The sequence below is a fragment of the Bacillus infantis genome (assembly GCF_050107595.1).
In the GTDB taxonomy this organism is placed as follows: Bacteria; Bacillota; Bacilli; order Bacillales; family Cytobacillaceae; genus Bacillus_AB; species Bacillus_AB infantis_C.
In genome coordinates, this window is the sequence record NZ_JBNILH010000002.1 from 57,672 (window position 1) to 286,926 (window position 229,255).

General features: G+C 45.8%; 220 protein-coding genes, 2 tRNA genes, 1 pseudogene, 3 riboswitches and 1 other annotated feature (2 of these 227 only partly in view). Of the genes and pseudogenes, 155 read left to right on the top strand and 68 right to left on the bottom strand.

Annotated elements, in window-relative coordinates:
* Positions 1–454, bottom strand: partial view of an alpha-glycosidase gene (locus tag ACQCVH_RS03585; protein WP_426834932.1) — the beginning only. It extends 1,310 nt beyond the left edge of the window; 454 of the gene's 1,764 nt are visible here — the first part of the coding sequence; it begins with the start codon at positions 452–454; its stop codon lies off the left edge, out of view.
* 327 nt (positions 455–781) lie between these two features.
* Between ACQCVH_RS03585 and ACQCVH_RS03590 the strand changes: the two genes are divergently transcribed.
* The 6 genes from ACQCVH_RS03590 (at position 782) to ACQCVH_RS03615 (ending at position 9,496) form a co-directional block, all read left to right on the top strand.
* Positions 782–2,056, top strand: a complete 1,275-nt coding sequence (locus tag ACQCVH_RS03590; protein ID WP_426834488.1) for an extracellular solute-binding protein — start codon at positions 782–784, stop codon at positions 2,054–2,056.
* Positions 2,057–2,258: 202 nt separating this feature from the next.
* Positions 2,259–3,539, top strand: a complete 1,281-nt coding sequence (locus tag ACQCVH_RS03595) for a carbohydrate ABC transporter permease (protein WP_224900034.1) — start codon at positions 2,259–2,261, stop codon at positions 3,537–3,539.
* A gap of 1 nt (position 3,540) precedes the next feature.
* Complete coding sequence (locus ACQCVH_RS03600; RefSeq protein ID WP_426834489.1) at positions 3,541–4,383, top strand: sugar ABC transporter permease; 843 nt, start codon at positions 3,541–3,543, stop codon at positions 4,381–4,383.
* 88 nt (positions 4,384–4,471) lie between these two features.
* Positions 4,472–6,013 (top strand): alpha-amylase family glycosyl hydrolase, encoded by a 1,542-nt coding sequence (locus ACQCVH_RS03605; RefSeq protein ID WP_426834490.1) that lies wholly within the window; start codon positions 4,472–4,474, stop codon positions 6,011–6,013.
* Positions 6,014–6,085: 72 nt separating this feature from the next.
* A complete protein-coding gene (locus ACQCVH_RS03610) occupies positions 6,086–8,425 on the top strand; it encodes a glycoside hydrolase family 31 protein (RefSeq protein ID WP_426834491.1) in 2,340 nt (779 codons plus the stop codon).
* A gap of 45 nt (positions 8,426–8,470) precedes the next feature.
* Positions 8,471–9,496, top strand: coding sequence for a LacI family DNA-binding transcriptional regulator (locus ACQCVH_RS03615; protein ID WP_224900041.1), 1,026 nt, complete (start codon positions 8,471–8,473; stop codon positions 9,494–9,496).
* A gap of 377 nt (positions 9,497–9,873) precedes the next feature.
* Here ACQCVH_RS03615 and ACQCVH_RS03620 read toward each other — a convergent pair whose 3' ends face one another.
* The gene (locus ACQCVH_RS03620) at positions 9,874–10,746 is read right to left on the bottom strand and encodes an SDR family oxidoreductase (protein WP_426834492.1); all 873 of its coding nucleotides are present in this window, start codon (positions 10,744–10,746) and stop codon (positions 9,874–9,876) included.
* A gap of 103 nt (positions 10,747–10,849) precedes the next feature.
* Between ACQCVH_RS03620 and ACQCVH_RS03625 the strand changes: the two genes are divergently transcribed.
* Positions 10,850–11,356: a GNAT family N-acetyltransferase gene (locus ACQCVH_RS03625; protein WP_426834493.1), complete on the top strand. Its 507-nt coding sequence runs from the start codon at positions 10,850–10,852 to the stop codon at positions 11,354–11,356.
* A 792-nt stretch (positions 11,357–12,148) separates the two neighbouring features.
* On the opposite strand, the gene ACQCVH_RS03630 is transcribed toward ACQCVH_RS03625, so the two are convergent.
* The gene (locus ACQCVH_RS03630; protein WP_426834494.1) at positions 12,149–12,640 is read right to left on the bottom strand and encodes a YajQ family cyclic di-GMP-binding protein; all 492 of its coding nucleotides are present in this window, start codon (positions 12,638–12,640) and stop codon (positions 12,149–12,151) included.
* A gap of 186 nt (positions 12,641–12,826) precedes the next feature.
* On the opposite strand from ACQCVH_RS03630, the gene ACQCVH_RS03635 reads away from it, so the two are divergent.
* Entirely contained in the window at positions 12,827–13,690 is an 864-nt protein-coding gene (locus ACQCVH_RS03635) for a CvfB family protein (protein ID WP_426834495.1), read from the top strand.
* 72 nt (positions 13,691–13,762) lie between these two features.
* Here ACQCVH_RS03635 and ACQCVH_RS03640 read toward each other — a convergent pair whose 3' ends face one another.
* Both ACQCVH_RS03640 and ACQCVH_RS03645 read right to left on the bottom strand, forming a co-directional pair.
* Positions 13,763–13,894 (bottom strand): DUF3941 domain-containing protein, encoded by a 132-nt coding sequence (locus ACQCVH_RS03640; RefSeq protein ID WP_009794054.1) that lies wholly within the window; start codon positions 13,892–13,894, stop codon positions 13,763–13,765.
* A 76-nt stretch (positions 13,895–13,970) separates the two neighbouring features.
* The gene (locus ACQCVH_RS03645; protein ID WP_426834496.1) at positions 13,971–14,831 is read right to left on the bottom strand and encodes a DegV family protein; all 861 of its coding nucleotides are present in this window, start codon (positions 14,829–14,831) and stop codon (positions 13,971–13,973) included.
* Between the two features lie 131 nt (positions 14,832–14,962).
* Between ACQCVH_RS03645 and ACQCVH_RS03650 the strand changes: the two genes are divergently transcribed.
* Entirely contained in the window at positions 14,963–15,793 is an 831-nt protein-coding gene (locus tag ACQCVH_RS03650) for a YitT family protein (RefSeq protein ID WP_257990248.1), read from the top strand.
* A 20-nt stretch (positions 15,794–15,813) separates the two neighbouring features.
* Complete coding sequence (locus ACQCVH_RS03655; protein ID WP_426834497.1) at positions 15,814–16,572, top strand: BsuPI-related putative proteinase inhibitor; 759 nt, start codon at positions 15,814–15,816, stop codon at positions 16,570–16,572.
* Positions 16,573–16,611: 39 nt separating this feature from the next.
* Here the strand turns inward: ACQCVH_RS03655 and ACQCVH_RS03660 are convergent, their stop codons facing one another.
* The 3 genes from ACQCVH_RS03660 to ACQCVH_RS03670 form a co-directional block, all read right to left on the bottom strand.
* Positions 16,612–16,803: a DUF3813 domain-containing protein gene (locus ACQCVH_RS03660; protein ID WP_426834498.1), complete on the bottom strand. Its 192-nt coding sequence runs from the start codon at positions 16,801–16,803 to the stop codon at positions 16,612–16,614.
* Positions 16,804–16,805: 2 nt separating this feature from the next.
* Entirely contained in the window at positions 16,806–16,958 is a 153-nt protein-coding gene (locus ACQCVH_RS03665) for a hypothetical protein (protein ID WP_009794059.1), read from the bottom strand.
* A 129-nt stretch (positions 16,959–17,087) separates the two neighbouring features.
* Positions 17,088–17,909 carry a Cof-type HAD-IIB family hydrolase gene (locus ACQCVH_RS03670; RefSeq protein WP_426834499.1) on the bottom strand — a complete coding sequence of 274 codons (822 nt, stop codon included), beginning with the start codon at positions 17,907–17,909 and terminating at the stop codon, positions 17,088–17,090.
* 272 nt (positions 17,910–18,181) lie between these two features.
* Between ACQCVH_RS03670 and ACQCVH_RS03675 the strand changes: the two genes are divergently transcribed.
* The 12 genes from ACQCVH_RS03675 to argF all read left to right on the top strand — a co-directional run bounded on the left by ACQCVH_RS03675 (position 18,182) and on the right by argF (position 31,301).
* Entirely contained in the window at positions 18,182–18,976 is a 795-nt protein-coding gene (locus ACQCVH_RS03675) for a prolyl oligopeptidase family serine peptidase (protein ID WP_426834500.1), read from the top strand.
* Positions 18,977–19,046: 70 nt separating this feature from the next.
* On the top strand, positions 19,047–19,355 hold the full coding sequence (locus tag ACQCVH_RS03680; protein WP_148975789.1) for a metal-sulfur cluster assembly factor: 309 nt from the start codon (positions 19,047–19,049) through the stop codon (positions 19,353–19,355).
* A gap of 1 nt (position 19,356) precedes the next feature.
* The gene (locus ACQCVH_RS03685; RefSeq protein WP_426834501.1) at positions 19,357–19,695 is read left to right on the top strand and encodes a DsrE family protein; all 339 of its coding nucleotides are present in this window, start codon (positions 19,357–19,359) and stop codon (positions 19,693–19,695) included.
* 79 nt (positions 19,696–19,774) lie between these two features.
* Positions 19,775–21,040, top strand: a complete 1,266-nt coding sequence (locus ACQCVH_RS03690; RefSeq protein WP_426834502.1) for a molybdopterin molybdotransferase MoeA — start codon at positions 19,775–19,777, stop codon at positions 21,038–21,040.
* Positions 21,034–21,549, top strand: a complete 516-nt coding sequence (mobB, locus tag ACQCVH_RS03695; RefSeq protein WP_426834503.1) for a molybdopterin-guanine dinucleotide biosynthesis protein B — start codon at positions 21,034–21,036, stop codon at positions 21,547–21,549. Before ACQCVH_RS03690 ends, mobB begins: the two co-directional genes overlap by 7 nt.
* 204 nt (positions 21,550–21,753) lie before the next feature.
* Positions 21,754–22,785 carry an N-acetyl-gamma-glutamyl-phosphate reductase gene (gene argC, locus ACQCVH_RS03700; RefSeq protein WP_426834504.1) on the top strand — a complete coding sequence of 344 codons (1,032 nt, stop codon included), beginning with the start codon at positions 21,754–21,756 and terminating at the stop codon, positions 22,783–22,785.
* Positions 22,786–22,891: 106 nt separating this feature from the next.
* Positions 22,892–24,124 carry a bifunctional ornithine acetyltransferase/N-acetylglutamate synthase gene (gene argJ / locus ACQCVH_RS03705; protein ID WP_426834505.1) on the top strand — a complete coding sequence of 411 codons (1,233 nt, stop codon included), beginning with the start codon at positions 22,892–22,894 and terminating at the stop codon, positions 24,122–24,124.
* An 11-nt stretch (positions 24,125–24,135) separates the two neighbouring features.
* Positions 24,136–24,906, top strand: a complete 771-nt coding sequence (gene argB / locus ACQCVH_RS03710; protein WP_426834506.1) for an acetylglutamate kinase — start codon at positions 24,136–24,138, stop codon at positions 24,904–24,906.
* Positions 24,903–26,060: an acetylornithine transaminase gene (locus tag ACQCVH_RS03715; protein ID WP_426834507.1), complete on the top strand. Its 1,158-nt coding sequence runs from the start codon at positions 24,903–24,905 to the stop codon at positions 26,058–26,060. The genes argB and ACQCVH_RS03715 overlap by 4 nt, the downstream gene beginning before the upstream one ends.
* 102 nt (positions 26,061–26,162) lie before the next feature.
* Complete coding sequence (locus tag ACQCVH_RS03720) at positions 26,163–27,242, top strand: carbamoyl phosphate synthase small subunit (RefSeq protein ID WP_426834508.1); 1,080 nt, start codon at positions 26,163–26,165, stop codon at positions 27,240–27,242.
* Entirely contained in the window at positions 27,235–30,348 is a 3,114-nt protein-coding gene (locus ACQCVH_RS03725) for a carbamoyl-phosphate synthase (glutamine-hydrolyzing) large subunit (protein ID WP_426834509.1), read from the top strand. The genes ACQCVH_RS03720 and ACQCVH_RS03725 overlap by 8 nt, the downstream gene beginning before the upstream one ends.
* A complete protein-coding gene (gene argF / locus ACQCVH_RS03730) occupies positions 30,345–31,301 on the top strand; it encodes an ornithine carbamoyltransferase (protein WP_426834510.1) in 957 nt (318 codons plus the stop codon). The genes ACQCVH_RS03725 and argF overlap by 4 nt, the downstream gene beginning before the upstream one ends.
* A 59-nt stretch (positions 31,302–31,360) precedes the next feature.
* Here the strand turns inward: argF and ACQCVH_RS03735 are convergent, their stop codons facing one another.
* Positions 31,361–32,173: an undecaprenyl-diphosphate phosphatase gene (locus ACQCVH_RS03735; RefSeq protein WP_426834511.1), complete on the bottom strand. Its 813-nt coding sequence runs from the start codon at positions 32,171–32,173 to the stop codon at positions 31,361–31,363.
* A 158-nt stretch (positions 32,174–32,331) separates the two neighbouring features.
* On the opposite strand from ACQCVH_RS03735, the gene ACQCVH_RS03740 reads away from it, so the two are divergent.
* Both ACQCVH_RS03740 and clpB read left to right on the top strand, forming a co-directional pair.
* Entirely contained in the window at positions 32,332–32,511 is a 180-nt protein-coding gene (locus tag ACQCVH_RS03740; protein WP_009794074.1) for a YjzC family protein, read from the top strand.
* A gap of 204 nt (positions 32,512–32,715) precedes the next feature.
* On the top strand, positions 32,716–35,316 hold the full coding sequence (gene clpB, locus ACQCVH_RS03745; RefSeq protein ID WP_426834512.1) for an ATP-dependent chaperone ClpB: 2,601 nt from the start codon (positions 32,716–32,718) through the stop codon (positions 35,314–35,316).
* A gap of 61 nt (positions 35,317–35,377) precedes the next feature.
* Here the strand turns inward: clpB and ACQCVH_RS03750 are convergent, their stop codons facing one another.
* Positions 35,378–35,569: a YjzD family protein gene (locus tag ACQCVH_RS03750; RefSeq protein WP_224900099.1), complete on the bottom strand. Its 192-nt coding sequence runs from the start codon at positions 35,567–35,569 to the stop codon at positions 35,378–35,380.
* Positions 35,570–35,760: 191 nt separating this feature from the next.
* Here ACQCVH_RS03750 and ACQCVH_RS03755 point away from each other — a divergent pair, with 191 nt between their 5' ends.
* The 4 genes from ACQCVH_RS03755 (at position 35,761) to ACQCVH_RS03770 (ending at position 38,823) form a co-directional block, all read left to right on the top strand.
* The gene (locus ACQCVH_RS03755; RefSeq protein ID WP_257990264.1) at positions 35,761–36,498 is read left to right on the top strand and encodes a lipase family protein; all 738 of its coding nucleotides are present in this window, start codon (positions 35,761–35,763) and stop codon (positions 36,496–36,498) included.
* Positions 36,499–36,624: 126 nt separating this feature from the next.
* Positions 36,625–37,431: a Rossmann-fold NAD(P)-binding domain-containing protein gene (locus tag ACQCVH_RS03760; protein ID WP_426834513.1), complete on the top strand. Its 807-nt coding sequence runs from the start codon at positions 36,625–36,627 to the stop codon at positions 37,429–37,431.
* Positions 37,432–37,647: 216 nt separating this feature from the next.
* Complete coding sequence (locus tag ACQCVH_RS03765; protein ID WP_426834514.1) at positions 37,648–38,610, top strand: BMP family ABC transporter substrate-binding protein; 963 nt, start codon at positions 37,648–37,650, stop codon at positions 38,608–38,610.
* 21 nt (positions 38,611–38,631) lie between these two features.
* On the top strand, positions 38,632–38,823 hold the full coding sequence (locus ACQCVH_RS03770; protein ID WP_009794082.1) for a ComZ family protein: 192 nt from the start codon (positions 38,632–38,634) through the stop codon (positions 38,821–38,823).
* A 101-nt stretch (positions 38,824–38,924) separates the two neighbouring features.
* On the opposite strand, the gene ACQCVH_RS03775 is transcribed toward ACQCVH_RS03770, so the two are convergent.
* A complete protein-coding gene (locus ACQCVH_RS03775; RefSeq protein WP_426834515.1) occupies positions 38,925–39,275 on the bottom strand; it encodes a hypothetical protein in 351 nt (116 codons plus the stop codon).
* Positions 39,276–39,501: 226 nt separating this feature from the next.
* On the opposite strand from ACQCVH_RS03775, the gene ACQCVH_RS03780 reads away from it, so the two are divergent.
* The 10 genes from ACQCVH_RS03780 to ACQCVH_RS03825 all read left to right on the top strand — a co-directional run bounded on the left by ACQCVH_RS03780 (position 39,502) and on the right by ACQCVH_RS03825 (position 49,841).
* Positions 39,502–40,440, top strand: a complete 939-nt coding sequence (locus ACQCVH_RS03780) for a beta-ketoacyl-ACP synthase III (protein WP_426834516.1) — start codon at positions 39,502–39,504, stop codon at positions 40,438–40,440.
* Between the two features lie 80 nt (positions 40,441–40,520).
* A complete protein-coding gene (gene fabF, locus ACQCVH_RS03785) occupies positions 40,521–41,762 on the top strand; it encodes a beta-ketoacyl-ACP synthase II (RefSeq protein WP_426834517.1) in 1,242 nt (413 codons plus the stop codon).
* Between the two features lie 136 nt (positions 41,763–41,898).
* Positions 41,899–42,684 carry a DUF2268 domain-containing putative Zn-dependent protease gene (locus ACQCVH_RS03790; RefSeq protein WP_426834518.1) on the top strand — a complete coding sequence of 262 codons (786 nt, stop codon included), beginning with the start codon at positions 41,899–41,901 and terminating at the stop codon, positions 42,682–42,684.
* A gap of 165 nt (positions 42,685–42,849) precedes the next feature.
* Positions 42,850–43,875: an ABC transporter ATP-binding protein gene (locus ACQCVH_RS03795; protein ID WP_224900118.1), complete on the top strand. Its 1,026-nt coding sequence runs from the start codon at positions 42,850–42,852 to the stop codon at positions 43,873–43,875.
* A complete protein-coding gene (locus ACQCVH_RS03800; RefSeq protein ID WP_426834519.1) occupies positions 43,875–44,888 on the top strand; it encodes an ABC transporter ATP-binding protein in 1,014 nt (337 codons plus the stop codon). Before ACQCVH_RS03795 ends, ACQCVH_RS03800 begins: the two co-directional genes overlap by 1 nt.
* A 49-nt stretch (positions 44,889–44,937) precedes the next feature.
* Positions 44,938–46,671, top strand: a complete 1,734-nt coding sequence (opp4A, locus tag ACQCVH_RS03805) for an oligopeptide ABC transporter substrate-binding protein (protein WP_426834520.1) — start codon at positions 44,938–44,940, stop codon at positions 46,669–46,671.
* A gap of 33 nt (positions 46,672–46,704) precedes the next feature.
* Positions 46,705–47,670 carry an oligopeptide ABC transporter permease gene (gene opp4B / locus ACQCVH_RS03810; protein WP_426834521.1) on the top strand — a complete coding sequence of 322 codons (966 nt, stop codon included), beginning with the start codon at positions 46,705–46,707 and terminating at the stop codon, positions 47,668–47,670.
* Positions 47,671–47,683: 13 nt separating this feature from the next.
* Complete coding sequence (opp4C, locus tag ACQCVH_RS03815) at positions 47,684–48,604, top strand: oligopeptide ABC transporter permease (protein WP_224900126.1); 921 nt, start codon at positions 47,684–47,686, stop codon at positions 48,602–48,604.
* A 195-nt stretch (positions 48,605–48,799) separates the two neighbouring features.
* The gene (locus tag ACQCVH_RS03820) at positions 48,800–49,012 is read left to right on the top strand and encodes a YuzI family membrane protein (protein ID WP_426834522.1); all 213 of its coding nucleotides are present in this window, start codon (positions 48,800–48,802) and stop codon (positions 49,010–49,012) included.
* A gap of 82 nt (positions 49,013–49,094) precedes the next feature.
* Positions 49,095–49,841, top strand: a complete 747-nt coding sequence (locus ACQCVH_RS03825; RefSeq protein ID WP_426834523.1) for a YjbA family protein — start codon at positions 49,095–49,097, stop codon at positions 49,839–49,841.
* A 383-nt stretch (positions 49,842–50,224) separates the two neighbouring features.
* Here ACQCVH_RS03825 and trpS read toward each other — a convergent pair whose 3' ends face one another.
* Positions 50,225–51,214, bottom strand: coding sequence for a tryptophan--tRNA ligase (gene trpS / locus ACQCVH_RS03830; RefSeq protein WP_224900134.1), 990 nt, complete (start codon positions 51,212–51,214; stop codon positions 50,225–50,227).
* Positions 51,215–51,314: 100 nt separating this feature from the next.
* Positions 51,315–51,557 (bottom strand) — a binding site (T-box leader).
* Between the two features lie 605 nt (positions 51,558–52,162).
* Here trpS and ACQCVH_RS03835 point away from each other — a divergent pair.
* From ACQCVH_RS03835 to ACQCVH_RS03860, 6 genes are all read left to right on the top strand, one after another.
* On the top strand, positions 52,163–53,800 hold the full coding sequence (locus tag ACQCVH_RS03835; protein ID WP_224900136.1) for a peptide ABC transporter substrate-binding protein: 1,638 nt from the start codon (positions 52,163–52,165) through the stop codon (positions 53,798–53,800).
* Between the two features lie 105 nt (positions 53,801–53,905).
* On the top strand, positions 53,906–54,841 hold the full coding sequence (locus tag ACQCVH_RS03840) for an ABC transporter permease (RefSeq protein WP_224900138.1): 936 nt from the start codon (positions 53,906–53,908) through the stop codon (positions 54,839–54,841).
* 3 nt (positions 54,842–54,844) lie between these two features.
* Positions 54,845–55,762 carry an ABC transporter permease gene (locus ACQCVH_RS03845; RefSeq protein WP_426834524.1) on the top strand — a complete coding sequence of 306 codons (918 nt, stop codon included), beginning with the start codon at positions 54,845–54,847 and terminating at the stop codon, positions 55,760–55,762.
* A gap of 12 nt (positions 55,763–55,774) precedes the next feature.
* Positions 55,775–56,842: an ABC transporter ATP-binding protein gene (locus ACQCVH_RS03850; protein ID WP_426834525.1), complete on the top strand. Its 1,068-nt coding sequence runs from the start codon at positions 55,775–55,777 to the stop codon at positions 56,840–56,842.
* Position 56,843: 1 nt separating this feature from the next.
* Positions 56,844–57,779: an ABC transporter ATP-binding protein gene (locus ACQCVH_RS03855; protein WP_426834526.1), complete on the top strand. Its 936-nt coding sequence runs from the start codon at positions 56,844–56,846 to the stop codon at positions 57,777–57,779.
* A gap of 379 nt (positions 57,780–58,158) precedes the next feature.
* Positions 58,159–59,358 (top strand): putative glycoside hydrolase, encoded by a 1,200-nt coding sequence (locus ACQCVH_RS03860; protein ID WP_426834527.1) that lies wholly within the window; start codon positions 58,159–58,161, stop codon positions 59,356–59,358.
* Positions 59,359–59,523: 165 nt separating this feature from the next.
* On the opposite strand, the gene ACQCVH_RS03865 is transcribed toward ACQCVH_RS03860, so the two are convergent.
* Positions 59,524–59,712: a hypothetical protein gene (locus ACQCVH_RS03865; RefSeq protein WP_224900150.1), complete on the bottom strand. Its 189-nt coding sequence runs from the start codon at positions 59,710–59,712 to the stop codon at positions 59,524–59,526.
* A gap of 260 nt (positions 59,713–59,972) precedes the next feature.
* On the opposite strand from ACQCVH_RS03865, the gene ACQCVH_RS03870 reads away from it, so the two are divergent.
* The 6 genes from ACQCVH_RS03870 (at position 59,973) to pepF (ending at position 67,328) form a co-directional block, all read left to right on the top strand.
* The gene (locus ACQCVH_RS03870) at positions 59,973–60,548 is read left to right on the top strand and encodes a GNAT family N-acetyltransferase (protein ID WP_426834528.1); all 576 of its coding nucleotides are present in this window, start codon (positions 59,973–59,975) and stop codon (positions 60,546–60,548) included.
* Between the two features lie 432 nt (positions 60,549–60,980).
* Positions 60,981–61,376: a transcriptional regulator SpxA gene (gene spxA / locus ACQCVH_RS03875; protein WP_009794105.1), complete on the top strand. Its 396-nt coding sequence runs from the start codon at positions 60,981–60,983 to the stop codon at positions 61,374–61,376.
* 365 nt (positions 61,377–61,741) lie between these two features.
* Positions 61,742–62,410, top strand: a complete 669-nt coding sequence (mecA, locus tag ACQCVH_RS03880) for an adaptor protein MecA (protein ID WP_426834529.1) — start codon at positions 61,742–61,744, stop codon at positions 62,408–62,410.
* An 87-nt stretch (positions 62,411–62,497) separates the two neighbouring features.
* Positions 62,498–64,015: a cardiolipin synthase gene (gene cls / locus ACQCVH_RS03885; protein WP_426834530.1), complete on the top strand. Its 1,518-nt coding sequence runs from the start codon at positions 62,498–62,500 to the stop codon at positions 64,013–64,015.
* 134 nt (positions 64,016–64,149) lie between these two features.
* Positions 64,150–65,394, top strand: coding sequence for a competence protein CoiA (locus tag ACQCVH_RS03890; protein WP_426834531.1), 1,245 nt, complete (start codon positions 64,150–64,152; stop codon positions 65,392–65,394).
* A 104-nt stretch (positions 65,395–65,498) separates the two neighbouring features.
* Positions 65,499–67,328 carry an oligoendopeptidase F gene (gene pepF, locus ACQCVH_RS03895; RefSeq protein WP_426834532.1) on the top strand — a complete coding sequence of 610 codons (1,830 nt, stop codon included), beginning with the start codon at positions 65,499–65,501 and terminating at the stop codon, positions 67,326–67,328.
* 637 nt (positions 67,329–67,965) lie between these two features.
* Here the strand turns inward: pepF and ACQCVH_RS03900 are convergent.
* The 5 genes from ACQCVH_RS03900 to ACQCVH_RS03920 all read right to left on the bottom strand — a co-directional run bounded on the left by ACQCVH_RS03900 (position 67,966) and on the right by ACQCVH_RS03920 (position 71,229).
* Positions 67,966–68,145, bottom strand: coding sequence for a hypothetical protein (locus ACQCVH_RS03900; RefSeq protein WP_257990283.1), 180 nt, complete (start codon positions 68,143–68,145; stop codon positions 67,966–67,968).
* 250 nt (positions 68,146–68,395) lie between these two features.
* Positions 68,396–69,274 carry a ClpXP adapter SpxH family protein gene (locus tag ACQCVH_RS03905; protein ID WP_426834533.1) on the bottom strand — a complete coding sequence of 293 codons (879 nt, stop codon included), beginning with the start codon at positions 69,272–69,274 and terminating at the stop codon, positions 68,396–68,398.
* Positions 69,271–69,678 (bottom strand): globin domain-containing protein, encoded by a 408-nt coding sequence (locus ACQCVH_RS03910; RefSeq protein WP_426834534.1) that lies wholly within the window; start codon positions 69,676–69,678, stop codon positions 69,271–69,273. The genes ACQCVH_RS03905 and ACQCVH_RS03910 overlap by 4 nt, the downstream gene beginning before the upstream one ends.
* A 302-nt stretch (positions 69,679–69,980) precedes the next feature.
* Positions 69,981–70,595, bottom strand: a complete 615-nt coding sequence (locus ACQCVH_RS03915) for a lytic transglycosylase domain-containing protein (RefSeq protein ID WP_426834535.1) — start codon at positions 70,593–70,595, stop codon at positions 69,981–69,983.
* 37 nt (positions 70,596–70,632) lie between these two features.
* Positions 70,633–71,229 (bottom strand): CYTH domain-containing protein, encoded by a 597-nt coding sequence (locus tag ACQCVH_RS03920; RefSeq protein ID WP_426834536.1) that lies wholly within the window; start codon positions 71,227–71,229, stop codon positions 70,633–70,635.
* Positions 71,230–71,351: 122 nt separating this feature from the next.
* On the opposite strand from ACQCVH_RS03920, the gene ACQCVH_RS03925 reads away from it, so the two are divergent.
* From ACQCVH_RS03925 to ACQCVH_RS03940, 4 genes are all read left to right on the top strand, one after another.
* Entirely contained in the window at positions 71,352–71,714 is a 363-nt protein-coding gene (locus ACQCVH_RS03925) for a UPF0738 family protein (RefSeq protein ID WP_426834537.1), read from the top strand.
* Positions 71,715–71,799: 85 nt separating this feature from the next.
* On the top strand, positions 71,800–72,438 hold the full coding sequence (yjbM, locus tag ACQCVH_RS03930) for a GTP diphosphokinase (RefSeq protein ID WP_318247601.1): 639 nt from the start codon (positions 71,800–71,802) through the stop codon (positions 72,436–72,438).
* 72 nt (positions 72,439–72,510) lie between these two features.
* Positions 72,511–73,308, top strand: a complete 798-nt coding sequence (locus ACQCVH_RS03935; protein WP_009794119.1) for an NAD kinase — start codon at positions 72,511–72,513, stop codon at positions 73,306–73,308.
* An 18-nt stretch (positions 73,309–73,326) separates the two neighbouring features.
* Positions 73,327–74,214, top strand: coding sequence for an RluA family pseudouridine synthase (locus ACQCVH_RS03940; protein ID WP_426834538.1), 888 nt, complete (start codon positions 73,327–73,329; stop codon positions 74,212–74,214).
* Positions 74,215–74,261: 47 nt separating this feature from the next.
* On the opposite strand, the gene prpE is transcribed toward ACQCVH_RS03940, so the two are convergent.
* Complete coding sequence (gene prpE / locus ACQCVH_RS03945; protein ID WP_426834539.1) at positions 74,262–75,002, bottom strand: bis(5'-nucleosyl)-tetraphosphatase PrpE; 741 nt, start codon at positions 75,000–75,002, stop codon at positions 74,262–74,264.
* Between the two features lie 157 nt (positions 75,003–75,159).
* Here prpE and mgtE point away from each other — a divergent pair, with 157 nt between their 5' ends.
* The 4 genes from mgtE (at position 75,160) to ACQCVH_RS03965 (ending at position 80,155) form a co-directional block, all read left to right on the top strand.
* Positions 75,160–76,533: a magnesium transporter gene (gene mgtE / locus ACQCVH_RS03950; protein ID WP_426834540.1), complete on the top strand. Its 1,374-nt coding sequence runs from the start codon at positions 75,160–75,162 to the stop codon at positions 76,531–76,533.
* Between the two features lie 18 nt (positions 76,534–76,551).
* Positions 76,552–78,411 carry a monovalent cation:proton antiporter family protein gene (locus ACQCVH_RS03955; RefSeq protein ID WP_426834541.1) on the top strand — a complete coding sequence of 620 codons (1,860 nt, stop codon included), beginning with the start codon at positions 76,552–76,554 and terminating at the stop codon, positions 78,409–78,411.
* Positions 78,412–78,546: 135 nt separating this feature from the next.
* Positions 78,547–79,320 carry an enoyl-ACP reductase FabI gene (fabI, locus tag ACQCVH_RS03960; protein WP_426834542.1) on the top strand — a complete coding sequence of 258 codons (774 nt, stop codon included), beginning with the start codon at positions 78,547–78,549 and terminating at the stop codon, positions 79,318–79,320.
* Between the two features lie 283 nt (positions 79,321–79,603).
* Positions 79,604–80,155, top strand: a complete 552-nt coding sequence (locus tag ACQCVH_RS03965) for a CotO family spore coat protein (protein WP_426834543.1) — start codon at positions 79,604–79,606, stop codon at positions 80,153–80,155.
* A gap of 561 nt (positions 80,156–80,716) precedes the next feature.
* On the opposite strand, the gene ACQCVH_RS03970 is transcribed toward ACQCVH_RS03965, so the two are convergent.
* The gene (locus ACQCVH_RS03970) at positions 80,717–81,214 is read right to left on the bottom strand and encodes a CotY/CotZ family spore coat protein (RefSeq protein WP_426834544.1); all 498 of its coding nucleotides are present in this window, start codon (positions 81,212–81,214) and stop codon (positions 80,717–80,719) included.
* Positions 81,215–81,387: 173 nt separating this feature from the next.
* Here ACQCVH_RS03970 and ACQCVH_RS03975 point away from each other — a divergent pair, with 173 nt between their 5' ends.
* The 20 genes from ACQCVH_RS03975 (at position 81,388) to spoVIF (ending at position 98,518) form a co-directional block, all read left to right on the top strand.
* Positions 81,388–81,723 (top strand): DUF1360 domain-containing protein, encoded by a 336-nt coding sequence (locus tag ACQCVH_RS03975; protein WP_426834933.1) that lies wholly within the window; start codon positions 81,388–81,390, stop codon positions 81,721–81,723.
* Between the two features lie 575 nt (positions 81,724–82,298).
* Entirely contained in the window at positions 82,299–82,784 is a 486-nt protein-coding gene (locus ACQCVH_RS03980) for a YhcN/YlaJ family sporulation lipoprotein (protein WP_426834545.1), read from the top strand.
* Positions 82,785–82,800: 16 nt separating this feature from the next.
* Entirely contained in the window at positions 82,801–83,271 is a 471-nt protein-coding gene (spoVAC, locus tag ACQCVH_RS03985) for a stage V sporulation protein AC (protein WP_426834546.1), read from the top strand.
* Positions 83,272–84,288, top strand: coding sequence for a stage V sporulation protein AD (spoVAD, locus tag ACQCVH_RS03990; protein ID WP_426834547.1), 1,017 nt, complete (start codon positions 83,272–83,274; stop codon positions 84,286–84,288).
* Positions 84,289–84,322: 34 nt separating this feature from the next.
* Positions 84,323–84,679 (top strand): stage V sporulation protein AE, encoded by a 357-nt coding sequence (spoVAE, locus tag ACQCVH_RS03995; RefSeq protein ID WP_426834548.1) that lies wholly within the window; start codon positions 84,323–84,325, stop codon positions 84,677–84,679.
* A 77-nt stretch (positions 84,680–84,756) separates the two neighbouring features.
* The gene (locus ACQCVH_RS04000) at positions 84,757–85,461 is read left to right on the top strand and encodes a DUF421 domain-containing protein (RefSeq protein WP_426834549.1); all 705 of its coding nucleotides are present in this window, start codon (positions 84,757–84,759) and stop codon (positions 85,459–85,461) included.
* 83 nt (positions 85,462–85,544) lie between these two features.
* The gene (locus tag ACQCVH_RS04005; protein WP_224900218.1) at positions 85,545–85,676 is read left to right on the top strand and encodes a YjcZ family sporulation protein; all 132 of its coding nucleotides are present in this window, start codon (positions 85,545–85,547) and stop codon (positions 85,674–85,676) included.
* A gap of 377 nt (positions 85,677–86,053) precedes the next feature.
* Positions 86,054–87,262, top strand: coding sequence for an acyl-CoA dehydrogenase family protein (locus ACQCVH_RS04010; RefSeq protein ID WP_426834550.1), 1,209 nt, complete (start codon positions 86,054–86,056; stop codon positions 87,260–87,262).
* A gap of 18 nt (positions 87,263–87,280) precedes the next feature.
* Entirely contained in the window at positions 87,281–88,054 is a 774-nt protein-coding gene (locus ACQCVH_RS04015) for an SDR family oxidoreductase (protein WP_257990299.1), read from the top strand.
* A gap of 101 nt (positions 88,055–88,155) precedes the next feature.
* Positions 88,156–89,772, top strand: a complete 1,617-nt coding sequence (locus ACQCVH_RS04020; protein ID WP_426834551.1) for a long-chain-fatty-acid--CoA ligase — start codon at positions 88,156–88,158, stop codon at positions 89,770–89,772.
* Between the two features lie 122 nt (positions 89,773–89,894).
* Positions 89,895–90,458 (top strand): TetR/AcrR family transcriptional regulator, encoded by a 564-nt coding sequence (locus ACQCVH_RS04025; protein ID WP_426834552.1) that lies wholly within the window; start codon positions 89,895–89,897, stop codon positions 90,456–90,458.
* Positions 90,459–90,525: 67 nt separating this feature from the next.
* On the top strand, positions 90,526–91,413 hold the full coding sequence (locus ACQCVH_RS04030) for a 3-hydroxyacyl-CoA dehydrogenase family protein (RefSeq protein ID WP_426834934.1): 888 nt from the start codon (positions 90,526–90,528) through the stop codon (positions 91,411–91,413).
* A complete protein-coding gene (locus ACQCVH_RS04035; protein ID WP_426834553.1) occupies positions 91,413–92,192 on the top strand; it encodes an enoyl-CoA hydratase in 780 nt (259 codons plus the stop codon). Before ACQCVH_RS04030 ends, ACQCVH_RS04035 begins: the two co-directional genes overlap by 1 nt.
* Positions 92,193–92,205: 13 nt before the next feature.
* The gene (locus ACQCVH_RS04040) at positions 92,206–92,622 is read left to right on the top strand and encodes an acyl-CoA thioesterase (protein ID WP_426834554.1); all 417 of its coding nucleotides are present in this window, start codon (positions 92,206–92,208) and stop codon (positions 92,620–92,622) included.
* Positions 92,623–92,639: 17 nt separating this feature from the next.
* Positions 92,640–93,707, top strand: a complete 1,068-nt coding sequence (locus ACQCVH_RS04045; protein WP_426834555.1) for a phosphotransferase family protein — start codon at positions 92,640–92,642, stop codon at positions 93,705–93,707.
* 36 nt (positions 93,708–93,743) lie between these two features.
* Entirely contained in the window at positions 93,744–94,487 is a 744-nt protein-coding gene (locus tag ACQCVH_RS04050; protein ID WP_426834556.1) for a 2-phosphosulfolactate phosphatase, read from the top strand.
* Positions 94,488–94,522: 35 nt separating this feature from the next.
* The gene (locus ACQCVH_RS04055; protein ID WP_426834557.1) at positions 94,523–96,289 is read left to right on the top strand and encodes an acyl-CoA dehydrogenase family protein; all 1,767 of its coding nucleotides are present in this window, start codon (positions 94,523–94,525) and stop codon (positions 96,287–96,289) included.
* Between the two features lie 105 nt (positions 96,290–96,394).
* A complete protein-coding gene (locus tag ACQCVH_RS04060; RefSeq protein WP_426834558.1) occupies positions 96,395–97,174 on the top strand; it encodes an enoyl-CoA hydratase/isomerase family protein in 780 nt (259 codons plus the stop codon).
* 12 nt (positions 97,175–97,186) lie between these two features.
* On the top strand, positions 97,187–98,158 hold the full coding sequence (locus tag ACQCVH_RS04065; RefSeq protein WP_426834559.1) for a quinone oxidoreductase family protein: 972 nt from the start codon (positions 97,187–97,189) through the stop codon (positions 98,156–98,158).
* A gap of 105 nt (positions 98,159–98,263) precedes the next feature.
* Complete coding sequence (gene spoVIF, locus ACQCVH_RS04070) at positions 98,264–98,518, top strand: sporulation-specific transcription regulator SpoVIF (RefSeq protein ID WP_224900255.1); 255 nt, start codon at positions 98,264–98,266, stop codon at positions 98,516–98,518.
* Between the two features lie 55 nt (positions 98,519–98,573).
* On the opposite strand, the gene ACQCVH_RS04075 is transcribed toward spoVIF, so the two are convergent.
* Entirely contained in the window at positions 98,574–100,859 is a 2,286-nt protein-coding gene (locus ACQCVH_RS04075; protein WP_426834560.1) for a UvrD-helicase domain-containing protein, read from the bottom strand.
* Between the two features lie 248 nt (positions 100,860–101,107).
* On the opposite strand from ACQCVH_RS04075, the gene ACQCVH_RS04080 reads away from it, so the two are divergent.
* The gene (locus ACQCVH_RS04080) at positions 101,108–101,389 is read left to right on the top strand and encodes a hypothetical protein (RefSeq protein WP_426834561.1); all 282 of its coding nucleotides are present in this window, start codon (positions 101,108–101,110) and stop codon (positions 101,387–101,389) included.
* 21 nt (positions 101,390–101,410) lie between these two features.
* On the opposite strand, the gene ACQCVH_RS04085 is transcribed toward ACQCVH_RS04080, so the two are convergent.
* The 4 genes from ACQCVH_RS04085 to ACQCVH_RS04100 form a co-directional block, all read right to left on the bottom strand.
* The gene (locus ACQCVH_RS04085; protein ID WP_426834562.1) at positions 101,411–102,085 is read right to left on the bottom strand and encodes a DUF421 domain-containing protein; all 675 of its coding nucleotides are present in this window, start codon (positions 102,083–102,085) and stop codon (positions 101,411–101,413) included.
* Between the two features lie 347 nt (positions 102,086–102,432).
* The gene (locus tag ACQCVH_RS04090; protein ID WP_426834563.1) at positions 102,433–102,858 is read right to left on the bottom strand and encodes a GNAT family N-acetyltransferase; all 426 of its coding nucleotides are present in this window, start codon (positions 102,856–102,858) and stop codon (positions 102,433–102,435) included.
* Between the two features lie 3 nt (positions 102,859–102,861).
* A complete protein-coding gene (locus ACQCVH_RS04095) occupies positions 102,862–103,380 on the bottom strand; it encodes a YjcG family protein (protein ID WP_426834564.1) in 519 nt (172 codons plus the stop codon).
* Between the two features lie 376 nt (positions 103,381–103,756).
* The gene (locus ACQCVH_RS04100) at positions 103,757–104,479 is read right to left on the bottom strand and encodes an alpha/beta hydrolase (protein ID WP_426834565.1); all 723 of its coding nucleotides are present in this window, start codon (positions 104,477–104,479) and stop codon (positions 103,757–103,759) included.
* A gap of 311 nt (positions 104,480–104,790) precedes the next feature.
* On the opposite strand from ACQCVH_RS04100, the gene ACQCVH_RS04105 reads away from it, so the two are divergent.
* The 3 genes from ACQCVH_RS04105 to ACQCVH_RS04115 all read left to right on the top strand — a co-directional run bounded on the left by ACQCVH_RS04105 (position 104,791) and on the right by ACQCVH_RS04115 (position 108,442).
* On the top strand, positions 104,791–105,789 hold the full coding sequence (locus tag ACQCVH_RS04105; RefSeq protein WP_426834566.1) for a TAXI family TRAP transporter solute-binding subunit: 999 nt from the start codon (positions 104,791–104,793) through the stop codon (positions 105,787–105,789).
* 171 nt (positions 105,790–105,960) lie between these two features.
* Positions 105,961–106,491, top strand: coding sequence for a DUF1850 domain-containing protein (locus ACQCVH_RS04110; RefSeq protein WP_426834567.1), 531 nt, complete (start codon positions 105,961–105,963; stop codon positions 106,489–106,491).
* The gene (locus ACQCVH_RS04115; protein ID WP_426834568.1) at positions 106,481–108,442 is read left to right on the top strand and encodes a TRAP transporter permease; all 1,962 of its coding nucleotides are present in this window, start codon (positions 106,481–106,483) and stop codon (positions 108,440–108,442) included. The genes ACQCVH_RS04110 and ACQCVH_RS04115 overlap by 11 nt, the downstream gene beginning before the upstream one ends.
* A gap of 174 nt (positions 108,443–108,616) precedes the next feature.
* Here ACQCVH_RS04115 and ACQCVH_RS04120 read toward each other — a convergent pair whose 3' ends face one another.
* Positions 108,617–108,841, bottom strand: coding sequence for a WYL domain-containing protein (locus tag ACQCVH_RS04120; protein WP_257990317.1), 225 nt, complete (start codon positions 108,839–108,841; stop codon positions 108,617–108,619).
* A gap of 169 nt (positions 108,842–109,010) precedes the next feature.
* Here ACQCVH_RS04120 and ACQCVH_RS04125 point away from each other — a divergent pair, with 169 nt between their 5' ends.
* The 3 genes from ACQCVH_RS04125 to ACQCVH_RS04135 all read left to right on the top strand — a co-directional run bounded on the left by ACQCVH_RS04125 (position 109,011) and on the right by ACQCVH_RS04135 (position 110,800).
* Positions 109,011–109,838, top strand: a complete 828-nt coding sequence (locus tag ACQCVH_RS04125) for an ATP-binding cassette domain-containing protein (protein ID WP_426834569.1) — start codon at positions 109,011–109,013, stop codon at positions 109,836–109,838.
* Positions 109,838–110,539: a hypothetical protein gene (locus ACQCVH_RS04130; RefSeq protein WP_426834570.1), complete on the top strand. Its 702-nt coding sequence runs from the start codon at positions 109,838–109,840 to the stop codon at positions 110,537–110,539. Before ACQCVH_RS04125 ends, ACQCVH_RS04130 begins: the two co-directional genes overlap by 1 nt.
* Before the next feature lie 189 nt (positions 110,540–110,728).
* Positions 110,729–110,800 (top strand) — tRNA-Val (locus ACQCVH_RS04135).
* A gap of 111 nt (positions 110,801–110,911) precedes the next feature.
* Here ACQCVH_RS04135 and ACQCVH_RS04140 read toward each other — a convergent pair.
* Together ACQCVH_RS04140 and ACQCVH_RS04145 are read right to left on the bottom strand one after the other, a co-directional pair.
* Positions 110,912–111,931: an LLM class flavin-dependent oxidoreductase gene (locus ACQCVH_RS04140; RefSeq protein WP_426834571.1), complete on the bottom strand. Its 1,020-nt coding sequence runs from the start codon at positions 111,929–111,931 to the stop codon at positions 110,912–110,914.
* Positions 111,932–112,321: 390 nt separating this feature from the next.
* Positions 112,322–113,245 carry an NAD-dependent epimerase/dehydratase family protein gene (locus ACQCVH_RS04145; protein WP_426834572.1) on the bottom strand — a complete coding sequence of 308 codons (924 nt, stop codon included), beginning with the start codon at positions 113,243–113,245 and terminating at the stop codon, positions 112,322–112,324.
* A 337-nt stretch (positions 113,246–113,582) separates the two neighbouring features.
* Here ACQCVH_RS04145 and ACQCVH_RS04150 point away from each other — a divergent pair, with 337 nt between their 5' ends.
* The 14 genes from ACQCVH_RS04150 to ACQCVH_RS04215 all read left to right on the top strand — a co-directional run bounded on the left by ACQCVH_RS04150 (position 113,583) and on the right by ACQCVH_RS04215 (position 127,492).
* Positions 113,583–113,912 (top strand): DUF3870 domain-containing protein, encoded by a 330-nt coding sequence (locus ACQCVH_RS04150; RefSeq protein WP_426834573.1) that lies wholly within the window; start codon positions 113,583–113,585, stop codon positions 113,910–113,912.
* A gap of 164 nt (positions 113,913–114,076) precedes the next feature.
* A complete protein-coding gene (locus ACQCVH_RS04155; protein WP_426834574.1) occupies positions 114,077–114,901 on the top strand; it encodes a M55 family metallopeptidase in 825 nt (274 codons plus the stop codon).
* 12 nt (positions 114,902–114,913) lie between these two features.
* Positions 114,914–115,846, top strand: coding sequence for an ABC transporter permease (locus ACQCVH_RS04160; RefSeq protein WP_426834575.1), 933 nt, complete (start codon positions 114,914–114,916; stop codon positions 115,844–115,846).
* Complete coding sequence (locus ACQCVH_RS04165; RefSeq protein ID WP_426834576.1) at positions 115,846–116,799, top strand: ABC transporter permease; 954 nt, start codon at positions 115,846–115,848, stop codon at positions 116,797–116,799. Before ACQCVH_RS04160 ends, ACQCVH_RS04165 begins: the two co-directional genes overlap by 1 nt.
* A 7-nt stretch (positions 116,800–116,806) precedes the next feature.
* The gene (locus tag ACQCVH_RS04170) at positions 116,807–117,805 is read left to right on the top strand and encodes an ABC transporter ATP-binding protein (protein WP_426834935.1); all 999 of its coding nucleotides are present in this window, start codon (positions 116,807–116,809) and stop codon (positions 117,803–117,805) included.
* A 104-nt stretch (positions 117,806–117,909) separates the two neighbouring features.
* Positions 117,910–119,541: a peptide ABC transporter substrate-binding protein gene (locus tag ACQCVH_RS04175; RefSeq protein ID WP_426834577.1), complete on the top strand. Its 1,632-nt coding sequence runs from the start codon at positions 117,910–117,912 to the stop codon at positions 119,539–119,541.
* A gap of 75 nt (positions 119,542–119,616) precedes the next feature.
* Positions 119,617–120,537, top strand: a complete 921-nt coding sequence (locus ACQCVH_RS04180) for a S66 peptidase family protein (protein ID WP_426834578.1) — start codon at positions 119,617–119,619, stop codon at positions 120,535–120,537.
* Positions 120,538–120,549: 12 nt separating this feature from the next.
* A complete protein-coding gene (locus ACQCVH_RS04185) occupies positions 120,550–121,659 on the top strand; it encodes a mandelate racemase/muconate lactonizing enzyme family protein (RefSeq protein ID WP_426834579.1) in 1,110 nt (369 codons plus the stop codon).
* Complete coding sequence (locus ACQCVH_RS04190) at positions 121,643–122,572, top strand: C40 family peptidase (protein ID WP_426834580.1); 930 nt, start codon at positions 121,643–121,645, stop codon at positions 122,570–122,572. Before ACQCVH_RS04185 ends, ACQCVH_RS04190 begins: the two co-directional genes overlap by 17 nt.
* Positions 122,573–122,574: 2 nt before the next feature.
* On the top strand, positions 122,575–123,582 hold the full coding sequence (locus ACQCVH_RS04195; protein WP_426834936.1) for an ABC transporter ATP-binding protein: 1,008 nt from the start codon (positions 122,575–122,577) through the stop codon (positions 123,580–123,582).
* The gene (locus ACQCVH_RS04200) at positions 123,579–124,394 is read left to right on the top strand and encodes a serine hydrolase (protein WP_426834581.1); all 816 of its coding nucleotides are present in this window, start codon (positions 123,579–123,581) and stop codon (positions 124,392–124,394) included. The genes ACQCVH_RS04195 and ACQCVH_RS04200 overlap by 4 nt, the downstream gene beginning before the upstream one ends.
* 4 nt (positions 124,395–124,398) lie before the next feature.
* Complete coding sequence (locus ACQCVH_RS04205; protein ID WP_426834582.1) at positions 124,399–124,740, top strand: Mpo1-like protein; 342 nt, start codon at positions 124,399–124,401, stop codon at positions 124,738–124,740.
* A 155-nt stretch (positions 124,741–124,895) separates the two neighbouring features.
* The gene (locus ACQCVH_RS04210; RefSeq protein ID WP_426834583.1) at positions 124,896–126,920 is read left to right on the top strand and encodes a putative bifunctional diguanylate cyclase/phosphodiesterase; all 2,025 of its coding nucleotides are present in this window, start codon (positions 124,896–124,898) and stop codon (positions 126,918–126,920) included.
* Positions 126,917–127,492: an HAD-IA family hydrolase gene (locus ACQCVH_RS04215; protein ID WP_426834584.1), complete on the top strand. Its 576-nt coding sequence runs from the start codon at positions 126,917–126,919 to the stop codon at positions 127,490–127,492. The genes ACQCVH_RS04210 and ACQCVH_RS04215 overlap by 4 nt, the downstream gene beginning before the upstream one ends.
* A gap of 44 nt (positions 127,493–127,536) precedes the next feature.
* Here the strand turns inward: ACQCVH_RS04215 and ACQCVH_RS04220 are convergent, their stop codons facing one another.
* The 4 genes from ACQCVH_RS04220 to ACQCVH_RS04235 form a co-directional block, all read right to left on the bottom strand.
* The gene (locus tag ACQCVH_RS04220) at positions 127,537–127,959 is read right to left on the bottom strand and encodes a pyridoxamine 5'-phosphate oxidase family protein (RefSeq protein WP_426834585.1); all 423 of its coding nucleotides are present in this window, start codon (positions 127,957–127,959) and stop codon (positions 127,537–127,539) included.
* Positions 127,952–128,212, bottom strand: coding sequence for a hypothetical protein (locus ACQCVH_RS04225; RefSeq protein ID WP_426834586.1), 261 nt, complete (start codon positions 128,210–128,212; stop codon positions 127,952–127,954). The genes ACQCVH_RS04220 and ACQCVH_RS04225 overlap by 8 nt, the downstream gene beginning before the upstream one ends.
* Positions 128,213–128,235: 23 nt before the next feature.
* On the bottom strand, positions 128,236–128,355 hold the full coding sequence (locus ACQCVH_RS04230) for a 3-methyladenine DNA glycosylase (RefSeq protein WP_426834587.1): 120 nt from the start codon (positions 128,353–128,355) through the stop codon (positions 128,236–128,238).
* Positions 128,356–128,545: 190 nt separating this feature from the next.
* Positions 128,546–128,619 (bottom strand) — tRNA-Arg (locus ACQCVH_RS04235).
* Between the two features lie 141 nt (positions 128,620–128,760).
* Between ACQCVH_RS04235 and ACQCVH_RS04240 the strand changes: the two genes are divergently transcribed.
* The 6 genes from ACQCVH_RS04240 to ACQCVH_RS04265 all read left to right on the top strand — a co-directional run bounded on the left by ACQCVH_RS04240 (position 128,761) and on the right by ACQCVH_RS04265 (position 134,696).
* Complete coding sequence (locus ACQCVH_RS04240; protein ID WP_426834588.1) at positions 128,761–130,107, top strand: spore germination protein; 1,347 nt, start codon at positions 128,761–128,763, stop codon at positions 130,105–130,107.
* A gap of 16 nt (positions 130,108–130,123) precedes the next feature.
* Complete coding sequence (locus ACQCVH_RS04245; RefSeq protein WP_426834589.1) at positions 130,124–131,224, top strand: SLC5/6 family protein; 1,101 nt, start codon at positions 130,124–130,126, stop codon at positions 131,222–131,224.
* The gene (locus ACQCVH_RS04250; protein ID WP_426834590.1) at positions 131,221–132,306 is read left to right on the top strand and encodes a Ger(x)C family spore germination protein; all 1,086 of its coding nucleotides are present in this window, start codon (positions 131,221–131,223) and stop codon (positions 132,304–132,306) included. The genes ACQCVH_RS04245 and ACQCVH_RS04250 overlap by 4 nt, the downstream gene beginning before the upstream one ends.
* Positions 132,307–132,495: 189 nt before the next feature.
* Positions 132,496–132,663 (top strand): hypothetical protein, encoded by a 168-nt coding sequence (locus ACQCVH_RS04255; protein ID WP_426834591.1) that lies wholly within the window; start codon positions 132,496–132,498, stop codon positions 132,661–132,663.
* Positions 132,664–132,775: 112 nt separating this feature from the next.
* Positions 132,776–133,771, top strand: coding sequence for a DUF3231 family protein (locus ACQCVH_RS04260; protein WP_426834592.1), 996 nt, complete (start codon positions 132,776–132,778; stop codon positions 133,769–133,771).
* A 193-nt stretch (positions 133,772–133,964) separates the two neighbouring features.
* On the top strand, positions 133,965–134,696 hold the full coding sequence (locus tag ACQCVH_RS04265) for a protein-glutamine gamma-glutamyltransferase (RefSeq protein ID WP_426834593.1): 732 nt from the start codon (positions 133,965–133,967) through the stop codon (positions 134,694–134,696).
* A 43-nt stretch (positions 134,697–134,739) separates the two neighbouring features.
* On the opposite strand, the gene ACQCVH_RS04270 is transcribed toward ACQCVH_RS04265, so the two are convergent.
* Positions 134,740–135,555: a glycerophosphodiester phosphodiesterase gene (locus ACQCVH_RS04270; RefSeq protein WP_426834594.1), complete on the bottom strand. Its 816-nt coding sequence runs from the start codon at positions 135,553–135,555 to the stop codon at positions 134,740–134,742.
* A 59-nt stretch (positions 135,556–135,614) separates the two neighbouring features.
* Positions 135,615–135,908, bottom strand: coding sequence for a hypothetical protein (locus ACQCVH_RS04275; RefSeq protein ID WP_426834595.1), 294 nt, complete (start codon positions 135,906–135,908; stop codon positions 135,615–135,617).
* Positions 135,909–136,212: 304 nt separating this feature from the next.
* Here ACQCVH_RS04275 and ACQCVH_RS04280 point away from each other — a divergent pair, with 304 nt between their 5' ends.
* The 7 genes from ACQCVH_RS04280 to ACQCVH_RS04310 all read left to right on the top strand — a co-directional run bounded on the left by ACQCVH_RS04280 (position 136,213) and on the right by ACQCVH_RS04310 (position 143,628).
* Complete coding sequence (locus tag ACQCVH_RS04280) at positions 136,213–136,623, top strand: hypothetical protein (RefSeq protein ID WP_426834596.1); 411 nt, start codon at positions 136,213–136,215, stop codon at positions 136,621–136,623.
* 193 nt (positions 136,624–136,816) lie between these two features.
* Positions 136,817–137,341 carry an NfeD family membrane protein gene (locus tag ACQCVH_RS04285; protein ID WP_426834597.1) on the top strand — a complete coding sequence of 175 codons (525 nt, stop codon included), beginning with the start codon at positions 136,817–136,819 and terminating at the stop codon, positions 137,339–137,341.
* Between the two features lie 15 nt (positions 137,342–137,356).
* Positions 137,357–138,904: a flotillin lipid rafts scaffold protein FloT gene (locus ACQCVH_RS04290; RefSeq protein WP_426834598.1), complete on the top strand. Its 1,548-nt coding sequence runs from the start codon at positions 137,357–137,359 to the stop codon at positions 138,902–138,904.
* Positions 138,905–139,125: 221 nt separating this feature from the next.
* Positions 139,126–139,236: a YjcZ family sporulation protein gene (locus ACQCVH_RS04295; protein ID WP_224900370.1), complete on the top strand. Its 111-nt coding sequence runs from the start codon at positions 139,126–139,128 to the stop codon at positions 139,234–139,236.
* Positions 139,237–139,273: 37 nt separating this feature from the next.
* Positions 139,274–139,411 carry a YjcZ family sporulation protein gene (locus ACQCVH_RS04300; protein ID WP_224900373.1) on the top strand — a complete coding sequence of 46 codons (138 nt, stop codon included), beginning with the start codon at positions 139,274–139,276 and terminating at the stop codon, positions 139,409–139,411.
* 136 nt (positions 139,412–139,547) lie between these two features.
* On the top strand, positions 139,548–139,748 hold the full coding sequence (locus ACQCVH_RS04305) for a hypothetical protein (RefSeq protein WP_336989862.1): 201 nt from the start codon (positions 139,548–139,550) through the stop codon (positions 139,746–139,748).
* Positions 139,749–140,094: 346 nt separating this feature from the next.
* Positions 140,095–143,628 (top strand): CheR family methyltransferase, encoded by a 3,534-nt coding sequence (locus ACQCVH_RS04310; RefSeq protein WP_426834599.1) that lies wholly within the window; start codon positions 140,095–140,097, stop codon positions 143,626–143,628.
* A gap of 10 nt (positions 143,629–143,638) precedes the next feature.
* Here the strand turns inward: ACQCVH_RS04310 and ACQCVH_RS04315 are convergent, their stop codons facing one another.
* A complete protein-coding gene (locus ACQCVH_RS04315; protein ID WP_426834600.1) occupies positions 143,639–144,244 on the bottom strand; it encodes a hypothetical protein in 606 nt (201 codons plus the stop codon).
* Between the two features lie 69 nt (positions 144,245–144,313).
* The gene (locus ACQCVH_RS04320) at positions 144,314–144,961 is read right to left on the bottom strand and encodes a cobalamin B12-binding domain-containing protein (protein ID WP_426834601.1); all 648 of its coding nucleotides are present in this window, start codon (positions 144,959–144,961) and stop codon (positions 144,314–144,316) included.
* A gap of 124 nt (positions 144,962–145,085) precedes the next feature.
* Between ACQCVH_RS04320 and ACQCVH_RS04325 the strand changes: the two genes are divergently transcribed.
* Positions 145,086–145,454 carry a hypothetical protein gene (locus tag ACQCVH_RS04325; RefSeq protein WP_426834602.1) on the top strand — a complete coding sequence of 123 codons (369 nt, stop codon included), beginning with the start codon at positions 145,086–145,088 and terminating at the stop codon, positions 145,452–145,454.
* 54 nt (positions 145,455–145,508) lie between these two features.
* Here ACQCVH_RS04325 and ACQCVH_RS04330 read toward each other — a convergent pair whose 3' ends face one another.
* Positions 145,509–149,837: a S8 family serine peptidase gene (locus ACQCVH_RS04330; RefSeq protein WP_426834603.1), complete on the bottom strand. Its 4,329-nt coding sequence runs from the start codon at positions 149,835–149,837 to the stop codon at positions 145,509–145,511.
* 665 nt (positions 149,838–150,502) lie between these two features.
* Here ACQCVH_RS04330 and ACQCVH_RS04335 point away from each other — a divergent pair.
* The 5 genes from ACQCVH_RS04335 (at position 150,503) to ACQCVH_RS04355 (ending at position 155,228) form a co-directional block, all read left to right on the top strand.
* Entirely contained in the window at positions 150,503–151,030 is a 528-nt protein-coding gene (locus ACQCVH_RS04335; RefSeq protein ID WP_426834604.1) for an RNA polymerase sigma factor, read from the top strand.
* Positions 151,014–151,634 (top strand): hypothetical protein, encoded by a 621-nt coding sequence (locus ACQCVH_RS04340; RefSeq protein ID WP_426834605.1) that lies wholly within the window; start codon positions 151,014–151,016, stop codon positions 151,632–151,634. The genes ACQCVH_RS04335 and ACQCVH_RS04340 overlap by 17 nt, the downstream gene beginning before the upstream one ends.
* Positions 151,635–152,011: 377 nt before the next feature.
* Positions 152,012–153,304, top strand: coding sequence for an ABC transporter substrate-binding protein (locus ACQCVH_RS04345; protein WP_426834606.1), 1,293 nt, complete (start codon positions 152,012–152,014; stop codon positions 153,302–153,304).
* Positions 153,305–153,375: 71 nt separating this feature from the next.
* Complete coding sequence (locus ACQCVH_RS04350; RefSeq protein WP_426834607.1) at positions 153,376–154,356, top strand: carbohydrate ABC transporter permease; 981 nt, start codon at positions 153,376–153,378, stop codon at positions 154,354–154,356.
* Entirely contained in the window at positions 154,353–155,228 is an 876-nt protein-coding gene (locus tag ACQCVH_RS04355; protein WP_426834608.1) for a carbohydrate ABC transporter permease, read from the top strand. Before ACQCVH_RS04350 ends, ACQCVH_RS04355 begins: the two co-directional genes overlap by 4 nt.
* A 126-nt stretch (positions 155,229–155,354) precedes the next feature.
* Here ACQCVH_RS04355 and ACQCVH_RS04360 read toward each other — a convergent pair whose 3' ends face one another.
* The 6 genes from ACQCVH_RS04360 to ACQCVH_RS04385 form a co-directional block, all read right to left on the bottom strand.
* Positions 155,355–156,113 carry a hypothetical protein gene (locus ACQCVH_RS04360; protein WP_426834609.1) on the bottom strand — a complete coding sequence of 253 codons (759 nt, stop codon included), beginning with the start codon at positions 156,111–156,113 and terminating at the stop codon, positions 155,355–155,357.
* A gap of 184 nt (positions 156,114–156,297) precedes the next feature.
* The gene (locus tag ACQCVH_RS04365; protein WP_426834610.1) at positions 156,298–157,068 is read right to left on the bottom strand and encodes a TatD family hydrolase; all 771 of its coding nucleotides are present in this window, start codon (positions 157,066–157,068) and stop codon (positions 156,298–156,300) included.
* Positions 157,065–157,811, bottom strand: a complete 747-nt coding sequence (locus ACQCVH_RS04370) for an ABC transporter ATP-binding protein (protein WP_426834611.1) — start codon at positions 157,809–157,811, stop codon at positions 157,065–157,067. Before ACQCVH_RS04370 ends, ACQCVH_RS04365 begins: the two co-directional genes overlap by 4 nt.
* A complete protein-coding gene (locus tag ACQCVH_RS04375) occupies positions 157,808–158,572 on the bottom strand; it encodes an ABC transporter permease (protein WP_426834612.1) in 765 nt (254 codons plus the stop codon). Before ACQCVH_RS04375 ends, ACQCVH_RS04370 begins: the two co-directional genes overlap by 4 nt.
* A complete protein-coding gene (locus tag ACQCVH_RS04380) occupies positions 158,569–158,859 on the bottom strand; it encodes a thiamine-binding protein (protein WP_426834613.1) in 291 nt (96 codons plus the stop codon). Before ACQCVH_RS04380 ends, ACQCVH_RS04375 begins: the two co-directional genes overlap by 4 nt.
* A gap of 11 nt (positions 158,860–158,870) precedes the next feature.
* Entirely contained in the window at positions 158,871–159,869 is a 999-nt protein-coding gene (locus ACQCVH_RS04385; RefSeq protein ID WP_426834614.1) for an ABC transporter substrate-binding protein, read from the bottom strand.
* 162 nt (positions 159,870–160,031) lie between these two features.
* Positions 160,032–160,140: riboswitch (TPP riboswitch) on the bottom strand.
* 236 nt (positions 160,141–160,376) lie between these two features.
* On the opposite strand from ACQCVH_RS04385, the gene ACQCVH_RS04390 reads away from it, so the two are divergent.
* Positions 160,377–161,015 (top strand): cell wall hydrolase, encoded by a 639-nt coding sequence (locus ACQCVH_RS04390; RefSeq protein ID WP_426834615.1) that lies wholly within the window; start codon positions 160,377–160,379, stop codon positions 161,013–161,015.
* Positions 161,016–161,037: 22 nt separating this feature from the next.
* Here the strand turns inward: ACQCVH_RS04390 and ACQCVH_RS04395 are convergent, their stop codons facing one another.
* Complete coding sequence (locus ACQCVH_RS04395; protein WP_426834616.1) at positions 161,038–161,484, bottom strand: YkvA family protein; 447 nt, start codon at positions 161,482–161,484, stop codon at positions 161,038–161,040.
* 105 nt (positions 161,485–161,589) lie between these two features.
* On the opposite strand from ACQCVH_RS04395, the gene ACQCVH_RS04400 reads away from it, so the two are divergent.
* The 4 genes from ACQCVH_RS04400 (at position 161,590) to treC (ending at position 167,455) form a co-directional block, all read left to right on the top strand.
* On the top strand, positions 161,590–162,312 hold the full coding sequence (locus ACQCVH_RS04400) for an NAD-dependent deacylase (protein WP_426834617.1): 723 nt from the start codon (positions 161,590–161,592) through the stop codon (positions 162,310–162,312).
* A gap of 252 nt (positions 162,313–162,564) precedes the next feature.
* Complete coding sequence (gene treP / locus ACQCVH_RS04405; RefSeq protein ID WP_101550791.1) at positions 162,565–163,968, top strand: PTS system trehalose-specific EIIBC component; 1,404 nt, start codon at positions 162,565–162,567, stop codon at positions 163,966–163,968.
* Positions 163,969–164,049: 81 nt separating this feature from the next.
* On the top strand, positions 164,050–165,732 hold the full coding sequence (locus ACQCVH_RS04410) for a glycoside hydrolase family 13 protein (RefSeq protein WP_426834618.1): 1,683 nt from the start codon (positions 164,050–164,052) through the stop codon (positions 165,730–165,732).
* Between the two features lie 37 nt (positions 165,733–165,769).
* Positions 165,770–167,455, top strand: coding sequence for an alpha,alpha-phosphotrehalase (treC, locus tag ACQCVH_RS04415; RefSeq protein ID WP_426834619.1), 1,686 nt, complete (start codon positions 165,770–165,772; stop codon positions 167,453–167,455).
* 40 nt (positions 167,456–167,495) lie between these two features.
* Here the strand turns inward: treC and ACQCVH_RS04420 are convergent, their stop codons facing one another.
* A complete protein-coding gene (locus tag ACQCVH_RS04420; RefSeq protein WP_426834620.1) occupies positions 167,496–168,713 on the bottom strand; it encodes a NupC/NupG family nucleoside CNT transporter in 1,218 nt (405 codons plus the stop codon).
* A gap of 332 nt (positions 168,714–169,045) precedes the next feature.
* Positions 169,046–169,927 carry a metal-dependent hydrolase gene (locus ACQCVH_RS04425; protein WP_426834621.1) on the bottom strand — a complete coding sequence of 294 codons (882 nt, stop codon included), beginning with the start codon at positions 169,925–169,927 and terminating at the stop codon, positions 169,046–169,048.
* 193 nt (positions 169,928–170,120) lie between these two features.
* On the opposite strand from ACQCVH_RS04425, the gene ACQCVH_RS04430 reads away from it, so the two are divergent.
* From ACQCVH_RS04430 to nhaC, 4 genes are all read left to right on the top strand, one after another.
* Positions 170,121–171,698, top strand: coding sequence for a peptide chain release factor 3 (locus ACQCVH_RS04430; protein WP_426834622.1), 1,578 nt, complete (start codon positions 170,121–170,123; stop codon positions 171,696–171,698).
* Positions 171,699–171,870: 172 nt separating this feature from the next.
* Entirely contained in the window at positions 171,871–172,836 is a 966-nt protein-coding gene (locus tag ACQCVH_RS04435) for an EAL domain-containing protein (protein ID WP_426834937.1), read from the top strand.
* Positions 172,836–173,312 (top strand): GNAT family N-acetyltransferase, encoded by a 477-nt coding sequence (locus ACQCVH_RS04440; protein ID WP_426834623.1) that lies wholly within the window; start codon positions 172,836–172,838, stop codon positions 173,310–173,312. Before ACQCVH_RS04435 ends, ACQCVH_RS04440 begins: the two co-directional genes overlap by 1 nt.
* A gap of 552 nt (positions 173,313–173,864) precedes the next feature.
* Positions 173,865–175,253 (top strand): Na+/H+ antiporter NhaC, encoded by a 1,389-nt coding sequence (gene nhaC, locus ACQCVH_RS04445; protein ID WP_426834624.1) that lies wholly within the window; start codon positions 173,865–173,867, stop codon positions 175,251–175,253.
* A gap of 290 nt (positions 175,254–175,543) precedes the next feature.
* On the opposite strand, the gene ACQCVH_RS04450 is transcribed toward nhaC, so the two are convergent.
* On the bottom strand, positions 175,544–176,296 hold the full coding sequence (locus ACQCVH_RS04450; RefSeq protein WP_426834625.1) for an AAA family ATPase: 753 nt from the start codon (positions 176,294–176,296) through the stop codon (positions 175,544–175,546).
* Between the two features lie 419 nt (positions 176,297–176,715).
* Here ACQCVH_RS04450 and ACQCVH_RS04455 point away from each other — a divergent pair, with 419 nt between their 5' ends.
* From ACQCVH_RS04455 to ACQCVH_RS04475, 5 genes are all read left to right on the top strand, one after another.
* Positions 176,716–179,988, top strand: coding sequence for an efflux RND transporter permease subunit (locus ACQCVH_RS04455; protein ID WP_426834627.1), 3,273 nt, complete (start codon positions 176,716–176,718; stop codon positions 179,986–179,988).
* 149 nt (positions 179,989–180,137) lie between these two features.
* Complete coding sequence (locus tag ACQCVH_RS04460) at positions 180,138–181,244, top strand: SDR family oxidoreductase (protein ID WP_426834628.1); 1,107 nt, start codon at positions 180,138–180,140, stop codon at positions 181,242–181,244.
* 90 nt (positions 181,245–181,334) lie between these two features.
* On the top strand, positions 181,335–181,805 hold the full coding sequence (locus ACQCVH_RS04465) for a hypothetical protein (protein ID WP_426834629.1): 471 nt from the start codon (positions 181,335–181,337) through the stop codon (positions 181,803–181,805).
* A gap of 220 nt (positions 181,806–182,025) precedes the next feature.
* Positions 182,026–182,769, top strand: coding sequence for an RNA polymerase sigma factor SigI (gene sigI / locus ACQCVH_RS04470; RefSeq protein ID WP_426834630.1), 744 nt, complete (start codon positions 182,026–182,028; stop codon positions 182,767–182,769).
* A complete protein-coding gene (locus ACQCVH_RS04475; protein ID WP_426834631.1) occupies positions 182,766–183,899 on the top strand; it encodes an anti-sigma factor domain-containing protein in 1,134 nt (377 codons plus the stop codon). The genes sigI and ACQCVH_RS04475 overlap by 4 nt, the downstream gene beginning before the upstream one ends.
* A gap of 38 nt (positions 183,900–183,937) precedes the next feature.
* Here ACQCVH_RS04475 and ACQCVH_RS04480 read toward each other — a convergent pair whose 3' ends face one another.
* The 4 genes from ACQCVH_RS04480 to ACQCVH_RS04495 all read right to left on the bottom strand — a co-directional run bounded on the left by ACQCVH_RS04480 (position 183,938) and on the right by ACQCVH_RS04495 (position 188,216).
* On the bottom strand, positions 183,938–184,135 hold the full coding sequence (locus tag ACQCVH_RS04480) for an alpha/beta-type small acid-soluble spore protein (protein WP_426834632.1): 198 nt from the start codon (positions 184,133–184,135) through the stop codon (positions 183,938–183,940).
* A gap of 90 nt (positions 184,136–184,225) precedes the next feature.
* Entirely contained in the window at positions 184,226–185,578 is a 1,353-nt protein-coding gene (locus ACQCVH_RS04485; RefSeq protein ID WP_426834633.1) for a (Fe-S)-binding protein, read from the bottom strand.
* Positions 185,575–186,987 carry a glycolate oxidase subunit GlcD gene (gene glcD / locus ACQCVH_RS04490; protein WP_426834634.1) on the bottom strand — a complete coding sequence of 471 codons (1,413 nt, stop codon included), beginning with the start codon at positions 186,985–186,987 and terminating at the stop codon, positions 185,575–185,577. The genes ACQCVH_RS04485 and glcD overlap by 4 nt, the downstream gene beginning before the upstream one ends.
* A 98-nt stretch (positions 186,988–187,085) precedes the next feature.
* Entirely contained in the window at positions 187,086–188,216 is a 1,131-nt protein-coding gene (locus ACQCVH_RS04495; RefSeq protein ID WP_426834635.1) for a CdaR family transcriptional regulator, read from the bottom strand.
* 153 nt (positions 188,217–188,369) lie between these two features.
* Between ACQCVH_RS04495 and ACQCVH_RS04500 the strand changes: the two genes are divergently transcribed.
* Complete coding sequence (locus ACQCVH_RS04500) at positions 188,370–189,725, top strand: TrkH family potassium uptake protein (RefSeq protein WP_426834636.1); 1,356 nt, start codon at positions 188,370–188,372, stop codon at positions 189,723–189,725.
* Positions 189,726–189,930: 205 nt separating this feature from the next.
* Here ACQCVH_RS04500 and ACQCVH_RS04505 read toward each other — a convergent pair whose 3' ends face one another.
* Positions 189,931–190,266 (bottom strand): DUF3905 domain-containing protein, encoded by a 336-nt coding sequence (locus tag ACQCVH_RS04505; protein ID WP_426834637.1) that lies wholly within the window; start codon positions 190,264–190,266, stop codon positions 189,931–189,933.
* A 195-nt stretch (positions 190,267–190,461) separates the two neighbouring features.
* On the opposite strand from ACQCVH_RS04505, the gene ACQCVH_RS04510 reads away from it, so the two are divergent.
* Both ACQCVH_RS04510 and ACQCVH_RS04515 read left to right on the top strand, forming a co-directional pair.
* Positions 190,462–190,623, top strand: a complete 162-nt coding sequence (locus ACQCVH_RS04510; RefSeq protein ID WP_022543641.1) for a hypothetical protein — start codon at positions 190,462–190,464, stop codon at positions 190,621–190,623.
* The gene (locus tag ACQCVH_RS04515; RefSeq protein ID WP_426834638.1) at positions 190,623–190,769 is read left to right on the top strand and encodes a hypothetical protein; all 147 of its coding nucleotides are present in this window, start codon (positions 190,623–190,625) and stop codon (positions 190,767–190,769) included. The genes ACQCVH_RS04510 and ACQCVH_RS04515 overlap by 1 nt, the downstream gene beginning before the upstream one ends.
* Positions 190,770–191,022: 253 nt before the next feature.
* Here ACQCVH_RS04515 and ACQCVH_RS04520 read toward each other — a convergent pair whose 3' ends face one another.
* Both ACQCVH_RS04520 and ACQCVH_RS04525 read right to left on the bottom strand, forming a co-directional pair.
* Positions 191,023–192,783: a B12-binding domain-containing radical SAM protein gene (locus ACQCVH_RS04520; protein ID WP_426834639.1), complete on the bottom strand. Its 1,761-nt coding sequence runs from the start codon at positions 192,781–192,783 to the stop codon at positions 191,023–191,025.
* 182 nt (positions 192,784–192,965) lie between these two features.
* Complete coding sequence (locus ACQCVH_RS04525; protein WP_426834640.1) at positions 192,966–194,006, bottom strand: acyltransferase family protein; 1,041 nt, start codon at positions 194,004–194,006, stop codon at positions 192,966–192,968.
* Between the two features lie 1,006 nt (positions 194,007–195,012).
* On the opposite strand from ACQCVH_RS04525, the pseudogene ACQCVH_RS04530 reads away from it, so the two are divergent.
* The 5 genes and pseudogenes from ACQCVH_RS04530 to ACQCVH_RS04550 form a co-directional block, all read left to right on the top strand.
* A pseudogene (locus tag ACQCVH_RS04530) lies at positions 195,013–195,150 on the top strand (HAMP domain-containing protein); the annotation flags it as partial.
* Positions 195,151–195,270: 120 nt separating this feature from the next.
* Positions 195,271–196,089 (top strand): methyl-accepting chemotaxis protein, encoded by an 819-nt coding sequence (locus ACQCVH_RS04535; protein ID WP_426834938.1) that lies wholly within the window; start codon positions 195,271–195,273, stop codon positions 196,087–196,089.
* Between the two features lie 285 nt (positions 196,090–196,374).
* Positions 196,375–198,228 (top strand): PAS domain-containing sensor histidine kinase, encoded by a 1,854-nt coding sequence (locus ACQCVH_RS04540; protein ID WP_426834939.1) that lies wholly within the window; start codon positions 196,375–196,377, stop codon positions 198,226–198,228.
* A gap of 135 nt (positions 198,229–198,363) precedes the next feature.
* Positions 198,364–198,948 (top strand): DUF2087 domain-containing protein, encoded by a 585-nt coding sequence (locus ACQCVH_RS04545; RefSeq protein ID WP_094768838.1) that lies wholly within the window; start codon positions 198,364–198,366, stop codon positions 198,946–198,948.
* A 6-nt stretch (positions 198,949–198,954) separates the two neighbouring features.
* Positions 198,955–199,701: a GNAT family N-acetyltransferase gene (locus ACQCVH_RS04550; protein WP_426834641.1), complete on the top strand. Its 747-nt coding sequence runs from the start codon at positions 198,955–198,957 to the stop codon at positions 199,699–199,701.
* Here ACQCVH_RS04550 and mtnK read toward each other — a convergent pair.
* Together mtnK and ACQCVH_RS04560 are read right to left on the bottom strand one after the other, a co-directional pair.
* Positions 199,679–200,866 (bottom strand): S-methyl-5-thioribose kinase, encoded by a 1,188-nt coding sequence (gene mtnK / locus ACQCVH_RS04555; RefSeq protein WP_426834642.1) that lies wholly within the window; start codon positions 200,864–200,866, stop codon positions 199,679–199,681. The two genes, ACQCVH_RS04550 and mtnK, sit on opposite strands and share 23 nt — an antisense overlap.
* 100 nt (positions 200,867–200,966) lie before the next feature.
* A riboswitch (SAM riboswitch) is annotated at positions 200,967–201,122 on the bottom strand.
* Between the two features lie 90 nt (positions 201,123–201,212).
* A complete protein-coding gene (locus ACQCVH_RS04560; RefSeq protein WP_426834643.1) occupies positions 201,213–201,989 on the bottom strand; it encodes a carbon-nitrogen family hydrolase in 777 nt (258 codons plus the stop codon).
* A gap of 139 nt (positions 201,990–202,128) precedes the next feature.
* Here ACQCVH_RS04560 and ACQCVH_RS04565 point away from each other — a divergent pair, with 139 nt between their 5' ends.
* From ACQCVH_RS04565 to ACQCVH_RS04585, 5 genes are all read left to right on the top strand, one after another.
* Entirely contained in the window at positions 202,129–203,301 is a 1,173-nt protein-coding gene (locus tag ACQCVH_RS04565; protein ID WP_426834940.1) for a pyridoxal phosphate-dependent aminotransferase, read from the top strand.
* Between the two features lie 89 nt (positions 203,302–203,390).
* A riboswitch (SAM riboswitch) is annotated at positions 203,391–203,495 on the top strand.
* Positions 203,496–203,629: 134 nt separating this feature from the next.
* The gene (gene mtnW / locus ACQCVH_RS04570; protein ID WP_426834644.1) at positions 203,630–204,853 is read left to right on the top strand and encodes a 2,3-diketo-5-methylthiopentyl-1-phosphate enolase; all 1,224 of its coding nucleotides are present in this window, start codon (positions 203,630–203,632) and stop codon (positions 204,851–204,853) included.
* Complete coding sequence (locus tag ACQCVH_RS04575) at positions 204,846–205,508, top strand: 2-hydroxy-3-keto-5-methylthiopentenyl-1-phosphate phosphatase (RefSeq protein ID WP_426834645.1); 663 nt, start codon at positions 204,846–204,848, stop codon at positions 205,506–205,508. The genes mtnW and ACQCVH_RS04575 overlap by 8 nt, the downstream gene beginning before the upstream one ends.
* Entirely contained in the window at positions 205,505–206,134 is a 630-nt protein-coding gene (locus ACQCVH_RS04580; protein ID WP_426834646.1) for a methylthioribulose 1-phosphate dehydratase, read from the top strand. Before ACQCVH_RS04575 ends, ACQCVH_RS04580 begins: the two co-directional genes overlap by 4 nt.
* Before the next feature lie 22 nt (positions 206,135–206,156).
* On the top strand, positions 206,157–206,690 hold the full coding sequence (locus ACQCVH_RS04585; protein WP_426834647.1) for a cupin domain-containing protein: 534 nt from the start codon (positions 206,157–206,159) through the stop codon (positions 206,688–206,690).
* Positions 206,691–207,369: 679 nt separating this feature from the next.
* On the opposite strand, the gene ACQCVH_RS04590 is transcribed toward ACQCVH_RS04585, so the two are convergent.
* The 3 genes from ACQCVH_RS04590 to fosB form a co-directional block, all read right to left on the bottom strand.
* A complete protein-coding gene (locus ACQCVH_RS04590) occupies positions 207,370–208,119 on the bottom strand; it encodes an IS110 family RNA-guided transposase (protein ID WP_426834648.1) in 750 nt (249 codons plus the stop codon).
* Positions 208,034–208,471 carry an IS110 family transposase gene (locus ACQCVH_RS04595; protein WP_426834649.1) on the bottom strand — a complete coding sequence of 146 codons (438 nt, stop codon included), beginning with the start codon at positions 208,469–208,471 and terminating at the stop codon, positions 208,034–208,036. The genes ACQCVH_RS04590 and ACQCVH_RS04595 overlap by 86 nt, the downstream gene beginning before the upstream one ends.
* A gap of 264 nt (positions 208,472–208,735) precedes the next feature.
* The gene (fosB, locus tag ACQCVH_RS04600) at positions 208,736–209,149 is read right to left on the bottom strand and encodes a metallothiol transferase FosB (RefSeq protein ID WP_426834650.1); all 414 of its coding nucleotides are present in this window, start codon (positions 209,147–209,149) and stop codon (positions 208,736–208,738) included.
* Positions 209,150–209,488: 339 nt separating this feature from the next.
* On the opposite strand from fosB, the gene ACQCVH_RS04605 reads away from it, so the two are divergent.
* Complete coding sequence (locus ACQCVH_RS04605; protein WP_426834651.1) at positions 209,489–209,725, top strand: Spo0E family sporulation regulatory protein-aspartic acid phosphatase; 237 nt, start codon at positions 209,489–209,491, stop codon at positions 209,723–209,725.
* Between the two features lie 269 nt (positions 209,726–209,994).
* Here ACQCVH_RS04605 and ACQCVH_RS04610 read toward each other — a convergent pair whose 3' ends face one another.
* Both ACQCVH_RS04610 and ACQCVH_RS04615 read right to left on the bottom strand, forming a co-directional pair.
* The gene (locus tag ACQCVH_RS04610; protein WP_426834652.1) at positions 209,995–210,726 is read right to left on the bottom strand and encodes a ZIP family metal transporter; all 732 of its coding nucleotides are present in this window, start codon (positions 210,724–210,726) and stop codon (positions 209,995–209,997) included.
* Positions 210,727–210,936: 210 nt separating this feature from the next.
* Positions 210,937–212,175: an MFS transporter gene (locus ACQCVH_RS04615; protein WP_426834653.1), complete on the bottom strand. Its 1,239-nt coding sequence runs from the start codon at positions 212,173–212,175 to the stop codon at positions 210,937–210,939.
* A gap of 137 nt (positions 212,176–212,312) precedes the next feature.
* Here ACQCVH_RS04615 and ACQCVH_RS04620 point away from each other — a divergent pair, with 137 nt between their 5' ends.
* Positions 212,313–213,308, top strand: a complete 996-nt coding sequence (locus ACQCVH_RS04620) for a phosphotransferase enzyme family protein (protein WP_426834654.1) — start codon at positions 212,313–212,315, stop codon at positions 213,306–213,308.
* A 59-nt stretch (positions 213,309–213,367) separates the two neighbouring features.
* Here the strand turns inward: ACQCVH_RS04620 and ACQCVH_RS04625 are convergent, their stop codons facing one another.
* The gene (locus ACQCVH_RS04625) at positions 213,368–214,861 is read right to left on the bottom strand and encodes an ATP-binding protein (RefSeq protein WP_426834655.1); all 1,494 of its coding nucleotides are present in this window, start codon (positions 214,859–214,861) and stop codon (positions 213,368–213,370) included.
* Between the two features lie 143 nt (positions 214,862–215,004).
* Between ACQCVH_RS04625 and ACQCVH_RS04630 the strand changes: the two genes are divergently transcribed.
* From ACQCVH_RS04630 to ACQCVH_RS04640, 3 genes are all read left to right on the top strand, one after another.
* A complete protein-coding gene (locus tag ACQCVH_RS04630; protein ID WP_426834656.1) occupies positions 215,005–216,603 on the top strand; it encodes a bifunctional metallophosphatase/5'-nucleotidase in 1,599 nt (532 codons plus the stop codon).
* A 72-nt stretch (positions 216,604–216,675) separates the two neighbouring features.
* On the top strand, positions 216,676–217,116 hold the full coding sequence (locus ACQCVH_RS04635; RefSeq protein WP_426834657.1) for a MarR family winged helix-turn-helix transcriptional regulator: 441 nt from the start codon (positions 216,676–216,678) through the stop codon (positions 217,114–217,116).
* 111 nt (positions 217,117–217,227) lie between these two features.
* On the top strand, positions 217,228–218,922 hold the full coding sequence (locus ACQCVH_RS04640) for a M3 family oligoendopeptidase (RefSeq protein WP_426834658.1): 1,695 nt from the start codon (positions 217,228–217,230) through the stop codon (positions 218,920–218,922).
* 150 nt (positions 218,923–219,072) lie between these two features.
* On the opposite strand, the gene ACQCVH_RS04645 is transcribed toward ACQCVH_RS04640, so the two are convergent.
* A complete protein-coding gene (locus tag ACQCVH_RS04645) occupies positions 219,073–220,677 on the bottom strand; it encodes a two-component system sensor histidine kinase NtrB (protein ID WP_426834659.1) in 1,605 nt (534 codons plus the stop codon).
* 148 nt (positions 220,678–220,825) lie between these two features.
* Positions 220,826–222,952 carry an ATP-dependent Clp protease ATP-binding subunit gene (locus tag ACQCVH_RS04650; RefSeq protein ID WP_426834660.1) on the bottom strand — a complete coding sequence of 709 codons (2,127 nt, stop codon included), beginning with the start codon at positions 222,950–222,952 and terminating at the stop codon, positions 220,826–220,828.
* 184 nt (positions 222,953–223,136) lie between these two features.
* On the opposite strand from ACQCVH_RS04650, the gene ACQCVH_RS04655 reads away from it, so the two are divergent.
* Positions 223,137–224,180: a YkvI family membrane protein gene (locus tag ACQCVH_RS04655; RefSeq protein WP_426834661.1), complete on the top strand. Its 1,044-nt coding sequence runs from the start codon at positions 223,137–223,139 to the stop codon at positions 224,178–224,180.
* A 39-nt stretch (positions 224,181–224,219) separates the two neighbouring features.
* Here ACQCVH_RS04655 and ACQCVH_RS04660 read toward each other — a convergent pair whose 3' ends face one another.
* Both ACQCVH_RS04660 and ACQCVH_RS04665 read right to left on the bottom strand, forming a co-directional pair.
* A complete protein-coding gene (locus ACQCVH_RS04660) occupies positions 224,220–224,915 on the bottom strand; it encodes a hypothetical protein (RefSeq protein ID WP_426834662.1) in 696 nt (231 codons plus the stop codon).
* An 86-nt stretch (positions 224,916–225,001) separates the two neighbouring features.
* Entirely contained in the window at positions 225,002–225,613 is a 612-nt protein-coding gene (locus ACQCVH_RS04665; RefSeq protein WP_426834663.1) for a CPBP family intramembrane glutamic endopeptidase, read from the bottom strand.
* 209 nt (positions 225,614–225,822) lie between these two features.
* Here ACQCVH_RS04665 and ACQCVH_RS04670 point away from each other — a divergent pair, with 209 nt between their 5' ends.
* Positions 225,823–226,491, top strand: coding sequence for an oxidoreductase (locus ACQCVH_RS04670; protein ID WP_426834664.1), 669 nt, complete (start codon positions 225,823–225,825; stop codon positions 226,489–226,491).
* A 289-nt stretch (positions 226,492–226,780) separates the two neighbouring features.
* Here ACQCVH_RS04670 and ACQCVH_RS04675 read toward each other — a convergent pair whose 3' ends face one another.
* Positions 226,781–226,969, bottom strand: coding sequence for a YkvS family protein (locus ACQCVH_RS04675; RefSeq protein WP_426834665.1), 189 nt, complete (start codon positions 226,967–226,969; stop codon positions 226,781–226,783).
* 217 nt (positions 226,970–227,186) lie between these two features.
* Between ACQCVH_RS04675 and ACQCVH_RS04680 the strand changes: the two genes are divergently transcribed.
* Together ACQCVH_RS04680 and ACQCVH_RS04685 are read left to right on the top strand one after the other, a co-directional pair.
* A complete protein-coding gene (locus tag ACQCVH_RS04680; RefSeq protein ID WP_426834666.1) occupies positions 227,187–227,381 on the top strand; it encodes a hypothetical protein in 195 nt (64 codons plus the stop codon).
* 36 nt (positions 227,382–227,417) lie between these two features.
* Complete coding sequence (locus ACQCVH_RS04685) at positions 227,418–228,158, top strand: SDR family NAD(P)-dependent oxidoreductase (protein WP_426834667.1); 741 nt, start codon at positions 227,418–227,420, stop codon at positions 228,156–228,158.
* A gap of 203 nt (positions 228,159–228,361) precedes the next feature.
* Here the strand turns inward: ACQCVH_RS04685 and ACQCVH_RS04690 are convergent, their stop codons facing one another.
* Positions 228,362–228,742 carry a PilZ domain-containing protein gene (locus tag ACQCVH_RS04690; RefSeq protein WP_426834668.1) on the bottom strand — a complete coding sequence of 127 codons (381 nt, stop codon included), beginning with the start codon at positions 228,740–228,742 and terminating at the stop codon, positions 228,362–228,364.
* Positions 228,743–228,916: 174 nt separating this feature from the next.
* Here ACQCVH_RS04690 and ACQCVH_RS04695 point away from each other — a divergent pair, with 174 nt between their 5' ends.
* A protein-coding gene (locus ACQCVH_RS04695) for an AAA family ATPase (protein ID WP_426834669.1) crosses the window boundary here: on the top strand, positions 228,917–229,255 show its 5' end (the start). The gene runs 597 nt beyond the window's last position; only the first 339 of its 936 coding nucleotides appear in the window; it begins with the start codon at positions 228,917–228,919; its stop codon lies beyond the right edge, outside the window.

Genomic DNA, 229,255 nt, shown 5'->3' on the forward strand with positions numbered 1-229,255 from the left:
TCAATGATTCATCGCCATTAGCGAATCTTTCCGGAAAAATTTGATACCATACCGTATCCTTCACCCATTTCGGAGCCCTGAAAACCTCGCTTGAATGAAGATAGGGGAAGCAGAAGAGGCTGCCGGGATCTTCAGGAAGCCTGTCAAAGAAGCCTTTTTCAGTATAAAAGGCCTGCTCGTCACCTGACTTCAGGCAAAAACCATACCGTGTTCTTTTAAACTCCGGCTCCGGCTCAGCCAGCCAGTAATCAAATAATTCGTCGGATCCCGTTTTTTTCATCGGGATCCGGCGGCTGACCCAGCCGTCTTCATTCCATTCATATTGGTCTCCGTAAATAAGTTCAGCTTCCTCAATATTGCCTTTCTTGGCTTTCAGCCTGATATGGAGTACGTTTTCGCTATAAGCATAGGCAAAGCTGTCAGCAGGCTGATGAAATATTGACGACCTTTCCAGCATAAATTTTCCCCTCTCTTGTGCAATCGATTGCATTGCAAAATGACTTTTTTAAAATTTATCAAAGAACAGGCTTTCGTTCAAGCTGGAGCTCTTATATCCGATATAAACTTTTTCGGCATAATGTTAAAAAAGGGGGTTGTCAAAATGAAAATAGCAAGTATAATAAAGTTAAAGTTTGTGCAATCGTTTTCACAGGCGGCTGTCCTGAAATGTCTCAGCGGTTATTTTTTTTGAATATGCTGATAACGCTTTCAGTTGCCTTTTATGCAGCGATTTGTGCAAACGGTTGTACTAGAAAAATATCATTTCTTTGGAGGGGTCAAAATGAAGAAGGCTTTATCATTATTTATGATGATCGTCCTGGTTCTTGGAGTGCTGGCTGCTTGCGGTCCTAAAGATGAAGAAACAGGCACTGCAGGAGAAAAAACAGAAGGCGGTTCAGCAAAACCTGAAAAGCTGATCGTCTGGGAAGATACAGATAAAGGAGTCGCTCTTAAAGATGCGGCAGACAAGTTTGAAGCAGAACACGGCATCAAAATTGAATTCAAGGAACTGAATATAACAAAGATGCAGGAAAACCTTGCACTGGATGGCAACACAGCCAATGCACCGGATGTAATTACAATGTCACATGACGGCACTGGCCCTGCGATGGTAAAAGGGTATATTAAGGAACTTGAAGTAAGCGACGAGATCCTTGACCAATTTACAAGCTCTTCAGTAGAAGCCCTGAAATATGAAGGCAAGCTTTACGGACTTCCGAAAGCTACTGAAACACCGGTTTTCATTTATAACAAAGCATTGCTTCCTGAAGTTCCGGAAAACCTGGAAGATCTTTATACTAAATCTAAGGAAGTAACAAAAGACGGAAACTACGGATTCCTTGCAATCTGGGATGACTTCTATCATGCACACGGCGTATTCTCCGGATTCGGCGGATATGTATTCGGCGAGAAAGACAGCAAAGTGGACGTGACTGATATCGGCCTGAATAACGATGCTTCTGTAGAAGCAGCAGATTATATCAAAAAGTGGTATGCAGAAGGATTATTCCCGAAAGGAATCATCGGAGAAAAATCAAACGACAATATGAACGGCCTATTTAAAGAAGGAAAAGCCATTGCTGTCCAAAACGGACCTTGGGCGTTCCAGGATTATAAAGATGCAGGCATCGATTATGGTGTAGCAGCTATGCCGAAGCTTCCAAATGGCGAGCCTGTCAAGACGTTCATGGGTGTTAAAGGCTGGTTTGTTACAAACTTCAGCAAAAACCAGGAATGGGCACAGAAATTCGTTGAATTCATCACAAATGAAGAAAATGCCAAGAAGCGTTTTGAACTGACTGGCGAAATCCCGCCATTGAAATCACTGATGGAAGATCCTGAGTTCGTTAAGAATAACGAAGGTGCTGCAGCAGTAATGGCGCAGTCCCAGTATGCTGTTCCAATGCCAAGTGTACCGGAAATGGCTGAGGTTTGGGATCCTATGAAAAAAGCGGTAGAAACAATCATTACAGGTAAATCAGAATCCAAAAAAGCGCTTGATAATGCTGTGAAGACTATTGAACAGCAGATCGAAGCTAACCACAGCGGAAACTGATCTATAGCAATAAAGGAAAGGGCGGTACTCCTTGGTGGAGTACTGCCTCCCATTTTATTTAGCAGTCAAAGAGAGCAGGATTTTAAGAGATATACTCCTTTAGACCTGGCTTTGGATCTTCTGAAGACAATAGTGCCGCAAAGAAAAATCCACTAAAAAAATCGCCCTTTATGGGAATCAGATAGAAAGGGGCATCCTTTCAATGGAAGAAGCATACCGTTCAAACCATCGGAAAATTGCTGCAGGCCTGTCCATCATCCCGGGACTTGGCCAAATGTATAATAAACAATTTGTCAAAGGCATCGCCTTTTTAATTCTAACACTATCATTCATTGTTGCTTTTAAAGACTTCCTCAATATTGGCCTTTGGGGACTGGTCACTCTCGGGGAAAAGCTGCCGAGGGATAATTCCATCTTCCTCCTGGTATACGGAATCATTTCCGTCATCCTTCTTCTATTCGCGGCAGGGTTTATGTACATCAACATCCGCGATGCCTATAAAAATGGAAAGAAACGGGACTTGGGCAAGCACCTGAGCTCGATAAAAGAGCAATATCATACATTGATAGATTCCGGTTTCCCATACTTGATGATCACTCCGGGATTCTTCCTGCTGGTGTTTGTGGTCATCCTTCCGATTGTGTTCGTGCTTTTGCTTTCGTTCACAAACTACAACCTGTATCATCAGTGGCCTGCGAAGCTGATGGACTGGGTGGCATTCGATAACTTCGCCAAACTGGTCACATTGGATATCTGGCGCGATACTTTCGTAAACGTGTTTGCCTGGACGATCATCTGGACGTTTGGTGCGACAACATTCCAAATTGCCCTTGGGGTGTTCCTGGCAGTCCTTGTCAATCAGAAGGATCTGAAAGGGAAGGCCATTATCAGGACAATCCTGATCCTGCCATGGGCCGTACCGGCATTTGTATCCATCCTTATCTTTTCAGGCCTGTTCAATGAAACGTTCGGTGCCATCAATAACGTCGTGCTTGATTTCATTGGCATCGGTCCGATCCCGTGGATGACAGAGGCCCTGTGGACAAGGATCGCTCTCATTATGATCCAGACCTGGCTTGGGTTCCCGTTCATTTTTGCCATGGTCACAGGTGTGCTGCAGGCGATACCGGATGAGCTTTATGAAGCGGCAACGGTGGATGGGGCGACGATCTGGCAGAAGTTCAAGAATATTACCTTCCCGCTGATCATGCTGTCCATTGCACCGATCCTGATTACGCAATACACCTTTAACTTTAATAACTTCAATATTATTTATCTATTCAATATGGGCGGTCCTGCTATCTCGGATCAAAATGCAGGCGGCACCGATATCCTGATCTCGTGGATCTATAATCTGACTGTCACGAAATCTGAGTATGGAATGGCTGCAGCCATCACCATGATTCTGTCTGCCATTGTCATTAGTGTGGCTTTGTGGCAGTTCAGAAGGACAAAAGCTTTCAAAGAGGAGGATATGATGTGATATGACGACAAAAAGAGAAAAATTCATCAGGCTGTCACTGACCTATCTTGTCATTCTTTTTATGGCGGTCATCATCATTTATCCGATTCTGTGGGCCATTGGAGCGTCTCTGACGCCGGGAACAAGTTTGACCAATTCATCACTCATCCCGAAAAATGCGACATTTGCCCATTATAAGACGATATTCAACCCGGAAGAGAGCAATTATCTGATCTGGTATTGGAACACGTTGAAAATCTGCGTGATCACCATGCTGGCATCTGTCATCACGATCAGCTTGATGGCTTACTCTTTTTCACGGTACCGCTTTGTCGGCAGGAAAAATGGACTTACCACTTTCCTGATTCTTCAGATGGTGCCTAACTTTGCAGCATTGATAGCGATCTTCGTCCTTGCACAGGTGACGAACCTGCTGGATACCCATCTCGGGCTTATCCTCATTTATGTAGGCGGGGCCATTCCGATGAACACTTGGCTGATGAAAGGCTATCTCGACAGCATTCCTAAGGAGCTGGATGAAAGTGCAAGGATGGATGGCGCCGGCCATTTCCGGATTTTCTGGCAGATCATTATGCCGCTTGCGAAACCGATTGTGGCAGTTGTTGCGCTCTTTACATTCATTGCGCCGTTCACGGACTTCATCCTGGCAAAGGTCATGTTAAGAACACCTGAGAAATATACACTTGCCGTTGGGTTATATGAGCTTGTATCAAGACAGTATGGAGCAGAATTTACCACATTCGCTGCCGGGTCTGTCCTGATTGCGATCCCGATTTCAATTTTATTTTTATCCTTCCAGAAATATTTTGTTTCAGGTTTGACTGCCGGGGGCACAAAAGGCTAATCTTAAAGGGTTAGTGACTTTAGGGCTGGGCTGCTTAAAGGGGTGTTTCCTTATGGCAGCTCAGCTTGATATTTAAGGAGGAGCGGAGATGAAAAAAGGAGTCATGGCTCTCATCTTAATTCCGTTTCTTCTTTTTTGCGCCCTACCGGTAGGAGCAGTTGAAAAAGAAGAGCGTAAATGGCAGGATGAAACAATTTATTTTCTAATGGTCGACCGTTTTAACAACGGCGATTTCAGCAATGACCTGGAAACAAACGCCAAGGACCCGAAAGCTTATCACGGAGGGGACTTCCAGGGTATCATTGACGAGCTTGATTATCTGAAGGATATGGGCTTTACAGCCATCTGGCTGACGCCGATTTTCGAAAATGAAGCAGGCGGCTATCATGGCTACTGGATCAATGATTTTTACAAAACGGAGGAAAACTTCGGATCTATCGAGACGTTTAAAAAGCTTGTAAAAGAAGCACATAAGCGCGATATGAAAATTATCCTTGATTTTGTCGTCAATCATGTTGGACCCAATCATCCTTGGGTGAATGATCCGGACAAGCAGGACTGGTTCCATGAACAGAAGGAAATAACCAACTGGGAGAATCAGGACGAGCTTGAAAATGGATGGATCTATAATCTGCCTGACCTCGCCCAGGAGAATCCGGAAACGAGGCAATATCTCCTGGATGCAGCCAAATGGTGGATAGAAGAGACCGATATTGACGGATACCGGCTTGATACGGTCAAGCATGTGCCAGTTGACTTCTGGGAGGATTTCGCGAAAGAAGTAAAAAGCGTCAAGGAGGATTTCTATCTTCTAGGCGAAGTATGGACAGATGATCCTGCTTATATTGCACAGTATGAGAAAGCGGGGATCGACGGGTTTGTCGATTATCCGCTGAACGGGCATCTGCGTACAGCATTTGAAAAGCCAGGGCAGCCCTTTGACTGGCTGTTTACAAGCTGGGAGAGGAATCAGGACCAGTATGATAATCCTTATTTAATGGGAACATTCATGGATAATCATGACACCGTCCGCTTTACACGCGATGCAGTCAGCAACAATGAGCATCCAGGCCCGAGATGGCGTCTGGCCCTCACCTATTTATACACGTCACCGGGGATTCCCATTGTCTATTATGGAAGTGAAATAGCGCTTGATGGGGGAGAAGATCCTGATAACCGCCGCCAAATGGACTTCAGGACAGACCAGGAGCTTGTTGAATACATCTCAGATATTGGTGTATTAAGACAGCAGCTCCCATCCCTCACAAGGGGAACAATGGAGCCTTTATACAATAAGGATGGCATGGCAGTATACAAGCGGACCTATAAGGATGAAACCACTGTCGTGGCCATCAACAATACAGTGGAAACACAGACCGTTTCCCTTGATTCCGGCCTGCTTGAAGAAGATAAGCAGCTGAAAGGCCTTTTGGGCGGGGATCTTGTTAGGTCTGAAGACGGCAACTATAAGCTGATCGTTGACCGGGAGGAAGCTGAAATCTATGTGCTGTCAGAAAAGACAGGTTTGAATATCCCTTATCTGGCAGTAATGGGGCTGGTCTATGCAGCCTTCATCATCTTTATTATCCTTCTTTGGAGAAGGTCGAAAAAGAGGAAGCCTGTTTCCTGACCCCATCCGGCACTGCCGGCAGCTTCCAGATCCCGGTCATGACAGAAGGGATTCAAAGGAGGAGTCGGCTACATGGATGATACAAGCTTTGCCATACATCCAGGAAAGAGCAGAAAGATTGAAAACAGTGATTACCAGGAAGCAGGAGATGTGCTTGCTATAGAAGAATGCAGGAATGGCTTGAAGGTCCGGACTGAAACAGGGGAACTCAGGATTGTATTCAATACAGAAGAAATCGTCCGCATCACAATGAACTTTTTTGGGGAAGCGGATGCAGGAACAAGCCCTGCCGTCATTGGTGAGTTGCAGGAAGTAGAGCTCAAGCATAGTGAATCAGGAGATCAGGCAGAGGTAAAGACTTCTTGCCTGACTGTCAAATTGACCAAATGCCCTCTTCGGATTACGGTGGCGGATGCAGCCGGCAGGATTTTAGCCGGGGAAGATCAAAAAGGGATGGGCTATAAGCATTCTAAAGAAGTCATCTGCTTTAAGAACATGGAGGAGAGCGATCAATTTTACGGCTTTGGTGAGAAAACGGGCTTCCTTAATAAAAGAGGGGAAAAGCTGGTTATGTGGAATAGTGATGTATATGCACCGCATAATCCAGAAACAGACCCGCTCTATCAGTCCATTCCTTTTTTTCTCACCTTGAGGGAAGGGAAAGCCCATGGCATATTCTTCGATAATACTTTCCGGGCAGAGTTTGATATGCGCGGAGAAGAGTTTTATTCCTTTTCGGCCGATGGCGGCCAGCTTGATTATTATATCATGGCTGGCCCTTCACCAAAGGATGTTATCCGTCAATACACATCGCTGACAGGCAGGATGCCATTGCCGGCCAAGTGGGCGATCGGCTACCATCAGTCGCGGTACAGTTATGAAAGCCAGCAGGAAGTGATGGAGCTGGCGGCGGCTTTTAAAGAAAAAGGCATCCCGCTGGATAGCATTCATCTGGATATCCACTATATGGATGAATACAGGGTTTTTACATTTGACCGGAACAAATTCCCGGATCCCGGGAAAATGGTCAGTGATCTGAAGGAAATGGGCATACGCATTGTTCCGATAGTTGACCCGGGTGTGAAGGAAGACCCGGAATATAAGGTCTATAAACAGGGCATCCAGGAAGACCTTTTCTGCAAATACCTGGAAGGCAATGTATATTACGGAGACGTCTGGCCAGGAAATAGTGCATTCCCTGATTTCACAAGCAAAAATGTGCGCGACTGGTGGGGAAGCCTTCACTCGTACTATACAGAGCTTGGGATTGAAGGCATCTGGAATGACATGAATGAACCGGCGGTCTTCAATGAAAGTAAAACAATGGATTTGAAAGTCATGCATGATAACGATGGAAATCCCCGGACACATAAGGAGCTTCATAATCTTTACGGCCTCCTGATGGGGAAATCGACATATGAAGGCATGAAGAGCCATTTGAAGGGGAAGCGGCCATTCCTGCTTACGCGTGCAGGATATTCCGGTGTCCAGAGGTATGCGGCCGTATGGACAGGGGATAACCGGAGCTTTTGGGAGCATCTGCAGATGTCGCTGCCAATGGTTATGAATCTTGGCGTCTCGGGTATTCCTTTCTCAGGTCCGGATGTAGGCGGCTTCGCCCATGATTCTAATGGGGAGCTTCTCACGAGATGGACACAGGCAGGTGCATTCACCCCATTTTTCAGGAATCACAGCGTGCTCGGGTCAGCAAGGCAGGAGCCTTGGGCATTCGGGGAAAAATATGAAGCTATCATCAAAAAATACATTGAGCTCCGGCATACATGGATGCCCCATCTTTATTCTTTATTTGCCGAGGCTCATAAAGAGGGCACTCCTGTCATGAGGCCATTATTCCTCGAATTCCCGGAGGACGCACATACCTGGAATCTTTCTGATCAATTCATGATCGGCGATAATGTCATCATTGCCCCGATTATGCAGCCGGGCACCTCCCACAGGGCCGTCTATCTGCCTGAAGGCATGTGGGTAGACTATTGGACTGGCAGCATCTATGAAGGGGAAAAGCATCACTTGATCAAAGCACCTTTGGAAACGCTGCCGATTTTTATCAAAAAAGGGACAATGGCTGCCCACGGGGAAGCAGGTGCAGCTGGTCCCCTTACACTTCATCTTTATTATGAAGAAGGAGCTGAATGCTCCTATACCCTGTATGAAGATGATGGGGAAACCTTCGCATATGAAGAAGGAGAATACAGGGAAATCTGCTTTAAAGTGAAGTGTGAGGAAGGGACGGTATATCTGCACTCAACAGGCGCAGGTAATTTTGTGCCTGGCTGGAGCACAGTCCAGCTTGCCGTGCACAGCAGAGAAGATGTCCGGTTAAAGAAAGGAAGCAGCACGCTGCTCCCTGAAAAAATTGAGGAAGGCCGCCATTATTTTATACTTTCATAGATAGAAATAGCAGCGGTGTACTCTTATGGATAAGGGGGGAAGGGAATGGCCGTTACCATAAAAGACGTGGCGAAACTGGCGAATGTGGCCCCTTCTACAGTTTCCCGCGTAATTGCGAACAGCCCGCGGATTAGTGAAAAAACGAAGCAAAAGGTCAGAAAAGCAATGGATAAATTGGGATATCATCCGAATTTCATCGCCAGGAGCCTTGCCAGCCAGTCCACACAGGCAATCGGACTAATTATGCCAAGCTCCACTGACGTCGTATTCCAGAATCCATTTTTCCCGACTGTTCTGAGGGGCATAAGCGAGGGTGCCCATGAAAAGCATTATGCCCTTCATATGACGACAGGCAAAACAGATGAAGAGATTTATAACGGAGTTGTCCAGATGGTGCAGGGAGGCAGGGTGGATGGGGTCGTCCTTCTGTATTCAAAGATTGAAGATAAGGTCCTGTCATTTTTACAGGATGGACATTATCCGTTCACCGTCATTGGAAAACCGTTCCGTGATGTAGAGGAAATCACACATGTTGACAACGACAATTTCAGGGCTGCGAAAGAAGCAACCGACTATTTAATTGAGCTGGGGCATACCCATATTGCCTTTGTCGGCGGGGATTTGAATCTGGTTGTCACCGTTGAGCGCCTGCTGGGCTATGAAAAGGCTCTAAGAGCTGCGGACATTGAGCTGGACAACGATTACGTCATCCATGAAGAATTCCTTAAGGAAGGCGGCCAGGAGGCAGTAAGGGAGCTTCTATCGCTTGAAAAGCCCCCCACAGCCCTGGTGGTAGCTGACGATCTTATGGCGCTCGGTGTCCTTAATACATTGGATGAGATGGGCATATCCGTGCCTGATGATATCTCTATCATCAGCTTTAATAATGTCCTTCTGTCAGAAATGTCACGGCCTCCGCTGACGTCAGTCGACATCAATATCTTCGATCTCGGATACCAGGCTGCCAAAAGCCTGATACAGATGGTGGAAGATCCGAAAGAGCCGACCAAAAGGATCATCATTCCTCATCAGATTATTAAAAGGCATTCCTGCAGTGTTACTGCAAAATAAGATTTAAAAGCTGTCTCCCGGCAAACTGCCGGGAGCAGTTTTTTTTTGGTTCAGGAGACGGTGATGCTATTGAGGGTGGGTGTTAGGATTTCGATAAAAAAATGCGTATTTCGATAATAAAATTTTGATTTCGATAATATAATCTTGATTTCGATAATATTAATCTTTTTCCGATAATAAAAGGCCAGCCGGAAGTTGTGCTTCCGGCTGGCATGATTGATCTGCAATTGTTTTTATAAAGGTGTAGCGCCCTCCGCTTGTCCAGCTCCGCCTCCTGGGTGCTCGAGTCATAAGCCACTCCTGGATTAAAGGCAAAGAACGCCTTTTATCCAGGAGCGTCTTATGCTTGTCGCACCTGAACAGTCGCCTCCGCTTTTCTATCCATTAACAACCTTCCCGCCGTTGATGTGGAGCATTTGGCCGGATACGTAGGATGAGTCGTCGCTGGCAAGGTATACGTAGCCTGGTGCCAGTTCGTACGGCTGGCCGGCTCTGCCGAGCGGTGTGTCAGTTCCGAATTTGGCGACATCTTCCTCCGTGAAGGTGGAAGGAATGAGCGGTGTCCAGATTGGGCCTGGTGCGACGGCGTTGACCCTGATCCCTGAATCAGCCAGGTTTGTGGACAGGGAGCGGGTGAATGTGACGATCGCACCTTTTGTGGAAGAATAGTCAATCAGCTTAGGATGTCCTGCATACGCTGTGATGGAAGCCGTATTGATGATAGAGCTTCCTTTGTCAAGATGCGGCAGTACAGCCTTTGTCAGGTGGAACATAGAGAAAATGTTTGTCCTGAATGTCTTTTCAAGCTGTTCTGTGCTGATATCGAGCAGGCTCGTCTGCGGATGCTGCTCACCGGCATTATTGACAAGGATGTTTACTTTCCCGAACTCATCCAGCGTCTTGGAAACAACTTCCTTTGCAAAACTTTCATCTCCAAGGTCGCCGGCAAGCAGAAGGCATTTACGGCCGGCTGCTTCTACTTCCTGTTTCGTTTCCTTTGCATCTTCAGTTTCTTCCAGATAAACAACAGCGACATCAGCACCTTCTTTTGCATAATAAATAGCTACGGATTTGCCGATTCCGCTGTCTCCTCCAGTGACAATGGCTACTTTGCCTTCAAGCTTTCCTGAACCTTTATAATTTGGGTCGATATAAGAAGGCTCAGGTGTCATTTTATCCTCTACCCCTGGCTGCTGGTTCTGGTGCTGAGGGGTGAATCCGTTCTGATTATTGTTCTGTTCGTTCGCCATTGTGAAAAACCTCCATTTTTTAATAGATATTAGGTGTATTCCATGCTAGTATGTGTTAAAAACATGGAAAAAATTTCTTGTGCCAAAAGGAGAGGTCATAATTATGGTAACGATCAGGCGGGGCAGGCAGGAGGATGCTGAGAAGCTGCTTCTGCATACACGGCAAATTTTGCAGGAAACCGGGAATATGCTGACTAAGCCTGAGGAATTTCAGGTAACCGTTGAAGAAGAGAGAGAATGGATCATTGATCATGAACGTCCTGGGAATCTGCTTTTAACAGCCTGGAGCGGAGAAGAGCTTGCGGGTGTTTTGAACTTTTCCCGAAAAACACACAAAAAAGTCAGCCACATCGGAATGTTCGGCATATCCATTAAAGAAAAATATTGCAATCAAGGTATCGGGAAGCAGCTGATCGGCATCTGCCTGGAATGGGCGAAAGCAGAGCCGGGCATTGAAAAAGTATGCCTGGAGGTGTTCTCACATAATGAACGGGGCATTCATTTATATAAAAAAATGGGATTCCAGGAGGAAGGCAGAAGGATCAGGCATGTGAAGAACTCTGATGGCTCTTATTCTGATGAGCTTTTGATGTATGTGTTTGTAAAATAAAATTAAAATCCCCGGCATGCCTCTGGCATCCGGGGATTTTAAATAAGAAAGCGCCTTCCGCTTTGCCCGTCTTAAGCTTGAGGCCCACAGGATGTGGGTCATGCGGACGTTGCCACAGGACGTGGCGTTCTTAGTCCGCGTTCCTTTATCGAGCAAGGCTTTTCCGCATTTCATTTGACCGGCTCCAGCGGCTAGAGCCTCGAGTCATAAGCCACGGCAGAATTAAAGGCAAAGAACGCCTTTTATTCTGCCGCGTCTTATGCTTGTCGGCTCTGGGCAAGCCGCTTCCGCACTTCGATTTGTCCAGCTCCAAAGCCTAGGCCCTCGAGTCTAAAGCCAATCAGATCAGAAGGTTAAAGAACAACCTTCCGCTCTGCTCGTCTTAAGCTTGTCAGGCCTGAGCAAGGCTTTTCCGCTTTTCTATTGTCCAGCTCCAAAGCCTAGGCCCTCGAGTCTTAAGCCAATCAGATCAGAAGGTTAAAGAACAACCTTCCGCTCTGCTCGTCTTAAGCTTGTCGGGCCTGAGCAAGGCTTTTCCGCTTTTCTATTGTCCAGCTCCAAAGCCTAGGCCCTCGAGTCTTAAGCCAATCAGATCAGAGGGTTAAAGAACAACCTTCCGCTCTGCTCGTCTTAAGCTTGTCGGGCCTGAGCAAGGCTTTTCCGCTTTTCTATTGTCCAGCTCCAAAGCCTAGGCCCTCGAGTCTTAAGCCAATCAGATCAGAGGGTTAAAGAACAACCTTCCGCTCTGCTCGTCTTAAGCTTGTCGGGCCTGAGCAAGGCTTTTCCGCTTTTCTATCGATAGTTTATAAACTGCACATCGACTGTCAGGTCGGCTTCTCTTACAGCTGCTATTACCTGCTGCAGGTCGTCCCTGTTTTTTCCTGTTACACGGACCTGGTCGTCCTGAACCTGGCTCTTTACTTTCAGGCCGCTGTTTTTGATGAGGGTGTTGATTTTCTTTGCGTTTTCTTTATCGATCCCCTGCATAAGCTTTGCGCGCTGCCTCACTGTACCGCCGGAAGCGGCTTCCACTTTTCCATAATCAAGGTTCTTGATGGGAATCCCGCGTTTGATCATTTTGCTTAGCAGTACATCCTTCAGCTGATCCAGCTTATATTCATCATCAGAAACCAGGACAAGCTCTTCCTTATCAAGGGTAACATCACTTTTGCTGCCCTTGAAATCGTAGCGGGTCTTGATTTCTTTCATTGCAATATTGATTGCATTTGTCACTTCAGATAAATCTACTTTGGATACAATATCAAATGAGCTTTCTTTAGACATGGCTAGACCTCCGTCAATTTCTTATATTTAGCCGGCTGTTTCAAAGCAGGGCCGGATCATTTCCTGCGTCCGGCGGCTCCTGTTTTCGAAACCGTTTTACCTTATTCGTTTATTATAGTAAAATATAGCAGTTCAAACAACTTTCAGATTGTCAGCAGACAATAAAGCCATTGAGGAGGAAATTACATGCCTTTGGCAGACTATATCGGACAAGTCACAACTTTAACCGTATCAAGAAAATCATCTTTCGGTTATTTTCTGACAGACGGTGACGAAGATGTTCTATTGCATATAAATGAAGCGGCAAAAGAGTATGAGGTGGATGAAAAAGTTGAAGTGTTCCTTTATACAGATTCAAGGGAACGCATCTCGGCAACTGATACCCTTCCGGAGATCCGGGTGGGTGTGTATGGCTGGGCAAAGGTCAGTGATGTAAGGGAAGATCTTGGCGTGTTTATTGATATCGGGATCCAAAAGGAAATGCTTCTCGGCCAGGAAGATCTGCCTCTGCATCTGTCAGTCTGGCCGCAAAAGGGCGATCTTCTCTATATCACCCTCCGTGTTAATAGAAATAACCGGGTGTACGTGAAGCATGCGAAGGACCCGATTATCGAGGAAATTTCCATTAAAGCCACGCGGAAAGACTTTAACAAGAACGTCCATGGACATATCTACAGGACAGCCAAAGTAGGGAGCTGGGCATATACGGCAGAAGGATTCAAGGGTTTTATCCATGAGTCGCAGAGGAAGGCAGAGCCCCGCCTTGGTGAAAAAATAGAGGGGCGGATCATAGATGTAAAGGAAGACGGAACAGTCAATATCTCCCTTTTGCCGCGGAAAGAAGAAGCGCTTGACGCTGATTCCCAGAAAGTCCTTTCCTATCTGGAAGAGCGGAACGGTTCTATGCCTTATGGAGACAAAAGCATGGCAAATGAAATCCAGGAACGCTTCCAAATGAGCAAATCTTCATTCAAGCGTGCTCTTGGCAGACTAATGAAGGAAGGAAAGGTCTATCAGGAGGACGGCTGGACATATATAAAGCAATCGTAGAAAAAAAGCAAGCGCCGGGCGCTTGCTTTTTTCTGTTCCGGGAAAGCCATCAATAAAGAACCCTGGTGCTGCTTAAAGATGATCCGTTTTTTTCGAGTATTGATGCTTCCCGGCTTTTCTGTTTTTCTCGCGCATCATATTTTTCTCATGCCTCAAGGCATTATTGTCCTGTGCTTTTTTATCATTGTCTGAAGTGTGCGGCATAGAAAAAAACCTCCTTTTTTCCGGCTTGGTCGCCGTCGGTTTTAGTGTCTGCCGCAATCAGAAGGAGTATGTAGGATTATGATGCTATTTCATTTAAAAAGAAGAGTGCGATGGTGCCGGCACCGGTGTGCGATCCTATAGCTGCTCCGATGTCTGATATCAATACTTCCTTGGGGCCAAGCTCTTCGATCAGCATCGCCTTGACCTCCTCCGCTGTCTCAAGATTGTCTGCATGGCTGATGGCTATCGTCTGCCCGGAAAAGCCTTTGCCGCGTTCTTTGGCGACCTCGATCATACGGCGCAGAACCTTCTTTTTTCCCCGGATCTTTTCAATGGGGACAAGCTTCCCATCCTCTACATGAAGGAGCGGCTTGATATTCAGCAGGCCGCCGAGAAAAGCGGAAGCCTTGGAAACACGGCCGCCTTTGGCAAGATGATCCAGATCTTCGACAGTGAAAAGATGCTCCATATGACGGCTCCGGAAAAGGATATCCTTTTCGATATCTTCCATGGATGCACCTTCGGCAGAAAGCCTTGCCGCTTCTTTTACGATCAATCCGGCTCCAAGGGATGCGCATTTTGTGTCTATAATGGACAAGCTAAGGTCAGGATATTCTTCTTTTACCTGATCCCGCACCATGGCCGCTGTTTGGTATGTACCGGAAAGCTGAGAAGAAAATGCGATATAGATGCCTTCCCGTCCGCTCTTGGCAAGCTCCCTGAACTCCTTTTCAAAGTCCACAGGGGATACCTGGGAGGTTTTCGGGATCTGCCCGCTTCTGATGCTATCATAAACTTTCTTTGGGTCGATTGTAATCAAATCTTTGTATTCCTGCCCATCCAATAGAACCTGCAGAGGAAAGAGCAGGACATCATTGTCCTTGAAAAACTGCAAGGATAAATCACTTGCACTGTCAGCCATGATTTTTACTGACATATAGGTCACCTGCTTTCAGCACGTTAATATGCTTTTAGTTTATAGAATCAAGGGAAAAAATACAATGAAATGTGTTGAAAAAACACAATATAGGGTAAAGATACATCAAGTGTGTTTTAAGGGGGTTCGCTATGATTTTATTAGAAACGAAGAAATTTGTTGTGGTGCTTATAGGCGCCATTCTCAATGCCATTGCGATGAACTTTTTCCTGATCCCGGCCAATGTTTATGCCAGCGGATTCACCGGTGTGGCGCAGCTGCTTTCCAGCATTCTGGGGGGCGTTGCTTCAACAGGTATTTTATTGTTCATCCTGAATATACCTGTAACGATCCTTGCGTGGAAAAAGGTGGGCAGGTCTTTTACTGTCTACAGCTTTTTAAGCGTTTTCCTTATGTCTCTGTTCCTGGAGATCATTCCCGTGATTCATGTATCAGAAGATATTCTTCTGAATGCCGTCTTTGGAGGAGTCATTGCGGCTGTTGGCGTAGGGATGACACTCAAGTGGGGGGCATCCACTGGAGGAATGGATATCGTTGCGATGCTTTTATCAAGGATGAAAGACCGTCCGGTGGGTACATACTTCTTTACTTTGAACGCTATCATCATCATTACTGCAGGTTTTCTTTACGGCTGGGAAAAAGCTTTGTATACGCTTGTGACGCTTTATGCTTCTACAAGGGTGATCGATGCGATCCATACAAGGCATGAGAAGCTGACGGCCATGATTGTTACGAAAAAATCCGCTGAGCTGAAGCAGGCCATACACGATAAGATGGTACGCGGCATTACGACCATTCCCGCCAAAGGCGCTTTTACCAATGAAAATAAAGAAATGATGATTATCGTCATCACCCGCTATGAGCTTTTTGACCTTGAAAGGATCATAAAGGATGTCGATCCTTATGCGTTCACCAATATTGTAGAAACAGCAGGAATATTCGGCTTCTTCAGGAAAGAATAATCGAAAAAGGAGGTATTGGCATGTTAAGGATTGCAGCAGTCTTGTTCATAATCTTTGCTTCACTTCCGATGGATGGATCTGCCGCCAGTGCGGAAGGCGGCCCTGAAGTTTCGTTAAGCCTCAATCCCGGTCCGGAATCGGCTGAAATCAAAGTGGGGCTTATCAACAGTTCTGATCAGACACAGACCTATGAGTTTCCGACCTCACAAAGATATGATCTGATCATCCGCGATAAGTACGGGGAAACTGTTTATGATGCGGCGGCAGGAAAGTCTTTTCTGCAGGCCATACAGTACCTGAAGCTGGATCCTGGGGAATATATCTTCTGGACGGACTCCTGGGACTATAAGACTGCAGCTGGAAGGGTCGAGGAAGGAGCCTATTCAGTTGAGGTGACCATCCCGATCAAACAGAAAGGTGTGACCCACGCAGCAGTAGTGCTGAGGGAAAAAGCCGTGCTTGATGTCCCAGAGGAGAACCCTGCCTTCAGAAAAGTGGAGATAAGCGGGGAGAACGGTAATTACGAGGTGAAAGGAGAAGCAAGGGCAAAAACAGGGAAGTTTTACTATACAGCCGAAGACGGCCATCAGGTGCTTGCGGGGGAGGCAGTCAGCCCTTCTGTTTCAAAATATCCTGAGTGGTCGCCTTTCCACCTGAAAATAAACATACCGGAAAAATCCTTGCCCGAAAACGGCACAGTCATCCTCAGCCTGTACGAAAAGGATAAGAAGGACAGGATCATCCATGCCTACGCCGCCGTACTGGAAAATTTCCGGTGAAAAAAAGAGCATGCCCGTCTGCGGGCATGCTCTTATCTGTCAGCGGCCAGCAAGCTGGTCAAGCTGGTCCTGCAGCTCGCGAAGCTGCTCCTGTTCAGCCCTTGTGGAGTTGGCATAGGCTGAATGGAGTGCGTTTTTAGCCTTCGCAATCGTCTGCTGCTGTTCAGATGGCCCTGCTTGTGAAGCCATCTCGACAAATCTCTGCGCTTCCTGATAAAGCCTGTTTCCCATCGCTAAATTCCTCCAAGAGAAGATTCCTGTACATTCGCCATCTTCCTCGCTTCAGCTTCAGCATATGTGGTGTGATAAGGTATGCGGGAATCATGCTTGCTTACAGTATCTGCACCTTGCTGTACAAAGCGTTTCGATTTGTTGCGTTTGCCCATTCGGATCCCCTCCTAAGGAAATATGAAACAGCTCTGCTGCCTCTCTGTTATTATGCGCCAGGGCATGTTTATTTAGAGGAGGGAACAAGAGGAAAAGCCCCGCCGGTCAGCGGCAGGGCTCATGTTTCCTTATTTCATTGCGTTCAGGCCCAGGAGATCATTCAGATAAACACCGATTCCATCCTGCTCGTTAGTAAGCGTCATTTCATTGGCGACATTTTTCACTACATCGATGGCATTGCCCATGGCAATACCGCGTCCGGCATATTCCAGCATCTCCAGATCATTATCTTCGTCCCCGAAAGCAATAATTCTTTCAGGCGGGATCTGGAAGTAATCGGAGGCTTTCTTCAGCCCGACCGCTTTGTTCAAGCCGGATTTTACAATCTCGATGACATGCCATGGAGCAGCCCACCGCCTGTGGTCGATAACCTCGGCATGAACCTCGGATAAATGGTTCCGAATGGTTTTGACTTGTTCCTCATCGGTATGAATCAGCATACTGGTCGGCGAATCTGTGAGAAATCTCCTTAAATCCCCAGTGGTTATATCAGGGTCTCCCATGCCAAAAACGTCGAGCAGCTTTTCATCGTGATGGTGGAAGTATACCTCATCAATCACTTCTGCAATGATATTGTGAAATGAAAAGCCGCTGCAGGCTTCCACAATTTCCTTTGCCACTTTTATATCCATTGGCGTATGGTATACCCCCCAGTCCCTGTCCTTAGGATGGTGGATAAAGGCGCCGTTAAAGTTAACAATAGGAGTATCCAGGCCCATTTCATGATAATACATCTGGCTTGATCTGAAAGGCCTTCCGGTAGCAATCATGACAACATGCCCCGCCTCCCGGGCTTTTTGGATCACATGCTTTGTTTTTGCGGAAATGGTTTTATCGTCTTTTAATAAGGTTCCATCTAAGTCCAATGCAATTAAATGTTTTTCTGCCATAAAGTCTCCTTCTTATTTCTGTATTAGGATAATCTCAGTGTAAAGCTTTAGGCAAATAAATGTCAGCATGCTACACTAAAGATATAGAAAGAATTTACATAAGGAAAATCAGGGGAGCAGTTTATTCCGGAAAGTCCGGGAGTCTGCCCGGCCCTAGCCGTTTCCTGTATGTGTATTTACCACTATCGTAACAATTTAATATTTATTTTGTAAAAAAAATCGCTTTTTTAAAGAAAAAATGTTCATTTTTATGTAAATGCGGGGGGAAGACCATGATTATTATTGAAAATAGAAAAGTGGAAGGCATTCCTGTACTGCATCTTGCAGACAAAGAGAAGTTCAATGAGCAGCTGCCCTTCATTGTATTTGTACATGGTTTTACAAGTGCGAAAGAGCATAATCTTCATTATGCCTATCTGCTCGCCGAGAAAGGTTTTCGTGTTGTCCTGCCCGAGGCCCTCTACCATGGGGAAAGAAGCACAGGCCTGTCCGGAAATGATCTGAACGTGAAATTCTGGGAAATTGTTCTCACTGAGATAGAAGAGCTGAATGTAATCAAAAATGCGTTTGCATCAGAGGGCCTGATTGATGAAGAAAAGATAGGGCTTGCCGGAACCTCGATGGGCGGTATTGTCACCATGGGTGCCCTGACGCGTTATGATTGGATTAAAACGGCAGTAAGCTTGATGGGGATGCCTTATTATGAAAAGTTTGCCCTCTGGCAGATCGATGAGCTGAAGAAGCACGGAATTGATCTTCCTTTTAAAGAAGAGGAACTGGCCGGGCTGCTTCAAAAACTGAAAGAGCTGGATATCAGCCAGCAGCCTGAAAAGCTTGCAGGGAGGCCGATATTGTTCTGGCACGGAAAGCAAGACCAGGTTGTCCCTTATCACTATACTTATCATTTTTATGAATCGATTAGAACAAACTATAAAGAGATGCCCGAAAAACTTGTCTTTCTGACGGATGAGAATGCAGGGCATAAGGTGTCAAGAGAAGGACTGCTCAAAACGGTTGAGTGGTTTGAAACATATTTAGCTGAAGGACCATTCGGCTTGGAGTCATAAGTTTTTTCAAGAGCGCGGCTTTTTGTTATCATAGAATCAGCATAATAATAACTGCTAAGGAGTGATTAGCATGGATCAGGAATTAAAAGACAGCATCATGGGTGCCCTTGAGCTTGTAGTCGACCCTGAACTTGGTGTAGATATAGTCAATCTGGGACTGGTATATGATGTGAAAATGGAGGAAGAAGGAACGGCTGTAGTCGATATGACGCTTACTTCCATGGGCTGCCCGCTTGCCGGAACGATTGTTGACCAGGTAAAGGCCGCTCTTTCAGATATACCTGAAGTGAAAAATACAGAAGTGAACATTGTTTGGAGCCCGCCATGGACAAAGGATAAAATGTCCCGCTACGCCAAGATAGCTCTGGGCGTACAATAAGATGAAAAACAAGGTTATACTGGTCAGCTCCGATCAGCTGGGCAAGGGAGATGCAGAGCTTGGCTCAGGTGTACTTGAAACCTTCTTTACCGTATTGAAGCAGCAGAAGGAGCTTCCTGCCGCAGTCTTTTTCATGAATAGCGGCGTATATGCCCTGACAGGGGAATCATTTGTTTCGGTTCATGCAAAAGAGCTGGAGGAAAAAGGAGTCGGCATCTTTGCATGCAAGACATGCGTGGATCACTATGGTGTCGGAGACAAGCTGTATGCCGGGAAAATCAGCGGCATGGCCCATTTTGTCGAGCTTGCCGCCAGCCATGAGGTTCTGACAATTTCTTAAATAGAAAGCGGAGAAAACAGCAGGATATCCTGCTGTTTTTTAGCACTTTCAAAAATGGATACATAAGGAGTGGAAAGGCATGGTCGAAAGGAGAAAGCCTATCCCGGTGAGGGAGGCAATCGATAAGATACTGCAGATGGATTTTACCGGGGAAACTGAATGGGTCCCAATCAATGAAAGCTATGGGCGCTATCTTGCTGAAGATTTAAAGGCAGCCAATGATGTACCCCATTTTGATCGTTCCCCGTATGACGGATTTGCAGTCAGGGCTGTGGATACAGAAGGTGCCTCAAGCAGCAGTCCTGTGGAATTCGAGGTTGTGGACCATATAGGGGCAGGCTATGTGGCGAAGGTGCAGGTGGGAGCATACCAGGCTGCAAGAATCATGACCGGCGCCCAAATGCCCGCAGAATGCGATGCAGTCGTTATGCTGGAGCTTGCCAGGGCAGAGGAGCGGGACGGTAAAAATTATATGAGCATCAAACGATCCTTTAAAGCAGGCGATAATGTTTCTTTTCGGGGGGAGGATGCAAAAGAAGGGGATACCCTGCTCAGAAAAGGGAAAAAAATCAATCCAGGTGTGATCGCCATGCTGGCCACCTTTGGCTGCAGCTCAGTACCTGTTGCCAAAAAGCCTGCCATTGGGCTCTTTGCAACGGGTACCGAGCTGCTTGATGTGGATGAAGCGCTTGAACCGGGCCGGATCAGAAACAGCAACTCCCATATGGTGATGGCGCAGATTGAGCGCTCGGGCGCCGCCTGTGAATACTATGGGAAGCTGCCGGACGATTTTGATACCTGCTTTACAGCAATAGAGGCGGCCCTTGAAAAAACCGATATACTGGTCACTACGGGTGGTGTGTCGGTAGGGGATTATGACTATTTGCCGGCGATATACAAAAAGCTTGGAGCTGAAGTGCTTTTTAACAAGGTGGCCATGCGCCCTGGCAGTGTCACAACTGTAGCCCGCCTTGGCGGAAAGCTGTTATTCGGCCTGTCAGGCAATCCGTCGGCCTGCTATGTGGGCTTCGAGCTGTTCGTGAGGCCGGTGATCCGGGGAATGCTATATACAGATAAAATTCACCTGCGGATGGTGCAGGCTGCTCTTGGGGAAGACTTCCCGAAGCCGAATCCATTTACACGGTTTGTGCGGAGCAGGCTGGAATACGAAAATGGCAGGCTCATCTCAGTGCCAAGCGGAGTGGATAAATCAAATATTGTCATGAGCCTTGCGGGAGCAGATGCTCTTATGGTGCTTCCCGGCGGTACTAGAGGATATCAAAAGGGCGATGAAGCAGATGTGCTGCTGCTCGAGGATGACCAGGGAAGCAGCCAGCCATGGTAGAACCCGTCGTTTTTCAGATTGCGGGCTTCAAGAACAGCGGGAAGACAACGCTTGTCCAGGCGGTGATCAGAGAGCTGCAAAAGCAAGGTTATGCAGCCGTAACGATCAAACATCATGGACATGGGGGGAAACCGGATGTACTTGAGGATAAGGATACCTCTTTGCATATGAGAGCTGGTGCGCTGGCCAGCCTTGCAGAAGGGGAGGGCAGCATCCTGATTCAGGCTGACAAGCTGAATTGGCCGCTGGAGCGGCTTATTCAGCTGATGACTGCTTTCGGGCCGGACATCATCCTTATTGAGGGATATAAAAAAGAGTGCTATCCGAAAGCTGTAATCGCCCGTAACCTGGAGGAGGCGGAAAAATTGTCCCGTCTGGACAATGTCCATGCAGCCATAACCCCCCTCCTGCCTGAAGATGCTCATCCCTATTTTGGGAAGAATCCTGTTTGGGCATCTTCTGAGGCAGCAGAAAAATTGGCTGCTTACATTATCAGTCTTTTGCAATAGATTTGTTGAACAGCCATCCTGCGGGGTGGCTTTTTTTATCAAACACAAGGATAGTTTGCATGTTCATTCAAGAAATTGAATATTTAAATAAAAAATAGCATGTTTATGGTTGATTTTGTTCTGCTAAGTTTCTATAATAAGAGAAACATTATACATATTTATTAATATATTTGATTAAATATACAGCAAAGAAAGGGGGAGCCCATGAAGGCATCCATTATCGGTACAACAGGATACGGCGGGGCAGAGCTTCTCCGCATTTTACAGCACCATCCTTATTTCCAGATTCAATCCATACACTCTACCAGGGGGGAAGCGCCTGTTTCCGATGAATATCCGCATCTGCTTGAGATAAACAGGCAAACTTTAGAGGGAATTGATATAGAGAAGATTTCAGAGCAATCTGACGTGGTCTTCCTGGCTGCTCCTTCAGGTGCATCAGGCCAGCTTGCCGGCCAGTTTGCAGGAAGGGATATTAAAGTCATCGATCTGTCCGGGGATTTAAGGCTGCCGGAGGATCAGTATATAACCTGGTACAAGAAAGATCCAGCAGACGTTTCTGTGATTGAGGAATCTGTATATGGCCTGAGCGAGTGGAACAGAGAGAAGATCGAGGGGGCAGATATCATCGCCAATCCCGGATGCTATCCGACAGCAGCCTTGCTGGGCCTTGCTCCGGCGCTCTTAGGAGGGCTCATAAAGCCTCATGGCATCATTATCGATGCAAAGTCAGGCATCTCGGGTGCCGGCCGCTCGCCTTCAAAAGGGACCATGTTTGCGGAAATGAGCGAAAACTTCAAAATTTATAAAGTGAATGAGCATCAGCATACACCGGAAATTGAACAGCAGCTCAAGCTGTGGAATAAAGATACATCACCAATCACTTTCAGTACCCACTTGATCCCGGCAGTACGGGGAATCATGGCAACCATGTATGGTGAACTGGAGGAAGGCATTACAGCAGAAGAAGCAGCCAGCGCATACCGGGAAGCTTATGAAGCTGCTCCGTTTGTAAGGGTAAGAGCACCCGGCAATTTCCCTGCTACCAAGGAGGTAACAGGCAGCAATTATTGTGATATCGGACTGAGCGCAGATAAGCGGACAGGAAGGCTGACCATAGTAGCAGTCATTGATAACCTGATGAAAGGGGCTGCCGGCCAGGCTGTCCAGAATGCCAATCTGATGTTCGGTTTTCCGGAAAAGTCGGGACTTGAATTCATACCAATATATCCATAAAAGCAGGCTGTCCTGCTCAAACTTATTGATTTTAGCATGTTGCACTGTTCAGGTACTGGTGCCGCTGCACCGTGTTATTCAATAGAAAATTCCAAGGAGGTAAACCATGCAAGCATTGTCACAAGAAAGTGCTGTAAGGGAGATTCCGGATGGCAGCATTATCAGTCCGAAGGGTTATAAAGCTGCAGGTGTACACGCAGGCCTCAGATACAGCAAAAAGGATGTTGGTGCCATAACCAGCACAGTCCCGGCAAGCAGTGCAGCTGTTTATACAACTAGCCTTTTCCAGGCAGCCCCTTTGAAGGTAACCCAGGAAAGCCTGGCAGCAGGAGGGATGCTGCAGGCGGTGATTGTGAACAGTGCCTGTGCTAATGCCTGTACCGGGCAGCAGGGATATAAAGATGCGCTTGAAATGAGGAAGCTGGCAGCAGGGAAATTCGGACTGGAGGAATGTTCGGTCGCGGTTGCTTCCACTGGCGTGATTGGCGAGTATCTGCAAATGGAGAAGATCCAGGCGGGAATAGCAGCGCTTGAGCCAGGAAATGGAGCAGAGAGTGCAGAGGACTTCCAGACAGCCATACTAACGACCGATACAGTCATGAAAAACTGTGCCTATGAAGCAGAAATTGACGGTGTTCCAATCCGAATGGGCGGAGCAGCCAAAGGCTCAGGCATGATTCATCCCAATATGGCCACTATGCTTGGATTTGTCACAACCGATGCCTGCATCTCACCGTCAGTCCTTCAGAAGGCATTGAAGGGGGTCACGGACAGTACCTTTAACCAGATCACGGTTGATGGTGATACCTCTACAAATGATATGGTCCTGGTTATGGCCAACGGACTTGCCGGGAATGAGCCTCTGTCTCCGGAGCATCCTGAATGGGATGTGTTCCTTGGCCTCCTGGGGTCCTGCTGTGAGAGTCTGGCAAAGCAGATTGCCAAGGACGGCGAAGGGGCGACCAAGCTGATCGAGGCGGAAGTTGCCGGTGCTGTTTCTGATCAGGAGGGGGCCGCAGCAGCAAAGCAGATCGTAGGATCTAATCTTGTTAAGACTGCAGTATATGGAGCGGATGCAAACTGGGGCAGAATCATCGGGGCCCTCGGACAGAGCAATATCAGCCTGAATCCTGAAAATGTGGATATCTGGATCGGTCCGATATGCATGCTGAAAAACAGTGAGCCGCAAGCATTTTCGGAGGAAGAGGCAAATGATTATCTCCAGCAGGAAACTATAAAGATTTCGGTCGACCTTCATCATGGAAAAGGCCGGGGAAAAGCGTGGGGCTGTGATCTTTCCTATGATTACGTCAAAATCAATGCGAGCTATCGCACTTAAGGGGGGCACGGATGAGTTTAATTGTCATTAAATGCGGAGGCAGTATTTTAGACAGGCTGACAAGCGATTTTTTTGATAGCCTTAAGAATCTGAGTGTCCAGGGGTATCAGTTGATTTTTGTTCATGGAGGCGGTCCGGAGATTAATGATTTGCTGAGGCTTAAAAGCATAAAGTCCCAATTTGTCCAGGGGCTGAGAAAAACGGATAAAGGAACCCTTGAAGCAGCTGAAATGGTCCTTTCCGGACAATCCAACAGGAAATTGGCCGCTCTGCTTCAGGAGAATGGGTTCAATGCTCTTGGTGTGAATGGGCCGGACGGTATCCTCCACGGTGACTTCGTTGATAAGGATAGGCTGGGCTTTGTCGGCAGAATTGATCATGTTTCTGCGGAACTGCTGCAGCTTCTACTGGAAAACGGGTACCTTCCAGTTCTCACCCCTTTAGCTAAAACGAAGGATGGCCAGAAGCTGAATGTCAATGCAGACTATGCAGCTGCTGCAGTTGCCCTTGCCCTGAATGCGGACCAATGCCTGTTTGTGACTGATGTTGAAGGCATTAAGGCAGAAGGGGCTTTGATAGACAGACTGGAAGATGAAAAGGCAGCAGCCTATATCCAGGATGGAACAATCTCAGGCGGCATGATCCCCAAGGTGGAATCAGCCCTTGCAGCCATCCGGCAGGGTGTGAAAAGCGTCCGGATCATTTCAGGTGTGAAGCCATTTTATACAGGCGGTGCCTGGAGCGGAACACAAATCAATTGCAAAGAGAGGACAATGGCATGAGTAATCTGTTTCCTGTATACCAGCGCTGGGAAATACAGCCGGCAGAAGCAAACGGGTCCACTATTATCGACAAAAACGGAAAAGAATATCTGGATTTCACGTCAGGGATCGGCGTATGCAATCTTGGACATCGTCCCGAGGCGGTAGAAGCAGCTGTCAAGGAACAGCTCGGAAACTTCTGGCATGTTTCAAATCTGTTCGAACAATCAGGCCAGGAGAAAGCAGCCTCTCTGTTATGTGAATATGCCGGGATGGATAGGGCGTATTTTGCCAACAGCGGGGCCGAGGCAAATGAAGCAGCCATCAAGCTGGCCCGGAAGGCAACCGGGAAAACGAAAATCATTACATTTCTCAACTCCTTCCATGGCAGGACATTTGCGGCCATGTCAGCTACAGCCCAGGAGAAAATCAAACACGGCTATGGGCCGATGCTTGAAACATTTGTGTATGTTCCGTTCAATGATATAGATGCAGTGAAAAAATCAGCAGATCGAGAAACAGCAGCCGTCATGCTCGAAATGGTGCAGGGAGAGGGCGGCATCCATATAGCAGATAAAGCGTTTGTAAGTGAGCTTGCTGCATTTTGCAAAGAAAAAGGCATTCTCCTGATCATCGATGAGATCCAGACAGGGATTGGCAGGACGGCGAAGCCATTTGCGTATATGCACTTTGATATTCAGCCTGATATGATAACATCGGCAAAAGGACTGGGCAGCGGATTGCCGATAGGTGCCATGCTTGGAAAAGAACATTTGGCAGATGCATTCGGTCCGGGGAGCCACGGATCTACTTTCGGCGGGAACCCGATAGCCATTGCAGCCGCTTCAGCGACTTTAGCGGCAGTCATGAATGACGGATTCGGCACCCGGCTTGAACAGCTGAGCGAAAGCTTCAAGGCTGTCCTGCTGGATAGGCTGGCCGATATTCCCGGGGTGAAGGATATCCGCATTTTCGGAATGATGGCAGGAATCGAACTGGCGACTGAAGCAAACTCTGTCCTTCAGGAGCTGAGGGAAAAAGGTCTGATCGCCCTTCCGGCTGGAACGCATGTCATCAGGCTTCTTCCTCCTTTAACATGCACATTGGATCAGATAGAAAAAGCTGCAGTAATCATTGCAGAAACATTGCGGGCTTCCGCATCAGTCCATTCATAAGAGAAGCAGGTAAATACAGCTGAGAAAGCTGTTTTATTATGATAAATATGTATAAAAATTAATAAAAAATAATATTTATGCGTTAGCAGAGGTGTTTGCACAATGAAGGGCTACTTACATTTAAACAGCGGAGAAACATATGAAGGTGAGTGGATTTCTGAGTCCCCGCCGGAGCATACAGAAGGGGAAATTGTCTTTTTCACCGGCATGACCGGCTATCAGGAGGTTTTGACAGACCCGTCCTACAAAGACCAGATTATTGTGTTCACCTATCCGCAAATAGGAAACTACGGAGTAAATGAAACAGATTTTGAGAGCAGAAAGCCGCATGCTGCAGGGGTCATTATCTATGGAACTCCGGAAGATGCGTACCATTACCAGTCCAAATACAGTCTTAAAGCATATTTGGAGAAATGGGGAATACCGCTTCTTGGCCATATTGATACAAGATCTGTTGTAAAAAAAATCAGAAATGCGGGCACCATGCCGGCAGTAATGTCACTCCAAAAAGAACAAACCTCCTGTTCACATGAAAAAAGCGCCTTAAAAGTAAGAGCAGTATCGCAAACCGGGCACCATCCTGCTGGTGCCGGAAGCATCCATATCGTCCTGATCGATTATGGGAACAAGAAATCGATTGCTGAATCGCTGCTTAAACGCGGATGCCGCATTACTATAGTGCCTTTCAATACCAGCTTTGAGGAAATTAAGGGCATGCAGCCGGATGCTATCCTGCTTTCAAATGGACCTGGTGACCCAAAGCAGCTGAAGGATATGCTGCCTGAAATCAAGAAGCTGATATTCAGCTTTCCAGTCCTGGGAATCTGCCTGGGCCATCAGCTTGCAGCACTGGCACTTGGTGCAGACACTAAGAAGCTGGCATTCGGCCATAGGGGGGCCAACCATCCGATAGCGGATGCCCGCACAGGAAGAGTTATGATGTCATCGCAGAACCATAGTTATGTTGTCGATGAGAAAAGCCTGAAGGGAACCGGCTTAAAGATAAGATTTCATAACCTGCATGACCGGTCGATTGAAGGCCTTGTCCATCAATCACTTCCGCTCAGTACAGTCCAATTCCATCCGGAAGCCCATCCCGGGCCGCAGGACGCAGAGTATATATTTGATGAGTTTATCGAAATAATCAATGCAGCACATGGGAGAGTTACAGCATATGCCTAAAGACCAGACGATCACTTCAATATTAGTAATAGGATCAGGCCCGATTGTCATCGGCCAGGCCGCAGAGTTTGACTATGCAGGGACACAGGCCTGCATGGCACTGAAGGAGGAAGGCTATAAGGTCATACTCGTCAATAATAACCCTGCGACCATCATGACAGACCACAGTTATGCGGACACGATTTATTTCGAGCCGCTCACTGTTGATTCACTTGAAAAAATCATCATGAAAGAACGCCCGGACGGACTGCTGGCTTCGCTGGGAGGCCAGACAGGTCTGAACCTGGCAATGGCACTGAGTGAAACAGGCGTGCTGGAAAAATATAAGGTCAAAATGCTCGGCAGCCCGATTGCCAGCATAAAAAAGGGTGAGGACAGGGAGGAATTCCGCCAGCTGATGAAAGAGCTGGATGAACCTGTACCTGACAGCGAGATCGTCAGGGAAGCAAAGGAAGCAAAGCGGTTTGCCGAAGCTTCTGGCTTCCCGATTATTGTCCGCCCTGCCTATACGCTCGGCGGCTCAGGCGGCGGGATTGCCCATTCGATGGAAGAATTCATGCTTCTGGTCGAGGGAGGGCTCCTCGAAAGCCCGATTTCCCAATGCCTTGTGGAAAAAAGCATTGCAGGCTATAAAGAGATTGAGTATGAAGTGATGCGCGACAAAGATAATACATGCATCACCATCTGCAATATGGAAAACATCGACCCTGTCGGCGTCCATACCGGGGATTCGATTGTCATCGCACCTTCCCAGACGCTGACTGATGAAGAATATCAGATGCTGAGATCTGCCTCTATCAAGATCATCTCTGCACTCGGAATCATCGGAGGATGCAATATTCAATTTGCCCTTGACCCCGAAAGCAAGAAATATTATTTGATAGAAGTAAATCCGAGGGTCAGCAGATCGTCGGCCCTAGCTTCAAAAGCAACAGGATATCCAATTGCAAGGATGGCTGCCAAACTGGCTGCAGGATACAGCCTGTCCGAGCTCCTCAATCCGGTTACAGGCGATACGTATGCAAGCTTTGAACCTGCCCTGGATTATGTGGTTGTAAAATTCCCGAGATGGCCATTTGATAAGTTTACAGAAGCCGACCGCAGGCTTGGCACTCAAATGAAGGCGACAGGGGAAGTGATGGGGATTGACCGCAATATCGAAAGGGCGCTGCTGAAAGCTGTACAGTCGCTTGAAGCTGGCAATCTGGACTTGGAAAGCCCCGGGCTGGGCGGATTAACGGATGACAGCCTCGTTACCAGGATGAAGGGCCAGACAGATGAACGGTTCTTTATAGTGATGGAGCTCCTGCGCAGAGGGCATCCTATCCAGTCCATCCATGAGCTTACAAAAATCGATCTCTTTTATCTTCAATGCTTTGCCGGCCTCGCCAGCCTTGAAAAGGAAATTGCATCCTGTTCACTTGAAACAGTCAGTAAAGAACAGCTGCAGGTTTTCAAGGAAAAAGGATTCAGTGATGAATATCTTGCGTCCGTATGGAAGGAAGATGCTCTGTCAGTCAGGAAGAAGCGAAAGCAATTGGGAATACTGCCTTCATACAAAATGGTGGATACCTGTGCTGCTGAATTTGAAGCACAGTCCAATTATTATTATTCAAGCTATTATGGCGAAAACGAGCAGCTGCCGGGCAAAGACAAGAAGGTCCTGATCATCGGCAGCGGACCTATCCGCATCGGACAGGGAATCGAATTCGATTATTGCTCTGTCCACGGGGTATTTGCCTTGAAATCAGAAGGCATTGAAACAGTGATGATCAATAATAATCCTGAAACGGTCAGCACAGATTTTGCAACAGCCGACCGCCTTTATTTTGAACCGCTCACACCGGAAGCAGTCCTCAATGTTGCTGAGTCAGAAGGCATTAAAGATGTCATTGTCCAGCTTGGGGGACAGACCGCGCTTAATCTGGCAGATAAGCTGGAGAAGGCAGGGCTCAACCTGCTTGGGACACATTCGTCGGCCATTGATGACCTGGAAGACCGTGACCTGTTCTACCGCCTCCTCGACAGGCTGGAGATTCCGAGGATAAAGGGAGAGACTGCTGCATCGGACACAGAGCTGAAGGAAGCAGCAGAAAGAATCGGCTATCCAGTACTGATCAGGCCTTCCTTTGTCATCGGCGGAAAAGGAATGCATATAATCAAGAGCAGCAGCGAGCTGTCGAGCTTCCTGGAAAAGCAGCAAATCATCTATCCTGTGCTTTGTGATCAATTTTTGCATGCTGCCGAAGCAGAGATGGATCTTGCAGCTGATGGGGACAACATAATTGTTCCAGTCATCATGGAACATATCGAAAAAACAGGGGTCCATTCCGGGGATAGCCTCTCCGTACTGCCGGCACAGTCTGTTTCCGGGACTGTTAAGAAAAAAATGTTCGAGTATGGGAAAAAAATCGTTAAGGATCTGGCCTATAAAGGTTTGATGAACATCCAGTATATCGTTGACGGAGAGGAAGTATATCTGCTTGAAGTAAACCCCAGGGCAAGCAGGACTGTGCCGGTCGTCAGCAAGGTGGCAAATGTCCCGCTTGTACAAATTGCGACAAAAATATTGCTTGGGAAATATAAACTGCCCGATTCTGAAGGGCCGCTGTACGATAATCTGCCGTTTGTCTGCGTGAAATATCCGGTATTTTCAAATTATGCCCTTAAAGGGCTTGATCCAAAAACATCACCGGAAATGAGGTCAACAGGAGAAGGTATTGCTTTGGCCCCTTCATTAAATGAAGCTGTGAAGAAAGCCTTCCATAAAGAATTGAAGCCTGGAGCAGCACCTGTCATCATGACGGGAAGAGGCAAAACAGATAGTATGGAAGGTCTTGATGAGACATTGGCCAATTTGGGTATAAGTATTCACAAGGCAGGCGAAGACCGGGTTATGGATGCAAGCATCCTTGCTGTCTTCAGCAGGGGAGAAGCACAAGAAGATTTTCTGCTGAGAGAATTTGCTGTCAAGAACCGTCTCCCTGTCTTTACACAGCCTGAAACACTCTATGCCTTCCTGGAATCACTTCAGGTCAAAGAATGGGAAGTATGCCCGCTGAAGGAATGGCATAACCAATTCAATAAGGATGTGACACTTGTATGATAACCGCACAAGCAGCAGATAAAAGCCTTGATATTCAAGGAAAGGATTTCTTGACACTGGCTGATTTTTCTAAGGATACAATTCTTGGCCTTGTCCAGAAGGCCAGGAAGATGAAGAATGCCTCCCTTCTCGGCAAGGGTTCCAAGTCTTTGAACGGAAAGATATTGGGAATGATTTTTGAAAAGCCATCAACAAGAACGAGGGTGTCATTTGAGGCCGGAATGATCCAGCTGGGCGGGAGTGCCTTATATCTGAACAGCAATGATCTGCAGATCGGGCGCGGGGAAACCGTTGCAGATACAGCAAAGGTTCTATCCCAGTATGTTGATGGAATTATGATCAGGACCTTTTCCCATGGGATGGTTGAGGAGCTTGCACTGCATGCAGATATTCCGGTTATCAACGGTCTGACGGATCTTTACCATCCCTGCCAGGCGCTTGCTGACTTGCTGACCATCCATGAAGTGAAAGGAAGGCTTGAAGGACTGAAGCTTGTTTATGCAGGTGATGGGAATAATGTGGCACACTCCCTGATGATTGCAGCAGCGAAGGTAGGCATGAATATGACGATTGCTGCACCTCCCGGATATGAACCCCAGGAAAATGTGCTGGCGCTGGCAAAGCAGTTTGGCAAAGAAACCGGCGCGGAAATTGAAGTAGTGAATAATGCCATTGAAGCAGCTGCAGGTGCTGACATCCTTTATACTGATGTTTGGACCAGCATGGGCCAGGAACAGGAAAATGCCGAGCGTCTTAAGATATTCAAGTCATACCAGGTAAATGACCAGCTTGCAGCAGCTGCAAAACAAGATTATACCTTCCTCCATTGTCTCCCGGCGCACAGAGGTGAGGAAGTTGCTGCCGATATAATCGATGGCAGCCATTCTGCTGTATTCCAGCAGGCGGGGAATCGTCTCCATGCCCAGAAGGCGCTGCTCTCAGAGCTCTTATAAATGCTTAAAACCCAGAGTCCGCGGACTCTGGGTTTTTTGTGACTCAAAGGTATCATTTTTTATGATAGAAAATAGACGATTGGCCCAACAATGAAGCAGTAGATGGCAAAATAGATAAGGTTTCCTTTAGCCATGATATTCATGAACCACTTCAGTGAAATATAGGATGCCACCAAAGAAGCGATGAAGGCAATGGCATAGGGGATGGCCAGTGATCCTAAGTTAGGGTCGCCAAGCAGGTCCTTCAGTCCAAGGATCATTCCTCCCGCACTGACTGGAATATACAGCAAGAATGAAAATCTAAGCGCGGTTTCCTGCTTCATGCCAAGGCCCATGGAGGCTACGATGGTCGCCCCGGACCGGCTGATGCCGGGAATGAGCGCAACTGCCTGTGCAATGCCGACAATGATGGCATCTTTAAGTGTGAGTGCTGCATCATTCTTACGGCCTTTCATATTGCGGATCAGCCATAAAGCAAGGCCAGTGACTACCAGGGTGATTCCCACGGTTTTGATATTGGCGAGATGCTCATCGATGTAATCCTCAAACAGGATGCCGATGACGCCGGCAGGAATGGTGCCGATGATCAGATAAATGATAAAGCGAAAATCAGCTTCTGCCCTTTTATCCTTGGTTGTTATGTACACAAGGCCGTTTTTGGCAAGCCTGATGATATCTTCCCTGTATATGATCAGAACCGCAATCAAAGAAGCGGCGTTAACTAGCAGGGCAAAGCTCATGCCTTCTATTTCTACTTTCATAAAATGCTCGGCAATTTCCAAATGTCCGCTGGAGGAGATGGGGATAGGCTCAGTGAATCCCTGGAATAATCCTAATAGCAGATATTTGACTAATTCGAAAAAATCCTCCAAATGTTTTTCCTCCAATTTCTGTTTTTATCCTTTTTCATTTAACTATAAACCTGCTTGATGTGTAAAGCGATATCCGGCCGTGGTAATTGTTTCTTCCTTTAACACGGTTCTGGATGGATATAATAATAATGATTTTGAATATAAGGAGGAGTTGCACGATGGGGCAGAACCGCCAATTCCGTCCGGGCCAGAAGGCTCCCAATAACGGGATCTATATCGAAATCGGTGAAACCGGGAGCAATGTCAATAACCCGAAGCAGCTGAAAATGAAAGCGGGAGATACATTTCCGGAAGCTTCCAATCATAACCGGATCTGGACATACCAGCGAAAGCCTTAAGAAGCGGGGGGATCATTCCCCTCGTTTTTTTCATATGTTCCCAAAGCTGCCCGGCCGTATGCTTTGCTGGTGCATAATCTGTAAAAGCTTGTTTTTAACGGGGGTGAAAAGGCAATAGATAAGAGGGCATCTAATTTCTTTACATACATGTACAAAAGTCTATAATATAAATAAAGGTCAATAAAGGTCAAAGGAGGGTTTTTGATGGATCTTAACAGAATGACGGAAAGGATGCAGCAGGGATTCTTGAATGCCCAGTCAAAGGCATCAATCATGCATCATCAGGAAGTAGACGAAGCCCATCTGTTCCTGAGCCTTATGGAACAGGAAGACAGCCTTGTCAGCACGATCCTAGAGAGAGCCGGGGCTTCTGCAAAAAGCTTCAGCAGCGGACTCGAAGACAGTCTGGCAAAGAAGCCCCAGGTATCAGGGGGTGGAGCTGAGCAAGGAAAGCTTTATATAACTGCCGCCCTGCAGAGGCTTCTCGCCGAGGCGGAAAAAACGATGCAGGAGCTTGAAGATCTTTATCTTTCAGCAGAGCATCTGCTGCTTGCCGCTGCGCGCGGAAAAACTCAGGCAGGCAAGCTCCTGGCCGCTAGTGGGGCTGGCTTTGAAGAATTAAATACAGCTATTATGGCTATCAGGGGGAATCAAAAAGTGACCTCGCAAAACCCGGAAGCATCTTATGAAGCATTGAAGAAATATGGCAGAGATCTTGTTGCCGAAGTGAAGGCTGGGAAAGTGGATCCTGTGATCGGCAGGGACAGCGAAATCAGGAATGTCATCCGCATCCTTTCCAGGAAGACGAAAAATAATCCCGTCCTTATAGGGGAGCCGGGCGTTGGCAAAACTGCCATCGTAGAAGGGCTGGCCCAGCGGATTGTGCGCAGGGATGTGCCGGAGGGGCTAAAGGATAAAACGATCTTCTCACTCGATATGAGTTCCCTTGTTGCAGGTGCAAAATTCAGGGGCGAGTTTGAAGAAAGGCTAAAAGCAGTATTGAATGAAGTGAAAAAAAGTGAAGGGAGAATTCTCCTGTTCATTGATGAACTCCATACGATTGTAGGGGCGGGGAAGACCGAAGGGGCGATGGATGCAGGGAATATGCTGAAGCCGATGCTTGCACGCGGAGAGCTGCACTGCATTGGTGCCACCACACTCAACGAGCATAGAAAGTATATTGAAAAAGATCCGGCGCTTGAGCGCAGGTTCCAGCAGGTGCTCGTAAGCGAACCGGATGTAGAGGATTCCATCTCCATCCTGCGGGGGCTTAAGGAGAGATTTGAAATCCACCATGGCGTCAACATCCATGACCGTGCCCTGGTCGCTGCAGCAGCTCTTTCTGACAGATATATCACTGACCGCTTCCTCCCGGACAAAGCAATCGACCTTGTTGATGAGGCATGTGCCATGATCCGGACAGAAATCGATTCTATGCCTGCTGAGCTTGACGAAGTGTCACGCCGTGTCATGCAGCTTGAAATAGAAGAAGCGGCTCTCGAAAAAGAAAGTGATGACAGCAGCCGCGAACGCCTTGCAGCCCTGCAGAAAGAGCTGGCAGGACTGAAAGAAAAGGCATACTCCATGAAAACGAAATGGGAGCTTGAAAAAGAAGCTATTCAAAAGGTTCAGGAAAAAAGAGAGCAATTGGAAAAATACCGCCTGGATCTTCAGGAGGCTGAGAATAATTATGATCTCAACAAAGCGGCGGAATTGCGGCACGGATCTATCCCCGCCCTCGAGAAAGAGCTGAAGAAGCTGGAATCCGAGGAAGGGGAAAGGCAGGGAGAGCGTCTCCTCCGCGAAGAGGTGACAGAAGATGAAATTGCCGGCATTGTGGCCAGATGGACTGGGATCCCTGTCACAAAGCTTGTAGAGGGTGAAAGGGAAAAGCTCCTCAAGCTTGAGGATACTCTCCATCAGCGCGTTATCGGGCAGGAGGAAGCGGTCAGCCTTGTAGCAGATGCCGTCCTCCGGGCAAGAGCCGGGATACAGGATCCTAACCGGCCAATCGGCTCCTTTATCTTCCTGGGGCCAACCGGAGTGGGGAAGACTGAGCTGGCTAAGGCGCTTGCACACTCCCTTTTTGACAATGAAGAACAGCTGATCCGGATCGATATGTCCGAATATATGGAAAAACATGCAGTTTCAAGACTAATCGGCGCACCTCCAGGGTATGTAGGATATGAGGAAGGCGGACAGCTTACAGAAGCAGTAAGGAGAAAGCCGTACTCAGTCATTCTTCTTGATGAAATTGAAAAGGCCCACCCTGAAGTTTTCAATGTTCTCCTGCAGATGCTGGATGATGGACGTGTAACGGATTCCCAGGGCCGGACGGTTGATTTTAAGAATACAGTCATCATCATGACTTCCAATATCGGCTCTGCCTACCTGCTCGAGCAGGCAGGCGATGAAATCCCTGAGGGGACAAGGGACAGGGTCATGACGGAATTGAGAAGCCGCTTCCGCCCTGAATTCCTTAACAGAGTCGATGAATTGATCCTGTTCAAGCCTCTGTCGCTGGCAGACATTAAAGGAATTGTCGGCAAGCTGATGGCAGACCTGCAGAGGAGGCTTGAGGACCAGCATATTAAAATAAGTATAAAGGATGAAGCGAAAGAATATATTGCACAAAATGGATTCGATCCAGTGTATGGGGCGCGGCCGCTTAAACGATTCATCCAAAGGAATATTGAAACCAGGCTGGCGAAGGAAATCATTTCAGGAAGGGTCCGGGATAACAGCTCTGTTGAAATAGGAATAGAAGAAGGGGACATCATACTTAAGGCTTCACGGAAGTCCTGATGGGCCTCAGCCAAAAAAAGTCATCCTGCTTCATGCAGGATGACCTGGTTTTGGCGGCTGATTAATGCAAGCCTTGTTTGCCTGCAGATTCCTCAGGGATAATGGCAGACAGTACAAGAATAAGGATAGTGGCACCTGCAGCGACGATGGCACCGGTTACAAAATCAAATGTTGAGCCAATCATGGAACTGACTACATATGTCAGCATTTCTACAAGCAGGAAAGTCCAGAAAAGAGTCCAAAAGTATTTCACTGTTTTCACCTCATTATGTAATCTTATATCATATTACCACAACCTGAAAAAATAATAAACGCCTTTTAGCCTTGGCTGTCCGGGGCCAGGGGCTGTTTCCTCTTTTTCAATGGCGGTAGGCATATTCCCTTGCATTTATCCATGCTTTTCATACATTAATTATGATCACATATGTTAAAGGAGTTTTTATAATGGAACACCGAAACTTCAAACTTGATACCGAATGGAATATGATCCACTATCCTGAGCGGCCAAAAGGTTTCGGTATCATGATCATTGGGGATGAAAGGCATTTCGTTGACGAAAAGAGCAGCTTCTGGACGCAGAATGAAGGAAAGGCATCGATTCTACGCCTTCTTAGGAGAGCCGGATATACAGTGTTCTATTCCAATCTGTATGGGAGGAATTGGGGCAGTGATAAGGCGGTAGAGATGGCGAGGAATTTATACGAACATATCCTGAGGACAGAAATCATCAATGAAAAAATCCACATTATCGCAGAAGGAATGGGAGCACTGGCTGCCTTGAAGCTCATGAGGGAAATGGAGGGAAAAATCCGCTCTGTCATCCTCCTGAACCCTGTCCTTTCGCTCAAGGACCATCTGGAGCAGGAAAAGGAACATAAATTTTTTTATAAAAAGCTTCTTAAGGAGCTTGCCATATCACATGAGTCTGACTCGCCCCGGGCTCTGGCAGAACGAAGCATGCCGGCAGAGGAAATAATGGACCGCACGCCGATCCCGGTGAAAATCATCCATGTACTGTCAGGAGGCAGGGCATATAAACAGTCAAGCCTGCTGAATGAACTTTCTGTTAAGTGGAAGGATGAGAATGCGCCCATATCGATCTGCTATATGCTCCCTGACAAAAAGCAGCAGCTTGGCAGCCAGATGGCCCAATTTTTAAAATCATATGAAAAGATTTTATAGGAGGCCTATTATCCAATAGGCTTCTTTTTTATAGATATCTATGCGTGGAAGGTGCACCGGCCCAAGAAATATTTCCAGTTTCCCGGCATAAGATACTAAAAGTAAGCGTATCAGGGAGGAAGTGCTATGAATCGGGCAATTGTTGTAGGTGCATACGAATTTTTGGGTTTCCACTTGACAATGAAGCTGCTTGACCGCGGCCTTGAAGTGACAGGGATTGTCCCCGGCTCAAGAGGGGATGACAGGTATACAGCAGATAAAGAATTGCTTGTCGGACGCAATGCCAATTTTACCGTGTACAGCGCAGCAGACTGGAAGGCAAAGGGCTCCATTGAGGAACCCCATCTCATTTTCCTTTCGCTTTATGACTATTATTTCAGGGAAGAACCGGAGCTCCCTTCATGGGAAGGGATGTTCGGCCATTTAAAGGGCGCAATAGAAGAAACAGGCTCCAAGCCTGTCATCCTGATGCCCGTCCAATATGATGAAAAGGGGGGAGATGGAAGCTGCCAGCCTGGAGCCCTGAAAATATATCTTCCTACATTGTTCGGGCTCTGGCAGCCTTCTGCTTTTGCTTTTCAGCAGGCAATAGAGGGGCTTGGAAAAAAGGATAACAACAGGCTAGAGCATAAAGGGGATGCAATCCATGCAGCGGAAGCCGCCGAAGGAATTATTGAAGCAGCCGAAACAAAAGAATCCGGGGCTCTTTTGTTATGGAGCGGGGAAGAAGGACGCTGGAAAAAATGTGCCAGGCATCTTGGCATGAAGGAGCCGGCCGATTGCACTCCCGCAATCTCTCCTGAAGCAGGCAGGAAAATCATCAGAGAAGAGACACCTTATCACATTGTGCTGGATAAGCAGCGAGAATCTCTAAAAAGAGGAAAGGATCCTTCAAGCCGGTTATGCGGGCCAGGCAGCTCCAAAGATTTCTAATGAAGGAAATTTATTTTCATTCCGCTGAATTAAGGGTAAAATGATATAAGACAAGGAAATTATGGGTCTTATGGCTCTTTTATCAGGTGCCGGGACAGCCGGTGCCGTCCTTAAATACTGAAGCTGCACTACTGCCTTTTTGCTGGCTGTTTTCCCGGCCAGCGGCACCATTTAGAGAGCCTTTATCAGTGCGCTTGGAAAGGCGGTCAGATATACATGCTCCGTTTTGTTAAATTCATAAGCCCGATTCTGCTGCTCCTTCTGGTGCTGTCTTCATGCGGACAGGCTTCTCCCCGCGGAGAGCTGAAGAAAGCAGGGCTGCTCGTGCCCGATACGATTAATGACCAGGTCTGGGGCACCAAGGGCTATAAAGGGATGCTGAAGATCCAATCCAAATTCGATGTGGATGTATTCTATAAAGAAGGAATGAACTCTCTTCCTGTTGTTGAGCGTGCTGTAAGGGAGTACGCCCAGAAAGGGGTAAACCTTATTTTTGGCCACGGTAACGAGTACGCCTTGTATTTCAACGAAATTTCGGATGAATATCCTGACATCCATTTTGTCAGCTTTAATGGCGATGCCAATAATGAAAATACCACCAGCTTGAATTTTGAAGGGTATGCTATGGGTTATTTTGCAGGGATGCTTGCGGCAGAAATGTCAGAAACTAATAAAGTCGGAGTGATGGCAGCCTTTGAATGGCAGCCTGAGGTCGAGGGATTCTATGAGGGAGCCCTCTACCAGAATGAAGATATAGAGGTGGAGATCCGCTATGTTGGAGAATGGGATAATGAACAAAGGGCCCTGGAGCTCCTGGATGTCATGGCCAGGAACCATTCTGATGTGATTTACCCTGCCGGCGACGGCTTTAATGTGCCAGTGATCGAAAAAGTGAAAGAACTGGGTCTGTATGCGATCGGCTATATTTCTGACCAGTCAGACCTCGGGGAATCGACCGTCCTTACGAGTACAATCCAGCATGTAGATGCACTTTATGAGCTGGTGGCCGAAAGGATGAATGAGGGGGAGCTTAAATCGGGGAATCTGTCATTTGATTTTGAAGATGGTGTGATTTCGCTTGGAAAATACAGTCCGGATGTTGACCCAAATTATCGGGATGAGCTAAACTCATCTATTGAAAGGTATAAAGAGACAGGCAAATTGCCTGGCCAAAGTTGAGGAAAAGGAGGAAATGCCCTTATGCAATCCAATGATAAAACGATGGAGTTTATGCAAATAGCTATGAAATATATGCCTGAAGCCCAGCAGGAGCTGGAAAAGGCAGGAATCGAGCTGTCGCTTGAGATGATCCAGCCATTTATGACACTTTTCACCAAAGTCATGAATGAAGCATATGAGCTTGGCAGGCAGGATGCCCAAAGCGGGGAATAAGAACGGATATCATTACATAACACAAGCTGCCCTGAATCAGGCAGCTTGTTTTTTTTGCTTCCAACTGTTGAGGAACCTCTTTCGCTTTTATCCAGTCATTCTTATTGTCCTTTTTTCAGGAGCTGCTGGAATAAAGGTGTCACCTTTTTAAAAAGCGGCTTCAGCTGTCCGGCTGAAGTCATAAGGGTATCAATATTGTCCATAAGCTCTCCAAGGTCTACACCGTCGAGAATCTTTTCAATCTGGCCCGGCTCCCGTGCATCTTCCCGGCCGGTTGCCGGCTTGCGTTCAGAGCCGCCCAATATCCAATCTCCCGATGGTCTCATTGATTGGCCTTCTGGGCCCTCATTTGCCATAGACTCATCCTGCATCCTTTGTCTTGGGCCGAACATGAATCTGGAGAATCCGTCCAGCTCCGAATGCTCCTTTTCTTCCCTGCTGTCCGTGTCCATCGTGCATTCCCCTTCCACTGAATTTCTTTATAATAACGTATGCCCGGAAATCTCCCGTGATAGGGCAGAAGCCGGGGCGCAAGAGAAATTTTCAAGTAAAAAGGTTGCTTCTTCTTTAATATTTTTGCTAAAATTAGTACCAAGTCATAATAATTGATAATAATATGAGTATAAATACGGCTGATTCGCCGGCTGGCTTTTAAATTGTGAGAAGGAGTGGGTTTCCATGAATGCAGGCATACTTGGAATCGGAAAGTTCGTTCCGGAAAAGATACTGACAAATTTTGATTTGGAAAAAATGGTTGATACAAACGATGAGTGGATCAGAACAAGGACAGGGATAGAACAGAGGCGGATTGCGGGTGACGATATGGACACTTCCGACTTAGCCTATAATGCTGCGGTTGCCGCCCTTAAAAATTCAGGGGTCTCTGCTGAAAGCCTTGATATGATCCTTGTGGCAACAGTCACCCCGGACCAGCCGTTCCCGACTGTTGCCTGTATGCTGCAGGAAAGGCTTGGTGCGGTCAAGGCTGCTGCTATGGACATCAGTGCTGCCTGTGCAGGTTTCATGTATGGTATGATAACTGCAAAGCAATTCATTGAAACCGGCGCATATAAGCATATCCTTGTCATAGGCGTTGAAAAGCTGTCGAAGATAACCGACTGGGAAGACCGGAACACAGCAGTTCTTTTCGGCGACGGAGCAGGAGCAGCAGTGATAGGCCCGGTATCGGAAGATAAGGGAATACTGTCCTTCGAACTTGGGGCGGACGGCACTGGCGGAAAGCACTTGTATCAGAATGAGAATGACCACATTTATATGAACGGCCGCGAAGTTTTCAAGTTCGCTGTCAGGCAAATGGGGGAAAGCAGCCTGAATGTCCTGGAAAAAGCGGGGCTGTCCAAGGAAGATGTTGATTTCCTTATCCCGCATCAGGCCAATATCAGAATCATGGAAGCAGCACGCCAGCGCCTTGAGCTGCCGGAAGAGAAAATGTCCAAAACAGTCCATAAGTATGGAAATACATCGGCAGCCTCTATTCCGATCTCGATAGTCGATGAACTGGAAGCCGGAAAAATCAAGGACGGGGATCTCCTTGTAATGGTGGGCTTCGGGGGAGGACTTACATGGGGCGCCATCGCGATGCGCTGGGGCAGATAGCAGAATGCCAGCCTGAAAGCCGGGCCGGCCGGAAGTGTATGAATAAAAGTATCCTTGGCAAAGAAGGAGATGTGTAAATAATGGAAAATAGAAGAGTTGTCGTGACAGGAATCGGAGCAGTTTCTCCAGTCGGTAATGATGCAGAAACTGCATGGAAGAATATAATTGAAGGAAATTCAGGTGTAGGGCCACTGACAAGGCTGAACAGCGATGAGTATCCTGCAAAGGTTGCAGCTGAAGTCAAAGGGTTTGACCCACATGAATTCATTGATAAAAGAGAAGCAAGGAAAATGGACCGCTTTACGCAATATGCAGTGGCATCGGCGCTGATGGCTGTAAAGGATGCCGATTTAACGATCAATGACGAGAATGCGCCAAGGATTGGCGTCTGGATCGGTTCCGGGATCGGCGGGATGGAAACATTCGAAAATCAGTTTGAAACCTTCCTCAATAGAGGATACAGAAGGGTGAGCCCTTTCTTTGTCCCAATGATGATTCCGGATATGGCAACAGGGCAGGTCTCCATTACACTCGGTGCGAAAGGCTTTAATTCCTGTACAGTCACAGCCTGTGCGACAGGGACCAATTCCATTGGCGATGCCTTCAAGGTCATCCAGAGGGGAGACGCGGATGCCATGGTAACTGGAGGGGCAGAGGCGCCGATTACCCGTATGTCTGTTGCCGGCTTCTGTGCCAATACCGCATTGTCGACTAATCCGGATCCTAAAACCGCGAGCCGCCCTTTTGATAAAAATAGAGATGGCTTTGTCATCGGTGAAGGCGCTGGGATTGTTGTTCTGGAAGAGCTTGAGCATGCCAAGGCAAGGGGCGCCAAAATATACGCAGAAATCGTCGGTTATGGCTCTACAGGAGATGCCTATCATATTACGGCTCCTGCGCCTGCCGGTGAGGGCGGAGCAAGGGCGATGAAAATGGCGATTGATGATGCCGGCCTTACACCGCAGGATATCGACTATATCAATGCACATGGCACAAGCACTGATTATAACGACAAATTTGAAACGCTTGCCATCAAGGAAGTATTCGGTGACCATGCCTACAAACTGGCAGTCAGCTCCACCAAGTCAATGACAGGCCACCTGCTTGGGGCAGCAGGCGGGGTTGAGGCAATCTTCACGCTTCTTGCCATGAAGGATGCTATTCTCCCTCCAACCATCAATTATGAAACTCCTGACCCGGAATGCGATCTGGATTATGTGCCAAACGAATCCAGAAAGAAAGATATCAGAGCTGCAATGAGCAACTCGCTGGGCTTTGGCGGCCATAATGCCACCATCGTTTTCAAGCAGTATACAGAATAAAACATAGAAACAAAAAAGGCAGCACACGCCGGTTCCGGCCTGTGCTGCCTTTTTGCATTTCTATAAGTCTTCAGGGAAACATTCCTGCCGTCAGCCAATAGAATATAAAGATTATCTTACAGGGAGGCGCAGGGCTTTGGGGATCATAGAAACAGATAAATGGCTTGAACAGGATTTCTGGGAGCCTGAGAAAATTTGCAGCCGGCTTCTGGATGACTTCGGGGAAAAGGAACCGGAGCCTATTTACGGTTATTTAACACGGTTTGGGATGTACAGGCCGGACCGGTTAAATTTCAGGGTGTATGAAGATTTGGCAGGAAAAGGCACATGGGAATCAGCAGAAGAGCTTTTAAAGAAGTACCGGAAAAAGTGGAACGGGCCGGATATCCCCGTTTATATTTTTCCTGTGAACAGGAGCGGGAGCAGGTCCAGGCGTTCAGGAACGGTGAAGTCTGGCGTCTCATTTCCCGATAAGATGTTTCTTTTCTTTGAACATGCCCAGGATGAGAAAGAGCTGGAATCCCTTTTTGTCCATGAGTACCATCATGTCTGCCGGATCAGGGAGCAAAAGAAAAAACTCCAGGATTACACCCTTCTGGACTCAATGGCGCTTGAAGGAATGGCGGAATATGCGGTTGAACTGAATTGCGGCAAAGACTATGTGGCATCCTGGTGTACCCGCTATTCAGAAAAAGAGCTTGGAAACTGGTGGGAGAAATATATTAAAGAAAACCTGAATAAAACTAAAAAAGATCATGTTCATGATCAGATACTTTTCGGAAAGGGCAGATACCCGGACCTGCTCGGATATGCTGCAGGGTATTGGATTGTAAAACAATATTTCGAAAAGAATAACTTTTCTACAAAAGTTTCTTTTAATTTGAAACCCGAAACTTTGGAAGACCAAATTATAATTTTTTAGTATATTAAAGCGCTTTAAAGCCCTAAATCAAGGGCTTTCTGTTTTTTCTAAAATAATGAAAGTTAATAAATTTTAAAAAAATCTTGCAATTGTAATAAATCTGTAATAGTATTTTAATCAAATACAATGAATTAACAGACAATTCAAAAAGGTAAGAGGTGTCCCATGAGCTTTAAATCACACTCCAATACAGATGCACCTTTGCTAGAGGTGAATAATTTAGAGACTGCTTTTTCTATCGATGGAAAATATTACAATGCAGTCGATAATGTTTCTTTCAAAGTCAAGCCCCGCCAGGTAGTAGGCATCGTAGGGGAATCCGGCTGCGGTAAATCGGTCATGAGCCTTTCCGTCATGAAGCTGCTTCCGAAGGGGATCGGCAAGATCAAATCAGGAGAAGTTGTCTTCGATGGCGTACATCTCGAAGACATGGGTGAACGCCAGATCAATAAAATACGGGGCAAGGATATTGCAATGATCTTCCAAGAGCCGATGACCTCGCTCAACCCGGTATTTTCAATAGGGTTCCAGCTGCAGGAAGTGCTCTTCAACCATATGAAATTATCAAAAAAAGAAGCCAGGCAGAAAAGCATCGCCCTTTTGAAGAGCGTCGGCATCTCCCGACCGGAAAAAATAGTCGACGAATATCCTCATCAGCTGTCGGGAGGAATGAGGCAGAGGGTCATGATCGCCATGGCGATTGCCTGCCAGCCTAAGCTTCTGATCGCAGATGAGCCGACGACAGCCTTGGATGTAACCGTACAAGCCCAGATTCTTGAGCTCCTGAAAGAAATACAGGAAGTAAATGATATGTCCATCATCCTGATCACGCATGATCTTGGGGTAGTGGCAGAAATGTGCGATGATGTCTTTGTCATGTACGCCGGAAGAATTGTGGAGCGCACAGATGTCGACACACTCTTCCATAATCCGAAGCATCCATATACAGAGCTGCTGATGGGCGCGATCCCGAAAATGGATGAAGAAGTCGAATCGCTAAGCACAATAAAAGGGATTGTACCTTCACTTAAAAACATGCCAAAAACGGGATGCAAGTTTGCAGCCAGGTGCCCTAAGGCAATGCCGGAATGCACTGCCGTCACCCCGCTGCTGGCTGAAAATGAAGAAGGCCATGAGGTAGCATGCCTGCTCTATGAAACCAGCAGGCCGAAAGAAGGAGTGACACTATAATGACGACAGCAACAACATCTCCCGCTCTGAAAAAAGACAAAAGCGGCAACGAAACGCTGCTTGAAGTCAAAAATCTGAAAACCTACTATCCTATTAAAGGCGGAATCCTGAGAAGGACAGTAGCTGCCGTTAAAGCAGTAGATGATGTATCTTTTGAAATCAAAAAAGGTGAGACTCTCGGCCTTGTCGGCGAGTCAGGCTGCGGAAAGTCCACTACAGGGAGGACGATTCTGAGGCTTCTGGAGCCTACTGATGGCGAAATCATTTTCGATGGCCAGGATATTACAAATCTCCGCGGAACAAGTCTCAGGAAGATTCGAAAGGATTTCCAGATGGTTTTCCAGGATCCGTATGCCTCTTTGAACCCGATGATGATGGTAGGGAACCTAATATCCGAGCCAATCCGCAACTATACAAGGCGCTCAGAGAAAGACCTGAAGCCGGAAGTAATGGAGCTCCTGGCAAAGGTAGGGCTTCCTGAAGACGCCTATTATAAATATCCGCACGAATTTTCCGGCGGCCAGCGGCAGCGGATCGGAATCGCCCGGGCCCTGGCACTGAAGCCAAAGCTCATCATCGCCGATGAGCCGGTCTCTGCACTGGATGTATCAGTCCAGTCTCAGGTGCTGAACCTTTTGAAAGAGCTTCAGGAAGAGTTTGACCTTACTTTCCTTTTCATTGCCCACGACCTGAGCGTCGTGAAGCATATGAGCGACCGGATTGGCGTCATGTACCTTGGCGGCCTTGTTGAAGTCGCTGATAAGTCCAGTTTATATGCTGAGCCGCTGCACCCGTATACACAGGCGCTGATTTCGGCGATACCTGAGGCTGATCCCCGCAAAAAGAAAGACCGGATCATCCTTGAAGGCGATGTCCCAAGCCCGATCGACCCGCCTTCCGGCTGCACATTCCATCCGCGCTGCGCCCATGCAATGCCGGAGTGCTCGAAGATAAAGCCTCAATTAAAGGAGGTGAAGCCTGGACATAGGGTTGCATGTCACTTATATAACTAAAGCTTGGCCATTTTGAAAAAAAAGAACCGACAATTATGGGGGGAAAACGATGAAGAAATCAGCATTTTGGCTATTTTCAGTTCTGCTGGTAATGTCTATGTTCCTTGCTGCATGCTCCGGAAATGAAAAGACTTCAGGCGATGACACTGGGAAAAAAGACGACGACAAAGATGCAGGAACAACTGAAGTAGAAGGCGGAAAAGTAACATTTGGTTATACTCAGGCGTTTAAAGGCGTTTTATCTTTTGCCTATTATGAAGGGGAAGATGATGCGAATGCCCTTCAATTCATGCATGAAGGTATGGTTGGCTATAATGATGAGCTGCAACCAATTCCAAACCTTGCTTCTTGGGAGTTTAATGAAGATAACACTGTTGTAACTTTCAAGTTTGAGGAAGGCGTTAAATGGCATGATGGCGAACCATTGACTGCTGAAGATATGGAATATGCCTGGTACCTGCTGGCGGATCCTACATATGAGGGAGCGCGCTTTGCTAATGTTGCAATGATTAAAGGTGCTCAGGAATATAAGGATGGAAAAGCTGACAAAATCGAAGGTATCAAGGTTATTGATGACCTGACAGTAGAAGTAACTGTAACAGAACCTTCTGTCAACCTGATTGACAACATCTGGTCATATCCAGAACCAAAGCATTATTATGGAGATATTTCTTCTAAAGAACTTCCTGACTCTGACCAAGTCCGTAAAAACCCGATCGGTGTCGGACCGTTTAAAGTAACGAACATCGTTCCTGGCGAAATGATTGAATATGAGCGCTATGATGATTATTGGAGAGGCCCTGCCAAGCTTGACGGCGTTGTCTACAAAATCATCGATCCATCCCTTGCTGCCGGCCTGATTGAAAACGGCGAAGTGGATGTTATCCAGGCTCCTTCTGACCAGTGGGGACAAATCAAAGAGCTTGGCAATATCAATCCTGTAACAATCGATGCTATGTCTTACAGCTATATCGGTATTGACCAAGGACGCTATGATGCAAAAGCAGGAAAAGTTGTAATGGATAACCCTAAATTCTCTGACAAGCGCGTTCGCCAGGCATTGGTTTATGCACTGGACCGCCAGGCTTATATCGATGCTTTCACGAACGGTTTAGGTAAACCGCTTAACGTACCATTCCCATCCGTTTCATGGGCTAAGATCGACGATTCAGAAATCAACACTTATGAATATGATCCAGAAAAGGCAAAGAGCCTGTTAGACGAAGCCGGCTATAAAGATGTGGACGGCGACGGATTCCGTGAAGATCCAGACGGAAAGCCTTTCTCCATCAATTTTGATGCAATGGCAAGTGCAGAAACATCTGAAGCACGTGCTCAATTCATCCTTCAATCTTGGGGTGAAGTTGGAGTCAAGGCTCAGCTTAACGGCGGTTCCCTGAAAGACTTCAACCTGTTCTATGATACTATCGAAGCAGATGATCCATCTGTGGAAACTTTCCATGGTGCATGGGGACTTTCATATGATCCAGATCCATCCGGCATCTGGCTGTCAACTGACAAGTGGAACATGTGGCGCTGGCTGAATGAAGAATCCGATGCGCTCATCAAGAAGGGTGTTCAATTCCCTGAAGATGAAAACAAGGATGTTATCGAATACCGTAAAGAAGTATACAACGAGTGGCAGAAACTTGTTAACGAAGAGCTTCCTGTAATCTTCTTCGACCAAAGGGAAGATGCATGGGCAATCAACAAACGTGTTGGCGGAGTCAAAGTAACTCCAGGCGGCACAGATGAGTTCTACAACTGGCACATTGTTGAGTAATAAGAAATAAGGTTTAGATAAGGGGAATGGAGTATGCTGCAATACACAATCCGAAGACTTATAGGTATGATCCCAATAATTTTCCTTATCTCCATAGTGGTGTTCACCCTGGCAAAGCTTATGCCAGGGGACGCCCTCTCTGGAAAAATCGATCCGCTTAATTCCGATCCGGAATATATCGAGGAAATGCGTGAAAAGATGGGCTTGAATGACCCAATCCATACACAGTATTTCCGCTGGATGGGCGGAGTTGTTCAAGGGGATTTTGGGGATTCATTCATCCATAAGCGCGATGTAATGGAATTGATCGGCGACAGGCTGCCGAACACGGTTTTCTTAGGTTTTACTTCACTTATGATTACGTATATTCTAGCTTTTATGATGGGCAGGTTCTCAGGCAGATTTGCCTACAGTCCTGGAGATTATCTAATATCAGGTATAAACTATTTGGCCTTGGCCATTCCAAGCTTTGTTGCAGCACTAGTGGCAATTTACGTTTTCTCTTTCCAGCTGGGATGGGTCCCGGCGACTGGAAGTATAGGTTCAGGCGTTGAACCAGGATCTTTTGAATATTATTTAAGTAAAATCAAGCATACTATTCTTCCTGCGCTCGTATTGGGCACCATGGCTACGGCTGGATATACCCAGTTCCTGCGCAATGATATGATCGAAAGCTCTCGCAAAGATTATGTTCGTACAGCCAGAGCAAAGGGTACGAAAGAATCAGCGATTTATAATAAGCATATCCTCAGAAATTCGGTCATTCCGATTATTACACTGCTGGGCTTTGACATTGCAGGCCTTTTCGGGGGAGCTATTATTACCGAAACTATTTTTACATATCCGGGAATCGGATACCTGTTTGTAGAATCAGTAAACTCACGTGATTATTCCGTTATGATGGCCATCACTATGATGCTGACTATCCTGACGCTTATTGGAAATTTAGTAGCAGATATACTATATGGAATAGTAGATCCGCGCATACGTTTAAGTTAGGTAGGTGAGAGTTATGGAACCAACAATTTCGCAGCAAAGTACAACGGCTGTTGAGGAGCCTGTAAAGCCTCCCAAGAGCCAGTCGCCATGGGCTCTCGCCCGCAGGAAATTCTTAAAGAACAAACTCGCCATGATCAGTCTCTGCTATCTTGTGCTGATCGTGTTAGTTTCAATTTTTGCCGAGCCGCTGTCCATGCCGATTGAGGAGACGGCTAAGCTGAATTTGACTGAGATCAGCAAAGAGCCTTCAGCAGACCACTATTTTGGCACAGATAAGTCTGGGAGAGATGTATTTGCCAGGACCCTGCATGGCGGGAAAACGTCATTGACTCTTGCCTTCTCCATCACCATTTCAGTAGTTGTGATTGGAACGATCGTAGGGGCCACCGCCGGATTCTTCGGAGGCTGGGTTGACAATGTGCTTATGCGATTCACCGACTTTATGATGAACTTCCCGTTCCTGCTTTTCGTTATCGTGCTTAAATCTATTTTCATAGAATCAAGTACAGCTACACTCATCTTCGTCATTAGTGTGCTGAGCTGGACAGGAATAGCCCGTCTGGTGCGAAGCAAGGTAATGGTAGAGAAAGAAAACGAGTATATCATGAGCTCCATCTCTATCGGCTGTTCGTCAGTTACAACGATCTTCAAGCATCTGTTGCCGAATGTAATGTCTACCATTATTGTACAGGCTACATTGACACTTGCTGCCATGATCGTGGCTGAAACAGGCTTAAGCTTCCTGGGCTTCGGTGTGCCGATGAACATTCCAAGCTGGGGCAATATGCTTCAGGATGCAAGAAGTCCGGATGTATTGACCAGCAAGTGGTGGATATGGATACCGCCCGCAACGGTTCTTACACTGACAATACTATCAATCAACTTCGTTGGCGAGGGTCTGAAGGACGCATTTAACCCTAAGTCAAATAGATAATGCGGCTGGCTTCAGCCGGAACCATAAAGGGCGAGACACTTCAGGTGCTCACCCTTTTTTAATGCAGGCAGTTAAAGATCCTTTGGGGTCTTTTTTCTTTTGGGCGTATGATTTAACCCTCTCTATCATATATATGTTAAAAAACAAGGAAGCAGGAGTATATATGGGACAAGCAAAAAGGATTCCAGCTGCCCAATGATCTTCAGACTGTTTATTTTTATCACTGGCTTTGGACTGGCTGTAGCAGGCGGGATCAGCACGGTGGCTTATTTAAATCTCTTAATTGCGGGGCATGGATTGAGTGACTATTTTTCATACATTTTAAAAAGGCCTGAGTGCGGCCTGCTCCCTGCAGGGATTGTCATTATTACAGTGGCCATATACTTTCCGCAGGGAACAGAAGAGTAAACTGCTGCACACGGAGGAATAAATTGACTATTTCCTGTTCATACTGAGTGACAAATAGTTACTTGAAGTGAGGGGTTGTAAGATGTTGTATCTTCATGATGTATGGGTGAACTGGTTTGAAGGGGAAGAGAACGGATATAATGTATGCCATTTCCATGAATGGAGAAAAGATGACAGTGTGGAATTGCTTGATCAGGTCCCATTGTTAAAGGTAGAGCCGCTTCTTTTCAACTACATAGAAAACGACTTATCAGAACTGCCGCAACAGCTGCTGAACGACATCTACCAAAAAGCGTATTTGCGAAAAAATCATGAGCGGACCCAGCTTGATTACTGTTTTGTCGTCTCCGACGGTTCAGGCATATTGGCTGTTGATACGATCAGCTATAATATACCAATCCGCAAAAGCCGGCTAATTCCGAGGCAGGAGCAGCTTGCTTACGAAATGCTTGATAATCAGGAAACAATCCGCTATGCATTCAATGACCAATCTTGTTTAAAGGATTTTCACATTCTGTCGCCAGCCCCGGAAATGATGAACGGCCTCACCAGAAAAGAAAGGCAGCTGAAGCAGCTTCTCTTTATGGCTCTTGATCAGCTTCATTCATCTGGGAATACAGCCGAAATCCGTTATTGGTATACAGAATGGAATCCGGAGAAATATACTGTAATCCAGCAGCTGGAATTTGAACAAGCCTGGAAGTCGCTGTATGAGGAAACGAAACTGGGATGGTCAGGAAAACATGAAGCTTTTTGCGAGAATATCATCAAAGGGCAGCCATTCTTTGAAAAATTGTGGGAAATGGAGCATGGCTCGAAAGTGAATTAATATGCATGGTAAATAATTTGCAAAACTAAGTTGTTGGAAAAAGACATACTTTATCTTTACTGTATAAAGAACAACTAAAGATTGAAAACCCTGTTGATTGGAGTGCAAGGCACGTAGACTCCTCATAAAATGCATGCGCATTTTCTTCGTGCGATGTTAAATTCGAAGAAGAGGATTCAACGTCCTGCGGGAAATAGCGGAAGAGTTGAGACCCCGCAGCCGCTTGCGGTGAGGAGGCTCAACTCCGCCCCGCGGAAAGCGAAGTGCCTGGAACGGAAATTAACAGCCCCATTTAAAGACCTGATTTATGGGGAGGGGGATTTTAAAACCATGCCCTCTTTGGTTTAATGAAAAAAGGAGCTGATCACAGCTCCCTTTTTTCATTATCGGCGTTTTCTGCCGAGCCCCATGGCATTTTCCATTTTGGCCAGCATTTTATTGGCAGTGTATTGTGCTTTTTCGGCTCCTTTATCCAGGATTTCATCCAGCTCGCTTGATTCCATAAGCTGTGTGTATTTTTCCTGGATTGGAACGATTGTGTCGACAACCACTTTTGCAAGATCGCCTTTAAAGTCTCCGTAGCCTTTTCCTTCATACTGCTCCTCGATATCTTCTATAGTCCTCCCGGAAAGGATGGAGTAGATAGATAAGAGATTGGAAACACCAGGCTTATTTTCTTTATCGAACTTAACAATCCCTTCAGAATCCGTAACAGCGCTTTTGATTTTTTTCTCAATCTGCTTTGGATCATCTAGCAAAGAGATGAAAGACTTCTTATTAGAGTCAGATTTACTCATCTTCTTAGTCGGATCCTGTAGGGACATAACTCTTGCTCCCACTTTTGCGATCCGCACTTCCGGGATTGTAAAGATGTCATTATATTTCTTGTTGAATCTCTCTGCCAAATCCCTTGTAAGCTCCAAATGCTGCTTCTGATCTTCCCCTACAGGAACCAGGTCTGTTTTATATAGAAGAATGTCGGCAGCCATAAGCGGCGGATAAGTCAGAAGGCCGGAAGATACTGCTTCTTTTCCATGGGACTTATCTTTGAACTGAGTCATCCTCTCGAGCTCACCGATATAGGAAACGCACTGCATCATCCATCCCGCCTGTGCATGGGCAGCGACTTCAGACTGGATGAAAAGTGTTGCTTTCTCAGGGTCGATCCCGACAGCAAGATAGAGGGCAGCAAGGCTCCTGATATTTTTGCGGAGCTCCATCCGGTCCTGTTGGACAGTGATGGCATGCTGATCGACAATGCAGAAATAGCAGTTATATTCGTTTTGCAATTCAACGAATTGCTTCATGGCACCGATATAATTCCCAAGTGTAAGAGTGCCGCTCGGCTGGATGCCGGAAAAAATGGTTTTCATATATATTCCTCCTTGGATGTATCAGCAGACAAAAAAATGAGCTGCAAAAATGGCATTAACTCCGCAAAGAACGTAAAAAGACCATTCGTCCCCCTGTAAAAATAGGGACGAATGGTCCGCGGTGCCACCCTAAGTGCCTCGGCTGAGGCCTCTTATCCCCGGCTTGCATGCAGGCCGGGCTCCCCATAACGCGGGATACGCCGGATGCTAATAGGCAGAATGAAGCAGCCTTTCGCAGCCGGAGCTCTAAAGTCCATTCGATTTGCCGGGATGTTTGTTTTCACCAGCCACAAACTCTCTGTAATCCCTGAGCAAATGTACTACTCTTTGTCATTGCTTTATCATCAACAGTATTGGTTTTATACTTTAAAATATACCAAAACTGAAGAAAAAATCAAGGGAATTCGAAATCTCCCGCCTGGAAATGGTCTCAGCAAAAAAGAAAATTGTGGTAATAGTCAAGGTCCAAATGACCTTCATTCAAAGAGCAATTAAGAAAAATTTCAAAAAAATTAAAACTAGCAAACTCTTGATTTAAAAGTATTTTTTCGACAATTTTCTCAATATACCCTACATTGAAAAATAAATGCCTCTTGCAAACAAGTTTTAAAATACATATAATAAACGTAACAAATGATTCTTTACGAATTTGTAACATTCTTGCATATAGTTCTGAAAACCTATGGATGAAGAGATTGGTAGTAAGTTTATAGCTTACAAAATTTTGGCTTATCCTTTTGATTTTTCTCTCGAATTGTCAGAATAGAGGATAATCTTTGTCTTTTGAGTTATAATCTTACTATTTTTTGCTGCGCGGATAATCAGTTTATTTTTACACTTAATTTACTGACTATTTGAGCAATATTTCCAAGGCGGACAAATGTTTATGCAAGCGTGAACAGATTCCTGCAAAAGGCATTTGTGGAAATTATATAGGGGGGTAACACCGTGAACAAAAGATTATCGATCTTTTTTAGTATGTTGCTTGTTCTAAGCATGTTCCTTGCTGCGTGCAGCGGCGGCGACAAAGACAGCGGCAGCAGCAGCGACGGCGACGGAGGAAAAGACGTACCTCAGGACTTAGCGGTTAACATTAACTCTGAACCGCCTTCACTTCACCCGGGCCTTGCAAAGGATGCGACTTCCGGTACTGTTCTTCGCCAGACTTTCGAAGGTTTGACACGCATCAATCCAGATGGAAAGCCTGAAGAAGCTGCAGCAGAAAAAATTGAAGTTTCAGAAGACCAGAAGGTTTATACTTACACTTTAAGGGATGCTCAGTGGACAAATGGAGATCCTGTAACTGCTGAAGATTTTGAGTATGCTTGGAAATGGGCTCTGGACCCTGCAAACCAGTCTGAGTACGCTTACCAGCTTTACTACATCGCTGGTGGCCAGGCAGCCAATGAAGGCACTGGTTCCCTTGATGACGTTGGTGTCGAAGCAGTAGACGAAAAGACACTTAAGGTTACTCTTGAAAATCCTACTCCATTTTTCAATGAATTGACTGCATTCTATACGTACCTGCCAATCAACAGCAAGGTTGCACAAGCAAACCCTGACTGGGCAAATGATGCAGGCGACGATTACACTTCAAACGGTCCTTTCAAAATGACTGAATGGTCACACAGTGACAAGATCGTTCTTGAAAAGAATGACACTTACTGGGATAAAGACACTGTAAAGCTTAATTCTATCGAAATGATCATGGTAAATGATCCAAACACTGAATTGTCTATGCTTGACAACGGCGAGCTTGACTGGGCTGGAGCACCGACTGGAGCACTTCCGACTGATGCTATGCAAGCCCTTAAAGATGAAGACCGCCTTGTAACACAGCCTATCGCTGGTGTTTACAACTATAAATTCAACACAACTGCAGAACCTTTCAACAACGTGAATATCCGTAAGGCATTCACATATGCAATCAACCGTCAGGAGCTTATCGACAACATCCTTCAGGGTGAACAGCTTCCAGCGATGGCTATCGTTCCGCCGTCAATGTTCGCTGAAAATGAAGAAGGCTATTTTGCTGACAATGATGTAGAAAAAGCTAAAGAATTCTTGCAAAAAGGTCTTGAAGAGCTTGGCTACAAGGATGCTTCTGAGCTTCCTGCAGTAACTCTTTCTTATAACACGTCTGAAGCGCACCAAAAGATTGCTCAGGCAATCCAGGATATGTGGAAGCAAAATCTAGGCGTTGAAGTAACTCTTGATAACTCTGAGTGGGCTGTATACCTTGATAAGGTTCATGCTCTTGACTACCAGGTAGCTCGTATGGGCTGGCTTGGAGATTTCAACGATGCAATCAACTTCCTTGAGCTTTACCGTGATGCTGATGGCGGTAACAACGATACTGGATGGGAAAGCAAAGAATTCCAGGATCTGTTAGCTAAATCTGCAACAGAAGCTGATCCAGAAGCGCGCCAACAGCTGCTGAAAGATGCAGAAGCAATCTTCATGGAAGACATGCCTGTAGCTCCGATCTACTTCTACACAAACAACTGGGTTCAGGACGAAAGCCTTAAAGGCGTAGCTGTTTCCGGACTTGGCGACGTTCAATACAAATGGGCGTACTTTGAATAAGAATAGCTAATAATAATAGCTGTCTAAACGAGAGGTATATGGGGTTTTTCCCCCATATACCTTCGTTTCTGAATAGAGCAGAAATAAAATTGGAGGTGTTTGACAATGGCGAAATATATTGGAAAACGCTTAATCTATATGATTGTCTCGCTGTGGCTTATCATCACAGCAACGTTTTTCTTTATGCGCATTGCACCAGGGAATCCATTTACATCAGAGAAAAAACTGCCTCCCGAAATTGAAGCTAACCTGAATGCCCACTACGGGCTTGATCAGCCATGGTATGTTCAATATGGGGAGTATTTACTAAGAATTTTGAAATGGGATTTCGGCCCGTCTTTCAAGTATAAGAGCCAGACAGTCAATGACTTGATCAGTGAAGGTTTTCCTGTATCTCTTATGCTCGGTATTGAAGCGATCCTGATCGCTGTATCAATCGGTGTTATTTTAGGAGTCATTGCTGCACTTAAGCACAACAAGTGGCAGGACTACACTGCGATGATCGTGGCTGTTATGGGAATTTCGGTTCCGTCCTTCATCATGGCAACATTCCTTCAATATTTCCTTGCCATTAAGCTTGGCGTCTTCCCTGTAGCAAGATGGGAATCCTTTATGCACACTATATTGCCTGCATTAGCACTGGCAGCTTCGCCAATGGCATTTATTGCCCGCTTGACTCGTTCTTCCATGCTTGAAGTACTGGCGAATGATTATATCAAAACGGCTAAATCAAAAGGTTTAAGCCAGGGTGTCATTACCATAAAGCATACTATCAGAAATGCAATGCTTCCTGTTGTTTCATATATGGGCCCTCTATCAGCAGGGATCATTACAGGAAGTTTCGTAATCGAGAAAATCTTTGGTATTCCTGGGCTTGGCTCCCACTTTGTTTTAAGCATCGCAAACCGAGATTATACCGTTATTATGGGAGTTACCGTATTCTACAGTGTTATTCTGTTAGTGTCTATTCTCCTTGTCGACATTGCGTACGGACTCATTGACCCGCGCATCAAACTTGCAGGCGGGAAGAAAGGAGAGTAAATTATGGGACAGTTATCAAAAGATAAATTCAGAGTTGTTGGCACACAAGAAAATGATGCTGAAAAAATCAGTAAACCAAGCCTGTCGTTCTGGAAAGATGTTACACTTAGATTCCGAAAAAACAAGCTTGCCATGTTCGGGATTGTGCTTTTGGCCATCCTTGTATTTATGGCAATCTTTGGACCATATATGACTCCATACGATTATGCATCAAATGATCTTGGCAATAAAAATCAATCGCCATCATCTGAGCACTGGTTCGGAACAGATGATCTGGGACGCGATGTATTTGCCCGTACATGGGAAGGTGCACGAATCTCCCTGTTCATCGGTTTGGCAGCTGCTTTAATTGATCTTTTCATTGGCGTCCTATGGGGCGGCATCGCCGGATACAAAGGCGGGCGCACCGATGAATATATGATGCGTGCAGCAGATGTCCTTTATGGGATTCCTTACTTGCTGCTTGTTATCCTTCTTATGGTTGTATTAGGACAGAGTGTCGGCACGATGATCCTAGCCATGACCATTACCGGATGGATCAATATGTCCCGTATAGTTCGTGGACAAGTCCTGTCACTCAAGAATCAGGAATATGTTCTCGCTTCACGCACTTTGGGAGCAAATGTATCGCGCATCATGTTCAAGCACCTAATCCCGAATACAATGGGACCTATTCTGGTAACCATGACACTTACAGTGCCATCGGCAATCTTTACTGAAGCATTCCTTAGCTATCTGGGACTTGGTTTGACACCGCCTGTAGCGAGCTGGGGAACCATGGCAAATGACGGCCTTCCGGCACTTAGATATTATCCTTGGCGCTTGTTCTTCCCGGCAACGTTTATCTGCTTGACCATCTTTGCATTTAACGTAATCGGCGACGGACTTCGTGATGCGCTAGATCCGCGACTACGCAAATAAGGAGTGAGATAAATGGAAAAATTACTCGAAGTAAAAGATTTAAGAGTCTCATTCCAGACTTATGGAGGAGAGGTCCAGGCTGTCCGCGGCGTGTCCTTTGACCTTCATAAAGGTGAGACCCTCGCGATTGTCGGCGAGTCCGGTTCAGGTAAAAGTGTTACCTCTCAGACAATCATGAAACTGATTCCAATGCCGCCTGGCAGAATAGCTGGAGGACAAATCCTTCTTAATGGCGACGATATTGTTCCAAAATCAGAAAAGGAAATGGAAAAGATCCGCGGTAAAGAAATCAGCATGATCTTCCAGGATCCAATGACTTCCCTGAATCCGACGATGAAAATCGGCCGCCAGATTATGGAGGTGCTGATCAAGCACCAGAATATGTCATCTTCCGCTGCTAAGGAGAGGGCAACAGAACTTCTGCGCCTTGTTGGAATTCCTATGCCGGAGAAGCGTGTAAACCAATATCCACACGAATTCTCAGGCGGTATGAGGCAGCGTGCTATGATTGCCATTGCACTCGCGGCGAGTCCAAAGCTCTTGATTGCCGATGAACCTACAACAGCACTAGATGTAACAATCCAGGCTCAAATCCTTGATTTAATGAAGGATCTTCAGAGCAAGATGGATACTTCTATTATCTTCATTACCCATGACCTTGGCGTAGTTGCCAATGTAGCTGACCGTGTTGCTGTTATGTATGCCGGCCAGATTGTAGAAATGGGAACAGTTGATGAAATATTCTATGATCCGCGCCATCCATATACTTGGGGACTTCTGGCTTCCATGCCTAGTCTTGAAAATGATGGAAAGACTGAACTAACAGCTATACCTGGAACTCCTCCTGATTTGACAAATCCTCCAGCTGGAGATGCATTTGCAGCGAGGAACCAGTTTGCAATGGCCATAGATTTTGAAGAAGAACCGCCAATGTATCAAATCTCTGAAACGCACTTTGCAAAAACATGGCTGCTTCACCCGGATGCACCGGAAGTAGAACCGCCTGAAGCTGTCAAGCGCAGGATCCGCAAGCTCTCTTCCACATTCGATAAGCCCGTTTTAGTGAAGGAGGGCAAATAAAATGGCTGAAAAATTAATTGAAATTAAGAACCTCAAGCAGCACTTTAATGTCGGCCGCCCTAATATGGTAAGAGCAGTAGACGGCATTACATTTGATATCTATAAAGGTGAAACGCTCGGCCTTGTAGGCGAGTCAGGCTGCGGTAAGTCGACGACTGGGAGAACAATCATCAGACTGTACGATGCTACAGATGGACAAGTCCTTTTTGAAGGCGAGAATGTCCACGGAAGGAAATCTGCTAAAGAGCTGAAGAAGTTCAACCGCAAAATGCAGATGATTTTCCAGGATCCATACGCTTCCCTGAATCCAAGGATGACTGTAGCTGACATCATCGCTGAAGGGATTGACATCCATGGGCTTGCAGCAAGCAAGAAAGAACGGATGGAAAGAGTCTATGAACTTCTTGAAACAGTCGGCTTGAACAAAGAGCACGCTAACCGTTACCCGCATGAGTTCTCAGGCGGACAGCGCCAGCGTATCGGGATTGCCCGAGCTCTTGCCGTAGAGCCTGAATTCATTATTGCTGATGAGCCTATTTCAGCTCTTGATGTTTCCATCCAAGCACAGGTAGTAAACCTGATGAAGCAATTGCAGCGTGATAAAGGGCTGACATATCTTTTTATTGCCCATGACCTTTCCATGGTTAAATATATCAGTGACAGAATTGGGGTTATGTACTTCGGCAAGCTGGTAGAAATCGCTCCAGCTGATGATCTGTACAACAACCCGCTGCATCCATACACACAGTCCCTCCTTTCCGCCATTCCGCTTCCGGACCCGGAAACAGAGAGGACAAGAAAGCGTACAACCTATGATCCTGCTGTTCACGGCTACTCTGACAGCGATCAACTGGAAATGCGTGAAATTACACCAGGCCATTATGTTTACTGCTCTGAAAAGGAAGCTCTCCAATATAAGGCGCAATACAAAAAATAACAAAAGACGATCTCATTCCGAGATCGTCTTTTGGCTTTAAATTACATCAAAAAAGAGAACAGCAAAATTTTAGAAATATAGTTGCAGGTGATGTAAAAAGCCAAGTTGTAAAAACGATCTATTTCGGAATGTGAAGTATCACTTTACCCCTTTTTCTCATTAACGTATTTATCTTGTAATAATAATACAACATTTTGACAACAATTACTATTACAAATTTTCTATATATTCATTAATTCTACTAAAATTAAAAAATATTAGATTTCACGTGTAACAGGAAAGAGGAAAGGGAATGAGTACCATGTTGTTGCTTTTTACATATGTAAATGAAAGCAGGCTGCCTTTATAATGAATTTAAAAGGATAGAAGGGAGAAGAATATGAAGGCTTTAAAATTGACTGCGGCTGCAGCTGCTTTGTCTTCACTCATCACCATACATGCCAGTGCTGAAGAGAGTGAAATGCTGTCCAACAGCTCTATGCCCGTAAGAGAATACATAGAATTGAAAAAAGAACTGCCAGCAGCCATGGCACGATTTAAATATGATTCAGGCTACACATTTGAATATCCTGATGCTGTAAGGGGAGTCTATGTCACCGGACATTCTGCCGGAGGAGAAAAATTTAATAAGTTAGTAGACCTGATGGATAAAACCGACTTAAATGCCATGGTCATCGATATAAAGGATGACTGGGGCAATCTTACTTATATCCCTGAAGGAGAATCGCCTTACAGCTCCATCGGCAAACCCTACATAAAAGACCCTGCGAAGGTTCTGAAAACGATGGAGGAGAAGAAGATTTATCCTATTGCCCGTGTGGTTGTCTTTAAAGACAGCGTATTGGCCAATGCCAAGCCGGAATGGTCCTATAAGGATGGGAATAAGGTCTGGTCAAATGGCAGAGGAGAATCATTCGTAAATCCATTCCTGAAAGAGGTATGGGATTATAATGTCGGAATTGCCATTGAAGCTGCTAAGATGGGCTTCCAGGAAATTCAGTTTGATTATGTCCGTTTTCCTGAAGGGTTTGAAAAACGTGAAGACACTTTAACCTATTCAACTGGAAAGTATGATGGCGCTGAAGACAATGTGCAAAAAAGGGTTCAGGCTGTCACAGACTTTGTAGCCTATGCACGGGAACAGCTTGAGCCATATGATGTCCAGGTTTCCGTTGATATTTTTGGCTACAGCGCAACACTGCCGGAAGCACCGGGGATCGGCCAGAATTTCTCTAAAATATCCTCCAATGTCGATGTGATTTCTTCAATGATATATCCGAGTCACTGGACATCCTATTTCGGGATCAGCAAGCCCGATCTGGAGCCATATAAGCTTGTGGCTGAATATTCTAAGCTAGAAAAGAAGAAGCTTGCAGAGCTGGAAGAAGCACCTGTATCAAGGCCATGGCTCCAGGACTTCACGGCTTCGTGGCTGGGGGCAGGGAATTACAAGGCATACGGCAAGCAAGAGGTAGAAGCCCAGATCAAGGCCCTTAAAGACCAGGGAATCAATGAATATCTCCTTTGGAATGCAGGCAATTCCTACACAGAAGGCGTTGACTATACACCAGGGGAATAACTAGAGAGAAGCCGGGCAAATTAGCCCGGCTTCATCTCTGTTCAACGGAACGGCCTTTTTACAGGATAAGGCCGCATATGAATGAATGTTGTTTTCCAAAGAGCGTTTACAACAGGCTGTTATTTGACACAGGATCTGTATGCGGTATCATAGTATATGGCAGGATCAATTTTGCTTTCTGCCGCCTACATTTTTCCACCCAGTCTGCACCTTTGCGGATTGATCCACAAATTCGGATTTTCGTTTACCGCCGAACAGCTTCTCGCCGATTCCATTCGCTGCAACTCCAATTATAGCAGTAATTCCAATCACGAGCAGGGCAACAATCGATAAATCCGCAGCAAATTCAATCATATAAACCTCCATCTTTCTTTTCACAGCGGCGCTGAGAATGATTTGTATTGCCAAATGCCAGTGTCCCTTTCTATTTATTGTAAAAGAACGGCAGTTATTAGAAAAGGTTTATTGTATAAATACTTTGCAATTCGGCAAATTATTAGTGTATTTTTCGTGTGCGATTCCAGAGCGGGGCAATTAAGCTCTGCAACAGCCGGAGAGTGTGGAGAAAGATGGATGCTTATCGGACTGGACTATTAAATAAAAGGAGCTAAAATATGCATTGGTATGAAAAATTGAATCAATATTTCCCTATTGAAGAAATGAAGTCCCGCGAGCATATGGAAACATTGCTTAAGGAACGCGCTGAAATCTATCACAAGGACGAAGGAGATAACCATGTTCTGATGTATGTAGAACTGGATAACTTCGTCTTCATCGACTACCTGTTTGTTTCGAAGGCAGCCAGGGGACAGGGGCTGGGCCATAAACTCCTTGATAAGCTTAAGAAAAAGGAAAAGCCGATCATCCTTGAAGTAGAACCTGTCAATTATGAAGACACCGACACGGAAAAAAGGCTCAAATTTTACAAGCGGGAAGGCTTTGAGCATGCCCAGTCAATCGGATACAGAAGGCGTTCGCTGGCAACAAAGGAAATCAACAGCATGGAAATCCTTTATTGGGCCCCTGGCAATGAATCGGAAGAACTGATCTACGACAGCATGAAGCAGACGTATGAGCTGGTCCATACGTATAAAGATGCACATTTCTACGGAGAATCCTACCAGCCGGTAGAGGAAGTACTGACGTTCGAAGAAGATAAAAGTTCTGAAGATGTTCTGAAAGGGCTCTAGGAAAAATGCTGCTATTTTTGATAGCAGCATTTTCATTTTCATAAATTAATTGAGAATTAAAAATAAGGTTTACTGCCTGAAGAGTATGGGTATAAAACATATAAAGGTCATTTGCGGCATCGGGCCATTAAAAGTTCTACATAATTATGGCCATCAAGCAGGGAAAGATAGAATCTATTAAAATTTTTGAAACTTTTATCTCTCTCGTACGTCTTATATAGTAGAATGCTTTAGAAAAATGAACTGTAGAACCTTTGCATAAGTCTTTTAGCATATTTCTAAAAAGGTATACCAAATGCATCTTTAATGGTGTATAATAATTAATATAAATTACTAATTTAAAGTAATTTTAATTAAGGGTTCATATTTTCTGAGTATAATTCTTGTAAAAGATCTTTATATATGTCTAATTAAGGAGTGTGAATTTGTAAAATGGTCACATTATACACTTCACCAAGTTGCACATCTTGCAGGAAAGCGAAATCATGGCTTGAAGAGCATGAAATAGGCTATAAAGAGCGGAATATTTTTTCCGAACCCCTTTCAATTGATGAAATTAAGGAAATCCTCCGTATGACGGAAGATGGTACGGATGAAATTATCTCTACGAGATCAAAGACGTTCCAAAAACTTGACGTAAACCTCGAAACCATGCCGCTTCAAGAGCTGTTTGAATTAATTAAGGATAACCCGGGCCTGCTCCGCCGTCCAATCATTATTGACGAAAAGCGCCTTCAGGTTGGCTATAATGAAGATGAAATCAGAAGATTCCTTCCGCGTAAAGTGCGTACGTATCAGCTGCGGGAAGCACAGCGTATGGTTAACTGATGAATCAGCCTTTTATCTCTTTGAGATAAGGGGCTTTTTATTTTGCGTTTTTTATTCTTTTTCCCCTGATTAATGTATACATGACCCACACTGGCTTATCGGCAAGCTCAGTTGTTTGTACACAACTAAAATTTTTGGTAAGATTAAATGTACTAAAATGAAGCATATAGGCATACAATGGTTTTTTGAAACCTGCTTCGTTTTAATTCCCTTTATCCCCTTTTTGTCATAAAATAGGAGTATAAGGCAACAATACAGTTACCTTCCTAGAAAGATTAAAGCCAACTTTATTGGGTAAAGGATATAAACAACATCTTATGGGGGTATTTAGTCCCTTCAACAATCGCCGGAAGGGAGAGTTCTGAATGGAAATTGAACGGATTAATGATAATACTGTAAAGTTTTACATTTCTTATATTGATATAGAAGAGAGAGGCTTCGACCGGGATGAAATCTGGTATAACAGGGAGCGGAGCGAGGAACTCTTTTGGGAAATGATGGACGAAGTGCATCAGGAAGAAGAGTTCATGGTGGAAGGGCCTTTATGGATTCAGGTACAAGCTTTGGATAAAGGGCTTGAGGTGCTTGTCACCAAGGCGCAGCTTTCCAAAGACGGCCAGAAATTCGAACTTCCCGTTCCTGAGGATAAGCTGAAAGATCTGCCTGTTGAAGAGAGGATCGAGGATTTGCTGGATCAGCATTTCACAAAGCATGAAGATGAAGAAGACTCTTCTTATGAAGATAATCTTGAGTTTCTTCTGAAATTCGATGATTTTGAGGATATCATTTCCCTTTCCAAAACCTCCAGCCTTGATTCCTTGGCGACAAAGCTTTATTCATTTGAAAATAAATTTTATCTGTATGTTGAATTTCCTGACGAGGAAGATTTTGACGAAGAGCAGATTGATAATGCTTTGAGCATCCTGCTTGAGTTCGGGCATGAAACCCAGACGACGATCCACCGGATTGAAGAATACGGCAAGCTTATCATAGCTGAGGATGTATTCGGTGAGCTCAGGAAGTATTTTGATTAAACAATGCCGATTTCTGAATGAAATCGGTGTTTTCTTTGTATATAGAAGGCAGCATGATTTTGCCGGTTGGGACAGGTGACAGCAATAATGAAAAACGCCGTTAGGATTACCATATTCAGCGGATCCCTGATCTTACTACTTTTCGCAATCAATAAATTTTTTCCGGTCAATGGCGGCTTTCTGGGCTACTTCAGCCTATTGGTAACTTTATCCGTCATTTTTATTGGGTTCATCATTTTCCTTGAAAATCGACACCCCTCACAGACTTTGACCTGGCTGGTGGTTTTAGGGGGGTTTCCCCTGCTCGGCTTTATTTTTTACCTCCTTTTTGGTCGGAACTACCGGAAAGAAAAGATGTTTCGGAAAAAATACTTTTTGGATAAAGAAGCTTTCAGGAAAGTGCAGGAAAACCATGGGAGAAATTATGCTGAAAAAGTACGGCAGATGGGAGAGCATCAAAGGAAGCTTTTCCGTTTGGCTCATGAAATCGGGAACAGCCCTATCTCCTTTGCCACAAGCACAAGAATTCTTACAAATGGAGAAGAAACCTTTAATCAGATCCTGGGAGCTCTCAGGAGTGCCACCCATCATATCCATATGGAATATTATATTGTCCGGCATGATCAAATCGGGATGGAGATTAAAGAAATACTCATGCAAAAAGCGAGGGAAGGGGTTAAAGTAAAATTTTTGTATGATGCGGTGGGCTCCTGGAAAATGTCCAAGAAGTATATTCGCGATTTAAGGTCATCAGGGGTGGAGACAGTTGCATTTGGGCCAGTAAAAATGCCGCTGCTGAACAGCAAGTTCAACTTCCGCAATCACCGTAAGATCATTGTCATTGACGGCAATACAGGTTTTATGGGCGGCCTTAATATTGGTGATGAGTATCTGGGGCGCAATCCTCATTTTGGTTTTTGGCGCGATACCCATCTGATGCTCCAGGGGGAAGCGGTTCGTACACTGCAGCTCATATTTCTGCAGGACTGGTATTATATGACCAATGACAGCTTTTTGACAGCTGAATATCTGACACCGGTTCCCGAAGAAAACAATCATGGCGGGGTACAGCTGATTGCCGGGGGACCGGATAATGAATGGAGTGTCATTAAGAATATCTTCTTCTCGATGATTACTTCTGCGAAAGAATCGGTATGGATTGCCTCTCCTTACTTTATCCCTGATGAAGATATATTCACCGCCATCAAAGTGGCTGCGCTGAGCGGGGTTGATGTCCGCCTGCTGGTGCCGCATCGTCCGGATAAGCGTATTGTTTTCCATGCATCAAGATCCTATTTTCCTGAGTTGCTTGACGCAGGTGTGAAGATTTATGAGTATCAAAAGGGCTTTATGCACAGCAAGATTGTAATTGTCGACAATGAGCTGGCTTCTATCGGTACATCAAATATGGATATGAGGAGCTTTCATCTGAATTTTGAAGTCAATGCTTTCCTGTTTAAAACTCACAGTACACAAAAACTTGCTTCTGAATATCTGCTTGACCTTAATGATTCCCAGGAAATGACAAGAGCTTTATTCGGCAAGAGGCATATTGGGTACAGGCTGCTGGAATCAACTGCCCGCCTGTTGTCACCTCTGCTTTAGGTTTTTAGCCGCTAACATATGAGGAGAATGCCGCAGCAGCTGCTGCGGCATTTTTCTATGAAGGGATGATCCCTGGCAGGATATCCATTTCAAACAGCGAATTAGTAATAATGAAAAAGAAAGGAGGCGAAACTATGCTGACAGCAATCCGTAAATCAGGCCAGTATATCAATACTGCTGACTTCACGGACAGGGATTCGCTGCGTAATCTCAAAGTAAAGGAGGGCAGCTTCTATTGTCCCGTCTGCAGGAAAAAGGTAATGCTGAAGGTGGGCAGGCGGAAGATTCCCCACTTTGCCCATTATAAGGAACATTCCTGCGAAGCATCCTTTGAAAATGAATCAGAGTACCATCTGAAGGGAAAGCTTGATATTTACCGGTGGCTGATGGCCAATAATGTGCATGCCAGGCTGGAAACTTATATAAAAAGCATCAAACAGCGCCCTGATGTCTGCTTTGTTTACGGTGGAAAGAAATTTGCCGTTGAATTTCAGTGCTCTCCTATTTCGGAAACGCTGTTTGCCAGCAGGACAAGGGCTTACAGAGAGGCGGGCTTCACGCCAATCTGGATACTGGGGGGAAAAGAGATCAGGCGGACCTCAGCCAGAAAAGCAAGCTTCTCTGAGTTCCATTATTCTTTTGTCAATCGTTCATCAGATATTCCATATCACTTGCTTTCATACTGCCCCGATGCACAGAGTTTTATTTTCCTCTCCAATATCTGCCCGCTCACGACCCGTAATGCCCTGACAGACTTCTCTGTCATACCGCTGCATGAAATGAAACTTCCAAGTCTAATAACTCCCCAATGGATTGTCCGTTTTCCGCCGGCAGGCTGGCATAAGGAAATCTCCAGGCTGCTGCAAACTTATACGCTGACTCCCAACACATTCAAACATCCCTTCTATTTGGCCATATATCAAGCTGGACTAAATATCTCACTGCTTCCGCCGCATATCGGCATTCCTGTCCGCCATTCTCCATGGATTTCGACACCTCCGCTTGTCTGGCAGGGGTATCTGCATACTGACTGTTTCATAGGCCTGGAACCCGGAGGAAAGGTGACTGAGAATGAAATCCTGCAGTCACTGAAGCGGCGGATAGGGGCTGGCGATGTGAAAGTCAGGATGCTCCCCCTTGCAGAAGGAGAATACACCATGGCTATCACAGAATATTTAAGCCATTTGTCATCCTCCGGTATCCTTCAGTTTGAAGGAGGAGGGAAGTACAGGCTCGCACAGGAGTGGACAGTCCCTAAGACAATGAGTGAAGCCGGACTACTGAGGATGCGCTTTTATACAGGAATGGAGAGAGCGGAAGACACTCGCATCCCAAATGAAATGGGGAATAATGAAAACAGCATCACTGACATACAATAAGGGGAGATTTATAATAAAGAAGGAATTTCCCTTTAAAGGTAGAAATAACTAGTAAACCGATTTTTTATTCGGACCACGAAATAAATGAAATGGAGGATATAGACATGGCAAATGAAACTGCAGTAAAGAAATTGCCTTCAAGAAGTGAAATAAAGACCGAAGACACATGGAGGCTTGAAGATATTTTTTCAAATGACGATGCCTGGGAAAAAGAATTCAAGGAAGTTAAGCAGCTGCTTCCTGAAGCAGGCGGGTTCCAGGGCAAATTGGGGGACAGTGCAGACAAGTTATATGAAGCCCTTCAATACCAGGATCATCTGCTTGAAAGGCTGGGCAGGCTCTACTCATATGCCCATATGAGATATGACCAGGATACGACCAATTCCTTTTATCAGGGACTGGATGACCGCATTAAAAATCTCTATTCTCAGGCAGCGAGCAGCCTGGCCTATATTGTGCCCGAGATCCTGGCAATTGATGAAGAGAAAATCAGCAGCTTCCTAAACGAAAAAGAAGAGCTGAAGCTATATGAGCATTCTTTGGAGGAAATTAATCTTCAAAGGCCGCATGTATTATCTGCAGAAGCAGAAGCCCTGCTTGCTCAGGCTTCAGAAGTCCTTGATGCACCAGGGAACACGTTTGGCATGCTGAATAATGCCGATCTTGAATTTCCATCCATTAAAGATGAGAACGGGGAAGAAGTCGAGGTTACGCATGGCCGCTATATCCGTTTCCTGGAGAGCGACGACCAGCGTGTCCGCAGGGATGCCTTCAAAGCGGTGTATGATACTTACGGAAAGTTCAAAAATACTTTTTCGAGCACCTTGAGCAGCAATGTCAAAAAAGACAATTTCTATGCCCGTGTCAGGAATTACGATTCTGCGCGCCACGCTGCACTTTCGGATAATAATATCCCTGAAAGCGTCTATGAAAATCTGGTCAATACGGTCAACGACAACCTCCATCTTCTCCACCGCTACATTAAGCTGAGAAAAGAGGTCCTGGGCCTTGAAAAGCTTCATATGTATGATCTCTTCACACCGCTTGTCAAAGATGTGAAGATGGAAATTCCATATGATGAAGCGAAGGATTATGTTTTAAAAGGGCTGGAGCCGCTGGGAGAGGAATATCTTTCCGTATTAAAGGAAGGGTTTGAAAACCGCTGGGTCGATGTCCATGAGAATAAAGGAAAAAGAAGCGGGGCTTACTCTTCAGGTGCATATGGCACAAATCCATATATTCTGATGAACTGGCAGGACAATGTGAATAATCTGTTCACCCTTGCGCATGAATTCGGGCATTCTGTCCATAGCTACTATACAAGAAAAACGCAGCCATATCCTTATGGCAATTATTCAATCTTTGTGGCAGAGGTGGCTTCCACATGCAATGAAGCCCTGCTTAACGACTATCTGCTGAAAACGATCGATGATGACCAAAAAAGGCTGTATCTGCTGAACCATTATTTAGAAGGATTCAGGGGCACGGTGTTCCGCCAGACAATGTTCGCGGAATTCGAACATCAGATCCACCAGAAAGCCCAAAATAATGAGGCGTTGACTGCTGATGCCCTGACCCAGGACTATTATGAGCTGAACAAAAAGTATTTCGGAGAAGAAGATATTATCATCGACGAGGAAATCGGGCTGGAATGGTCCCGGATCCCTCATTTCTATTACAATTACTATGTTTATCAATATGCTACAGGCTTCAGCGCCGCAACTGCACTAAGCAAGCAGATCCTCGAGGAAGGCGAGCCGGCTGTTGAAAGGTATATCAACTTCCTGAAAGCAGGAAGCTCGGATTACCCGATCGAAGTGCTGAAAAAAGCGGGTGTGGACATGACAAGCCCTGCTCCGATAGCAGATGCCTGCAAAGTATTCGAGGAGAAGCTGAATGAAATGGAGGCACTATTGAAGAGGGTTAAGCAGTAAAACAGAGAAGCGGGTGGAGAGTTCTCTTTTGAAGTGCAAAACATGAGAAAACTACTCAAAGAGCATGTTAAATCGCATATGATTTAGCATGCTTTTTTTATCGGTATGAAGAAATGCTGCAGATGAAGCATTTTTATGTCCTGATGCGTGTAGAAGTGGTAAAAGTGGAGGTTTTGAGTGGGAGTGGGGTGCTGAATCTGGGAAATTGGCGCTTTTTTGTTTGGACGGTGTGGTTGGACGGGGGTTCAGTGGCCGGTTATTTGCGAGTTTGAAAGGATATTTGCGAGATTTTATTTATAATTGCGACTTTTAGGATATAATTGCGACTTTGCTGAGTTTATTTGCAGGTTTTCATTTTTATTTGCGAGTAGGGGTTGGAGTGCCTGCCAAAGTTGAGCGGGTGTCTGGCAGGAAGGGGGCTGCTGCAGGACGGATATTAGCAGCTTTTCCGGTTTATTAGCAACTTTCCAGGTATATTAGCAGCTTCCGCCATATATTAGCAACTTTTCAATTATACTAGCAGCTTCCGCAAAATATTAGCAGCTCTGCCACACCCTCACCTCGTTCCCAGGCACCATCCCCCGCAAAAAATTGTCCACACCAGCTTTCAAAACACATCCTCCGGTTTGAAATTTTGCTAAAAGCCTTTAAACCGCCTCCTTTCATTTATATACAGTACCAGGATTAGTAGGGCCAGGAATAAGAGCGGTGAGGTGATGATGAGGGGCAGCATCTTCATGAGGCCCAATATATTCAAAATGAAAGCAGCAGCGACTGCCAGTATGATCAGAAATAAGATGGCTTTGCTTTTAAGCATACTTAACCTCCTGGTTATGGTTTCAGGTTTCAGGGCTTGTATATGTATATGCAAAAAGCGGGGGATAATTTCGTGACAATTTTGTGAAGAGATGAACAATCTAATGTTCATTCTGCAGCCAGTATGATATGATATATTTGTGACATAGTTCACAAACGATCAAACCCCCTTTCTATTATTGAAACATAAAACTCCCATCCTGAAATATAAGAAAAGCCCTGCAGATGCAGGGCTTTTCTTATATCCTGTGTTATTCTCCTGAATATCTCCAAAAGGTTCCGTATTTTGCAGGAAGCTGTTCGACCAGCTGCTTTAATTGGAGTTTTTTCATTTCTTTTTCCACCTGGGAAACCGTCATATTGTAGACAACTGATATTTCCTTGGTTGCTACCAGCTTAAAATACTTCAGGAATGCTTCCAGGGAAGGCGGCTCAGAAGGTTCAGGCTTCATCTGAAGCATTTCTTCAATGATCTGCACATACACCTCATAAGGATAATATCCAGTGACTTTAATACCTTCATCTTCAATATTTTCATTAAAAAATACAAGAGTAGGTATTTCCTGTACATCCATTTCTGATGTGATTTTCAAGTCACACTGAAAAGCTTTAGCTGCGCTGTCTGAGTGGATATCAGCAACAAATTCGACAACATCAAGTCCGACACTCTGTGCACAGGATTTGAGTACATCGAAGTTTGAAACATTCTGCTTTTCAAGGAAAAGCACCTCCTGCAGCTTCCGCAGAAAGCGGATTCCTGCTTTTCTTCCCTGCAGCTCGGCTGCCTTTATAGCAATGGAAGCCAGATGCGGGGATGAGACCGGGTTTTCAAACCAGAGATTGCCATCACATGACATCCCTGAACGGCTTGCGGTTTTTTCCCAATAGTCCGCGAGGCTTTCCAGCTTCTGCTTCCTTCCCATGTTAAGGGAGGCAAGCCTGCCGCTAAGGACATGCTTAAAGGAAAAGTAGCTTCCATACTCTATCATCAGTTTCTTAATAATCGGTTCCAGCGCCCAGCACTCGGGACAGATAGGATCGACGAACATATAAATCTCAATCCGCTTTTTCTCGCTGCCCTGGCAATGAGGAGATGCATAAATGAATTGAGATGTTTCTTTTTCCCTCACTTGCTCTCACCTTTCATCATATCTTTTTCTGGTGTATTGATCATATGCTGTGCCGTTAATGCGAGCCGGGAGAAGAAATGCTGCCTGAAGTCGCCTTCTAATCCTGTTTCATCCATAGCCTGTTCCATGCATGACAGCCATGCCTTTGCCCTTGTTTCCGTAATTTTGAAGGGGAGGTGGCGGGCTCTTAGCATAGGGTGCCCATGTTCGGAAGTATATAAAGCAGGTCCTCCAAGATATTGAGTCAGGAACTGCTTTTGCTTTCTGGCCGTTTCAGTTAAATCATCAGGGAAGATAGGAGCGAGATCAGGGTGCTGTCCAACCAGGCTGTAAAAAACATCAACAAGCCGGTGAAGTTTTTCTTCGCCAATAGCATCGAACGGTACAGTCATTTTCTCGGCCATTATAAAAACTCCTTTTCGAGTTTAATGAGTAAGTTTCCAAAAGATTCGTTATAGCAGGAACATAATTTTTTTCTTTTAGTTCCTCTGCTTTCTTTATTTTAACAACGCCCTTTTTATATCTCAAACAAATAGCTTGAAGACAAGCAGAACAAAGTGGCGGCATTCATTACTTTAACCAATATCACGGAATATTTCCAGCGTGAGCCATTGTCAGGTCAATATGAGGGGGAAAAGGGGCTTTTTTTCCGTAAAAAAAGCCTTTTGCAGAGCCTGGGGCTGCAAAAGGCTTACTCGCAATTTCATCAAGAGAAGAAGCTGCCGGTTACTTTTTTTACATAGTTCAAAGTTTCTTTAAAAGGAGGGATGCCTCCGTATTTATCAACATTTCCCGGGCCTGCATTGTATGCTGCAAGCGCCTTTTCAATGTTTCCGCTATACCTGTCCATCATTTCCCGTAAATATTTGCTGCCGCCTAAGATATTGTCACGGGGATCAAATATATTTTTGACGCCAAGGCCTTTGGCTGTTTCCGGCATGAGCTGCATCAGCCCGGAAGCGCCAGCAGCACTGGTAGCCCCGGGATTAAAGTTGGATTCCTGCTTGATGACGGAATGGATGAGCTTGGCAGGAAGCTTGTACAGCTCTGCTGCCTCATTGATAATTTCTGAAAAAGGTTCTCCATTTCCGCCTGAAAGCTTAGTAAAGCTGGCAGGGGGCAGGGCGGCAGCCATTTTTCCAGACAGGAATGTTTCAGCTCCCGCTTCCGTCTGAACCTTTGGTGCATCATCTGCTGTCATCATCTCATTCATGATGCTGGTAAAGACACTGCCCAATCCGGAGTCTGAAGGGGCACTGTTTCCGCCGAAATTCTGGAGGGCCTGGAGTTCAAGCATCACTTTCAGTTGGTCAATGTTCATTGATGGCTCCTTTTATATAACTGCCAAAGCTGTTTAATCATTCAGCAGTGTTCATTTTTAATTTTTGACGGTAAAACCTCTTAATTTTATTTTCGGTCTTTCTTTCAGGAATGTTTAGTTGTTTCAGGAAAAGGATAAAATCCTTCTTTCCTTTCTCGCTGTCACCTACCTCATATTCTAATTCATAATCCTCGCAATTTAAATAGGAACTATGGTCGAGAACCATCAGGCCGCCTTTATAAGTTCTTTCGGCCCGTCTGGTAGAGAGGGACCCAAAGTATTCGAGTTCAGCAACAGGAATACGCATGGTTTCCAGTGCTTCTTTTATAAGGCCGTCCGGAATGGCTCCTGTCTGCATGCAGGCATCCGCTTCCATTTGCGAAAGCTGTATATTTGTCTCCAGCAGGCCTTCGTCAGCCGGCTGCTTGAGCGTCATTTCATATGTCCCGTTTTTCATGCGGATCCTTAACGCGCTCATTTTATCCTTGAGTGTAAAGTCCGGTGTATCAAAATAATGGTTTTCCTGCGTGAAAAAATCTGCCGGTTTAAATTGCAGGAGGGCTGCCGCCTTCTCAAATTCATGCTGTTCAAGCATGTTCTTGAATTCTATTTCAATGTGCTGTGAATGGCTCATATCATTTGTGCTCCTCTGAGTATAGTCAGATTTATTATCTCTTTCTTTCAGCCAGACTTCAATTCTTAGGATATAGAAACAACCTGTGATAAAATAAGGGGGAGTATTGGAGGTTGGAATTCATGAATAAAAAAATAGACATAATTAAGGCGGCACTGACAGAAACGAAGGAGCTGCTGCTGGAAACAGAACAGGATATTAATGGGCTTAAGGCGAATGGACAGATGCTGGTTGATTCAGATAATCTGGCATTTGTTTATATTGCGGAAAGCAATGATGAATATACATACATAGTCCTTTCGGAAGGCACATGGTCCGTGATGAGCCAGGCGCTTGCCGCAGGGGCGGATGCCTTGCTGGCAAACGGTCCCGACAGGCTGCCCCTTCCGCAATTCAGGGAGGAACTCGGCTATCTGATCGAGAATATTAAAGGCAACAGCAATTATGGAGATGAAATGGTGGCAAAAGTAGAAGCCGCCTTCTGACAAGCGCAGTAGCCCCCGGCAAGAGGCTGGTGCACCGCGGCCTTCCTCCGAAAAATAGAGAAAATGGGATGAGGTGAAGATGCGCATGAAGCATTGGGATCAATTTTTAGCACCTTATAAGCAGGCTGTCGAGGAATTGAAGGTGAAACTGAAAGGGATGAGAGGCCAGTTCGAACTGGATTCCTCAAATTCCCCGATTGAATTTGTGACAGGCAGGGTAAAGCCGATTGCGAGCATATTGGATAAAGCCAATCAAAAAGGGATCCCGCTTGATAAGCTGGAAACCGAGATGCAGGATATCGCTGGCTTGAGGATGATGTGCCAGTTTGTGGATGACATAAAGCTTGTAGTTGAAATGCTCCGCCGCAGGAACGATTTCGAGCTGATAGAGGAAAGGGATTATATATCCCACAAAAAGGCAAGCGGCTACCGTTCCTATCATGTTGTCATAAGGTATCCTGTCCAAACGATCAATGGCGAGAAAAAAATCCTGGTTGAAATCCAGATCAGAACTCTGGCCATGAACTTTTGGGCGACCATAGAACACTCATTGAATTATAAATACCGCGGCCAATTCCCGAAGGATATACAGATGAGGCTGAAAAGGGCAGCTGAGGCTGCCTTTCGCCTGGATGAAGAAATGTCCCTGATCAGAGGAGAAATACAGGATGCACAGGCGTTCTTCACCCGGAAGAAAGAGCATCAGAAGGAAGGCGGAAGCTGACGGCGGCAAGACTTATGTCCGGCAGCCGGTCAAGGGGCAACCAGCGATTTTGAAAAGGAGAGAAAAAGCATAATGAAATTTGCCATTACGTCTAAAGGCGACTCCAAATCAAATACACTTATGCATAAAATGAAAACGTATTTACTGGACTTTGATTTAATATATGATGAGGATCAGCCGGATATTGTTGTATCCATAGGCGGGGATGGCACGCTTCTCTATGCTTTCCACCGGTACAGCAGCAGGCTGGAAAAAACGGCTTTCGTCGGAATACATACAGGACATCTTGGCTTTTATGCTGATTGGGTGCCGGAAGAAATCGAAAAGCTGGTGATTGCCATTGCCAAAACGCCGTACCAGGTGATTGAATATCCGCTTCTTGAAGTGATCATCCGCTATCAGCATGGAGGAAGGGAAACGAGATATCTGGCCTTGAATGAGTCGACAGTCAAGAGCATCGAAGGAACACTGGTGATGGATGTTGAAATCAGAGGACAGCATTTCGAGCGCTTCAGGGGAGACGGGCTTTGCCTGTCCACACCATCAGGAAGTACGGCTTATAATAAAGCGCTTGGAGGAGCGATCCTCCATCCTTCTCTTCCTGCCATCCAGTTTGCGGAAATGGCTTCCATCAATAACCGGGTATTCAGGACGCTTGGTTCGCCTCTTGTTCTCCCGGCCCATCATACATGCATGCTAAAGCCGGTCAATGTACCGGATTTCCAGATCACGATCGATCATTTGACGCTCCTGCACAAGGATGTAAAGTCGATCCAGTTCAGGGTGGCGGATGAAAAGATCAGGTTTGCCCGTTTCCGTCCATTCCCATTCTGGAAAAGGGTCCATGATTCATTTATTACCGACAACTAAGAAGGGAAGAGCCCGTCCATGGATTCGTTCACATTAAATTGGAGAATCGAGAAGCAGGATAGCGGACAGTCCATAAAAGAGTATCTGAAGCAGCGTGAAATTTCCAAAGCTGCTCTGACTGATATAAAGTTCAGCGGCGGGAAGATCGAAGTGAATGGCAATGAGGAAAATGTGCGCTATTTGCTAAAGGAGGGGGACTGCCTCTACGTCAGTTTTCCTTCCGAGAAGCCGAGTCCAGGGATGGAAGCAGAAGACATCCCCCTGGATATTGTGTATGAAGATCCCTATGTACTGGTTGTCAACAAGCCAGCTGCTATGAGCACCATCCCCTCAAGAGAGCATCCCCGCGGCAGTCTTGCGAATGCACTCATCGGCTACTACAGGAAAATCGGTCTTGCGTCGACGGTCCATATTGTCACAAGGCTTGACCGAGACACTACAGGGCTGGTTCTGGTTGCCAAGCACCGCCATGTCCATCATTTAATGAGCACACTTCAAAGAGAAGGCAGGGTAAAGAGAACCTATGAAGCCTTTGCAGAAGGAAAGCTATTCCCGGAAGAAGGGTCCATACAGGCACCGATTGGCCGCAAAAAGGACAGCATCATTGAAAGGGAAGTCAACTTCCTTGATGGACAGTACGCCTGCACACATTATAAGGTAAAAGGTACAGGGGAGTTCACTTATGTAGAGCTGGTGCTTGAAACAGGAAGGACCCATCAGATCCGGGTCCATCTTTCCCATCTCGGCCATCCACTGCTTGGGGACGGGCTGTATGGAGGGAATAAAAATCAAATCAGCCGCCAGGCCCTTCATTGCCGGGAGCTCCGTTTTTATCATCCGTTCCAGGACAGACAGCTTTGCTTTTCAGCAGGGCTGCCTGATGATATGAAGATCTTGCTGGAATAGAAGACAGCCGCCTTTATTAGGCGGCCTTTTTACTATTCCAGCAATATTTAAAGGATGTCCCGGAACTTTTCTGCAGTGAAAGGCATGGAGGAGCCGACAGAAGCCAATTCCATTTCCGGGTATCTTAAGGCCGTAAGCTTATTGCCAAAAACGGCACCTGTATCAATATTATAGGTAGAATTGATGATGCGGGGTTCCTTCACGGGCGTGTGGCCATAGACAATGATTCTCTCTCCCTTATACTCCTTTGCCCAGTCTCTTCTTTCAGGAGTGCCGTCCGCGTTGTTTTTTCCGGTAATATCACCGTACAACACAAAGGTTTTCACCTTTGCATTATTTTTCCCGATAAATTCTTCCTTGATGCCGGCATGGGCGATAATGAGCTTTCCGCCGTCAAGCACCTGATAGAGGGGAGCCTTTTCATACAGTTCCATGAATTTTTTTCTAATTTCCTTTTTTTCCTTATGGGGAAGGGCTTCATATTCTGCAGCAGTCGTTTCAAGGCCGTGGGTAACCTGGACTTTGTTGCCCAGGAAAAAGCGGTAAAGCTTATTGCAATGGTTGCCCGGCGAATAAAAGGCTTCCTGGCGCCTGGCTGCAAGCTCCCAAACAATTTCAACTGTTTTCAGAGACTCGGGGCCCCGGTCTGTCAGATCACCGACAAATGCAAGCTTTCTGCCATCAGGATGTGTTGGAATGCCTGTTTCCCAGGAATAGCCCATTTTCATTGTAAGTGTTCTGAATTCAGCAAAGCATCCATGTATATCCCCAATGATATCAATCTTCATTCTGTTCCTCCTCCGCCTATCATTTAAGCAGGCCTCACTCAGTATATTTGAAATCCTCAAAATATTCCTGTGGGAAGATTTTAATGACGACAAAAAAACAAACATTTGCTAGTATAGTAAAGACTGTTTTAAGTATACCCGGAAGGAGGGGGAAATCATGCCCGATATGCAAGAAAGACCTTCGGAGCAATATAACCGCGAGCTGCTGCTCCAGTCTTTACAAAATGAAGATTTAGATGTTTTCAGGGAGGAGTTCCTTGATCTGCACCCTTATGATCAAGCTTCATTTTTTAAGGAGCTGGAGGAAGAGGCCCGTTCAGTCATCTATCAATTCCTGTCCCCGGAGGAAATGGCAGATCTCTTTGAAAATCTGGAAGTGGATGAGGAAGAATACAAAGATGTATTGGCTGAAATGAATCCCAGCTATGCAGCAGATATGCTGTCAAATATGTATGCCGATGATGCGGTCGATGTCCTGAATGAATTGGACAAAGACCAGGCTGCAAGCTATCTGACCATAATGGACAGTGATGCTGCCCAGGAAATCAAAGACCTGCTGCATTATGAAGAATATACAGCAGGAAGCATCATGACGACTGAATTCATTTCAATCTCCGCTAATCAGACGGTCCGATCCGCTATGTATATCCTGAAAAATGAAGCCCCCCGGGCAGAAACAATTTATTATGTATATGTAGTGGATGAGGACAAGAAGCTGGCAGGGGTCATCTCACTCCGTGATCTGATTGTGAACGATGATGACACGATGATCGCGGAAATCACTAATGACCGGGTCGTCTCAGTGTCAGTGGGGGAAGATCAGGAGGATGTTGCCAGAAAAATAAAGGATTATAATTTCCTGGCCCTGCCAGTTGTGGATTTTCAAAATCATTTATTGGGAATTATAACAGTTGATGATGTCATGGATGTTATGGAAGAAGAGGCGTCAGACGATTATTCCAAGCTCGCAGCGGTTTCTGACATGGATACTCTTGATCGAAGTCCATTTGCTGCTGCCAGAAAGAGGCTGCCCTGGCTTATTATCCTTCTGTTTCTGGGGATGATGACTGCCAGTCTGATTGGACGGTTTGAAGAAACACTGAGCAAGGTGTCAATACTGGCTGTGTTTATACCGCTTATTGCCGGCATGGCTGGAAATACGGGCACACAGGCCCTGGCGGTCGCTGTACGCGGGATTGCAACAGGCGACCTTGAAAGAGAGAACAAATCGAAGCTTATTTTCAGGGAAGCCGGGACGGGTGTCATTACAGGGACGATCTGCGGGATATTGGTCAGTCTGGCTGTATGGCTTTGGCATGGCGATATCTATCTTGGCCTGCTTGTCGGCATTTCCATTTTCTCTACATTGATTGTTGCAACACTTGCAGGGGCGCTTGTACCATTGATCATGCACCGTATGAAGATCGACCCGGCAGTTGCTTCAGGACCTTTTATTACGACAATAAACGATATTATCAGTATTTTAATTTATTTTGGGATGGCCACATTGTTCATGAGCTATCTGATTTAAATCGGAGGAGGAATAGATATGGAGCATGGAGCATCTGTTGCTTCTCTTGTTATAGTCATTCTTGCAGCATTTATCACACCTATTGTGCTGCATCGATTGAAATTAAGCTTTATCCCTGTCGTCGTGGCGGAAATCATTGTCGGCCTTATCATAGGAAAGAGCGGGTTTGATCTGGTCCACGAAGACATGTGGCTGGAAACCCTCTCTACCCTCGGTTTTATTTTTCTGATGTTTTTAAGCGGCCTTGAAATTGATTTTTCGGCTTTTAAAAAGAGCAAGAAAAAGGCAGTTCTGCCAAATGGAAAGCCTGAGCCTAACACTTTTCTGGTCGCGTCCATTGTGTTTGTCGGTATTTTCGCAGTTTCGCTGCTGCTTTCCTATTTATTTGTCCTGGCAGGGTTTATTGATAATGCCTTCCTGATGACCTTGATCATTTCGACAATATCTCTTGGGGTGGTAGTCCCTACATTAAAAGAGGCCCATCTGATGAAAACGGGGATTGGGCAGATCATCCTTTTGATAGCAGTCATTGCCGACTTGGCGACAATGATTCTGCTTGCGGTCTTTGTTTCGCTGAATGATGGAGGCGAAGGCAATACCTGGCTGCTCCTCGTATTATTCGGAGCCGGTGTCATTCTGTTCTTTGTCGGAAAGAAGTTCCAGAAACGCAATTTCATTGAAGCAATGTCAACCGGTACAGTCCAAATTGGAACCAGGGCAGTTTTCACACTTATTCTGCTCTTGGTAGGGCTTTCCGAAACGGTCGGCGCGGAGAATATACTTGGTGCATTCCTGGCAGGTGTGCTTGTGTCACTTCTTGCACCGAATCAGGAAATGATTCATAAATTGGATTCATTCGGCTATGGCTTCCTGATTCCGATCTTCTTTGTAATGGTCGGTGTTGATCTTAATGTGTGGTCGTTATTCAGCGATCAGAAGATGCTTATGCTAATTCCGCTTCTGCTGATTGCCCTGCTTGCTTCCAAGCTTGTCCCTGTTCTTATTCTCAAGAAATGGTATGACGCAAAAACCGTGATATCATCAGGGTTTCTGCTGACATCCACGCTTTCCCTTGTCATTGCGGCGGCAACCATAGGGGAAAGGATGGAGATTATTACCGCAGAGATGAGCGGAACGCTGATCCTGGTTGCAATCATTACCTGTGTGCTGACTCCGATCGTTTTCAAAAAGCTTTTCCCGAAAGAAGCTGCAGAGGAAAAAATGCTCAAGGTCGCCTTCATTGGCGCCAACCAGCTCACACTTCCGGTTTACAGCGAACTGAAATCCTCGCTGTATGAACCAAAGCTGTATCATAAAAAGCAAGAGAAGTCGGATAAGCAGATTGCCGATTCCCTTTTTGAGATAGAAGAGGTTGAAGATTTCTCAGTGGAAGTACTTGAGGGTACAGATGTTTTCAGTTCGGATATTGTCGTGATTTCTACAGGTGATGAAGAAGCTAATGCCACATTATCCGTCGCTTTCAAAGAACGGGGAGTAGAGCGGGTCATCTGCCGGATTGAAAGTCCTGACCTGGAAGAATCCCTTCGTGAGCAGGAAGTGGAAGTCTTCTCAGTACTTTTATCTACAAAGGCGCTTTTGCGTGCTTTAATCGAATCTCCGAGTGTGATGAATATCCTGACCAACCAGGAGACGTCCCTGTATGAGATCAAGCTGTTAAACAGCCAGTTTGACGGCATGACCTTAAGGAGGTTTCCATTTACCGGGGATGTTATCTTTGTCCGCATTTTCCGCGGAATGGATTCGATTGTACCGCATGGGGATACTGAGCTTCAAATGAATGACAGGCTGATTGTTACAGGTACTAAAGAGTATGTTGATGAATTAAAGCGTGAGCTTGAGTTCTGCGAATGGTGTTAGCATTAATGGAAAAGCCGGCCGTGTAAGAATGGCCGGCTTTCTTATATTCTCCTTCAGCACTTTCCTTTTGGCTGATACTGTAGTAATATTAGTACTAGGTACTAATAACATGTATTAATATAGGAGGCACCAAATATGACTCTGTCTTTAGCTGGAAAAACATATGTTGTAATGGGAGTGGCCAATAAACGCAGCATAGCGTGGGGAATTGCCCGTTCATTGCATGAAGCAGGAGCGCGCCTGATATTTACATATGCAGGAGAACGCCTTGAAAAGAGCGTTAGAGAGCTGGCTGGCTCATTGGAAAATGCTAATAGCCTTGTAATCCCTTGCGATGTGACGAATGACGATGAGGTTGCCCGATGCTTTGCCGAAATTAAAGCCCAGGCAGGAACTATTCACGGTGTGGCTCATTGCATCGCATTTGCCAATAAAGAGGAACTGCAGGGAGACTTCATGAATACGACCAGGGACGGATTCCTGCTTGCCCACAATATCAGTTCTTATTCTTTGACAGCAGTGGCAAAGGAAGCAAAAGAACTGATGACTGATGGGGGAAGCATTGTTACTTTGACCTATCTGGGCGGAGAGCGAGTTATGCAGAATTATAATGTCATGGGAGTTGCCAAGGCGTCTCTGGATGCAAGTGTCAGATACCTCGCTTCAGATCTTGGAAAAGCCGGTATCCGTGTCAATTCTATTTCTGCCGGCCCGATCCGTACCTTGTCAGCAAAAGGTGTCAGCGACTTCAATTCAATTTTGAGGGAGATTGAAGAAAAGGCACCTCTGCGCCGCACCACAACTCAGGAAGAAGTCGGAGATACTGCGGTGTTCTTATTCAGCGATATGTCCAGAGGAATCACTGGGGAGAACATCCATGTTGACTCAGGATTCCATATCATGGGCTAAAAAATAGGCAGGCCAGTCATGGCCTGCCTTTTCAATATGTAAATGGGGGGGAAACCTGAAGCAGGGGAATGTCTATCCCGCAACAAGGTTCCTTATATTCCACAATAGCACAAGATTATGAACGATAAATTCCCGCCGTGTTAATCCTTTGTAAAGCTGCTTATCTGATGTTTTACTTCCTCCACAGCAATATGTTTGAAACAAAGGTCCTTGGCCGCCCTGTAAACGAATCGGCCCATTTTGCATACATATATGAAGGAGAACCAATTCGGAGGTGCACAGGGTGGAGAAAAAAACAAAAGAGCCTATGCTTTATATCCATCAGCCCAATTTTAAAATGCCTGAGATTAAAATGCAGGAGGTTTACTCTGCAAAAAATGCTAAAAAGCAGGATGCGGCGGATCGGCAGGCAAATGATAACCACAAAAAAAGTAAGCCGGCCGGACAAAGGGAAGAGTCCATTTTCGGTCCAGCCAGTCCGGAACTTGGATCAGCAGAGAGAAAAGAGGATGTGCAGTCGGCAATCGGTGATTATCAGGATGCTCACCTTGAAAAGAAGGAAGAAGAATCGCGGAAGCAAGGGTTCTTTTCCTTTCAAAGAGTAAAACCCTTCAAAGAAATGAATGTGGAAGAAAGGCTGGAATATCTGCTTAATTTTCCGAAGCAGCTGCCGCCTGTTCCCTGCCTGATTTCCACGGAAGAAAAAACTTACAGGGGTATAGTGCAGAGCATGCCTTCTGTAAATGAGGTAGAAATAAAGCTAATGGATCAATCCTTAGAAACGATTAACGTAAAGTCTCTAAAAGAAATCAGGATGATTGGCTTTACAAAGTAATAAGAACGTAAGAAAGCCAGCCCTCGGGCTGGCTTTCTTAATGAATGGAAAAACAATTGGTTATTATGATTCTGAGCAGCTTTTCCGCATTTGAATTAACCAGCTCCTTAATGAGCAAGCGCCTTCCGCATTTCTGTTTTGTCCAGCTGCAGCGGCTAGAGCCTCGAGTCATAAGCCACGGTAGAATTAAAGGCAAAGAACGCCTTTTATTCTACCGCGTCTTATGCTTGTCGGCTCTGGGCAAGCCGCCTCCGCATTTCTGTTTGTCCAGCTCCAGGCGCTAGCCCCTCGAGTCATAAGCCACTTCAGGATTGAAGGCAAAGAACGCCTTCTATCCTGAAGCGTCTTATGCTTGAGGCCCGCAGGATGTGGGTCATGCAGACGTTGCCACAGGACGTGGCGTTCTTAGTCTGCGCTCCTTAAAGAGCAAGCGCCTTCCGCATTTCAATACAAAAACAAAGCGGTTCGCCGGTCATAGCCGGCGAACGCCAAGTGATTGACTTGCCTGACTTATGCAAAGAAGGTTCTAACTCAGAAGGGCCATTCAGAATGGCCAGGATGCTAGTCACAGATGTCTAGGTTAACATCGGCAATGCACTGAACAGCACAGAAGCATTTCAGGTCGACTGTAATGCAGTCATTCGTTTTGACAAAGCGGTCTACCTGGCATACCTTTTTGAGGTCGATGCAGCAGTCATCTGTAAGATCCACTGTATCATAGCCGTCATGTGTTCTCTTTTGCGGTTCAAGGACGCGGAGCACTGCGCAGCAGTTATCAAAAATATCTTCTACACGGAAGAAGATGGATACGCAAGAGCATTCGCTGCCTCTGAAGAAAGCATGGAATGGAGATCCATCAGCTGTTTTCAGGACAAATACGCGAGTATCGGCATTTTGCCTTTTAGACGGAGAAACCAGTGTCCCAAGCGGCTCCAGGAAACAATTCGTCGGGCACTCGCATACATCTTCGGCATTATCTTGAATATCTTTAATCGCACGAACCACTTCGCAGACACAGCTGTTTGAGCTTAAAACATTGTCTTTTTTTCCACAACCCATTATCTTTTCCTCCTTTTGTTTCTTGTGATACTACACTAATAACATATTGCCGGAAGGGCTTATGGGTTACGGACAAACGCCTTGTTTCTGAAAATTAGGCAGTTTTTTTTCTGCTGTGCATAAAGTGTAGTACTGCATTAGCTTTAGGAAAAAACTTAGAAGAGGTGTACATGATGTTCATATCATTATGGGAATTAACTGTGCTGGCCTTAGCAGCCTTCCGGCTGACAAGGCTGATTGTATTTGATTCTATTACCGAATTCTTCAGGCAGATTTTTTTGGAGGAGGCAGTGGAAGAAGGAGAGACTTATTATGTGACGAGGCCAGGGGTAATCCGAGGATTTATCGGCGAGCTTATTAGCTGCTATTGGTGCACAGGCGTATGGGCCTCTGCATTGCTTTATCTCTCCTATCTTTATTTCCCAATGACGGCGGTCCCTGTCATCTTTATACTTGCCATCGCCGGTGCTGCTGCTTTTATTGAATCTGTCATTCAGCGGCTTATCTGAAACTGGACTGTGGCACTATGCCGGCACAGGCACTGATTTGCATGCATAAAATAGCACTGTGTACAAGAAATTAAAATATTGGAGGCATCCTTATGTTAAATACTGATAAACCGGTACAGGGGACAGTGTCCCTGCCTGTCAAAAAGAAAAAAAAGAAGAAGGGCTGCAGTTGCGGCAAAAAGAAGGGGACCAGCTGAATAAAAAAGGCTAAATATGCTTATCCAGAAGCCGCGCTTGCGGCTTTTTATTTTTGTATAAGAATTTATAAATTGTAAGTCTTGTGGATTATTATCATTTCTTGATCAACGTCCAGCAGCTGCGCCGAGGTCACAAGCCAAACCTCCCAAAAAGGCAAAGAACGCCTTTCCGGGAGGTTCGTCTTGATGTCCCCAGGAAGCTGGTCATGCAGACGTTGCCACAGGACGCGGCGTTCTTAGTCTGCGTTCCTTAAAGTGATCAAGGCGCTTGTGTTTTTGTTCTTACATTTTTTTCAAGTTGGTTTTATTCATAAAATGACAGAAACGTGAGGAAAATATAAGAGCGATTAAATCCATTTTACATAGGAAGGACAGCTTATGAACAGGACACAGATGTTTAGAAAGTCAATCATCATCGTAGCGGCCATTCTTTATGTGAGCGGCTGCAGCAACGAACAAAAAACTGCGGAAAGCCGCCTGGCACTGATAAAAACGACCAATCCGCAGCCTTTGCTTCTTGATGAAAAGAAGGAGAAGCGGAAGGATTTGGCGCCGAAAGTGAAAAAGGAAATTGAAGCGATAAAAGAGGTTTATGATGTAGCGGTGGTAGTTGGCGAGAAAGAAGTCCTTGTGGCTTATAAGGTCAAGCATCTTCAGCGTTTTCATATGAAAAAGATTGAAAAAGCGATTAATAAGCGTCTGGAGAAAAAGTTTCCTAAAGAAGATTTCATCGTTTCAAGCGACTATAAGATTTTTCTTGAAGCCGTTGAATTGAAGGAACAGCTGAAGGATCCTGATTTCTCACGTAAAAAGGCCAATGATAAGCTGAAAGAAATTATTAATATGAAAAAAGAGCTGACATAGAAAGGGGCGAGGGGCAGTGGCAAAGAGCAGCAAGACATCTGAGCAGAAGAAATATGAACAGCTTGAACAAAAGCACGAAACAAAGCGTCCGGTCCTGAAGAACTGCCTGAAGGCGTTTTGGGTAGGAGGGTTAATCTGTGTGATCGGCCAGGCCATCACTTATTTTTATATATATTTCTTTGATTTTACAGAGCAGACAGCAGGCAACCCTACAGTCGCCACCATGATTTTCATTTCCATGCTGCTGACAGGCTTTGGGGTATACGACCATATCGGCCAATATGCCGGAGCTGGGTCGGCTGTGCCGGTTACAGGCTTTGGAAATGCAGTTATTTCTGCTGCCATAGAGCACCGTACGGAAGGATTTGTGCTGGGTGTCGGAGGAAATATGTTTAAGCTGGCCGGTTCTGTTATCTTATTTGGGGTTTTTTCCGCTTTTGTCGTCGCTCTTGTCAAAACACTATTAGTCATGTGGGGGGTGCTGTGAATGCTGAAAGGTAAACAATCATGGGCTTTTCAGAATAAGCCTGTTATTCTCTCGACAGGCGTTTCAGGGGGTCCCTTTGAAGCAAAAGGCAATCTGGCTGAGGACTTTGATATCCTTCACGATGACCTGTGGATGGGGGAGGACTCTTATGAAAAAGCCCACAGGGTTCTCATGGAGGAAGCAGCCCGGACAGCTATGCAAAAAGGTTCTGTACAGAAAGATGATGTACAGTTTTTTATTGCCGGAGACCTGATTAACCAGATTACCCCCAGCAGCCTTGCAGCAAGAACTATTCAGCTTCCGTATTTCGGTATATTCGGAGCATGTTCGACTTCAATGGAAGGCCTGGCATTATCTGCTTTTATCATCAATTACGGAGGAGCAAAGAAAATCATCACCGGGGCTTCAAGCCACAACTCTGCCGTAGAAAAACAGTTCCGCTATCCAACTGAATATGGGGGCCAGAAGCCCCCTACTGCCCAATGGACCGTAACGGGCGGGGGTGCGGCGCTTCTGGGCGAAAATACAGGACAAAAAGATATGCCGGCTGCCGTTTCTGCTACAATTGGAAAAGTCATTGACATGGGGCTGACAGATCCATTTAATATGGGAGGCGCCATGGCACCTGCAGCAGCTGACACGATTTCGGCCCACTTCAGGGATATGGAAATAGAACCTTCTTATTACGACCTGATTGTCACCGGTGATCTTGGAAAGATTGGGAGGGAGACAGTCCTTGAGCTTTTACAGAATGAGGGGCTTAAAATTGATGAGAATAGGTTTGCAGACTGCGGCCTTTTAATTTACAAAGATGATCAGCCAGTACAGTCAGGGGGAAGCGGGGCAGGCTGTTCAGCTTCCGTGCTTTACGGGCATCTATTGAACAGGATGAAGCGGGGGGAATTGAAAAGGATCCTTGTAGTGGCAACAGGTGCTCTCTTATCTCCGCTGACTTTTCAGCAGAAGGAAAGCATTCCCTGCATTGCCCATGCCGTAGCGATTGAAATGATTCAGTGAAGAAGAACCGGGAGTTCAGAAAGGAGATTTTTGCATGCTAGCAATGTTTTTTTGGGCATTTGTTGTAGGAGGGATCATTTGTGTGATCGGCCAGCTGATTCTTGATATCGGCAAGCTGACCCCAGGCCATACTTTAAGTATATTTGTGGTAATCGGGGCGGTACTTGACGGGCTTGGTCTTTATGAGCCTTTTGCAGACTTTGCCGGTGCAGGCGCCACTATTCCTATTACAAGCTTTGGCAACTCACTGGTCCATGGAGCCCTTCAGGAGGCGGAACAGCACGGGCTTGTCGGGGTGCTGACCGGGATGTTTGAAGTGACAAGCTCTGGTATATCCGCTGCTATTGTATTCGGCTTTTTAGGCGCTTTGCTGTTCAAGCCAAAAGGATAAGCCAGGATCCGCAGAGTTATGGGAAAGCAGGGTGCTGCGGATCCGCAATATAAGGTTATGAAGAGGAGGCTGGCAGGATGCCGGACTTTGGAGCTGCAATCATTAGATCGGTCTTGATCATCATCGCTCTATTTTTTATTACTAAAGTGCTCGGGAAAAAACAGCTCTCTTCTTTATCATTTTATGAGTATATTGTCGGCATCACTATTGGCGATATTGCTGGCAGCATCTCGATGGACCCGAGGCTCCGGCTGGCATCCAGCCTCCCGGCGCTCCTGATCTGGTCCGCGACGCCCTTGATTGTATCGCTTTTATCCCTCCGTTTTCCTATATTTCGGGCTGCTGTAGAAGGAAAAGCAACTGTATTCATTCAAAATGGCAGTCTGCTGAAGGAAAAGGTAAAAAAGGAAAAGTATACGATGGATGAACTTCAGGAGCAGCTGAGGCTGAAAAGTATTTTTGACCTTGAAGATGTCGAGTTTGCCCAGCTTGAAACAAATGGACAGATCAGTGTCCTCTTAAAGAAAGAAAAACAGCCTGTCATCTATAAAGATTTGGAATCGGTTCTGCAGGCTGTGCATGATCCGAAGGACACTGGTCATACCGGACAGGAACTGTCAGCTGTAAATTTACTGGGTTGCATAAAAAAGTGGCAGGAACAGTTCGAGCAATTTTCTCAAGAAGCACCGCAATTCTCCGAAGCCTGCAGGCAGTTTTCTGCTGAAATGGAAACTTTCCGCAAACAAATTCAGCCGGTTTTGAAAATCCAAAAAGAAAATTGAAAGCAATACTGGGAGCTTGCCCACACACCTTTCGTCATTTTTCATATGTTATAAGTGAGTAAAGACAAAGTGAGGTGACTTTGATGGGCTACGGATATGGCGGATGCGGCTACGGCGGCGGTGGCGGCGGCTATTACGGAGGAGGTTCAACTTTCGTACTAATCGTTGTATTGTTCATTTTGTTGATTGTTGTTGGAGCTAGCTTCTATAACTAAAAGCGGGAAGAAGAGCTGCCTCAGGGCAGTTCTTTTATTTTTGTATAGGAATTTGTAAATTGCAAGTCTTGTGGATAAATATCAATTCTTGATCAACGTCCAGCTTTAGCACCTGCCCCCTCGAGGTCACAAGCCAAACCTCCCAAAAAGGCAAAGAAAGCCTTTCCGGGAGGTTCCGTCTTGAGGCCCCCAGGATGGGGGTCATGCAGACGTTGCCACAGGACGTGGCGTTCTTATTCTGCGTTCCTTTGGGTGATCAAGGCGCTTGCACTTTTGTTTTGACAGAATTTTTAGAACAATGGTTGAATAATTTTCTGAAAAGAGTATACTATTTTACATACCGACCGGTTAGTAAGTTGAGGAAGGAGCTTGAAAGAATGGATTTTTCTTATTCAGGCAGAGTGAGGGAATTGCAGGATAAGCTTACTGAATTCATGGAAAGGCATGTATACCCTGCTGAACATGTATATGAAAAGCAGCTTAATGAGCAGGCTACGCGCTGGAGCCAGGTCCCGCAAATTATGGAAGATCTGAAGGAGAAGGCAAAGGCTGAAGGTTTGTGGAATCTGTTCCTGCCGGAAAGTGAATATGGGGCAGGGCTGTCAAATCTGGAATACGCCCCGCTATGCGAAATTATGGGCAGGTCCCTGATTGGCCCGGAGGTGTTTAATTGCAGCGCCCCTGATACAGGCAATATGGAGGTGCTGGTCCGATATGGGAGCGATGAACAAAAAAAACGGTGGCTTGCTCCCCTTTTGGCAGGAGAGATCAGGTCTTGCTTTTCAATGACCGAACCTGGAACTGCTTCCTCGGATGCAACAAATATTGAGGCAAGCATCGGGCAGGATGGAGACGAGTACGTCATAAACGGAAGAAAGTGGTGGTCTTCGGGGGCGGGAGATCCAAGGTGCAGTGTGGCCATTGTGATGGGAAAGACAGACAAAAACGCCGCACGGCATGAGCAGCAGTCAATGATCCTTGTGCCCCTTGATGCTCCGGGAGTTTCGATTGAACGGATGCTCCCTGTATTCGGCTATGACCATGCACCGCACGGTCATGCAGAGATTACATACAAAAACGTCAGGGTCCCAAAAGAAAATATCATCTGGGGGAAAGGGAAAGGCTTTGCCATCGCCCAGGGCAGGCTTGGCCCGGGAAGGATCCATCATTGCATGAGGCTGATCGGGGCGGCAGAACGGGCTCTTGAAATCATGTGCAGGAGGGTCCAGACAAGGACTGCATTTGGGAAGCCGCTCTCAAGACAGGGAGTGATAGGCGAATGGATTGCAGACTCCCGGATTGAGATTGAGCAGGCGAGGCTGCTGACGCTTAAAGCTGCTTATATGATGGATACGGTTGGAAACAAAGAAGCAAAAGCAGAAATTGCCATGATAAAAGTCACTGCCCCCTCTATGGCACTCCGGGTATTGGACAGGAGCATCCAGGCTATGGGAGGAGCGGGCGTTTCCGATGATTACCCGCTGGCTGCACATTGGGCAAATGCCAGGACACTGAGACTGGCTGACGGTCCTGATGAAGTGCACAGGGCACAGATTGCAAAACTGGAAATGCGGAAGCATCAATAACTAATGGAGGTTTTAGAGATGAATGTGATGGGACTTTTTGATCTTAAAGGGAAAACGGCGATTGTCACCGGCGGCGGAAGAGGCCTCGGGGCCCAGATTGCTGAAGGGCTGGCAGAAGCAGGCGCCAATATCGTAATCTGTTCACGGAAGGTTGAGGCCTGCAGGGAAACCGCTGCCCATCTTGAAAGCCTTGGAGTAAGAGCACTTGCACTGCAGTGTGATATTTCCAATCCGGACGAAGTTCAGCAGACTGTGGACAGAACAGTGGAGGAGTTCGGCACAATTGATATCCTTGTCAATAATTCCGGTGCAACCTGGGGGGCGCCTGCCGCAGAGATGCCTCTTGAAGCATGGAAGAAAGTCATCGATGTCAATGTGACCGGAACCTTCCTCATGAGCCAGGCTGCAGGGAAGGTGATGATAGAGCAGAAGAGCGGCAAAATCATCAATATTGCTTCCGTTGCAGGCCTCGGAGGGACAGATCCGCGTGTCATGGATACACTCGGTTATAACACGAGCAAAGGTGCGGTCATCACCATGACAAAAGATTTGGCAGTTAAATGGGGAAAGTACAATATTAATGTGAATAGCATTGCCCCTGGTTTCTTCCCTACAAAAATGTCGCAGGCCATCATTGAACATGGAAAAGATCCAATCCTTGATGCAACACCACTCAAGCGCTTCGGTACTGACCAGGATCTGAAGGGGGCAGCTCTTTTTCTTGCATCGGAAGCATCAAGCTATGTAACAGGCAATGTCCTGGTGGTAGACGGAGGGACACACGCAATGTAGAAGATGGATGTGTCTGCTGACTGCAGAAAATATTGTAAGCCTTTTCATTATCCTTTGGTATTCCGCTATTAAACTATGCTTTTCATACAGGAGGTATAAAGATGAGCACAAAGAACTGGCTTGCCCATTATCCGGATTCTGCTGCAAGAGAGGTGGAGATCCCTGACATTACTCTCCCGAAAATGCTGGATGATACAGCAGAACAATACCCGGAGCATATCGCATTATCATTTTATGGGAAGAAGATTACCTACCAGGAACTTCAGCAGCATGTCAGACTGTTTGCTGCTTCCCTGCAGGCGAGCGGGCTTGAGAAAGGCGGAAGAGTCGCTGTCATGCTCCCTAACTGCCCCCAATATGTCATTGCCTATTACGGAATCCTTGCCGCCGGCGGGATCGTCACCCAAGTGAACCCGATGAGTGTGGAACGGGAAATTGAATATATTTTAAATGATTCGGGTGCAGAAAGAATGGTTGCCCTCGATGCATTTTATCCAAAAGTAAACAGTGTCCGCAGCAGCACGCCACTTAAAGAAATTATAGCAGTAAGCCTCCAGCCTTCCGCCGTGAATTTTGGCGAAGACAGTGCCTTTGAGGGCTTCCTGCAGCGGGGCAAGGGAAACTTTGCACCGGTAGTGCTGGAGCCGGAGCATGATACAGCCGTACTTCAATATACAGGGGGTACAACAGGCCGGTCCAAGGGGGCCATGCTGACCCACAGAAATATTATTGCCAATGTAGTGCAGTCTTACGAATTCTTCAAGCAGACTATTGAAATGGGTGAAGAACGTTATCTGACTGTCATTCCGCTGTTCCATGTATTTGGCATGACATCCTGCATGAATCTATCGATTTATACTGCTTCAGAATCCATCATGCTGCCAAGGTTCGAACTTGAAGAGGTGCTGGAAACGATTAAAAATGAGCAGCCGACAGTGTTCCCGGGTGTCCCGACAATGTATGGAGCTATTACAAATCACCCCAGGGCAGAGGAATACGGCATTGACAGCATTGAGGTCTGCAACAGCGGGAGCGCACCTATGCCTGTCGAGGTGCTGAAGGAGTTTGAAAGAAAGACGGGTGCTGTCATCCTGGAGGGCTACGGGCTTTCTGAGGCTTCTCCCACCACCCACTGCAACCCGGTATTTGCTGCCCGTAAAGCGGGGAGTGTAGGAATCGGTTTTCCTTCAACTGACTATAAAATAGTAGATTTGGCGTCAGGAAGCGAGGAAGTCCCTGCCGGTGAGCTTGGAGAAGTGATCATAAAGGGGCCGCAGGTGATGAAGGGCTATTGGAATATGCCTGAGGAGACGGCACATGCTCTGCGGGAAGGCTGGCTTTATACAGGGGACATTGCAAGGGTTGATGAAGAAGGCTACCTATACATCGTCGACAGGAAAAAAGATATGATCATCGCGAGCGGCTATAACATCTATCCGCGCGATATTGAAGAAGTGCTCTATGAGCACCCTGCCGTCCAGGAGGCGGTGGTGATCGGCGTGCCTGACGCGTACAGGGGAGAAGATGTGAAAGCAGTCATCGTCCTAAAATCGGGCAAACTGGCGGACGAAAAGGAAATCATGGAATTCTGCCGCGCCAATATGGCTGCGTATAAGGTGCCGGGCATCATCGAATTCAGGGATGCACTCCCGAAAACAAGTGTTGGAAAAATACTCCGCAGAGCATTGCGGGAGGAAGCGGGAACAGGCCGGCGTTAAGACAGGTTGTTTACATGGCATTCCTATGCTGAAAAAAGGCTTTCCGATGGGCATTCTTAGAAAGAGACATCCAATTCATGGTATAATTCCTGGCGATATTCAAAGATTGAGAGGACATCATTATGAAGGAAAAAATAACAGAACAAAGCATCCGTTTATTTGACAAAAAAGGGTTCAGCGAGACATCAATCCAGGATATAGTCGATTCAATCGGAGTGACCAAAGGAACCTTCTATTATTATTTTTCAAGCAAGGAAGAACTGCTGATGGATATACACCTCCGTTATATAGACGATCTTCTGTCACAGCAGGAAAAAATCCTGAAAGACAGCAATGCCGATTGCAAAGGGAAATTGTATGATGTAGTCGCCATGCTGATCGGAAGCATTGAAAATCAGGGGGCAAGCGCCAAAGTGTTCTTCAGGGAAATCAGGAATCTGAGTGAAGAGAGGCTGAGCCAGATTATTCCGAAGAGGGACCGGTTCAGGACTAATATTGAAGCGCTGATATCGGAAGGCATCAGGATGGGGGAGTTCAGAGCGGATCTTAATGCCCCCATCATTACATTCGGCATTCTGGGTGCCGCAAACTGGAGCTACCAATGGTTCAACCCCAAAGGAAGTGCTCCGGACTATGAAGTAGCACGCATATTTACCGATATGATCCTGAATGGAATTAATGCTTAAAAGCAGGCAGGGATGCCGCTTCTTATAGAAAAACAAGAGGTGCGGAATAGTGATATTAAAGGAGGAAATGCTGATGGCTTTGACAGTGAAAAATATTACTGTGGTTGGTGCAGGGCAGATGGGCCACCAAATTGCGATGCTCTGTGCATTGGGAGGATTTGAAACCACCCTGCATGACATGCAGGAAGAAGCATTGGATCAGGCACAGGAAAAGCTGCGCGGAATTATGGATAAATGGGCATCCAAAGGGAAACTGCCTTCAGAACAGATAGAGGCTGCATTCAGCAGGCTCCGCTGCACATCTGATTTTGGGATAGCTGTTAAGTCTGCCGATTTTATCATTGAGGCGGTCGTTGAAAAGCTTGAGATTAAGAGAGAAGTATTTTCAAGGCTTGAAGAACTGGCGCCGTCACATGCCATATTTGCGACGAACAGCTCAACCATTGTCAACAGCCTGCTGGCCGATGCGGCTGACAGGCCGGAAAAGACAGTCAATATGCACTTCTTCTTTCCGCCGCTTGTAATGGATTGCGTCGAGGTTGTTATGAGCAGCCGGACTTCTGAAGAAACGGCTGAGACAGCGATGAAAGTCTGCAAGGCAATCAACCGGACGGCTGTTCTCCTGAAAAAAGAGATCTCCGGGTTTATCGCTAACCGAATTCTTGGGGCGCTGCAGCGTGAGGCTGTTCAATTATATGAACAGGGCATTGCAGACTACAAGGATATTGACATCATCTGCAGAAAAGCGCTTAACCATCCGATCGGCCCTTTTGAACTGATGGACTTGTCAGGAATTGATGTCGGCTATTATGTAATGGAGCAGCGGTATGCAGAAACGGGGGATCCATTAGATAAGCCTGCCGCCTGTATTGAAGAAAAAGTGAAGGAAGGCCACCTGGGAAGAAAGACAGGAAAAGGCTGGTATGAGTATGGGAAAGAGGGAGCGGTGCGCTGATGGGAAATTATGTGGATATTCAATTGGAAGATAAAACCGCGGTTCTGACAATCATAAATCCGCCGCTTAATGTGCTGAGCAAAAAGGTATTCCAGGAGCTGGGCGAAGCCTTTGGATCTCTTAGGACCAATGACGAGATAGTGGCCGTCCTTCTAACTGGGGCTGGAGACAAAGCATTTGTTGCAGGGGCTGACATTAAGGAATTTCCGGAGATGATGAACAATCCCCGCATGATTGATGATGTAATGGCTACGCATGAAGTGCTTAACAGCATAGACCTGTTTCCAAAGCCTACTATTGCCGTACTGAATGGCCTTACGTTCGGAGGCGGATGCGAGCTTGCCCTTGCATGTGATATCAGGATTGCGGAAGAGCATGCTCAAATCGGTCTCCCGGAAATAAAGCTGGGCCTTTTTCCCGGCGGCGGAGGAACCCAGAGGCTGCCACGGCTGATCGGTGAAGCAAAGGCCAAGGAACTGATGTACACAGGTGAGCCTGTTTCGGCAGAAGAGGCTGCAAGGATTGGCCTCGTCAATAAGACGGCAGCTTCCGGGGAAGGCATGAAAACCGCAAGAGAGCTTGCAGACAAAATAGCCGGCCATTCGCTTCAGGCCCTTTCCAGAATCAAGCAGGCGGTGGATGGAGGCCTTGACAGAACTTTAGAAGAGGGCGTGAAGCTTGAAGCCAGCCTGTTTGAAGAGGTATTCCGCACAGATGATATAAAAGAAGGAGTTAAGGCCTTCATCGAAAAAAGAAAAGCGGAATTCAAGCACCGCTAAGGGAGGATGCCCCATGCAGGAAACAGAGGTCAAAGTCCGGTTTTGTGAAACAGATGCCCTGGGCCATGTGAATAATACAAGCTACTTCGTTTACTTGGAGGAAGCCAGGATAGAGCTCTTTGAATCGCTCGGCTACAGTATGGATACCAGGAAGTGGAGCTTCATCCTTGCTTCCACAAAATGCGATTTTCTGAATCAGGGCTTTTTCAATCAAAAACTGGCCATTACAACTTATGTTTCGAAAATAGGGAATAAGAGCTTTCAGCTGGAGCATGAAATTCTTTGCGCACAAACAAAAGAGCCTGTTGCCAAAGGGAATGCTGTCATCGTTTATTTTGACTTTGAAGCACAAGAGAGCAGCTCCTTGCCGGATCACCTCAGGGAAGGGCTGAAAGCATACCTTTACGAAAAGAATAATTTGAAAATTTAAAAAAGGAGGCGCTGTACATGCCTGCCGGCAAAGACACAATTATGGTAAGAAAAGGGGAAGAGCTGGATTTGGACAGCCTTGTCATATTCCTGGAGAGCAAAGTGGACTCATTCCCGGGCGGGCCTCTTGAAGTCCTTCAATTTTCAGCCGGGCACTCGAATTTAACCTACCAGCTGAGGTCGGGGGATTGGGAGGCAGTACTGAGGCGTCCGCCACTCGGCCCAGTGGCTGCAAAAGCCCATGATATGGAACGTGAATTCATCATTCTGAAGGAACTTAACAGCATGTTCTCTCCTGCACCTAAGCCTATCATCTATACGGGGGACGACAGCATCATCGGAAGTCCATTCTTCCTGATGGAAAGGAAGAATGGGATTGTATTGGATTCAGAATTTCCAGAGCATATCACTCCTTCCGTGGAGGTTTGCCGGCATCTGTCACAGACCATGGTCGATAAGCTGTCTGAGCTGCACGCTCTTCCTTACCGGGATACGGGCCTGGAAAAGATCAGCCGTCCTGAAGGGTTCATGGAGAGACAGGTCCACGGATGGATCAGCCGTTATGAGAAGGCGAAGACTGAGGAAATCAAAGAGGCAGCTGCGCTCACCAAATGGCTGTCGGCAAACATCCCTTCCGAGAGCGGCCATAGCATTATCCATTATGATTATAAGCTGAACAACAGCATATTTGATCATAAGCTGGAAGCTATGACAGGACTGTTCGACTGGGAAATGTCTACGGTTGGGGACCCGCTTGCAGACCTGGGGGCAGCCATGAGCTATTGGATTCAGGAGGACGATCCCGATCTGCTGAAATATGGTCTAGGCAAACCGCCAGTAACTGCCCTGAAGGGTTTTTATTCCCGGAAGGAATTTATAGAAGCGTATGCAAGGCGAAGCGGGAGGGATATTAGCGGCATGAACTTCTACCTGACCTTTGCCTACTTCAAGCTTGCTGTCATTTGCCAGCAAATCTATTACCGCTATAAGAAAGGGCAGACAGCCGATAAGAGATTTTCCCAGTTTGACAGGTTTGTCAGAAGCCTTATCCAGCACAGCTCAAGTATTGCCTATGAAAAGATATAACAGGAATGCAGGTCAGTATTTTACCGGGAGGCACCTATGGGCAAAATTCATCTGCTGCTGAAAAAGGAAGAAATCAATGAACAGAAACTGCGGGAAGGCAGCAAAATAGCCGTTGTGCTGGATATCCTGCTTGCAACTACAAGCATCATCTCGGCATTAAAGGATGGAGCGGCAAATGTCATCCCTGCAGAAAGCTGTGAAAAAGCGAAAGCCCGGTTTGACTCGGGAGATTCCGGCGGGATGCTCCTTGCCGGGGAATCTAACGCACGACCTGTCACAGGCTTTGTTTATCCAAGTCCAAAGATTCTTAGGGGGCAGGTAAGCGGAAAGACGCTTATCATTGCGACTGCGAACGGGACGGTTGCCCTTGCAAAGGCAGAGGCAGCAAAAAAGGTATATGCTTCTTCCCTATTAAATAACTTTGCGGTGGCGGAAGCAATCAGTGAAGAAGATGGGGATCCAACGATTGTCATCATCTGCGCAGGAAATTCAGGGGAATTCAGCCTTGAGGATTTCTATGGAGCAGGACATTTGATTGATTGCCTCCAAAAAGCAGGAAGGGAGTCTTATGTGCTGACTGATGCAGCCCTGGCAGCATTGCTCTTCTTTCAGACAAAGCGGGACGATGCTGAGGAAGTCTTGGGAAATTCCTATGTCGGCGGCCTGCTGGCCCGCCATGGCCTCAGTGATGACCTTTCCTTTGCGGCCGGCTTAGACAGTATTCATATTGTCCCAGTTTATAAGAATGGACTCATCTCGGCAGCAAAGGTGTGCAAATAGGAGAGCATATTTTTTAAAAAGGAGGAGTGAGCAGCATGGCAAAAACAAAGAGCATGGGCTCCGGGTTTCTGTTAACGGAGATTGATGAAGGCCTATTGTTTACACCAGAAGATTTTACTGAAGAACATAAAATGATTGGCACTTCAGCGAGGCAGTTCATTGAGCAGGAAGTGGCCCCTTTAAAAGAAGAAATCGAAAGCCAGGATTTCGGGCTTGTAAAGGTACTGCTGAAGAAAGCAGGGGATCTTGGGCTGCTGGCACACAGCATCCCTGAACAATACGGCGGGCTTGGCCTGGATAAAATCACCAAAGGGATTGTGGGTGAAAATATCGGCGCCTCCAGCGGCTATGGTGTGGCCCATTCCAATCATACTTGTATTGCCACTCTACCGATCACCTATTTTGGAACAGAAGAGCAAAAAAATAAATATCTGCCTAAGATGGCTTCCGGAGAGTATATCGGCGCCTATTGCCTGACAGAGCCGAATGCAGGATCTGATGCTCTTTCCTCCCAGACTGTGGCGCGCCTCAATGAAGAGGGGACGCATTATATTTTGAACGGGACGAAGCTTTATATCACTAATGCGGCATTTTCAGATACCTTTATTGTCTATGCCAAGGTTGATGGAAAGGATTTTACCGCCTTTATCCTAGAAAAGGATTTTCCAGGCCTGATTCTTGGGCCTGAAGAAAACAAAATGGGCATCAAAGGGTCGTCAACCAGGTCTGTCATTTTAGAAGATTGCGAGGTGCCGGCTGAAAATATGCTCGGGGAGCAGGGGAAAGGCCATGTAATCGCCCTGAACGTCCTCAATTTGGGACGCTTCAATCTGGGGTCGGCCTGCATGGGTGCAGCCAAATACAGCCTGAAGAAAGCAGCGCAATATACCCAGGAGCGGAGGCAGTTTGGACGAAAGATCGCTGACTTCCATGCCACAAAAGAAAAAGTGGGAAAAATGGCAGCGCGGATCTATGCCTCAGAGTCTATGCAATACAGAACAGCAGGCCTGCTTGAAGAGGCGCTAGGCGATATAGGGGGCAGCGCTGATTCACGCCTTGCAGGAAAGAGGATGAGTGAGTATGCATCAGAGTGTGCTGTCTGCAAGGTATTTGGATCGGAAACCCTTGATTATGCAGCAGACGAAACATTGCAGCTTTATGGGGGAGCCGGATTCATAAAAGAATATGGCATCGAACAGATATACAGAGACTCCAGGATCAACCGGATCTTTGAAGGGACGAACGAAATCAACCGGCTGCTCATTCCGGCGGGCTTGTTTAAGAAAGCAGCAAAGGGAGAAGTGGATTTCAGGGAGATGACCGAAGAAGCGGCATCCGCCATCCTGCAGCCTGCATCGCTTAATGGTGCCCTGGCGATGGAGAGGGAAGCAGTCTCTCTGATGAGACATGCGTTTCTGCTTGCGGCGGGCTTGGCACTGCAGGTTCACGGCCAGCAGATTTCTGAGGAACAGGAAACGCTGATGAAGCTTTCTGATATGGCTATATCATTATATGCGGCCGAGTCGGCAGTCTACAGGACATATAAAAGCATCAATAAGGCCGGTGAAGAAGCAGCTGCTTTAAAAATCGACCTTGCCGGATCCTATCTGGAAGAGGCGCTGTGGGAATGCGAAAAAGCCTTCAGGACCCTCTCTTCTGAACTGGCATTACAGGATGGTGAAAAAAAGCTCGCTTCCGCTGTTGAAGCCGGGTTCAGAAGAATACAGCTTGAAGGGGGAGGCTTCAGCCAAAACCGGAGAATTGCTGAAAGGATCTATAAAGCAAACCGCTATATATGCTAGAAGCAGCAGAAAAACCTTGAGGAGCCTTGCAGTGAGGACCGGCTATTCCTGCCGATCGAGGCTTTCTTATGTCCAAAACTTTTACTACTGAATGGGGGAGAGAATATGGATAATAAACACCTGCTGTCTGAAAAAAGAGCCAGTGTCCTGCTTTTAACGCTGAACAGGCCGGACAGCCTGAATGCTTTCAGCAGTGAAATGATTACCGGCCTGACACAAGCATTCCGCCAGTCAGATGAGGATGAGGAGATTAAGGCAATCGTCTTATCCGGCGCAGGGAAATCTTTCACTGCAGGCGGAGATGTAAAGACAATGGGGCAGGCAGGGCCTGCAGAAATCTATGAACATATCGGAAAGCTCAATGAGTGCATTTTAAGCATAAAAGCCTCCAGCAAGCCTGTTATCGCAGCTGTTCATGGATTTGCAGCAGGAGCCGGCTTCAATCTGGCACTGGCATGTGATTTAATCATTGCGGCAGATGACAGCCGCTTTGCGATGAGTTTTTCACAAGTAGGACTTATTTCAGATGGAGGGGGATCATTCTTCCTCCCCCGGCTGATCGGGCCCCATCTCGCTAAGGAGTTTTTCTTTACTGCTGAAGCGATTCCCGCGGACAGGCTGCTGCAGATGGGAATTGTCAGCAGAATTGTACCCGGCACCGAGCTGAGAGATGAAGCATTGGCAATGGCAGAAAAGCTGGCAGCAGGACCTGTCAAAGCATATGGGATGATGAAGAAGCTGATTGACCGCGCCCATTCCTCTACGCTTGAGGAGATATTGGAGCAGGAACGCCTCATCCAGACAATGATGGCCGGTACAGAAGATCATTTAGAGGGAATTGCTGCATTCAAAGAAAAACGTAAGCCGCAATTCCAGGGAAAGTGAGGGGGAACTTATATGAAGGCAATTCAGTTAAAGGAATACGGAGGACCTGGTGTCCTGAAGCTCGTTGAAATGGACGTTCCAGATCCAAGGGGGCATGAGGTGCTGATTCAAATCCACTCGATTGGCGTTAACTATGCCGATACAGCAAGGAGAGAAGGACAGTATGTGGTAAAAACCCCTCTTCCCTTCATTCCTGGTGCGGAAGTGGCAGGAGTGGTCAAGGCAGTTGGTGAGAAGGCGGATATAGTGCCGGGGTCAAGGGTAGTGGCACTGATTGAATCCGGCGGATATTCGGAATATGCCATTGCCGACAGCAGGGGGCTTATTCCCATTCCGGAGGGACTAGACTTCCATGAGGCAGCGGCACTGCCCCTTCAGGGACTGAGCGCCTATCATATTTTAAAGACAATGGGGAGGCTTCAAAGAGGAGAAAATGTTCTTGTCCATGCGGCTGCAGGAGGTGTGGGAACACTGGCTGTCCAGCTTGCCAGGATATTCGGGGCTGGAAAGATTATTGCGACAGCCAGCTCAGAGCAAAAACTCAGCCTGGCCCTGGACATGGGGGCTGACGTTCTGGTGGACTATACAGAAAGCGGATGGGAAGAGAAAGTAATGGAAGCAACAGGGGGCAAGGGGGCCGACCTGGCACTTGAAATGGCCGGAGGAGAGGTATTCGCTAAAACCATGAAGTGTCTCGCTCCGTTTGGAAGGGTGGTCGTCTATGGAGTGGCGAGCGGAGAGCAATACAGAATGTACCCATCCTCACTGATGGCAAGGAACCAGTCTGTGATTGGGTTCTTCCTTCCGCAAATCATGAAAATGCCGGAGCTTCTTCATACAAGCATGACGGAACTGCTCGGCTACCTGGCAGAAGGAAAACTGAAGCTGACGGTAGGCGGAATCTATCCGCTGGAGGAGGCTTCATTTGTTCATGAACAGATGCAGGGGAGGAAAACGAGAGGCAAACTGATTTTAACGCCCTAAAGCAGGCTGAAGGCAGCTTTTTAGGCTTTTCTTCTTATTCATTTCACCTTTTCAGCCCTCCTTCATACTATATAAAGTAGTTTAAGAAGGAGGCTTGAGTTCAGCATGGATAATGGATTCTTTAAAAATATCGAGAAGAAAACGGGCGTTAATATGAAAGATATTCTGGATTTGGCGAACTCTTTGCAGAATGCAAATTTCAAGGATGAACAAACAGTCCGCAGCGTAATCCGCAGGGTATCCCAAATTGCCAATAAGCCGGTCCCAAAAGCAACAGAGGATAAAATTGTACAATCCATCGTCGCAGACGGAAAACAGCTGGATTTTAACACAATCAGCCAGATGATTAATAAAAAATAATCTGCAGAAAAGGACTTGGAGCGAGCCAAGTCCTTTTTGCCTTCTTATTCAATTTTTAGCTCCTTACCGGTGCAAGGAACCTGGAAGGCTTTGCCTTTTTGCCGCGCCTTTTCTGCGGGACAGATATGAACAGCTCCTCCTGTGCCCGTGTAACCGCTACATATAATAGCCTTCTTTCTTCTTCCATCGGGTCAGGGTCTCCATTCCTGTAAGCTTCAAGCGCGAAATCATGGGGGATACTCCCGTCAACAGCCCCGATAATATAGACAGTCTTATATTCAAGGCCCTTTGACCGGTGGATTGTACTGAGTGTTATGCTATTGTCCCTTATATTGCCAGGCTTTTTCATTTCTTTATTCATGGCGCGCATATGCTCGGCATGCTCAAGAAATTCCGCTATGCTCTCAAAATTATTGGCAGCTACCTTTAGATCGCGGATATCATCCGAGCCTTTTTCCATACTGGAGCCTTCCAGCCCGCGCTTTTTAAGAAAGTCATTAAATCCAAGTTCTTTTCCAATCATATCAATGGCAGCGGCAGGGCTCTTCGACTTGATGGAACGAATCGAGGGGACGGCCCTTGCCAGCTTTTTCTCCTGAAAAGCAAATCCGGTTTTCACATCAGCAAGGCACTCGAGAAGTGTCCTGTCGGTCAGAATGCTTTCTGCTTTCAAATCCTGCAGCACCGATTGCTTAAGGAAGAGCGCCGGCAGAATACTTTTGATGGATTCCTGGCTATCCTCATCAAGAGACAATTTTAAGAAAGCCAGGAGGGTCCGCACTAGGTAACGGTCATAAAATGATTCGGCATCCTGGTCGATCCTGAATGGCAGGCTGGAATTGGCCAGCCTTTCAAAAATGGCTCTCATCCCTGCATGTGTCCTGAACAATACCGCGAATTCTCCTGGACTTCCGCCCTGAGAAATCTTCTCCAGGATATCGGTCACAATCATCGTCGCTTCTTCTTCCTCATCAAGCGGGAAGAAGAGGAGCGGCTTTCTTGCCTTTGAATACTGGGCCTTCATCTTTTTGTCGCGCCGCTGTTTATTTTTGACAATAATGCTGTTTGCGGCGGTTACAATTTCATGTGCGGAACGGTAGTTCTGATCGAGAACAACGACACTGGCAGCCGGGAAATCTTTTTCAAACTCAAGCAGGTACCGCGGGTCGCTTCCCCGGAACGCATAAATGGACTGATCATCATCCCCGACTGCACAGACATTATTGCTTTTGGCGGAAAGAATCTTAATCAGCTCATACTGAACTTTATTGATATCCTGGAATTCATCAATAAGGAAATATTGAAAGCGGTTTTGATACGATTCCAGAATATGGGGATACTCCTGGAAGAGCCGGTAACAGCCAAGAAGCATATCATCAAAATCGAAGAGCCTGTGATTCTCTTTATATTCTTCATAGAGCCTGTATAATTCTGAGACCGTTTTATCCCAATCAGTCTCAGGATTTGTATTATGGGGAAGAATAAGAGAGTTCTTCCAGAAGCCGATTTTCTGCAGAGCCAGATCAAAAGCAAAGTCCTTTTCATCGATTTTCAGCTCTTTTGCTGCTCCTTTTAAAATCTGCTCGCGCTGCCATTCTTTTTTTAGCAGCTTTTGGGAGTTCCATCCGTCTCTGTCATGGAAGGAGAGGATCCGGTAAAAAATGCTGTGGAAGGTGCCGGCAAGGAGCTGCTCTGCCTGGGCAGACTTTATGCCTGGATAGTCAATCAGCCTTCTTTTCATTTCAGCAGCAGCTTTAGCCGTGAAAGTAACCAGCATGATGGATTTTGGGTCTATTTGCATCTCTTGGAGCATATAAGCAGTACGGGTGGTTAATACCCTTGTCTTCCCGCTGCCGGCCCCGGCCAGTACAAGGAGAGGTCCATCAATATGCGATACAGCAGCAGACTGTGCAGCATCCAATTGGAATCCATTGTCTGCGAGATCTTTTAAGTACCCGCTGCCAGTTTTGTTTTTAGAAGGCATAGACTGGAAAGGGGCACCTGTTTTTACAAAAGAAGCTTCCTGAAACACAGAAGGAGGCATTGTCTCAGCAGTGATTGACCTCGACTTTGGCAGCCTGAACCCGCCCGCAGAGACCTCCGCTTCAACCGGCTCTTTTTTCACCCCGTTCAATGCCTCCTCTGCATCACGGCATTCAGCATTGGAATGAAGATGGTAGAAGTGGGGAGGATCCTGTATCCCCAAATACATCCTCACCCGCTCTCCGCATGCAGGACAGAATAGATGTCCCTTTTTGCCTGCATCATAAATTTTTTGGAATTCTTCGCGGCTGTAGTTTTCTATATTAATAGTCTGTTGCCGGTAAACAGCAGTTTTCATGAAAAGTCATCCCCGTTTTTCTAGTTCATCTTAATATGTATTGAATACCCATAAAACTGGGATTCCACTTGAAAAATTAAATTTTTTATACCCATAAACATGCCGAAGCCGGCGAAGTCTATCATAACAAAACCAGTGATTTAAAAAAAGGAGTTTAAAAAGTTTATCTCCCTGAACAAGGGGTATAGAAAGGAAAATATACATTTTCGGCAAAGTATGGAAAAGACCTTGAAATGGAGGAATGGAAAATGGGCTATATCGTGCCTTTCAATCATTATCAATACAATCAGTATGCTGTGAGGGACTTGGATAAAAAGCAGGATTCATTCCGGCTGTATCCAGTTTCAAGGGTGAACAGAGTGGAGAATGACACACAATGGTTCCAGCCGGAGCAGCTGTTTCAATTTACACGTTCTGCGGAGGCTGGATACTCGGACGAAAAGCCGGCGAGAAAGGTCAATGAAAAGACCGTTGAAAGAGTGTACGGGGACATGACAGGTAAAGGAACACTATTCACTGAATCTGTTTAGTGGCATAAAGAAAGGGAGAGCTTAGAAGGTCTGCACATGCAGAGGCTCTCCCTTTTTCCATTCAGCATAAAGTACATCTTTGACAGTTTCAGCTCCCCAGCCATTCAGTTCGGTTTGAAGCCTGCTTTCATCCCAATGAATCATATGCAGATTATCCAGAACAATTTCCCCGTCAAGCACCAGTGTGACTGGAAGCTCTTCCGGCTGCAGCTGAATTTTGAAATCCTTTGCTGCAGGGGAGCTGTATTGCGGTTTTTTAAGCACACTTACTGTCCCATCCGTTTCCAGTATCGCATACTCGCATTCACGTATAGAGAAAATATCCTTGGACCTCAGCAGATGCTGCAGCTGATTGATGTCAAGGTGATTCTTCTTTAAAGAATCGTACACAATCTGCCCCTTTTTGATGACGATCGATGGCTCTCCCTCCAGAAAACGGCGCATTCTTTTAAATTTCTGTGTCAGATACTCAGTGAAATAAATCAATACTCCCCATAAGAAGACTGCAAACAGGATCTGGCCCAGGCCGATTTTTTCATCGAATAATGCATTGCCCACCAATTCACCTAAGACAAGGGCCGATACAAAATCAAATGTCGTGATTTGGGTGATCTGCGTTTTACCCAGAAATTTAGTGATTAAAAAAAGGGCGGCAAATCCAACCACGAGCTCTGCGAAAATATGCAGATATTCCATGAGTTTAACTCCTTTTAGTCCATATTATTTTCATAGTATGTCCAGACATGGAGGAAATTATTGACTGAAAAGAGTATTTTCAATAGGAAAGGCGCCCTTGATAAGGGCGCCTTTGTTCTTGTATAGGAATTTATAAATTGTAGGTCTTGTGGATAAAAATCAATTATTGATCAACGTCCAGCAGCTGCGCTGAGGTTACAAGCCAAACCTCCCAAAAAGGCAAAGAACGCCTTTGCGGGAGATTCGTCTTGAGGCCTCCAGGATGGGGGTCATGCAGATGTTGCCACAGGACGTGGCGTTCTTAGTCTGCGTTCCTTAAGGTGATCAAGGCGCTAGCGCTTTTGTTTTTATAAGTACTTTTTCATCGTGCGGTGAGGGATGCCTGCATCCATAAATTCCTCAGAAACCACTTCATAGCCCAGTTTACTGTAAAAAGGGATGGCCTGTGTCTGGGCATTCAACTTAACAGCAGGAAGTTTCTGCTCTCTGGCAAGCTCTTCAATTTTATCCATGACAGCCTTGCCAGCCCCGATTTTGCGGGAATCCTTAAGGACGCAGATCCTTTCAGCCTTCCCGACCCCATCCACAACCCTGTACCTTCCGGCCGCGGCCGGAAGCTGGCTGTCATCGTAGAGAATGATATGGACGGCTTCCTTTTCATACTCATCGTACTCTTCTTCTTCTGGAACCTGCTGTTCGTCTATAAAGACAATTCGCCTGATTTTATATACATCTTCAATCTCTTGCTGTTCAACTGCTTTCTTTACGATCACGATTTAAGATTCCTTTCCAAAACGAAATGTTTCATATACTGTCCATGAACCGTTTTCCAGCTGATAAAGCAGATGGAAGCGGTCGATTGTTTCCTCATAATTAATGCGCTCCATCCGGAGTGAGCCGTAAACATCTGAATGCTCATCATCCGAAAGATTCTGGCCGACTGTGATATGAGGGACAAATGCATATTCCTGATTTTCGCCGCCAGGGAATATTTGATTTATTTCAGTATGGAGTGCATCCAGGTAATCATCGGGTTCAACCTTAAGATAAATAACGTTGTTGACCGGCTGAAAAGAGCTGAACTTATTGACCTTCATATTAAAAGGCCTTGCATTCTCCGCAGCTTTATGAAGCCTTTCGGATAGCGATTCTGCCTGCTCATCAGTTGCCTCAAAAGCACCTTTCAGTGTCAAGTGCGGCGGAATGAGAGCATAATGCGGGTCATAGCGCTTCCGATAGGAATTGGCCAGATCTTGAAGTTTCTTTGCAGGAAATATAACTATTCCATATTTCATCCTGAATACCTCCATTGATAAAAATGTTAAGCACATATATTAAGATTTGTTTATCTATTATAACAAATTTTCCGACTTCAATGATAGTAGGTCCTTTTTTAAGGCGAGTTGTTTTGAAAATCGAAAAAGTGTTTTAGGAATGAAGGCATCTATGCCGGGGCAAGAATTATTATGCGGATCATGCGGACGCTGCTACAGGGCGTGGCGAACTTAGTCCGCGTTCCTCGATATAACAGTCGCCTCCGCTTTTCTAACTGTCCAGCTCCGGGCGCTAGCCCCTCGAGTCATAAGCCACACCAGAATAAAAGGCAAAGAACGCCTTTTATTCTGGTGCGTCTTATGCTTGTCGGGGCTAAGCAAGCGCCCTCCGCTTTTCTTAAAGCATGTGCTTCAAAGCTCTTTTAAAGTCCGGCTGCCAGTATTTCCATGTATGGTTGCCTTCGAATTCTTCATAAAAGTATTGAAAACCCCTTTCGGACAAAATGGAGGAGAGGCTTCTATTTGGTGTAAGGAAGTCTTCTATTTCTCCGTTTGTCGTTTTTACTTCTGTTTCTTGAGTGCCGATTACATGATAAATATTCAGCAGGCCAGGGGTTGGGAAGCTCCGGGCAGCTTCAAGGATGCTTTCGTCCACATATGGGGATTGAAGGATCGTTTTCCCAAAGGTATTAGGATATTCCAGCGAAGCCAGGAGCGAGACTGAGGCGCCGAGGGAATCTCCTGCCAAAATGCGGCCCTGTCCCATTTGATAGGTAGGAAATTCTGCATCAAGGTAAGGCACAAGCTCATGTGCCAGGAATCTTATGTACGCCCTGTGCTTATCTCCCTCCGGATGGTATTTGCTTCTGCGGTCATGCACATTCTTATAAGGGATGCCCACCATGATAACGTTTTCTATTTCCCTGTTGTGAAGGAGCTCATCCGCTGCGCGTCCTGCCCGTCCCATTTGGAAATAATCCTTTCCATCCTGGGCGATAAGAAGGGAATATTTATAAAGGGGAGAATAAGAGGCAGGAAGATAGATAAGTATATCCAGCTCTTCTCCCAGCTCCCTGCTCTGAAAAGAGATTTCTTTTATCGTTCCTTTTTGAATTTCCATGCCAGACCTCCATAAACAGCTTTGTAAGCCTTTTAAAAGGAATTCTAACATAAGAATTTAATAATTGCCCAATCTGTGCATCTTATTGGTTCAGCTGGTCTGCAGGGATGTGTTATTATTGGATAATAAACCCAATTTTGAATAGGGGATCATCCTTTTATAACAGAATGCCAAGATTGTTTTCCTCGCCGGCAAAACCGCCACACCCCTGGTTTTCAGACCGCTTCAGGGGATGGTAATTGACAATTGTGTAAAAGTTTATGTTAAAATAAACTTGAGAAATTCTAAATAAAAACAGAGGGGGATATTCTATGAAAAGAAAAAGTTTTCTACTTTCAGCAGCATTGCTGCTGGCGCTTTCTGTGATTCTGGCTGCCTGCGGCGGCAATTCAGATGAAGGCGGTTCAGACAATGGAGGAGAAGGCGGATCAGAAAAGCCTAAATTCCTCAGCATCGTTACCGGTGGAACCGGCGGTACATATTTCCCGCTTGGAGGCGCATTCGCGGATATCATTTCCGATGAAACCGGCATCCAGGCCAATGCTGAAACATCAGGCGCTTCTGCCGAAAACATGAATACGCTTAAGGATAAAAATGCTGAAATTGCTTTTTCACAAACTGATATTGCATCGTATGCAAAAGACGGTAAGCTGATGTTTGAAGGTGCCGCTGTCGACAATGTCAGCGCTATCGGAACGCTTTATCCTGAAACTATCCAAATTGTCACTACCGCTAAATCCGGCATCAAATCTGTTGAGGATTTGAAAGGCAAGAAGGTTTCTGTCGGTGCTCCTGGTTCAGGCACAAATCCGAATGCTGAACAGATCCTTGAAGTGCATGGAATGACATTTGATGACATCGACAAGCAGGATCTTTCTTTTGACGAGTCTACTGCCGGTATCCAGGATGGAACGATCGATGCGGCTTTCGTAACTGCTGGAACTCCTACTGGTGCTGTTGAAGGTCTTTCAGCGACTGAAGATGTAGTCATTGTTCCGATTGAACAGGACAAAATCGATGCTCTGATTGAGAAGTACCCTTATTATATCCAGGATGAAGTCCCATCCGGAACTTACGGACTGTCTGATGCAGTAGCAACTGTTGCTGTACAGGCGATGCTTGTCGTGTCAAATGACCTTTCTGAGGATACGGTTTACGACATTACTAAGGCTATCTTCGAAAACACAGATAAGATTACACACGCAAAAGGAAAATTGATTACTGCTGAAAGTGCTCTGAACGGGGTAGGCATCGAGGTGCACCCGGGAGCTCAGAAGTATTTTGACGAAAAAGGCGTAAAAGCCGAATAGTCTGCTGATTTTTAAATGGCTTCACTCTGGCCGGCGCTGCAAACCTGAACAGGTTACCGCGCCGGTCAATTCTCTTTAAGAGGACCTGAAGTTTAAGTCAGCCATAGCCCATTGAGAGATGGGCCAGGCGAAGGAGCCGCCCTTCATCCCATTTTCTAACAGGGGGTCCTGATGAAAAAACGAACAAGATTGAAGAGAGCATTATTGCTGCTTCCCCTCTTAATTGCTGCCATTGCAATTATTATCTTTATCCCTTACAAAAAAGCACTTGTTATTCAATACCAAAATACAGGCAAAGTGCTTGCCTATATCCCTTTCACCGAGGAAGAAATTTTTAAAATAAAATATACCCATTCAATCCATCTTTCAGATGTGGTAGAGAGCTATAAACCAACCAAGGACTTGAAGATCCAGCAATACGAGCTTATGTATGAAGATTTTGCAATCGGCATGCCTGATAACGCTTCCGAAGGTGAGGTATTTGAACAAAAGGACGGGAAATACTATATCCGGAATATGAACAGAGTTTTCCCTCATTTTGATATGCGGACAGGCAAGGTCAGGGCAAATCATAGAATTATATATAATGGAATCGAGTATCCTATGGCAGGTTTTGTCGAGCCGGGAACATGGGTAAGATTTACAATTGATAAAATAAACATTTACCAGCATTTGGAAGGAGTGAATATCCTTGAGCAATAAAGGAGAAACACTGACTCAGGAACAGCAGCAGGAGCTGCTCGAAAAATATGATCCCGAAGCGGGGACGCGAAAGCTGAAGGGAGTGCTGGGATGGGTTGTCTTTTTAGGCTTGCTGTCCTTCTCCCTATTCCAGCTGTACACTGGAATATTCGGTGTATTGACTGCCCAGCTTCAGCGTTCCATCCACTTGGGATTCGCACTTGCGCTTATTTTTCTTCTTTTCCCGGCGAGGAAAAAGGACAGGGGAAAGAAGCATAAAGTAGCCTGGTATGATTTGATCCTTGCCATTGCTGCAGTTGCAGTGGGGGCATACTGGCCGCTTATGATCGATGAAATCGTCATGAGGGTCGGCCGTTTGACTGATCTTGATTTTTATATTGGACTTACAGCAATCATTCTTGTCCTTGAGGCAACCAGGAGGGCAGTTGGGCTTCCTATAACCATCATTGCTGCACTTTTTCTTGCGTATGCCCTGTATGGCCCTTATATGCCTGGATTCCTTGCGCACAGGGGGCTGGATCTGCAGCGGCTGGTACAGACGATGTTCTTTACGACCGAAGGGATACTGGGGACGCCGCTAGGGGTTTCCGCCACCTTCATCTTCCTGTTCCTGCTGTTCGGGTCATTCCTGGTAAAAACAGGAGTGGGGCAATATTTCAATGATCTGGCTGTCAGCATCGCCGGAAAAAGGACAGGGGGACCTGCCAAGGTAGCAATTTTCTCGAGTGCACTGCAGGGAACGATCAGCGGAAGCTCAGTTGCCAATGTTGTAACTTCAGGTTCTTTTACAATCCCGATGATGAAAAAGCTTGGATACAAGAAGGAATTTGCCGGAGCGGTGGAGGCAGCAGCTTCAACAGGCGGGCAGCTTATGCCGCCAATCATGGGGGCGGCAGCATTCCTGATGGTCGAATTCATTGGCGGAGGCATCACCTATTGGGATATTGCCAAAGCAGCAGCGATTCCTGCCCTTCTTTATTTCACGGGGATATGGATCATGACCCACTTTGAAGCCAAAAGAATAGGGCTCAGGGGCCTAAAGAAAGAAGAAATGCCAAACCGCAGAGAAGTGCTGAGCAAAATCTATCTGCTTCTGCCTATCCTGGCAGTAGTGATCCTGCTTATGAGCGGTATGAGCGTAATTAGGGCCGCTCTTTGGTCTATCCTCATTACAATAGCAGTCAGCGCTATCAGAAAAGAAACCAGGATTAATCTTAAAGATGCTATTGATGCGCTCGTTGACGGGGCAAGAACCGCTCTTGGTGTAGCCGCTGCAACCGCTGCTGCCGGCATCATAGTCGGTGTGGTAACCAAGACAGGACTGGGTCTTAAGCTGGCAAATGGACTGCTTGATCTTGCCGGCGGTGCTTTAATTCCGACGCTTATGCTCACGATGCTGGCAGCCATCGTCCTTGGGATGGGTTCACCGACGACAGCAAACTACGTCATTACATCAACCATCGCGGCACCTGCCATCATTTTGCTTGGTGTACCCGATTTATCAGCCCACCTGTTTGTCTTTTATTTTGGCATCATTGCCGATATTACACCGCCAGTTGCGCTTGCAGCCTTCGCAGCCGCTGGTGTATCCGGAGGGGAGCCGATCAAGACCGGGGTCAATTCGGCGAAGCTGGCGATCGCGGCCTTTATCATTCCGTATATGTTCGTTCTTTCGCCTGAATTGTTAATGATTGATACAACATGGTATTATCTGGTCTGGGTAGTCTTTACTGCTCTTGCGGGAATGATGGCTATCGGGTCAGGTGTTATCGGCTACTGGTTCAGAAGGCTGTGGTGGTTTGAACGCATAATCGGCATTGTTGGTGGTTTGTGCCTCATCTATCCAGAAACTTTAACAGATATAATCGGCCTTGTTTCATTTGCAGCTCTTATCATCCTCCAGTTCGTTATTAAAAGGGATGATTCACTAAAGCCTCAGGCTGCAGGCTGATTTACAAAGGGAGTCCAATCGGGCTCCCTTTTTTTGAATGATTGAAAATTGTGTTATTATGGGTGAGGAGGGAATTTTTTACTGAAGTGATCGCTTTATCGCAAATTGATGGGGGCGGTGGGAGAAATTTTGATGGCCAAAGCAAAAGAGCTAATTCCAATACAGATATTGAAATTAGCTGATTTTCCGGTATGTCTGCTCTTTTTCCGGCATGAGCGAAAGAATGTTTTCGAGCTTAAAGATTCTCATTTGCCTCCTTGTGAAGCAATAGGCAAGAACAGTAGTTCCGTTTATATCTTTCACTAGAATCTTCCTGTGTGTCAGTTTATTCTTGGCGGAAAGATAGATTACCTGAATAGCCATATTCTTTTCCATTGATCTGTACAAAATGCCTTTCATTTAGTTTTCCTCCTATTAAGCCATTGGGGCTTTCTTTTCTTGTATTTTCATTATATGCGAACAGATGTTCTTTTTCAAGTGAGGAGCATTACTTTTTTCATTTTTTTACATTTTAAAGTTATTATGAGTAACTGTTGCTTGGTTTAAGAAAATCGTCCAGGGGATTGTGATGAATAAACATATGATTGAATTAATTGGAGCAGAAAAAAACATAAAAGGGAACAGGATTCTCACTGACATCAATATAAGGCTGGACCAGGGTGAGCGGGCAGCCATAATCGGGCACAACGGCTCTGGGAAAAGCACCTTATTGAAACTGATGGCAGGATTTATTGAACCTACTGCCGGGAGCGTAAAAAGGAGGACCAGGAAAATTGGGTTTGTTCCTGAACATTTCCCAGATCAAAATCGGTTTAGAATGAGAGAGTTTCTTTTGTCTGCCGGAAGAATGGGAGGCCGGACGAAGCCAGAGCTTGAGGAGGAGATTGAATATTATGCTGAGTTATTCCATGCAGAGGGGTTTCTGGAAACTCCCTTGAAGAATTGTTCTAAGGGGACGATGCAGAAGGCTGGGATCATCCAGGCCCTTCTGCTGCAGCCGGATGTTCTCCTCCTGGACGAGCCTTTGACCGGGCTGGACGAGGAAGCCCAGCAGGCATTCCTCAGATACCTTCCAGATCTTAAAGGAAAAATGGCCATTGCATTTACTGCTCATGAAAGCTTTCTTGTCAGAGAGGCGGCGGACAGGGTGATTACATTGGAAAACGGTTCTGTTATATCTGATGTTAATAATGTTGCTGAAGCCGTGAAATACATAAAAGCTCTGGTACCGGATATTTCTACCCTAAAAGAGTTGCCAGCCGTTCAGTATAGCCAATTGGACCATAACCTCTTTGTCATCAAAGTAGCAGCTTCGGCATCAGACATCCTTCTAAAAGGCCTTCTTAATTCTGGCTGTTCAATAGTTGAAGTGATAGAAGGGGGGAGAGCGCTTTGATGGCTTTCCTTCAGTATCAGCTCAGGAGTGTAATCAGATCATACAGATTCCTGCCTCCCTATACTGTTTATCTAGTCTGGGTTTTCGTATTGTACACCTACGAAGGGGCACCCGTCCTTAGCAGCTACGCTGTCTCATCGATTGCTTTATATTTGTGTACAGCCTGGCTGGGCATGCTTTTCTTTTCGTTGGATCAGGAACAGGAAAAGTTTATCCTGATGTCACACCTAGGCAGCATAAAGAAATACCTTGCTGGCAAGGCGGCTGCTGTGTTTGTTTCCTCCCTGCCGCTTATGCTATTTGCCATCTACTTTCCTGTGATCACAGGCAGATTTAGATTGGAAATGGAGGTATCATTTTACCTGCTGGCTTTCTATGCCCATATTATGATGGCCATCCTCGGGCTGCTCGTTTCAATGCTATTCTCTGGCAGACAGATTGCAGACAAAAGGTATGCCTGGCTGGCCGCTGTTCTCATACTGACAGCTTCACTAGCAGCTGAATCAGTTGAGGATGAATGGAAGGGATCTTCCTGGTTCCTTTGGCTGCTGCCCCCTGTCATGAGGGTACTGAGTTATCTAAGCCAGGGGGATACAGGAGTGAAGCTGATCCCATTACTTAAAGACAGCCTGTTTATAATCATTTATTGCTTGGCAGCAGCTGCTGCAGGAGTTCGTTTATTCTTAAAAAAGGAAGCTTGAATAAACATAGCCGGTTAAGATCCAAGTTTAACAATGTGGTTATGGGGGACTGTCGAAAATGCCTTTCAGGCAAGGAGACTTTCTCCCATAACTTCATAAACCGGCAGAAATAAAAAAGTATAAAAAATATCTGAAATAGTATTGACTTTGCCCTGAAAATGAATATAATTAAATATGTAGTTAAGACACGATCTGATAGTTCAGCGGGAGAATACTTCCTTGACAGGGAAGGGGTCGGGGGTTCGAATCCCTCTCAGATCATACTTGTGAAATGCCCGGCAGTATAATGCCGGGCATTTTCTATTTTAAAAAGTTTGGCGATTAGTTTAGGATGCAAAAAAAGAGCTGCCGAGTCGATCGGCAGCTCTTTTTTTAATGTTTTTTCATAATCTCACTAACGATTTCAAATGAACGCAATCGGGCTTTATGATCATAAATTTGGGCATTGACCATAAATTCATTAGCCTGGGTTTTATCCAGGAATTCCTGCAGCTTTTTCTGTACCGTTTCTGCATCTCCAATAATGGATGAGCCAAGCTGCTGCTGGAGCAGGGCCTTTTCGTATTCACTCCATAATTCATCCATGTTATCAACAGGCGGCTTTAGAGCACCTGGCGTATTGCGGATGAGGTTGAGGAACTGCTGCTGCATGCTTGTCGCAAGCCTTTCAGCTTCTTCCTGTGTATCAGCTGCAATAACATTGACCCCTACCATTGCATATGGCTCAGATAATATATCTGATGGTGTGAAATGGCTTCGGTAAAGCTGAAGTGCAGGAAGAGTGTTATCAGGCGAAAAGTGGCTGGCAAATGCGAAAGGCAGACCGAGCTGTGCAGAAAGCCTTGCGCTGAAGCCGCTTGAGCCCAGAAGCCAGATTGGAATCTTCAAACCTTCCCCAGGGATGGCTCTTACTCTTTTCCTCTCAGCCGGCGACTCTGCTTCAAAATATTCCCGGAGCTCTTCAAGCTGGTCAGGGAAATCCTGTCCATCACTTCCGCGGTCCCTGCGCAGTGCATGTGCTGTGAGCTGATCTGTGCCCGGCGCCCGCCCGAGTCCAAGGTCTATGCGCCCGGGATATAGGGACTCCAATGTACCAAACTGCTCGGCTATGACGAGCGGTGCGTGATTGGGGAGCATGATCCCCCCGGAACCAACCCGGATGGATGAGGTTCCCCCGGCAACGTGCCCGATTACTACGGAAGTGGCAGAGCTTGCAATGCCAGCCATATTATGGTGCTCTGCAAGCCAATACCGCGTATAACCCCACTTCTCGGCATGCTGGGCCAGGTCGAGGGTGTTTTTCAATGAAGCGGCTGCCGTACTCCCTTCATTGATAGGCGAAAGGTCCAGGACCGAATATTTAATATTGCTTAACTTCTTATTCTCAGACATAATGTCACTTCTTTCTTCTGTAATGACTGACGTATAAAATCAGGTGTCAGCTCATGTCTATTTTATCAGCAGTAATTAGTCTCTCAAAATATTATGATTTAAACCGGAAAAGTCTTAGTTTGAATAGGTCTACTCAGACAGTAATTTGTGAGGAATAAGATGTCGGTGTTGAATGGGGATGAATATGAAGGGAAGGTTTATGTAATTAAAGCCGTTAGCTGTAAGGAAGTTTCGTCTAAGCCGCCTGCCTTTTCATAACCTGCCTCTTTCTTTTGAAATGAGTGTGGGCTTTGCACTATCGTCCAGTGGACTTTGCAAAGAAAAGAACAGGTGGTTATAGCTTTAAAAGAGCTGTAGGGAATAATTGATGGTTTACAGCTCTTTAAAGCATTATTTTGCAGAAGGGGTATTCCTGAAATATTGTATTGTCTCTTCAATTCCTTTTTCAATCGTATATTTGGGCTCCCATCCAAGTTGTAGTTTTGCCAGGCTATTATCCAGCCTGCTGTGCAAAATGTCCCCATTCCTAAAGGCGCTATAGACAGGGGCAGCTGTGACATTTGCAGCCTCTGAAATTATAGACAATAGCCGATTTATGCTTGTTTGTTGATTGCAGCCTATATTGGCAATAATATTTCCTTCATTTTCAACAGCAAGGATATTTGCTGATGCCACATCCTTTACATAGACAAAATCCCTTGTCTGCTCTCCATCCCCAAAAATGACCGGTGTTTCCCGCTGTAAGAGCTTTTGAATAAAAACAGCTATAACAGCTCCCTCACCCTTTGATTTCTGCCGCGGTCCATAAACATTTGCGTATCTGAGGATTGTATAAGGAATTTTGTAATGATCGGAAAACAGCTTTATATATATTTCGGAGGATAACTTGGAGGCTCCGTAATAAGAGATGGGCATAGCGGGTGTATTTTCGGCTGCAGGAATGGGGGAATCGCCATAAACAGCTGAAGATGAAGAAAAAATAAATCTTTTGATGTGATGGCGGCTTGCCAGAGATAAAAGCTTGATTGTTCCAACAATATTAGTTTGTGCATCCTGTACCGGATCTTTGATGGATGAAGCAACATCCACTTGGGCCGCAAGATGGATGATGACCTCCGGCTTATCCTTCTGGAATATTTCATCCACTTCCTTTGAAACTAAGTTTGTGTGGTAAAATTTCGCACCCTCTGGAATATTATCAATATTTCCGTTAGAAAGGTCATCCAGAATGATTGGAAGGTGGCCGCGGGAAATGAGCATATCAACAACATGGGAACCGATAAAACCAGCACCTCCTGTTACTAGTACTCTCAAATCTTGCCGCTGCTTTCCCTGTCATGATTACCCATCAATTAAACTCCTCCTTTATATTGTGCGCCTGCATTTATTGCAATTACATATCCTTTCACAGTATATGAATGTACAGCCAGACTGAAACAGACAAGAGCGGACATGGAGCGTTTTTCAATTAACCAGTCAAAGAGCAGCTGAGACTTCTGAAAAAATAAAAAATTGAGAAAAATCACGAAAAATAATTGTCAAAGCAGTCTCTGTTATATTACAATTTCCATAAGGGCGTGTGCATTATAATGAATATTTATGTTCCCGCATAAATGCCTCATATAATATCCCCGCGCCGCAGGAGGGCAATATGTATCAGGACAGCACAGTGTATATTATTGGAGACAGCAAGACATCCTCCAATAATCCGATCATGCAGAAATACAATGGTTTTTTCATTGCACTCGTCATTGACAGGGACACACATAAGATTGAAGATGCAGAATGCTCTTCAACAATTGGGCTGACTTCCCTGTTTGTTAAGTCCTTGTTTGCAGGGAAATACATGCTGGAGGAAGAAGGAATTCTTTCTGAAATAGAAGCGCGGTATTTTGGTTCTTCCCAGAAAGCGCTGATGGTTGCTTTTAAGAATGCCAGCATAAAGTACAAGCAAATAGCCGGAATAAATTTAAATGTATAGCTGCTTTTTCTGCTGAACCCAGATAAAATCCAGCTGTTAGAGACTCTCTCTGGCAGCTGGATTTTTTTAATAGCCTAAGTTCTATTCATAACGCTATTGAAATATAGTAATTTATCCGCTATAATAGTGAGAAAATTCAAAATATTCGAAAGTGTGGAGAGTCTATGAAAATATATCTATCGGTCGATATGGAAGGCATAACCTGTCTGTCTGATTATACCCATGTTGATTCTTCCAGGCACAATTATGAGAGAAGCCGGATCATTATGACAGACGAAGCGAATTTTATTGTTTCAGAAGCTTTTGACAGGGGTGCTTCTGAGGTGCTGGTGAATGACAGCCATTCCAAAATGAATAATCTTCTTGTTGAGAGGATGCACCCGGAAACCCAGCTGATCACAGGGGACGTAAAGCCTTACAGCATGGTCCAGGGATTGAATTCTGAATTCTCAGGCGCTATATTCGCTGGCTATCATGCAAGGGCATCCATGGAAGGTGTCATGTCTCATACAATGATATTCGGTGTCCGGAATATGTACATAAATGACACAGCAGTCGGGGAGCTGGGATTTAACGCATATGTGGCAGGCCATTTTGGCGTCCCGGTGATTATGGTTGCAGGCGATGACCGGGCGGCCAGGGAAGCTGAAGAGCTTATTCCGAATGTGACGACAGCTGTCGTGAAACAGACGATTTCCCGTTCCGCAGTAAAAACGCTCACACCTGCAAAGGCTGGGGTGCTTTTGAAGGAAAAAACTGCCGCTGCCCTGGAAAACAGGGAAAAGGTCAAACCGCTTGCCCCGCCGGACGCTCCTCTCCTGCGGATTGAATTTGCAAACTATGGCCAGGCGGAATGGGCAGGGCTTATGCCTGGTACGGAAATAGAAAAAGGAACGACAACCGTCCGGTTCCAGGCAAAAAATATCCTGGAAGCTTACCAGGCTATGCTGGTCATGACCGAACTGGCCATGAGAACGGCATTTTGTTAGGAAGTGGCCGGGATGAATAGTTATATACTCAAAAGACTTTTATCGATGCTTGTTACATTGTGGCTGATCATCACGCTAACCTTTTTCCTGATGCACAGCATCCCTGGTTCTCCATTCAACGAAGAAAGGGCAACGAGCGAAGCTGTCCAGAAGAACCTGGAGGCTTATTACCACCTGGATGAACCGCTTCCTGTTCAATACGCAACTTACCTGAAGTCGCTTGTAACGCTTGATTTCGGACCTTCTATCAAAAAATCATCACAAACAGTCAATGACATGCTTAGCAGAGGCTTCCCGGTGTCATTTGAACTGGGGATGTGGACATTGCTCCTGGCAGTCTTTTCAGGAATCGTGCTTGGCATCATCGCAGCACTCAGGCATAACGGGTTCATTGACTATCTGGCGATGACCATTGCTGTGCTCGGCATATCAGTTCCCAACTTTGTTCTGGCAACGCTTTTGATCCAGCAGGTTGCTGTCAATTGGGACCTGCTTCCCGCAGCTACATGGACCAGCTGGAGGCATATGATCCTGCCGACACTGGCTCTTGCAACCGGCCCGATGGCAATCATTGCAAGGCTGACAAGGGCAAGCATGCTCGAGGTGCTGACCCAGGATTATATCAGAACCGCCAAAGCCAAGGGGCTGACGCCGGCGAAAATAGTCTTCAAACATGCCCTGAGAAACGCATTGCTCCCTGTCGTCACTGTGCTTGGCACCATGGCGGCGAGCATATTGACCGGCACCTTTGTCATCGAGAAGATCTTTGCAATACCGGGAATGGGCAAGTATTTTATTGAAAGCATCGGCAACAGGGACTATCCCGTCATCATGGGAACGACCGTTTTTTACAGCGCTGTACTTATCTTCATGCTGTTTCTGGTGGATTTTGCCTATGGAGTTCTGGATCCCCGCATTAAGCTGAGTAAAAGGGAGGGACGATAATGGAATTGCGAAAACAGCAGGAGCACAGCGTTTCTCCGGAAATTCCTGATGAGTGGTTTACACCCCGATCAAAAGAGGAGGGGGAAGCAGAGGCGGTAGTCAGGCCAAGCCTTTCCTACTGGCAGGATTCTTGGAGGCGGCTGTCGCGCAACAAGCTGGCAATGGCCGGACTCGTATTCCTCATCTTTCTGCTCTTTATGGCTATTTTTGGGCCGGTCATTTCACCGCATTCGGTTGAAAGCTCCAAGCTGACCGATCAGAATCTCCCGCCATCTTCCAGCCACTGGTTCGGCACGGATGAATTGGGGCGGGATGTGTTCACAAGAACCTGGTATGGTGCCAGGGTCTCACTGTTCGTAGCGGTGATTGCGGCGCTGCTGGACTTTATGATCGGAGTCATCTACGGAGGCATTGCCGGCTATAAAGGAGGCAGGGCCGATAACCTGATGATGAGGATCATTGAAGTCCTGTACGGCCTGCCCTATCTGCTGGTTGTCATTCTGCTTGCAGTCGTAATGGGTCCAGGCCTGACGACCATCATTGTAGCCTTGTCAGTTACAGGCTGGATTGGAATGGCCCGGATAGTCAGGGGACAGGTCATGCAAATCAAAAATTATGAATTTATACTGGCATCTAAAACCTTTGGAACAAAGACATCGAGGATCATCAGAAAGAACCTCCTGCCGAATGCGATGGGCCCGATCATCGTCCAGCTCACGCTGACCGTGCCTTCGGCCATATTTGCAGAAGCATTTTTGAGCTTTCTTGGCCTGGGAATCCAGGCGCCGTTTGCCAGCTGGGGAGTAATGGCCAATGACGGGCTGTCCACTATCCTTTCCGGCCATTGGTGGAGGCTGTTCTTTCCTGCCTTTTTCATCTCCATGACGATGTTTGCTTTTAATGTTCTTGGGGACGGCCTGCAGGATGCACTGGATCCAAAGCTGAGGAGGTAGAGCCATGATGGCAAAAGTGTTGGAAATCAAAAATTTGCATGTGTCCTTTTCCACCTATGGCGGAGAGGTAAAAGCAGTCCGCGGGGTGGAATTTGATTTATATAAAGGAGAAACCCTGGCTATAGTCGGCGAATCGGGAAGCGGCAAAAGCGTCACTTCCCAGAGCATCATGAAGCTGATACCATCCCCGCCTGGGAGAATCGCAGAGGGGTCAATCCTGTTCAATGGCCAGGACCTGACCCGGCTGAAAGAGGCAGAGATGCGGAAGATACGGGGGGCGGATATATCCATGATCTTTCAGGATCCCATGACGGCCCTTAATCCGACGATTACTGTGGGTGAACAGATTATTGAAGGAATACGCCAGCATCAGTCTGTATCCAAAGACCAGGCTAAGAAAAAGGCCCTGGAAATGCTTAAGCTGGTGGGGATCCCCAGTCCTGAATCAAGGCTCAGGCAATATCCGCACCAATTCAGCGGCGGCATGAGGCAGAGAATCGTCATTGCGATGGCACTTGTCTGCGAGCCGGAAATTTTAATTGCAGATGAGCCGACGACCGCCCTGGATGTAACCATTCAGGCACAGATACTTGATTTGTTTAAGGAAATCCAGCAAAAGACGGGTGTCTCCATTATATTGATCACACATGACCTTGGTGTGGTAGCACAGGTAGCTGACCGTGTCGCAGTCATGTATGCCGGGAAAATCGTTGAGGCAGGCACAAGGAGGGAGATCTTCTATAGTCCTCAGCATCCTTATACAAAGGGGCTGCTGAACTCGGTGCCCCGGCTTGATTCTGAGGAAGGGGAGCTTGTGCCGATACCGGGCTCGCCCCCTGATTTGTTTGCTCCGCCGCAGGGCTGTCCTTTTGCAGCGAGATGTGATTATGCAATGGAAGTTTGTGAAAAAGTCTATCCGTTTGAAAGCCGTTTGAGCAGTGAGCATTATGTGGACTGCTGGCTGCAGGATGAGCGTGCTAAAAAACTGCTGACCCGTGTAAGATAGCGCCGCCTACATTCCGGCGGGGCCGGAAGGACAGGCGGAATTATCCAGATGCAGGTTTTTAAGGAACTGCATTGATAGATGAAAATGGAATGAGGGGGAGAAAAATGAAAAAGTTTTTCATGTTGTTTCTGGCAATGTCGCTTGTATTCGTCATGGCAGCCTGTACAGCCAATTCGGATACAGGAAGCGAACCTTCAGGTGAGGGCAAGGATAGTGGGGATAGCGAAAGTGAAAAGGTGCTTTACTTAAATAACGGTGTAGAACCGACATCCTTTGACCCTCCAATCGGCTTTGATGCTGTTTCCTGGAACTCACTGAATAATATCATGGAAGGTCTGACAAGGCTCGGCAAGGAGCATGAAGCTGAACCTGCTGCGGCAGAGAAATGGGATGTTTCAGAAGATGGCAAAACATACACATTCCATATTCGCGACAATGCAAAATGGTCTAACGGGGATGATGTGACAGCAGGAGATTTTGTTTATGCCTGGAAACGCCTGCTTGATCCGGAAACAGGTTCTCCGGCAGCCTTCCTTGGCTATTTCATTGAGGGCGGGGAAGCCTTTAACACAGGAGAAGGCTCGGCAGAAGAAGTGAAAGTAAAAGCTGTTGATGATAAAACATTCGAAGTGACTCTGACAAGCCCGCAGGCTTACTTTTTAAACATCATCGCCAATCCGGCATTTTTCCCGGTAAATGAAAAGACAGCGACGGAAAATCCGGAATGGTTTGCAGAAGCTGACACCTTTGTCGGGAATGGCCCGTTCAAGCTGACTGAATGGGAGCATGACACAAATATGGTCATGGAGAAAAATGAAGAGTATTGGGACGCAGAAAATGTAAAACTTGATAAAGTGCACTGGGCGATGGTGAATGACACGAATACCGAGTACCAGATGTATCAAAAAGGGGAGCTGGATACTTCAGATGTACCGGCAGACCTGAGCGAGCAGCTCTTTGAAGAAGGCAAGGTCCAGGTCGAAGACCAGGCCGGCCAATATTTCTACCGCTTTAATGTGAATAAAGAGCCATTCCAGAATGTGAACATCAGGAAAGCTTTCGCAATGGCGGTGGACCAGGAGCAGATCGTTGAATTTGTGACCAAGAACCAGGAGCAGCCGGCCTATGGATTTGTTCCTCCCGGATTTAAGGATCCTTCCGGAAATGATTTCCGCGAGGTGAACGGTGACCTTGTTAAAACGGATGCCGAGCAGGCAAAAGAGCTGCTGAAGAAGGGAATGGAAGAGGAAGGCTACAGCGAGCTGCCTGAGGTGACTCTGACATACAGCACGAATGATGTGCATAAAAAGATTGCCGAAGCCCTTCAGCAGATGCTTAAAGAAAATCTTGGAGTCGATGTGAAGCTTGCAAATATGGAAGCGAATGTATTTGCTACTGAACAGAAGGCACTGAATCTGCAGCTGTCCAGAAGCTCTTTCCTTGCTGATTATGCCGATCCGATCAACTTCCTGGAGAACTTCCAGACCGGCCACTCGATGAACCGGACTGGCTGGAGCAACGCCGAGTTCGATAAGCTGATCCAAGGTGCGAAAAATGAAGCCGATGAAGCGAAACGCTATGACATGATGTACGAAGCAGAAAAAATCCTTTATAACGAGTCGCCTATTTTCTCACTGCATTTCTATAACCAGGTTTACCTGCAAAATGAAGCAGTGTCAGGTATCGTCCGCCACCCAGTCGGATATCTGGAATTAAAATGGGCTGACAAAGAATAGCATTGAAAAGGGGTGTTCTGCTGAACATCCCTTTTTACTGGCAAACTGCAGCGCATACGGAAAGGGGCATATTATATGAAAATAAAGCCGGGACTTTTGAAAAAAGGGGATGCTGTCGGTGTAGTATCACCGGCCAGCCCGCCTGACGTCCAAAGCCTTGATAGGGGCATTGATTTTCTTAAGGAGCTGGGATTGGAAGTCCGTGAAGGAAGATCTGTCAGGAAAATAAATGGCTACCTGGCCGGCTCAGACAAAGAGAGGCTCGAGGATTTGCATGATATGTTCGAAGACAAGGAGATCAAAGCGGTCATTTGTGCAGGCGGCGGATACGGAACTGCCAGGATTGCAGCTGACCTGGACTATGGCCTTATTAAGGCTAACCCTAAAATATTCTGGGGCTACAGTGATATCACCTTCCTTCATACGAGCATAAGGCAGAAAACCGGGCTTATCACCTTTCACGGTCCGATGCTTGCTTCGGATATCGGAAAAGCGGACGCCCACCCATTGTCCAAACAATATTTCAGCCAGCTTTTCAAACCCGCAGATTCCTTATACACTGAAGAGCTTTCGCCTCTGTCAGCAGTGGTGGAAGGAAGGGCAGAAGGTCCCCTGACTGGAGGCAATCTCTGCTTGATCACGAGTACACTTGGAACTTCCTTTGAGATTGATGTGAAAGGGAAGCTTCTGCTTATCGAGGATATCAATGAAGAACCGCGCTCAGTTGACCGGATGCTGAATCAGCTGCTGATGGCAGGTAAATTATCTGAAGCAGCCGGCGTAGTAGTGGGGGACTTTAATAAATGCGAACCGCAGCGCGAGCTAAGCCTATCCCTTGATGAAGTTCTTAATCATTATTTGAGTAAAGCGGGCAGGCCAGCCATGAAAGGATTTAAGATCGGCCATTGCTCCCCGCACTTCTCTGTTCCGCTCGGAGCGGATGCAGTGCTCGATACAAAGGAAAAACAATTGTATGTCGAAACCGGCGTACGCTAAAGAGGTGCACAGATGAAAATTGAGCGAATTGAAACCTTCAGGGTTGCCATCCCGTTAATCAAGCCGTTTAAGACTGCCTTAAGAACTGTGACTACAGCGGAATCTGTAGTCATCAAAATCGTATGCGACAACGGCATTGAAGGCTGGGGGGAAGCTCCTCCGACAGTCGTCATCACCGGGGACAGCCTAATGAGCATTGAATCGGCCATCCACCATGTGTTCAAGCCCTATCTTGTCGGTAAAAGCCTTCTGAACTATGAAACTATTTTCCAGGCAATAAAGACGTTGATGGTTGGAAATTCAAGTGCTAAAGCTGCGGTGGATATGGCTTTATATGACTGCCTTTCCAAGCACTGCAGGCTTCCGCTATATCAATTCCTTGGCGGTGCAAAAAATGAAATCGAGACTGACTATACAGTGAGCGTGAACAATCCTGAAGAAATGGGCGATGATGCTGCTTCCTATATTGATCAGGGATTTAATGTGCTGAAGGTTAAGGTCGGCAAAGATGATATCATGACAGACATCAGCCGAATAAAGGAAATCAGAAGGCGTGTCGGCAATAAGGTGAAAATCAGGCTTGATGCGAATCAGGGGTGGCAGGCAAAAGATGCGGTGAGGGCCATCAGGAAAATGGAGGATAGCCTCCTGGACATTGAGCTGGTCGAGCAGCCGGTTCCCGCTGATGACATCGAAGGGCTCAAACAAGTGACAGATTCCGTTGAAACACTCATTATGGCGGACGAAAGTGTGTTCACCCCGAAGCAGGCGCTCCAGGTGCTTTGTACGAGGAGTGCGGATTTGATCAATATAAAATTAATGAAGGCAGGGGGGATTTTTCAGGCTCAGGCCATCAACCAGCTGGCTGAAATCTGCGGTGTTGAATGCATGGTAGGAAGCATGATTGAAACAAAGATAGGCATCAGTGCTGCGGCCCATTTTGCTGCGAGCAAAAAAAATATCACCCGATTTGATTTTGATGCGCCTCTAATGCTGGCCAAAGATATGGTCGAGGGCGGCATCAGCTATAGCGGAAGGAAAATCACTTTCCCTGAAGCAGCAGGGCTTGGCATCAGGCAAGTTTATTCAGAAGGAGGAATTTCAAGTGGGAATTCAGCATAAATGGCTGGTTAATGTACCAGTGGCAACAATTTGGACCTCCCCTGAATCGGCCAGGGAAATCGATGGAAAAGCGGTTTCCGGCGGGCCGGACCTGGAGGGGTGGCTGGCGGGCCTGACATACGAAACCAGGCTTGCACTTTGCAATGAAAACAGGATCCAAACCCAAGCACTGTTTGGCCAGGAGGTGATCCTGCTGGAAGAAGAGGGACCTTGGGCGAGTGTCCTAATCCTTAGCCAGCCTTCAGGAAAAAATGAAAGAGGCTATCCTGGCTGGATGCCAAAAAATCAGCTGATGAAACTGAATGAATGGAATATCAAAAAAGGCCCTGTTGCAGCCATCAGCTCGAAAAAAGCTGTATTGTATTCAGAGGAAGAAAAGCCTTTAATGGAACTTAGCTTTGAAACTGTCCTCCCTGCGGTTGAGAAATCTGATGAATGGCTTAAAGTAAGAATCCCTGAAGGGTACGGACTTCTTCGGCAGGAGGATGTAATCCTTCATCCTTCTTTAGAAGGGAGGCGGAAGGAGAATGGAGCGGAAATTGTATCCCAAGGGGAACGCTTCCTTGGCTTGCCTTACCTGTGGGGAGGCATGAGCAGCTGGGGATTTGACTGCTCAGGATTCAGCTATACGATGTGCAAGGCTAACGGCTATATCATTCCAAGGGATGCCCATGATCAGGCACGGCACGGAACTGAAGTGGATTTGGCTGAAATCAAGCCGGGCGATCTGCTGTTTTTTGCCTACCAGGAAGGAAAGGGCAGCATCCACCATGTGGGAATTTTCTATGGAGACGGCAAGCTGCTTCATTCGCCAAATACAGGGAAAACAATCGAAATTATCCCGCTTAAAGACACCATCTATGAAAAGGAACTATGTGCAGCACGCCGTTATTGGCAGGAGGGAGAAGGTTGATCATGCCGGACAGCATACTTGAGGTAAAGAATCTTAAAAAACATTTTGCGCTGGGAAAAGGAGAGGTTCTAAAAGCTGTAGACGGCATCTCCTTTAATATAAAAAAGGGAGAAACCCTCGGGATTGTCGGTGAATCAGGCTGCGGCAAATCGACTGCCGGAAGGACGATCATCGGGCTATATGACAGCACAGAAGGGGAAGTCATCTTTAATGGGAAAAATGTCCACAGTATGACAAACAGAGAGCGCTTTTCTTTTCACAAGCAGATGCAAATGATTTTCCAGGATCCCTATGCTTCACTCAATCCCAGGTCGACAGTGAGTGAGATCATTGCCGAGCCGATGGAAGTCCATGGCTTGTTTCGCAATAAACAGGAGCGGATGGAAAAAATCTATCAGCTTCTGGAGGATGTTGGACTTAATAGAGAGCACGCTGGACGGTATCCGCATGAATTCAGCGGGGGACAAAGACAAAGGATCGGAATTGCGAGGGCTCTTGCCCTGGAGCCTGAATTCATTATAGCGGATGAACCGATTTCTGCACTGGATGTTTCGGTCCAGGCCCAGGTGGTGAACCTCCTCAAAAAGCTGCAGAAAGAAAAAGGGCTGACGTACTTATTCATCGCCCATGACCTGTCCATGGTCAAGCAGATCAGCGACCGGATCGGCGTCATGTATCTGGGGCATATGATGGAGCTCACAACCAGTAAGGAATTGTACCGGAACCCGCTTCATCCATATACACGGGCTTTGCTCTCAGCCATTCCGATCCCTGATCCGGATATTGAGGATCAGAGGGAAAGAATCATCCTGCAAGGCGAGCTGCCAAGCCCTATTGATCCTCCAAGCGGCTGTGTATTCCGGACAAGATGCCCTCACAGCATGGATATTTGTGCAGAAAAAACGCCTGTCTGGCAGGAGGCGGAGAAATCAAGGTTTGTCGCCTGCCACTTATACGATCCCAAACTGACAGGAAATCATGACAGTTCACAGGCAGCTGCATCTAAATGACCGGGCTGCTCTCTGAAAATATCAATCACCTTGAACAAAGGCTGGCTGAAATCCTCAGACAATGTCCGGGTAATGCCAGTCTGGCAGTAGAGTACGGTGAGAGGGCAATCCATATGAACAGCGGGCGGAAATATCCTGCAGCCAGCCTCATCAAAATCCCGATCATGATGGAAGCTTTCTTTCAGGCAGAGGAGGGCGTCATGGATCTCAATGAGCAGGTGCGTATTGGCGGGATTGAAAAGGCCGGAGGGGCCGGTATCATTCAATCTCTATCAGTAACAGCTTCCCTAAGCATTCTGGACTGTATAACCTTGATGATTATAGTCTCAGACAATACAGCTGCCAATCTGCTGATAAAATTGCTGGGCAGGAAAAATATTAATGATAAAATGCATGGACTGGGTCTTCAAACAACTGTACTGGGCAGAAAAATGATGGACTTTGAAGCAGCAGCAAAAGGTATTGAAAATTTCACCACTGCAGCAGATATGGTTAAATGCCTGAGAGCAATAAAAGAAGGCAGATTATTTTCCGAAAAGAATCGCAGATTGATGCTCGATATAATGGAAGCGCAGCAATTCAGAGAAAAGCTCCCGGCTATTGCATGCAAAAAGCTGAAGATTGCCAATAAAACCGGGGAGCTTCCTGGAATTGAGCATGATTGCGCCATCTTCACTTCTGGCCAGGCTGCTCTATATGCTGCCGTCCTGATCGATGGCCTCTCAAGCCCGGAAGAAGGAAACCGCGCAATAAGGCTGGTTGGAAGCCGGTTATCCGAATTTCTGTGCCTTCCGGAAAAAGAAAGGAGTTAAAACCATGGGAGATTTTAAGAATTATAATGAGTTCTGGCCTTTTTACCTTTCGCAGCACAGCAAAAAATCCACAAGGACTTGGCATTTCATCGGCACTACTTTTGTGTATATCTGTATGGCTCTTGCCTTCATTTATTTAAATTTCTGGTACATTATCCTGGCGCCGGTCATTGCTTACGGGTTTGCCTGGTTCTCCCATTTCTTTATTGAAGGAAACAAGCCTGCAACTTTTGGACATCCATTCTGGTCGCTCCGGGCAGATTTCCAAATGTATTTTTATATTTTAACTGGTCAGCTTTCAAGGGAAATCGCCAATCTGCCTGTACAATATTCAGCAGAAAAATAGACTGTCAGAAAAGCATCCCAAATTGTGAGGATGCTTCTTTTCATTCTAATTCAGCCGCATACTTGTCTTTGACACTATGGGGGAGGGGTAGTAATATAATCATAGGGATATAGTAATATTTTCCTGATAATAGACTAGGACGGGTGGACATCATTGTGAATAGCTATATTATTTCTGCAGCCGCCATGGTGCTGCTTGCGTTTATCTTTTTTTCTTCCGTTTTCCTGGGGAGCAGATATATCTATCAAAAACAAAAATATTCTCAGACATTGCTTCTTCCGATTTCCAGCTCCTTTTATGTGTGGCTGCAGCTGATGACCCTTCTAAGCATTTACGGATTTATCGAACCGTCAGATGCATTTACATTGCAAAGCCTGGCCATTTTTCTTTGCCAGGTCGCTGTTTATATGGTTCTTTTCCAATTTGCGGGAGTAAAAGATGACAAGGAAATGTCGCTCAAGAATCTGGTGCTGTGTGTTTTCTTTGTTACATTGACAATCAGTATAGATGTTTATTTTGTCAGAAAAATAAATCCTTCGTTAGTTGTCAGTACTGAACATATTCTCATTGCCGGCTTATTCTTCATTATTTCATTGTTCCTATGCTTCCGGTTCGTTCAGCAGATTTATATTGATAAAGTATTCAATAAGAAAAAGGTGCCTTTCTGGTTCCTTTCCTTTGGAGCGCTCCTGACAGCTTATACATTTGTGGGGAGCACCATTGAGATCATCAGGAGCTTGAACAGCAGCGGGGGTAACAGTTTATTCTTTACAGAAGTGCTTTCTATCCTGCTGCTCCTGGGTGTGACGACGGTTTACGGGGAAAAGCAGTATAACCGGAAAGAACAGGAATTGGTCGAAAGCAACAAACACCTCAATCACCTTGCCTATCATGATACATTGACAGGACTTCCGAACAGGAGAAAGGTCATGCAGTCGATTGAGGAGTGGATGGCAGAGGATATCCAGTTTGCGGTTGTTTTTATCGATCTGGACCATTTCAAGCATGTCAATGATCTTCTCGGCCATAATATCGGGGATGAGCTGCTCAAAGTAATTGCCTCCAGGCTGGAAGAGAATTCCGGCAGCGATGATATTGTGGGCAGGCTTGGAGGCGATGAATTTATCATTTTGAAGCCAGTTAAGGAAAATCTGCAGCTTGACCATTTTTCAACAGAACTGATTGTTAAGGTTGTAGAGCCAGTCCGGATTCTTGAACATGAGATCGTTATTACAACGAGCATCGGGATAGCTTTATTTCCAACGCATGGGAAAGATGTTAATGACATCATGAAAAAGGCGGATATAGCTATGTACAACTCCAAGGATAAAGGGAGGAATACGTACTTTATCTTTACGCTTGAGCTGGACGAGAGCATCATCCGCAAGATGACATTAAAGGAAGATTTAAAGCATGCACTGGTGCGGAATGAACTGGAGGTGCACTTTCAGCCGAAAATCAGAGTATCTGATCAATCAGTGAATGGATTTGAAGCGCTTCTGAGATGGAAGCATCCTTCGATAGGCTTTATCCCCCCGGCTGAATTTATTCCGATAGCAGAGGAATCAGGGGCGATATCTGAAATAGGGAGCTGGGTCCTGCGGCAGGCCTGCAGGGAAATCTCCGATATTAACAAAAAATATGGCAGACAGTATATCATTTCTGTGAATTTCTCGATCAAGCAGCTCCTTCAAAAGGATATTGTGGAAACAGTTTCGGGCATCTTAAGTGAAACCGGCCTGGATCCTAAGTTTCTTGAGCTTGAAATAACAGAAAGGGTGGCCATGAATGATGCCTATTCTGCAGGTGATGCTTTTATGCAGCTGCTTGATCTCGGGCTGATGCTGAGCGTCGACGATTTTGGAACAGGATATAATTCGCTGAGCAATCTGCAGGAGCTGCAGATCCAGCGGCTTAAAATAGACAAAACCTTTATACAGCAGATGGAAAGTGATGAGCATAATAAAGCTTTGGTAGCTTCCATTGTGTCGATGGGCAAGCATCTTGGCATGCAAATCACTGCTGAGGGAGTTGAAACCCCGGAGCAGCTGTCATTCCTGATGGAAATCGGCTGTGATGAGGCGCAGGGCTTCTACTTCTCCAAGCCAAAGCCGATTGAGCAGATTATGAATACAATCAATGCCGGCAGCAAAGTTATAGCCGGGAAGGAGCAGCAATGAATATTCTATGGGATTTTGATGGTACTCTTTTTGATACATATCCAGCATATACGCGCACCTTGAAAGAGGTGCTGGGAGAAAAAGCAGAATATGAAGATATTTACTCCCAATTAAAGATTTCCTTTACCCATGCATTCGGTCATTATAACCTGGAGGAAGAGCAGATTGCCTATGTAAGAAAAATGGCAAGAAGTCTTAAGCCGCACGATCTGCAGCCATTTCCGGGAGTGAAGGATGTGCTGAAAAGGGCCGGGTGCAATGTCATCATGACCCATAAAGAAAGGGAGGATGTGCTGGCCATCCTGGAGCATCATAATATGGCCTCTTTATTTGCCGATATGGTCGCCGGGGATGATGGATATCCTAGGAAGCCGCATAAAGCCTCTTATGAATATCTGCATGGCAAAAACAGCATTGATCTGGCCATCGGGGACAGGGAACTCGATATTCTGCCGGCGAAGGAACTCTGCATCAGGACCTGCCTTTTCCAGAATAGTACACCTGGCGCGGATTATTATTTGTCTCGGTATGAAGATTTTGACACTGTTATCGGATGGGAAGAATTTAAATAAAAATGAAAGAAGGCAGTGTGGCTGCCTTCTTTCTGTTTCAATAATTATAATTCAAGGGTTTCAAAAGTGCTTTCTTTGCTGTTCATTACCCTGACGTCTGCCGGCTGTATTTCGAGGACGATATAATTCGGGTCATTCGGTCCGTCAAACCATGGCTTTAAATGGTCATTCCATACTTTTTCCTTAAGATCTTCAGAAGCATTGACAGAGGCTCTCCCTTCGATTTCAAGGTACTCATCTCCCAGCCCCTCGCCATCATAGCCGATAAGTATATGAACATTCGGATTCTCTTCAATTTCTTCTGTTTTATCGGTCTCTTTGCTTGTTGCAGTATAAAGCTTCAGCTCATCGTTGAAGAAGGTCATATAGCGTGTATGCGGCTTATTGTTTTTTACGGTAGCAAGCGTTCCTATTTTATTATCTTCCAAAATTTTAAGCACTTTATCTTTCACATCATTATTAGTCATAAGAATCCCCTCCGATTTTGTCTTTATTAATTGTTTCGAAGTCTGCATTATACTTTTCTTCACTGGAGGAATTATCTTTCGTGTTCCTCCCCATCTTCTCCTCGTGCTGCTCCTGCTTTAGGTCCTCGAGAGGAATGGTATCGACATTCTGCTCTTCCTTGAATTTATCGTAGATGCTTTCTTTGTCGGTTTTGAACTGCTCAGGGTTGTCCATGTTTTGCTGTTCGTATTTACCGTCTTTTTCGCCTGCCATGCATAATCACCTCTTATACGAGATTATTTTTGGTTTTTTTCTGTTTTGGAGCCTTCCCGCTGCGGTTCGATATCTTTGTTGTGTTCTTTCTTCTTTTCCTGTTCAATTGAGTCATTGTCCTGGTGTTTATTTGTATCAGCCATGAATATAACCTCCTTGATGATTGTGTAATAGTACATTACCCTTTTTCAGAAGTGAAAAACCGGGAGGGGAATTTCAATGTGCAGCCGGCGGAGGGAGGGCTTCAATTATATATGTTTGTCAGTGGTTCTCCTGCAAACAAAAACAATAATAAAAAAGGCCCGCTGCATATGCAGCGGACCTTTCAATATACGTCCCAGAAGAGATTCGAACTCCCGACCTACAGTTTAGGAAACTGTTGCTCTATCCTGCTGAGCTACTGGGACAACGTTATTTATTATATAACCTTTTTACCTGCTGGTCAATAATGATCTAAAAAAAATCCTGTTTTTTTGAAAGGCTTTTCTGCATGAATTTTCCTTGCAGTGGGACAATAGTGGATATTTCTTAAGTGAGTTGGTGAATAGATGTTCAAGGGCGGCAACAAAAGGGAAGAGCTCCTCCGGTTTTTAAAGGAGAAGGCGGGCCATGCATCAGATACAGCCGTTCAGGAGTTAAAAGGGGCTAATATCTCTGTCTATCTATTTTATATCAAAAGTATTTGCGATACCGACAAAATCCAGGAGCAGCTGGTAAAGCCCTTTTTCCAGCTGAAGGATGAAGCGGGATATAAAAAATATATCTGTTCCCTGTCCGGCATCAGTGAGCTTGGGGACAGAGGAAAGGCTCTGAAGGATTTGATGAGGGGCTCGGCGATCCTGCTGTTCAGGGACACTTTCTATGTTCTGCAGCTAAAGAAATATATAAGCCAGGGAGTCAAGGATGCAACTGTCGAAACAACCATCCAGGGACCTCAGACTGCATTGAGCGAAGACCTTGGAACAAATCTTAACATCATCCGCCACCGCTATCATAAGACAAGCTTAACGGTGGAAGAAAACGAAATAGGTTCTGTTTCGGGGCTGGGCCTTCTGCTCCTCTATGACAAGGAAAAGATTGAGGAAGACATCCTTCAAGGGATAAAAAAGAAAATAGAGAGCATCAAAGCTTCACAGAAAATCGTCCAGTCAGCAGGAGAAATCCATAGAATGCTGACGCCGCGGGAGAAAACGCTCTTTCCTGTATTTATGATCACTGAGAGGACGGACCGGATAGCCCTTAATCTTGCACAGGGAAAAATAGTCATCCTTATTGAAGGATCTCCTTTCGGCCTGATACTGCCGGCAGTTTTCTTTGACTTTATGAGCTCTATGGAAGACCTGTACCAGCCCTATTGGGTTTCAAGGTTTTTAATCACTCTGCGGTATCTTGGCCTGTTCATCAGTCTGCTGCTTCCTGGCCTTTATGTGGCCATTACTTCTTATAATCCTGAAGTCTTCCAGGTCCAGCTTGCACTGGGAATCGCGGGAAGCCGGTCATCAGTCCCTTATCCCTCCTATCTGGAGGTGCTGTTCATGCTGATTATGATGGAACTTTTGACAGAAGCATCCATCAGGCTGCCTAAATCGATCGGATCGACAGCGACGACGGTTGGAGGATTGATTCTGGGGCAGGCTGCCACAGAAGCGGGGCTGGTATCGAACATCATGATTATCATCGTCTCAGCTGTGGCTATCTCCAATTTTGTGATTCCAATCAATGAAATGAGCTTCTCAATGAGGGTAACGAAATATGTCATCCTTCTTCTCGCAGCCATGACCGGAATGATTGGCCTGGTTATAGGCCTGATGGGCCTGCTTATATTCCTTGTACGATTGGACAGCTTTGGAAAGCCGTATCTGAAAATGTTTTTTGGCGAAGGCAGTAAACAGTAGAAGCAAGGAGGTTCGAATGACTAGCCGTTATTTTTATTATTTAATCCTGCTGAATATGCTTGCCAATATCATTGTGTTTGTACCAAAGCTCCTCATTGAAGAACGTACCGGCGGAGCCATGATGTCTATGATGGCGGCTTTGCCTCTTGGGGTGCTCGGAGCTTATTTTTTTGCAAGGGCGATGAGCAGTTTCGAAGGAAAAAGCCTGCCTCAGATCTTGAAGGACTCTTTCGTCCCCGGCTGGGCCGGAAAGCCTCTCATTCTTTATCTGGCCTTTATTTGGATGGCATCCGGCTTTATTACTCTTTATGCCTTTACAGATATTACGGAAAGATTCATCAACCCTGATATGGAAAACTGGCAGATAGCAGTTTTTTTTCTCCTATTTATTGTATGGGCGGCCTCTTCGAAGCCCGAAAAGGTGCTGTACCTCCTGGAAATTATACTAATCCTTAATGGGCCGCTTGCTGTGCTGCTTCTTATCAAAATTTATCTGAGCGGTTCCCTGAGCTGGCTGGATATTAAAGAGGCAGCCACCCATTTGTGGGAAATGCCGACATGGAAGTCGGTATCTGCTGCAACCTATGTGTTCTCCGGATACGCAAATTTAGTCATTTTCAATACAGTACTGAAGGGGAAAGCTAAGCCCCGCTTCTTTTTGCTGGTCCTGCCGGCAGGCGCAGCAGTGCTTGCTACAACGTATTTCGTGCCAATTGGAACCTTTGGCTTTGAAGGGGTAGGTGATCTTGAGTATCCCTGGCTGTCGAGTGCGGATGCAGTCAGAATGGAGCTTGCCTTTGTAGAACGGGCCTTCTATATTTTTATCCTCATCTATATAGGAATCTCGCTGATGAATGTTGTGGTTCACTGGCATGTAGCACAGTCACTGATCAGAAGTGCCGTTCCGCTTCGAGCTGAAAATAAAAATACGAAAACTGCATCATTTAAAAAAAACATTCCGCTGCTGCTGTTTGCCGTACTGTTTTTTATCGGTGAATTTTTTGTCAATGAAGAAATCATGTCTATCTTTACTGTTTGGTGGATGAACATCCGCATGCCGAGCGAGTACATAATGGTGGTCCTGTTAATATTTCTTTCCTGGAGGAAGAACAAATGAAGAAAAGGCTGCTGCCGGCTGTTGCTGTGCTTTTGCTATTTTTGGGCGGGTGCGGGTTCAAGGATATTGACAACCGCTTTTTTGTTGTGACAATGGGGATCGACCGGCCGGAAGATGACGGTGACCTTATTAAGGTATCATTGAAGCTTGCCATACCCACTGCCGACACCAGGTCTGATGACAGCCGCTTTGTCGTTGTCACCGAAACCTCGGAAACTATTTCAGAAGCAATCAGGATCATTAAGTCAAGGGTGGACAAGGAACTTGATTTTGGGCATTTGAAGGTCATCCTGCTTGGGGACAGTTTGACGGAACATAGCATTAAACGGGAAATGGACTGGTTTTACAGAAGGAGGGATATCCAGAAAATTGCCTGGATTGCGATCGGCAAGCCCACTGCCGAAGAGGTGATGAAAGTAAAGCCCCCTTCCGAAAGGCTCGCATCCAATACACTTTTTCTTTCCTTTGATCTGCAGGGCTCTGAGTCGCCTTATACCATTTCCAAATATTTATTCCAGTTTTACAGGGAAAGCAAGAGCAAGGGGGTAAGCCCTGTGCTCCCGGTTGTCAAAGTGAAAAACGGCCTCCTTGAGATCAACCAGGCTGATATATTTAAGGATCATAAACGCGCACTAAGGCTTTCACAGAACGAGACAAAAACCTTCAATGCCCTCAAACACGAATTTGAAAAACAGCAGATTACTGTTAAAGAACAAGGCAAATTTTTCGTCGTTTCCATCGACAATTATAATTCTGATATTAAAATCGCTGAAAAAAGCACTGGTGCTGCTGTAGAAGTTGGCATATCTGTCCAGGGAACAATAGAAGAGTCAAGAAGCGATCTATCGGAGAAGGAGCTTGAGGTCTATAATCAGCTTCTTGAGAAGGAGATAGAAAGAATTGTGAAAGACCTGCTGAAAAAATTCCAGGGGAAGTCACTCGATCCTATGGGGTTTGGGCTGGCTTACAGGGCCACCCACTTTGATAAGGATGAGTGGGAGAAATGGAATGAAATCTATCCTGAGATCAACATAAAAGTAGATGCAGATTCCAAGATTATGGGAACGGGGATCATTGAATAGTTTGGCATGCCGGCGCGCAAGTAAAGGGCCAAAGGAAGCAGAAGCTTTTTAAAAAATCGGTAAATTTTATAAGCTGAGGATAAGAAATGGTTAAGAGAGGTAAAAAACCTAAAAATCCTATTTTATTTTTTTTTTAATTTTGTAAGATAAGGCTGTAACCGGTTCATTAAAAAAGAGGAGGAATAAAAGATGAAAAAATGGTTTTTGATGCTGTTTGCAGCTCTTTCTTTATCAATGGCTGTTACAGGATGCAGCGGTACAGAAGATGAAGATAGTGATACTGGCACAGATACAGAGCAGAATGAAGATACCGGAACAGAAACGGATGAAGAAGGCACCGAAGAAGAATCTGAATAAGTTCGAGCAGGCTGCCCCGCGGAGGCAGCTTTTATTTTTGGAAAGATGAATTACATGAAGTCCTTTTGGAGACGATATTCTATTATGCAGGCATTTTAAAAGGAGTGGTATCATGGGCAAGCCGGAAATCTCATCTTCTGAATTAGGTACTTTATGGATGACATATCAGCAAAAAACGATGCTGATCCATATGCTGCCATATTTTATTAGAAAGGCTGAGGATCCGGAAGGGAAGGAGCTGCTCCAGTCTTTATTGGTTCAGATAGTCCCATATAAAGAAAATATTGAGCGTATTCTAGAGGAAGATGGGGCAGTCATCCCTAAAGGTTTTACCTCCCAGGATGTCAATCCTGATGCCGCGGTTCTGTATCAGCCTTATTTTGATATCCATTTTCTGAGGCTGATGAAGGAAATCAGCATGGGGCTCCACACGCTCCATCTCAGCATGGCGTACAGGGAAGATATCATCAGCTTATACAGGAACCTTTCGCAGATTACACAGGAGTTCTATCAGCACTTTACGCAGTTCCTGCTCAAGAAAGGCCTGCTGCCGCGCCCGCCTTCCGTTACGATGCCCAAGGAAGTTGAAATGGCCGAGGGGACTGGATACATGAAGGGAAATGATCTATTTGGCAACAAAAGATCCCTGAACACAGTTGAAGTCGCGCATCTGTATCATGCCATTGAAAGCAATGTGACTGGGATGCAGATGATCACTGGATTTGCACAGACTGCAAAGAAGCAGGAAGTGAGGGAGTACCTCAATAAAGGAAAAGACCTTTCACAAAAAATCATTGTTGAATTCGGGCAGAAGCTGACAGATAGCGATATACAGGTGCCATCTACTTCTGCCGGGTATCCAACCTCTTCGACTGAAGGTCCCTTCACTGATAAGCTCATGCTCTACTGCACCAGTCTTTTGTGCAGTTTCGGACTCGGAAGCAATGCAATAGGGACTGCCTTCAGTCTCCGTAATGATCTGCCTTTGAAAATGGCAGCCCTGGCCAAGGATATCTATACATATGGACATGAAGGGGGAAGGATCATGGCCAGGAATGGATGGATGGAAGAGCCGCCGCAGATGGAAGACCGCAATTCTTTGATTTGAATGGAAACGGCCCCTTCCTTTAATGAAGATCTTAAGAAACATGAACAAGCCCTGCAGGGTGATTGATAGGACACATGGCCTGCCATCTTCGTGATGTCGGGCTTTTCTGTGGAAAGCGGGCAAAACTCAGGGGCATTTTAATGAGTCCTCTGCCATAAGGTATAGGAAAGCCGTACTTGGAAAGGAGATTTCTATGATACAGCTGCCCGTTTTTCCAGGCCTGTCCGCTGAAATGCTGCCAGAAACCCAAAGGGCTGTATGGCGGGCTTTGAATAGAAGCCCGGAGACATTTTATTATCCTAATGCCGATGAACTTTTGTTTGAGCTGGAAACAAGGGAAAAAATCCTGTTTTACTCCAGGAAGCTGAGCGAAAGCGGCGCTGTCTTTGCCGCCTTTCAAGAGTCTTTCTTCAATCCGGCCTATTGGATCAAAACAAGGGCGGGATATACTTTGAGGCCGGACGTTCGACCCTCTGACGCGGTCAATGATGTTTTTTCCAATGGCAGCAAATATGCTTTTGAATGTTCAACGGCCATCGTGCTTATCTTATACAAGGCAGTGCTAGAATCTATTTCTGTGCGCTACTTTAACCAGCTGTTCCAAAATTTGCTCGTGTGGGACTGGAATTATGACAGAGATCTGGGCATCATTACAAAAATAGGATCGTACCTCATTCCCGGTGACATTGTCTATTTTTATAATCCCGATTTCCTCCACCCGGTTTGGACGGGCGAAAATGCGGTTTATCTGGGCGATGATACTTATTTTGGGCATGGAATAGGCATCATGTCAGAGCAGGAAATGGTTGCTGCCCTCAATACACTCAGGAAAACGAATGCCACCCAGTCAGCATTCCTTATCTCCCAGCATAGCAGGATCAATTTCCGTTATTTGTTTCAATTTGCTAAAAGGATTCGCTTTTAGGCAGAAGCTTGTCCAAAAGCCAGGCTTCACTGCTGCGCTTCACTCAATCAAGGAGCTCAATAAAATCTGTTACAATGCCATCGGCAGGAAGCTTCAAAGCTTTTCCAGCTTCTTTTTCTGTCCTGATGGTCCATATAATGGTCTTCATCCCTTTTTTATGTATCAGGTCCAGAAGCTTCCTGCTCGCGATAGTATGCTTTGGATTTAAATAACTGGCATACTTTGCAATCTGCTCAAGCTCTCTTCCGGTCATCCTTTTCGTCTTATAATTCAGAAGGATTCCGACCGGGATGGAAGGGAGCAGGCTATGGATTTTTTCCATTGAGCTTCTGTCAAAAGATTGGATGATGATTCGGGTTTCAGGGCCCTTGTCCAGATTCCGGCTTTTTAGCTCTTCTGCAATCTGTTCTTCTATTCCGGGGTAAAGGGCCGGCTTCTTCAGCTCGATCAGGAGCCCGGCCTTATCGCCATATTTATCCAGCATTTCAGTGAATGAAGGGATAACCTCCCCTGCAAACTCCTTTGAATGCCAGCTGCCTGCATCCAGGCTCCTCAGCTCTTTCCATGTAAGAGCTGAGACTTTTCCCTTGCCGTCTGTCGTCCGATCGACAGTAGGATCATGAATGACGGCAAGCTCTCCGTCCTTTGTTCGCTGGACATCAAATTCAAGAAAATCGGCTCCCGATTGAAGCGCATAGTCAAATGATGAAAAGGTATTTTCCGGCCTGGAGCCTGCGGCTCCACGGTGTCCGATTTTAAGCTTTGACGGCAGGCTGCCATGTGCCTCCTGTACTTTTCGAAGGGCTCTCAGCCTGGCCAAAAGCGGGGTTAATGCATTCCGGTAGCTGCCCAAGCACATCACCTCCTTTTACTGATGGTTATTAACATCCTGTTTTCTTTGTTTTTGGCAAAAGAAACTCAATCCCAATCTTCATATATAATCCTGCCGCCCGTCAAATCTATTTCATTTCGTTCACCTTTATAGTAAAGCTTTCCATTTTCCTTGATCAACAGCTTTTCATAAGTGTAAATATTCTTTCCTGCAGGCAATTCGATGACTACCTTTTGGCCCAGATCCTTTTCCGGTGTTTCTATCTTAATGAGACTGGTGGAATAGTAGAAAATTAGAAGAACTGCTGCAGCTGTCATCAGTATGAGCAAGAAAATCTTCCATGTGACAGTCCGCCTGCTGGTATATCTGTCCGATCTCATGGTATTTACAACCTCCGCTAAAATATAGTGCATGCAAAGCAAATAAAAGTCTTTACTAGCGTATGCAGCAGCGGGAGGGCCGATGACAAAAAGAGGCTCTTTGCCAAGCCGCCGGCTGATGAGCGATCTTTAGGCCGGATTGACTATTCAGGCACAGCTTGAACCTGGTACAGCTATAGGCATGGAATCAATTTTTGGTAGATTAGTCTATTTCTGTTTTAGCCGATAGTATGATATGGTAGGTAACGGAGCAGGATTACATATATTTTTAAATGAATCAATCAGATTAGCCGGAGGAAGAAATATGATTTGGGAAACCGTAGATGGAATTAATATATGGAAACTTAGCAGGTATTTCAAGAAGCTTTCTGCTTCTAAGCTGACGCTGGAAGAAAAAGTTATGAATGATGTTCTGGTCGTTACACTGCCGCTGAAAAAAACAGATGAACCTACTGCTGCTGAAACCAGGAAGCTGATTGAAGAGGCTGTCCTGCACTCGGATGGATTTGAAACATTAAAGGTGGCACTCCTGGAAAACTGCAGGCCGTCTTATAAAGAGCTGATGACGAAATATGGAGTCAGAAGATGGCTGGAAATTCCTGTAGAAGAAAATGTTATATATAAATTTTCATTTGAAAATATAAAAGAAAGCAGCCAGCATAGTTCTTACCAGATGGCTAAGGGCAGCGGAACTTCTGAGCTTGCTGCCAGATAGCATGGGTAACCATGCTTTTTTTTATGGATAATTTTGTGAAAATTGAAACTTTTCCTATGCCCGTTCGTAAATAATACAGAAGCTTCCAGATGGATAGTCAGAGGGGAGGAAAAGCAGAGCATCGTAATTATAATAAGTTCTATAGTCCGCTAAATGCCTTGTGCGCGAAGTGGGAGGGAGGTTTGATATTTATATGGAAATTTTCGGGTTGCCGATCCAGACTCTTTACTTGTACATTCTGTGTTTTTCAGGTGGAATAATATTCTTATATATTTTGTTCGGGGATGTACTGGAGGGAGCCGGTGAATTCAGCCCTTTCCTGAACCCCATATTGATTTTTGCTTTTTTGACGATTTTTTCTGCAGCCGGCTTTTTGATGGAATATATAACCGGGATGGGCAGTGTCCTGATCATGGCCGTTTCGGCGGCGATTGCTTTCGTTCTGGATATCTTATTATATCTTTTTGTACTGATCCCTTTATCCAATGCTGAAGAATCGCTGGTCTATACAGACGAATCCTTAAGAGGCAGGGTTGGGAAGGTCATAATCCCGATACCTGATAACGGTTTTGGCGAGGTGCTGATTGAAAGTGTCAGCGGGAGGATCGCCAAGTCAGCCCAGAGCTTTAAGGGCGGGCCGATTGAAGAAGGCCAGGAAGTACTTATTATAGAAGTTAATGAAAATGTCCTTCAGGTTGTCAGACACGAAGGAATATAAACAGGAGGGAACAGAATGGCAATGGTTTGGGTGGTAGTTGGTGTCGCAGCTTTTCTATTGATTGCTCTGCTGGGTGTATTTGTTACTAAATATAAGACGGCCGGACCTGATGAGGCTCTGATCGTCACGGGCAGCTATCTTGGAAACAAACGGGTCCATGTGGATGAGTCCGGCAATAAAATCAAGATCATCAGGGGAGGCGGGACATTCGTCCTTCCGGTATTTCAGCAGGCAGAGCCATTGAGCCTGCTTTCAAGCAAGCTTGAGGTATCAACGCCTGAGGTATATACCGAACAAGGTGTGCCAGTGATGGCCGATGGCACAGCCATCATTAAAATAGGCGGCTCCATAAGCGAGATTGCCACTGCAGCGGAACAGTTCCTCGGAAAATCAAAGGAAGACAGGGAGAACGAGGCAAAGGAAGTGCTCGAAGGCCACCTGCGTTCAATCCTTGGTTCAATGACTGTTGAAGAAATTTACAAAAACAGAGATAAATTCTCCCAGGAAGTTCAAAGAGTAGCCTCCCAGGACCTGGCAAAGATGGGCCTCGTGATCGTTTCACTGACCATCAAGGATGTAAGGGACAAAAACGGCTATCTGGATTCTCTGGGCAAGCCGAGAATTGCTCAGGTTAAAAGGGATGCGGATATTGCAACAGCTGAAGCTGATAAAGAAACGAGGATTAAAAAGGCAGAAGCTGATAAAGATGCCAAAAAGGCAGAGCTTGAGAGGGCAACCGAGATAGCGGAGGCCGAAAAGGAAAATAAGATGAAAATGGCAGATTACCGCAGGGATCAGGATATCGCCAAAGCCCGTGCAGACCAGGCTTATGATCTGGAAACAGCCAGGGCTAAACAGGAAGTTACTGAGCATGAAATGCAAATCAGGATCATCGAAAGGCAAAAACAGATTGAGCTGGAGGAAAAAGAAATCCTTAGGCGGGAGAAGCAATACGATTCTGAGGTTAAAAAGAAGGCGGATGCCGACCGTTATGCAGTGGAGCAGGCTGCAGAAGCCGAGAAGCGGAAGCAGATCACAGCTGCTGATGCCAATCAGTACCGGATCGAGTCGCAAGCCAAGGCAGAAGCCGAGCGGGTAAGGGTTGACGGAATTGCCAAGGCGGATGCCTTAAGGGCCCAAGGTGAATCCGAAGCAGAAATTATCCGCCTGAAAGGTCTGGCGGAAGGGGAAGCCAAGCGAAAGATTGCTGAAGCATTTGAGCAATTCGGCGAAGCTGCTGTACTTGATATGGTCCTTAAAATGCTTCCTGAATATGCCAAACAGGTTGCAAGCCCATTGGCCAATATTGATAAAATCACGGTCGTCGATACAGGCGGCGATGGAAAAAGCAGCGGTGCCAACAGGGTTGCAGGTTATGCAACAAATCTAATGAGCACCATGCAGGAAACACTGAAAGCTTCTTCAGGCATCGATGTGAAAGAACTGCTCGAAAACCTCTCAGGCAAGCACAATGTACGCCAGAGTCTTGATGAACTCACATATGAGCTGAAGGAGGCGGCCCAGAAGAAAGAAGGGGAAAAGGGGACGATCAGCACACCATAGGGTTTCAGGCGCAGGAAGATTGATTCCTGCGCCTTTCGTTTTAGCTTTTATCCAATTAGGCCGGCTTTAGTGACCAAATCCGCCAGTTTTTTATTTAGCAGTTTCTTACTCCCTGTTCGTTTGCCTCTGAGGAAATGACCTAAAAATTGTGCGTTTGTCTATTCGCACAATAGCTCATTGCTGAATAGGATATATTGAATCAACTAAAGGAGGTTTTATAAATGTCAGACGGATGCGGATACGGCGGAGGTTTTGCCCTGCTGGTAGTATTGTTCATTTTATTGATTATCATTGGTGCTTCTTGGGGTTACGGAGGCGGCTACGGCTACTAATCGGTACTGACTAAAAAATAAAGGAGGAGATCTTCCAATGGCATATGGCTACGGTTACGGCGGCTATGGCGGCTGCGGCTACGGAGGCGGCTACGGCTATGGCGGCGGGTTTGCGCTGATTGTTGTACTGTTCATCCTTCTGATCATCGTTGGTGCAGCCTGCTTTAAATGGTAATAGATTGAAAGGAGGGAGACAGGGCATCCTGTCTCTCTTTTTGTGTACCGGGACCTGAGCAAGTTCTCTCCGCATTTAAGTGTTTTATCCCTCAGTTCAAGGGGAATGTAAACAAAAACAGTAAATGGAGGAGAAAATGATGGAGCATCAGACTGAGAACAGAGCATACACGCTCGATGAGATTCACGGCCTTTTGGAAAGCGGGCTTCAGCGGGAGCTTAACCCAAAGGAAAACAGCATCGTATCAAAATGGATTGCTTCTTTTGATAAAGAGGATAGGATCACTGTATTGAATATGTTCAAAGAGCTGCTGAATAAGCATAAACGGATAGATTGAATGAGGAGCCTTCATAAGAGAAGGCTTTTTTCTATGTATAGAGAAGAAATCCTTCCGGGCCGGGAATGGGAGAACTTGGCGGAAGAGCCACATGCAAATGATTTAATGACAAATCTTGATTGGCTGTTAAAGAACCTCTATAATCAGGAGTATAAATGAATTTCCTATAAGTGGAATCAAAGCCCGTATTTCCCCTATCTGTATCAGAAGCTTTGCCGGCTCCCGCTATTATCGATTTTACCCTGGAAGTCCTATTGACCGTTATGGCATCCGGCATTTGAGTGAGGTGAAGGCTGTTCGGGAGGCTGGCTTATTTCGGCATTAATCAGGAGGAATCAACAAATATATGTCTATGAAACAATCAATTAACACTGCCGGGAAAAAATCTTTGGGAAAAGAATTTTATATTGTAGGAATAGGTGCGTCTGCCGGGGGACTCGATGCGATTGAACAGTTCTTTTCGAAAGTACCTGCCGATTCCGGTATGGCGTATATAGTTGTTCAGCATTTATCCTCCAAATATAAAAGCTTTATGCCGGAACTATTGGCAAAAAAGACGAATATGAAAATATTGCGGATCAAGGAAGGGATGCAGGTCCAGCCTGACACCATATACCTGAACCCGCCGGATGCCTATACGTCCATTGAAAACGATACATTCAAGGTGAGCGGTTACGAAAAAGACAAACAGCTGCATTTTCCGATAGATGCCTTTCTGAAATCCCTTGCTGCCGGCAAAAAGGACAAGGCGGTTTCCATTATCTTTTCTGGAAAAGGAAACGACGGTACGGCTGGAGTCAAAGCAATTAAAGATAATGGCGGAACGGTTATCGTCCAGGATGGACAGTCAGCCAAATTTAATGATATGCCGGAAAGTGCAATTCTTTCAGGCTGTGCAGATTATATTGAGGCCCCTTCCAACATGCCCTCTATTCTCAGTTCCTTCAATGAAAGTGTCTTGCCCCGCTACAGCCAGGAAACCTTAGAAGAAATTTTTGGATTGATTAAAAAGAATACTGGATTGGACTTTTCATGCTATAAGAAAAACAGCATTATTAGAAGAATTGAGCGGCGGATCCTGCAGCTTGAATCCAAGTACCAGACCGTTGAACAATATCTTGATTATCTGCAGGCAAACAGCGGGGAGGTTGAAAATCTCCAAAAAGACCTGCTGATCGGTGTTACCCATTTTTTCAGGGACGCGGAAGCTTTCAAGATCATTGAAGATGTGATCGTGCCGGAAGCCGTCCACCGGAAGGCGGCTGCAAAGGAGGAGCTGAGAATCTGGATCGCCGGCTGTTCCACAGGGCAGGAAGCTTACTCCTATGCCATTCTGTTTGACCGCTATGTGCAGAAGATGGGCTTGGACCTTAACGTCAGAATCTTTGCAACAGATATAAATAAAGATGCAATAGAATTTGCCAGACGGGGGATTTATCCCGGCCATCAGACTGAAGGCATCCCAAAAGAACTGCTGAAGAATTATTTTGTGAAAAAAGGAGACAGCTGGGAAATCATTAAGCGCATCCGCAGCCATGTCGTTTTTGCCCCGCATAATCTGATAAAGGACTCTCCTTTTGTCAATATGGATTTAATCAGCTGCAGGAACGTCATGATTTACTTTCAGCCGGACCTGCAGCGAAAGCTGTTGTCACTCTTTAATTTTGCTTTAACAGAAAAGGGTACGCTTGTCCTGGGACACAGCGAAACAACAGGGAATATGTCCCATTTCTTTCGTCCTGTCAACGGCAAATGGAATATCTATAAAAATGCGATTTCTGAGAACTGGATGGTACAGTCAGAAGGGAGAGTATCACATATGCCGGTTTCAGCAGATCAGGCTGAGAACAGGAGCATTGCTGCAGATTCACTCTCTGCACGCAGGAGGGCGGCTATCCATCAGACGCTTATGGATAATTATGTGCTCCCGTGCATCGTCCTGAATGAAGTCAATGAGGTGATATTCACGTCCCGCCGGGCGAATAAGTATCTGAATTTCCTTAATGAATCCTCGAGTAAAAGCATCTACAAAATGGTCCCTGTCCATCTGTCTGTCATGATTGGGACAGCGCTGAAAAAGTTAGATGGTGAGCAAAGTGAGGTTCGTTATAAAAACGTCCATTTCGACGTAGATGGCGAGAACCGGTATTTTGATCTGATCGTAAAGAAATTTGCTGCCAACGAATCGCTTGCTATCATCCTTTTGGATGAAGACCAGAATGCAAAGGAAAAGAAAACGATGCCTCTTTATTTCGATCCGCACAGCACGGTGGCCGAGAGGATAGCAGACCTGGAGCAGGAGCTGTATTATACTCAGCAGACGCTGCAGACAACCATTGAGGAGCTTGAAACATCCAATGAAGAACTTCAGTCTGCAAATGAAGAGCTTATTGCCGCGAATGAAGAAATGCAGAGCGCGAATGAAGAAATGCATTCGATCAATGAAGAGCTCGTGAATGTAAACAATGAGTATGAACAAAAGATCAAAGAAGTGACCGCGCTTGCAGATGATATGGACAATCTGCTCATCAGCACAAATATAGCAGCGGTATTTCTGGATGCTGAACTGAATATCCGTCTTTTTACACCGGAAGCCAAAAAGGTCATCAATGTTATCGATATGGATGTCGGAAGGCCGTTCTTCCACATCTCGCATAATTTTGAACAGGCATCACTTGTGGAGGATGCTGAAAGAGTCGTCAAATTATTTGGTAAAATTGAGAAAGAGCTCATGTCCAAGGATCATAGATGGTATCTGATGCAGGCATTCCCATACCGCACAAGTGAAAATGTGATGGACGGGGTTGTCTTTACCTTCAATGATATTACTGAAATAAAGCGATTCAACCAGAAGCTGAAACTGACCTCCAATGCACTTGATCAGAGTCCATCCCGGATATTGATCATTGATAAATCAGGCAATATTGAATACCACAATAAAGAATTTGCCGAGCATGAAGGAAAACCTGACAGCTTTGTGGGAAGGAACATTAAAGAACTTTACAGAGATCAAATGAATACAGCTGATTTTAAAGAAATTGAAGATGCCATAACTGCAAAGGAAGTATGGAAAGGCAGCATGTCCTATCCCCTGGATGGCGGGATCGCCAGGTGGGAGAATGTCTGTTTTTTGCCGATCGAGGATCAGTACGGAGATGTCAGCAGCTATCTTGGCATCATAGAAGATATTACAGTCCATAAGGCATCCGAGGCTATGCTGCAGAAATCTGAAATGCTGTCTGCAGTAGGGCAGCTTGCAGCCGGGATTGTCCATGAGATCCGCAATCCCCTGACATCCCTGAAAGGATTTTTGCAGCTGATGATGCAGACTGGCAGTTATAACAAGGAGTACACTGAAGTCATGATGTCTGAATTCGGCAGGCTGGAAGCCATCATTGACGAGTTCCTTGTTCTTGCAAAGCCTAAAGCAGCTGTTTATGACCTGGTCAATGTTTCCAAAGTCATCCAGGATGTGTGTGTGCTTCTTGATACACAGGCTATTATGCAGAATATCAGCATCACAGCAGTATATCAGGATGCATTGCCAATGATCAGGGGAAATGAAAAAGAGCTGAAGCAAGTTTTCATCAATATGGTGAAAAATGCGATTGAAGCGATGGACAACGGAGGAACGATCCTGATTGAAACGGGGATGGAAGGAAAAAATCTTCTCGTCAAAATTTCCGACCAGGGGAAAGGGATACCGGAGAAGCAGCTTAATAAAATGGGGGAGCCGTTTTATACTACCAAGGAAAAAGGGACCGGCCTGGGGGTCATGGTCAGCTTCAGGATCATTGAAAACCACAAAGGCACTCTCAATTATGCAAGTATTGAAGGGAAGGGGACAACAGCAGAAATCCGTATTCCCTGCATTCAATAAAGGCAGGCTCTCAGTCTATTAAAGAGTCTGCCGCTGACATGATATTCAATAGATTTTTCTGAATCCGTTCCAAATACTCCGCTTTTCCATGTTCAATGGCGAGGGGCTGAAGGATATTCATCAGATCGATTGACTCAGAAGCTGACTGGCTTATGCTTTTCAGCTTCTTTTTATTTTTGATTGCCTTTAGTTTTGCATGTGCATTGCTGCTTACTTCAAAAAGGAGGGGATTATGCAGGCCCAGCGGCTTCAAATCTGCAGGCTGCAGGGATGAAAGCCTGTTTCGGAGCAAGGCCAGATGATGCTGAACCTCCAGTAAATTTGAAGAAATGGGGGCGCAGCATACATAGATGAGCTTTTTTTCAGGGCTGCGTGAATAATAGATATTAAAAAGTTCAACTGCATTTCCAGATGTTCGCAAATTCACTTCAATCATTTCTCCGCTTTTTTTCTCAGGCATGCTGAATACTTTTTCAAGACTGTCCTGGTCAGCAAGCTGGATAAAGCTGATGCAATAGGGAAATCTGATTTCGGCAGCTTCAGAAGCGAACATTATTTTCAGGTCAAGGTCCAATATAAAAAAAGGGATTGGCAGCAAATTCAAATCAGTTTTCATGTATAGTGCCTCCTTTTTGATAGAATGACAGCCTGCAGGACCTGCAGGCTGATAACTGTATTTGTCCGATTATATGGCAATCTCTTTGGATAGGCTTACAATCCAGGGCTCAAGATCTTCCAATTTTTTAATAAGAACGGTATCTTTGCTGCAGAAGGGTGTAAAATCATAGCGGTTGATCAGTCTGCTGCCTACCAGGATCTTTGGGTGGAAAGAAAGCTGTTCGAGCTCTTCTGCATATTTCTTTAATAAAGGAAGATGGTGGGTCAGTGACAATGAGATGCCGATAACATCCGGCTTCCATTTTTCCGCACTGTTCAGGGCATATTCCAATGGAAGGCTGGCACCGAGATTTTTTACCTCCCAGCCATTTTCTTTGAATATGGAAGCTGTCATCTTTAGCCCGAGATAATGCTGCTCGCCTTCCGGACAAAAGAGGAGGGCTTTTCTTCCCTGTGCTGCTTTCTGGCCCTTTTCAAAAGAGTACTTGGTTAGAATGTAATCACATATTCCTGTCGCAAGATGTTCATCCGCCACAGTTATAAGATCCTTTTGCCAAAGCTCCCCGATATAATGCATGCTCTCGCTCAGCAAACTTTCATATATATAGCAGGATTGATAGTCTTTATAATCATATTCCTGGATAATGGCCCAGCTTCCGTAAATATCGCCTTTCAACAGGTAACTGGCAAGCTCCTTGGCTGCTGCTGAATACAATGATATCAACTCCTGTTAAATTTTATAATAATCGATGCTCCCCAAAAAATTTTCTTATTGATAGTATACTATATAAGAGAGTAGAAATCGCATCCCTGAATAAATTATTGAGGAGGCTGCCCTTATGGAAAAACATGATAAAGATAAAATTGTAAAAAAGCTCTTTGACCGCTTTTATGAAGAGTTCCCATCCCTTGAGAAATTCGGGGAATCAGGAAAAAAGAGGACAGAAGAAGATATTTACTATCACTTTCAATATCTGGAAACTGCCTATAAACTGGACAGCATACAAATTTTTACGGATTACAGCAAGTGGCTTCAGGATATACTCACTTCCCGGGGGCTCGATTCTTTTTATCTGGTATTAAATTTCAAATGGCTGATCGAGGAGATGAAAGAGACAGATGCTGAGGAAAAGGACTTTTATATTGAAGCTCTTGAAGAAGGCATAAAGGTCCTTGAAGCTTTGGAAGCCGGGGGAAGCCAGGCTTAAGTCGTCATGTAACAAGAAAGCCCGCCGGTTTCCCGGCGGGCTTCTTTTGCAGGATTATTCAGCGTTGATATTCAGCTTGCCTGCAGCCGTCTGCCTTACTTCATTCCCAAAATCATCCGTTACTTTAACTTCGATTTCTGCGCCAGGGGCTTTGACATTTTTCGTTGCTGTATAATAGCCTTCATAGTGGCCCTCAGACGTTTCCATCATCGGAAGCTCAACAGCATTTGTCAGCTGTCCGCCTGTATTTGTCAGCGGCATTCTGATAGAGAACACAGCTTTCAGCCCAGGCTCACTGTCAAATTCGATCTTGACGCTCTCGCCGGATTTCAGATCTTTATTTTCTTCCGGGAGCAGATTCTCAATGACAGGAGCTGTATATTTCGCATAGACAGTCACTTTTTTGTTTGTCTTATTCTTTGCTTTATCCTGGGCAATTACAGTAATTGTATTTTCGCCTTCGTTTAATAGGATTCGCAATGAATAAGCACCATCCTGGACAGCAGCTTTAGTACCGTTAACCTTCACCCAGTCAAGATTTACATCTGCAACAGTACCTTGGACAGTAATGGTTTCTTTATTCGTTTTTAAATCATCAGCAGGCGAGGTGATTGACAGCTCGGGTTTCTCCGTATCCACAATGACTGTTACAGGGGCGGAAAAGTCAGTCGATCCACTGTCAGTGGCGGCTTTGGCAGTCAGGATATTCTCTCCCTCGTTCAATTCTGCTTCTGCAGAGAATTTCCCGGAGTCATCTGCTGTAGTTTCCGCGGCTTTTTCCCCATTGATAAACAGGTGAACAGTTGTAGAAGGAGCCGAAGTTCCTTCAATCACGGTGTTCTTTTGTTTTGTAACAGTCCCGTCTGCAGGCGATGTGATAACAGGGGCATTAACCTCGTAGTCCACTGCCGCCCGTATCATATAATTGCCTTCTTCAGCCGGGACTGGTGACCAGGCACCGCCGACCAGCTGCCAGCTCCGCCCAGCGTTTGGCCCGTCTTCATCTGTAGCAAGGCCAGGGGTATTTGGATTAGGAGCTGATTGGATATAGACCATGTAAAAATCGCCATTGACCATGATGCCTTTGTCCCTTAAATCAACACGTGTCCATTCGCCGTTTCTTAGAGCAGAGGCTTCAAATGGCCCGGCAAGTTTTTTCCCGGGGGCACCGTCAGGTCCACTTGCATCATAGACAGCAACCTGGAATTCCGTTCCTCCAGGCACCGGCCATTCTGTGTCCCAGAAGCGGAAAATGCCGCCCGTGACCATTGCGCTGTTCTGGCCATTTTCCAGAGACATTTTCACAGCCCAGCCGTTTCCGGCATCATAAAATGCTCTTGCATTTTCTGCTGTTCCGTCGTCATAGCCGATCTCTCCAGGATAGCCGATGAATGGCCTAAGCTGGATATTTTGTTCGGCACTAGAACTGCCTTCGATTGTTATTTCGACTTCTTCGCTATAGTAGGATGGAGCAACAGCCTTCAAGGTGTATGTTCCTTCATAGGCTGTTAGCGAATATTGTCCATTTTCATCTGTGTAGACTGGTTCAACAGCCGCATCCTCGATAAGCATAACCATGGCTCCCGGTACAGGTTCGCCGGTCAATTCATTAGTAACAATCCCTTCAATGGTCCCTTCCGGAATTTCTCCCAGTACAAAGTTTGCTGAAGCCTCACCGTCTTCAGGGATATTGACGCTTTGTGACTCTGATCGGAACCCGTATGCTTCTGCCTGCACCGTATAAGTGCCGGACGCGTGGGTCATTTCATAGGAACCATCCTGCGGATCAGTGAAGACTGAACGCCCTGTCTCCAATACGGTGACTTCCGCATTCACAGGAAGTAATGCAGGGGAAGGGGCGGAACCATTTTCCTGTTCTTTTTTCCCTTGCTCTTTTTCAGGAACAATTTTGGCAGGGTCAATTTGCTTTTTAGCCGACACTGCTGGTCCGGATGGTCCCGCTGTACCATTTTTTCCAAGCTGGCCTTTTTTGGATGGTGCCTTCGGTGTATCAGATAGGGACACATCATCCAAATACCAGCCTAGCTTCTGAACTGAACTGTCAGTTGTAACATTGAATGCGATATAGATACGCTGGCCAGCGTATTCGCTTAGATCGACTTCACCGTCAATCCAGCCGGCGGTATTACCGTTGACCCTCAGTTTTTGAGTCCAATTTTCCATATCCGCCGATACAAAGACATGTCCGTAGTCATAGCGGTTCTCAAGTTCATGCCATTGCTTGAATTGCAGATAGGCATTGCCTTCGCCCAGGTCAACGGGCGGCATGAGAAGCGTCATATTAGCTGAGTTGGCATAGTTTCCTCCAAGGGCGGTCGCATAGACTTTCTCACCTGATGCGGCATTTCCCGGGCCGGATGCCGGCGCTCCCCATTCCCAGCTGTCATTTGTTCCATATGAAGTCCAGCCTGCAGGCTGGGACTCAAAGTCCTGGCTGTATCCCGTGCTGATCCCCGGGATGACATTTACTTCAAATGTATCAGATTCGGCGCTGTTGCCGCCGAAATCAACTGCCTTCCACTGGTAGGACAGGATAGGTTCCCGGATGTCCTCTCCCGGGATGACTGCCTCATAGATGCCATCAGTAAAACTGCCAGAAACCCTTTCAGCTCCAACAGATGCGGTGTTTCCGTCAGCCTTCACATACTCAAGAACGACATTTGTCACACTGATGTTATCGGAAACCTCTGCACGGACAGCGAGATCCATACCGGCATATGTTTCAGTCTGTGCATCATGTGAAATGGACGGCGCTTCACTGTCATCGCCTTCTTTAGAAACCTGGCCCTTTAGTTTGCCCAGGCCGGAAACGACAGAAGAGACGGCATCGAACACATTGACAAGTCCATGGCCATAGCCGTTATTCGGTACATTCGGGAATGTGGAATCTGTAAGCGGTACAGCTGTTGCTGACAGGATTTCTTCAATTTCATCCACTGTCAGGCTTGAATCTGCCTGCCTCAGTAAAGCTGCAGCCGCAGCTACGTGCGGGCCGGCCATGGATGTTCCGTTCCAGCCTCCTTCATAACCTGAACCAGGAACCGATGAACGGATATTTACCCCTGGTGCTGCAATGTCAGGCTTGATTTCTTCATATGGCGAAGGCCCTTGGAGAGAGAAAGAGCCCAGCCGGTTATTGATGTCTGTTGCCCCGGTAGCATAAGACTCTGGGTAATTGCCTGGGGAGGCGACTGAACCAGGTCCCCCTGGATTGGTCAGTGTTGTATTTCCTGCTGAAAATTCCGGGAAGATTTCGGCAGCGCGCCATGACTGGACCATCGGCCGGTACCATTCATCAAGACCTGGGCCGCCGCCCCAGCTGTTATTTACTACATCCGGAGCCTGTTCAGGGTGTGGAGTGCCATTGGCATCCTTAGGAGCAAGAATCCATTCCCCTGCCGCCAGAAGATCGACATCTGATCCGCCGCTCGGACTGAATGCTTTTACAGCAATAAATTTAGCTCCTGGTGCAACTCCGATCTGGTTTGCACCGCCAGGATCTGAGCCGACCATGGTGCCGGTCACATGGGTGCCATGGCCGTCATCATCATATGGGGAGGATTGTCCTCCTACTGCATCAAACCAGTTGTAAGTATGTGAAGGCTGATCAGGGTTTGCAGGATCATAGCCGCGGTATTTTTCCTTTAGCGCGGGGTGGTTCCACTGGACGCCTGTATCAATCGAGGCGACAACAGTCCCGGACCCGTCTATGCCCATGTCCCAGGCGGCTGGGGCACCGACCCTGTCTATGTTCCATTCAATGGAGCTGGTTTTATTGTCTGCTGTTTGTTCCATCTGGATGGAAGGCTTAGAGGCTTCTTTTACAGGCTTATGAAGCTCTCTGGTCTCATTAGGAAGGATTTTGTCTACTTCTGGAAAGCTTGCCAGCTTTTCCATGACATCTTTAGTGGCTGTGACGGCAATGCTGTTCACAATATAGAAGGATTTGCTATCTTTCGCTTTGCCGGCTTTTTCCTGCTGCTCAATATATTTTAGTACTCCGGCCTGTGTTTCGGCTGCGACGGCTCTTAAAGAGGAAACTACTGCAGATCTTTTCATGAATTTTGCCTTGGAGGAAGTTGCTTTATCAGCTGAAGCTTTTTTAGCTGCTTCTTGAGCGGCTTTTTTTGTGTCCGCCTGCTCTTTCATTTTTATAAGGAAGGTGACCTTGTCTTTTCCATCAAATTGATCAAGGAGCCTGCCCGAGATTTTGTTTTTTGAAGACCCGGGGGAAGCTTTCTTCATCGAAACATGCGGAGACTTGCCGGCATCGGCCTGTGCTTGATAAGGACTAAGCACCGGAATGATCAAAAGTGCCGTTAGCATGAGATAAAGCCAGCGAAACTGCTTCTTGTTCTTCATGAACCTTTTCCTCCTCTTTTCTATTCAATTTTCAATACAGAAGCTTACAGCTCTCCTTTCCTATAAGTTTTCCAGTTATGGAATTTCCTGCTGTGACTATTACTGTAGCGGAAATAATAGAGCCGGGTTGTCGAAAAATGATGGAAAAAGTACCCTCATCAATGAAATCATTCCATCTTCCCAGCAAATAATCTGCCGAAATGACAGCTTATAGGTCTTAGTCATTTCTTGCTGCAGTGTGAAAGCAGGCAATTATATCCAAAAAGCGCCAAAAAGTGATGCAGGTAATGAAAAAATAAGAGAATCAGATTATAAGAGGCAGATTTGCCAAAAATTTCTAAAAGAGGCTCCGGCTAATTAGAATGTGAGATTTAACGAGATGAAGGGAGGAATATAGTAGAATTTGTAGAAAAAATAAGAAAAGCTGCCTGAGGCCAGGATGACATTTTACGAAACCTTACAGAATCTCAAAAAGTTGCAGACATATTGCACCATTTTATAAAAATAATAGAAATTAATGCTTTATCTCTACTTTTGCTGTGGAAGGCAGGAGGAAAGATGCAGGGAGGGCATTGTTCTTCAATAAAAAAATAAAAATTATGAATGGAAGCTGTTTCCTTTTCTGCTGTCAATCGTCTAACTATGTGCAAGAGGGGGCGCCTACAATGAATAAAGTTTCTGCAGAAACGTTTGAGAGCATTTATTACGAATACAGTGACAAAATCTACGGATATATCTTCATGTATGTTAACAATAAAGAAATAGCTGAAGATCTGACTCAGGATACCTTTATTAAAGCTTATAAGCATTTCCATCAATTCAATGGCGAGTCCCATATTTTCACCTGGCTTGTCAGGATTTCAAGAAATGTAGCCATTGATTATATCCGGAAGAGAAACCGCTTCAAGTTCTTTTCCATTGAAAAATATCAATTTGATTCAGGTCATGACACTCCAGTCGAAATAATGGTCAAAGGGGAAAAAACAGCCAGGCTTTATGATGCCATCCATTCGCTGAAGCTGAGCTACCAGGAAGTCCTTATCCTCCGGAAAATCAAGGAATTCTCAATCAAGGAAACGGCACAGATCCTGGGCTGGAATGAAAACAAAGTGAAAATAACCACATCCAGGGCAATGGCTGCCCTGAAAAAAGAGATGGAAAAAAGGGGGGATACCCTTGAAGGAGTTATTTGAAGACACAATCTTGTTTGAAAAGCTTGATGATATTCCCCGTTCCAAAATGCAAAAGGACCGATCCTTCAAAAAGATTATGGAAGCTGCAGAACCCGGGAGGCTTGAGAAAAAACAGGTCAGGCCATTCTTTGGCATTAAGGGACCGCTTTTGACCGCAGCAACTGTTTTTATTGCGGCTATCTATTTTTACTCCCAATTCAGCATCCCGGATGCAGACAGCACCTTCGCTGAATTGAAAGAGCTGCCGATAGCAGATATTATTACATCAGAAACAGATTCAGAATACAGCTACATTACGAACGGTGTCAATATAGAGCTTAATGAATCCAGTTATGCCGATAATCCTTTCATGAAAGCAATGATCAGGTCGATGCTGAAAGATTCGGCTCCCACCAATTATTCTCCGGCAGAAAAGCCAGCGTATGACATCCTGATCAGGTACAAAGGCGGAGACGTGATTCAGCTGAAGATATGGAATGTTAATGATGTCATTTACTTCAGGGAGGAGGGCGGAAAAGAATTCTTTAAGGCACCAGAAAAGCTATCGGGCAGCATCCTCAAAACCCTGAAAAAGGAAGGGTTCAGCTGGAAGAGAGCCGGATGATGAAAAAGCAATATGAAAATAGGGACCGAGAAGAGGCCGGCAGAAGGAGGCCTCTTCTTTAATAACAATAGGAATAGGCGCATGGGAGCATAATGCCCATGGGCCTTTTTTTGTTTCCTTACGCCGTATGTCAATACTTCAAACAGCTGTAAAGTCCGGGAGCTCTTCAGCCGGACTGGTACGGGAATCCATATTTAGAAAAAAATATTTAGACAATTTTCGATCTTTTTTTTGAGAAGCAGGTTTAGAAGCAGGAGAAGCGGGTAGTTTTACAGTAAATTCCTTCTCGGAGTTCAGCACCGTTATGGATCCTTTGCGCAAAGGCAGCTGTGTGTTATTTAGAGAGAAAAAATTTAGACAAATCTAGGGGGATACATATGAAAAAGGGAATAGCCTTATTAATTTCTGTCTTTCTGCTTCTTGGCGTCCTGGCCGGATGCTCAGGCGGAGAATCTGCCCAGGCAGAAAAAACGAAGGATGGAAAAGTAGTCATTGATTTCTGGACATTCTGGGGATCAGAAACAAGAAGGCCAATCATTGAAAAAATTATAGACAATTATAATGCTTCACAGGATAAGGTTTTTGTTAAGCATACATATTTGCCTTGGGGAGATATCTGGACAAAGAACCTTGCTTCAGTAGCTGCCGGGAACCCGGCTGATGTCATCATCAATGATATCAATACTGTTGGGCAGCGGGCGGAAGCCAAACAGGTTGAAGATTTAAGCAAATATATGGATGAAGACTTCAAAGATCAGTTTTATCCTCACCTTTGGGACACAGTCCTTTATGAAGACAAGCCTTATGCTGTTCCATTCAATACTGATACAAGACTTCTATTTTATAATAAAACAGCTTTTAAAGAAGCCGGCCTGGATCCGAATAAGCCGCCTTCTACCTGGGCTGAGCTTGAGGAATATGCCGAAAAGCTTGATGTGAAAAACGGAAAAGCCTATGACAGGGTCGGCTTCTATCCGCTTTGGGGAAGCATCGGAGCAGGCAGCTGGATGACCAGTGCAGATGGAGGGAAAAACTTCATCGAAAATGGTGAATTGAATATCAATACGCCTAAAAAAGCAGAAGCATTGGAATGGGTTCTCAAATGGCAGGACCGCCTTGGGGAATCCAATGTTCAGGCGCTGAAAGCCGAATTCGGAAGCGAGCAGTCCAATCCTTTCATTGCCGGAAAAGTGGCCATGTGGGTGGATGTAGGAACTTTTTATACTCAGATCAGGGACTATGGGAAGGATATGGATTTTGGAGTTGCTCCAATCCCGGCTTATGAAGAAGGTGCTGAAAACTGGAGTGATGGAGGCGGTTTTGTTGCCGAGGTGCCAAAAGGCTCCAGCAATCCGGAAGAAGCAATGGACTTCATTAAGTATCTGACCGGACCAGAAGCTCAGAAATACTGGGCTATGGAGAACTTTGACAATGTTGCCAGCATTGAAGGTGCTGAGGCGGCAGCAGAAGAGCTTGAAGGAAAAGATAAAGAGGTCTATGAAGCTACCATCAAAAATCTTGAAGATACTCAGCTTTTCCCGATTCCGGTTGAATATCCTGATTATTTGAGCAGGGTCAACCCGCAGATCGACAATGCCCTGCTTGGGAAACAGTCGCCTGAAGAGGCACTTGAGAAAGCGGAAAGTGATGTTGAAAAACTAAAAAGATAACTGTGTCAAGAAGAGAAGGGGTTTCCTTCTCTTCTTCGACTTGATTTATTACAGGGAAAGGGTGAAGGGGTATGAAATCGTATGATTCTACAATTGCTCAAACAGAAGCGGACAGCATGGGCAAAGAAAAGGCTAATACTGAGCCGAAGCGGCTTTCTCGGAAAGCGAAAGATAATTTATTCGGCTATTTATTCATCAGCCCCTGGATCATCGGTTTTCTGGGACTGACTCTCGGACCGCTCTTATTTTCATTATTTGCAAGTTTTACAGATTATAATATAACTTCAAGAATGAATTTCATCGGTTTGGAAAATTTCAAAAGGATGTTTACGATCGATGATCTTTTCAAGACATCGCTCTGGAATACAATCTATTATGTATTATTTTCCGTCCCCCTGACCACGGCTGGCGCTATTCTGCTGGCTGTACTGCTGAATCAGAGGGTAAAAGGGATGAAATTTTTCAGGACAGTGTACTACCTTCCTGCCATTCTTTCTGGCGTCGCTGTCTATTTTCTATGGATGCAGCTGTTAAGCCCTTCGACAGGCCTTGTCAACACTTTCCTTGCCTGGTTTGGCATAGAAGGTCCTGCATGGCTGTTTGATCCTGAATGGACAAAACCCGCCCTGCTGCTGATGAAGATGTGGAGCGTCGGCGGAGGCATGCTCCTGTATCTTGCCAGCCTGCAGGGAGTTTCGGCCCAGATGTATGAAGCAGCAGACCTTGATGGGGCAAGTTCGTTCCAAAAGTTTTTCCATATCACTCTGCCAATGATTTCACCGATCATCTTCTTTGATGTCATTACCAGCACCATTGGATCATTTCAAATCTTCCAGGAAGCCTATGTGATGACCGAGAACGGAGACGGAGGACCGGGAAATTCCCTTCTGTTCTATAACCTTCACATGTGGAACAATGCTTTTGAAATCTTTGATATGGGCTACGCCTCAGCGATGGCTTGGCTGCTGTTCCTGATCGTCATGGTACTGACAGTCATCAATCTGACACTCGGAAAAAAATGGGTTCACTATGAAGGAGGAGACAATAAATGAAGCAGGCAGCTGCTGAAGCACCAAGGTTTTATGAGACAAAAAAATTCAGGCAGCGGACAAAGCATATCTTTGTTGCTTTCCTGCTTCTGGCTGGAAGCGTGCTGATCTTGTCGCCGCTATGGTGGATGATTTCAACTTCCCTGAAATCGCCGCAGGAAATCGCCCAATACCCGCCAACCTTCATTCCGAACGAATTCCATTTCTCAAATTATCTGGAGGCATGGCAGACAGCGCCATTTACAAGATGGGCGTTAAATACCTTATTTATTGCCCTTGCCGGCATGATCGGGAGCGTGCTTGTTAATTCTCTCGTTGCCTATGCATTCGCAAAAATTCGTTTCAAAGGCAGAAATGCTCTTTTCGTCATTGTATTATCTACTATGCTGATACCAGGTTTTGTTACTATGGTTCCGCAATATATCCTGTTTTCTAAGCTGGGCTGGATCAACACATATCTTCCTTTGATCGTTCCTGCCTTCCTGGGTAGTGCATTTTTTATCTTCCTGTTAAGGCAGTTCATGATGGGCATACCGAATGAATTGATTGAAGCAGCAGTTCTTGACGGTGCGAGCCATCTGCAGATCTGGTGGAATATCATGCTCCCGCTTACCAAACCCGCACTTATTACAGTCGCGCTGTTCTCCTTCAATGGTGCATGGAATGACCTTTTAGGCCCGCTGCTGTATATAAATGACGAAAGCCTGTATACCTTGCAGATCGGGCTGCAAACATTCAAAGGAACAGTATCCACCCAGTGGCACTACCTGATGGCCATGTCAGTAACCGTCCTGCTGCCGGTCGTCCTCTTATTTTTCTTCTTCCAAAGACATTTCATCGAAGGCTCCAATATCGCTTCGGGGAGTAAAGGTTAGGAGCCGGAGCTGGACAATAAGAAAAGCGGAGGCATTTGCTTCAGTATCTTATGAAACTGAAAGATGCACAAATAGAAAGAAGGCATGGCTTCCCAGTCATGCCTTCTTTCTATTCAGCCATTTCTATTAAGCTGGTGCGGGACAGGTGGTTTTCCAGACGCCTTTTACACAAACTTTATCCTTCGGAACATAGCAATCAATGATTGTTTTGCCGGCGCAGAGCAGCCTGCCGACTGAATATTGGGAACCGGACGAACAATAGCTGCCAATCAAATTGACACATGGGAGGGAAACGCTCCCATTTGTATAACTTGTACATTGCCAGCAAAGATAGTTACTTCCATTCACAGCATCTTCATCAGCTGGATTTTCTCTTTGCAGCTCCGCTGAGCTGACCATGGCTTCTGCTTTTTCCTCCGTCTGCACCGCAAGCTCTGCGTATAGATCTGTCTCAGACACATTAATTGCAGTGGTTATACCTGTGGAAAGCTCCTCAAGATAGATCGCTTTATCTTTGAGAATACTGCTATAGTCGAGAATATAAGCCTGCATATCTTCATTGATGCTGTCATAAGCAAAGGTAAGAATGGAGGAGAAGCTGACAGTGGCTGCACCGCCTGCGGCCAGTGAAGCTTCTTCCTTATATTTAATCTCATACTGGACAATCCAGCCATACTGCTGGTCTTCTTCGTCTTTAAGCGGATTCAGGATATAAGGGTCATTTGAGAGAAAGTCATCTTTAAAATCCTTATACTCTTCTGTTTTCTTAACCAGCTTAAGAAATTGTTTTTCAGTGGGAATCAGGCTGGCAGTTTGCGGCTGGGCAAAAGCAGAGGTGGAAAAGGAAAACAGGATGATAAGCAGGATCAGGCCATATCTTTTCATTGAACAGTCCTCCAATAAGCTTTTCTTTTACTGTACCTTATATTTCCATCTGGAGATATGGGGAAAATTTATTAAGGGGAAAATTGGTTCAATACTACTAAAGAGATAAGATGTGTTTTTTTCATCGATGTCCTTGTTCCAAAAAATAATTAAAAAGCACCCTGCTTAAAAAACAGAGTGCTTCTCAAATACTATAAAAATCCCTGGCATTAGTCAGCAGGAGCTTATAAACCTCCCGCAATGCCAGTTCTTTGATTTCAGCAATTTTGGCTGCTGAACGATGGATCATTCTTGGTGAAGTCATTTGTTTATGGAAAGGCCCTTCGAACAGCCAGGGGCCGTCTGTTTCAGCCATCAGCTGTCCGATTGGGTAGGCTTCTACTAGTGATTGAATCTCCCCTTCGTACATTACATCGGGAGTCACTGAGATGAAATAGCCATTTGCGGCCATTCGTTCAGCCACAAGAGCTGAGCCTTTGAACCAATGAAAATGGACTTTTTCAACAGAATATTTTTCGAGCAGGCTGCAGACTGTGTCCGCATCCTCATAAATGCTATGGAGGATGATGGGGAGCTGCCACTCCTTTGCTTTCCGGACAAATAGCTCCAGTAATTCCAGATACGGTTCCAGACCTGGGAAGGAAGCTCCCTGCTCTTGTCTTAAATAGTATGGAAGGCCGACCTCTCCTATGGCTATCATGTTTTCTTTATGATTCTCCATCCAGCTTATCAGATCTGCAAGTTCTGCTTCAGGTGGGATGGCTTGTTCCGGATGGTACCCAAAGGCCGGTTTTACCTTTGAAAACCTCTCTGCAAGGAGCAGGTTCTTTTTGCAGGAACTGAGATCCCAAGAGACAGTTACGATTGAATCGAGCTCCGGGATGCTGCAAATATCAGCAATATCTTGATCATCGTAGCGGTCCAGGTGGATGTGGCTGTCAATAATCTTGTTCATCCTTTGTCCCCTTTTGGCCGCAGTGAATGATGGACCTTCCTTTTCCATTCCAGAAATTCCTCTTCCAGAAACAGTTCTTCTCTCCTTGGCCGGGAGAAAGGCACTGTAAATTCTGCTGCTGTATGGGCCGGCTTTTCTGATAAGACGATGATGCGATCTGACAGAAAAAGAGCTTCTTCTATATTATGAGTGATAAAGATGATGGCTGGCCGCTGCTCCTCCCATATTGACAGGAGCCATTTCTGCATATCATGCCGCGTCAGTTCATCCAGTGCTGAAAATGGTTCATCCAGGCAAAGCAGCTCCTGTGGGCTGAGAAGTGCCCTTATGAAGGAAGCGCGCTGCTTCATTCCGCCGGATAATTCATGCGGGTAGGCATGCGCATATTGCCCGAGTCCTGCTTTATGTATCATATCCATGGCTTTTTCCTTATCTGTTCTGCCTGTCAGTTCCTGTCCCAGAAGGACATTTTGCAGGACTGTCCTCCATGGAAGCAGGGAAGGGGTCTGAGGCATATAACTCATGAATCCCTTTTGGCCATTAATCGATTGGCCGTTCATTTGGATGCTCCCTTTATCAGGGAGAAGCAGACCGCCAATTAGATTGAAAATAGTGCTTTTTCCGCTTCCCGAAGGCCCGAGAAGAGAGACGAATTCCCCTTCATTGACTTCTAGGCTTAAGCTACTGAGGACAGTCTGTTCTCCAAAAGACTTTGATATATTTTTCAGCTGCAGGAGGCTCATTTTATCTGCTCCTTTTTATTCCATTTTAAAAGTAAGCTCTCTGCCAAGAGAATTGCTCCGAAGAATATCAGGCTTAAAATCATAATGGCAAAAATGGCAACAAAAACCCGGTCTGTCCGAAATGAGGAGGAGGCCAGTGTCATAAAAACGCCTATCCCTTTTTCCGAACCAAGCCATTCGGAAATGACAGCGCCCATTACACTGTATGTTGCCGAGATTTTTAGCCCTGAAAATAGCGAGGGCAGGGAGCCGGGCCACTCCAGCTTCCAGAACAGCTGCCTTTTGGTGGCGCCTGACATCGCCATATAATGCTTAAGCTCGGCTGGAACCTGCCTGAAACCGTCCAAAGCTGCCACAGTGATTGGAAAAAAACAAACAAGAATAATGACTATGAATTTCGGCAGCAGCCCAAACCCGAACCAGATGACAAGGAGAGGGGCAAGGACGATGACGGGGACATTCTGGGAAAGTATCAGCAGCGGGTAAACAGATTCCCTCACAGCCGGCAGACGGTGGAGGATGATGGCCGCAGTGAGCCCGATAACAGTCCCCAATGCGAAGCCGGACAGTGATAAAAGCACTGTTGACGCCAGGTGGCCTGAAAAACGGGTCCAGCTTTCCACAGATTCAGCCAGGATGTCAGAGGGGGGCGGCAGGAGCCAGGCAGGGATTTCTGCGAGCCTGACTGCCGCTTCCCATAGAATGAACAAAAGGAGGAGAACCGCTGCCGGCTTCCATCCTCTTACAAACACTTTCTTCATTTGTATTTATCCGTCAGGTCACCCATCGTGATCCCATCAGGCTGAAACAGAATTTTGACCTGGGAAATAACATTTTTGCTTCCCATTTCAATCATTCTTTCATTCATCCTTGCAATGATCCTGAAGAGCTCTTCAAGCTCGCCTTCCATTGTTGTCTCCAGCGGATGGACCTCGTATTTGACTCCGGATTCTGCAATGATTTTAATCGCTTCATCTACATATGGAATGACATCTTCCCCGTTTTTTGTTTTAGGTATAATCTGAATGCTGATCAGTGTACTGGCCATTATGGTTCCTCCTATTCTGGCAAAAATTCATTGGTAAAAGCTTTTTCAGCGTCCAGCTCGCTGTCCAGCAGTTTATTTTCATACATCCATTGGGCATAGTTTTCCCAAACCTCTATACTCTGTTCTCCCCATTGTTCTGCATCATCCTGATATTTTGGAGACAGCCATTCCTGGCTTTTCTTGACCAGCTCGGCGTCTAAATCAGGTGCAGCCTCAAGCAGGATATCAGCAGCTTCTTCCGGATTCTTGATTGCAAACTGATAGCCCTGTGATGCTGCTTTTACAAAGGCTCTGACAGTATCAGGACTATTTTTGATCATTTTCTCATTTGTAGCCAGAACAGGTGTATAATAATCGAGTTTATCGGAATAGTCGGTAAGGTAGACCATATTCAGATCTTCTCCGCGAAGCTCCGCCTCGACGCCAGTCCACCCATAATAAATCCAGGCAAAATCGATATCCCTTTTAACAGCTGTAAAGAAATCGGCATCCCCCATGTTAACAAAGGAAACATCAGAGACATCTGCCTTTTCCTGCTTCATTAATGAGGCGATAACAGATTCCTCAACAGGCGATCCCCAGCCTCCATATTTTTTCCCGGCAAAATCCTTTGGCGAGTCGATATTTTTTGCTGCAGGAGAAGCAAAGCCGGACGTATTATGCTGTATGACGGCGGCTACCGACACAAGCGGGACACCCTGAACCCGTGCCTGTGTAATACTTTCCTGATAGCTGACGCCAAAGTCGGCCTTACCGGAAGCAACCAGCTGGTCTGCTCCAGCGTCACCAGGCATGATGATTTCTGCATCAAGGCCATTTTCTTTAAAAAAATTCTTTGCTTTGGCAGCGTAAAGTCCAGTGTGATTAGTATTTGGTGTCCAGTCAAGGACAACCGTTATCTTTTCCAGGTCCTGCCCTTTATCAGCTTGTCTTTCTTCCTGACCAGTCTGTCCTCCGGTGCAGCCGGCAAGCAGCCAGACAGTGCACAATGCGCTGAGCCATTTCTTCATGATCAATCCTCCATGCTGTTTCTGATATTATTCCAAAAAGACCGCCGGTTAATGGCATAAACTAATTCTGGACAACCGCGGGCGGAGGTGCTGTTCCTTTATATCCCGATGCAAACAAAAAAGCGCCCGGATTTCAGAACCCGTGCGCAATAAAAAACATTCATCAATTAAGAATATGTTTCCTACGCTGGCATCTCTCCAGATCAGGTTCAAAGGGTCCTTTATTGTAAAAATAAAGTCTCAACCGTGCCCGGTTCCCCCACAATTCTCTCCTATTTACAGCCGCATAAAGCAGCCGGTCCGTTCAGAGCTCCCGCATTCATCCGGGAATCATGGTCCATTATAACAGATATTCTCTGCAATGGCATTGAAACAGCTTTCTTCCGGAAAATTCGGAGTTATCCCTATATATCCCTGTGCTGCCATGGAAAGAATTAAGTTTGGAACTGAATCTTTTTCTGTGATAGGGTAAGGAATGTTGAAAAAAGATTGAATGGAGGAGAAGACATGAAATATCTTGCCTTAATGATTGCTGCATTCATGCTGATCTCATTCCAGATTGTCCAAAATCCCGGAAAACAAGCATTTGCCAAGACGATTGATAATGTCGATATATATACTGTAAAAGAAGAGGATAGCCTTTCGAAGCTCAGCAGGCAATTTGGTGTGGCTGCAGAGGATATACAGAAGGCTAATTATAAAAAGGATGAAAAGATATTTGCCGGAGATAAGCTCATCATTCCGTCTGCTCCAAAGAAAAAGAAGCGGATAACAGAACAAAAGGTCAGCTTATCTAAAGGAGAAAAAGATCTTTTGGCAAGGCTTGTGCATGCGGAGGCAAAAGGTGAGCCGCATGCCGGAAAAGTCGCTGTGGCTGAAGTGGTCCTCAATAGAATTAAGGACGAAAAATTTCCGGACACAGTCAAAGAAGTTATTTACGAAGACAGGCAATTTGAGCCTGTGGACAATGGGATGATCAATAAACCGGCAGGGAAGGATTCACAGAAAGCAGTCCAGGAGGCACTGACTGAAGAAAGAAAAGACGGTGAGTCCCTGTTTTTCTTCAACCCTGCCCAGACTAACAGCAAATGGCTCCGCACAAGGGCCGTTACAAAAGAAATCGGCAACCACCGGTTTGCGAAATAGAATAAAGAAAAAACTCTTGTTGCTATACAAGAGTTTTTTTGCTGTCTTCTTCCATATCTATAATATTGTCTGGCTGTGTTTCTCTCCATAGCTTAAATCTTTCAAGCTCATTGGCGATTTGCTTGATGATAAAGCCGATGATTGCGGCATCATCCAATATGCCGATTCCGGCAAGAAAGTCGGGGACAAGATCCAGGGGAGACACAAAATAGAGAATGCCAGCAATGACCGTAACAGCTGTTTTTGCAGAAATGTCCCTATACTGTCCCTTTGAGTAGGCTTTAATGAGTTCAAACAGGAGCTGAAGCTTGTCCCATACTTCAGACAGGGCATTTTTCCTGGAATCGGCTTTTTTGCTTGCTTTAGAAAGCAGCCCGCTTGTTTTGCCCGGATCATTTAAGTATTTGGCAGCGCGGCTCTCATATTTTTTATATTCCTTTTCATAATCTTCCTTTTTGAAAATCTTCATATATAACATCCTTCCGGTTATAAGATCCTTTTTACTCTTTTATCCCATTTTCGGATGATTGAACCCCGGAAAAGTTTATAATAGAGAAAAAAGCGAGGTGTCCATATGCTTTTACAGTGGCTTAAAGAGTCAAGTTATACGGTCATATTGACCGGTGCAGGCATGTCAACAGAAAGTGGGCTGCCCGATTTCCGGTCTGCAGGCAGCGGGTTAACGAATACGATGGATTATGGGAGAATTGCCAGTACAGAAGCTCTCAACCATCATGTGAATGAATTCATTGAATTTTATCGCAGCAGAGTCATGGGTCTGAAGGATTGCCAGCCACATGCCGGGCATTATATACTCGCAGATTGGGAAGGAAGGGGAATCATCCATAGTATCATTACTCAGAATGTGGATGGATTCCACCAGGTGGCAGGGAGCAGAAATGTGGCTGAACTGCATGGTACACTGCAGCAGGTCCGTTGTCAGGGATGCGGGAAAACATTTCCGAGTGATGAATATATAGATGAGCATTTCCATTGCAGTGATTGCGGGGGGATTTTGCGGCCGTCCATCGTCTTATTTGGAGAAATGCTGCCTGAGGAAGCGATTGACTTTGCAGCAGTTGAAGCTGAGAAGGCGGAACTTTTCATTGTCCTTGGCTCATCGCTCTCTGTCACTCCTGCCAATCAGTTCCCGCTGATTGCAAAGCAGAATGGTGCAAAACTTGTTATTGTCAATATGGAGCCTACTGATTTTGATTTTTATGCTGACGAAGTCATTAACGGAGAAAAAGTTGGAGAACTGCTGAAAGAGCTTGATGCAGAGATAGGAAAGATATGAAGCCTTCCATAATTGGAGGCTTTTTTTATAGGAAATTTTATTAGTATAATAAATGATTGACTATCATGTATATACAAGATATAATGAAAACGTAAACATCATGTATATACAAGTCTTTGGAGTTAATACTTAATATGCTGACCCTCCAGCAAAGGATAATTTTGCAAGGAGGGCAGATAATATGAAGTATATGAGCTCCCGGCCGCATTTTTTTTTGCTTGCTGTTGAAAACGGTAACAGGAGGAGAGAAGCATGAGCAATTACAGAGAATCTGCCGAGCGTATTGTAGAAGCAGTTGGCGGAAAAGAAAATATTGCAGCAGCTACGCACTGCGTAACCCGTCTGCGGTTTGCTTTGAAGGATGAAAGCAAAGTTGATAAAGAAGCATTGGAAAATATAGATAGTGTTAAAGGATCATTTTCTACAAACGGCCAATTCCAGGTGGTCATCGGCCAAGGCCTTGTTGATAAGGTATACAAGGAAATGGCAGCGGCTACAGGAATCGGTGAAGTGTCAAAAGAAGAAGTGAAAGCAGCTGCTTCTGAAAAAATGAATCCGCTTCAAAGAGCAATCAAAACGCTGGCCGACATTTTCATTCCTATTCTTCCGGCTATTGTTACAGCCGGCCTGCTGATGGGAATCAACAATATCATGACAGCGCCTGATATCTTTTATACAGGCAAATCATTCATAGACGTTCATCCAGGATGGGCTGATCTCGCTAATATCATCAATATGATAGCCAATACCGCGTTTGTATTCCTGCCGGGGCTGATTGGATGGAGTGCGGTCAATCGTTTCGGCGGAAGTCCGCTTCTTGGCATGGTGCTCGGCCTGATGCTTGTCCACCCCGACTTGCTTAATGCTTGGGGTTATGGTTCTACTGATAAGGTTCCTGTATGGAATCTGTTTGGACTGGAGATAGAGAAAGTCGGCTATCAGGGTCAGGTGCTGCCGGTACTGGCTGCGTCCTATGTTTTGGCAAGGATTGAGATATTTTTAAGAAAGAGGATTCCGGATTCAATCCAGCTGCTGACAGTCGCGCCGATTGCGCTGCTGATCACAGGCTTTCTGTCTTTCATTGCGATCGGGCCTGTTACGTTTACGATCGGAGGCTGGATCACTGACGGTGTTGTATCCATTTTTGATGCGGTTCCTGCTCTTGGAGGATTGATTTACGGCGGCCTTTATGCACCGCTCGTTATTACAGGGATGCACCATACATTCCTGGCTGTCGATCTGCAGCTGATCGGATCAATCGGCGGAACATTCCTCTGGCCGATGGTGGCATTATCAAATATTGCTCAGGGTTCAGCATCGCTTGCGATGTTCTTCTTAAATAAAAATGAAAAAGTAAAGGGACTTGCTGCAACTTCTTCGCTTTCAGCTTTCCTCGGAGTTACAGAGCCAGCCATGTTCGGTGTGAACCTGCGCTTCAAATATCCGTTCATCGCAGCGGTCATCGGCTCTGCCCTGGGCGGCATGTTCATTACCATTAAAGGGGTCATTGCTCCATCGATAGGAGTCGGCGGACTGCCTGCCTTCTTCTCAATCTTATCCGAAAACTGGGGGTCCTTCTTTATCGGGATGGCGATCGTGCTGGTTGTGCCGTTTGTGCTGACATTCCTGTTCGGCAAATTCAGAAAAGCTGAATGATTATTCTGGTACCATGGATAAAAGCCTATCCATGGTATCGCTATTTACATAACGTACTGAGAAATAATGGGAGGTTTTAAAATGAAAGGGCAATGGTGGAAAGAAAGCACTGTTTACCAGATATATCCGAGGAGCTTCATGGACAGCAATGGTGATGGCATAGGTGATTTGCAGGGCATCATTTCCAAGCTGGACTATCTTAAAAAACTGGGGATAGATGTCATCTGGCTGTCGCCTGTTTATCAATCACCCAATGATGATAATGGCTATGATATTAGTGATTATAAAAATATCATGGACGAGTTCGGGACCATGGATGATTGGGAAGAGCTGCTCAGTGAGTTGCACCTCCGCGATATGAAGCTGATCATGGACCTTGTCGTCAACCACAGCTCTGATGAGCATGCCTGGTTCATTGAAGCGAAGAAATCCAAAGAAGCTCCTTACAGGGATTATTATATTTGGCGCAAAGGGGAAAACGGCAGGGAGCCGAACAATTGGGGTTCCAATTTCGGCGGATCTGCATGGGAATATGACGAAAACTCCGGAGAATACTTCCTCCATTTGTTCTCAAAGAAGCAGCCTGATTTGAACTGGGAGAATCCGGCTCTGAGGCAGGAAGTATATGATATGATGCAGTGGTGGCTCGATAAAGGGATTGATGGCTTCAGGATGGATGTGATCAATTTCATCTCAAAGGAGGATGGCCTCCCGGATGATGAAGTGAAACCCGGCAAGAAATATGCATCAGGAAGCAAATATTATAGAAATGGGCCAAGAATACATGAGTATCTTCAGGAAATGAACGAAAAAGTCCTTTCGCATTATGATGTTATGACTGTCGGAGAGATGCCTGGGGTCAAGCCCGAAATGGCCCGTGATTATACAGGGGAAGACAGGAATGAACTGAATATGGTATTCCAATTTGAGCATGTAAGCCTCGACAATGGTCCGGGCGGAAAGTGGGATCTTAAACCGCTAGACCTTTCAGACCTGAAGAAAAGTCTGACAAAATGGCAGACCGAGCTTGAAGAAACGGGCTGGAATTCTTTATATTTCAATAACCATGACCAGCCGAGATCTGTTTCAAGATTCGGCAATGATGGGGAATACCGCAAAGAATCGGCGAAGATGCTGGCTACCCTGCTCCATATGATGAAGGGCACCCCGTATGTGTATCAGGGCGAAGAAATCGGGATGACAAATGTTGAATTTCCGGGTATAGGAGATTACCGGGACATTGAAACCCTTAATTATTTCCGTGAATCGACAGAAGCGGGAGTGCCGGCAGGGAAAGCGATGGAAAGCATATACGCAAAAGGAAGGGACAACGCCAGAACCCCTATGCAATGGAATTCTTCGGAAAATGCCGGTTTTACAACTGGTACTCCATGGATTGGCATTAACCCGAACTTCAGTGATATAAATGCGGCGGAAGCCCTGGAAGATAAGAATTCCATCTTTTATTATTATCAGGACCTGATCAGGCTCAGAAAAGAGCAAGATATTATAGTCTACGGAAAATATGAACTGATATTGGAAGAAGATCCGGCGATTTTTGCATACACACGTACCCTGGGCAGTCAGGTGCTTGTAGTGCTGTGTAATTTTTATGGAAATATACGGAAACTGGCATTGCCTGAAGAGCTTAAAGAGATCAAATATTCCTGGCTGACAGGTAACTATGGCAGTGAAGGCAGGGAAGACATAGTGCCTCAGCAGCTTAAGCCTTATGAGGCGATTGTCTTGATTGGCGAAAAATAAGCAGACTAAACGAAAAATAAAATGGCAGGTGGCGAAGATGAAACAACCTTGGTGGAAGAAAGCGACAGTATATCAAATTTATCCGAAAAGCTTCAATGATACAACCGGCAGCGGCGTGGGTGACCTGCAGGGCATTATTGAAAAGCTGGATTACTTAAAAGAGCTTGGCATTGATGTTATCTGGCTTACGCCGATCTACCGGTCTCCACAGCGGGATAACGGCTATGATATCAGTGATTATTTCAGCATCCACGAGGAATACGGGACTATGGAGGAGTTTGATTCACTGCTAAACGAAGCGCACAGCAGAGGTATCAAAGTCATCATGGATATCGTTGTAAACCATACCTCAACAGATCATCACTGGTTCCAGGAAGCAAAGAAATCCAGAGATAATCCTTACCGGGATTTTTATATCTGGAAGGAGCCTAAAGAGGATGGAAGCGCCCCGACGAACTGGGAATCCAAGTTTGGCGGCAATGCGTGGGAGTTCGATGAGGAGACAGGGCAATACTATCTCCATCTGTTCGATGTAACCCAGGCAGATCTGAATTGGGAAAATGAAAAGCTCCGCCAGGAAGTGTACGATATGATGGACTTCTGGTTTGACAAAGGAGTGGACGGCTTCCGCCTTGATGTCATCAACTTGATATCCAAAGATCAGCGGTTCCCGGATGATGACGGATCGGTCCCGCCCGGAGACGGCAGAAAGTTTTATACTGATGGGCCTAGAGTTCATGAATACATGCACGAAATGAACCAGGAGGTATTTTCAAAGCACGACAGCATGACTGTAGGAGAGATGTCTTCTACAAGCATCGGCCATTGCGTTAAATATTCTAATCCAGAGCGGGAAGAGCTGAGCATGACGTTCAACTTCCATCACTTGAAGGTAGACTATCCCGGCGGCGAAAAATGGGCTCTTGCAGACTTCGATTTTCGCGCGCTAAAGGATATCCTCTCCAAATGGCAGGTGGAGATGAACAAAGGCGGCGGCTGGAATGCCCTGTTCTGGTGCAACCATGATCAGCCCCGTGTTGTATCAAGGTACGGAGATGATGGGGAATATCACAATAAATCAGCCAAGATGCTTGCATCTGTAATTCATATGATGCAAGGAACCCCTTATATCTATCAGGGCGAAGAGTTTGGGATGACCAATCCTTATTTTGAAAATATCAGCCAATACCGGGATGTAGAATCCTTGAATATCTTTGAAATTAAAAGAAAAGAAGGAGTGCCTGAGGAAGAAATCCTTAAAATACTCCAAAGTAAATCGAGGGATAACTCAAGGACGCCTGTCCAATGGAATGACAGCAGAAATGCAGGCTTTACGGATGGAACTCCATGGATCGGCATTGCCGGCAATTACCAGGAGATCAACGCCGAAAAAGCGGTAAAAGATCCTGACTCCATTTTCCATCATTATAAAAAGCTAATCGGCCTCCGCAAAGAATATGATATTATCACTTACGGGAATTATGAGCTGCTGCTGGAGGACCATCCTGAAATTTTTGCGTACCTCCGGAATGGCAGGGATGAAAAACTCCTTGTACTTAACAATTTCTATGGAAGTGAGACAGCCTTTACACTTCCTGACAGGAAAATAGCTGATGAATATACAGCAGAGCTGCTGCTTTCAAATTATGGTGATGGACCCTCCGACATCAGGGAAATCACATTAAGGCCATATGAATCGATCATTTTCCATTTGACTAAATAAGAAAAAGACAGGCTGCCGGCCTGTCTTTTTCCTTATTGGATTAAAAGAGCATCCCTGCAATAGCAGCGCTGAGGAGCGATGCAAGCGCTCCTGCGATGACGGATCTTATCCCAAGCCGGGCGATATCGGCCCTCCGGTTTGGGGCAAGATTGCCCAGGCCGCCAAGAAGGATGGCAAGGGATGAGATATTGGCAAAACCGCAGAGAGCAAAGCTGATGATGGCAACGGTCTTGTCCGTAAGCTCCGGAATTTCCGGAGCGAAGGAGGAATAAGCAACAAATTCATTCAGGATCAGCTTTTGACCGATAAAGTTTCCTGCCTCCACAGCCTCAGCCCATGGAACTCCAATGGCAAAAGCAAGCGGGGAGAAGATATAGCCGAGAATGAGCTGAAGCGTCAGATCCCCAAATCCGAACCAGCTGCCGATCCAGCCAAGCAAACCATTCAGCAATGCAACGAGCGCGATGAACGCGAGAAGCATGGCACCGATATTGAGAGCCAGCTGCAGGCCGACACTGGCGCCTTTTGCTGCTGCATCAATAACATTCGTCGAATCGCTGTCATTTTCCATTTCCAATTCTTTTGGCTCTTCCTTCTCCTCTGTTTCCGGAAAAATGATCTTAGCCATGATCAGCCCTGCCGGAGCAGCCATGAAACTGGCGGCGAGAAGGTATTCAAGCGGGACGCCCAAAAGAGAATAGCCGACCAGGACAGATCCTGCCACAGAAGCGAGCCCTCCTGTCATGACAGCAAACAGTTCAGAATTCGTCATTTGGCCGATATAAGGCCGGATGACTAGCGGAGCCTCTGTCTGTCCTACAAAAATATTTGCCGCCGCTGACATGGATTCCGCTTTTCTGGTGCCGAGAAGCCAGGACAATCCCCCGCCAAGGATTTTAATGATGAACTGCATGATCTTCAAGTAGTACAGTACCGATATGAGGGCGGAGAAGAAGATGACAATCGGCAATACCTGAAAAGCGAAAACGTATGTAACCCCGGATCCTTCAGCGAAAAGTCCGCCAAATAAGAAGTTAATGCCTTCATTGGCATAGTTGATGATATTGTTGACACCAGTGGTCAGCCAGTTGAGAGCTTTGCGTCCTGCTTCCCATTTGAGGACCGCAAATGCGAACAGAATCTGAATGGCCAGGCCTCCCAGGATTGTACGCGGATTGATTGCCCGCCTGTTGTTGGAAAGCAGCAGAGCGATGACCAGTACGGTCAGTATTCCGGCAATTCCCCAGATAAAATTCATAATAGCACTCCATTCTAAGTTAATAAACGAATCCATTTAGTGCTATTTTGCCCGACATTAAAAAAAGTATGGGCTCTATTTTCTCTGCCCATACTTTTTCGTTGTTAACGAAATTATAAATTGTAAGTCTGTGGATAACTATCAATTCTTGATCAACGACCAGCAGCTGCGCCGAGGTCACAAGCCAAACCTCCCAAAAAGGCAAAGAACGCCTATCCGGGAGGGGCGTCTTGAGGCCCCCCAGGAAGCTGGTCATGCAGACGTTGCCACAGGACGTGGTGTTCTTAGTCTGCGTTCCTTAAGGGAGAGCAAGGCGCTTGCGCTTTTGTTCTTTATTGCCCTGCTTCTTTTTTTATCGCTTCAAATAAGAAGGATTGGCCATTCCGGTAAAAACGGGGGTCATACAGTCCAATCTGTTCATCGTCATCCACTATCACAACAAATGGAGACCATTCGTAAAGAGTCTTTGCTTTCGGGTTTTCTTTAAAGAGCCTGTCCATGTCTGCATTCTCCACAGACTGGAGTGTATAGGTTTTTTCCCTGCCGGTGAAAACTCCATCTTTATAAATGGAGACCTCAGGGCCATTTTTTGCAATAACGGTAAAATGCCATGGCACAAAATCGGCTGATAGGGCAACCTCGCTGTACTCACTGCTGTATTCCTCATATAGTATATACCCCTGGATGCTTTGGCTGGCCAGATGAAGGAGCATCAGCACCCATGCCGCCCTGAAATAAATATGCTTCCTCCATCTTTTTCTTTTCCGGACAGAGAGGAGAAAAGCTGCAAGCATGATTGTCCAAAAGACAAGATCTACAATCGGGATGGTTCCGAATGTGATCCTTCTGTCAGAAAAAGGTTCAAGGTAACCGGTTCCCCATGCATTGAACAGGTCACTCGTATCATGGATAAAGACGGCAATCCAGCTCAGGAGAAAGAGTTTGGGACCTTTTGCCTTGAAAATCCAGCGGCATGCCATGTAAATCAGCAGTGCCCAAAGCGGCGTAAGGAAAATAGAATGAGTGATGCCCCGGTGCCACATCTGATAGAGTCCCTGTGTATCCCATAGCTGTGAAATCACATCGATATCAGGTATTTGGCTCGCCGCAACAGCAGCTGTCAAATAGGCGGCCTTTTCTTTTTTCTCAAGCAGGCCTTTATCAACAGAAGCATATAGGGCAAGCCCGAATAATGTATGTGTAATGGTATCCATTTTTCCCCCGTTCTTTACCTGGCTGTCCGAAGCCCAGCCTGGCAGCTTGTGCTTTTAATAAATCGTAGCAAAATTTGTTCTGAAGAGCCATTCTGAATGCTGGAAGTTGATTTCACTGATTGCAAACTTTTCTGCAGGAAGATAAGATAGATGTTATGATAATAAACGAAGTTAATTAAGAGAGGAATACAACATGTCTAACAATTTTTCAAATGAAGTTCTTTCACGGCGCACGTTTGCGATCATTTCCCACCCGGATGCCGGAAAGACTACGTTAACAGAAAAGCTGCTCCTTTTTGGCGGAGCAATACGTGATGCCGGTACCGTTAAAGGAAAGAAAACCGGCAAATTTGCCACGAGTGACTGGATGGAAATCGAAAAGCAACGCGGCATCTCCGTTACATCAAGTGTTATGCAATTTGACTATAAAGGCGCCCGTGTAAACATTCTGGATACACCGGGGCACCAGGATTTCAGTGAAGACACCTATCGTACCCTGACTGCGGTTGACAGTGCAGTCATGATTATCGATTCGGCCAAAGGTATAGAAGCCCAGACATTGAAACTGTTCAAGGTCTGCCGGATGAGGGGCATACCGATCTTTACATTCATGAACAAGCTGGACCGCCAGGGGAAAAGCCCATTGGAGCTCCTTGCCGAGCTGGAAGAAGTAATGGAAATCGAATCATATCCGATGAATTGGCCGATCGGGATGGGCAAGGAATTCCTCGGCATCTACGACCGCCATCATAACCGGATTGAACAGTTCCGTGTAGATGATTCCGAGCGTTTCCTCGATCTGAATGAAGATGGTGAAATTGATGGGGACCATCCAATGAAGCAGTCTTCCCTATACGACCAGACGCTTGAGGAAATCATGCTCTTGAACGAAGCCGGAAATGAATTCTCACGCGAAAAGGTGGCGAATGGGACGCTGACGCCTGTTTTCTTCGGCAGTGCCCTGGCCAACTTCGGTGTACAGACCTTCCTTGAATCTTATCTGGAATTTGCTCCGTCTCCGCAGGCCCGCAATTCCACTGAAGGTAAAATCGATCCGCTTTCCGAGGATTTCTCTGGCTTTATCTTCAAGATTCAGGCAAACATGAATCCTGCCCACCGTGACCGGATAGCGTTCCTTAGGATCTGCTCCGGTAAATTCGAGCGCGGGATGACCATCAATATTCCCCGTACAGGAAAGCAGCTGAAGCTAAGCCAGTCGACACAATTCATGGCGGATGACCGAAGTACGGTCGACGAGGCAGTGAGCGGCGATATTATAGGCCTGTATGATCCGGGCCTCTATCAGATCGGAGATACTCTGACCGTTGGGAAAAACAAGTTCCAATATGAGAAGCTTCCTCAGTTCACCCCCGAGCTGTTTGTAAGGGTCACTGCAAAGAACGTGATGAAGCAGAAGCACTTCCATAAAGGGGTCCAGCAGCTCGTCCAGGAGGGCGCCATCCAGCTGTACAAGACAGTTAAAACGGATGAATACCTTCTTGGTGCAGTCGGCCAGCTTCAATTCGAGGTTTTTGAGCACCGCATGAAGAATGAGTACAATGCGGAAGTCAGGATGGAAGGGCAGGGAAGCAAGATTGCCCGCTGGATTGAGGGAGAAGTGGACGAGAACCTCTCCAGCTCGCGAAGCCTTCTGGTAACTGACCGATATGATAAAAAAGTATTCTTATTTGAAAACGATTTTGCCCTGAGATGGTTCCAGGACAAAAACCCGGATGTAAAACTTTACAATCCGATGGATATGGAACAATAAGATGGAAAAAGCGATTCCTGTACAGGGATCGTTTTTTTTGCTCTTTTCTAGGTGGAAAGGACTAGCATATGAAGTGACGAAAATGTGTTAGTTTGCTAAAATAGGAAAAAAGACGAGGAAGAAGGGATCAGTTATTCGACATCTATGCGCACAGTGCGGGCTGCCTTTTCAGCTGGCAGAAGAGGGCTTCCTCTTTCATCAGAACGAAACTGAAGGGCAAAAACAAGAGAGCTGGATCAAAGCCCCCTACCAAAGCCTTGATGAACTTGAAACAAAGCTAGAAGCCATATGCAGGCAATTGGGGGAAAGAGCCAAAAAATTAAAAGCCGGCATTTCACAATATGGCACCAAGCCTGCCCAGCTCCTGAATGCATCTGAGCTGTTTTCCAGGGTCAGCCATCGGGAAATGGTACATACCATCCAGCATGGCGAGTTCCACAGCTATCAGCAGCCGATCATTAACCTGAAAGATGGCGACAGAATTTATGCTTTTGAATCTTTGCTGAGAACAGCAGGTCGCAATCAAATATCGCCTGGTGTCCTTTTCAAGACAGCCGAGGAAACAGGCCTGATGTCCATGCTTGACCAAAAGGCGAGGGAAGCGGCAATTAAAGCAAGAAAAAATATCATCCCGCCGGGCATCAAAAGCTTTATCAACTTCCTTCCTTCCACGATTTACAATCCGGATTTCTGTCTTCAGCATACTTTCCAGATTGTCGAGAAATATGAAATCGATCCGGCAGATCTTGTGTTTGAAGTAGTGGAGACTGAGAAAATCAGTGATATAGATCATTTAAAAAAGGTATTGAATACATATAAGAAAAGAGGCATGAAAGTGGCGCTTGATGATGTCGGGGCCGGCTTCTCAACCCTCGAAATGCTTGAAGCTCTCCGGCCCGATTATTTAAAAATAGACAGGAGCTTCATCGATCACTGCGACCAAAAGCCTGAAAGCCAGCAATTCCTGTCTAAGGTCATGAATATTGCAGACGGGCTGGGGATCATTGTCCTTGCAGAAGGAATTGAGAGGAAGGAAGAGCTGGAATTTTGCAGATCGATTGGCGCCGATCTTGCCCAGGGCTATTATATCGGGCGCCCGGCAAAAGATATAGATGAAGTCTTCCATATTCATTCCTAATGAAGATCATCCGTACAGACCAGCTTGATAAAGAAAAGGCAGCAGCCTACTTCCGGGAAAACTGGGGCAGCCCAGAGATGGTTATCTCCACAGGCATATACAAGTGTGATGAGCTACCCGGATTCGCAGCCATAGATTCGGATCATGATATAGTCGGTCTTATTACATTTGCAGACCGGGGGGAGGAACGGGAAATCATCTCCCTGGATGCCAGCATCGAAGGACAGGGTATCGGATCAGGCCTGCTGAATGCTGCTGAAGCCGATGCGAAAGAAAAGGGCATCAGCTTAATGGCACTGATAACGACCAATGATAATTTGAATGCCTTGAGATTTTATCAGAAAAGGGGATATCAGTTAACTAGAATCCTTCGTAACGCCGTGGAAGACGCCCGAAAAATAAAACCGGAGATTCCTTTATTGGGGTATGGAGGCATACCGATCAGGGATGAACTGATTTTGGAGAAACAAATTTAAAATATGTGGCAGGTCCTGAGGTCTTCAGGGCCTGTTTTTTTGTGAAATGCTAATTTTTGCTGTTAATCGGGATAATTATTTTGGCAGTTTGCATTTGCGGGCTTTGCCTGCTTGATTTTCGTATATTAGCAACTTTCCCATTTTATTAGCAACTCCCAAAATATATAAGCAGAAAGCTGCAGCAGCCCTCATATTCTGCTTAAAGAAAATTTGACAAAATTCCTGATTGAGATTATAGTAATATTACAAATAGACGCTTTAACGCTAAAAAGCGTTTAAGTATAATAGTTTTGCCGGATAGACAAAAGTAGAATCGACAGATGCAGCAAAAAGAGACTGGGTGGCTGGTGTAAGCCCAGGCGGTGACGGTTTGAATTACAGCTATCGATACCAGGGCAATTGTGTGAAGAGAGGGAAGGCCGTGTGCCTTTCAATTAGGGTGGTACCGCGGAGCTCCTCCGTCCCTAGCCGGCGAGAGGGCTTTTTGTGCTGTCTAAAAGATTCAAAACATTCCCGCCGACCGGAGCCAGTCATACAACAGGAGGAAGTAAAATGCATCAGGATCAAGCGGTTATCAAAATCAGTACAGCAGAGGCTGTAATTATATCCCTTCTTTTGCTCGGGGGGATCAGTTTTTCAATCATAGGCGCAGGAGCGGTTCCCCATGTTCCGATCATAGGAGCAGTCATTGCCCTGCTAATATATGGACTATTAAAAAAGGTGCGGATGAAAGATCTGGAGGAAGGCATGGCTGATGGAGCCAGGTCAGGATTGGGCGCTGTATTCATCTTCTTTTTTATCGGCATGCTGATCAGCAGCTGGATGGCCAGCGGAACGATTCCGACATTTATCCATTTGGCGCTGACGGCAGTCAGCGGAAAGTACTTTTTCGCAATTGCTTTTGCAGTTACCGCAGTCATCGGAATCAGCATCGGCAGTTCGCTGACGACAGCGGCAACGCTTGGAGCGGCCTTTGTCAGCGCAGCCGCTGCACTCGATCTCAGCACAGCAGCTGCAGCAGGTGCCGTTATCTCAGGGGCATTCTTCGGCGACAAAATGTCCCCTTTGTCAGATACAACCAATCTCGCTTCTATGACAGTGAAAGTCGATCTGTTTGATCATATCAAAAATATGGCTTGGACGACCATTCCGGCTTTTGTCATTTCTATCATCCTCTTTGCCATCATTTCGCCGGCAGCAGCAGAGACCGATTTCAAAAAAATCGCTGCAATCAAGAATAGCCTAGAGGAACTTAATCTTGTCAGCTGGCAGTCTTTAATTCCCTTTGCAGTGCTCGCTGTCTTGGCTGTACGGAAAGTCCCCGCTATTCTCACCCTGTCTGCCAGTACAGTGTCCGCCTTGATCCTGGCTCCATTTATTCAGGGCAGCTTCGGATTCAATGACATAGTGAATATACTGTACTCCGGCTACAAATCCAATACCGGGATGGAGGAGCTCGATTCCCTGCTGACCAGGGGAGGGATTGAAAGCATGCTGTTTTCGGTATCGCTGGTCCTTCTGGCCCTCTCAATGGGCGGACTGCTCTTCAAGCTCGGCATATTGCCGGCACTTCTGGAAGGCATCAAAGGTCTGATTGTAAAGGCACCTGCGCTTATAAGTGCCACAGCAGCATCTGCCATCGGGATCAACTTCCTCCTTGGCGAGCAGTATCTGTCCATCCTGCTCACAGGAAATGCATTCGCAGAGTCTTATAAAAAGGCTGGGCTGCATCTGAAGAATCTCTCAAGAGTCCTTGAGGATGCAGGGACAGTCATCAACCCCCTTGTTCCCTGGAGCGTTTGCGGGGTATTCCTGACAGGGGTGCTGAATGTGCCGACTGGCGAATATATTCCATTCGCCTTTTTCTGCCTGCTATCGCCGATCATCACTTTGCTGTTTGGATGGACAGGAATAACTATTACGAAAGCTTCAGGAAAATGATTTTAAGTAAGAGGAGCGGCAATCGCCGCTCCTCTTACTTTTTTACTGTATAGGAATTTATAAATTGTAAGTCTTGTGGTAAATATCAATTCTTGATCAACGTCCAGCAGCTGCGCTGAGGTAACAAGCCAAACCTCCAAAAAAGGCAAAGACCGCCTTTCCGTGAGGTTCATCTTGAGGCCCCCAGGAAACTGGTCATGCAGACGCTGCCACAGGACGTGGCGTTCTTAGTCTGCGTTCCTTAAGGGTGACCAAGGCGCTTGCGCTTTTGTTCCAGGCGCATTCCCGTTTCACTCTTCCAGCAAATGATGCAGCATCCTCTCCCGGTTTTCGAAAAACTGCTTCATAAATTGGTAGTGCCCGGTATTTTCAAGCCGGACCTCCTGGACCCCTTCTTCTGTCAGCTCTATGATTTTGGCGGAAGGATACGACATGATGATGGGGGAATGGGTCGCGATGATGAATTGAGAGCGGTCTTTGGCAAGTTCGTGGATGCGCGAGACCATCGAAAGCTGCCTGAGCGGTGACAGGGCTGCTTCAGGCTCGTCAAGAATATAAATCCCTTTTCCTCGGAAGCGATTCAGGAAAGTGGCAAAAAAGGCCTCGCCGTGCGACTGTTCATGAAGGGAAGTCCCTCCGAAAGATTCGATCAAAGGAATACCGGGAGATTCCTTATCAAGATCATCAATATAAGAAGCCACATTATAAAAGCTCTCGGCTCTTAGAAAAAAACCATCCTCAGGCCGCTCTGATCCCCTTGAAAGCCTGATGTACTGCTCGAGCTCTGAATGGGAGTTATGTGTAGAAAAGCTGAAATTGAGCGATCCTCCTTCCGGATTAAAACCTGCTGCGATTGCAATAGCTTCCAGGAGAGTGGATTTTCCCATCCCATTCTCCCCGACTATAAAGGTTACATCAGGATGAAGGGGCAGGTCGTCGAGGTTCTTGACGGCAGGAAGGTTAAAGGGATACTTGGAATATGAAGGAATATCGCTTCTTCTGAGTTTAATGCTTTTAAAATAATGGCCGTTATCAAAATCCATTTTCTAGGCCTCCAATTCATTCTTTTTTCTTATCATAACAGCTTTTGGAAGAACCAACACTTACATTCCCGATGTCGTTCGCTGAACCCCGGATACAGGGCTCGACTTTGAAAAAGGTAATATGTATTCCCGACGGGCATCCGGGATACATAACACGGCTGAGAAAAGAGAAGTCATGTATCCCAACAGGCATCCGGGATACATAATACGGCTGAGAAAGGTGGAGTCATGTATCCCAACGGGCATCTGGGATACATAACCAGGCGTGAAAAATGGCAGTCACACAGCCTATGTTGGAGGAGCATATTCACAGGCTCCTCCACACTTGCATCCCGTTTTTGCCTCTTATATAGTTAAACTATTGCACAATGTTGAATGCCGGCACGGGTCCGGCTCTGCAGACGAAAGGAGCAGCATAAGTGAAGATAAGCAATTTTTCGATCCGAAGGCCGATTTTTACACTTGTTACGATGGTTCTGGTTCTCGTTTTAGGGGTGGTTTCCCTTTTGAATATCCCTTTGAAGCTGATACCGGACATAAATCCGCCTGTCGGTGTTGTAGTAACGAATTATCAGGGTGCAAGCCCGGAAGAGGTTTCTGAAAAGGTGACCAAACCTTTGGAGCAGAGCCTGGCCACTCTCCCTGGTTTAAAAACAATGACGGCAACGTCACAGGAAAGCGCCAACCTTGTACTGCTGGAATTTTCCTGGACGACTGATATTGACGAAGTGCAGTCTGAAATCATACAGCGGCTTGACCAGACTCCGCTGCCGGATGATGTGGACAAACCGCGCTTCCTGAAATTTGATCCTTCCCAGTTTCCGATCATCCAGCTTTCTTTGAGCTCTGACAGTGATGAGGAATCATTAAGGAGCATTGCCGAACAGCTGGAGCTGGAGCTCACAAAGGTAGAAGGTGTGGCCAGCGTCAATCTATCTGGTACAAGCGTTAAGGAAGTCAGGGTTGAACTGGACCAGGACAAGCTGAGGGATTACCGGCTCAGCCAGTCTGATATCGTAGATACAATTCAGGCAAACGATATTTCCCTTCCGGGTGATACCATTTTAACAGGCGGCAAGGAGCTGACTACAAGGGTAATCAGCAGTATTGATTCAGTCGATATCTTAAAAAAACTTGTGGTAGCCGCAAATCCGTCTAATGGAAATGAAGTACTCCTTCAGGATGTGGCCATCGTCCAGCTTGTCAACCAGAACGACCGGACGATAACAAGGACGAATCAGGAGCCTTCCGTCCTCTTAAGCGTCCTGCAGCAGTCTGATTCAAACACTGCAGAGGTGTCGAAGGAGTTTATCAGCCAGCTCGAGGAACTGCTTGAAAAAGATCAATATGAGGGAATTGAGTCTGATATCCTGTTTGATCAGGGAGATTATATCCAGCAGGCGATCGGGAATATCTCTACTTCTCTTCTCTTAGGCGGCCTGTTCGCCATGATCGTTTTATTTTTCTTTTTGAGGAATGTCAAAAGCCCGCTGATCATCGGAATTGCCATCCCATATTCTGTCATCTTCACCTTTGTGCTGATGTATTTTTCAAATTTCACCCTCAATATCATGACCCTTGGCGGATTGGCGCTGGGGATCGGGATGCTCGTTGATAACTCAATTGTTGTAATCGAGAATATCTACAGGCATTTATCGATGGGGAAAGATCCAAAAGAAGCGGCCAGAGACGGTGCAGGAGAAGTGGGCGCTGCCATTACGGCCTCCACCCTCACCACTGTGGCGGTGTTCCTGCCTGTCGTCTTTATTACAGGTATCATTGGCCAGCTTTTCACTGAATTTGCTTTGACCATTTCATTCAGTCTTTTTGCTTCGCTTATCGTTGCTTTGACTGTTGTGCCGATGCTTGCCAGCAGGCTGCTTAAAGGGCCGAAAAACAATCTGGAAGAAAAGCGTCAGGAGTCGGCCATCATGAAGGGGCTTGAGCGCTCTGTCAAATGGGCCCTGCGCAACAGGCTGGCTGTCTTGCTTATCATGCTTGTCCTTCTTGCCGGCGGCGGATATGGGGTCACGACGGTCGGCACCCAGTTCCTGCCTAATTCAGACGAAGGTTTCTTCAGCGTCAGGGTCAATCTTGAGAATGGCTCAGCGCTTACAGAAACAGAAAAGGTCATGGCTGCACTTGAAGAGCAGCTGAAGGAAGAAGACGATGTTGAGACATATGTCAGCCTGATCGGTACAACACAGGAATCTTCTTTCAGAGGCTCCGGCAATCCAAATGTGGCTGAGCTTTATGTAAAAATGAAAGATCTGGAGGAGAGGGACCGCTCGACATTTGAGTTTGTGGACGATGTGAAACGGGATTTGGAGAGAGCGGCAGATAAGGCCAACAGCACGGCAGAGGTCTCATTCAATCTGCAGTCTTCCGCTGGATCTGCGCCGAATACCCTCTCGTTCAGCGTCCGTGATACGAACGAACAGCGGCTGAATGAATCGGTAGACAAAATTTACAATTCACTTAAAGATCTTGATGATGTGAACGAACTCTCTACAGATCTGATGGATACGGTAGAGGAAATCCAAATTACGGTCGACCGTGAAAAAGCACGTGCAGCAGGGCTGGCGCCTGCCCAGGTTGCCATGATTGTCAATGATGTGACAAGAGGAAACCAGGCAACCCAGATCATTGATGAGAACTCCAATATTTATGGCGTTTTTGTAGAATATGATCCAGAAGTCACTCAAAACCTCGATAATCTAAAGAAACTTTTGCTGCGTAAGCCTGATGGCAGCTATACAACCCTGGACCAGGTAGCTGCTATTGAAAGAGGCGAAGGGCCGGTCAATATTCAGCGGATCAACCAGCAGGATGCTGTCCAGTTTACGCTGAAATATAAGGCCTCAACAAACCTCGGGGCCATTTCTAATCTGGTGGATGATGAGATTGCTGATCTGGATCTGCCGGAAGAAACAGAAATTGTCTTCGGCGGTGACCGGGAGCTCCTGGAATCTTCAATTGATGATATGCTCCTGGCATTCATCCTGGCGGTTGTCTTCATCTATCTGGTGATGGCGGCCCAATTCGAATCACTGAAGTATCCGTTCGTCATTATGTTCACAGTTCCGCTGATGGTCATTGGCGTAGCTATTGCATTGACCGTGACACGCACTCCTGTCAGCCTGACTGCCATCATCGGCATTATTGTCCTTGCCGGCATAGTGGTCAATAATGCCATAGTCATCGTTGACTATATCAATCAGAAAAAGGCAAGCGGCATGAAAACCTATGACAGCATTATCGTCTCTGTGAAAGATAGGGCAAGGCCTATCCTTATGACAGCACTTACTACGATCCTAGGGCTGATCCCGATTGCGCTTGGAATCGGCGAAGGGGCAGAAATCAACCAGCCGATGGGCATCACTGTAATCGGCGGCCTGGTCAGCAGCACCTTCCTGACGCTATTCGTCATCCCTGTCGTATACAGCTTCTTTGATAAAGATACCAGGAAGCTCAACAAGATGTATGCTACACCTGACGGCCACTTGATCCCTGCTTATCTTCTTGAAGAAAGGTACGAAGATCAAGAACGCCAAAGTGATGTGCCTCAGGCTCCTGCAGAAAGCAATAAAAATTACAGCCGAGAAGACATGGCTGCCATGCTTGAGGACCTGCTGAAGGCAGTAAAAGATGAGGAAAGGAAACAGCAGGACGAAGATCAAAGAGGCAAATAATCTTTATAAATGCATGACACTGAAAGCCTTTCTCTTTGGAGAGAGGCTTTTTTTGAGAGGTATATATTTTGTATTATCAGAAATACATTGTTGCAGCCGGTATGACCGGTTACAATTTGAGTAAATCTATGATAGAAAGAGGCGGTCAAATGGAGGAGAGGCATTATTTTTTCACAGGATTTCCTGGTTTTATCTGCTCCCGGCTAATCAGAGAGGTTCTCAATAAAGAGCCAGGGAATGTACATATCAGCGTTTTAAGCCTGCGGGAAATGGAAGCGGCTGCAAAGGCTGAAATCAGGCAGATCTGTGAGGAGACGGGAGCAAGCAGCGGGCGTTTTTCAATCATTATTGGAGATATTACAAGGGCTGGGCTTGATATCACGCAGCAGGACTTAGCATTTCTCAGGGAAAACATTACCCATCTTTTTCATTTAGCCGCCATTTATGATTTGGCTGTGCCTAAGGATATTGCGTATAAGGTAAATGTTGAAGGGACAAGGCAGGTCACAGAATTTGCAGAAACGTTAAAGAAGCTTGAACGTTACATCTACTTCAGTACTGCCTATGTGGCTGGAAAAAGGGACGGGCAGCTGAAGGAGGATGAGCTGATAGAGCCGCCTGGATTCAAAAATCATTATGAAGAAACAAAGTATCTGGCCGAGGTCATTGTTGAGAATGCTAAGGCTGAACTGCCGGTTACCATCCTCAGGCCTGGAATTGTAAAAGGCCATTCTGTAACAGGGGAAACAATCAAGTTCGACGGGCCGTATTTTATGCTGAATTTTATGGATCGCCTTAGCAGGCTGCCATTTCTCCCCATGCTCGGGAAAGGGGAAGCCTATATCAACCTGGTGCCGGTGGATTATATCATTGAAGCAGCCGTATTTCTTGGGACGTCTGCTGTTGGACGGAATAAGACCTACCATCTTACAGATCCGAATCCATATAGAGTTTCCGATCTGTACGAAATGCTGATGGTGGAGCTCTGCGGGAAAAGGCCGGCCGGCAGCTTCCCTCTGAGTGCTGTCAAAGGGGCGCTTCGCATCAAAAAGCTGAGGAATTACCTTGGTGTGGAGCAGGAGGCGCTTGACTATTTTACCTGGCAGGGACGCTTCGATTGTTCAATAGCACAGACCGATCTGGAGGGATCAGGAATCTGCTGTCCGGATCTGAAAGAAGGCATACCGTCAATGGTTTCTTTTTTCAGGCAGCATAAATCAGATCCGCGGTTCCAGGTGCATAAGATTTATTCTTAGCAGGCATTTTGAAGCATGTTCAGGTATTTGTGATAAAAGTGAGATCTTTAGTGCATGATACCACTATAGAAATATAGCTGGTGATAATGAATGAAAAAAGTCGGAAAACTAGAAGCTATTTTTTGGAGCATTGCCTTGCCCGGGTTCAGCCAGCTGCTGACGGGCCACTATGTAAAAGGTGTTCTTTTTGTGGCGCTTGAAGTTATTATCAACGTATTCAGCAACTTTAATCTGGCTATCATGCACAGTTTCCTGTGGGAAATCGATAAGGCGGCGGGAGTGCTCGATTATCAGTGGCTGATGTTTTACCCTTGTCTCTATATGTTTGCTATGTGGGATGCTTATAAAGAAGCAATGCCTGCAAAGGAAGAGTTATCTTTCCTGCCGTTTGTCTTTGGAGCTTATTTTGTAACTGTGGGTCTTATGTATTCAGTAAGGCTCAAACTTTTTGGCATCTTATTTGGCCCGGTCTTTTTGCCGATGATGTTCCTCATTCCCGGGCTTGTGACGGGCTTCGCGCTAAGGGCCCTGCTCTTGTTCCTGCGAAGAAAAGCAGCATAGAATGCATAAAGCGGGCCAAACGGCCAATACACAAACCTTTGCTCAATCAGCAAAGGTTTTCTGCCGTTCATGAGCAATCTCTAAACCACCCCCAAAAGCTCCACTTTCCGCGCGAAGCTTTATGTTAGCAGTGAAAAAATCTTCCTTTTTTCTCTCTTTAAACCTTCCCTACTGGCTGTTATTTGGCATATGGTATAATGAGCTGGTGAGAGGTGAGGGTATGCTCGGTTATTTATTCATCACTAAGAAGAGACAAACACTAGAACAAACCGTAATGAAAATCCAGCAGGGCGACAGCCAGCTGCTAAATGAACTGATAGAGTCATACAAACCTTTTATAGCAAAAACCGTATCCTCCGTCTGCAGACGCTATATCCATGAGTCTGACGATGAGTACAGCATCGGCCTGATTGCCTTTGATGAAGCGGTCCATAAGTACAGTTCCGAGAAGGGCAGTTCCCTCCTTGGCTTTGCCGAGATCATAATCAAGCGAAGGGTCATTGACTATATCCGCCAGCAGGCAAGGCACAGGAATGTCAGCTATGACGGTAGCAGCGGAAGTGCTGATGAGCAAACTTCAGCCAGTCTTGTGGAAGACAGGCTGTCGATTGAAGAGTTCGTTAAAAAAACAGAGCAGGAGCTGAGACGGGATGAAATCATTCACTTTACAGCTCTTCTTAAAGAATATGGACTAACTTTTGCTGAAATTGCAGACCAGTCTCCCAAACATGCAGATGCACGGAAAAATGCGATGGAAATAGCTTCGGCACTTGTTAGTGACAAAGAGCTGGCTGCTTATTTGCAGGAAAAGAAGCGCCTTCCCATCAAGCAGCTGGAAGGCACTGCAGCAGTGAGCAGAAAAACGATTGAAAGGAACAGGAAGTATATCATTGCTGTTTCACTTATTCTAATGGGAGATTATGTGTTTTTACAGGAGTATATAAAAGGGGTGCTGAAAACGTGAAAAAAGGAGTCATCCTTGAAATTGAGGGACGTTTTATGACGATGCTTACTCCCGAAGGCGAATTTCTTCGTGCCCTTAATACGGAAGGACAGCATCAGATAGGGGAAGAAATCTACTTCTACCCTGTTAAAACTGCAGAAAAAGACGGGAAAGGGCTCATTTCACGCCTGGGGGCAAGGAAGAAACTGATTGCCGCTGCCGCCCTGGCCTGCCTTCTTGTTCTATCTCTTGTCATGCCTTTTAATAATAGCAGCGAAGTTTACGCCTATATGACAATTGATGTAAACCCGAGCATCGAGTTGGGTGTCGACAAGGAACTGTCCGTAGTGGAGCTTCATTCCTATAATCAGGAGGGCAGGGAATTGCTCAATCTGATGGAGAATTGGAAGGGGAAAAGCGCAGGCTATGTAACTCGGAAGATCCTAAATCTGGCACAGCAGCAGGGATATCTGAGAGAGCACGAAGAAATGATCATCGCTTCTGTACTGAAGAAAGAAGTCAGCAAGGATTCCTCTGAAAGCAAGAAGCTGGACAATCAGGTTGAAAGCATCAAGGAAACTGCAGAAGCAGAGAATCTTGAGGTCAAAGTGATCCAAGCAACTGAAGGTGAACGGGAGAAGGCCAAAGAAAAAGGGCTGACTGCCGGAAAATTTATAGAAGAGGAAATAGAAAGGAAGCAGCAGCTGGAGCAAAGGGAACGGGAAAAAGAAGAAGCTGCCGGGGAGAAAGCGGAAAATATTAAAAGGAAACAAGAGCATCAAAGCAGCGGGACCGCCGATAAAGCGAAAGATAAAAAGGGAGCAGGCAATATAAAACCTTCGTCTCAGCTTCCAAAAGGTTCTGTCCCAAAGCAGGAAGGAAAGAACAGGGAAGAAGACAGGAAAAATGTTGCCCGCAAAGCAAAGCCGGAAAGGCAGGATGAAAACAAGGGGCGGGGCAAACAGGATATTAAAAAGGAAGAACAAAGAAAACAAGAACAAGGGAAGCAAGAAAAACACGAGAAGCACGAAAAGAAGGAGAATGATGGCAATGGCAAGAAAGGTTCCCCTTCGCCGGGCAATAATGGCCGGGGGAATGGCAATAACGGACATGACAAGGGAGATAAAGGCAATAATGGAAAATCCGGCTGAAGGCAGCCGGATTTTTTGCCATTTATATTCTGTTATTATTATTCATTCCGTCCAGCAAGCTGGGATTGAGCTTGTTGTACAAGACGCTTTGTAATTTCTCCGCCAACAGAACCATTTGAGCGGGAAACTGTATCTGAACCAAGATTAACGCCAAATTCCTGAGCAATTTCGTATTTGACTTGATCAAGGTACTGCTCAATGCCGGGAACGAGCAGTTTATTGCTGCTTCTAGCCATATTGAGTTTCAGCTCCTTCCATATTGATGCAGAGCTTAAGGCCCTGTATCTGTAGTATGGAATTCTGCAGCCGTTTCATGTTTGGTAATGTTATCTTGCTGCCAGTTCTCCTGCTGAAGCATATTCAGCAGCTTCCAAAAGCAGATCTGCAATATGGACTGCCTTAACATGGCCAGATACCCCTTCACGCTCAATCCCAAGCTTCATCTGAAGAAGGCAGCCAGGGTTTGAAGTGACAATGACTGCCGCTTCTGTTACTCTGGCCCGGCCCATTTTGTGATCCAGAATCTGCATGGACATTTCTGATTCAACCATATTATAAATGCCCGCAGAGCCGCAGCATCTGTCCGCGTCCTTCATTTCCCGGTACTCTGCGCCGGTGATGGAGCCAAGGAGCATGCGCGGGGCAGCTGCCGTCTTCATCACATTGCGGAGGTGACAGGAATCCTGGTACGTAATGACCTGATGGGGGAGGGCCATCTTATGGATTTTATGGAAATCCAATTCAAAAAGGGTCTGGGAAATGTCCTTGATTTTATTTTTAAAGCTCTCAGCGCGGATTTTCCATTCAGGCTCATCTTTCAGGAGATGATCGTAATCCACAAGAAAAGCGCCGCAGCCGCCTGCATTCGTTATGATATAATCCGCTCCCGTACCCTCAAAGGCAGCGATGTTCCGTTTTGCAAGTTCTTTGGCTTTTTCTTTTTCCCCGCTGTGTCCATGGAGGGCGCCGCAGCAAGCCTGTGTTTTCGGTATGACGATTTCACAGCCGGCCATTTGCAGCAGCTTCATGGTTGAGTCATTTGTCCCCATAAAAATGGTGTCCATCAGGCAGCCGGAGAAAAACGCTGCCCTTTTCACTGGCTTCCCATGAGCTGGCAGCTCTTCGGGACGATCCTTCATGGCCTTGTAGGAAGGGACGGCTGGAAGTACTTTTTCCATTGCTGCAAGGCTGTCAGGGAAAAGCTTCATAAAACCTATTTTCCTTACAGCGGTTTGCAGTCCGGACCTCTGATACAGGGAAAGGAGGCCAGCGGCTGCTGTCATTCTTTCCTGATAGGGAAACAGTCCATGAAAAACAGTCTTCCTGATCGCCTTGACCGGGAGTGAGTATTTTTTATTCTGGCTGATAATATCCCTTGCTTCTTCGAGAAGGTGGCCATAATTCACACCAGAGGGACAGACGGGCTCACATGCCCTGCAGCCCAAACACAGATCCAGCGACCGCTCTACATCGCTGTCCGGCTCGATCAGGCCATCTGCTACAGCTTTCATAAGCGCAATCCTGCCTCTGGGTGAATGCTCCTCCTTAAATCCCGAAGTGATGTAAGTGGGACAGGAGGGGAGGCAGAATCCGCACCGCATGCAATTCAGGAGTTCATCTTCATCCATTCTGCTGCTGAATCCATGTTGGATCTTTTCCCGTTCGGCCGCTGTACTCATTTAGATATCACCACACGTTTCCTGCTGTCTTTAGCAAATATTTTCCCGGGATTCATGATATTCTTCGGATCAAGTGCACTCTTGACGGCCTGCATCGCCGAAATGCCTTCCTGTCCTAATTTAAGCTCAAGATACGGAGCTTTCATGACACCAACGCCATGCTCGCCGGTGATAGTTCCTCCAAGCTCGATGGCTTTTGCAAAAATCTCTGCAAAAGCTTTCTCCACCCGGTCCATCTCTTCTTTATTCCTTGCATCCGTAGGACAGGTAGGATGGAGATTTCCATCTCCGGCATGGCCGAAAGTACAGATTTTGAGATCATATTTGCTGGCAATCTCATTGATGCTTCTTACCATATTGGCAATTTCTGAGCGTGGAACCGTTGCATCTTCAAGAATAGTGGTAGGCTTGAGCCTTGCAAGGGCTGAAAGGGCGGCTCTTCTCGCAGCCGTCAGCGCCTCTGCCTCTGCGGCCGTTTTGGCGACCTGGACAGAAACTGCGCGCTCTTCCCGGCAAATTTTCTCCATCTTTGCCATATCACGCTCGACAACTTCACGGGGGCCGTCCTGCTCAATCAGCAAAACGGCTTTTACATCTGTAGGCAAGCCGATCTGTGCGAACTCTTCCACGACCTCGAGTGTCGGCTGATCGAGGAATTCTAATGTTGCAGGGATGATTTTATTGGCTATGATTTTTGAAACAGTCTTCGCTGCCGCTTCAAGATCCTGGTAAAGGGCAAGCATCGTCTTTTTTGTTTCCGGCATCGGGATCAGCTTCAAAGTCGCTTCGGTGATAATCCCAAGCGTACCTTCTGAGCCTGTAAAAAGCCGGGTGAAGTCATATCCTGCCACATCCTTTGCGAGCTTGCCTCCCGTCCTGATGATATCCCCATTGGCCAGGACCGCTTCCAGGCCCATGACATAATCTCTGGTCACACCATATTTCAGGCCGCGCAATCCGCCGGAGTTTTCGTTTATATTACCTCCGATGGTAGATATTTTCATTGAGCTTGGATCAGGAGGGTAAAAAAGTCCTTTTGCTTCTGCCTCGCGTATTAAGTCTAGTGTGACAAGCCCAGGCTGGACAGTTATAGCAAGATTCTCTTCATCGAGCTCGAGAATTTTGTTCATATGCTTGAACAGAATAACAAGCCCGCCCTCTGTCGGGCATGTGCCGGCGCACAGATTCGTGCCAGAGCCTCTAGGAACAATAGGAATGGAATACTCGCTGCATACTTTTACTATTTCAGATACTTCGCCTGTATTCCGAGGACTTATGACCGCGTCAGGGAGGGATTGGAAATTCGGGGTGGCATCGTAGGAATAAACCAGGCGCACCGCATTGGAATCATCATAATGATCTATGCCTGCAATCGCTGTCAATTTCTCTTTAGCAGCTTTAGGTATCATAACAGGAGCCTCCAGTTGCCGCCGGCTGATGCCGGCAGTGCTTTTAGCTTCATTATAAGCGTGACGATTTTTGTTTTCTATAGATGTTAATACGAATTTTATTCGTTTGTTAAGTGATTATTTGTATGTTCATCTAACAACAGGCATGCCATATAAAGGATGAACAGCTGCTGTGCATTGCCGGTGCTAAGGCCTGTAAGATCCTCAATCTTTTTAAGGCGGTAGTGGAGTGTATTGATATGTATATGCATGCTTTCTGCTGTTTTTTTTAATGAATGGTTCTGCCTGAACAGTTCTTTGAGCGTTTCAAGAACTTCAGGGTGCTCCTTAAGGGGGCCGATGGTTCTTTTTATATAATCTGATTTGGTTTCCGGCTTGATTTCATCCATCAGCATCTCCAAGGTAAGGTTTTTATCAAATCTTAAATACCCGGCTTTCTTTGCAGCTTTCAAAGCCCTTTCCGCCTGCCTGAAGGAACGGGAAAGTGCGGATGATGCAGACGGCTGCCCAGCCCCTCCAGAAAGCGCAGAACCGGAACTCCTGCCGAGATAGCTGTAATACCGGGCTATTCTGTCCTCGAGCCTTTGTATCTGCTCTTCCGTCTGATGTGCGAAGAGAGCAACAATTCGATCATGTCCCCAGCGAATAAAAAGGTCATTATCGTTTTTTTCCGGCCAGGAGAGGAGCCTCTGCCATATTTCCCTTGAAGGAATCTTTTCAGGTTCAAGGAATTCTGCTATAAACACCAGCCGTTCAAGCCTGGTGTCGATCTTGAGCATAAGAGCCCTGTCTATAAAAGAACTGCCCTGACCACGCTCCTGCAGCCAATCAAAGACAAAGCCTTCAAGGGCCCTTGACTGCCAGTCCATTTGTTCGCTGTAAAAATTTTCGCTGATTAAAAGCTCTGTCATTTTCCGGATAATCTCTCCGTAAGGAGCAACCTTTTCCGGGTCGCCTGTGATTCCTATCACTGCGGCGACTTCTTTCTGAAAGAAAACAGGAAGATTTATCCCGGCCTTTACGCCTCTCAGCTTTTTCTCATCTTCTGTTGTGATGATTCTTTTATCCCGATTTTTAACAGACTGGAGTGCGCCTTCGTGGAAGGCTCCAACTCTATCTGGTGATGTGCTTGAAACGATGATTCCATCTGTATTGACCACGATGATTTCTTCTTTCAAGACCCCTCTGACCTCGCGAAGGATCTTTTCGGCAAGTGCAGGCAAAAGCATGGTCGATCCCCCTAATTCTGGTGAAATAATTTATGTCTTTATGCTTAATTATATAAAAATAAAAAAAAACACGCTAATAGCCTCATAATCCTTTTAAAGGCTGCTGTTTTTCTTTATGATAGGGGATAGGCAATTTAGGAGGGAAAGAATTCAATGTGGGATGAAATAAAAGATAGGCTGGATAAATTATCCCCTGCCCAGGTTATTACCGGCTACTATTTGCTTGCTGTCACGATTTCGGTGCTGCTGCTGCGCATTCCTGCAGTCCATCAGCCCGGGGTTGAGGTATCCTGGCTCGATTCGGCCTTTACGGCTGTCAGTGCCGTCAGTGTAACGGGGCTTTCAGTTTTAAATATATCTGAAACTTACAGCACCTTTGGGGTCTTTATGCTGATGTTCGTCCTGCAATTCGGGGGAATCGGCATCATGACGCTGGGGACTTTCTTCTGGATTTTGCTTGGCAAGAAAATCGGCTTAAGAGGAAGAAGGCTCATCATGGTCGACCATAACCAGTCGAACCTGTCGGGCCTCGTCAATTTGATCAGGGAGATCCTGAAGCTGATCCTAATCATTGAAGCGGCGGGTGCGCTTATACTTGGTGTTCATTTCCTCAGTTATTATGATACATTCCAGGAAGCCATGCTGCACGGCCTGTTCGCTTCGGTCAGTGCAACGACAAACGGTGGCTTTGATATTACTGGAGCTTCCTTGATTCCTTATGCGGATGATTATTTTGTTCAGCTTATACATATAATCCTGATCACACTTGGGGCAATCGGCTTTCCTGTTCTGATAGAAGTGAAGCATTACCTTTTTGACCGGAGAGATTATGAGAACTTCCGCTTTTCCTTGTTCACAAAGCTGACGAGCACCACCTTTGCCGTGCTGCTGGTGGTTGGGACAGTTCTAATCCTTCTTCTGGAAGGAAGGCATTATTTCAGCGGTATGAGCTGGCATAAAACGTTCTTTTATGCTTTCTTCCAATCTGCCACAACAAGGAGCGGAGGTCTTTCGACGTTGAATGTCAATGATTTTGCTGAGTCTACCCAGCTGCTTCTGAGCGGGCTTATGTTCATCGGAGCTTCCCCTAGCTCGGTAGGGGGAGGGATCAGGACCACGACTTTCGCCCTGAATGTCCTCTTCCTTTATCAGTTTGCCCATGGGAACAGGGATATTAAAGTATTTAAAAGGGAAATACATCAGGATGATGTATTAAAATCACTGGTCATCACCATCTTGGCTGTCGGCATGTGTTTCTTTGCAGTCATTGTACTGAGCCTGAGTGAGACCCACAGTGTGACGGCAATCATCTTTGAAGTATGTTCAGCCTTTGGAACGACTGGGCTGTCCATGGGAATAACCTCCGATTTGTCAGCGGTTGGGAAGTGCGTGATTATCATACTGATGTTCATTGGAAGAATTGGGCTGACTTCCTTCTTATTCATCATAGGAGGGAAAGAAAAGAAGTCAATCTATCATTATCCAAAGGAAAGAGTCATCATAGGGTAAAAGCATATAACCATGTGTTATATGCTTTTTTTCTGGGCAGAAATTTAAGGCGCCGGATTTAAGCCGCTTCCGCACTTTAGTTTGTCCAGATCCAGGCGCTAGAGCCTCGAGTCATAAGCCAAGGCAGAATTAAAGGCAAAGAACGCCTTTTATTCTGCCGCGTCTTATGCTTGTCGGCTCTGGGCAAGCCGCTTCCGCACTTCATTTAATCCGTTCCCCTGCTCACGTCTTTTTCTGGATGCATGAAGGGGGAGCTTTGGGGCTTTTGTTGTTTTTCAAGGAGTTCTCTGTTTTCATCTGTGTTCCAGCCGATGTCGTTTGTCGGGTGGATCCATTGTTCCCCTGACATGACAGCAGGGTCGGTTTCATCGGTCCATTGCTCCAGCGGGGAGTCTTCTGAAGCGTAGAAGCTGTCGCCGATTGTAACCCCAAAAGAGTTTTTGAATGGCTCTTCCAGCTTCAGATGCGTCCCTTTTAAGCTGGGAGCGGATATTTGGTGGGGCAGTGTGCCATCAATGCCAATCTGCTTCCCTTTTTTCATCTGTTTTGTGCACATCCTTTCTTTATAAGAAATGCGAGGGGGCTAGGCTGCAGAGCTGGACAAGTATTATTTTTTCAAGCTGGCTTCTATTTTATAAAGAAGCATGACCTGCAAATAAAGGAAAGAGCAAGAGAGAATTCTTTCGGGGTGGAACGAAGAAAATATAGGAGAAACAATGACTTAGGAGGAATTAATATGGCGAAGCGAAAAGCAGAACATGATGCGGTAGAAAAATATTCTAAAACGCCGAAGAAAAATGTTGCAGAATCAGAATTCTCCGCAGAGTTTACACATGGGGAAGAGACTGCTAAAGGAGCCAACCGGAATTCCAAGCAGGGAAGAAAGGGGAGGGGCTGATGCAAAGGAAACCTGAGGGTGACTTGAACCAGGAGACCTCCAATGTTGAGTTCGGCCTGGAATTTGGGGACATGAACGCAAGCAAATTCTACGAACATCCAGATGCCTTCAGGGAGAAGAACCAGAAGGAAAGAAACAGTAAATAAGAGATGACCGTGCGGCCGATTTGGACCGGTTTTGAGGATTTGGTAGAAAAATTCAGGAAATGATTAAAATATCCGGGACATAACTAAAAAAACTTTATCTTTAAACAAATAAAGGCTTCAATTGGTAAATAATATATCCGCGCCAGTTACAAAACCTAAATTCAGCCGGTTCTGAGCACAGCACACGGCTTGAAACGGTCATTCTGAACAAAAAAGCCTGAAACTGCAGCAGTTTCAGGCTTTTTTTCAGAAGTTAAGCTGGTTTAAGTGTATTTTTGGTGCAAGAAAAAATTTGTGTCTGTTCATTTGAAGCATCGAAAAAGGCGATGATACTGGAAGCTTCCCGTATAATTTCTCCCGTTTCCAGATACGCGCTGATATCAAATTCAACCTGGTCAAGAAGTGTATGTTTGTGAAGGTCCTTCTCGCTCAGGCGCAGATTTTCAAATTGGCTGCCAAATGAAGCCGGGTTCCTGGCAATTTCCTGATAGATGGCGGATCGATCGCTCTTTTCATAGCCGGCTTCCCACCATGGTTTTCTAGGCTTATACTTCTGGTTTGCAAGATAGTCCAATTTCATAAGGCCCTCAATGATCCTTAAATCTTCCAGCTGCTTATATTCGAGGAATTGCTGCAGCCTGCGGAATAGATCTTCGAGCTGATGGCCGATCCTGGACCAGCCCATCTCTTCCCAATAGCCTCCAAACTCCTGGAAAAAGTCAAAAGGTGTCGGGAATGAGCGGGTAGTCAAGTACTCAATTGTTTGGTCCATGCGATGGTCATTCCAGTATTTTTCCAAAACATCTTCAACCTGTTTGATCCTGATAATATCTTCAAAGGGCAGTACATTATTGCCGAGTATTTCATATGGCGAATGATCCATATAGATGTATCCGTGCTTTTCTGCACTCAGCCTCAGGCCGGTTCCGCGCAGCATTTTGAGGAATCCCAGCTGAAGCTCCTCTGGCCTCATGGCAAACACATCGTTAAAGGTCTTCTTAAACGAATCATAATCTTCCTCAGGCAGACCCGCAATCAAATCAAGATGCTGATCGATCTTTCCGCCGTCTTTGACCATTGTTACCGTCCTTTTCAATTTTGCAAAGTTCTGTTTTCTCATGACCAATTCATTGGTTGCATCATTAGTCGACTGGACGCCGATCTCAAAACGGAATAGTCCAGGAGGGGCTTCCTTGTTGAGAAAATCAATGACTTCCGGCCTCATGATATCAGCAGTGATCTCAAATTGAAAGACTGTCCCCGGCCGATGCTCATCAATCAGAAAACGGAACATCTCCAGCGCATAGCTCCTGCTGATATTGAAGGTCCGGTCCACAAACTTAATTGTCTTGGCTCCATTGTCCATTAAATAGCGAATATCTTCTTTAATTTTTTCTCTGTCAAAATAGCGGACGCCGACTTCAATGGAGGAAAGGCAGAATTGGCAGGAGAAGGGGCAGCCCCTGCTCGTTTCAATATAAGTGACGCGTTTGGAAAGATGGGCTTTGTCTTCTGCAAATCGGAAAGGGGAAGGAAGATCGCGCAAATTCAGCTTGTTTCGCTGAGGGTTGAATTTTACCTTGCCATTCTCCCTGTAGGCAATTCCATGAACATTTTCCATTTTATTTTCACCATCAAGCTCTGAAAGGAGCTGCTTGAAGGTTTCTTCACCTTCGCCGATGACGATAAAGTCAAATGCTTCTACTCTTTCCATCCACTCGGGCACATCGTAGGAAACCTCCGGACCGCCGGCAATAATCTGGATGGCAGGATTGATTTTTTTGATGATATTGATGACCTTGATTGTTTCTTCAATATTCCATATATAACAGCTGAATCCGATAACATCGGGTTTTTTTCTGATCAGATCGGTCACGATATTCATGACAGGATCCTTAATGGTGTACTCTGCCAGCTGAATGTCAAAATCAGGCTCGGCATAAGCTTTCAAATACCTGATGGCAATATTGGTATGGATATATTTAGCGTTCAGTGTAGTGCAAACGATATTCATTTTGGTAGAACTCCTTTAAAGAGTAGTGCAATTCAGAACAACTTATTATTATACGTTATTGTAGACAAAAAAAGTAGCTGTAAATCATATAGTTCCGCTTTGGCAAACTTTCTTTTGCTGCCAGGGGAACCTGAATCCCAGGCTCCTGAAAGTAAAAAGCCCGCCGTCCGGCGGGCTATTAATCAGTTTAACAGTTTTCTTCTGTAAAACTCCAGCCATGTTTTACCCCGCAGCTGAAGCTGCTTCAGCCGGGAAGTATTGAGCTCTATGAGCGGCTGGGCAAAGGAAGTTGCAATCCTGCTTGACAGGATAAGCGTAAGGATCAGGGATATTCCGGCAAGCAGCAGGAAATTCTCGGGCTCGCGGAAGTAATCCTGGACTCCGCTCTCCCTGAAAATACGCACAAAGAATCCATGCAGAAGATAGACATATAAAGTGTTCTTTCCAAGATTCGTAAAGAAGTATTTCTTTTTGGGTACGAAAGCCAGGAACGAGAATACCATGATAAGGCTGAGAATATAAAAGGACAGCCTGGTCAGCAATGCCTTAAAAGAAGCTGCGCCCATTTCAGCATATGGCTTTGATCCGAGCAGCCATTTATAGTTGATATCCGGATAAAAATAGAAGCCGATGAACACGATTGCGAAAATACCTAGAGCAGCAAGCCTGAATTTGGGCCTGAACAGCATATATAGCTGTTCTTTCCGCAAAAAGTATCCAATCAGGAAAAGCGGGAAGAATACAAACGTCCTGGATAAGCTTAAATAGTTGGATACTGTGTCAGCATAGCCGATCAGCAGCCCTATCAATATGGCAGCGCCGATAGAATAAGCAGGCTTGAATTTTGCGAACAAAAGCAGCATGATATTCCAGCAGAACAAGCTAAGCAGAAACCATAGTGACCAGTGCGGCGTAAAAGGATCGAGAGAGATTGTTGATTTGTTATAAAGATAATAATAGAACACAGAGTAGATTGCCTGGAAAATTAAATAAGGCAGTATCAGCTTTTTGGCAATTTTCTTCACATATCCCTGTTTCCATATCCCTCTTGCAAAAAATCCTGAAACCAGAATAAAAGCCGGCATATGAAAGGTATAAATGACCTTGTACAGCGTGTAGATTGTTTCATTATCTTCAATAAAGGAACGTAGCAAATGCCCAAAGACAACAAAAAATATCAAAATAAATTTGGCGTTGTCGAAGTAATAGTCTCGCTGTTTCATAACTCCTCCTTGATTAAAGACCCCCATAAAACTTTTATCTATAATACCCAGCCTAACATGCTGCTAAACAGTTGTGCCGTGTTAATTAGAGGATGGCATTCCAGTAATTTCAATAGGAAACTTGCTGTTTTTTTCAGAAATATTGGAAACTATTTCTTCAAAATCAAAAATCTATATATTATAATAAATGTTAATAGTAAAAAAGTTATATAGTATATTTCTGCTTATTAGGACAAAAGTTTGGTTCAGCGAAGAAGGAATAGGGGGAATAGATGTGAAAGGGGAAAGAAAGGCAGCAGTTAAAAAGGCTAAAGTTAAAAAGCCGAAAGTAAAAAAGGAAAAAGTCCGGAAAGGATTCATCTTGGCTGAGAAGCTGATGAATACGAAATTCTGGAGAAAGCTTAAGCTGGGACAGAAATATGGGGCGGCCCTTTTTATTACCATTGGCCTTTTTGCTGTTTCGACCATCATTACGTTTGTATTGCTGACGATGGTTAATGTAAAGATGAACACAGTTGAAGAAACAGGGGGTAAAACGATCCAGACAACAGAAATTGCAGCCCTGTTCAACAATAAAGGAAGCACGATTGGAAATTACATCATTGATTCAAATCCTAAGCATCTGAATAATTTCAAAGATCTTGGAGAAAGCATGGACAAGCTTAAAAAACAGGTGCAGCCTTCACTTAGGAATGACAAGACAAAAAGCCTCTATAAACGGATTGATCAGAATGACAAGCAGATAACAAAGATTTTCAATGATGTTATCATCCCTGAAGTAAAGCTTCAGAATGTCAGGGGCTACCGCCTGGGCAAATTGCAGGTGGATAATATTATCACAGAAACAGTCGGCCAGTTGGACGAGCTGCGCACCATCCTCAAAGAAGATCAAGCGAGCGCCGTGACATCAGCCAAAGCCGGAACAATCCTTACGATGATTGTTTTAGCCGTTTCTGTCATTGGTTCTTCTGTTCTGGGGGTGGCGAGCATCCTCCTTATCGGGCGTATGATCTCCGGCAAGCTGAGCCAGATTGTCACCTTATCGAATGAGGTAGCGGCAGGAAACCTGAATGTAGAATCGGTGGAAATGGAAGGGGAGGACGAACTGGCAGAGCTCAGCCGTGCCTCCAACTCTATGAAAGAAAAGCTTCAGGCAATGATACAGGAGATTTCTGCCGTGTCTACTTATGTGACTGACAGAAGCGGTGAATTGAATATCTCGGCGAATGAAGTCAGGTCGGCAAGCCAGCAGGCTGCATCCACCATGCAGGAGCTTTCAGGAGGGGCAGAAGAGCAGGCCAATTCTGCAACAAGCCTTGCTGAAATGATGGAAGATTATCTGGGTAAAGTCGAGTATGCCAATAAGAGCGGTGCTGCCATCAGGAAAGACTCAGGCGAAGTTCTGAATATGACGAAAAACGGCGACGAGCTTATGAAAGAATCACAGCAGCAGATGCTGCGCATCAATGAGATCATGAAATCTTCTGTACTAAAAGTGCAGGGGCTGGATGAGCAGACTAAGCAAATCTCGAAGCTTGTGCAGGTTATCCATGATATTGCAAATCAAACCAATCTGCTTGCTCTTAATGCTGCCATAGAAGCTGCAAGGGCTGGTGAGCATGGAAGAGGATTTGCCGTGGTGGCAGATGAGGTAAGGAAGCTGGCTGAACAGGTATCTTTCTCTGTGTCAGACATCACCACGATTGTAAAAGGGATTCAGGCAGAATCCAATGATGTTGTTCTTTCCCTTAAGCATGGATATGAGCAGGTAGAAGAGGGGACCGCCCAGATTGAGCATACAGGGCAGACATTCCAAAATATCTATCAGTCTGTCAACAGGATGTCTGAAAACATCAGTGAAATCTCCAGGAGCCTCGAACAAATTTCGAGCAGTTCTGCGGTAATGAACGACTCAATTGAAAATATCGCATCCGTTTCCGAGGAATCTGCAGCAGGGATTGAACAGACGAGTGCTTCCATCGGCCAGACAAACCACTCGATGGAGGAAATTTCTGATAATGCCCAGTCATTGTCCGAACTCGCAGATCAGCTGAACGAGATGATTTCTAAATTCAGGCTATAGATAGATATAACAGGCTGCCGGCGAAACTCTTTTGCCGCAGCCTGTTTTTGATGGAGTCTGCAGCCTATCACCTTAACAGGAAAGGGAAAAATCGCTGGTAATTGTCTAAAAATTGTTTTTTTTTAACCCGAACAGTAATAAAATGTAATTGTTATAGTATACAAGCCAAAAAAGCCGATAGATTTTTCCAATGCATATGGAAAGGTATATGATAGATGTCAGGCAAGTCTATGTCTTCAAGGAGGAAAAAAGGTGGGGGCTTTATCAGATATAGCAAGAAAGCAAATGGAGGAAAGGATTGCCGAACTGGAACTGGAAAATGAAAGGCTGAAACAGGCAGCCGAACAAATGGAAATGCATGCTATGGCAGATCCTGTTTTTGATTCCGCGGCAGATGGCATGATCATCTATACTGAACAGCTTGATATTATTGCGGTTAACTCTGCAATGTCTCTGTTTTTAGGTGCTGAGAAGGTTCAGCTTAAGGGATTCAGGCTGGATGATCTGGTTCCCGGAGATTATCATTTTAAGCTGGAAAAGCAGAAAAAGCTGCTGCAGTCCCAGGAAAATGTCAAAGGTGTTCTGCCGATGGCATATAACGGCAGTCTTGCCTACTTTGAATTTACAACGAGCCGCCTTCCCGATAGCAGCTTGCTTTTGTCCATTTTCCGGGATGTTACCAAGAAAAGGCGGCTGGAACAAAAAATCCGCAAACATGAGGATCTATATAAAGACTTGTTTGTGGAAGCTCTCGATGGGATCGTTTACTGGAAGGATAAAGGGACAATCATAAACGCAAATCAGGCAGCATGCAGAATATTTGAAAGCACCCACGATGAGCTTCTTGCCAGGAGGGTGGATGAATTCGTTCTTAATAAGGATGAAGGCTATTTTCAAATTTTCGAGGAGTTGTATAAAGAGGGTCAGGTAAGGAATGAGCTGTTTTTTCTGATGCCAAATGGGCAAAAGAAACTGCTTGAATTCACCGTCAAGCTGAACGCCGTTGAAGGCTATCATATGACGATTTTCAGGAATGTCAGTGAACGGTATAAAATGGAAGAAGAACTGCGGGAAAGCGAAAGGAAGTTCCGAAGCATTTTTGAAGGCGCCCTGGAGGGGCTGATTCTGTGGGATGAAAAATTTACCATCGTCGATATCAATGCTTCGGGCGAAAGAATGCTGCAGATGCCGCAGCATGAAATTGTGGGACAGTCCCTGCTTGCCCTGCTGAATGATTGTAATATTACGGAAGAGGAGCTGCGCCTGCATCTGGAGGAATTGTCAGGCAGCGGCCAATCCAACGGAACGATTTCTTATATTCTGAAATCCGGCAGAAAAATGCATTTTGAGTTCTCTTTGAAGCAGAATGTCTTCTCAGGGCTCAGCCTGACGACTTTTAAGGATATTACAGAGAAGCTGGAGATGGAGGAACAGCTGAAGAAATCGGATACATTGAATGTAATCGGGCAACTGGCAGCGGGGATTGCTCATGAAATCAGGAATCCGATGACGGCTTTGAAAGGGTTCATCCAGCTTCTGGAAGATAGTGCCGGGAGCGGAAATTCCATGTACTTTAATATTATTACCTCTGAACTTCAGAGAATCGACTCCATCATAAATGAGTTTCTGATTCTGGCTAAGCCCCAGGCAATTCAGTATGTCGAGAAAGATATCATCCAGCTGATGAAAGAGACAGTTGAATTTCTGACAGCCCAGGCAGTTCTCCATAATGTACAGTTCAGGACAGATTATGCCAAGAACCTCCCCCTGGTCTTCTGCGAGCCGAACCAGCTGAAGAAAGTGTTCATAAATATTATTAAAAATGCGATAGAAGTGATGCCAAAGGGCGGCATTATTACCATTAGCATTCAAAAAACAAAGACATGCAGCGTCCGGATCTCCATAAGGGATGAGGGATCAGGCATTCCGCCGGAAAAATTGCGCAAGCTGGGAGAACCGTTTTATACAACAAAAGAACGGGGAACAGGGCTGGGCTTAATGGTCACATATAAAATAATAGAAGAGCATGAAGGTAATATTGAAGTGGAAAGCAAACTGGGGGAAGGGACCGTTTTTCATATAGACCTCCCGATGAAGCGAGGCGGGTACCAGGATCCGGGCAGCATTTTTACTATATAGCAAAAAGAATATCGGTTGTTCAAATTTGTATCATTCAGCGGAATGGTGCATTTTTTTTGCAAAAAAGAATTGACTGCCGCAAACTGATTTGATATAAGTCTAATTAGATAAACTTCAAATTTGGAGGCTGATCTCATGCAGTTAGACAGACTGGTGGCATTTCATAAAACGATGGGCGACCCGGCCAGAATTCGGATTATAGCACTATTATCGAATGGGCCCCTGCATGGCCAGGCAATTGCGGGCAAACTGGGCCTGACTCCCCCGACGATCACCCATCATTTAAACAAGCTAAAAGCTATTAATAGCATCTATCAGCGCCGTGATAAAAACACCATCTATTATTACGTGAATGAATCGGTTATCAAACAGCAGGCAGAGGTTCTCATTAACCTGTTTGATAAAAAGGAAGGAGAGATGGAAGAAATGCTGGAAATGCATAATGAGAAACAAAAGGTTATCGAAAATTTCATCACAAAAGAAGGGAAGCTCAAGAATATACCGGCACAGCGCAAGAAAAAGCTGTTTATCTTTGAGCATATTGCTTCAGGTCTGAAAATGGGAAAGAAATATCCTGAAAAAGAGCTTAATGAGTATATAAAGAAATTCCATGAAGACTATGCGACGATCAGGAGAGAATTTATCGTCAATCATTTCATGTACAGGGAAAACAGCGTTTATGAGTTGAACCCCCGTGAAATGTGGGCTAAGCCGGAGTAGCTTGATATGGCCTATATGTATGAGCATATACCTGGAACTGATTTTGTCCCAGTCTTTGCTTCGGCTGTTCTTGATGGCCTTATACCAGGTGAGGTACAGGAGAGGCAAGGAAGTCTGCTGATATCCCTCACCAGCGGCATCCACTATGCCGCGGGACGAGCGGGAGAAGGGTCATTTGACCTGCTGGCAGGAAAATTGGATGAAGCAGAGAAAAATGGGAGGCGGTTCACACTTTTTTCCGGCTCTGCCGAACTGGATCAATTCATATCCGGCCAGTTTGGAGAGAGGCTCAATAAGCATCACCGCCATTCCTTTCAAAAATTTTCGCCGGTTCCTAAACTGTCTACCAAAAGCAGCGAAGTCTCCTTTTTTCCGCTGGATAGGGAGTCAGCAGGTGAATATCCTGAGTTCCGAATGGATTATTTCAGCACATACTGGGGATCCATTGAGCATTTTCTGAGATCCGGATTCGGCATCAGGGTGCTGATGGGAGAGCAGGCAGCCGGTGAATGTGTTTCTATATTCAGGAGCAATGAATTTGCCGAAATGGATATCCATATAGCAGAAAGTGCCAGGGGAAAGGGGCTGGGAGCCATGCTTGCTGCGAGATTCATTAAAACTGCCCTGGGAAAAAATCTGCAGCCGCGCTGGGATTGCAGCGCGGCCAATCTGGCAAGTAAGAAGCTTGCAGAAAAACTGGGTTTTTCTGATCCTGCGGAATACCTTGTTTTCACCCTGCCGAAACAAGGCTGACAATCCTGCATAAATCCTTTGCATCTGCGATTTCCCTGCGCTGAAGGATCAGGTTTCTCCCTGCAGCCAGTGCAGCTCTCTTGGCAGCCAGGCGCGCCTTTTTGTCTTCTATCCCGTCAAGGTCAGCAACATGGGCCAGTCCGATTGTCCTTCTTATCAGCTCACAGCCTGCAAAGCCAACCGCATCTTCCCAATATTTCTGAAGCACAGCGGATAGAAAACCTTCTGTTCCAGCAAAAGGATCTTTATTATCCTTCTGCCATAAAAGAGAGAAATCATCTGAGAAAGTTCCCCAGAATGTTTCAATATGATGATCTATAAGTCTCGTTTTCTCAGGATTGGCGATAGACTGGAATAACAGATTGGCAATCACCTGTCCGATATCAAAACCTGCAGGGCCGTAGAAAGCAAATTCCGGGTCGATGACTTTTGTCTCCGCATCGGAAGCAAAGATGCTTCCTGTATGCAAATCACCGTGAAGCAGCGCCTCCGCCTCATTTAAGAAAATTTTCCTGAGGCGCGCTGCCTCGAGTTTCAATGCTGAATCAGCCCATAAGGCTTCTGCATCGCCTTTCAGCTCTTCTTCAAAATCATTGGTCGGGCTATTGAAATAAGGATCTGCAAATATCAGGTCTTCCGTAATTTTGCACAGCTCCGGGTTGTAAAAATCTTTGGCAAGCTTTTTCTTATCAGCCTGAAGAAGGCCGTAGTCCGAGGTATAGAACAAAGTTCTTGCCAGGTAGTTTCCAAGATGGCCGGAAAGCAGCGGATATTCTTTTCCAGAGATCAGCCCTGTACGGCTGATCTCCAGGTGTGAAAGATCTTCCATCACAGTCACCGCGAGCTCTTCATCATTGTAGAAAACTTCCGGCACAAAATCCGGAGCAAGCTTTTTAAAAAGTTTAAGCGCTTCTGCTTCAATAGCAGCCCTTTTCAAGGTCAGCGGCCAGCTTTCGCCTACTACCTTGGCAAAAGGGAGAGCCTGCTTGATAATCAGGCTTTTTCCTGTCCCGTTTTCCTTGATCCTAAAGACAAGGTTAAGATTTCCGTCGCCTATTTCTTCCGTGGCTAAAGATGCATTTCCGGGAAACTGGCCAAGGCTTACAGCGAGTTCCGCGGCTGTTTTTTCTGTCAGCGGAGCATATTTATTCTTTACGAGTGTCATAATTTTCCCCTCCTGAATTTGGAGGCTTTATTTATCCATCAGGATATAAAAAAAGCCTCTTTCTCATGCTGAAAGAGGCTTGAAGTATTGAGCTTCGCACCTCTTATCTGCCAGAAAGCCAAGCTTTCTGCTGGAATTAGCACCGTGCCTTATGGAGAATACTCCGGCGCATGGATTGCGCCCCATCTCACGATGGAATTACGGTCGGTTGCTGGGCATCATCGGGCCAAGTCCCTCTGCCTGCTCTTGATAAGAGAATATAAGTTTGTAAAACCGGCTGCCGCCAGCTGTTTGAAAAAATAGTAACAGCGGCTCATGTTTTCTGTCAATAAAAATTTAAAAAATTCTAATAGAATTCAGGCCTGCGGTCCGTAAAAACTGGTATGCGCCCCCTCACTTCCTCTACAAGCCTTAGGTCGATTTCTGCTGAGAGGATTTCTTCATGTTCTGAAGCCTCTGCAACAACTTCTCCCCAGGGATCAATGATGATGGAGTGGCCCGCAAATTGATTGGACGGATCAGATCCAGCCCTGTTGCAGGCAACCACAAAGCATTGATTTTCAATGGCTCTCGCAATCAGCAGGGCACGCCAATGGGCGAGGCGGGGCAGGGGCCATTCAGCCACGGCGAAAATGGCTTCCGCTCCTTCAAGTGCATGCTTGCGGATCCATTCAGGAAAACGGATATCATAACAGATAAAGCCAGCCAGCGAATGGCCATTCAGCTTGAAAGATGCATCCCCGCTCCCGGGTGACAGGTGGAGATGTTCATCCATCAATTTAAAGAGGTGGAGCTTGCTGTATTGGTGCAGGAGTTCACCTGTGCTGCTGACTGCAAGCAGGGTGTTGAAAACGCCATCGGCTGTCTTATTTGCAACGCTTCCTCCAATGAAGGCGGCATTATGCTTTTGGGCCATAGTCTGCAAAAACTGGATGCTTGATTCTGCGTTTCTGTCCCCGATTTCTTCCAGCCGGGTCAGATCATAGCCTGTTGTCCACAGCTCGGGCAGCACGATGATATCGGGTTTTTCCTTGCTTGCGCGCTCAATCAGTGTTTCAGCTTTTTCGAAATTTCTCTCAGGGCTGCCAAAGGAGATGTCCATTTGGATGCAGGTTATTTTCATAGGGTAAACCTCCGTATGCAAAGGATATTATGTTAAAATTGCAGAATATTTCTTTACTTTCTACCTTTTACGTTATATCATTTGTCATTGGTTTTTCAAATAAAAAAATTAATCCACATGTAAAGCAGGTGACTATGTGATGAAAATATTCCCTCAATCAGAACTCTTGCAAAGTCTGCCAAAGCAGTTCTTTGCGACATTGGTGCAAAAGGCAGCCAGGTATGCCGGGCAGGGGCATGATGTCATCAATCTTGGCCAGGGAAACCCTGACAGACCCACACCGCCGCATATCGTCAGGAAACTTCAGGAAGCAGCCGAAAATCCCCTTAATCATAAATATTCCCCTTTTCGCGGTCAGCACAGCCTGAAAGCTGCAGCAGCTGAATTCTACAAAAGGGAATATGGTGTGGACCTTGATCCGGAAAAGGAAATAGCTATTTTATTCGGCGGGAAGGCTGGCCTGGTTGAAATTCCTCAATGTCTTCTCAATCCAGGGGAAACGATCCTTGTTCCTGACCCGGGGTATCCTGATTATTGGTCAGGAGTGGCCCTTGCGAAAGCTTCTATGGCTGTCATGCCCCTGAAAGAAGAGAATCATTTTCTGCCGGATTATGGTGAGCTTTCTGAGCAGGACATCGAATCAGCCAGGATGATGTTCCTCAATTATCCGAATAATCCGACCGGAGCCACGGCTACGAAGGAATTTTTCGAAGAAACGGTCAGCTTTGCAGCGGAAAATGATATTTGCGTCGTCCATGACTTTGCATACGGTGCGATCGGATTCGAAAGCAAAAAGCCTGTCAGCTTCCTGCAGGCAGAAGGGGCGAAGGAGACAGGCATAGAAATATATACACTTTCGAAAACTTACAATATGGCAGGCTGGAGAGTGGGGTTCGCGGCAGGGAATGAAAGTGTGATTGAAGCCATCAATCTTATGCAGGATCATCTGTATGTCAGCCTTTTTGGTGCTGTACAGGAAGCGGCAGCCGAGGCTCTGGCCGGGCCGCAGGACTGTGTGGATGAACTCGTGCAGATTTATGCTTCCAGGCGGAAGGCTTTTATTGAAGGCCTTAGGGAGATAGGCTGGGATGTCAAAGCCCCGCAGGGATCTTTTTTTGCCTGGCTTAAAGTTCCGGAAGGATGGACGTCTGAGCGATTTGCAGATGTACTGCTTGAAAAAGCTCATGTTGTGGTGGCTCCCGGCATCGGATTTGGCGAATATGGGGAAGGATATGTCCGTGCAGGCCTGCTTGCAGATGAAGAGAGGCTTAAAGAGGCTGCAGCCAGAATCGGAAAGTTGAATATTTTTTGAAAAATCAATTGACATGTTTTTGTAATCATGGCATAATCCAAATGAATTATTGATTATCTGAAAACTTTTAATCTCATATAAATTTCGTTTTCTTATCAAGAGCAGGCGGAGGGACTAGCCCTATGAAGCCCGGCAACCGACTTTGTAAAAAGCACGGTGCTAATTCTTGCAGCGTTTGAGCTGATAGATGAGAAGATGTTGGACACAGCTCTGACCTCTTCTTTCTGAAGGGGTCTTTTTTATTGATTCTATTTTATTATCGTAACTATTCGCAGGTGAGAGAACCGCGATCAGCATGACCATACATAAATGCAGGGGGAACAAGATTATGAGTGAAATTATCGCGTCATATTTACTGAATGGTTCCGGCGGGGATCTGGAAAAAAAGGCAGAGGAAATTGCCTTGGGATTGACGGTGGGATCGTGGACAGATCTGCTGGATCTAGAAAAGGACCAGCTTAAGAAGCATAAAGGGAGAGTCGTTTCTGTTGAAAATGGGGAGCAGGATGGAAATAATGGGGCTGCGCTGATTAAAATTGCCTACCCGGCCGCAAACTTCAGCGCCGACCTGCCTGCTGTTCTGACAACTGTATTTGGAAAGCTTTCGCTCGATGGAAAAATTAAGCTTCTCGACCTGGATGCAGCAGAGAGCTTCAAGCGGAATTTCCCGGGCCCGCTTTTTGGCATTGAAGGAATCCGCAAAAAGCTTGATGTTCACGGACGGCCGCTGTTAATGAGCATCTTCAAAGGCGTGATTGGGAGAGATCTCGATTATCTTCTGAAGCAGCTGAAGGAACAGGCACGCGGGGGAATTGATATCGTTAAGGACGATGAAATTTTCTTTGATAATAAGCTTGCCCCTTTCTCAGAGAGGATTACAGAAGGCAAAAGGGTTCTTAGGGAAGCTTTTGAAGAAACAGGGCACAGGACACTTTATGCAGTGAATCTGACAGGCCGTACATTTGAACTGAAAGAAAAAGCAAAAAGAGCGGCAGAGCTTGGTGCTGATATGCTGCTGTTCAATGCCTTTGCCTATGGACTGGATGTTCTTCAGGCGTTAAGAGAGGACGGGGAAATCGGCCTTCCGATCATGGCCCACCCGGCAGTGAGCGGTGCAATGACTTCTTCTCCTGTTTACGGCTTAAGCCACAGCTTACTGCTTGGAAAGCTGGCACGCATGGCCGGTGCAGACTTATCCCTGTTCCCTTCGCCATATGGCTCCGTGGCACTGGAGCGGAACCATGCTTTATCCATCAGCGCTGCGCTGACAGAGGATGATATTTATAAAAAAAGCTTTCCTGTCCCTTCAGCCGGGATCCACCCTGGCCTGGTCCCTCTGCTTGTCAGGGACTTCGGGATTGACAGCGTCATAAATGCCGGAGGCGGCGTCCATGGCCACCCTGACGGTGCAAGAGGCGGGGGAGCAGCATTCCGGCAGGCGATCAGCCTTGTGCTGGAAGGAAAGACATTGCACCAGCCCCAGCAGGAATATCCGGAGCTGGCAAAAGCAATAGCGCTCTGGGGAAGCAAAGAGGTGCTGCAGAATGGATAGGCTTGCAGTGTTCTGCGATTTTGACGGGACGATAACTGAATCAGATAATATCATCAGCATCATGAAGCATTTCGCCCCTCCTGAGTGGGAATCGCTGAAGGACAAGGTCCTTGCTGAAGAAATTTCCATTCAGGAAGGCGTCGGCCGGATGTTTGCACTTTTACCGAGCAGCCTGAAGGAGGAAATCACCGCATATGTCCTTAGTCAGGCAAAGATCCGGGAAGGATTTGAAGAGTTCATTGCGTATCTGAAAACAGAGAGTATCCCTTTATACATCGTCAGCGGCGGCATCGACTTTTTCATTCACCCGCTGCTTGACAAATTCGGCCCTTTGGAAGCCATCTACTGCAACCATTCCGATTTCAGCGGGGATGTGATTAAAATCATCTGGCCGCATGAATGTGATGAAGAATGTGAAAATGGCTGCGGCTGCTGCAAGCCTTCCATCATGAGATCGCGGGACGAAGAAGGTTTATATAAAATTGTCATCGGCGACAGCATTACAGATCTGCAGGCCGCAAAGCAGGCCGATTTTGTACTGGCAAGAGATCTGCTGCTGCAGAAGAGCAGGGAGCTTGGCCTGGATCACAGGCCGTTTACCGACTTTTTTGATTGCATTACAGAATTAAAGAGATTGATAGGGGTGAAACTATGAGCCTCATCCAGGAAAAATGGGACCAGCTGGCAGACATAAAGGAAGAACTTGCAGGCCGGGACTGGTTTATGGGAACAAGCGGGAACCTTGCGATTAAGGTTGCTGCCGAACCGCTGCAATTCCTTGTTACGGCAAGCGGGAAAGACAAGCGAAAGCGGACAGAAGAGGATTTCCTGCTGGTTGACCATGAGGGAAAGCCTGCAGATGAAACCGGACTGAGACCCTCTGCAGAAACGCTTCTCCATGTAGAAATTTATAAAAGAACCAATGCAGGATGCAGCCTGCATGTCCATACGGTTGACAATAATGTGATATCTGAATTGTATGGGGATGCAGGATCTGTTGCCTTCAAAGGCCAGGAGCTTATCAAGGCTTTTGATATGTGGGAAGAGGATGCAGTCCTTACGATCCCGATTATTCCTAACCATGCTCATATCCCTAAGCTTGCTGAGTCTTTTTCAGAGCATATCTTTGCTGATTCCGGTGCTGTCCTGATCCGCAACCATGGAATTACAGTATGGGGGCGCACCCCCTTTGAAGCCAAAAAGCTTTTGGAGGCTTCAGAGTTTTTATTCCGCTATCAGCTGAAGCTGCTGCAGCACAAGCCGCTTCAAGCCTTTATATAAAAGTTGAAGGGAGATTAAAAAGATGGCATATATTGTATTGCAGGACACAAAAGAAGAAATCAGGAACCGGGAAGAGGTGGCCTCTTTCCTTGACAGCCAGGAAGTCATTTATGAAAACTGGGATATTCAAAAGCTGCCTGTGGATCTGAGAGAAAAGTATAATCTTTCAGATGAAGAGAAGGAAAGGATCCTTGAGAGTTTTGCCGCTGAAATCAAGGATATCTCTGAACGAAGGGGCTACCAGGCGCAGGACGTTATTTCGCTGTCTGAAAGCACGCCGAATCTTGACCAGCTGCTGAAGAATTTTCAGCAGGAGCACCACCATACAGACGATGAGGTCCGTTTTATTGTCAGCGGGCACGGTGTTTTCATTATTCAGGGGAAAGACGGAGGCTTTTTTGAAGTATTTCTTGATCCGGGAGACCTGATTTCTGTTCCTGAAAATATCAGGCATTATTTCACCCTCCAGGAAGATCGCAAGGTTGTCGCAGTACGTATCTTCGTTACCTCTGAAGGCTGGGTTCCAATCTATGAAAAAGAAGGCGCAGAAGCTTAATTGAAGAGAATAGAGGCAGCCTGAATGCTTTAAGGCTGTTAACTAAGGATCGGTATATGCCGATCCTTTTTTATCGGTTCCTAACATACTATAGACTTATAAATGGAGTCTGTTGATTTCCGTTCCAGGCACTTCGCTTTCCGCGGGGCGGCGCTGAGCCTCCTGATATGAACGAAACTGTCAAGATTCCCACTACACCATCGTTTTGGTTTTGTTTTTGGGTACTTTTAAGAAGAGAAGCTATTCTGGCTTCTTTGTACTGGTTAGATATTTAGCCACATTGGCTAGAATAGCTCCTTCTTTAGCTTACTGACCATTTCTCATCGCTTGGATGGGCGGTCAAGTGGTCTCCTTGACGGCCCATCCAAGTGATGAGACGCTAGTTAAAGCTAAAAGAAGGAATAATCGACCTCCTGTTAATGATAGGTATAGAAGATAAGAACACGGCACGAAGGCAAAAACTCAACTGCGGTTATCATTCTGATATTCGTGGGTTTTCACATTTTATCTTTCCGTATAAAGGACCTGCCACTAACTCGCGACGTGCGTTAACCTATTCAGATATAGCACAGAGGAGGCACGTGGATCTTCCTTTCCGGTTTTTTTCTTTGCCTTCGAGCCCTATTCTCAGTTCTATTTACAACCTCTATCTTTCGATAGATCACTACTTCTCTTTTTTTTACCCTTGAGGAATGTCTTCTACTTCTTGCATCACTGCCCAAATAAATCCTGCCAATTCTCTCGCGACAGCTGTAACGGCTTTTGGACTTTCTTTACCTCTCGCTAGTAAACGTAAATACTTATTATGCAGCCTGTTCTGTGCCTTCCATGATATTGCCTGGATAGTTGGAGACTGGCCGTTTTGTCGTTTTTTAAGTTCTCCTTTCACAGCTGGCTTATATCTATAACTCCATGAGGCCTCTACCAGTAATCGCCGCACATGCCGATTTCCTGTTTTGGTTATCTGTCCTTGGCTTCTTCTTTCTCCACTTGAATACTCGCTAGGTATCAGACCAACATACGCCATGAATTGTTTGGGCGTAGTAAAATGTTTAAACGAACCGATTTCTGCCACAATGCTTGTCGCTGTGATAAAAGCCACACCTCTTAATGATTGGAGTGCCTGAATTTTCTGGGCGTGAATCCCTTCATTGGACTGAATCCTAATTTCATCTTCCAGCCTTAGAATCCGTTGTGATAATTCCTTAATTTGGTGATAGTATTCCTGGAAAGTGATTTGCAGGGAAGTGTTTTCAAACTTTAAAGTATCAAGCCATTCAAAATACTTTTTTGTCCACTTGTTTATTCCACTTGGTGGTTTAATGTCATTGCGAAGTAAAAACTTACTTAATCGATGCTTCCCCCTCTTTAGCGTCTTCTCTGCATCTAATAAGATCCCGCAGCGCCTCATCTTCTTTATCTGGAACATAGATGGCAGTCAATTCGCCAGCGCGGTACAAATGAGCTAAGCGAATAGAATCCCTGCGGTCCGTCTTAATGCGTTCTCCAGGTCTTTTAGGAATAAGAGAAGGGGCAATTACCGAGCACTGAATCCCCATTGTCATGAGTAGCCGATAGAGTGGATATCCGGTCGGACCGGCTTCATAACACACTCGGAGTGTTTCAGGCCTGCCTAACTTTTTCATTAATTTCTTTACTGCTTCTGGGGTATGGGGAATTAATCCCCAGTATCTAGGCTCTGCCCGGCCTTCTTCTGCGATAGCGACCGCAATCTTTTCTTTTGAGACGTCTAAACCTACGTATTTTATGGTATCCTGCATAATAACTAGCTCCTTCCGTAATGTAGCTCTGATTTGGGAATGTATTTTAACAGTAAACATTCTAACCAGATTAACCTACGATGTTACGAGTAGGAGCTAGTTTCGTTCATGATAACTCGTCGTACCTCCTGCGGGGTCTCAGCTCTGCCGCTGCAATCCCGCAGGAGTCTACGTGCCTTCCACTCCAATCAACACGGTTTAATACTTTTTTCGCTGTTCTTATTATAATTTATGTAGTTAAAACAGCCGCTCTTGCTGCTTCTCTCAATAAAAAGTCATATGCGGTTTTTCCTTGCGGTAATAATCAAGACGATCCTGAAGGGTTCCGGTGTGGTATTCGAATTTATGCCCATCCGGATCCTCAAAATAAATGGACCGGCCGTCTTTTTCATGCCTGCTTCTCCCAGCAAGAATGACAGCCCCGGCTTTTATAAGCCTTTTTTCCAGCTCTGCCAATTCTCCTTCTTCTGCATGAAAGGCGATATGAGTGTAGGAATCTTTGATTTCTCTTCTCGGAATATCTTTTTCTTCATTTAGAGCAATCCATAGCCCATTTAAATCCAAGTAGGCAGTTGTCCTGCCGGAAACAAGCAATTTTGCCTTGAATGCCTTCTGATAGAAAGAAATGGATCTTTCGAGATATGAAACTGAAAAACAAAAATGGTTAATTAGCTGCATTCTTTTTCCCTCTTTCTGTATTATACAGTCAGATTCAATCTGCAAAACAAAATGAAATCTGTCGAATTAATATATTTCGAATTATGAAAGAACTTTTTTTCTTGAATAATTTGTCTAATATTGCGAATCTATTTACTTTTATAGAAATTCTTGTAATAATGCTTCAAGTGGCCTATTATTTCTCAACATTCCATGAATGGTGCTGAATAGAGAAGGAATGACTGGGGAAATCGCCGCTGTTTTTATTATTATATAAAGAGAAAAACATTTAAAGAGGGAAGATAGAATGATTGGATTATAAAAAAAGGGAATGGGACACGGATTAGGAGGAAAAGAAAGTTGTGCCAGTCAAATGAATACTTACTGAAAGAAATCCAGGTGAAAAGGGAAGCAATGATTAAGATTGCAGAGAGAGAAGGAATTTCCAGTGCGGCAACGATCCGCTGCAGCCAGGAGCTTGACAAGCTGATTCTGGAATTTCAGCAAACTATGAAGAAAGAAAGCAGAAATCAAGAAGCTGTTAAGGGACCCTATAAAGAGATGATTCTTTGGCCGAGGGAGCTGGCAAAAGTCTAAGCCGCAGTTACAGCGGCAGGTTTGACAGTTGTCAGCTTTAAAAAGGATTATCCGGGATTCCGGGCCAAACATTATTGCGTATCTTATTACTTCAGCCAAAATACTCGCAAATCAAACTTCACAGCTATTCTCCTCATAGAAGAAAACAGCACAGCCTAACCACATAACTTTTGGATAAGCATAGGATCCGCTGCGGGTTCTCCCGCAGCGGATCCAAATCCGATGAAGAGGGGGCCTGTTTTATCAGGCCTCCAATTCTATTTGACAGGCTAAAAAATATTGATCAGAAAGATCATAAACAGCAGGCCTATGATGAAGGAATAAGTGGCAGTACGTTCATTTCCGTCTCCATGGCTCTCAGGGATCAGCTCTTTATAGATAATGAAGAGCATGGCGCCTGCGGCGAAGGCAAGGCCATAGGGAACGAGAGTGCTGATAAATGATGTAAGATAGAATCCGAGAAGCCCGGTGACGATTTCTATCGCACCTGTCAGGGTGGCAATAATAAATGCCTTGAATTTGTGTATTTTCTGGTTTACCAGAAATAAAGCTACAAGGAATCCTTCAGGGGCATTTTGCAACCCAATGGCAAAGGCGATCAGGTTGCCTGTATCTTCTGTGCTCGAAGCGTAGCTGACCCCCACGGATAAACCCTCTGGGATATTATGCAGTGTGATGGCTGCGATGATCAGCATTGCCTTTTCATCAAATTCGAGCCCTTTCTTCGAATGCTGCAGGTCAATATGGGGTATATTTTTCTCCAGCAGCGTTAAGGAGAGAACACCGAGGAAAACACCTGCAGCGAGCGGCAGAAACCCTCCCGCAGCCAGCGCCTCCGGTATAAGTCCCATCATGGAGGCTGCCATCATAATGCCCGCTGTAAATGCCAATAAGATGTCTCTCCAGCGGTGGGTGATGCTCCCGTGCATAAACAGTATGATCAAAGCCCCGAGGCCTGTTGAAAGGGCAGACAGTACGCTCCCGATAATTACTTCGCTCATGGTATAAAGCTCCCCGCCTTTCCTTTGAAGCATGATGAGCACCATGCAATCTAGACTAACCGTATTTATGGGCTTAGCGCGCAATACTAATATATACAGCAGAAAGAAAAAAGTTCCCCGTAAAATCATTGTGCGGCAGAAAAGAATGAATATGAAGAAGGCTGTCCAAACCGGTACCCGGGTTCGGACAGCCCATTTCAAAAGCTGATTTTAGAAATCTTTGGCCTGCATTTCTGCAAGCTGGCGGTCTGAAGGCAGAACAGCTGATAAAAGGCCTAATAGAGGAAGGAAGCCGGTGACAGCCAAAGTCAGGGGGAGGCCGATCATATCTGCCAGCCATCCGAGCGCTACTGATCCGATTGCTCCCATCCCAAAGGCCAGGCCGACTGTGAGCCCGGACATGGTGCCGATTTTTCCAGGCACCAGCTCCTGCGCATAGACTACTGTAACCGAAAAGCTCGCCATTAGAATGAAGCCGGTTAACAGCAAAAAGATAAAAGCAAGTTCTTTTGGCATATACGGCAGCAGGATTGAGAATGGTGCAGATGCAGCCATAGAGACTAAGATGATTCTCTTTTTTCCAAAACGGTCAGATAATGGGCCGCCAAAAAAAGTTCCTGCAGCGCCTGCAGCCAGGAATGCAAACAAAAATACTTGTGCCTGCGTAATCGTGAAGGAATATTCTGATATCGCATAAAAAGCATAAAAATTAGTGATGGCTGAGATATACCAGGAGCGCGCAAAAATCAAAAAGAGGATAACGGCCAATGAAAGTGCTATTTTGCTTTTAAAGGCTGTTTGCCGTTTTTTGCCGGTCCTGGATTTTTTCAGCACCAGCTGCCTTTCATCCTTCAGTTGTCCGGAATACCAGAAGGCGATATAGACTAGAAGGCCGGAAGCAAGGGCTGCAGCCAATGTAAACCATGAAGCTCCTCTTTGTCCCAGCGGCACAAGCACGAGGGCTGTAATGAGCGGTGCAAGCGCCTGTCCTGTATTGCCCCCCACCTGGTAAATCGACTGTGCCAGTCCCCTTTTTGTCCCTGCAGCCATATAGGCGACACGCGACCCTTCAGGGTGGAAAATTGCTGAACCGAGGCCAATCAGCACAACGGATAGTACTATTGAAAGAAAACTTCCAGCCAAAGCGAGGCCGAGCACTCCGGCCAGTGAAACGGCCAGCCCGGCTGGAAGTGCAAATGGCATCGGCTTCCGGTCAGTCAGCATGCCGGTAACCGGCTGGAGGACCGAAGAAACGATGTTAAGGGAAAAAGCTATGAAGCCCAGCTCTGTATAAGTCAGTCCCATCGACTTCTCGAGAATGGGAAACATTGCAGGCACTACAGCCTGGATCGTATCGTTCAACAGATGGCAGAGCCCGATGATAAATAAAACTTTATAGACTGTCCCTTCATTATAATTTTGCTTTTGGACCGCTGCAGGGTGTCCCATTGATTCCCTCCTGGTGTTAATTATCGATAGAGTTCTTTATCGATTAAGACATAATAAAATAGCATAATATATTTTAGTAGATTTATCCATGATTCATTTACAATGGAGCTGTGTGGAAATCAAATCCGGAGGCAAATATGGAAAAATATATTCGGGAATTGCTGGTCGGCAGTTCAATTCTTCAAGACATGAAGGATATGTACGGACTTGAAGAGGATTGCAGGCTGCTTGGGGATTTTGAGAATTTTGTTTATGAAGTGAGGAAGGGGGGAACGCCTTATATCCTCAGGATTACTCACCAATCGCATCGGTCTTTTCACGATATTGCAGCCGAGATCGATTGGCTCAACCATTTATTCTCTGAGGGAATTCAGGTTCCTGGGGTGATTATGGCTTCAGGAGAAAGAATCATAACCGCTGGTTGCAGTGATGGCAGCAAGTTCTATGCTTGTCTGTTTTCGAAAGCTCCGGGCAGGCCAATAGAAGTAACTGATAAAGAGTTTGACAAAGAACTTTTCAAATCGTGGGGCAGGATCATTGCCCAGATGCATGACGCAACAGCCATTTATAAAGCAAATGCTGAAATTGGAACAAGGCCTGGGTGGGATGAGGAAGATGTCCTTTTTCCTGAAAGGTATGTACCTGCTGAGGGGCATGCAGGGTTAATCGCAAACAGCAGGGAGCTCATCAGCATCATTGGAGAACTGCCTGCAGGAAAAGACAGCTTTGGGCTTGTGCATACAGATCTTCATTCAGGCAATTTCTTTTTTGATGGAAATAAGGTCTATCCGTTTGACTTTGATGACTGCGCCTACCACTGGTTTTCCTCAGATATAGCCATCCCGGTGTATTACTCGGTCCTTTACCGCTGCAAAAACGATACACAGCAGGAGAAAAATACTTTTGCAGCAGGATTTCTGAAAGAATTTATCTCAGGCTATGAGGAAATCAGGCCTCTTCCTCCCGGGTGGCTGGACCAGCTCCCGCTGTTTCTGAGGCTCAGGGATGTTGTCCTCTATACTGTCCTTCATAAAAAGATTGCACCGGAGGACAGAAGCAGCAGTCTTCTTTCAATGATGGCTGAACTGAAGGGCAGGATCGAGGAGAAACAGCCGATTTTCACCCTTGAATGATGTAAAGCAGAGTACCGTATGGTGCTCTGCTTTACATTTTGTGAATGGGTGCCTGCCCCTTACTCTTTTACAGGCAGCAGGATCTCAGCTTTTGTACCTTCATTCAATCTGCTTGATATGCTGATGCTGCCTCCGAAGGACTCAATGATCCTCTGGCATACAACTAGGCCAAGCCCAGTTCCCATATCCTTTGATGTGAAAAATGGCGTGAATACCTTCTCAAGGTCTTCCTCACGTATGCCAGAGCCTGTGTCTTCCAGAATGATGCTGTGCCATTCGCCGCCAGTGTGCAGGGAGATGGTGAGCCGCCCTCCGTCTTGCATTGCTTCAAAAGCGTTCTTTGCAAGGTTGAGAAGCACCTGCTTAAGCTGATCCTGTGTACCCTCGGCAATTGCCGGGTTATCCGGCAGATGATAGGTGCACTGCACATTTGTCAGTGAAGCTTCGGATTCGAAAAGGGGAATCAGATCAGAAATGATGTCTTTTAGATTGATTTTTTCCATGTTCAGGGCTGCAGGTTTTCCCAGGATCAGGAACTCACTCACAATCTCATTAATTCTGCTGATCTCTGTGTCAATCACTTTAAAAAAGTATTGATCCTCGGAATGTGTGTATTTTTCACTGAGAAGCTGGACAAGCCCTTTTATTCCGGTCAGAGGATTCCGGATTTCATGAGCTGTGCTTGCTGCAAGGGTGCCAACCAGCTCAAGCTTCTGCAATTCGTTTTTCTTCTTTTCCTCTGCCGCCTGCCTTTTAAGCATGATATATTTGATAAAAAAGAAGATGATATGGAAGATGATCAGCAGCCTTGCAATAAATCCCGCTGCCTCTTTGAAGATTGCTGCGTTATCCCTGTCAGGGACGGCTGTTTTAATTGTCCACGGGAGCCTCTCGATTGGAATCATAACTGTCTGCATATTGCCAAATGAATCGGAATCCGCCATATTAAAGATCATGATCGGCGCATCCTCCTGGTTGTAGACAACCAGCCTGGCATCGGGCGTCAGCATGGTCAATATATTTTCAATATGGTCTACCCTGATCTGTGCTATGGCAATTCCGGCAATCTCCCGGTTCTCTTTAAGCACCGGCGCTGCCAGTCCAATGACCTTCTGGCCGTTTTCAAGCGTTTCCTGCCTGGAGGAAATGACGATATCCTTGGCATCCATTGCTTCCTGTATATAATCTTTTTCTAGCATACTCTTGTTGTCAAACAGAGAGTTCGATCCTGCGATGACTTCTCCGCGGGCATTGGCTACATATAATCCACCATAGCGTGAATCCATCAGATGGATGCGCTGAAGCAGCGGTGAGATTTTAGCCGGATCCTGCATTTCCGCTGAGGCCGAAATAGAAAGAACCTCAAGGGTAGAAACTGTTTCCGAGATAAAGTCATCCCAGTGCCGCTGGTGGATGGCTGCCGTCCACCTGGCGGCTTCCTGGCGGTCGCTGATATTCTGATCCAGCAGCTTGTTCATATAAAAGAGGCTGGAAATGACCACAGGGATCATAACGGCTGCGAGATACAAAATATAGTTCTTTGATTTTTTCATTTGTATGTACCTCAATAGAAATTTGTATAATTGAGAAGAGCGCCTCGTACCTGGCCGGGCTCTTTTGTTATTATACCACTTATGACCATTTCAAGTTTAACAGCAGCCGAGAATGATAAATAGGTACTAAAGGGAGGAGTTAGATGAAAAATAAAGAGACAATATCGTTCCTTGTTACTTCTGATTTACACGGCAGCATTTATCCTTACGATTACAGCACGGGAAAAGAACTGGAGGAGGGGCTTGCCAAACTGGCGTCAGTGATCAGGCAGGAGAAAGGGAAGACAGAACATACACTCCTTCTGGACAACGGCGACCTGATCCAGGGGACGCCGCTTATGTACCATTATTCCCGGTTCTTAAAGCACCGTGTCAATCCCATGGTCCAGGTCCTGAATAAGCTGGAGTATGATGCTGCTGTAATCGGCAACCATGAATTCAATTATGGAATCGAAATGATCAAAAGCGCTGCCAGTGAATCCAATTTCCCCTGGCTGAGCGCCAATGTGCTGCACCGGACAACGAAGGAGCCGTATTTTGGAGTGCCCTATGTAATTAAGGAAATGAATGAGCTTAAGATAGCGGTCCTTGGGATTACAACAAGCCATATCCCGAATTGGGAGAGACCTGATCATATTCAGGAACTTTTCTTCGACTCGGCAATTGATGCTCTTGCACGCTGGATTCCTTATATAGAAGAAACCGAAAATCCCGACTTCCTCGCGGTCGCTTATCATGGAGGTTTTGAACGGGATTTGGAAACAGGCGCCAAAGCGGAGGAGGAAACAGGAGAAAATGAGGCTTACAGGATCTGCATGGAATTTCCGGAAATCGATCTGCTGATCACCGGTCATCAGCATAGGAGGATTGCGGGCAAAGAGGTGAATGGGGTGCCGGTCATCATGCCAGGAGCCCATGGAAGCCATTTGGGCAAAGTAGAAGTGACCTTTGAAAAGGTGCGCCATGAGTGGACGATCGCCGGCCTGGAGACATCTTTGATCAGCAATGAAGGGGAGTGTGACAAGGAGATCATCCATGATGCAAGCTTTTACGAAAATGAAACGCAAAAATGGCTTGATGAAGAAATAGGCTCTCTGACGGAAAATATGCTGATCACAGATCCACTGGAAGCCAGAATCAGGGAGCATCCATTGATTGAGCTGGTCAACCGCGTCCAGATGGACGCATCCGGTGCAAATATTTCCTGCACTGCCCTTTTCAATGAAGGTGCCCCGGGATTCAGCAGCACGGTTACCATGAGGGATATCATGACCAATTATATTTATCCGAACACACTCTCTGTACTGCAGGTAACAGGCCAGGACATCAAAGATGCACTGGAAAGATCTGCCTCCTACTTCTGCGTTGGTGAAAATGGGGAAATTGGAGTGAATCCTTTCTTTTCAAAGCCGAAACCCCAGCATTATAATTATGATATGTGGGAAGGGATCGAGTATGAGCTGGACCTATCCCTGCCTGAAGGAAGCCGTGTCACTGTCTTGGAGCACAGAGGAGAGGCAATGAAAATGGATGAAGTGTTTGAGGTGGTCATGAACCATTACCGGGCAGGAGGAGGAGGCGGCTACTGGATGTTTAAGAATACACCTGTCATCCGGGAGATCCATAAGGATATGACAGAACTGCTGGCTGAATATATCATGAGGGAACAGCCTGTGAAGGCAGAAGTGAATGAAAATTGGAAGGTTACAGCTAATTCTCCATCATTGCGGCCCAAAAATTGACACAAGAGGCAAGCTTCCTTATAATAATGCTGAATTTGAGATAAAATAATGTGTTAAAGGATCTGTTTAAAAATGGGGAACGAACAGGTAAATCAATCATTAAAGCTTTTTATCGTTTTATCAAGGGCCTGCAGGGCTGTTAATGAGAATGTCAATAAGCTGATTCAGACATACGGATTGAATCCGACTGAATTTGCGGTGCTTGAGCTGCTCTATCACAAAGGGGACCAGCCGCTGCAGCAAATCGGCGGAAAAATCCTGCTTGCAAGCGGCAGTATTACCTATGTAGTGGACAAGCTTGAAGAAAAAGGGTATCTTCGCCGTGTGGCCTGCCCGACAGACCGGCGCGTGACATTTGCCCAGATTACAGAAAAAGGAAAAACGTTCATCGAAGAAATCTTTCCGTCTCATGAGCAGTTCATCCATGAATTGGTGTCAGAGCTCTCTAATGAAGAAAAGCAGACAGCGATCGATCTTTTAAAGAAACTCGGCTTATCTGTCGGCAGATTTTAAAGCAAAGCACAGTGATCCTGCTGTGTTTTTTGTTTTTTCAGGAGGATTTATCTGCTGGATGTCGAATCTTTAGTATGGTTTTTGAAAATAAAGATATTCGGGGGGAAAAGAATGAAATTCAGTGATTATACATATGTCCGTCCAGACATGGACGAAGCGGGCAAAAAATTTGAAGCTGCCCTGGAGAGGTTCAGGGGGGCAGCAAGTGCCGATGAACAGAATGAAGCGATGAAAGAAATCAATCAGATTCGCAATGATATTGGGACAATGTTCAACTTATGCTATATCCGCCATTCGATTGATACAAATGACGAATTTTATAAAAATGAACAGGATTATATGGATGAAGTACAGCCGCAGCTGGAAGGGTTTGTAACGGATTATTATAAAGAGCTGGTAGAATCAAAGTTTCGTTCAGAGCTTGAAGAAAAATGGGGAAAGCAGCTTTTTGCACTGGCTGATGCCCAGCTGAAGGTGTTCAAGCCTGAAATCCTTCCACTCATGCAGACGGAGAATAAGCTATCATCTGAATATACGAAGCTGATGGCCTCCGCCAAGATTGATTTTGAAGGTGAAGAGCGCACGCTGGCCCAAATGGAGCCTTTTACTGAATCAACCGACAGGGAAATGAGGAAAAGGGCACAGGAGGCACGTTTCGGATTCCTTGCTGACAATGAAGAGGAGCTAGACCGGATCTATGACGAACTTGTAAAAGTCAGGACCGAAATTGCGCAGAAGCTTGGCTACAATAACTTTGTAGAGCTGGCGTACTATAGAATGTACCGGACGGATTATAATGCAGAAATGGTCGCCAAATTCCGCGGCCAGGTCAAAGAGCATATCGTCCCGATCGCGACAAAGCTAAAGCAGCGCCAGCAGGATAGAATCGGCCTTGATGAATTGAAATACTATGATGAGCCATTCCTATATAAGACCGGCAATGCAGTACCGAAGGGAAGCCCTGAGTGGATCATTAAGAACGGCCAGAAAATGTATGACGAACTCTCAGAAGAAACAGGCAGATTCTTTTCTTTTATGAATGATAATCAGCTGATGGATCTTGTGGCGAAAAAGGGGAAAGCAGGAGGCGGCTACTGTACCTATATTGAGAACCATAAAGCACCGTTCATCTTCTCCAATTTCAATGGAACTTCAGGTGATATCGATGTGCTCACACATGAAGCCGGCCATGCTTTCCAGGTATATTCAAGCAGCGATTTTGAAATTCCTGAATACAACTGGCCGACTTATGAAGCGGCAGAAATCCATTCCATGAGCATGGAGTTCTTCACATGGCCATGGATGGAGAATTTCTTTAAGGAAGATACAGACAAGTACAAGTTTTCCCACTTAAGCTCAGCATTACTTTTCCTTCCTTACGGAGTAAGCGTCGATGAATTCCAGCATTGGGTATACGAAAATCACACCGCTACTCCACAGGAGCGTAAGCAGGCCTGGAGGGAAATTGAAAGGAAATACCAGCCGCATAAAGACTATGAAGGAAATGAGTATCTGGAGAACGGCGGTTTCTGGCAGCGCCAGGGGCATATCTTTAATTCGCCTTTCTATTATATTGACTATACGCTTGCACAGATTTGCGCTTTCCAGTTCTGGAAGCGTTCAAGGGAAAACCAGGAAGAGGCATGGAGCGATTATGTCAAACTGTGCGGATTGGGCGGAAGCCTTCCTTTCACAGAGCTTGTCAAGGAAGCCAATCTTCTTTCACCATTTGAGGAAGGCTGTGTAGAATCCGTAATCGGTGAAATTGAAAGCTGGCTGAATTCTGTAGATGACCAAAGCCTGTAAAGTAAGAAGAGCCGGGGATCCCCCGGCTCTTTTTTGGTGTTTAGGAATGTATGAATTGAAAGACCCCCATGAAGTATGAAGACGCTGCTACAGGAAGTGGAGTTCTTAGTCGGCGTTTCTTAAGGGTGATCAAGGCGTTTGCGTTTTTGTTCAGCAAAGCTCTTCTGACTGATTGCCGTCCTGTCCTTCTGTTAAAAGGGGGAGATGGATTTCGGCTGTTGTACCAGCCCCCACCCTGCTGGTGATCGCGAGCCTGCCTTTATGCTGCTGGATAATCTGCTCTGTAATCATCAGCCCTAGGCCAGTGCCTGATTCCTTAGTGGTAAAGAAAGGTTTTTTGATATGTTGCAGAAGTTCCTCGGGCATACCGCAACCGCTGTCTGCGATTAGAATTCTTGCTTCACCGCTGCTGGTCTGTCTGCACGAGATTTTAACAACACCGCCTTCCTGCATAGAGTCAATGCTGTTTTGAACCAGATTGATGCATGCCTGCTTAAGCTTGCCGGGATCGCAAAGGACAGTTCCGCAGCCAGGCGGAATATCTTTCAGAACATGTACATTTCTATAATGTGCCTCAGACTCAAACAGGAGCGCTGCTTCACTTAGCAGCGGTTCGAGCGGCTGAGGTTTCATAATTGGTGTGTGCGGTTTGGATAGATACAGAAATTCATTGATGATCCCGTTCATCCGCTCCAGTTCAGAATGAATGATTGAAATATATTGCCCATAATCATTATCTTTTTCACCGATCATTTGGATAAAGCCTGATATGACCGTTATTGGATTTTTTATTTCGTGGGCGACGCTCGCTGCCATCTCACCGGTGACCTTCAATTTTTCAGAATTCCGCAGGTACTCTTCCAGCTTTTTCTTTTCAGTTACATCCCTTATGACCATTGATACTGCAAAAATATTAAGTTGAGAACTATAGACAGGGGATACGGTCGCCTCCAGCACGATTGGCTCATCACTGACACCCGGAAAAGAAAGTTCAGCTCCGGAAATACTGCGGCCAAGAAGCGCTGAATCCAGCATAGCGGAAATCTCACCATTTTTATCCGCTATGATGGCTTCAAGACTGTCCCCAAGCTCCGGGGCTGCCGATTGAAACAGCAGGGAGAAACTGTCATTCATTCTTAGAATCCTTTTTTCTGCATCTGCTATTACAATGGAATCGCTGGTATTGTCAAAAAAAGCGTCAATATAGGACCTGGTAGATTCCAGGTCCTTCCTCGCAGCCATTTCATTTCTCTCCGCTTTTTCCCACAGCCTGTTCGCATGTTTGATCATGAAAAAAAGCAGAATGCTTGTTAGCATAGCAAACAGGAGGATATAAGGCAGATCCTCAGGACCGGACATTTCTGCAATTATATGTCCATTGGCCGCATTCAGGGTTATAAGGGCTGCGGCAGCCAGCGAGCTGGAGATGACAAGGGCAAGATAGCTTTGGTAAAAGGCAGATAAAATGATTCCGAACACCAGAAAAATATAATTGACCAAATAAGGAAGCTGCAGGTTCAGGTAAAACAGATAACTGTATATACTGGCCAGGATTACAATCATCATAAAGTGAGGCTTTGGCTTAAAATAATTGAGGCCGCTGAGCAGCAGGCAAAAGCCAAGACCTACAGGCGGCCACAGCAGATCATGACGCTGATCGACGAATGTGTAAAAAGCTGTATCGATTATGTAAAACAGCCAGAGCAGCTGTATCAGAAGCAGATTCCGGCTTTCTATCAGGCTTGTTTTGTTCATAGCTTTTGTTGCCTTTCAGATGATTTATTCACCAATTTTATCACAATTTGTAAAAATTTGATGAATATCTTTCGAATCTAACAGAAAAAAAGACATACAGTAAGCCTGAATTAAGCTTCTGTATGTCTTTCTAAATTGTACTGCATCTTTATTTTCCAGTAACCACAATGGTTCCATCCAGAAGGTCTGCATGCAGCTGCCTGCATGATGGATCTTCCAGAATAATGTCCGCAATTTTGTCTTCCAGCTGCTCCTGGATTGCCCTTCTAAGCGGACGGGCTCCAAAAGCCGGATGATAGCCAAGCTCGGCCAGTTTTTCAACCGCTTCTTCAGTGAAAGTCAGTAGCATCTCTTGTTCTTTGAGTGCCGTATTCAGCTCCTCAAGCATCAGCTGCACGATTTTCAGCAGGCTGTCTTTTTCCAGCTGTTTAAACTCAATGATGCTGTCAAATCTGTTCAGGAACTCTGGCTTAAAGAAACTGCCCAGAGAATCAAGGATGCCTGATTCCTTCACTGCGCTGCTGCCGAAACCTACCTTGATTTCCCTGTGGCCTGCACCGGCGTTGCTTGTCATGATAATTACAGAATCCTTAAAGCTGACGGTCCTGCCCTGGCTGTCTGTCAGGCGGCCGTCTTCAAGAATCTGCAGGAACATATGCTGTACGTCAGGGTGGGCTTTTTCTATCTCATCCAGCAGGATGATGCTGTATGGATTTCTCCGCACCTTCTCAGTCAGCTGGCCTGCTTCATCATGTCCGACGTATCCCGGAGGGGAACCGATGATTTTTGATATGCTGTGTTTTTCCATATATTCACTCATATCAAGCCTGATCATGCTGTCTTTAGAGCCAAAGAGCTCTTCAGCAAGCGTTTTTGTCAGTTCGGTTTTACCAACACCGGTTGGACCGACAAATAAGAAAGAGCCTATTGGGCGGTTTTTGGATTTTAATCCAGCCCTGCTTCTGCGTACTGCCTTGGCGACCTTTTTAACGGCTTCATCCTGGCCGATCACTTTTTCGGAAAGGGATTTTTCCAGGTTCTTCATCTTGGATTGTTCATCATGCTGTATTTTGCCGACTGGGATGCCGGTTTTTCTTTCTATGATTTCCTGGATATGCTCCACTTCCACAACCGGCCTTTTGGCGGAATCATTATTTAATGCTTTTTCCAGCTTAATTTCCTGTTCGCGAAGCTTGGCCGCTTCTTCATAGTCCTCTTTCTTCAAGACTTCATCTTTGGCTGCTGATATTTCAGCCAGCCTCTGCTCAATTTCTTCCCCAGGTGTATATTCTGCTGTAAGATTGATTTTTGATCCCGCTTCATCCAATAGATCTATGGCTTTATCCGGAAGGAATCTGTCCTGGATATATCTGCTTGACAGAGTGACGCATGCTGACAGCGCCTCTTCAGAATAGATGACTTCATGGAAGTCCTCATATTTGGACTGAAGGCCTTTCAGAATTTCTAAAGCCTGTTCCTGTGTTGGCTCCTGAATGTGAACAGGCTGGAAGCGCCTTTCAAGCGCCGGGTCTTTTTCAATCTGGCGATACTCCTTCAAAGTAGTCGCACCGATCACCTGAAGTTCGCCGCGTGCAAGGGCAGGCTTCAGAATGTTGCCAGCGTCCATGGAGCCTTCAGCGGATCCTGCTCCGACAAGAAGGTGAATTTCATCAATGAACAGGATAATATTTTTCCTCTCCTGCAGCTCTGTGATAAGCTGTTTCATCCGTTCTTCAAACTGTCCGCGAATGCCGGTATTGGCAACAAGCGAAGCGACATCAAGAAGATAAACTTCTTTATTCAGCAGTTTGCGGGGTGCTTTCTTTTCAGATATCTTCAGTGCCAGTCCTTCTGCAATGGCAGTTTTCCCGACACCTGGCTCCCCGATCAGTACTGGATTATTTTTATTTCTCCGATTCAGGATTTCAATGACACGGTCAATCTCTTCATCCCTGCCAATCACAGGATCTATTAACCCTGCATTGGCAGCATTGCTCAGGTTCTTGCCGAACTGGTCAATAAAGCCGTCTGTCTTTTTGCCTTTTGGCTGCTGTTTCATTCCCTTGCCGGCACCGCCTTCACCGGCGCCCATTTGTTTGAACAAGTCTTCCATGCCGGAAGCTTCAAAGGGATTCTGATATCCGAATGAAGCGTTCATTTTTTGCTTTTCGGTCTGATAGCAGCTGCTGCAGAGATGTGTTTCAATTTTATTGCCATTTATATTAAACCTTAATTGAATTGTCGCCTGGTTTTGTTGACATTTTTCACAGTTCATCAATCAATGCCTCCTATATGTTGACTTTGACTATATTTGACTAACTTTGATTTTATTATACTTTGACCTAATTTGACTTTCAAGCAATAAGACTTGGCAATTTTAGCCAAAGAAATGAATTGTTTTGAAAAGCTCGTCTTTGTTGACAAAGCCGGTCATATACATGAAGGGAGGAGGCGGTTTCGTGAAAAACTGGACTGGAGCCTTGCAGATTGCTGCTGTCTATGTCGGTACAGTAGTAGGAGCGGGTTTTGCAACAGGCAAGGAAATAGTAGAGTTTTTTACCCGGTTCGGGTTTATCGGGCTGATCGGAATTCTGATGAGCGGATATATATTTATTATGCTGGGAACAAAGCTGATGAGGATCTCAGCCCGGATACATGCAAGATCTTACCAGGAGCTGAATGATTATCTGTTCGGCAGATATTTTGGGAAAGTGATCAATATCCTGACATTAATCATGCTCCTTGGCGTATGTGCGGTCATGCTGTCAGGCGCAGGAGCTGTATTTCAGGAGCAGCTTGGATTGTCCAAGCTCTCAGGGGTGTTTGCAACGATCATATTGTCTGTAATTGTGATGATTCTGGGCATTAAAGGCCTTTTTGCTGTGAATTTATTTGTTGTGCCTATGATGATTGCCTTTAGTTTTATCTTAATGTTCATTTCTATAAGACTTCCGGGCTTTCAGGAGCAGCTGCTGTTCATTCCGTTTGCGGAGGATGGTTGGAAAGCTGTAGCTGCGCCATTTTCCTATACCGCCCTTAATCTGGCCCTGGCACAGGCGGTCCTGGTGCCTGTTGCGGCTGAGATAAAGGATGACCGGACCATTAGGATGGGAGGATATATCGGAGGGGCGGCATTGACCATCATCCTTTTATCAAGCCATCTGACTCTTGTGATGCTGCCTGACCTGGAAGTGTATGAAATACCGATGGCTGTCATCATGAAAAATCTTGCTTCCGGTTTTTACGGCCTGTTTGTACTGATCATATATGGAGAGATCTTTACCTCGATAATCGGGAATATTTTCGGGCTGGAGAGACAGATAAGGCAGTATGTTTCTATCCCGGCAATCTGGTCGGTCGGGGGTATTTACTTTATCACCTGTTTGATCAGCATGATAGAATACAGTACACTGCTATCCTATCTTTATCCGATATTCGGGTATGTCAGCATTCTATTTATTGTCTTGCTCTGGATTAAGCCTGCAGAAGAGAAAGAATCATAAAAAAACAGGCCGATGAGGTGATTCATCGGCCTGTTTTCCTTATTTATCTGCTGAAATGGTTTTTGCCATTTGAATAAATGCATCTGTGTGATCAGCATCATTTTTTGTGTAGATGCTCAGCTTAAGCGGCTGTTTATCGTTTTTAATCAAGTAGACCGCTGCTTTATCTTCTTCTGAAGCTGCTTTATAAATGATCGCATCCTGGAGGAATTCGTCATCAGAAGCTTCTGCAGACTGCACCTCACTGCTTACCGCTGTAAGCTGGGATTTTGCATTTTCTTCAGCCATTTCCCAGTCTGTATCTTCAGGAAGCAGCTCGATCCTCATGAATACTTGATCATTTTCGGTCAGATAAAGGACATCCTTATTAGGCTCTTCAGCTGTCAGTTCGTATGAAGGAAGGACATATAAGCTATAGTTCTGGTTGTCGCTTTTTTCAAGGACTGCAGTTTCTTCCGTCATCTCTCCATTCACCTGGTATGACAGGGATTTTTCCTGCGGCATTTCAGAGCTGTCTGTTTCCGCGGTTTCTTCCCCTTCAGACTGATCATCCGTCTGCTCGGTGCCTGCACCATTTGAATTGTCACCAGTTTCCTGGGTGCCGTCTGTTGTACCCGCGGTTTCTTCTGTATTGGTTCCATTGTCTCCACTGCCTGTGTCTTCTGAGGTTCCACACCCGGCAAGTGCGAGTGAAAGGATCCCTGTAGCCAGCAATAGTTTTTGAAGTGTGTTCATTTTGGCATTCCTCCTGTATATCATGCAGTTTTATAATAGAGTAGACGATGATTATCGGCAAGAAGTTACAAATTTTGCTGATTTCATCAGTTGAGCGGCAAGATAATGAAAATCAATAGATCGAATATGAGATGAGAGACAATGACCAGAGGCAGGCTTCTCTTCCATGCATACAGATATCCCCAGAACAGCCCGGCTGCAAGGGCGGCCAGCGCAAGGACCGGATAACCGGAATAGAAATGGACGGAGGCGTACAGCAAAGCAGCCAAAGGCACTGCCCATCCTGGTCTTATGCAGCTTTGCAGGCGTTTTTGAACAAAGCCCCGCCAGAAAATTTCTTCGCCCGGGATGATGACAAGGATCAGGACGATATAATGCCAGATCACTTCCGGGGAAAGGCGGCTGTACAATCTGCCGATTTGGCTTGCGAATGGCAGGTTCATAATCTCTATCAGGAAATGGCCTGTCCAGAATAATCCATAGAGGAGAATTCCGGAAACTGCCCCATAGAATAGGTAAGATCGGAAAGAAGCCTCATCCTCCACTTCTTCTGTCATAATTGAATAGCTGATCAGAAACAGCATGGAAGCGGTGAAAATATACCAAAATACGGCCCTGTCCTGAAAAGTGAAAAACAGTAACAAATGGGCAATCATGACCCCAAGGACCAGTTTTATATCAATTGAGCCAATTTTCATTCATGATCTCCTTTCAGCCAGGTGGAAAAAATAAAAGCGGGTTTACGGTGCAATGCTATTTATGCTGTATAATCAGTAAGTAAGCTGTTGGCTCGTACAATATATTGGCGTTCTAACAAACCAATCACTATTTTATCAAAAAAAGAAAGCACTCTGCTACTACTTTTGTGCATTGAACTGTTCTGAAACTGCATTCAGGAGGGAAAAAGATGCGAAAAGCATTAATTTTAGGCGCTACCGGCCTGACAGGGGGCCATCTTTTGGAGCTGCTCCTGGTCAGCGGCCAGTACTCACAAATAAAAGTGATCAGCAGGCGCCCGCTCAGCATAGAGCATCCAAAACTGACGGTATTTATTGGGGATTTCAGCAGTCTTGAAGAGATGGAGGAAGCTTTCGAGGCTGACGATGTATTCTGCTGTATTGGCACCACCATTAAGAAGGCGGGAAGCAAAGAAGCTTTCCGGCAAACAGATTTAGAGTATCCCATAAAGGCAGCACTGCTTGCACAAAAAGCAGGCGCAGCCAGATTCCTGATCATATCGTCAATGGGGGCAGACCCTAACTCTATGTTTTTTTATAGCAAGGTAAAAGGACAGATGGAAGAACAGCTTAAGATGATGAATGCTTTCAGCCTCCACATTTTCCGGCCGTCCCTTCTTGCCGGTGATAGGGCAGAGTTCAGGCTGGGGGAAAAAACCGGAGAGGTTTTCTTAAAGGCCGCAGGGCCATTTATGAAAGGAAAGCTTCAAAAATATAGATCCATCCAGGCAGCCGATGTGGCAAAAGGGATGGCAGCCGCCGGAATCCAGGATAAGGAAGCCCGCAAGGCTGCAAGGATATATGAATCAGATGAAATAGCCCGCCTTGCAGAAAAGTAAAAAACCTCCGCCTGACTGCGGAGGTTTTTTACTTTTTATTGTTTAGGGGTTTATAAATTGTAAGTCTTGTGGACCATTATCACTTATCAACATCCAGCAGCTGCGCCGGAGTCACAAGCCAAACTTCCCAAAAAGGCAAAGGCGCCTTTCAGGGAGGCTCGTTTTGAGGCCCCCAGTAAGGGGATCATGCAGACGTTGCCACAGGACGTGGCGTACTTGGTCTGCGTTTCTTAAGGGTGGATAAAGGTGCCTGTGCTTTTGTTCTTATTGCAGCGCTTACATTTTGCTGTCAAAATACCGATTCTTTAATGACTTTGTAGTTTTTATGGTTAACAACAGTCCTTTGTTCCAATTCAAGATCACGATAGTCATCCATGTATGTAAGGTCGACAATCACCGAATTCTCGTTCACTTTTTCAACTATGCCCTTCAGGCCTTCCCTGAATTCAATCACGTTACCGACTTCTGCTCTCTTCATAGAACCTCTTCCTCTCCCATGTTTGTTTCTTCTCTAAAAGCTTATTAACATTTTGCACTACTTTTTGAATTTCGTAAAGAATTTTGAACATTTTTAACTGAAATTTCCATTTTTTCGGGGTTCACACAAACTGCATAACTGCCATTCTGCAGGTATTTCCGTGGAAATTCTTATAGTAATTTGGTATACAGGTAGTATGTGAAAAGGAGGTATTGGCTTGGAACAAAACTTGGTGAACGATTTGCTTGATAAGCTTAAAAACGGTGAACTTTCGGAGTACTATGTAAAAAAAGAAGATTTCCTTGAGTTTCGGAGTGTACTTGTCAGCCGCCCGGACTTTAAGCATTTCCGCGGCATAGGCCAGCGGGGCGGAGATGTATTGTATCAGTATGTTTCTGAGCCCCGCAGCTGAAGGATAAATATAAATAGGAAGGGAGACGATGCAGCATTGAAGTTTAAAGACAGGACAGTATTCATTACCGGTGGTGCTAATGGTATTGGCAAGGGCATTGCCAAGTCATTTGCTGAAGAGGGTGCAAAGGTAGTTATTGCAGATATAGCTGAAAAGGAAGGAGCAGAGCTTGAGGAGGAGCTGGCATCTGAAGGCAGGCAAGCCTTTTTTGTGTATATGGATGTGAGAGATGAAAGAAGCGTTATAACTGCAATGGAAAAGACAGCCGCTCAGTATGGAAATATAGACATTCTCATCAATAATGCCGGGATTTCAAAGTTCATTTCATTTACGGAGATGACATTGGATGAATGGGATGAGATTCTCCAGACTAATTTGCGGAGTGTTTTCCTCTGCAGCAGGGAAGCTGTGAAGCTGATGAAAAATGGAGGCTCAATCGTGAATATGGCTTCCACCCGGGCATCCATGTCTGAGCCTGACACAGAGGCTTATTCGGCATCCAAAGGAGGAATCACGAGCATTACCCACGCTCTGGCAAGAACCTTGGCAGACAAGGGAATAAGGGTTAATTCCATTAGCCCGGGCTGGATAGAAACAAGGCATTATGATGAATTGAGGGAAAAGGACCATAGCCAGCATCTCTCGGGAAGAGTAGGAAAACCGTCTGATATAGCCCGCTGCTGCCTCTACCTTTGCGATCCGGAAAACGATTTTGTAACCGGTGAAAACATCGTGGTCGATGGGGGAATGACCAGGAAAATGATGTACGAGGAATAGCAGGATTCCTTCTAGTTTTTCCTCAGCAGCAGGATGCTGAAAATGAAAATAGTCCCAACGAAAATCAGGCAGCTTAAGAGATGGGAAAACATATGAAGCCTCCTCATGTGATTTATTCCATCATATAGGGGATTCATAATGTTTCCGTTGCATGAACGTAAAGTTCCAGTAAAAAAACTCCAGCAGAATGCGGCTGGAGTTTTTTATCTGGATTTGTAAGAGCCGGCAGCCTTTCGGGTATACTCTTTAAGCTGCTGGATGATCTCAAGGCTTTTTTCGCTGCCTTCTGCAGATACGAAGCCATAGATGCTGCTGTTCCATTCGTGCTTTTGCCATACCGGCTCGCCGGTCATGGTGATGAGGGAATCGTTGATGATAAAAGAAATTTCCATCAGCAGCTTTTTTTCTCTTACCGGAAGGTCCATGGCAGCCTTGAAACGCATGCCATTCGGGCTTAAATCCATAATCTCCGCTGTACCTGGCCTCGCCTCGACCGGTTTATCGTCAATTTTAATAATCCTGAAGGACCCAAGGAGCGGCTTCGGGAATTGAAATCGGAATGGCTCATCCCGTTTATATCTCATATGATCACCTTAGTTATTTTATCTGTTAAATCCTGTAAGTTTATTGAATCACCAGAACGTCTATTTTGCAACCATTTTCTCCGCTAAGGCTATTTCTTCCAAACACTTGCTATGCTTGCATAATTACATGTTATATTTAAATAGACAAAATATTAGAATTTTAGAGGTGTGCAAATGCTTGATAAAATAGAAAAACTGAAAAGCGAAATAGGAAAGGTAATAGTCGGCCGGGATAAAGAAGCAGAATTGCTGGTGATTTCCCTCATCTTCAATGGCCATGTGCTTCTTGAAAGCGTGCCTGGGACAGGCAAGACACTAATGGCAAAAACATTCTCAGGAACATTCGGGGGAAGGTTCTCGAGGATTCAATTTACACCTGACGTACTTCCGAGTGATATAACCGGGATCCAATTTTTTAATCCGAAAAGCCATGAATTTGAGTTCCGTCCAGGGCCCATACTTGCCAATATTGTTCTTGCTGATGAAATAAACAGAGCTACCCCGCGTACACAG

Bases quoted from the DNA above. Each gene is read 5' to 3' on its own strand.
- ACQCVH_RS03590 (WP_426834488.1), top strand. From the start codon at position 782: ATGAAGAAGGCTTTATCATTATTTATGATGATCGTCCTGGTTCTTGGA.
- ACQCVH_RS03595 (WP_224900034.1), top strand. From the start codon at position 2,259: ATGGAAGAAGCATACCGTTCAAACCATCGGAAAATTGCTGCAGGCCTG.
- ACQCVH_RS03600 (WP_426834489.1), top strand. From the start codon at position 3,541: ATGACGACAAAAAGAGAAAAATTCATCAGGCTGTCACTGACCTATCTT.
- ACQCVH_RS03605 (WP_426834490.1), top strand. From the start codon at position 4,472: ATGAAAAAAGGAGTCATGGCTCTCATCTTAATTCCGTTTCTTCTTTTT.
- ACQCVH_RS03610 (WP_426834491.1), top strand. From the start codon at position 6,086: ATGGATGATACAAGCTTTGCCATACATCCAGGAAAGAGCAGAAAGATT.
- ACQCVH_RS03615 (WP_224900041.1), top strand. From the start codon at position 8,471: ATGGCCGTTACCATAAAAGACGTGGCGAAACTGGCGAATGTGGCCCCT.
- ACQCVH_RS03620 (WP_426834492.1), bottom strand. From the start codon at position 10,746: ATGGCGAACGAACAGAACAATAATCAGAACGGATTCACCCCTCAGCAC.
- ACQCVH_RS03625 (WP_426834493.1), top strand. From the start codon at position 10,850: ATGGTAACGATCAGGCGGGGCAGGCAGGAGGATGCTGAGAAGCTGCTT.
- ACQCVH_RS03630 (WP_426834494.1), bottom strand. From the start codon at position 12,640: ATGTCTAAAGAAAGCTCATTTGATATTGTATCCAAAGTAGATTTATCT.
- ACQCVH_RS03635 (WP_426834495.1), top strand. From the start codon at position 12,827: ATGCCTTTGGCAGACTATATCGGACAAGTCACAACTTTAACCGTATCA.
- ACQCVH_RS03640 (WP_009794054.1), bottom strand. From the start codon at position 13,894: ATGCCGCACACTTCAGACAATGATAAAAAAGCACAGGACAATAATGCC.
- ACQCVH_RS03645 (WP_426834496.1), bottom strand. From the start codon at position 14,831: ATGTCAGTAAAAATCATGGCTGACAGTGCAAGTGATTTATCCTTGCAG.
- ACQCVH_RS03650 (WP_257990248.1), top strand. From the start codon at position 14,963: ATGATTTTATTAGAAACGAAGAAATTTGTTGTGGTGCTTATAGGCGCC.
- ACQCVH_RS03655 (WP_426834497.1), top strand. From the start codon at position 15,814: ATGTTAAGGATTGCAGCAGTCTTGTTCATAATCTTTGCTTCACTTCCG.
- ACQCVH_RS03660 (WP_426834498.1), bottom strand. From the start codon at position 16,803: ATGGGAAACAGGCTTTATCAGGAAGCGCAGAGATTTGTCGAGATGGCT.
- ACQCVH_RS03665 (WP_009794059.1), bottom strand. From the start codon at position 16,958: ATGGGCAAACGCAACAAATCGAAACGCTTTGTACAGCAAGGTGCAGAT.
- ACQCVH_RS03670 (WP_426834499.1), bottom strand. From the start codon at position 17,909: ATGGCAGAAAAACATTTAATTGCATTGGACTTAGATGGAACCTTATTA.
- ACQCVH_RS03675 (WP_426834500.1), top strand. From the start codon at position 18,182: ATGATTATTATTGAAAATAGAAAAGTGGAAGGCATTCCTGTACTGCAT.
- ACQCVH_RS03680 (WP_148975789.1), top strand. From the start codon at position 19,047: ATGGATCAGGAATTAAAAGACAGCATCATGGGTGCCCTTGAGCTTGTA.
- ACQCVH_RS03685 (WP_426834501.1), top strand. From the start codon at position 19,357: ATGAAAAACAAGGTTATACTGGTCAGCTCCGATCAGCTGGGCAAGGGA.
- ACQCVH_RS03690 (WP_426834502.1), top strand. From the start codon at position 19,775: ATGGTCGAAAGGAGAAAGCCTATCCCGGTGAGGGAGGCAATCGATAAG.
- mobB (WP_426834503.1), top strand. From the start codon at position 21,034: ATGGTAGAACCCGTCGTTTTTCAGATTGCGGGCTTCAAGAACAGCGGG.
- argC (WP_426834504.1), top strand. From the start codon at position 21,754: ATGAAGGCATCCATTATCGGTACAACAGGATACGGCGGGGCAGAGCTT.
- argJ (WP_426834505.1), top strand. From the start codon at position 22,892: ATGCAAGCATTGTCACAAGAAAGTGCTGTAAGGGAGATTCCGGATGGC.
- argB (WP_426834506.1), top strand. From the start codon at position 24,136: ATGAGTTTAATTGTCATTAAATGCGGAGGCAGTATTTTAGACAGGCTG.
- ACQCVH_RS03715 (WP_426834507.1), top strand. From the start codon at position 24,903: ATGAGTAATCTGTTTCCTGTATACCAGCGCTGGGAAATACAGCCGGCA.
- ACQCVH_RS03720 (WP_426834508.1), top strand. From the start codon at position 26,163: ATGAAGGGCTACTTACATTTAAACAGCGGAGAAACATATGAAGGTGAG.
- ACQCVH_RS03725 (WP_426834509.1), top strand. From the start codon at position 27,235: ATGCCTAAAGACCAGACGATCACTTCAATATTAGTAATAGGATCAGGC.
- argF (WP_426834510.1), top strand. From the start codon at position 30,345: ATGATAACCGCACAAGCAGCAGATAAAAGCCTTGATATTCAAGGAAAG.
- ACQCVH_RS03740 (WP_009794074.1), top strand. From the start codon at position 32,332: ATGGGGCAGAACCGCCAATTCCGTCCGGGCCAGAAGGCTCCCAATAAC.
- clpB (WP_426834512.1), top strand. From the start codon at position 32,716: ATGGATCTTAACAGAATGACGGAAAGGATGCAGCAGGGATTCTTGAAT.
- ACQCVH_RS03755 (WP_257990264.1), top strand. From the start codon at position 35,761: ATGGAACACCGAAACTTCAAACTTGATACCGAATGGAATATGATCCAC.
- ACQCVH_RS03760 (WP_426834513.1), top strand. From the start codon at position 36,625: ATGAATCGGGCAATTGTTGTAGGTGCATACGAATTTTTGGGTTTCCAC.
- ACQCVH_RS03765 (WP_426834514.1), top strand. From the start codon at position 37,648: ATGCTCCGTTTTGTTAAATTCATAAGCCCGATTCTGCTGCTCCTTCTG.
- ACQCVH_RS03770 (WP_009794082.1), top strand. From the start codon at position 38,632: ATGCAATCCAATGATAAAACGATGGAGTTTATGCAAATAGCTATGAAA.
- ACQCVH_RS03775 (WP_426834515.1), bottom strand. From the start codon at position 39,275: ATGGACACGGACAGCAGGGAAGAAAAGGAGCATTCGGAGCTGGACGGA.
- ACQCVH_RS03780 (WP_426834516.1), top strand. From the start codon at position 39,502: ATGAATGCAGGCATACTTGGAATCGGAAAGTTCGTTCCGGAAAAGATA.
- fabF (WP_426834517.1), top strand. From the start codon at position 40,521: ATGGAAAATAGAAGAGTTGTCGTGACAGGAATCGGAGCAGTTTCTCCA.
- ACQCVH_RS03795 (WP_224900118.1), top strand. From the start codon at position 42,850: ATGAGCTTTAAATCACACTCCAATACAGATGCACCTTTGCTAGAGGTG.
- ACQCVH_RS03800 (WP_426834519.1), top strand. From the start codon at position 43,875: ATGACGACAGCAACAACATCTCCCGCTCTGAAAAAAGACAAAAGCGGC.
- opp4A (WP_426834520.1), top strand. From the start codon at position 44,938: ATGAAGAAATCAGCATTTTGGCTATTTTCAGTTCTGCTGGTAATGTCT.
- opp4B (WP_426834521.1), top strand. From the start codon at position 46,705: ATGCTGCAATACACAATCCGAAGACTTATAGGTATGATCCCAATAATT.
- opp4C (WP_224900126.1), top strand. From the start codon at position 47,684: ATGGAACCAACAATTTCGCAGCAAAGTACAACGGCTGTTGAGGAGCCT.
- ACQCVH_RS03820 (WP_426834522.1), top strand. From the start codon at position 48,800: ATGATCTTCAGACTGTTTATTTTTATCACTGGCTTTGGACTGGCTGTA.
- ACQCVH_RS03825 (WP_426834523.1), top strand. From the start codon at position 49,095: ATGTTGTATCTTCATGATGTATGGGTGAACTGGTTTGAAGGGGAAGAG.
- trpS (WP_224900134.1), bottom strand. From the start codon at position 51,214: ATGAAAACCATTTTTTCCGGCATCCAGCCGAGCGGCACTCTTACACTT.
- ACQCVH_RS03840 (WP_224900138.1), top strand. From the start codon at position 53,906: ATGGCGAAATATATTGGAAAACGCTTAATCTATATGATTGTCTCGCTG.
- ACQCVH_RS03845 (WP_426834524.1), top strand. From the start codon at position 54,845: ATGGGACAGTTATCAAAAGATAAATTCAGAGTTGTTGGCACACAAGAA.
- ACQCVH_RS03850 (WP_426834525.1), top strand. From the start codon at position 55,775: ATGGAAAAATTACTCGAAGTAAAAGATTTAAGAGTCTCATTCCAGACT.
- ACQCVH_RS03855 (WP_426834526.1), top strand. From the start codon at position 56,844: ATGGCTGAAAAATTAATTGAAATTAAGAACCTCAAGCAGCACTTTAAT.
- ACQCVH_RS03860 (WP_426834527.1), top strand. From the start codon at position 58,159: ATGAAGGCTTTAAAATTGACTGCGGCTGCAGCTGCTTTGTCTTCACTC.
- ACQCVH_RS03865 (WP_224900150.1), bottom strand. From the start codon at position 59,712: ATGATTGAATTTGCTGCGGATTTATCGATTGTTGCCCTGCTCGTGATT.
- ACQCVH_RS03870 (WP_426834528.1), top strand. From the start codon at position 59,973: ATGCATTGGTATGAAAAATTGAATCAATATTTCCCTATTGAAGAAATG.
- spxA (WP_009794105.1), top strand. From the start codon at position 60,981: ATGGTCACATTATACACTTCACCAAGTTGCACATCTTGCAGGAAAGCG.
- mecA (WP_426834529.1), top strand. From the start codon at position 61,742: ATGGAAATTGAACGGATTAATGATAATACTGTAAAGTTTTACATTTCT.
- cls (WP_426834530.1), top strand. From the start codon at position 62,498: ATGAAAAACGCCGTTAGGATTACCATATTCAGCGGATCCCTGATCTTA.
- ACQCVH_RS03890 (WP_426834531.1), top strand. From the start codon at position 64,150: ATGCTGACAGCAATCCGTAAATCAGGCCAGTATATCAATACTGCTGAC.
- pepF (WP_426834532.1), top strand. From the start codon at position 65,499: ATGGCAAATGAAACTGCAGTAAAGAAATTGCCTTCAAGAAGTGAAATA.
- ACQCVH_RS03900 (WP_257990283.1), bottom strand. From the start codon at position 68,145: ATGCTTAAAAGCAAAGCCATCTTATTTCTGATCATACTGGCAGTCGCT.
- ACQCVH_RS03910 (WP_426834534.1), bottom strand. From the start codon at position 69,678: ATGGCCGAGAAAATGACTGTACCGTTCGATGCTATTGGCGAAGAAAAA.
- ACQCVH_RS03915 (WP_426834535.1), bottom strand. From the start codon at position 70,595: ATGAACATTGACCAACTGAAAGTGATGCTTGAACTCCAGGCCCTCCAG.
- ACQCVH_RS03920 (WP_426834536.1), bottom strand. From the start codon at position 71,229: ATGAGCCATTCACAGCACATTGAAATAGAATTCAAGAACATGCTTGAA.
- ACQCVH_RS03925 (WP_426834537.1), top strand. From the start codon at position 71,352: ATGAATAAAAAAATAGACATAATTAAGGCGGCACTGACAGAAACGAAG.
- yjbM (WP_318247601.1), top strand. From the start codon at position 71,800: ATGAAGCATTGGGATCAATTTTTAGCACCTTATAAGCAGGCTGTCGAG.
- ACQCVH_RS03935 (WP_009794119.1), top strand. From the start codon at position 72,511: ATGAAATTTGCCATTACGTCTAAAGGCGACTCCAAATCAAATACACTT.
- ACQCVH_RS03940 (WP_426834538.1), top strand. From the start codon at position 73,327: ATGGATTCGTTCACATTAAATTGGAGAATCGAGAAGCAGGATAGCGGA.
- prpE (WP_426834539.1), bottom strand. From the start codon at position 75,002: ATGAAGATTGATATCATTGGGGATATACATGGATGCTTTGCTGAATTC.
- mgtE (WP_426834540.1), top strand. From the start codon at position 75,160: ATGCCCGATATGCAAGAAAGACCTTCGGAGCAATATAACCGCGAGCTG.
- ACQCVH_RS03955 (WP_426834541.1), top strand. From the start codon at position 76,552: ATGGAGCATGGAGCATCTGTTGCTTCTCTTGTTATAGTCATTCTTGCA.
- fabI (WP_426834542.1), top strand. From the start codon at position 78,547: ATGACTCTGTCTTTAGCTGGAAAAACATATGTTGTAATGGGAGTGGCC.
- ACQCVH_RS03970 (WP_426834544.1), bottom strand. From the start codon at position 81,214: ATGGGTTGTGGAAAAAAAGACAATGTTTTAAGCTCAAACAGCTGTGTC.
- ACQCVH_RS03975 (WP_426834933.1), top strand. From the start codon at position 81,388: ATGTTCATATCATTATGGGAATTAACTGTGCTGGCCTTAGCAGCCTTC.
- ACQCVH_RS03980 (WP_426834545.1), top strand. From the start codon at position 82,299: ATGAACAGGACACAGATGTTTAGAAAGTCAATCATCATCGTAGCGGCC.
- spoVAD (WP_426834547.1), top strand. From the start codon at position 83,272: ATGCTGAAAGGTAAACAATCATGGGCTTTTCAGAATAAGCCTGTTATT.
- spoVAE (WP_426834548.1), top strand. From the start codon at position 84,323: ATGCTAGCAATGTTTTTTTGGGCATTTGTTGTAGGAGGGATCATTTGT.
- ACQCVH_RS04000 (WP_426834549.1), top strand. From the start codon at position 84,757: ATGCCGGACTTTGGAGCTGCAATCATTAGATCGGTCTTGATCATCATC.
- ACQCVH_RS04005 (WP_224900218.1), top strand. From the start codon at position 85,545: ATGGGCTACGGATATGGCGGATGCGGCTACGGCGGCGGTGGCGGCGGC.
- ACQCVH_RS04010 (WP_426834550.1), top strand. From the start codon at position 86,054: ATGGATTTTTCTTATTCAGGCAGAGTGAGGGAATTGCAGGATAAGCTT.
- ACQCVH_RS04015 (WP_257990299.1), top strand. From the start codon at position 87,281: ATGAATGTGATGGGACTTTTTGATCTTAAAGGGAAAACGGCGATTGTC.
- ACQCVH_RS04020 (WP_426834551.1), top strand. From the start codon at position 88,156: ATGAGCACAAAGAACTGGCTTGCCCATTATCCGGATTCTGCTGCAAGA.
- ACQCVH_RS04025 (WP_426834552.1), top strand. From the start codon at position 89,895: ATGAAGGAAAAAATAACAGAACAAAGCATCCGTTTATTTGACAAAAAA.
- ACQCVH_RS04030 (WP_426834934.1), top strand. From the start codon at position 90,526: ATGCTGATGGCTTTGACAGTGAAAAATATTACTGTGGTTGGTGCAGGG.
- ACQCVH_RS04035 (WP_426834553.1), top strand. From the start codon at position 91,413: ATGGGAAATTATGTGGATATTCAATTGGAAGATAAAACCGCGGTTCTG.
- ACQCVH_RS04040 (WP_426834554.1), top strand. From the start codon at position 92,206: ATGCAGGAAACAGAGGTCAAAGTCCGGTTTTGTGAAACAGATGCCCTG.
- ACQCVH_RS04045 (WP_426834555.1), top strand. From the start codon at position 92,640: ATGCCTGCCGGCAAAGACACAATTATGGTAAGAAAAGGGGAAGAGCTG.
- ACQCVH_RS04050 (WP_426834556.1), top strand. From the start codon at position 93,744: ATGGGCAAAATTCATCTGCTGCTGAAAAAGGAAGAAATCAATGAACAG.
- ACQCVH_RS04055 (WP_426834557.1), top strand. From the start codon at position 94,523: ATGGCAAAAACAAAGAGCATGGGCTCCGGGTTTCTGTTAACGGAGATT.
- ACQCVH_RS04060 (WP_426834558.1), top strand. From the start codon at position 96,395: ATGGATAATAAACACCTGCTGTCTGAAAAAAGAGCCAGTGTCCTGCTT.
- ACQCVH_RS04065 (WP_426834559.1), top strand. From the start codon at position 97,187: ATGAAGGCAATTCAGTTAAAGGAATACGGAGGACCTGGTGTCCTGAAG.
- spoVIF (WP_224900255.1), top strand. From the start codon at position 98,264: ATGGATAATGGATTCTTTAAAAATATCGAGAAGAAAACGGGCGTTAAT.
- ACQCVH_RS04075 (WP_426834560.1), bottom strand. From the start codon at position 100,859: ATGAAAACTGCTGTTTACCGGCAACAGACTATTAATATAGAAAACTAC.
- ACQCVH_RS04080 (WP_426834561.1), top strand. From the start codon at position 101,108: ATGGGCTATATCGTGCCTTTCAATCATTATCAATACAATCAGTATGCT.
- ACQCVH_RS04085 (WP_426834562.1), bottom strand. From the start codon at position 102,085: ATGGAATATCTGCATATTTTCGCAGAGCTCGTGGTTGGATTTGCCGCC.
- ACQCVH_RS04095 (WP_426834564.1), bottom strand. From the start codon at position 103,380: ATGAAATATGGAATAGTTATATTTCCTGCAAAGAAACTTCAAGATCTG.
- ACQCVH_RS04100 (WP_426834565.1), bottom strand. From the start codon at position 104,479: ATGGAAATTCAAAAAGGAACGATAAAAGAAATCTCTTTTCAGAGCAGG.
- ACQCVH_RS04105 (WP_426834566.1), top strand. From the start codon at position 104,791: ATGAAAAGAAAAAGTTTTCTACTTTCAGCAGCATTGCTGCTGGCGCTT.
- ACQCVH_RS04110 (WP_426834567.1), top strand. From the start codon at position 105,961: ATGAAAAAACGAACAAGATTGAAGAGAGCATTATTGCTGCTTCCCCTC.
- ACQCVH_RS04120 (WP_257990317.1), bottom strand. From the start codon at position 108,841: ATGAAAGGCATTTTGTACAGATCAATGGAAAAGAATATGGCTATTCAG.
- ACQCVH_RS04125 (WP_426834569.1), top strand. From the start codon at position 109,011: ATGAATAAACATATGATTGAATTAATTGGAGCAGAAAAAAACATAAAA.
- ACQCVH_RS04130 (WP_426834570.1), top strand. From the start codon at position 109,838: ATGGCTTTCCTTCAGTATCAGCTCAGGAGTGTAATCAGATCATACAGA.
- ACQCVH_RS04140 (WP_426834571.1), bottom strand. From the start codon at position 111,931: ATGTCTGAGAATAAGAAGTTAAGCAATATTAAATATTCGGTCCTGGAC.
- ACQCVH_RS04150 (WP_426834573.1), top strand. From the start codon at position 113,583: ATGTATCAGGACAGCACAGTGTATATTATTGGAGACAGCAAGACATCC.
- ACQCVH_RS04155 (WP_426834574.1), top strand. From the start codon at position 114,077: ATGAAAATATATCTATCGGTCGATATGGAAGGCATAACCTGTCTGTCT.
- ACQCVH_RS04160 (WP_426834575.1), top strand. From the start codon at position 114,914: ATGAATAGTTATATACTCAAAAGACTTTTATCGATGCTTGTTACATTG.
- ACQCVH_RS04165 (WP_426834576.1), top strand. From the start codon at position 115,846: ATGGAATTGCGAAAACAGCAGGAGCACAGCGTTTCTCCGGAAATTCCT.
- ACQCVH_RS04170 (WP_426834935.1), top strand. From the start codon at position 116,807: ATGGCAAAAGTGTTGGAAATCAAAAATTTGCATGTGTCCTTTTCCACC.
- ACQCVH_RS04175 (WP_426834577.1), top strand. From the start codon at position 117,910: ATGAAAAAGTTTTTCATGTTGTTTCTGGCAATGTCGCTTGTATTCGTC.
- ACQCVH_RS04180 (WP_426834578.1), top strand. From the start codon at position 119,617: ATGAAAATAAAGCCGGGACTTTTGAAAAAAGGGGATGCTGTCGGTGTA.
- ACQCVH_RS04185 (WP_426834579.1), top strand. From the start codon at position 120,550: ATGAAAATTGAGCGAATTGAAACCTTCAGGGTTGCCATCCCGTTAATC.
- ACQCVH_RS04195 (WP_426834936.1), top strand. From the start codon at position 122,575: ATGCCGGACAGCATACTTGAGGTAAAGAATCTTAAAAAACATTTTGCG.
- ACQCVH_RS04200 (WP_426834581.1), top strand. From the start codon at position 123,579: ATGACCGGGCTGCTCTCTGAAAATATCAATCACCTTGAACAAAGGCTG.
- ACQCVH_RS04205 (WP_426834582.1), top strand. From the start codon at position 124,399: ATGGGAGATTTTAAGAATTATAATGAGTTCTGGCCTTTTTACCTTTCG.
- ACQCVH_RS04215 (WP_426834584.1), top strand. From the start codon at position 126,917: ATGAATATTCTATGGGATTTTGATGGTACTCTTTTTGATACATATCCA.
- ACQCVH_RS04220 (WP_426834585.1), bottom strand. From the start codon at position 127,959: ATGACTAATAATGATGTGAAAGATAAAGTGCTTAAAATTTTGGAAGAT.
- ACQCVH_RS04225 (WP_426834586.1), bottom strand. From the start codon at position 128,212: ATGGCAGGCGAAAAAGACGGTAAATACGAACAGCAAAACATGGACAAC.
- ACQCVH_RS04230 (WP_426834587.1), bottom strand. From the start codon at position 128,355: ATGGCTGATACAAATAAACACCAGGACAATGACTCAATTGAACAGGAA.
- ACQCVH_RS04240 (WP_426834588.1), top strand. From the start codon at position 128,761: ATGTTCAAGGGCGGCAACAAAAGGGAAGAGCTCCTCCGGTTTTTAAAG.
- ACQCVH_RS04245 (WP_426834589.1), top strand. From the start codon at position 130,124: ATGACTAGCCGTTATTTTTATTATTTAATCCTGCTGAATATGCTTGCC.
- ACQCVH_RS04250 (WP_426834590.1), top strand. From the start codon at position 131,221: ATGAAGAAAAGGCTGCTGCCGGCTGTTGCTGTGCTTTTGCTATTTTTG.
- ACQCVH_RS04255 (WP_426834591.1), top strand. From the start codon at position 132,496: ATGAAAAAATGGTTTTTGATGCTGTTTGCAGCTCTTTCTTTATCAATG.
- ACQCVH_RS04260 (WP_426834592.1), top strand. From the start codon at position 132,776: ATGGGCAAGCCGGAAATCTCATCTTCTGAATTAGGTACTTTATGGATG.
- ACQCVH_RS04265 (WP_426834593.1), top strand. From the start codon at position 133,965: ATGATACAGCTGCCCGTTTTTCCAGGCCTGTCCGCTGAAATGCTGCCA.
- ACQCVH_RS04270 (WP_426834594.1), bottom strand. From the start codon at position 135,555: ATGTGCTTGGGCAGCTACCGGAATGCATTAACCCCGCTTTTGGCCAGG.
- ACQCVH_RS04275 (WP_426834595.1), bottom strand. From the start codon at position 135,908: ATGAGATCGGACAGATATACCAGCAGGCGGACTGTCACATGGAAGATT.
- ACQCVH_RS04280 (WP_426834596.1), top strand. From the start codon at position 136,213: ATGATTTGGGAAACCGTAGATGGAATTAATATATGGAAACTTAGCAGG.
- ACQCVH_RS04285 (WP_426834597.1), top strand. From the start codon at position 136,817: ATGGAAATTTTCGGGTTGCCGATCCAGACTCTTTACTTGTACATTCTG.
- ACQCVH_RS04290 (WP_426834598.1), top strand. From the start codon at position 137,357: ATGGCAATGGTTTGGGTGGTAGTTGGTGTCGCAGCTTTTCTATTGATT.
- ACQCVH_RS04295 (WP_224900370.1), top strand. From the start codon at position 139,126: ATGTCAGACGGATGCGGATACGGCGGAGGTTTTGCCCTGCTGGTAGTA.
- ACQCVH_RS04300 (WP_224900373.1), top strand. From the start codon at position 139,274: ATGGCATATGGCTACGGTTACGGCGGCTATGGCGGCTGCGGCTACGGA.
- ACQCVH_RS04305 (WP_336989862.1), top strand. From the start codon at position 139,548: ATGATGGAGCATCAGACTGAGAACAGAGCATACACGCTCGATGAGATT.
- ACQCVH_RS04310 (WP_426834599.1), top strand. From the start codon at position 140,095: ATGTCTATGAAACAATCAATTAACACTGCCGGGAAAAAATCTTTGGGA.
- ACQCVH_RS04315 (WP_426834600.1), bottom strand. From the start codon at position 144,244: ATGAAAACTGATTTGAATTTGCTGCCAATCCCTTTTTTTATATTGGAC.
- ACQCVH_RS04325 (WP_426834602.1), top strand. From the start codon at position 145,086: ATGGAAAAACATGATAAAGATAAAATTGTAAAAAAGCTCTTTGACCGC.
- ACQCVH_RS04330 (WP_426834603.1), bottom strand. From the start codon at position 149,837: ATGAAGAACAAGAAGCAGTTTCGCTGGCTTTATCTCATGCTAACGGCA.
- ACQCVH_RS04335 (WP_426834604.1), top strand. From the start codon at position 150,503: ATGAATAAAGTTTCTGCAGAAACGTTTGAGAGCATTTATTACGAATAC.
- ACQCVH_RS04345 (WP_426834606.1), top strand. From the start codon at position 152,012: ATGAAAAAGGGAATAGCCTTATTAATTTCTGTCTTTCTGCTTCTTGGC.
- ACQCVH_RS04350 (WP_426834607.1), top strand. From the start codon at position 153,376: ATGAAATCGTATGATTCTACAATTGCTCAAACAGAAGCGGACAGCATG.
- ACQCVH_RS04355 (WP_426834608.1), top strand. From the start codon at position 154,353: ATGAAGCAGGCAGCTGCTGAAGCACCAAGGTTTTATGAGACAAAAAAA.
- ACQCVH_RS04360 (WP_426834609.1), bottom strand. From the start codon at position 156,113: ATGAAAAGATATGGCCTGATCCTGCTTATCATCCTGTTTTCCTTTTCC.
- ACQCVH_RS04365 (WP_426834610.1), bottom strand. From the start codon at position 157,068: ATGAACAAGATTATTGACAGCCACATCCACCTGGACCGCTACGATGAT.
- ACQCVH_RS04370 (WP_426834611.1), bottom strand. From the start codon at position 157,811: ATGAGCCTCCTGCAGCTGAAAAATATATCAAAGTCTTTTGGAGAACAG.
- ACQCVH_RS04375 (WP_426834612.1), bottom strand. From the start codon at position 158,572: ATGAAGAAAGTGTTTGTAAGAGGATGGAAGCCGGCAGCGGTTCTCCTC.
- ACQCVH_RS04380 (WP_426834613.1), bottom strand. From the start codon at position 158,859: ATGGCCAGTACACTGATCAGCATTCAGATTATACCTAAAACAAAAAAC.
- ACQCVH_RS04385 (WP_426834614.1), bottom strand. From the start codon at position 159,869: ATGAAGAAATGGCTCAGCGCATTGTGCACTGTCTGGCTGCTTGCCGGC.
- ACQCVH_RS04390 (WP_426834615.1), top strand. From the start codon at position 160,377: ATGAAATATCTTGCCTTAATGATTGCTGCATTCATGCTGATCTCATTC.
- ACQCVH_RS04395 (WP_426834616.1), bottom strand. From the start codon at position 161,484: ATGAAGATTTTCAAAAAGGAAGATTATGAAAAGGAATATAAAAAATAT.
- ACQCVH_RS04400 (WP_426834617.1), top strand. From the start codon at position 161,590: ATGCTTTTACAGTGGCTTAAAGAGTCAAGTTATACGGTCATATTGACC.
- treP (WP_101550791.1), top strand. From the start codon at position 162,565: ATGAGCAATTACAGAGAATCTGCCGAGCGTATTGTAGAAGCAGTTGGC.
- ACQCVH_RS04410 (WP_426834618.1), top strand. From the start codon at position 164,050: ATGAAAGGGCAATGGTGGAAAGAAAGCACTGTTTACCAGATATATCCG.
- treC (WP_426834619.1), top strand. From the start codon at position 165,770: ATGAAACAACCTTGGTGGAAGAAAGCGACAGTATATCAAATTTATCCG.
- ACQCVH_RS04420 (WP_426834620.1), bottom strand. From the start codon at position 168,713: ATGAATTTTATCTGGGGAATTGCCGGAATACTGACCGTACTGGTCATC.
- ACQCVH_RS04425 (WP_426834621.1), bottom strand. From the start codon at position 169,927: ATGGATACCATTACACATACATTATTCGGGCTTGCCCTATATGCTTCT.
- ACQCVH_RS04430 (WP_426834622.1), top strand. From the start codon at position 170,121: ATGTCTAACAATTTTTCAAATGAAGTTCTTTCACGGCGCACGTTTGCG.
- ACQCVH_RS04440 (WP_426834623.1), top strand. From the start codon at position 172,836: ATGAAGATCATCCGTACAGACCAGCTTGATAAAGAAAAGGCAGCAGCC.
- nhaC (WP_426834624.1), top strand. From the start codon at position 173,865: ATGCATCAGGATCAAGCGGTTATCAAAATCAGTACAGCAGAGGCTGTA.
- ACQCVH_RS04450 (WP_426834625.1), bottom strand. From the start codon at position 176,296: ATGGATTTTGATAACGGCCATTATTTTAAAAGCATTAAACTCAGAAGA.
- ACQCVH_RS04460 (WP_426834628.1), top strand. From the start codon at position 180,138: ATGGAGGAGAGGCATTATTTTTTCACAGGATTTCCTGGTTTTATCTGC.
- ACQCVH_RS04465 (WP_426834629.1), top strand. From the start codon at position 181,335: ATGAAAAAAGTCGGAAAACTAGAAGCTATTTTTTGGAGCATTGCCTTG.
- sigI (WP_426834630.1), top strand. From the start codon at position 182,026: ATGCTCGGTTATTTATTCATCACTAAGAAGAGACAAACACTAGAACAA.
- ACQCVH_RS04480 (WP_426834632.1), bottom strand. From the start codon at position 184,135: ATGGCTAGAAGCAGCAATAAACTGCTCGTTCCCGGCATTGAGCAGTAC.
- ACQCVH_RS04485 (WP_426834633.1), bottom strand. From the start codon at position 185,578: ATGAGTACAGCGGCCGAACGGGAAAAGATCCAACATGGATTCAGCAGC.
- glcD (WP_426834634.1), bottom strand. From the start codon at position 186,987: ATGATACCTAAAGCTGCTAAAGAGAAATTGACAGCGATTGCAGGCATA.
- ACQCVH_RS04495 (WP_426834635.1), bottom strand. From the start codon at position 188,216: ATGCTTTTGCCTGCACTTGCCGAAAAGATCCTTCGCGAGGTCAGAGGG.
- ACQCVH_RS04500 (WP_426834636.1), top strand. From the start codon at position 188,370: ATGTGGGATGAAATAAAAGATAGGCTGGATAAATTATCCCCTGCCCAG.
- ACQCVH_RS04505 (WP_426834637.1), bottom strand. From the start codon at position 190,266: ATGAAAAAAGGGAAGCAGATTGGCATTGATGGCACACTGCCCCACCAA.
- ACQCVH_RS04510 (WP_022543641.1), top strand. From the start codon at position 190,462: ATGGCGAAGCGAAAAGCAGAACATGATGCGGTAGAAAAATATTCTAAA.
- ACQCVH_RS04515 (WP_426834638.1), top strand. From the start codon at position 190,623: ATGCAAAGGAAACCTGAGGGTGACTTGAACCAGGAGACCTCCAATGTT.
- ACQCVH_RS04520 (WP_426834639.1), bottom strand. From the start codon at position 192,783: ATGAATATCGTTTGCACTACACTGAACGCTAAATATATCCATACCAAT.
- ACQCVH_RS04525 (WP_426834640.1), bottom strand. From the start codon at position 194,006: ATGAAACAGCGAGACTATTACTTCGACAACGCCAAATTTATTTTGATA.
- ACQCVH_RS04535 (WP_426834938.1), top strand. From the start codon at position 195,271: ATGCAGGAGCTTTCAGGAGGGGCAGAAGAGCAGGCCAATTCTGCAACA.
- ACQCVH_RS04540 (WP_426834939.1), top strand. From the start codon at position 196,375: ATGGAGGAAAGGATTGCCGAACTGGAACTGGAAAATGAAAGGCTGAAA.
- ACQCVH_RS04545 (WP_094768838.1), top strand. From the start codon at position 198,364: ATGCAGTTAGACAGACTGGTGGCATTTCATAAAACGATGGGCGACCCG.
- ACQCVH_RS04550 (WP_426834641.1), top strand. From the start codon at position 198,955: ATGGCCTATATGTATGAGCATATACCTGGAACTGATTTTGTCCCAGTC.
- mtnK (WP_426834642.1), bottom strand. From the start codon at position 200,866: ATGACACTCGTAAAGAATAAATATGCTCCGCTGACAGAAAAAACAGCC.
- ACQCVH_RS04560 (WP_426834643.1), bottom strand. From the start codon at position 201,989: ATGAAAATAACCTGCATCCAAATGGACATCTCCTTTGGCAGCCCTGAG.
- ACQCVH_RS04565 (WP_426834940.1), top strand. From the start codon at position 202,129: ATGAAAATATTCCCTCAATCAGAACTCTTGCAAAGTCTGCCAAAGCAG.
- mtnW (WP_426834644.1), top strand. From the start codon at position 203,630: ATGAGTGAAATTATCGCGTCATATTTACTGAATGGTTCCGGCGGGGAT.
- ACQCVH_RS04575 (WP_426834645.1), top strand. From the start codon at position 204,846: ATGGATAGGCTTGCAGTGTTCTGCGATTTTGACGGGACGATAACTGAA.
- ACQCVH_RS04580 (WP_426834646.1), top strand. From the start codon at position 205,505: ATGAGCCTCATCCAGGAAAAATGGGACCAGCTGGCAGACATAAAGGAA.
- ACQCVH_RS04585 (WP_426834647.1), top strand. From the start codon at position 206,157: ATGGCATATATTGTATTGCAGGACACAAAAGAAGAAATCAGGAACCGG.
- ACQCVH_RS04590 (WP_426834648.1), bottom strand. From the start codon at position 208,119: ATGTTCCAGATAAAGAAGATGAGGCGCTGCGGGATCTTATTAGATGCA.
- ACQCVH_RS04595 (WP_426834649.1), bottom strand. From the start codon at position 208,471: ATGCAGGATACCATAAAATACGTAGGTTTAGACGTCTCAAAAGAAAAG.
- fosB (WP_426834650.1), bottom strand. From the start codon at position 209,149: ATGCAGCTAATTAACCATTTTTGTTTTTCAGTTTCATATCTCGAAAGA.
- ACQCVH_RS04610 (WP_426834652.1), bottom strand. From the start codon at position 210,726: ATGAGCGAAGTAATTATCGGGAGCGTACTGTCTGCCCTTTCAACAGGC.
- ACQCVH_RS04615 (WP_426834653.1), bottom strand. From the start codon at position 212,175: ATGGGACACCCTGCAGCGGTCCAAAAGCAAAATTATAATGAAGGGACA.
- ACQCVH_RS04620 (WP_426834654.1), top strand. From the start codon at position 212,313: ATGGAAAAATATATTCGGGAATTGCTGGTCGGCAGTTCAATTCTTCAA.
- ACQCVH_RS04625 (WP_426834655.1), bottom strand. From the start codon at position 214,861: ATGAAAAAATCAAAGAACTATATTTTGTATCTCGCAGCCGTTATGATC.
- ACQCVH_RS04630 (WP_426834656.1), top strand. From the start codon at position 215,005: ATGAAAAATAAAGAGACAATATCGTTCCTTGTTACTTCTGATTTACAC.
- ACQCVH_RS04635 (WP_426834657.1), top strand. From the start codon at position 216,676: ATGGGGAACGAACAGGTAAATCAATCATTAAAGCTTTTTATCGTTTTA.
- ACQCVH_RS04640 (WP_426834658.1), top strand. From the start codon at position 217,228: ATGAAATTCAGTGATTATACATATGTCCGTCCAGACATGGACGAAGCG.
- ACQCVH_RS04645 (WP_426834659.1), bottom strand. From the start codon at position 220,677: ATGAACAAAACAAGCCTGATAGAAAGCCGGAATCTGCTTCTGATACAG.
- ACQCVH_RS04650 (WP_426834660.1), bottom strand. From the start codon at position 222,952: ATGAACTGTGAAAAATGTCAACAAAACCAGGCGACAATTCAATTAAGG.
- ACQCVH_RS04660 (WP_426834662.1), bottom strand. From the start codon at position 224,915: ATGAACACACTTCAAAAACTATTGCTGGCTACAGGGATCCTTTCACTC.
- ACQCVH_RS04665 (WP_426834663.1), bottom strand. From the start codon at position 225,613: ATGAAAATTGGCTCAATTGATATAAAACTGGTCCTTGGGGTCATGATT.
- ACQCVH_RS04670 (WP_426834664.1), top strand. From the start codon at position 225,823: ATGCGAAAAGCATTAATTTTAGGCGCTACCGGCCTGACAGGGGGCCAT.
- ACQCVH_RS04675 (WP_426834665.1), bottom strand. From the start codon at position 226,969: ATGAAGAGAGCAGAAGTCGGTAACGTGATTGAATTCAGGGAAGGCCTG.
- ACQCVH_RS04690 (WP_426834668.1), bottom strand. From the start codon at position 228,742: ATGAGATATAAACGGGATGAGCCATTCCGATTTCAATTCCCGAAGCCG.